The sequence below is a fragment of the Nocardia sp. NPDC060249 genome (genome assembly GCF_042728755.1).
Classification (GTDB): Bacteria; Actinomycetota; Actinomycetes; order Mycobacteriales; family Mycobacteriaceae; genus Nocardia.
This window is the reverse complement of the sequence record NZ_JBHXAQ010000005.1, coordinates 173,328-400,901: the sequence shown is the minus strand read 5'-3', so window position 1 is coordinate 400,901 and position 227,574 is coordinate 173,328. Positions and strand designations below refer to the sequence as shown.

The 227,574-nt window shown below is 67.8% G+C and carries 221 protein-coding genes, 3 pseudogenes and 2 riboswitches (2 of these 226 running past the window's edge); of the genes and pseudogenes, 124 read left to right on the top strand and 100 right to left on the bottom strand.

Features of this window, described 5'->3' with window-relative positions; translation table 11 throughout:
* A protein-coding gene (locus ACFWFP_RS21280; RefSeq protein WP_379297556.1) for a PucR family transcriptional regulator crosses the window boundary here: on the top strand, positions 1-567 show its final stretch. It extends 732 nt beyond the left edge of the window; the window shows 567 of its 1,299 coding nt (coding positions 733-1,299); its start codon lies beyond the left edge, outside the window; the stop codon is at positions 565-567.
* Between the two features lie 67 nt (positions 568-634).
* Here ACFWFP_RS21280 and ACFWFP_RS21275 read toward each other — a convergent pair whose 3' ends face one another.
* The 4 genes from ACFWFP_RS21275 to ACFWFP_RS21260 all read right to left on the bottom strand — a co-directional run bounded on the left by ACFWFP_RS21275 (position 635) and on the right by ACFWFP_RS21260 (position 5,159).
* Entirely contained in the window at positions 635-2,230 is a 1,596-nt protein-coding gene (locus ACFWFP_RS21275; protein WP_379297554.1) for a GMC oxidoreductase, read from the bottom strand.
* Positions 2,231-2,266: 36 nt separating this feature from the next.
* The gene (locus ACFWFP_RS21270) at positions 2,267-2,890 is read right to left on the bottom strand and encodes a DUF305 domain-containing protein (protein ID WP_379297552.1); all 624 of its coding nucleotides are present in this window, start codon (positions 2,888-2,890) and stop codon (positions 2,267-2,269) included.
* On the bottom strand, positions 2,887-4,410 hold the full coding sequence (locus tag ACFWFP_RS21265) for an LVIVD repeat-containing protein (RefSeq protein WP_379297550.1): 1,524 nt from the start codon (positions 4,408-4,410) through the stop codon (positions 2,887-2,889). Before ACFWFP_RS21265 ends, ACFWFP_RS21270 begins: the two co-directional genes overlap by 4 nt.
* Positions 4,411-4,556: 146 nt before the next feature.
* Positions 4,557-5,159 (bottom strand): TetR/AcrR family transcriptional regulator, encoded by a 603-nt coding sequence (locus ACFWFP_RS21260; protein WP_379297548.1) that lies wholly within the window; start codon positions 5,157-5,159, stop codon positions 4,557-4,559.
* A gap of 377 nt (positions 5,160-5,536) precedes the next feature.
* On the opposite strand from ACFWFP_RS21260, the gene ACFWFP_RS21255 reads away from it, so the two are divergent.
* Genes ACFWFP_RS21255 through ACFWFP_RS21215 form a run of 9 tightly spaced genes read left to right on the top strand, consistent with a single transcriptional unit; the run spans position 5,537 to position 13,856 of the window.
* Positions 5,537-6,328 carry an SDR family NAD(P)-dependent oxidoreductase gene (locus ACFWFP_RS21255; RefSeq protein WP_379297546.1) on the top strand — a complete coding sequence of 264 codons (792 nt, stop codon included), beginning with the start codon at positions 5,537-5,539 and terminating at the stop codon, positions 6,326-6,328.
* Positions 6,325-6,912, top strand: a complete 588-nt coding sequence (locus ACFWFP_RS21250) for a carboxymuconolactone decarboxylase family protein (RefSeq protein WP_379297544.1) — start codon at positions 6,325-6,327, stop codon at positions 6,910-6,912. Before ACFWFP_RS21255 ends, ACFWFP_RS21250 begins: the two co-directional genes overlap by 4 nt.
* A complete protein-coding gene (locus tag ACFWFP_RS21245; protein ID WP_379297542.1) occupies positions 6,909-8,216 on the top strand; it encodes an aromatic ring-hydroxylating dioxygenase subunit alpha in 1,308 nt (435 codons plus the stop codon). The genes ACFWFP_RS21250 and ACFWFP_RS21245 overlap by 4 nt, the downstream gene beginning before the upstream one ends.
* Positions 8,213-8,548, top strand: coding sequence for a hypothetical protein (locus ACFWFP_RS21240; protein WP_379297540.1), 336 nt, complete (start codon positions 8,213-8,215; stop codon positions 8,546-8,548). Before ACFWFP_RS21245 ends, ACFWFP_RS21240 begins: the two co-directional genes overlap by 4 nt.
* Before the next feature lie 20 nt (positions 8,549-8,568).
* Positions 8,569-9,408 carry a TauD/TfdA dioxygenase family protein gene (locus ACFWFP_RS21235; RefSeq protein ID WP_379297538.1) on the top strand — a complete coding sequence of 280 codons (840 nt, stop codon included), beginning with the start codon at positions 8,569-8,571 and terminating at the stop codon, positions 9,406-9,408.
* A gap of 33 nt (positions 9,409-9,441) precedes the next feature.
* The gene (locus ACFWFP_RS21230; RefSeq protein ID WP_379297536.1) at positions 9,442-10,713 is read left to right on the top strand and encodes an aromatic ring-hydroxylating dioxygenase subunit alpha; all 1,272 of its coding nucleotides are present in this window, start codon (positions 9,442-9,444) and stop codon (positions 10,711-10,713) included.
* A complete protein-coding gene (locus ACFWFP_RS21225; protein ID WP_379297534.1) occupies positions 10,710-11,045 on the top strand; it encodes a hypothetical protein in 336 nt (111 codons plus the stop codon). The genes ACFWFP_RS21230 and ACFWFP_RS21225 overlap by 4 nt, the downstream gene beginning before the upstream one ends.
* Entirely contained in the window at positions 11,042-12,286 is a 1,245-nt protein-coding gene (locus tag ACFWFP_RS21220) for an amidohydrolase family protein (RefSeq protein WP_379297532.1), read from the top strand. The genes ACFWFP_RS21225 and ACFWFP_RS21220 overlap by 4 nt, the downstream gene beginning before the upstream one ends.
* A 55-nt stretch (positions 12,287-12,341) precedes the next feature.
* Positions 12,342-13,856, top strand: coding sequence for an aldehyde dehydrogenase (locus ACFWFP_RS21215; protein WP_379297531.1), 1,515 nt, complete (start codon positions 12,342-12,344; stop codon positions 13,854-13,856).
* A 23-nt stretch (positions 13,857-13,879) separates the two neighbouring features.
* Here ACFWFP_RS21215 and ACFWFP_RS21210 read toward each other — a convergent pair whose 3' ends face one another.
* A complete protein-coding gene (locus ACFWFP_RS21210; protein WP_379297529.1) occupies positions 13,880-14,482 on the bottom strand; it encodes a TetR/AcrR family transcriptional regulator in 603 nt (200 codons plus the stop codon).
* Positions 14,483-14,735: 253 nt separating this feature from the next.
* Between ACFWFP_RS21210 and ACFWFP_RS21205 the strand changes: the two genes are divergently transcribed.
* The 19 genes from ACFWFP_RS21205 to ACFWFP_RS21115 all read left to right on the top strand — a co-directional run bounded on the left by ACFWFP_RS21205 (position 14,736) and on the right by ACFWFP_RS21115 (position 36,196).
* The gene (locus tag ACFWFP_RS21205) at positions 14,736-15,860 is read left to right on the top strand and encodes a spirocyclase AveC family protein (RefSeq protein ID WP_379297527.1); all 1,125 of its coding nucleotides are present in this window, start codon (positions 14,736-14,738) and stop codon (positions 15,858-15,860) included.
* Between the two features lies 1 nt (position 15,861).
* Positions 15,862-16,677, top strand: a complete 816-nt coding sequence (locus tag ACFWFP_RS21200) for a CbbQ/NirQ/NorQ/GpvN family protein (protein WP_379297525.1) — start codon at positions 15,862-15,864, stop codon at positions 16,675-16,677.
* Entirely contained in the window at positions 16,674-18,368 is a 1,695-nt protein-coding gene (locus ACFWFP_RS21195) for a nitric oxide reductase activation protein NorD (protein ID WP_379297523.1), read from the top strand. The genes ACFWFP_RS21200 and ACFWFP_RS21195 overlap by 4 nt, the downstream gene beginning before the upstream one ends.
* A 31-nt stretch (positions 18,369-18,399) precedes the next feature.
* Entirely contained in the window at positions 18,400-19,239 is an 840-nt protein-coding gene (locus ACFWFP_RS21190) for an MlaE family ABC transporter permease (RefSeq protein WP_379297521.1), read from the top strand.
* Positions 19,239-20,093, top strand: coding sequence for an ABC transporter permease (locus ACFWFP_RS21185; RefSeq protein ID WP_379297519.1), 855 nt, complete (start codon positions 19,239-19,241; stop codon positions 20,091-20,093). Before ACFWFP_RS21190 ends, ACFWFP_RS21185 begins: the two co-directional genes overlap by 1 nt.
* Before the next feature lie 4 nt (positions 20,094-20,097).
* Entirely contained in the window at positions 20,098-21,345 is a 1,248-nt protein-coding gene (locus ACFWFP_RS21180) for an MlaD family protein (protein ID WP_379297518.1), read from the top strand.
* Between the two features lie 2 nt (positions 21,346-21,347).
* On the top strand, positions 21,348-22,379 hold the full coding sequence (locus tag ACFWFP_RS21175; protein WP_379297516.1) for an MlaD family protein: 1,032 nt from the start codon (positions 21,348-21,350) through the stop codon (positions 22,377-22,379).
* A 5-nt stretch (positions 22,380-22,384) separates the two neighbouring features.
* Positions 22,385-23,440, top strand: coding sequence for an MCE family protein (locus ACFWFP_RS21170; protein ID WP_379297514.1), 1,056 nt, complete (start codon positions 22,385-22,387; stop codon positions 23,438-23,440).
* The gene (locus ACFWFP_RS21165; RefSeq protein WP_379297512.1) at positions 23,437-24,540 is read left to right on the top strand and encodes an MCE family protein; all 1,104 of its coding nucleotides are present in this window, start codon (positions 23,437-23,439) and stop codon (positions 24,538-24,540) included. The genes ACFWFP_RS21170 and ACFWFP_RS21165 overlap by 4 nt, the downstream gene beginning before the upstream one ends.
* Positions 24,537-25,637, top strand: coding sequence for an MCE family protein (locus ACFWFP_RS21160; RefSeq protein ID WP_379297510.1), 1,101 nt, complete (start codon positions 24,537-24,539; stop codon positions 25,635-25,637). Before ACFWFP_RS21165 ends, ACFWFP_RS21160 begins: the two co-directional genes overlap by 4 nt.
* Complete coding sequence (locus ACFWFP_RS21155; protein WP_379297508.1) at positions 25,634-26,905, top strand: MlaD family protein; 1,272 nt, start codon at positions 25,634-25,636, stop codon at positions 26,903-26,905. Before ACFWFP_RS21160 ends, ACFWFP_RS21155 begins: the two co-directional genes overlap by 4 nt.
* An 18-nt stretch (positions 26,906-26,923) precedes the next feature.
* The gene (locus ACFWFP_RS21150; protein WP_379297506.1) at positions 26,924-27,925 is read left to right on the top strand and encodes a LacI family DNA-binding transcriptional regulator; all 1,002 of its coding nucleotides are present in this window, start codon (positions 26,924-26,926) and stop codon (positions 27,923-27,925) included.
* 136 nt (positions 27,926-28,061) lie between these two features.
* Complete coding sequence (locus ACFWFP_RS21145; protein WP_379297504.1) at positions 28,062-29,519, top strand: aldehyde dehydrogenase family protein; 1,458 nt, start codon at positions 28,062-28,064, stop codon at positions 29,517-29,519.
* A gap of 65 nt (positions 29,520-29,584) precedes the next feature.
* On the top strand, positions 29,585-30,778 hold the full coding sequence (locus tag ACFWFP_RS21140) for an amidohydrolase family protein (RefSeq protein ID WP_067444964.1): 1,194 nt from the start codon (positions 29,585-29,587) through the stop codon (positions 30,776-30,778).
* Positions 30,775-32,202 (top strand): FadD3 family acyl-CoA ligase, encoded by a 1,428-nt coding sequence (locus ACFWFP_RS21135; protein WP_379297502.1) that lies wholly within the window; start codon positions 30,775-30,777, stop codon positions 32,200-32,202. The genes ACFWFP_RS21140 and ACFWFP_RS21135 overlap by 4 nt, the downstream gene beginning before the upstream one ends.
* Positions 32,203-32,232: 30 nt before the next feature.
* Complete coding sequence (locus tag ACFWFP_RS21130) at positions 32,233-33,489, top strand: amidohydrolase family protein (RefSeq protein ID WP_379297500.1); 1,257 nt, start codon at positions 32,233-32,235, stop codon at positions 33,487-33,489.
* Between the two features lie 27 nt (positions 33,490-33,516).
* Positions 33,517-33,819, top strand: a complete 303-nt coding sequence (locus ACFWFP_RS21125; protein WP_132369824.1) for a DUF4286 family protein — start codon at positions 33,517-33,519, stop codon at positions 33,817-33,819.
* Positions 33,819-34,952 carry an acyl-CoA dehydrogenase family protein gene (locus ACFWFP_RS21120; protein WP_379297498.1) on the top strand — a complete coding sequence of 378 codons (1,134 nt, stop codon included), beginning with the start codon at positions 33,819-33,821 and terminating at the stop codon, positions 34,950-34,952. Before ACFWFP_RS21125 ends, ACFWFP_RS21120 begins: the two co-directional genes overlap by 1 nt.
* Positions 34,949-36,196, top strand: a complete 1,248-nt coding sequence (locus tag ACFWFP_RS21115) for an acyl-CoA dehydrogenase family protein (RefSeq protein ID WP_379297496.1) — start codon at positions 34,949-34,951, stop codon at positions 36,194-36,196. The genes ACFWFP_RS21120 and ACFWFP_RS21115 overlap by 4 nt, the downstream gene beginning before the upstream one ends.
* A gap of 187 nt (positions 36,197-36,383) precedes the next feature.
* On the opposite strand, the gene ACFWFP_RS21110 is transcribed toward ACFWFP_RS21115, so the two are convergent.
* A complete protein-coding gene (locus ACFWFP_RS21110; RefSeq protein ID WP_379297494.1) occupies positions 36,384-37,589 on the bottom strand; it encodes a CaiB/BaiF CoA transferase family protein in 1,206 nt (401 codons plus the stop codon).
* Complete coding sequence (locus tag ACFWFP_RS21105) at positions 37,589-39,106, bottom strand: aldehyde dehydrogenase family protein (RefSeq protein ID WP_379297492.1); 1,518 nt, start codon at positions 39,104-39,106, stop codon at positions 37,589-37,591. Before ACFWFP_RS21105 ends, ACFWFP_RS21110 begins: the two co-directional genes overlap by 1 nt.
* A 197-nt stretch (positions 39,107-39,303) precedes the next feature.
* On the opposite strand from ACFWFP_RS21105, the gene ACFWFP_RS21100 reads away from it, so the two are divergent.
* The 9 genes and pseudogenes from ACFWFP_RS21100 to ACFWFP_RS21060 form a co-directional block, all read left to right on the top strand.
* Positions 39,304-40,110: a TauD/TfdA dioxygenase family protein gene (locus ACFWFP_RS21100; RefSeq protein ID WP_379297490.1), complete on the top strand. Its 807-nt coding sequence runs from the start codon at positions 39,304-39,306 to the stop codon at positions 40,108-40,110.
* The gene (locus tag ACFWFP_RS21095; RefSeq protein WP_379297488.1) at positions 40,107-40,811 is read left to right on the top strand and encodes an SDR family NAD(P)-dependent oxidoreductase; all 705 of its coding nucleotides are present in this window, start codon (positions 40,107-40,109) and stop codon (positions 40,809-40,811) included. Before ACFWFP_RS21100 ends, ACFWFP_RS21095 begins: the two co-directional genes overlap by 4 nt.
* A gap of 68 nt (positions 40,812-40,879) precedes the next feature.
* Positions 40,880-41,740, top strand: coding sequence for a mycofactocin-coupled SDR family oxidoreductase (locus ACFWFP_RS21090; RefSeq protein ID WP_379297486.1), 861 nt, complete (start codon positions 40,880-40,882; stop codon positions 41,738-41,740).
* 14 nt (positions 41,741-41,754) lie between these two features.
* Positions 41,755-41,946: a ferredoxin gene (locus ACFWFP_RS21085; protein WP_379297484.1), complete on the top strand. Its 192-nt coding sequence runs from the start codon at positions 41,755-41,757 to the stop codon at positions 41,944-41,946.
* 12 nt (positions 41,947-41,958) lie between these two features.
* Complete coding sequence (locus tag ACFWFP_RS21080; protein WP_379297482.1) at positions 41,959-43,320, top strand: cytochrome P450; 1,362 nt, start codon at positions 41,959-41,961, stop codon at positions 43,318-43,320.
* 8 nt (positions 43,321-43,328) lie between these two features.
* Complete coding sequence (locus tag ACFWFP_RS21075) at positions 43,329-44,987, top strand: OB-fold domain-containing protein (RefSeq protein WP_379297480.1); 1,659 nt, start codon at positions 43,329-43,331, stop codon at positions 44,985-44,987.
* Between the two features lie 45 nt (positions 44,988-45,032).
* Positions 45,033-45,536: a DoxX family protein gene (locus ACFWFP_RS21070; protein WP_379297478.1), complete on the top strand. Its 504-nt coding sequence runs from the start codon at positions 45,033-45,035 to the stop codon at positions 45,534-45,536.
* A gap of 28 nt (positions 45,537-45,564) precedes the next feature.
* The gene (locus ACFWFP_RS21065; RefSeq protein ID WP_379297476.1) at positions 45,565-46,377 is read left to right on the top strand and encodes an NAD(P)-dependent oxidoreductase; all 813 of its coding nucleotides are present in this window, start codon (positions 45,565-45,567) and stop codon (positions 46,375-46,377) included.
* Positions 46,356-47,195: pseudogene (locus ACFWFP_RS21060) on the top strand (NAD(P)-dependent oxidoreductase); the annotation flags it as partial. The gene ACFWFP_RS21065 and the pseudogene ACFWFP_RS21060, both read left to right, overlap by 22 nt.
* A gap of 116 nt (positions 47,196-47,311) precedes the next feature.
* Here the strand turns inward: ACFWFP_RS21060 and ACFWFP_RS21055 are convergent.
* From ACFWFP_RS21055 to ACFWFP_RS21015, 9 genes are all read right to left on the bottom strand, one after another.
* Positions 47,312-47,680, bottom strand: coding sequence for a hypothetical protein (locus tag ACFWFP_RS21055; protein ID WP_379297474.1), 369 nt, complete (start codon positions 47,678-47,680; stop codon positions 47,312-47,314).
* A complete protein-coding gene (locus ACFWFP_RS21050; protein ID WP_379297472.1) occupies positions 47,680-48,384 on the bottom strand; it encodes an ABC transporter ATP-binding protein in 705 nt (234 codons plus the stop codon). The genes ACFWFP_RS21055 and ACFWFP_RS21050 overlap by 1 nt, the downstream gene beginning before the upstream one ends.
* Positions 48,381-49,094, bottom strand: coding sequence for an ABC transporter ATP-binding protein (locus tag ACFWFP_RS21045; RefSeq protein ID WP_379297470.1), 714 nt, complete (start codon positions 49,092-49,094; stop codon positions 48,381-48,383). The genes ACFWFP_RS21050 and ACFWFP_RS21045 overlap by 4 nt, the downstream gene beginning before the upstream one ends.
* Positions 49,072-51,192: an ABC transporter permease gene (locus ACFWFP_RS21040; RefSeq protein ID WP_379297468.1), complete on the bottom strand. Its 2,121-nt coding sequence runs from the start codon at positions 51,190-51,192 to the stop codon at positions 49,072-49,074. The genes ACFWFP_RS21045 and ACFWFP_RS21040 overlap by 23 nt, the downstream gene beginning before the upstream one ends.
* Positions 51,192-52,568: an ABC transporter substrate-binding protein gene (locus ACFWFP_RS21035; protein ID WP_379297466.1), complete on the bottom strand. Its 1,377-nt coding sequence runs from the start codon at positions 52,566-52,568 to the stop codon at positions 51,192-51,194. Before ACFWFP_RS21035 ends, ACFWFP_RS21040 begins: the two co-directional genes overlap by 1 nt.
* Before the next feature lie 237 nt (positions 52,569-52,805).
* The gene (locus ACFWFP_RS21030) at positions 52,806-53,294 is read right to left on the bottom strand and encodes a hypothetical protein (protein ID WP_379297464.1); all 489 of its coding nucleotides are present in this window, start codon (positions 53,292-53,294) and stop codon (positions 52,806-52,808) included.
* A 41-nt stretch (positions 53,295-53,335) separates the two neighbouring features.
* The gene (locus tag ACFWFP_RS21025) at positions 53,336-54,118 is read right to left on the bottom strand and encodes an enoyl-CoA hydratase (protein ID WP_379297462.1); all 783 of its coding nucleotides are present in this window, start codon (positions 54,116-54,118) and stop codon (positions 53,336-53,338) included.
* A gap of 10 nt (positions 54,119-54,128) precedes the next feature.
* Positions 54,129-55,307 carry an acyl-CoA dehydrogenase family protein gene (locus tag ACFWFP_RS21020; protein WP_067444907.1) on the bottom strand — a complete coding sequence of 393 codons (1,179 nt, stop codon included), beginning with the start codon at positions 55,305-55,307 and terminating at the stop codon, positions 54,129-54,131.
* Positions 55,291-56,289, bottom strand: a complete 999-nt coding sequence (locus ACFWFP_RS21015; RefSeq protein ID WP_379297460.1) for an acyl-CoA dehydrogenase family protein — start codon at positions 56,287-56,289, stop codon at positions 55,291-55,293. The genes ACFWFP_RS21020 and ACFWFP_RS21015 overlap by 17 nt, the downstream gene beginning before the upstream one ends.
* 175 nt (positions 56,290-56,464) lie before the next feature.
* Here ACFWFP_RS21015 and ACFWFP_RS21010 point away from each other — a divergent pair, with 175 nt between their 5' ends.
* Positions 56,465-57,118: a TetR/AcrR family transcriptional regulator gene (locus ACFWFP_RS21010; RefSeq protein ID WP_379297458.1), complete on the top strand. Its 654-nt coding sequence runs from the start codon at positions 56,465-56,467 to the stop codon at positions 57,116-57,118.
* Between the two features lie 36 nt (positions 57,119-57,154).
* On the opposite strand, the gene ACFWFP_RS21005 is transcribed toward ACFWFP_RS21010, so the two are convergent.
* Entirely contained in the window at positions 57,155-58,300 is a 1,146-nt protein-coding gene (locus tag ACFWFP_RS21005; protein WP_379297456.1) for a thiolase family protein, read from the bottom strand.
* Positions 58,293-59,729, bottom strand: coding sequence for a class I adenylate-forming enzyme family protein (locus ACFWFP_RS21000; protein ID WP_379297454.1), 1,437 nt, complete (start codon positions 59,727-59,729; stop codon positions 58,293-58,295). Before ACFWFP_RS21000 ends, ACFWFP_RS21005 begins: the two co-directional genes overlap by 8 nt.
* Before the next feature lie 53 nt (positions 59,730-59,782).
* Between ACFWFP_RS21000 and ACFWFP_RS20995 the strand changes: the two genes are divergently transcribed.
* Positions 59,783-60,547, top strand: coding sequence for an SDR family NAD(P)-dependent oxidoreductase (locus tag ACFWFP_RS20995; protein WP_379297452.1), 765 nt, complete (start codon positions 59,783-59,785; stop codon positions 60,545-60,547).
* A 166-nt stretch (positions 60,548-60,713) separates the two neighbouring features.
* Here the strand turns inward: ACFWFP_RS20995 and ACFWFP_RS20990 are convergent, their stop codons facing one another.
* From ACFWFP_RS20990 to ACFWFP_RS20975, 4 genes are read right to left on the bottom strand one after another with little or no spacing between them, the layout of a single operon-like run.
* Positions 60,714-61,481, bottom strand: a complete 768-nt coding sequence (locus ACFWFP_RS20990) for an enoyl-CoA hydratase-related protein (protein WP_067444890.1) — start codon at positions 61,479-61,481, stop codon at positions 60,714-60,716.
* On the bottom strand, positions 61,481-62,752 hold the full coding sequence (locus ACFWFP_RS20985; RefSeq protein ID WP_379297450.1) for an acetyl-CoA hydrolase/transferase family protein: 1,272 nt from the start codon (positions 62,750-62,752) through the stop codon (positions 61,481-61,483). Before ACFWFP_RS20985 ends, ACFWFP_RS20990 begins: the two co-directional genes overlap by 1 nt.
* The gene (locus ACFWFP_RS20980) at positions 62,749-63,639 is read right to left on the bottom strand and encodes an HpcH/HpaI aldolase/citrate lyase family protein (protein WP_379297448.1); all 891 of its coding nucleotides are present in this window, start codon (positions 63,637-63,639) and stop codon (positions 62,749-62,751) included. The genes ACFWFP_RS20985 and ACFWFP_RS20980 overlap by 4 nt, the downstream gene beginning before the upstream one ends.
* Positions 63,636-64,823 (bottom strand): CaiB/BaiF CoA transferase family protein, encoded by a 1,188-nt coding sequence (locus tag ACFWFP_RS20975; RefSeq protein WP_379297446.1) that lies wholly within the window; start codon positions 64,821-64,823, stop codon positions 63,636-63,638. The genes ACFWFP_RS20980 and ACFWFP_RS20975 overlap by 4 nt, the downstream gene beginning before the upstream one ends.
* Positions 64,824-64,991: 168 nt before the next feature.
* Here ACFWFP_RS20975 and ACFWFP_RS20970 point away from each other — a divergent pair, with 168 nt between their 5' ends.
* The 5 genes from ACFWFP_RS20970 to ACFWFP_RS20950 all read left to right on the top strand — a co-directional run bounded on the left by ACFWFP_RS20970 (position 64,992) and on the right by ACFWFP_RS20950 (position 71,341).
* Positions 64,992-66,530, top strand: coding sequence for an AMP-binding protein (locus ACFWFP_RS20970; RefSeq protein ID WP_379297444.1), 1,539 nt, complete (start codon positions 64,992-64,994; stop codon positions 66,528-66,530).
* A gap of 10 nt (positions 66,531-66,540) precedes the next feature.
* A complete protein-coding gene (locus ACFWFP_RS20965) occupies positions 66,541-67,329 on the top strand; it encodes an SDR family NAD(P)-dependent oxidoreductase (protein ID WP_379297442.1) in 789 nt (262 codons plus the stop codon).
* Between the two features lie 56 nt (positions 67,330-67,385).
* Positions 67,386-68,390, top strand: coding sequence for an MDR family oxidoreductase (locus tag ACFWFP_RS20960; protein ID WP_379297440.1), 1,005 nt, complete (start codon positions 67,386-67,388; stop codon positions 68,388-68,390).
* Positions 68,391-68,403: 13 nt separating this feature from the next.
* A complete protein-coding gene (locus ACFWFP_RS20955) occupies positions 68,404-69,600 on the top strand; it encodes a MaoC family dehydratase N-terminal domain-containing protein (RefSeq protein ID WP_379297438.1) in 1,197 nt (398 codons plus the stop codon).
* Between the two features lie 79 nt (positions 69,601-69,679).
* Positions 69,680-71,341, top strand: coding sequence for a class I adenylate-forming enzyme family protein (locus ACFWFP_RS20950; protein ID WP_379297436.1), 1,662 nt, complete (start codon positions 69,680-69,682; stop codon positions 71,339-71,341).
* Positions 71,342-71,356: 15 nt separating this feature from the next.
* On the opposite strand, the gene ACFWFP_RS20945 is transcribed toward ACFWFP_RS20950, so the two are convergent.
* From ACFWFP_RS20945 to ACFWFP_RS20925, 5 genes are read right to left on the bottom strand one after another with little or no spacing between them, the layout of a single operon-like run.
* Complete coding sequence (locus tag ACFWFP_RS20945; protein ID WP_379297434.1) at positions 71,357-72,460, bottom strand: acyl-CoA dehydrogenase family protein; 1,104 nt, start codon at positions 72,458-72,460, stop codon at positions 71,357-71,359.
* Positions 72,457-73,629 carry an acyl-CoA dehydrogenase family protein gene (locus ACFWFP_RS20940; protein WP_379297432.1) on the bottom strand — a complete coding sequence of 391 codons (1,173 nt, stop codon included), beginning with the start codon at positions 73,627-73,629 and terminating at the stop codon, positions 72,457-72,459. Before ACFWFP_RS20940 ends, ACFWFP_RS20945 begins: the two co-directional genes overlap by 4 nt.
* Positions 73,626-74,408 carry an enoyl-CoA hydratase/isomerase family protein gene (locus ACFWFP_RS20935; protein WP_379297430.1) on the bottom strand — a complete coding sequence of 261 codons (783 nt, stop codon included), beginning with the start codon at positions 74,406-74,408 and terminating at the stop codon, positions 73,626-73,628. The genes ACFWFP_RS20940 and ACFWFP_RS20935 overlap by 4 nt, the downstream gene beginning before the upstream one ends.
* Positions 74,405-75,367 carry an acyl-CoA dehydrogenase family protein gene (locus tag ACFWFP_RS20930; RefSeq protein WP_379297428.1) on the bottom strand — a complete coding sequence of 321 codons (963 nt, stop codon included), beginning with the start codon at positions 75,365-75,367 and terminating at the stop codon, positions 74,405-74,407. The genes ACFWFP_RS20935 and ACFWFP_RS20930 overlap by 4 nt, the downstream gene beginning before the upstream one ends.
* On the bottom strand, positions 75,364-76,515 hold the full coding sequence (locus ACFWFP_RS20925) for an acyl-CoA dehydrogenase family protein (protein ID WP_379297426.1): 1,152 nt from the start codon (positions 76,513-76,515) through the stop codon (positions 75,364-75,366). Before ACFWFP_RS20925 ends, ACFWFP_RS20930 begins: the two co-directional genes overlap by 4 nt.
* Before the next feature lie 118 nt (positions 76,516-76,633).
* Between ACFWFP_RS20925 and ACFWFP_RS20920 the strand changes: the two genes are divergently transcribed.
* The 11 genes from ACFWFP_RS20920 (at position 76,634) to ACFWFP_RS20870 (ending at position 89,905) form a co-directional block, all read left to right on the top strand.
* Complete coding sequence (locus ACFWFP_RS20920) at positions 76,634-77,437, top strand: FadR/GntR family transcriptional regulator (protein WP_379297424.1); 804 nt, start codon at positions 76,634-76,636, stop codon at positions 77,435-77,437.
* Between the two features lie 493 nt (positions 77,438-77,930).
* Positions 77,931-79,529 carry an SMP-30/gluconolactonase/LRE family protein gene (locus ACFWFP_RS20915; RefSeq protein WP_379297422.1) on the top strand — a complete coding sequence of 533 codons (1,599 nt, stop codon included), beginning with the start codon at positions 77,931-77,933 and terminating at the stop codon, positions 79,527-79,529.
* Positions 79,526-80,383, top strand: a complete 858-nt coding sequence (locus ACFWFP_RS20910; RefSeq protein WP_379297420.1) for an SDR family NAD(P)-dependent oxidoreductase — start codon at positions 79,526-79,528, stop codon at positions 80,381-80,383. Before ACFWFP_RS20915 ends, ACFWFP_RS20910 begins: the two co-directional genes overlap by 4 nt.
* Before the next feature lie 8 nt (positions 80,384-80,391).
* Complete coding sequence (locus ACFWFP_RS20905; RefSeq protein ID WP_379297419.1) at positions 80,392-81,765, top strand: SRPBCC family protein; 1,374 nt, start codon at positions 80,392-80,394, stop codon at positions 81,763-81,765.
* Positions 81,766-81,814: 49 nt separating this feature from the next.
* Entirely contained in the window at positions 81,815-83,656 is a 1,842-nt protein-coding gene (locus tag ACFWFP_RS20900; RefSeq protein ID WP_379297417.1) for a flavin-containing monooxygenase, read from the top strand.
* Positions 83,657-83,673: 17 nt separating this feature from the next.
* Complete coding sequence (locus ACFWFP_RS20895) at positions 83,674-84,600, top strand: SDR family NAD(P)-dependent oxidoreductase (protein ID WP_379297415.1); 927 nt, start codon at positions 83,674-83,676, stop codon at positions 84,598-84,600.
* Positions 84,590-86,296, top strand: a complete 1,707-nt coding sequence (locus tag ACFWFP_RS20890) for a thiamine pyrophosphate-binding protein (RefSeq protein WP_379297413.1) — start codon at positions 84,590-84,592, stop codon at positions 86,294-86,296. The genes ACFWFP_RS20895 and ACFWFP_RS20890 overlap by 11 nt, the downstream gene beginning before the upstream one ends.
* A 7-nt stretch (positions 86,297-86,303) precedes the next feature.
* A complete protein-coding gene (locus ACFWFP_RS20885; RefSeq protein WP_379297411.1) occupies positions 86,304-87,734 on the top strand; it encodes an aldehyde dehydrogenase family protein in 1,431 nt (476 codons plus the stop codon).
* A 10-nt stretch (positions 87,735-87,744) separates the two neighbouring features.
* Entirely contained in the window at positions 87,745-88,572 is an 828-nt protein-coding gene (locus ACFWFP_RS20880; protein ID WP_379297409.1) for a TauD/TfdA dioxygenase family protein, read from the top strand.
* Positions 88,569-89,312 carry an SDR family NAD(P)-dependent oxidoreductase gene (locus ACFWFP_RS20875; protein ID WP_379297407.1) on the top strand — a complete coding sequence of 248 codons (744 nt, stop codon included), beginning with the start codon at positions 88,569-88,571 and terminating at the stop codon, positions 89,310-89,312. Before ACFWFP_RS20880 ends, ACFWFP_RS20875 begins: the two co-directional genes overlap by 4 nt.
* Positions 89,309-89,905, top strand: coding sequence for a carboxymuconolactone decarboxylase family protein (locus ACFWFP_RS20870; protein WP_379297405.1), 597 nt, complete (start codon positions 89,309-89,311; stop codon positions 89,903-89,905). Before ACFWFP_RS20875 ends, ACFWFP_RS20870 begins: the two co-directional genes overlap by 4 nt.
* A gap of 21 nt (positions 89,906-89,926) precedes the next feature.
* Here ACFWFP_RS20870 and ACFWFP_RS20865 read toward each other — a convergent pair whose 3' ends face one another.
* On the bottom strand, positions 89,927-90,643 hold the full coding sequence (locus tag ACFWFP_RS20865) for an enoyl-CoA hydratase/isomerase family protein (RefSeq protein ID WP_379297705.1): 717 nt from the start codon (positions 90,641-90,643) through the stop codon (positions 89,927-89,929).
* A gap of 90 nt (positions 90,644-90,733) precedes the next feature.
* Here ACFWFP_RS20865 and ACFWFP_RS20860 point away from each other — a divergent pair, with 90 nt between their 5' ends.
* From ACFWFP_RS20860 to ACFWFP_RS20845, 4 genes are read left to right on the top strand one after another with little or no spacing between them, the layout of a single operon-like run.
* Complete coding sequence (locus ACFWFP_RS20860) at positions 90,734-92,278, top strand: AMP-binding protein (protein WP_379297404.1); 1,545 nt, start codon at positions 90,734-90,736, stop codon at positions 92,276-92,278.
* An 11-nt stretch (positions 92,279-92,289) separates the two neighbouring features.
* The gene (locus tag ACFWFP_RS20855; RefSeq protein ID WP_379297402.1) at positions 92,290-93,315 is read left to right on the top strand and encodes an enoyl-CoA hydratase/isomerase family protein; all 1,026 of its coding nucleotides are present in this window, start codon (positions 92,290-92,292) and stop codon (positions 93,313-93,315) included.
* A gap of 19 nt (positions 93,316-93,334) precedes the next feature.
* On the top strand, positions 93,335-94,636 hold the full coding sequence (locus ACFWFP_RS20850; protein ID WP_379297400.1) for a CoA transferase: 1,302 nt from the start codon (positions 93,335-93,337) through the stop codon (positions 94,634-94,636).
* Positions 94,636-96,015, top strand: a complete 1,380-nt coding sequence (locus ACFWFP_RS20845) for an amidohydrolase family protein (RefSeq protein ID WP_379297398.1) — start codon at positions 94,636-94,638, stop codon at positions 96,013-96,015. The genes ACFWFP_RS20850 and ACFWFP_RS20845 overlap by 1 nt, the downstream gene beginning before the upstream one ends.
* Here ACFWFP_RS20845 and ACFWFP_RS20840 read toward each other — a convergent pair.
* Both ACFWFP_RS20840 and ACFWFP_RS20835 read right to left on the bottom strand, forming a co-directional pair.
* A complete protein-coding gene (locus ACFWFP_RS20840; protein WP_379297396.1) occupies positions 96,006-97,184 on the bottom strand; it encodes a beta-ketoacyl synthase N-terminal-like domain-containing protein in 1,179 nt (392 codons plus the stop codon). The genes ACFWFP_RS20845 and ACFWFP_RS20840 overlap by 10 nt on opposite strands.
* The gene (locus tag ACFWFP_RS20835) at positions 97,181-98,371 is read right to left on the bottom strand and encodes a Zn-ribbon domain-containing OB-fold protein (RefSeq protein ID WP_379297394.1); all 1,191 of its coding nucleotides are present in this window, start codon (positions 98,369-98,371) and stop codon (positions 97,181-97,183) included. The genes ACFWFP_RS20840 and ACFWFP_RS20835 overlap by 4 nt, the downstream gene beginning before the upstream one ends.
* A 180-nt stretch (positions 98,372-98,551) precedes the next feature.
* On the opposite strand from ACFWFP_RS20835, the gene ACFWFP_RS20830 reads away from it, so the two are divergent.
* Both ACFWFP_RS20830 and ACFWFP_RS20825 read left to right on the top strand, forming a co-directional pair.
* A complete protein-coding gene (locus ACFWFP_RS20830; protein ID WP_379297392.1) occupies positions 98,552-98,743 on the top strand; it encodes a hypothetical protein in 192 nt (63 codons plus the stop codon).
* On the top strand, positions 98,740-99,633 hold the full coding sequence (locus ACFWFP_RS20825; RefSeq protein WP_379297390.1) for an alpha/beta fold hydrolase: 894 nt from the start codon (positions 98,740-98,742) through the stop codon (positions 99,631-99,633). The genes ACFWFP_RS20830 and ACFWFP_RS20825 overlap by 4 nt, the downstream gene beginning before the upstream one ends.
* A 64-nt stretch (positions 99,634-99,697) precedes the next feature.
* Here the strand turns inward: ACFWFP_RS20825 and ACFWFP_RS20820 are convergent, their stop codons facing one another.
* Genes ACFWFP_RS20820 through ACFWFP_RS20790 form a run of 7 tightly spaced genes read right to left on the bottom strand, consistent with a single transcriptional unit; the run spans position 99,698 to position 106,346 of the window.
* Entirely contained in the window at positions 99,698-100,846 is a 1,149-nt protein-coding gene (locus ACFWFP_RS20820) for an acyl-CoA dehydrogenase family protein (RefSeq protein ID WP_379297388.1), read from the bottom strand.
* A 17-nt stretch (positions 100,847-100,863) separates the two neighbouring features.
* The gene (locus ACFWFP_RS20815; RefSeq protein WP_379297386.1) at positions 100,864-102,009 is read right to left on the bottom strand and encodes a thiolase family protein; all 1,146 of its coding nucleotides are present in this window, start codon (positions 102,007-102,009) and stop codon (positions 100,864-100,866) included.
* A gap of 17 nt (positions 102,010-102,026) precedes the next feature.
* Complete coding sequence (locus ACFWFP_RS20810) at positions 102,027-102,857, bottom strand: enoyl-CoA hydratase/isomerase family protein (protein ID WP_379297384.1); 831 nt, start codon at positions 102,855-102,857, stop codon at positions 102,027-102,029.
* Positions 102,857-104,077: a CaiB/BaiF CoA transferase family protein gene (locus ACFWFP_RS20805; protein ID WP_379297383.1), complete on the bottom strand. Its 1,221-nt coding sequence runs from the start codon at positions 104,075-104,077 to the stop codon at positions 102,857-102,859. Before ACFWFP_RS20805 ends, ACFWFP_RS20810 begins: the two co-directional genes overlap by 1 nt.
* On the bottom strand, positions 104,077-104,844 hold the full coding sequence (locus ACFWFP_RS20800; RefSeq protein ID WP_379297381.1) for an SDR family NAD(P)-dependent oxidoreductase: 768 nt from the start codon (positions 104,842-104,844) through the stop codon (positions 104,077-104,079). Before ACFWFP_RS20800 ends, ACFWFP_RS20805 begins: the two co-directional genes overlap by 1 nt.
* Before the next feature lies 1 nt (position 104,845).
* Positions 104,846-106,024 (bottom strand): acyl-CoA dehydrogenase family protein, encoded by a 1,179-nt coding sequence (locus ACFWFP_RS20795; RefSeq protein ID WP_379297379.1) that lies wholly within the window; start codon positions 106,022-106,024, stop codon positions 104,846-104,848.
* Positions 106,025-106,037: 13 nt separating this feature from the next.
* A complete protein-coding gene (locus ACFWFP_RS20790; RefSeq protein WP_379297377.1) occupies positions 106,038-106,346 on the bottom strand; it encodes a hypothetical protein in 309 nt (102 codons plus the stop codon).
* 157 nt (positions 106,347-106,503) lie between these two features.
* Between ACFWFP_RS20790 and ACFWFP_RS20785 the strand changes: the two genes are divergently transcribed.
* The 9 genes from ACFWFP_RS20785 to ACFWFP_RS20745 are packed head-to-tail and all read left to right on the top strand — an operon-like array spanning position 106,504 to position 113,695.
* Positions 106,504-107,037 (top strand): carboxymuconolactone decarboxylase family protein, encoded by a 534-nt coding sequence (locus ACFWFP_RS20785; protein ID WP_379297376.1) that lies wholly within the window; start codon positions 106,504-106,506, stop codon positions 107,035-107,037.
* 4 nt (positions 107,038-107,041) lie between these two features.
* On the top strand, positions 107,042-108,313 hold the full coding sequence (locus ACFWFP_RS20780; RefSeq protein WP_379297374.1) for an aromatic ring-hydroxylating dioxygenase subunit alpha: 1,272 nt from the start codon (positions 107,042-107,044) through the stop codon (positions 108,311-108,313).
* Complete coding sequence (locus tag ACFWFP_RS20775; protein ID WP_379297372.1) at positions 108,294-108,620, top strand: hypothetical protein; 327 nt, start codon at positions 108,294-108,296, stop codon at positions 108,618-108,620. Before ACFWFP_RS20780 ends, ACFWFP_RS20775 begins: the two co-directional genes overlap by 20 nt.
* Before the next feature lie 2 nt (positions 108,621-108,622).
* Positions 108,623-109,834: an amidohydrolase family protein gene (locus ACFWFP_RS20770; protein ID WP_379297370.1), complete on the top strand. Its 1,212-nt coding sequence runs from the start codon at positions 108,623-108,625 to the stop codon at positions 109,832-109,834.
* Positions 109,830-110,237 (top strand): nuclear transport factor 2 family protein, encoded by a 408-nt coding sequence (locus tag ACFWFP_RS20765; protein WP_379297703.1) that lies wholly within the window; start codon positions 109,830-109,832, stop codon positions 110,235-110,237. The genes ACFWFP_RS20770 and ACFWFP_RS20765 overlap by 5 nt, the downstream gene beginning before the upstream one ends.
* Positions 110,234-111,337, top strand: coding sequence for an acyl-CoA dehydrogenase family protein (locus ACFWFP_RS20760; protein ID WP_379297368.1), 1,104 nt, complete (start codon positions 110,234-110,236; stop codon positions 111,335-111,337). Before ACFWFP_RS20765 ends, ACFWFP_RS20760 begins: the two co-directional genes overlap by 4 nt.
* A 51-nt stretch (positions 111,338-111,388) precedes the next feature.
* Complete coding sequence (locus tag ACFWFP_RS20755) at positions 111,389-112,138, top strand: acyl-CoA dehydrogenase family protein (protein ID WP_379297701.1); 750 nt, start codon at positions 111,389-111,391, stop codon at positions 112,136-112,138.
* A complete protein-coding gene (locus ACFWFP_RS20750; RefSeq protein WP_379297366.1) occupies positions 112,135-112,794 on the top strand; it encodes a TetR/AcrR family transcriptional regulator in 660 nt (219 codons plus the stop codon). The genes ACFWFP_RS20755 and ACFWFP_RS20750 overlap by 4 nt, the downstream gene beginning before the upstream one ends.
* Before the next feature lie 31 nt (positions 112,795-112,825).
* A complete protein-coding gene (locus ACFWFP_RS20745) occupies positions 112,826-113,695 on the top strand; it encodes an acyl-CoA thioesterase (RefSeq protein WP_379297364.1) in 870 nt (289 codons plus the stop codon).
* Here the strand turns inward: ACFWFP_RS20745 and ACFWFP_RS20740 are convergent.
* From ACFWFP_RS20740 to ACFWFP_RS20725, 4 genes and pseudogenes are all read right to left on the bottom strand, one after another.
* Positions 113,686-113,856 (bottom strand): annotated as a pseudogene (locus tag ACFWFP_RS20740) (hypothetical protein); the annotation flags it as partial. The gene ACFWFP_RS20745 and the pseudogene ACFWFP_RS20740 sit on opposite strands and share 10 nt — an antisense overlap.
* A gap of 137 nt (positions 113,857-113,993) precedes the next feature.
* Entirely contained in the window at positions 113,994-114,578 is a 585-nt protein-coding gene (locus ACFWFP_RS20735) for a hypothetical protein (protein WP_379297362.1), read from the bottom strand.
* A gap of 437 nt (positions 114,579-115,015) precedes the next feature.
* Positions 115,016-115,153: a hypothetical protein gene (locus tag ACFWFP_RS20730; protein WP_379297360.1), complete on the bottom strand. Its 138-nt coding sequence runs from the start codon at positions 115,151-115,153 to the stop codon at positions 115,016-115,018.
* 37 nt (positions 115,154-115,190) lie between these two features.
* The gene (locus tag ACFWFP_RS20725; RefSeq protein ID WP_379297358.1) at positions 115,191-115,976 is read right to left on the bottom strand and encodes an SDR family oxidoreductase; all 786 of its coding nucleotides are present in this window, start codon (positions 115,974-115,976) and stop codon (positions 115,191-115,193) included.
* A 62-nt stretch (positions 115,977-116,038) separates the two neighbouring features.
* On the opposite strand from ACFWFP_RS20725, the gene ACFWFP_RS20720 reads away from it, so the two are divergent.
* A complete protein-coding gene (locus tag ACFWFP_RS20720) occupies positions 116,039-117,064 on the top strand; it encodes a helix-turn-helix transcriptional regulator (RefSeq protein ID WP_379297356.1) in 1,026 nt (341 codons plus the stop codon).
* A 137-nt stretch (positions 117,065-117,201) separates the two neighbouring features.
* Here ACFWFP_RS20720 and meaB read toward each other — a convergent pair whose 3' ends face one another.
* From meaB to ACFWFP_RS20695, 5 genes are read right to left on the bottom strand one after another with little or no spacing between them, the layout of a single operon-like run.
* A complete protein-coding gene (meaB, locus tag ACFWFP_RS20715; RefSeq protein ID WP_379297354.1) occupies positions 117,202-118,089 on the bottom strand; it encodes a methylmalonyl Co-A mutase-associated GTPase MeaB in 888 nt (295 codons plus the stop codon).
* A gap of 26 nt (positions 118,090-118,115) precedes the next feature.
* Positions 118,116-118,883: an enoyl-CoA hydratase/isomerase family protein gene (locus tag ACFWFP_RS20710; protein WP_379297352.1), complete on the bottom strand. Its 768-nt coding sequence runs from the start codon at positions 118,881-118,883 to the stop codon at positions 118,116-118,118.
* Positions 118,884-118,885: 2 nt separating this feature from the next.
* Positions 118,886-119,974: an acyl-CoA dehydrogenase family protein gene (locus tag ACFWFP_RS20705; protein WP_379297350.1), complete on the bottom strand. Its 1,089-nt coding sequence runs from the start codon at positions 119,972-119,974 to the stop codon at positions 118,886-118,888.
* Positions 119,961-120,863 (bottom strand): acyl-CoA dehydrogenase family protein, encoded by a 903-nt coding sequence (locus tag ACFWFP_RS20700; RefSeq protein WP_379297348.1) that lies wholly within the window; start codon positions 120,861-120,863, stop codon positions 119,961-119,963. Before ACFWFP_RS20700 ends, ACFWFP_RS20705 begins: the two co-directional genes overlap by 14 nt.
* Entirely contained in the window at positions 120,841-122,244 is a 1,404-nt protein-coding gene (locus tag ACFWFP_RS20695; protein ID WP_379297346.1) for a class I adenylate-forming enzyme family protein, read from the bottom strand. Before ACFWFP_RS20695 ends, ACFWFP_RS20700 begins: the two co-directional genes overlap by 23 nt.
* Before the next feature lie 95 nt (positions 122,245-122,339).
* Between ACFWFP_RS20695 and ACFWFP_RS20690 the strand changes: the two genes are divergently transcribed.
* Positions 122,340-123,359, top strand: coding sequence for a 2Fe-2S iron-sulfur cluster-binding protein (locus tag ACFWFP_RS20690; protein WP_379297344.1), 1,020 nt, complete (start codon positions 122,340-122,342; stop codon positions 123,357-123,359).
* A gap of 76 nt (positions 123,360-123,435) precedes the next feature.
* On the opposite strand, the gene ACFWFP_RS20685 is transcribed toward ACFWFP_RS20690, so the two are convergent.
* From ACFWFP_RS20685 to ACFWFP_RS20670, 4 genes are all read right to left on the bottom strand, one after another.
* Positions 123,436-124,458, bottom strand: a complete 1,023-nt coding sequence (locus tag ACFWFP_RS20685; protein ID WP_379297699.1) for a CaiB/BaiF CoA transferase family protein — start codon at positions 124,456-124,458, stop codon at positions 123,436-123,438.
* 71 nt (positions 124,459-124,529) lie between these two features.
* A complete protein-coding gene (locus ACFWFP_RS20680; RefSeq protein ID WP_379297342.1) occupies positions 124,530-125,486 on the bottom strand; it encodes a TIGR03564 family F420-dependent LLM class oxidoreductase in 957 nt (318 codons plus the stop codon).
* Between the two features lie 69 nt (positions 125,487-125,555).
* Positions 125,556-125,957 (bottom strand): cobalamin B12-binding domain-containing protein, encoded by a 402-nt coding sequence (locus ACFWFP_RS20675; protein WP_379297341.1) that lies wholly within the window; start codon positions 125,955-125,957, stop codon positions 125,556-125,558.
* On the bottom strand, positions 125,957-127,534 hold the full coding sequence (locus ACFWFP_RS20670) for a methylmalonyl-CoA mutase family protein (protein ID WP_379297339.1): 1,578 nt from the start codon (positions 127,532-127,534) through the stop codon (positions 125,957-125,959). Before ACFWFP_RS20670 ends, ACFWFP_RS20675 begins: the two co-directional genes overlap by 1 nt.
* Before the next feature lie 95 nt (positions 127,535-127,629).
* On the opposite strand from ACFWFP_RS20670, the gene ACFWFP_RS20665 reads away from it, so the two are divergent.
* Both ACFWFP_RS20665 and ACFWFP_RS20660 read left to right on the top strand, forming a co-directional pair.
* On the top strand, positions 127,630-128,457 hold the full coding sequence (locus ACFWFP_RS20665; protein WP_379297337.1) for an SDR family oxidoreductase: 828 nt from the start codon (positions 127,630-127,632) through the stop codon (positions 128,455-128,457).
* Positions 128,458-128,477: 20 nt separating this feature from the next.
* On the top strand, positions 128,478-128,702 hold the full coding sequence (locus ACFWFP_RS20660; protein ID WP_378990274.1) for a hypothetical protein: 225 nt from the start codon (positions 128,478-128,480) through the stop codon (positions 128,700-128,702).
* 117 nt (positions 128,703-128,819) lie between these two features.
* On the opposite strand, the gene ACFWFP_RS20655 is transcribed toward ACFWFP_RS20660, so the two are convergent.
* From ACFWFP_RS20655 to ACFWFP_RS20590, 14 genes are all read right to left on the bottom strand, one after another.
* Positions 128,820-129,014, bottom strand: coding sequence for a ferredoxin (locus ACFWFP_RS20655; protein ID WP_379297335.1), 195 nt, complete (start codon positions 129,012-129,014; stop codon positions 128,820-128,822).
* Positions 129,015-129,080: 66 nt separating this feature from the next.
* Entirely contained in the window at positions 129,081-129,917 is an 837-nt protein-coding gene (locus ACFWFP_RS20650) for a mycofactocin-coupled SDR family oxidoreductase (RefSeq protein WP_379297333.1), read from the bottom strand.
* Between the two features lie 30 nt (positions 129,918-129,947).
* A complete protein-coding gene (locus ACFWFP_RS20645; RefSeq protein ID WP_379297331.1) occupies positions 129,948-131,225 on the bottom strand; it encodes a cytochrome P450 in 1,278 nt (425 codons plus the stop codon).
* Positions 131,226-131,353: 128 nt separating this feature from the next.
* A complete protein-coding gene (locus tag ACFWFP_RS20640; protein WP_379297329.1) occupies positions 131,354-131,974 on the bottom strand; it encodes a hypothetical protein in 621 nt (206 codons plus the stop codon).
* A gap of 46 nt (positions 131,975-132,020) precedes the next feature.
* A complete protein-coding gene (locus ACFWFP_RS20635; RefSeq protein WP_379297327.1) occupies positions 132,021-133,307 on the bottom strand; it encodes an MlaD family protein in 1,287 nt (428 codons plus the stop codon).
* Complete coding sequence (locus ACFWFP_RS20630; protein ID WP_379297325.1) at positions 133,304-134,410, bottom strand: MlaD family protein; 1,107 nt, start codon at positions 134,408-134,410, stop codon at positions 133,304-133,306. The genes ACFWFP_RS20635 and ACFWFP_RS20630 overlap by 4 nt, the downstream gene beginning before the upstream one ends.
* Entirely contained in the window at positions 134,407-135,510 is a 1,104-nt protein-coding gene (locus ACFWFP_RS20625; protein ID WP_379297323.1) for an MCE family protein, read from the bottom strand. Before ACFWFP_RS20625 ends, ACFWFP_RS20630 begins: the two co-directional genes overlap by 4 nt.
* Positions 135,507-136,517, bottom strand: coding sequence for an MCE family protein (locus ACFWFP_RS20620; RefSeq protein ID WP_379297321.1), 1,011 nt, complete (start codon positions 136,515-136,517; stop codon positions 135,507-135,509). The genes ACFWFP_RS20625 and ACFWFP_RS20620 overlap by 4 nt, the downstream gene beginning before the upstream one ends.
* 4 nt (positions 136,518-136,521) lie before the next feature.
* Complete coding sequence (locus ACFWFP_RS20615) at positions 136,522-137,559, bottom strand: MlaD family protein (RefSeq protein WP_379297319.1); 1,038 nt, start codon at positions 137,557-137,559, stop codon at positions 136,522-136,524.
* Positions 137,556-138,821: an MlaD family protein gene (locus ACFWFP_RS20610; RefSeq protein WP_379297317.1), complete on the bottom strand. Its 1,266-nt coding sequence runs from the start codon at positions 138,819-138,821 to the stop codon at positions 137,556-137,558. Before ACFWFP_RS20610 ends, ACFWFP_RS20615 begins: the two co-directional genes overlap by 4 nt.
* On the bottom strand, positions 138,822-139,676 hold the full coding sequence (locus ACFWFP_RS20605; protein WP_379297315.1) for an ABC transporter permease: 855 nt from the start codon (positions 139,674-139,676) through the stop codon (positions 138,822-138,824). It abuts the gene before it with no gap.
* Complete coding sequence (locus tag ACFWFP_RS20600; RefSeq protein WP_379297313.1) at positions 139,676-140,506, bottom strand: MlaE family ABC transporter permease; 831 nt, start codon at positions 140,504-140,506, stop codon at positions 139,676-139,678. The genes ACFWFP_RS20605 and ACFWFP_RS20600 overlap by 1 nt, the downstream gene beginning before the upstream one ends.
* Before the next feature lie 2 nt (positions 140,507-140,508).
* Positions 140,509-141,003 carry a hypothetical protein gene (locus ACFWFP_RS20595; protein WP_379297697.1) on the bottom strand — a complete coding sequence of 165 codons (495 nt, stop codon included), beginning with the start codon at positions 141,001-141,003 and terminating at the stop codon, positions 140,509-140,511.
* A gap of 285 nt (positions 141,004-141,288) precedes the next feature.
* Positions 141,289-141,942 (bottom strand): TetR family transcriptional regulator, encoded by a 654-nt coding sequence (locus ACFWFP_RS20590; RefSeq protein ID WP_379297311.1) that lies wholly within the window; start codon positions 141,940-141,942, stop codon positions 141,289-141,291.
* 272 nt (positions 141,943-142,214) lie between these two features.
* Here ACFWFP_RS20590 and ACFWFP_RS20585 point away from each other — a divergent pair, with 272 nt between their 5' ends.
* Both ACFWFP_RS20585 and ACFWFP_RS20580 read left to right on the top strand, forming a co-directional pair.
* Complete coding sequence (locus ACFWFP_RS20585) at positions 142,215-143,327, top strand: GGDEF domain-containing protein (RefSeq protein WP_379297309.1); 1,113 nt, start codon at positions 142,215-142,217, stop codon at positions 143,325-143,327.
* Positions 143,328-143,394: 67 nt separating this feature from the next.
* Complete coding sequence (locus ACFWFP_RS20580; protein WP_379297307.1) at positions 143,395-144,312, top strand: LLM class F420-dependent oxidoreductase; 918 nt, start codon at positions 143,395-143,397, stop codon at positions 144,310-144,312.
* 16 nt (positions 144,313-144,328) lie between these two features.
* Here the strand turns inward: ACFWFP_RS20580 and ACFWFP_RS20575 are convergent, their stop codons facing one another.
* Both ACFWFP_RS20575 and ACFWFP_RS20570 read right to left on the bottom strand, forming a co-directional pair.
* On the bottom strand, positions 144,329-145,543 hold the full coding sequence (locus ACFWFP_RS20575; protein WP_379297305.1) for an acyl-CoA dehydrogenase family protein: 1,215 nt from the start codon (positions 145,541-145,543) through the stop codon (positions 144,329-144,331).
* A 135-nt stretch (positions 145,544-145,678) separates the two neighbouring features.
* The gene (locus tag ACFWFP_RS20570) at positions 145,679-146,476 is read right to left on the bottom strand and encodes an SDR family NAD(P)-dependent oxidoreductase (protein ID WP_379297303.1); all 798 of its coding nucleotides are present in this window, start codon (positions 146,474-146,476) and stop codon (positions 145,679-145,681) included.
* Between the two features lie 79 nt (positions 146,477-146,555).
* A riboswitch (cobalamin riboswitch) is annotated at positions 146,556-146,689 on the top strand.
* Positions 146,690-146,794: 105 nt separating this feature from the next.
* On the opposite strand from ACFWFP_RS20570, the gene ACFWFP_RS20565 reads away from it, so the two are divergent.
* From ACFWFP_RS20565 to ACFWFP_RS20545, 5 genes are read left to right on the top strand one after another with little or no spacing between them, the layout of a single operon-like run.
* Complete coding sequence (locus ACFWFP_RS20565; protein ID WP_379297301.1) at positions 146,795-148,321, top strand: ABC transporter substrate-binding protein; 1,527 nt, start codon at positions 146,795-146,797, stop codon at positions 148,319-148,321.
* Positions 148,318-149,079, top strand: a complete 762-nt coding sequence (locus ACFWFP_RS20560; RefSeq protein ID WP_379297299.1) for a class I SAM-dependent methyltransferase — start codon at positions 148,318-148,320, stop codon at positions 149,077-149,079. The genes ACFWFP_RS20565 and ACFWFP_RS20560 overlap by 4 nt, the downstream gene beginning before the upstream one ends.
* A gap of 11 nt (positions 149,080-149,090) precedes the next feature.
* Positions 149,091-150,056: an ABC transporter permease gene (locus tag ACFWFP_RS20555; RefSeq protein WP_379297297.1), complete on the top strand. Its 966-nt coding sequence runs from the start codon at positions 149,091-149,093 to the stop codon at positions 150,054-150,056.
* Positions 150,053-150,874: an ABC transporter permease gene (locus tag ACFWFP_RS20550; RefSeq protein ID WP_379297295.1), complete on the top strand. Its 822-nt coding sequence runs from the start codon at positions 150,053-150,055 to the stop codon at positions 150,872-150,874. The genes ACFWFP_RS20555 and ACFWFP_RS20550 overlap by 4 nt, the downstream gene beginning before the upstream one ends.
* A complete protein-coding gene (locus ACFWFP_RS20545; protein ID WP_379297293.1) occupies positions 150,867-152,399 on the top strand; it encodes an ABC transporter ATP-binding protein in 1,533 nt (510 codons plus the stop codon). Before ACFWFP_RS20550 ends, ACFWFP_RS20545 begins: the two co-directional genes overlap by 8 nt.
* A 19-nt stretch (positions 152,400-152,418) precedes the next feature.
* Here the strand turns inward: ACFWFP_RS20545 and ACFWFP_RS20540 are convergent, their stop codons facing one another.
* Both ACFWFP_RS20540 and ACFWFP_RS20535 read right to left on the bottom strand, forming a co-directional pair.
* Positions 152,419-153,036, bottom strand: a complete 618-nt coding sequence (locus ACFWFP_RS20540; protein ID WP_379297291.1) for a hypothetical protein — start codon at positions 153,034-153,036, stop codon at positions 152,419-152,421.
* A gap of 91 nt (positions 153,037-153,127) precedes the next feature.
* Complete coding sequence (locus tag ACFWFP_RS20535) at positions 153,128-154,585, bottom strand: hypothetical protein (RefSeq protein ID WP_379297289.1); 1,458 nt, start codon at positions 154,583-154,585, stop codon at positions 153,128-153,130.
* Between the two features lie 157 nt (positions 154,586-154,742).
* Between ACFWFP_RS20535 and ACFWFP_RS20530 the strand changes: the two genes are divergently transcribed.
* From ACFWFP_RS20530 to ACFWFP_RS20520, 3 genes are read left to right on the top strand one after another with little or no spacing between them, the layout of a single operon-like run.
* A complete protein-coding gene (locus tag ACFWFP_RS20530; RefSeq protein ID WP_379297287.1) occupies positions 154,743-155,636 on the top strand; it encodes a helix-turn-helix domain-containing protein in 894 nt (297 codons plus the stop codon).
* A gap of 34 nt (positions 155,637-155,670) precedes the next feature.
* Positions 155,671-156,495 (top strand): SAM-dependent methyltransferase, encoded by an 825-nt coding sequence (locus tag ACFWFP_RS20525; protein WP_379297285.1) that lies wholly within the window; start codon positions 155,671-155,673, stop codon positions 156,493-156,495.
* Positions 156,496-156,551: 56 nt separating this feature from the next.
* On the top strand, positions 156,552-156,965 hold the full coding sequence (locus ACFWFP_RS20520) for a hypothetical protein (protein WP_379297283.1): 414 nt from the start codon (positions 156,552-156,554) through the stop codon (positions 156,963-156,965).
* 294 nt (positions 156,966-157,259) lie between these two features.
* Here the strand turns inward: ACFWFP_RS20520 and ACFWFP_RS20515 are convergent, their stop codons facing one another.
* The 3 genes from ACFWFP_RS20515 to ACFWFP_RS20505 all read right to left on the bottom strand — a co-directional run bounded on the left by ACFWFP_RS20515 (position 157,260) and on the right by ACFWFP_RS20505 (position 160,273).
* Positions 157,260-157,652, bottom strand: coding sequence for a nitroreductase/quinone reductase family protein (locus ACFWFP_RS20515; protein ID WP_379297281.1), 393 nt, complete (start codon positions 157,650-157,652; stop codon positions 157,260-157,262).
* 237 nt (positions 157,653-157,889) lie between these two features.
* Positions 157,890-158,831, bottom strand: a complete 942-nt coding sequence (locus ACFWFP_RS20510) for an exodeoxyribonuclease III (RefSeq protein ID WP_379297279.1) — start codon at positions 158,829-158,831, stop codon at positions 157,890-157,892.
* A 476-nt stretch (positions 158,832-159,307) separates the two neighbouring features.
* Positions 159,308-160,273: a ferritin-like domain-containing protein gene (locus ACFWFP_RS20505; RefSeq protein ID WP_379297277.1), complete on the bottom strand. Its 966-nt coding sequence runs from the start codon at positions 160,271-160,273 to the stop codon at positions 159,308-159,310.
* A gap of 425 nt (positions 160,274-160,698) precedes the next feature.
* On the opposite strand from ACFWFP_RS20505, the gene ACFWFP_RS20500 reads away from it, so the two are divergent.
* From ACFWFP_RS20500 to ACFWFP_RS20480, 5 genes are all read left to right on the top strand, one after another.
* Positions 160,699-161,028: a rhodanese-like domain-containing protein gene (locus ACFWFP_RS20500; RefSeq protein WP_379297275.1), complete on the top strand. Its 330-nt coding sequence runs from the start codon at positions 160,699-160,701 to the stop codon at positions 161,026-161,028.
* Between the two features lie 527 nt (positions 161,029-161,555).
* The gene (locus tag ACFWFP_RS20495; protein WP_379297273.1) at positions 161,556-162,158 is read left to right on the top strand and encodes a TetR/AcrR family transcriptional regulator; all 603 of its coding nucleotides are present in this window, start codon (positions 161,556-161,558) and stop codon (positions 162,156-162,158) included.
* Positions 162,158-162,589 (top strand): nitroreductase family deazaflavin-dependent oxidoreductase, encoded by a 432-nt coding sequence (locus tag ACFWFP_RS20490; RefSeq protein ID WP_379297271.1) that lies wholly within the window; start codon positions 162,158-162,160, stop codon positions 162,587-162,589. The genes ACFWFP_RS20495 and ACFWFP_RS20490 overlap by 1 nt, the downstream gene beginning before the upstream one ends.
* Positions 162,590-162,875: 286 nt before the next feature.
* A complete protein-coding gene (locus ACFWFP_RS20485; protein WP_379297269.1) occupies positions 162,876-163,700 on the top strand; it encodes a DUF1684 domain-containing protein in 825 nt (274 codons plus the stop codon).
* Positions 163,697-164,740 (top strand): LLM class flavin-dependent oxidoreductase, encoded by a 1,044-nt coding sequence (locus ACFWFP_RS20480; RefSeq protein ID WP_379297267.1) that lies wholly within the window; start codon positions 163,697-163,699, stop codon positions 164,738-164,740. The genes ACFWFP_RS20485 and ACFWFP_RS20480 overlap by 4 nt, the downstream gene beginning before the upstream one ends.
* A 186-nt stretch (positions 164,741-164,926) precedes the next feature.
* On the opposite strand, the gene ACFWFP_RS20475 is transcribed toward ACFWFP_RS20480, so the two are convergent.
* The 10 genes from ACFWFP_RS20475 to ACFWFP_RS20430 all read right to left on the bottom strand — a co-directional run bounded on the left by ACFWFP_RS20475 (position 164,927) and on the right by ACFWFP_RS20430 (position 177,442).
* Positions 164,927-165,964, bottom strand: coding sequence for an aldo/keto reductase (locus tag ACFWFP_RS20475; RefSeq protein ID WP_379297265.1), 1,038 nt, complete (start codon positions 165,962-165,964; stop codon positions 164,927-164,929).
* Positions 165,961-167,004, bottom strand: coding sequence for an aldo/keto reductase (locus tag ACFWFP_RS20470; protein WP_379297263.1), 1,044 nt, complete (start codon positions 167,002-167,004; stop codon positions 165,961-165,963). Before ACFWFP_RS20470 ends, ACFWFP_RS20475 begins: the two co-directional genes overlap by 4 nt.
* Positions 167,005-167,015: 11 nt before the next feature.
* A complete protein-coding gene (locus tag ACFWFP_RS20465) occupies positions 167,016-168,359 on the bottom strand; it encodes an LLM class flavin-dependent oxidoreductase (protein WP_379297261.1) in 1,344 nt (447 codons plus the stop codon).
* Positions 168,359-169,699, bottom strand: coding sequence for an LLM class flavin-dependent oxidoreductase (locus tag ACFWFP_RS20460; protein WP_379297259.1), 1,341 nt, complete (start codon positions 169,697-169,699; stop codon positions 168,359-168,361). Before ACFWFP_RS20460 ends, ACFWFP_RS20465 begins: the two co-directional genes overlap by 1 nt.
* Positions 169,696-170,886, bottom strand: a complete 1,191-nt coding sequence (locus ACFWFP_RS20455; RefSeq protein ID WP_379297257.1) for an acyl-CoA dehydrogenase family protein — start codon at positions 170,884-170,886, stop codon at positions 169,696-169,698. Before ACFWFP_RS20455 ends, ACFWFP_RS20460 begins: the two co-directional genes overlap by 4 nt.
* A 295-nt stretch (positions 170,887-171,181) precedes the next feature.
* On the bottom strand, positions 171,182-172,087 hold the full coding sequence (locus tag ACFWFP_RS20450) for a LysR family transcriptional regulator (protein ID WP_364715253.1): 906 nt from the start codon (positions 172,085-172,087) through the stop codon (positions 171,182-171,184).
* Positions 172,088-172,197: 110 nt separating this feature from the next.
* Positions 172,198-173,973 carry a dipeptide ABC transporter ATP-binding protein gene (locus ACFWFP_RS20445; protein ID WP_379297255.1) on the bottom strand — a complete coding sequence of 592 codons (1,776 nt, stop codon included), beginning with the start codon at positions 173,971-173,973 and terminating at the stop codon, positions 172,198-172,200.
* Positions 173,970-174,833 carry an ABC transporter permease gene (locus tag ACFWFP_RS20440; RefSeq protein ID WP_379297253.1) on the bottom strand — a complete coding sequence of 288 codons (864 nt, stop codon included), beginning with the start codon at positions 174,831-174,833 and terminating at the stop codon, positions 173,970-173,972. Before ACFWFP_RS20440 ends, ACFWFP_RS20445 begins: the two co-directional genes overlap by 4 nt.
* Positions 174,830-175,783 carry an ABC transporter permease gene (locus ACFWFP_RS20435; protein WP_379297251.1) on the bottom strand — a complete coding sequence of 318 codons (954 nt, stop codon included), beginning with the start codon at positions 175,781-175,783 and terminating at the stop codon, positions 174,830-174,832. The genes ACFWFP_RS20440 and ACFWFP_RS20435 overlap by 4 nt, the downstream gene beginning before the upstream one ends.
* A gap of 3 nt (positions 175,784-175,786) precedes the next feature.
* On the bottom strand, positions 175,787-177,442 hold the full coding sequence (locus ACFWFP_RS20430) for an ABC transporter substrate-binding protein (RefSeq protein ID WP_379297249.1): 1,656 nt from the start codon (positions 177,440-177,442) through the stop codon (positions 175,787-175,789).
* A gap of 219 nt (positions 177,443-177,661) precedes the next feature.
* Between ACFWFP_RS20430 and ACFWFP_RS20425 the strand changes: the two genes are divergently transcribed.
* The 8 genes from ACFWFP_RS20425 (at position 177,662) to ACFWFP_RS20390 (ending at position 188,019) form a co-directional block, all read left to right on the top strand.
* On the top strand, positions 177,662-179,296 hold the full coding sequence (locus ACFWFP_RS20425) for an ABC transporter substrate-binding protein (protein WP_379297247.1): 1,635 nt from the start codon (positions 177,662-177,664) through the stop codon (positions 179,294-179,296).
* Positions 179,297-179,305: 9 nt separating this feature from the next.
* Complete coding sequence (locus ACFWFP_RS20420; protein ID WP_379297245.1) at positions 179,306-180,349, top strand: ABC transporter permease; 1,044 nt, start codon at positions 179,306-179,308, stop codon at positions 180,347-180,349.
* Complete coding sequence (locus tag ACFWFP_RS20415; protein WP_379297243.1) at positions 180,346-181,230, top strand: ABC transporter permease; 885 nt, start codon at positions 180,346-180,348, stop codon at positions 181,228-181,230. The genes ACFWFP_RS20420 and ACFWFP_RS20415 overlap by 4 nt, the downstream gene beginning before the upstream one ends.
* Positions 181,227-182,879 carry a dipeptide ABC transporter ATP-binding protein gene (locus ACFWFP_RS20410; RefSeq protein WP_379297241.1) on the top strand — a complete coding sequence of 551 codons (1,653 nt, stop codon included), beginning with the start codon at positions 181,227-181,229 and terminating at the stop codon, positions 182,877-182,879. Before ACFWFP_RS20415 ends, ACFWFP_RS20410 begins: the two co-directional genes overlap by 4 nt.
* The gene (locus tag ACFWFP_RS20405) at positions 182,876-184,177 is read left to right on the top strand and encodes an acyl-CoA dehydrogenase family protein (protein ID WP_379297239.1); all 1,302 of its coding nucleotides are present in this window, start codon (positions 182,876-182,878) and stop codon (positions 184,175-184,177) included. The genes ACFWFP_RS20410 and ACFWFP_RS20405 overlap by 4 nt, the downstream gene beginning before the upstream one ends.
* Complete coding sequence (locus ACFWFP_RS20400) at positions 184,174-185,544, top strand: acyl-CoA dehydrogenase family protein (RefSeq protein ID WP_379297237.1); 1,371 nt, start codon at positions 184,174-184,176, stop codon at positions 185,542-185,544. Before ACFWFP_RS20405 ends, ACFWFP_RS20400 begins: the two co-directional genes overlap by 4 nt.
* Positions 185,545-185,569: 25 nt before the next feature.
* Positions 185,570-186,601, top strand: a complete 1,032-nt coding sequence (locus ACFWFP_RS20395) for an aldo/keto reductase (RefSeq protein ID WP_379297235.1) — start codon at positions 185,570-185,572, stop codon at positions 186,599-186,601.
* Between the two features lie 83 nt (positions 186,602-186,684).
* Positions 186,685-188,019: an NtaA/DmoA family FMN-dependent monooxygenase gene (locus ACFWFP_RS20390; protein WP_379297233.1), complete on the top strand. Its 1,335-nt coding sequence runs from the start codon at positions 186,685-186,687 to the stop codon at positions 188,017-188,019.
* A 120-nt stretch (positions 188,020-188,139) separates the two neighbouring features.
* On the opposite strand, the gene ACFWFP_RS20385 is transcribed toward ACFWFP_RS20390, so the two are convergent.
* Genes ACFWFP_RS20385 through ACFWFP_RS20375 form a run of 3 tightly spaced genes read right to left on the bottom strand, consistent with a single transcriptional unit; the run spans position 188,140 to position 191,544 of the window.
* Positions 188,140-189,390, bottom strand: a complete 1,251-nt coding sequence (locus ACFWFP_RS20385) for an MFS transporter (protein ID WP_379297231.1) — start codon at positions 189,388-189,390, stop codon at positions 188,140-188,142.
* Positions 189,387-190,448, bottom strand: coding sequence for an LLM class flavin-dependent oxidoreductase (locus ACFWFP_RS20380; protein ID WP_379297229.1), 1,062 nt, complete (start codon positions 190,446-190,448; stop codon positions 189,387-189,389). The genes ACFWFP_RS20385 and ACFWFP_RS20380 overlap by 4 nt, the downstream gene beginning before the upstream one ends.
* Before the next feature lie 25 nt (positions 190,449-190,473).
* A complete protein-coding gene (locus tag ACFWFP_RS20375; protein ID WP_379297227.1) occupies positions 190,474-191,544 on the bottom strand; it encodes an acyl-CoA dehydrogenase family protein in 1,071 nt (356 codons plus the stop codon).
* 451 nt (positions 191,545-191,995) lie between these two features.
* Between ACFWFP_RS20375 and ACFWFP_RS20370 the strand changes: the two genes are divergently transcribed.
* The 3 genes from ACFWFP_RS20370 to ACFWFP_RS20360 all read left to right on the top strand — a co-directional run bounded on the left by ACFWFP_RS20370 (position 191,996) and on the right by ACFWFP_RS20360 (position 196,040).
* Positions 191,996-193,204, top strand: a complete 1,209-nt coding sequence (locus ACFWFP_RS20370) for an LLM class flavin-dependent oxidoreductase (RefSeq protein ID WP_379297695.1) — start codon at positions 191,996-191,998, stop codon at positions 193,202-193,204.
* Positions 193,205-193,214: 10 nt separating this feature from the next.
* Positions 193,215-194,579, top strand: a complete 1,365-nt coding sequence (locus tag ACFWFP_RS20365) for an NtaA/DmoA family FMN-dependent monooxygenase (RefSeq protein ID WP_379297225.1) — start codon at positions 193,215-193,217, stop codon at positions 194,577-194,579.
* 243 nt (positions 194,580-194,822) lie between these two features.
* Positions 194,823-196,040 (top strand): glycosyltransferase family 87 protein, encoded by a 1,218-nt coding sequence (locus ACFWFP_RS20360; RefSeq protein ID WP_379297223.1) that lies wholly within the window; start codon positions 194,823-194,825, stop codon positions 196,038-196,040.
* A gap of 24 nt (positions 196,041-196,064) precedes the next feature.
* On the opposite strand, the gene ACFWFP_RS20355 is transcribed toward ACFWFP_RS20360, so the two are convergent.
* Both ACFWFP_RS20355 and ACFWFP_RS20350 read right to left on the bottom strand, forming a co-directional pair.
* Positions 196,065-197,207, bottom strand: a complete 1,143-nt coding sequence (locus ACFWFP_RS20355) for a serine hydrolase domain-containing protein (RefSeq protein ID WP_379297221.1) — start codon at positions 197,205-197,207, stop codon at positions 196,065-196,067.
* Between the two features lie 168 nt (positions 197,208-197,375).
* The gene (locus ACFWFP_RS20350) at positions 197,376-197,510 is read right to left on the bottom strand and encodes a hypothetical protein (protein ID WP_379297219.1); all 135 of its coding nucleotides are present in this window, start codon (positions 197,508-197,510) and stop codon (positions 197,376-197,378) included.
* A 47-nt stretch (positions 197,511-197,557) separates the two neighbouring features.
* Between ACFWFP_RS20350 and ACFWFP_RS20345 the strand changes: the two genes are divergently transcribed.
* On the top strand, positions 197,558-198,127 hold the full coding sequence (locus ACFWFP_RS20345; protein WP_379297217.1) for a GNAT family N-acetyltransferase: 570 nt from the start codon (positions 197,558-197,560) through the stop codon (positions 198,125-198,127).
* A 105-nt stretch (positions 198,128-198,232) separates the two neighbouring features.
* Here the strand turns inward: ACFWFP_RS20345 and ACFWFP_RS20340 are convergent, their stop codons facing one another.
* A complete protein-coding gene (locus ACFWFP_RS20340) occupies positions 198,233-198,607 on the bottom strand; it encodes a VOC family protein (protein ID WP_379297215.1) in 375 nt (124 codons plus the stop codon).
* Positions 198,608-198,753: 146 nt separating this feature from the next.
* Positions 198,754-199,551 (bottom strand): TetR family transcriptional regulator, encoded by a 798-nt coding sequence (locus ACFWFP_RS20335; RefSeq protein WP_379297213.1) that lies wholly within the window; start codon positions 199,549-199,551, stop codon positions 198,754-198,756.
* A 132-nt stretch (positions 199,552-199,683) separates the two neighbouring features.
* On the opposite strand from ACFWFP_RS20335, the gene ACFWFP_RS20330 reads away from it, so the two are divergent.
* From ACFWFP_RS20330 to ACFWFP_RS20315, 4 genes are all read left to right on the top strand, one after another.
* The gene (locus ACFWFP_RS20330) at positions 199,684-201,141 is read left to right on the top strand and encodes an MFS transporter (RefSeq protein WP_379297211.1); all 1,458 of its coding nucleotides are present in this window, start codon (positions 199,684-199,686) and stop codon (positions 201,139-201,141) included.
* Between the two features lie 288 nt (positions 201,142-201,429).
* Entirely contained in the window at positions 201,430-201,858 is a 429-nt protein-coding gene (locus ACFWFP_RS20325) for an acetyltransferase (protein ID WP_379297209.1), read from the top strand.
* A 65-nt stretch (positions 201,859-201,923) separates the two neighbouring features.
* Positions 201,924-203,081, top strand: a complete 1,158-nt coding sequence (locus ACFWFP_RS20320; RefSeq protein WP_379297207.1) for a glutamate--cysteine ligase — start codon at positions 201,924-201,926, stop codon at positions 203,079-203,081.
* Between the two features lie 35 nt (positions 203,082-203,116).
* Complete coding sequence (locus ACFWFP_RS20315; protein WP_379297205.1) at positions 203,117-203,365, top strand: three-helix bundle dimerization domain-containing protein; 249 nt, start codon at positions 203,117-203,119, stop codon at positions 203,363-203,365.
* 26 nt (positions 203,366-203,391) lie between these two features.
* Here the strand turns inward: ACFWFP_RS20315 and ACFWFP_RS20310 are convergent.
* Positions 203,392-204,215, bottom strand: a pseudogene (locus tag ACFWFP_RS20310) (class II glutamine amidotransferase).
* Positions 204,216-204,300: 85 nt separating this feature from the next.
* On the opposite strand from ACFWFP_RS20310, the gene ACFWFP_RS20305 reads away from it, so the two are divergent.
* Complete coding sequence (locus ACFWFP_RS20305) at positions 204,301-204,678, top strand: VOC family protein (RefSeq protein WP_379297203.1); 378 nt, start codon at positions 204,301-204,303, stop codon at positions 204,676-204,678.
* Positions 204,679-204,865: 187 nt separating this feature from the next.
* Positions 204,866-205,582, top strand: coding sequence for a phosphodiesterase (locus ACFWFP_RS20300; RefSeq protein WP_379297201.1), 717 nt, complete (start codon positions 204,866-204,868; stop codon positions 205,580-205,582).
* A 76-nt stretch (positions 205,583-205,658) separates the two neighbouring features.
* On the opposite strand, the gene ACFWFP_RS20295 is transcribed toward ACFWFP_RS20300, so the two are convergent.
* A complete protein-coding gene (locus ACFWFP_RS20295; protein ID WP_379297199.1) occupies positions 205,659-206,099 on the bottom strand; it encodes a MarR family winged helix-turn-helix transcriptional regulator in 441 nt (146 codons plus the stop codon).
* Between the two features lie 81 nt (positions 206,100-206,180).
* On the opposite strand from ACFWFP_RS20295, the gene ACFWFP_RS20290 reads away from it, so the two are divergent.
* Together ACFWFP_RS20290 and ACFWFP_RS20285 are read left to right on the top strand one after the other, a co-directional pair.
* Complete coding sequence (locus ACFWFP_RS20290; protein ID WP_379297197.1) at positions 206,181-207,113, top strand: zinc-binding alcohol dehydrogenase family protein; 933 nt, start codon at positions 206,181-206,183, stop codon at positions 207,111-207,113.
* 491 nt (positions 207,114-207,604) lie between these two features.
* On the top strand, positions 207,605-209,254 hold the full coding sequence (locus ACFWFP_RS20285) for an FAD-dependent monooxygenase (RefSeq protein WP_379297195.1): 1,650 nt from the start codon (positions 207,605-207,607) through the stop codon (positions 209,252-209,254).
* Between the two features lie 425 nt (positions 209,255-209,679).
* On the opposite strand, the gene ACFWFP_RS20280 is transcribed toward ACFWFP_RS20285, so the two are convergent.
* On the bottom strand, positions 209,680-210,081 hold the full coding sequence (locus ACFWFP_RS20280) for an ester cyclase (RefSeq protein WP_379297193.1): 402 nt from the start codon (positions 210,079-210,081) through the stop codon (positions 209,680-209,682).
* Between the two features lie 142 nt (positions 210,082-210,223).
* Positions 210,224-210,859 carry a TetR/AcrR family transcriptional regulator gene (locus ACFWFP_RS20275; protein WP_379297191.1) on the bottom strand — a complete coding sequence of 212 codons (636 nt, stop codon included), beginning with the start codon at positions 210,857-210,859 and terminating at the stop codon, positions 210,224-210,226.
* Between the two features lie 189 nt (positions 210,860-211,048).
* Here ACFWFP_RS20275 and ACFWFP_RS20270 point away from each other — a divergent pair, with 189 nt between their 5' ends.
* The 4 genes from ACFWFP_RS20270 (at position 211,049) to ACFWFP_RS20255 (ending at position 212,852) form a co-directional block, all read left to right on the top strand.
* Positions 211,049-211,516 (top strand): SRPBCC family protein, encoded by a 468-nt coding sequence (locus ACFWFP_RS20270; RefSeq protein ID WP_378628559.1) that lies wholly within the window; start codon positions 211,049-211,051, stop codon positions 211,514-211,516.
* A gap of 255 nt (positions 211,517-211,771) precedes the next feature.
* A complete protein-coding gene (locus ACFWFP_RS20265; RefSeq protein WP_379297189.1) occupies positions 211,772-212,191 on the top strand; it encodes a phage holin family protein in 420 nt (139 codons plus the stop codon).
* Positions 212,188-212,595 (top strand): DUF3618 domain-containing protein, encoded by a 408-nt coding sequence (locus tag ACFWFP_RS20260; RefSeq protein ID WP_379297187.1) that lies wholly within the window; start codon positions 212,188-212,190, stop codon positions 212,593-212,595. The genes ACFWFP_RS20265 and ACFWFP_RS20260 overlap by 4 nt, the downstream gene beginning before the upstream one ends.
* On the top strand, positions 212,592-212,852 hold the full coding sequence (locus ACFWFP_RS20255) for a DUF4235 domain-containing protein (RefSeq protein ID WP_379297185.1): 261 nt from the start codon (positions 212,592-212,594) through the stop codon (positions 212,850-212,852). The genes ACFWFP_RS20260 and ACFWFP_RS20255 overlap by 4 nt, the downstream gene beginning before the upstream one ends.
* 98 nt (positions 212,853-212,950) lie before the next feature.
* Here the strand turns inward: ACFWFP_RS20255 and ACFWFP_RS20250 are convergent, their stop codons facing one another.
* The gene (locus ACFWFP_RS20250; RefSeq protein ID WP_379297183.1) at positions 212,951-213,169 is read right to left on the bottom strand and encodes a hypothetical protein; all 219 of its coding nucleotides are present in this window, start codon (positions 213,167-213,169) and stop codon (positions 212,951-212,953) included.
* A 384-nt stretch (positions 213,170-213,553) separates the two neighbouring features.
* On the opposite strand from ACFWFP_RS20250, the gene ACFWFP_RS20245 reads away from it, so the two are divergent.
* The 5 genes from ACFWFP_RS20245 to ACFWFP_RS20225 all read left to right on the top strand — a co-directional run bounded on the left by ACFWFP_RS20245 (position 213,554) and on the right by ACFWFP_RS20225 (position 218,067).
* Positions 213,554-213,973, top strand: coding sequence for a Fur family transcriptional regulator (locus ACFWFP_RS20245; protein WP_379297693.1), 420 nt, complete (start codon positions 213,554-213,556; stop codon positions 213,971-213,973).
* Between the two features lie 22 nt (positions 213,974-213,995).
* Positions 213,996-216,227: a catalase/peroxidase HPI gene (gene katG / locus ACFWFP_RS20240; protein ID WP_379297181.1), complete on the top strand. Its 2,232-nt coding sequence runs from the start codon at positions 213,996-213,998 to the stop codon at positions 216,225-216,227.
* A gap of 356 nt (positions 216,228-216,583) precedes the next feature.
* On the top strand, positions 216,584-217,069 hold the full coding sequence (locus tag ACFWFP_RS20235) for a hypothetical protein (RefSeq protein ID WP_379297179.1): 486 nt from the start codon (positions 216,584-216,586) through the stop codon (positions 217,067-217,069).
* 162 nt (positions 217,070-217,231) lie between these two features.
* Positions 217,232-217,555, top strand: coding sequence for a hypothetical protein (locus ACFWFP_RS20230; RefSeq protein WP_379297177.1), 324 nt, complete (start codon positions 217,232-217,234; stop codon positions 217,553-217,555).
* Positions 217,552-218,067, top strand: a complete 516-nt coding sequence (locus ACFWFP_RS20225) for a flavin reductase family protein (protein ID WP_379297175.1) — start codon at positions 217,552-217,554, stop codon at positions 218,065-218,067. Before ACFWFP_RS20230 ends, ACFWFP_RS20225 begins: the two co-directional genes overlap by 4 nt.
* 39 nt (positions 218,068-218,106) lie before the next feature.
* Here ACFWFP_RS20225 and ACFWFP_RS20220 read toward each other — a convergent pair whose 3' ends face one another.
* The 5 genes from ACFWFP_RS20220 to ACFWFP_RS20200 all read right to left on the bottom strand — a co-directional run bounded on the left by ACFWFP_RS20220 (position 218,107) and on the right by ACFWFP_RS20200 (position 221,531).
* Positions 218,107-218,712 (bottom strand): hypothetical protein, encoded by a 606-nt coding sequence (locus tag ACFWFP_RS20220; protein WP_379297173.1) that lies wholly within the window; start codon positions 218,710-218,712, stop codon positions 218,107-218,109.
* Positions 218,713-218,787: 75 nt separating this feature from the next.
* Positions 218,788-219,117: a hypothetical protein gene (locus ACFWFP_RS20215; RefSeq protein WP_379297171.1), complete on the bottom strand. Its 330-nt coding sequence runs from the start codon at positions 219,115-219,117 to the stop codon at positions 218,788-218,790.
* 648 nt (positions 219,118-219,765) lie between these two features.
* Positions 219,766-220,725, bottom strand: coding sequence for a non-homologous end-joining DNA ligase (ligD, locus tag ACFWFP_RS20210; protein WP_379297169.1), 960 nt, complete (start codon positions 220,723-220,725; stop codon positions 219,766-219,768).
* A 112-nt stretch (positions 220,726-220,837) separates the two neighbouring features.
* Positions 220,838-221,125 (bottom strand): DUF1905 domain-containing protein, encoded by a 288-nt coding sequence (locus ACFWFP_RS20205; RefSeq protein ID WP_379297167.1) that lies wholly within the window; start codon positions 221,123-221,125, stop codon positions 220,838-220,840.
* 25 nt (positions 221,126-221,150) lie between these two features.
* A complete protein-coding gene (locus ACFWFP_RS20200; RefSeq protein ID WP_379297165.1) occupies positions 221,151-221,531 on the bottom strand; it encodes a DUF1761 family protein in 381 nt (126 codons plus the stop codon).
* 76 nt (positions 221,532-221,607) lie between these two features.
* Between ACFWFP_RS20200 and ACFWFP_RS20195 the strand changes: the two genes are divergently transcribed.
* Complete coding sequence (locus ACFWFP_RS20195) at positions 221,608-222,228, top strand: TetR/AcrR family transcriptional regulator (protein WP_379297163.1); 621 nt, start codon at positions 221,608-221,610, stop codon at positions 222,226-222,228.
* Positions 222,229-222,336: 108 nt separating this feature from the next.
* On the opposite strand, the gene ACFWFP_RS20190 is transcribed toward ACFWFP_RS20195, so the two are convergent.
* Positions 222,337-223,044, bottom strand: coding sequence for an alpha/beta fold hydrolase (locus ACFWFP_RS20190; RefSeq protein ID WP_379297161.1), 708 nt, complete (start codon positions 223,042-223,044; stop codon positions 222,337-222,339).
* 282 nt (positions 223,045-223,326) lie between these two features.
* Complete coding sequence (gndA, locus tag ACFWFP_RS20185) at positions 223,327-224,772, bottom strand: NADP-dependent phosphogluconate dehydrogenase (protein ID WP_379297159.1); 1,446 nt, start codon at positions 224,770-224,772, stop codon at positions 223,327-223,329.
* A gap of 165 nt (positions 224,773-224,937) precedes the next feature.
* Positions 224,938-225,034, top strand: a riboswitch (TPP riboswitch).
* Between gndA and ACFWFP_RS20180 the strand changes: the two genes are divergently transcribed.
* The 4 genes from ACFWFP_RS20180 to ACFWFP_RS20165 form a co-directional block, all read left to right on the top strand.
* Positions 225,025-225,732, top strand: coding sequence for a TenA family protein (locus ACFWFP_RS20180; RefSeq protein ID WP_379297157.1), 708 nt, complete (start codon positions 225,025-225,027; stop codon positions 225,730-225,732). (Overlaps the previous riboswitch by 10 nt.)
* Positions 225,729-226,751 (top strand): ABC transporter substrate-binding protein, encoded by a 1,023-nt coding sequence (locus ACFWFP_RS20175; protein WP_379297155.1) that lies wholly within the window; start codon positions 225,729-225,731, stop codon positions 226,749-226,751. Before ACFWFP_RS20180 ends, ACFWFP_RS20175 begins: the two co-directional genes overlap by 4 nt.
* Positions 226,729-227,568 carry an ABC transporter permease gene (locus ACFWFP_RS20170; protein WP_379297153.1) on the top strand — a complete coding sequence of 280 codons (840 nt, stop codon included), beginning with the start codon at positions 226,729-226,731 and terminating at the stop codon, positions 227,566-227,568. The genes ACFWFP_RS20175 and ACFWFP_RS20170 overlap by 23 nt, the downstream gene beginning before the upstream one ends.
* On the top strand, positions 227,561-227,574 hold the 5' portion of the coding sequence (locus ACFWFP_RS20165) for an ABC transporter ATP-binding protein (protein ID WP_379297151.1). 826 nt of this gene lie beyond the right edge of the window; only the first 14 of its 840 coding nucleotides appear in the window; it begins with the start codon at positions 227,561-227,563; its stop codon lies off the right edge, out of view. Before ACFWFP_RS20170 ends, ACFWFP_RS20165 begins: the two co-directional genes overlap by 8 nt.

Sequence of the window (227,574 nt, the reverse complement as noted above, 5' to 3'; positions counted from 1 at the left end):
CGCGCACTCGGGGCGCCTCCTCCGCTCCTGATCAGCAGTGGCGTCCACGGTTTGTGGGCCTGGATCGCCACGTCGCATCTCCCGGACATCGCCGCGGTGGCGCCGCCGCCGAGCGCACACCTTCATCTCGCGCTCGGCACCCCCCGCCCCGGTGTGGCGGGCTTTCGGCGCAGCCATCTGGAAGCCTGTGCCGCTCAGCGGATCGCGACCAGCGCACAGAATTCCGGCGCGGTCACCGCCTACCAGGACATCGACCTGGTCTGCCTGCTCACCGGCGACGGCGACATCGAGTCCGTCCGCGCGCTCATCGAACGCGAGCTCGGGCAACTCGCCGATCGCAGCGAGCAAGGCGCCCGCCTCCGCGACACCGTGTTCGAATTCCTCTGCGCCGCGGGCAATATCGACGCGGCCGCGAGCCGGCTCGGCGTGCACGGCAATACCGTCCGGTACCGGCTCAAGCAGGCGGAGCGTCGATTGGGTCATCCGATCGAGACTCGACGGGTCCACCTCGAGCTGGCGCTGCGCTGCCTCGAAGTCTATGGCGAGCAACTACTTCCAGCGCCATAGCCCCCGCGAACAACGGGCGGGCGGGTCGACCCGACACCGCCCGCCCGTTCTCGTCCGCGTCCCTTGCTCAGATCACGGCACCCACATCGGTGCGCACCAGGACATCCACCGCGCGTTCGGCGATCGCGGCGATGGTCATGGACGGGTTGCAGGCCGCGGTGTTGCCGGGCATGAGGGCGCCGTCGAGCACGTAGAGGCCGCGCTGACCGCGTACCCGACCGTCCAGATCGCACACGCTGTCCATGTTCGCGCCGCCGAGCGGATGCCAGGTGGACGGGAAGACCGCGTTGGTGTCGAGCACCTGCGCGCCCGGTCCCGCGATCCGCCGCACGGCGGGGTCGATGTGGCCCACCTGGATAGCCTGGTCGCCGTCGGAGGGCCAGCGCAGTGTCGCGGCATCCGAGCCCGTGTCATAGACGAATTCGCCGCGGCTCTCGCTCACGCCGTAGCCGACCAGCATGGTGCTGCCCGCGTCCATCGACAGCGGTGGCAGCGACGCCTGGATCACCGTGAACGCCGAGTGCGGATCGTCCCAGTTCTTGCTGCCGTAGACGACCGGACCGCCCTGCGCGGTACCGAAACCCGCCGCCGGATCGCGCCAGACATAGATGCGGTCGGCATTGGTGCCCCAGCCCTTGCCCAGTTCGTCCGGCAGATCCGGGATCGCGCCCGTGGCGCCGGCCCGCACCAGCAGGCGGGTGGTGTTGAGGCTGCCCGCGGCGAGCACCAGGGTGCCCGTGGTGATGATCTTGTTCTCCTGAACGACGCCCGCGGTGTCGAGACGGTCGACCCGCACCACCCAGCGACCGTCGGGCGCCCGCTCGATGTCGGTGACCTCGTGCAGGGTCTGCACGTCGACCTTCCCGGTTGCCTCGGCGGCCGCGACATAGGTGACATCGACGGTGTTCTTGCCGCCGTTGTTCACGCCCATCGCGCCGTCGCCGTTGGTGTAGGACGGCGTCATCTCCCCACGCAATTCGGCCAGCGCGTAGTTCCAGTCGATCGGCATCGGGATCTTCGACAGCGGCATCCCGGCCCCGCGCACCCGATCGGCGAAGACCCGTGCGGCCGCGTAGGGCGCGCTGTTGACCAGCTCGTCCGGCGCGGTGGCGAGGCCGAGCATGCGCGCGACGCGGGGGTAGTACACCTGGTCCATCTGCTGCCAATTCAGCCCGGCCGGGAAGTGCGTTTCGAACACCTCGCGGGTCGGCTGGAGCGACATGCCCTGATACACCAGCGATCCGCCGCCGAGACCGGCCGCGCACAGCGCCGTCATCCCGCTGCCCGCGACGGCTTCGACCAGTCCGGTGTAGGGCTCGAACAGCAGTGGCGTACCGAACAGTGACGGGCTGGAGCGATGCCAGAGCAACCGCTTGTCGGGCTGGGTGGCATGCGGGAAGGTCTCCGTGTTCGGCCCGGTGACCCAGCGCTTGCCGCGCTCGAGCATCAGCACCGGCACCCCGGCCTGGGCCAGTCGCAGCGCGGTGACGCCGCCACCGAAGCCGGAGCCGATCACCACCACCCTGCGTTCCTCCCTGGTCAGCGGGACACCACCGGTTCGGGCGGCTATCCCGTTCTGCGCGGCGGCGGCGCGCGACGATGCGAGCAGCAAGCCCGCGGCGGCGGCACCACTGAACAGGGAACGGCGGGTCATCGTAGACATAGCGGTACCTTCATCGTGTCGTTGTCCGGGCACGGGTCAGTCCCCGCGCCGGTTCAGTAGGAGGGACATCAGCCCGATTTCCTGCCCCTGGGTGCGCACCATCTCGCGGGCCGAGCGGTCGACCTCGCCGCCGGTGAGCAGGGCATCGGCAGCGGCGGCCATCTCGACCCCACCGGCGTGATGGCGCCGCATCAGCCGCAGGAAAACGATCTCGGCCTGGGTTCCGCGCGCGACGGAGAGCTCGTCGAGTTCGGCGGCCGAGGCAGACCCCGGCATCGTCCGGTCCGTCTCGGTGCCCGAATGCCGGTGTGTCTGTTCGGCATCCGGCATCCACGCCATCCGGCGCGGATTGACGACGGGTGCGCCGGCCAAGCGGAGCCAGCCGAGCAGCATTCCCAGTTCGGTGCGCTGGCTGTCGGCGATCTGCCGGGCCAGACCGACGACGAGCGGATCAGCGTCGGCGTCGAGCCGCTGGGTGAGCACCAGCGCTTGGCCGTGGTGGGCCACCATGTCCTGCACGAAACCGATCTCGATCTCGTTCAGAACCGCCGGGGCGGTGGCGCCGGCGGGCAGCACGGGCCGCAGCGCCGCACCCATCGCGAGCAGCAGCAGGGCGAGCGCACCGAACGCGGCGAAGCGGAATCCGCTGCGCCTGATCATGATCCGGTGGTCGAGTTCTGGTCGGACGGCGGGGAGTAGACCTGGGGTGACAGCTCCAGCGCCATGAATCCGTTGTCGGCGCAGGTGGTCCAGAGCTGGTTTCCGCGCCATTCCGGCGGCGAGAAGCACCAGTCGGTGGACAGGTCACCGGAGGCCGCCATACCGGTCCGTGGGCTCAGTGCCTGCGCGGGATCGAATTCGCCCCCCAGGATCGCCTGCGCGACCGAGGGTGCCGCCAGGATCGGCAGGCCGATGATCGAGGAGAGCGCATGCGGCGAGTTCGACAGCGCCTGGTTCTCGCCCGTCCGGGCGGGCGGGTTGAAATAGCCGATCTCGGTGACGTTTCCGGGGTCACGCACATCGAAGACGCGGATTCCCGACGAAGTCCAGCCGCACGCCAAGGCCGTGGGATCGGCGGGCCGGTCGGCGGCGCAGTAGTGCGCGTCGTAGGAGAACAGCGAGCCGCCCGCAGCCGAGGCGAGCATCGAGTCCTGGTGTTCGGGCAGGTTGATCTCGAGCTTGATCGAGCGAACGATCCGTGGATGACGCTCGTCGGAGACATCGATGAGTTTGACCCCACCGGATCCGGCTTCGTCGACGGCGAACACGTGGGGTACTCCCCCGTAGGTCACCGGAACGGCGTGCTGTGTCGCCCAGCCGTCCGTCCACGTCAGATCGGCGAGCTCGGGAACCTGCGGCGCGAGGTCGCGCCGCTGGACCGCGCTGATGTCGAGGATCTTCATCCCGCCGAAATTGTTCGCCAGGTAGAGGCGGTTGCCGTCGGGCGAGATGCCGACCCCGTGCATGGACAGGCCGGGCAACCCCTGCCATACCACCCGCGGATTCGCCGGGTCGGTCAGGTCCACCGCGCTGAGCAGGCCCGGCGCGGTGCCCGAACTCCAGTAGGTGCGGCCGTCCGGGGAGAAGCCGCCCTCATGAGCGATGATCGGCAGCGGTTGGGACAGATCGGTTCCGGCACCCGGATTCAGCAGGCGTGGATGCGCGCAGTCGCTGATGTCGTAGACCGAGAGCAGGCCCGCTCCGGTCAGGAACGGGACACCCGCACCGACCAGGAGTTTGCGAGTCTTGTTGACTTTCAAGCTCTCCCAGGTTCCCGCCTGCATCGCGGGCTCGGTCAGCGTCGCGGTGTGCACGGGTGCGGCCGGGTCCCGCACGTCGAGGACCCGCACGCCGCTGTCCGGTCCGAGATGGTGGCCGGGAAAGAGCGTGCCGATGTAGGCGCAGTGCTCGAAAGTCACCGAGGTGATGCCACCGCCCTGTCCGCTCGCGGCACCGAGTAGCCGCATGTTGCACCGGAACCCGTCCCGAGAACGACCGCTGTCGCGGTCGGCGGCGGAAACATCGCCCTGGAGGCCGGGTTCGGGAGCCGAACCGGGCAGACAGTCGATGCGGGTCGCGGACGGCGCGGAATGCGCGGTCACCGCACCGATCGAGGCCAGCAACGCGGCGACGAGTATCAGTCCGGCGCGCCGATGCGCACGGGCAGAAAAAGTGATCATGAGTGCTGTCGTCGCCCCGATCAGAGGCGCCTTTCTCGAGTAGTAACCGTGTTACTGGTCGCAGACGGTACCACTCGAGGGCGGCGGTGAACCCGAATCCGGCAAATCAGTACGGCCCACCCGACACACCTTCACCACCTGCAGGTTCACGACCGCACCCGGTCGCGCCGCTCCCCCTCGACCTCACGCAGGAACGACTCGATGAGATCAACGACCTCCGCGTGGCCGGTATCGACGTCGAAGGCCTCCTCCATCCGCAGGAAGCGGGAGATACTCGACATCAGCAACACCAGGGCGCCGGGCGTGTAGCCGGCCGCGCTCGCGCCGTAGCCGGCGAGGATCTGCGCCACGGCGTCGAGTTGCAGCGAGCGGAATCGCCGCGAGGAATCGGCGATCTCGGCCCGGATCGCCTTCCGGTGGTTTGCCAGCGCGACGAATTCCATGGTCAGTGCGGTGTGCGACTGGTCGTGAATGGAGTCCCACAGCGCCCAGAGCGGCTGGGCCGATTCCAGCGCCCGTAGCTGACGTTCGTAGCTGCGGTCGGCTCCTCGCCGGAACAGTTCGACGAACAAGTTGTCCATGTTGCCGAAGTAGTAGTAGACGAGCGCGGGGTTCACCCCGGCCCTGGTGCCGAGGCGCCGGGAACTGACGGCGGCGTAGCCCTCCTCCAGCATGATGTGCTCGGCCGCGTCCAGCAGCGCGGAGCGGGACGTGGAGTTCTCGGCGTCAGAGCTGTGCTCGGGCTTCACATGCAGACCTGTCTGTCGTGCGACAGGCGCTGTGGCCGGTCGCGTGGATCGCGGTTCATGGTCAGACAGCGCCCAGCGGTGTTGGGGTTCACCAGTTTACGGCCGTGCGGGGCCGCGATCGGTGACAAGGCCGGTTCACGAATCCGACTCTTGACAGTGGTGAGCGCCGTCACGTATATCTTAATCACTCGCTCAAATTGAGCACTCGATTAATAAAGGAACAGGCCTTCTCGGCCATTCCGGCAGCCCACCGACGGCTGGTCCATCGCGACCCACCCCATCCCTGGAGGATGTGCCTCCCCCGCGCCGACCACGGCGCCATCGCGCACCGGGATTCGGCGACGGCCCACCTTGCCGACGAGCAGAGGAACACGGATATGAGCAACACAGCCACAACGGCCTCGGCGGCGGTAGGCGGCCGGTCACCAGCTCGGGTTGCGGTGGTCACCGGCGGCGCCTCCGGTATGGGACTGTCGATCTGCGTGGCGTTCGCCGCTGCCGGACATCGGGTCGCGGTCCTCGACGTGGACGGCGCGGCCGCGCAGCGAGTCGCCGAACAGTTGCGCGCCACCGGCGCGACGGCGATGGCCTGCGCGGTCGATGTCACCGATCGCGACGCGGCCCGGGAGGCGATCGGCAAGGTCCGGGTCGAATTCGGGGCGATCGAAATCCTCGTCACCAGTGCGGGTTCCGTCGATTTCGCGCCGTTCACCGACATCACGCCACAGGCCTGGAACCGCGTTGTCGACGTGAACCTGAACGGGGTGTTCCACTGCGCGCAAGCCGTTGTGCCGGACATGGTCGCGGCCGGATGGGGTCGTATCGTGACGATCTCGTCGTCGAGCGCGCAGCGCGGCTCGCCGGGCATGGTGCACTACACCGCGTCCAAAGGCGCTGTCCTCGCGATGACCAAGGCCTTGGCGCGCGAATACGCCGCCGCCGGTGTCACGGTCAATACTATTCCGCCCTCGGGCATCGATACGCCCATGTCGCGCCAGTCGCAGGCGGCGGGCCATCTGCCCGCCAGTGCCGTGATGGCCGCGGCGATCCCGGTCGGGCACTTGGGAACCGGCGAGGACATCGCCGCCGCGTGCGTCTTCCTGTGTTCGGAGCAAGCCGGCTACATCACCGGGCAGGTCCTCGGCGTGAACGGCGGGTCGGTGATATGAGCCTGTCCGCCGCTGCTCGACTGATGCCCCTGCCGGTCCGGGAGTGGGACGAGAAGACGCGCGCGATGTTGCGCGGACACGTGCAATCGGCCGATCGGTACCTCTCCGGAGCACCCGATGCCCCGGCGATGCCGGGTGTCCTCGGCGTGCTGGCCCACCACCCCGAACTGGCCGGTGCGTGGCTGGCCTACAACGGCCTGCTGATCGAGCGTCCCACCGTCGACCCGCGTGACCGCGAGCTGGTGATCCTGCGGGTCGCCTGGCGCAGCGAGTCGGATTACGAATGGACACAGCATGTTCGGATCGCCATGTCGCTCGGCGTCGACGCTGAGCAGATCGAGGCGGTGCGCTACGGACCGCAGGCGCCGGTGTGGTCGCCGGTGCAACGTGCACTGCTGGCGATGACCGACCAACTGCTGGATCGACATCGCGTCGACGACGCCACCTGGGCCCAGCTCGAACTCCATTTCGACAATCGGCAGCTGATCGAGCTGCTGTTCCTCGCCGGCTCCTATCTGTGTCTGGCGATGGTGTTCAACAGCGTTGCCCTGCAACCGGACCCCGAACAGGAGGAGCGATCATGAGCAAAGTCGCCGACGAACCGGCCGCGCCCCATCAATGGCCGAGACCGCCCGAAGGCACCTGGACCCAGCACTATCCCGAGCTCGGAACGTCGATGATGTCGTTCGAGGATTCGGTGTCGCCCGAGTTCTTCGAACTCGAGCGCGAGGCCATTTTCAAGCGCGCCTGGCTCAATGTGGGTCGGGTGGAACAGGTACCGAAGACCGGAAGTTACTTCACCAAAGAACTCGATGTGGCGCGGTCGTCGATCATCGTGGTGCGTGATCACGACGGTTCGGTCAAGGCCTTCCACAATGTGTGCCGCCATCGCGGCAACAAGCTCGTCTGGAACGAATTTCCCCAAGACGAAACCTCGGGAATGTGCCGCCAGTTCACCTGCAAATACCACGGCTGGCGCTACGGCCTCGACGGCGCGCTGAACTTCGTCCAGCAGGAGAACGAGTTCTTCGACCTCGACAAATCACAGCTCGGCCTGAGTCCGGTGCACTGCGACGTGTGGGCCGGCTTCATCTTCGTCAACCTCGACGCCACGCCGCGCCAGACCCTGCGGGAATTCCTCGGCCCGATGATCACCGATCTGGATGGCTACCCGTTCGACAAGATGACCGAATGGTACGAATTCAGCGCCGACAACCAGAGCAACTGGAAGTTGTTCGCCGACGCGTTCCAGGAGTACTACCACGTGCCCGGGCTGCACTCGCAGCAGGTTCCCAGCGCGGTGCGCACCCCGGGCAAGGGTTTCGAGTGCGCGCATTTCCAGGTCGACGGCCCACACCGGATGGTCTCCACCGGCGGCGCGCGACGCTGGACGATGCCGCCGGAGTTCATGTATCCGATCGAACGAGTGACCCGTAGCGGCCTGGTCGGCCCGTGGGAGTCGCCGGAGTTGGGAGAGCTGCCCAAGGGCTTGAACCCTGGCCGAATCGAGCCGTGGGGCATCGACAACTTCCAGATCTTCCCCAATATCGAGATCCTCATCTACCGCGGCTGGTATCTGCTCTACCGCTATTGGCCGACCTCCTACCACTCCCACCGGTTCGAGGGAATGTTGTGCTTCCAGCCCGCGCGCACAGTCCGCGAACGGGTCGAGCACGAGGTCGCCTCGGTCGTCTTCAAGGAGTTCGCGCTCCAGGACGCGGGCATGCTCACCGGCACCCAGACCGCGCTGGAATCGGCGTATCGCACCGCCGGCCTGACCCAATTCCCGGTCAATGATCAGGAAATCCTGGTGCGCCACTTCCACAAGGCCGTCGCCGACTGGGTCGACGTGTACCGGCACGAGCTCGCCGGGGTCGATGCGCGATGACATCGACCATGCTGCCGCCCGCCTTCGCCGACCTCGAACGGTTCGCCGTCAACTGGTGCCTGCAGACCGAAGCCGAGCGCTACGCCCGCCGCCTGGCCAGCCCCATGCAGGAATTGATCGACTTCTACGACGCGTGCTTCCCGCGCGTCGAGGACGCCCTGTCCTACTGCGACAAGTTCTCGCTCGAGGAATTGCCCGAGGACGCGATACACCTGCTGCACCTGGTGTATTCGCTGGTCATGGTCGCGATGGCCGTCGAGATCTTCCAACAACCCAAGCCCGTCGACAGCGCCGACGCCGAACTCGCGCGCGTCAGCGCTCCCTGGCCGTAGGACACGAAGGAACTTCCATCATGACGATTACCATCGAGAAACTCGGCCAGGCCGTCGGAGCCGAGGTCATCGGCGTCCGGCGCGAGCAATTGCTCGACGACAGCAGCGTCGCCGCGACCGTGATGTCGGCCCTCGAGGAGAACGGAGTGCTGGTCTTCCGGGACCTGCATCTGGATCCCGAAACCCAGGTGGCGTTCTGCCGCACGCTCGGACAGGTGGACACCTCACCCGGGCACCATCCGGTGGAGGGCATCTATCGGGTCAGCCTCGACACCACCAAGAATTCGTCGGCGAGCTACCTGCGCGCGACCTTCGACTGGCATATCGACGGCTGCACGCCCGAAGACGACGCGTACCCGCAGATGGCGACCGTGCTCACCGCCAAGGCCGTCGCCGCCACCGGCGGAGAGACCGAATTCGCCAGCACCTACCGGGCTTTCGACGACCTGAGCGCCGCGGAACAAGATTCTCTGCGTTCCTTGCGCGTGGTGCATTCGCTCGAGGCGTCGCAGCGCGGGGTGAACGCGGACCCGACGACCGAACAACTGGTGGCATGGCGCCGACGTCCGATCAAGGAACACCCGCTGATCTGGACGCACAAAACGGGACGGCGCTCACTGGTTCTCGGCGCGTCGACCGATCACGTCGTCGGGATGCCCGCCGACGAGAGCCGGGCCCTGCTCGACGGTCTGCTGAGCCGCTGCACCGCACCCGATCGCGTCTACCGCCACACCTGGGCGGTCGGGGACACGGTGATCTGGGACAACCGCGGTGTCATCCACCGTGCCGCGCCCTACCCGTCGGGTTCCGCGCGAGAGATGTTGCGCACCACGGTGCTCGGTGAAGAACCGATCGAATAGCCCACCGAATACCGCTTTTTTCAGGAGTACATCATGGCTCGTTGGCCCAAACCCGCAGAGGGTAGCTGGACCCAGCACTACCCCGAACTCGGCACCGCGCCGATGTCCTACGAGGACTCGATCTCGCCGGAGTTCTTCGAACTCGAGCGCGACGCGATCTTCAAACGCGCCTGGCTCAATGTCGGTCGCATCGAACAGCTGCCACGCACCGGCAGCTATTTCACCAAGGAGATCCACGCCGCGCACTCCTCGATCATCCTGGTCCGCGATCGCGACGGCAGCGTCAACGCCTTCCACAACATCTGCCGGCATCGCGGAAACAAGCTGGTGTGGAACGAGTTTCCCCGCGAGGAGACCTCCGGCACCTGCCGCCAGTTCACCTGCAAATACCACGGTTGGCGTTACGGTCTCGACGGCGCGCTGAACTTCGTGCAGCAGGAGAGCGAGTTCTTCGACCTGGACAAGGACAACCTCGGGCTCGCGCGCGTGCACTGCGAGGTCTGGTCGGGATTCATCTTCGTCAATCTCGCCGCGCAACCACGTCAGACACTGCGCGAGTTCTTGGGCCCGATGGTGACCGGTCTCGAGGGATACCCGTTCGACGCGCTGACCGAACGCTATTCCTACCGGGCAGAGGTCGGCGCCAATTGGAAGCTCTACCTGGACGCGTTCCAGGAGTTCTACCACGCGCCGATTCTGCACGGAAAGCAGACGCCCGACAATTTCTCCGTGGCCGCCCAGCAGGCGGGATTCGAAGCACCGCACTACCAGCTCGACGGACCGCACCGGCTGGTCAGCACCTCCGGTGTGGTGACCTGGGAACTCGACGCGTCGATGCGTAAACCGATGGAGGACATCACCCGCAGTGGCCTGTTCGGCCCCTGGGACGTGCCCGATCTCGGTGCGATGCCGGCCGGGCTCAACCCCGCGGGCTGTGACCCATGGGGGCTGGATTCGTTCCAGCTGTGGCCGAATTTCACCATTCTCATCTGGTCCGGCGGCTGGTATCTCACCTACCAGTACTGGCCGACCTCACACAACACTCACATTTTCGAGGGCAACCTGTACTTCACGCCCGCCCGTACCCCCCGCGATCGCGTCGCCCGCGAAATGGCGGCGGTCACCTTCAAAGAATATGGGCTGCAGGACTCTTCGACGCTGGAAGCGACCCAGCTCATGCTCGAGTCGCGCGCGGTGACGACATTCCAGCTCAACGACCAGGAGATCCTGCTCCGGCACCTGCACAAGGTCGCCGCGGACTGGGTCGGCGACTATCAACGCGAGCGTACGGAGGCCGAGCGGTGAGCGCGCAGCTACTGCCGATCGAATTCGCAGATCTCGAGCAGTTCGCCGAGAAATGGTGTCTGGCTGACGAAACCGAACGCTACGACCAGCGCTTGAGTTCCACGATGCCCGACATGCAGCGGTTCTACGACGCGATCGCCGCACGGGCCGAGGACGCGCTCACCTACTGCGACAAGTTCTCGATAGACGACATGCCCGAGGACGCCAAAAACCTGATGTACCTGCTGTATTCGATGATTCAGGTGTCGTTTCCCATCGAGGTGTGGCGACAGCCCCGCATCCCGGACACCGGGTCGGCATCGCTGACCTGCGTGATCGAGCCCGCCCTGTGAGCGGCCGGTCCATCGTGCTGCGGGCCGCTGCCTGGGTCGAGGTCGAGACCGGGCAGCGGCACACGCCGGCGGTGATCGTCGTGGACGGCAACCGGATCACCGCGATCAACCCGGTCGAGGTGCCCGCCGACGCGCAGGTCATCGATCTCGGCGCGCTCACGCTGCTGCCCGGATTGATGGACATGGAGGTCAACCTGCTCATCGGCGGGCCCGACAATCCCTCGGGATTGCCCAACCCGATGCACGGTGTGCAGGACGATCCGGTCTATCGGACACTGCGGGCCTCGGTGAACGCCCGCGTCACCCTGCACGCCGGCTTCACCACCGTCCGCAACCTCGGCCTGATGGTGAAGACCGGCGGCTATCTGCTCGATGTGGATCTGCACCGCGCGATCGAACAGGGCTGGCTCGAAGGCCCACGCATCGTCGCGGCCGGACACGCCATCACCCCGACCGGCGGTCACCTCGATCCGACGATGTTTCAGCGTCTGGCCCCACACATCATGCCGATCACCGTGGAGGAGGGCCGCGCCAACGGCGTGCCGCAGGTCCGCGAGTCCGTGCGCTACCAGATCAAATACGGCGCCGAGGTCATCAAGATCTCCGCATCGGGTGGGGTGATGTCGCACGGCACCGTCGCCGGAGCTCAGCAGTACTCCGACGAGGAACTGGCCGCGATCGTCGACGAAGCGCATCGGGCGGGAGTGCACGTGGCCGCGCACGCCCACGGCGACGCGGGCATCCGCGCCTGCCTGCGCGCCGGGGTCGACTGCATCGAGCACGGTTCCCTCGCCGAGGACGACACCATCGCGCTGATGGTCGAGCAGGGCACCTTCCTGGTGCCCACGAGCTACCTCTCCGAAGGGCTCGATGTCTCCAAAGCCGCACCCGCGCTCCAGAAGAAGGCCGCCGAAGTCTTCCCACGGGCGCGCGAAACCTTGCGCAAGGCCATCCGCGCCGGCGTCAAGATCGCCTGCGGCACCGACGCGCCCGCGGTTCCGCACGGCCACAACGCCAAAGAACTGTGGGCACTGGTCGACCGCGGCATGACGCCCGCGCAGGCACTGCGCGCGGCGACGATCACCAGCGCCGAACTGATCGGCGTCGACGACCGAGGGCGGCTGGCACCCGGGCTGCTGGCCGACATCATCGCCGTACCCGGGGACCCCACCGCCGACATCACGACCATCGAGGACGTGCGGTTCGTGATGAAAGACGGCCGGGTCCACAAGAAGCCCTGATCAGCGAAACCCGCTCGCCCGCAGTACGAATACGCGCATCAGATCCGAGGTAGCAATGTCGCCACGTCATCAGCTCTATATCGGCGGGCACTGGGTCGACCCAGCCACCGACGAGACGGTCGAGGTGATCTCACCGCACACCGAGCAGGTCATCGCCCGGGTCGCCGACCCGACGACCGCGGATGTCGATCGCGCGGTCACGGCCGCGCGCGCGGCATTCGACACCGGACCGTGGCCCCGCACGGACCCGCAGGAACGCGTGGCGATCATCCGCGAACTGGTGCGGTATTACCGCGCCCGCGAAGACGAACTCGCGCAGCTGATCACCACCGAAATGGGTGCGCCGATCACCTTCTCGCGCTCGGCGCACGCCAAGCTGCCCGGCATCATGATGAGCGCTTTCGCCGACATCGCCGCCGGCTACCGATGGCGCGACACCAGAGCCGGGTTCCTCGGCCGTGACGTGGTCGTCGGCCACGAACCAGTCGGGGTCGTAGCCGCGATCATTCCCTGGAACATGCCGATGTTCCTGATGGTGGGCAAGCTGATTCCCGCACTGCTCGCTGGATGCACGGTGGTGCTCAAACCGTCGCCGGAGACGGCCCTCGACGCGCATCACATGGCCGAACTGCTCGATCAGGTCGGGTTGCCACCCGGGGTGGTCAGCATCCTGCCCGCCGGACGGGAAGTCGGCCGGCACCTGGTCGCGCACTCGGGCGTGGACAAGGTCTCGTTCACCGGATCCACCGGGGCCGGTCGGCAAGTCGCCGAGGTCTGCGGCGCGGCGCTGCGCAAGGTCAGCCTCGAACTCGGCGGCAAATCAGCCGCGGTGGTGCTCGACGACGCCGATCCCTATGCCGTGGCCACCGGCATGACGGTGGCCGGGCTGATGAACAGCGGCCAAGCCTGCGTCGCCCAGACCCGAGTCCTGGTCCCCCAGCACCGCCGAGACGACTTCGTCGACGCGTTGGTGAGTGTGATCGAAAACCTCACCGTCGGTGACCCGTTCGATCCAGCGACCCGAATCGGTCCGATGGTCTCGCACCGTCAACAGCAGCGCGTGCGGGACTACATCGACCTGGGTCAGCGCGAAGGTGCCCGCCTGCTCGTCGGCGGCAGCGACCTGCCCGAGGGCATCGAGCGCGGCTGGTACGTCCGGCCCACCCTGTTCGCCGACGTGGACAACTCCATGCGGATCGCGCAGGAGGAGATCTTCGGTCCCGTCCTGAGCGTGATCGCCTACGCCGACGACGAACACGCCCTGCACCTGGCCAACGACAGCGAGTACGGGCTATCGGGCTCGGTGTGGTCCCCCGATATCGAGCGCGCCACGGCGATCGCCCAGCGGGTGCGCGCGGGCACCATCGGCATCAACGAGCCCTACAGCATGGATCCCGTGGCGCCCTTCGGTGGCGTCAAGAACAGCGGCATCGGCCGCGAGTTCGGCGCCGAGGGCCTCGAGGGCTACCTCGACACCGTGTCGCTGTCGACGCGTCCCGCGGCGAATTCCGCTCTGCCGCAGGCGACTATCCACGCGACGGTGCCATCGAGCGGAATCCGCGGCACATGAGCGGCCGGGGCCGGGAATTTCGATCAGGGCAGCTTGATCGCCGACATGTACATCTCGAGGATCGGCCCGTAGAGGTCGACGCTGTCCAACTCGGTGCCGAGCACGACGGAGGGCGTCGTGTGGATGAGCACCCGCGCCATCGTCATCGGCGGAATCAGCGAGGTCGCTCCCAACCGGTCGAGATTCTCGATGATGAACTGCCCCAGGGCTTCCACTGTCTCTTCCCGCCGGGCGGCGACCCGTTCCCTGACCTCGGGGTTGCGCAGCAGATACAGGGTGAATTCCATCCCCAGCGCGGCGTGCTCGGTGCCGCGGTCGGCGCCGAGCCGGCGCCACAGCTCGCCGACTCGGTCCAGCTCTTCGGCTCCCACCTTCGACGCCGCCGCCAAAACCTCGGTGAAGGTGTCGAAGTAGCGCTGCATGTAGCGATCGTTCACGCCGAGGAACAGTTCTTCCTTGGTGGCGAAGTGCTTGTAGATCGCGCCCTTGGTGTAGCCGGCGGCATGCGCGATGTCATCGAGTGTGGCCGCCGCGAAGCCCTTTTCGGCAAATACTTCTTCGGCGGCCTCCAAGAGCAGCCCCCTGGTGCGCTCGAGTCTCCGATCTCTGGTCCACCGCTCAGCCATGTCAGCGATTATGGCACGAATCCAAGAAACTCCTCAGTATCTGAGATTCTCGGTGGTATATTTCTGGTTGTACGGATACTTCAGGAGCGTGATCGATGACTCCCCCATCGACTTCCACGGCCATCGCCGATTCCATTCCGAATTTCGAGCGCATAGACGCACATCGGACCACCACAATTCATCGAGGAGGTGCGCTGTGAGCGGACCGTCGGAGCCGAAAAAGGGAACCACCGTCACCGAGCCACTCAGCAACGTGGCCACCCTCGGCGCAAAAGTTCAGCCGACCAGCAAAGCCGTCAAGATCTGGGCCACACTCGGTGGGCTGATCCTCGCCTTGCAGATATATGTGTGGCTTCGCTGGATTACCGGCCCCAATTTCGAACGTGTGCCCACCGGACCGAGCGATCCGCCGACCTTCATGAAGGTGATTCTCACCGTCTGGACGGCGGTGATCCTGCTCGGCCTGCCGATCGGCCTGTATTTCTTCATCATCCGGCCATGGCTGCGGGAACGGCGAATAACGCTCGACGGCATGCTGTTCGTGGCCTGCGGTCTGATGTTCTTCCAGGATCCCCTGCTGAACTACTTCAATACGTGGAGTACCTACAACACCTGGATGTTCAACCGGGGCTCGTGGGTGCAGGACGTGCCGGGCTGGCAATCCTATGGCGAACCGGGCGCCATGATGGCCGAACCGATTTTGATGAACGCACCGGGCTATTCGTACGGCGTCCTGCTGTGCACGATCCTCGGCTGCTGGGTGATGCGAAAGACCAAGCAGAGGTTCCCGAATATCAGCACCATGGGGCTGATCGGCGTGCTGCTCGTCTGGACATTCTTCTTCGATCTCGTCATCGAAGGTTTGTTCCTGATGCCGATGGGCCTTTTCACCTATCCCGGCGCACTCCAGGCATGGTCGATCAACGCCGGCACCTATTATCAGTGGCCACTGTACGAAGGGCTGATGTGGGGCGGTGTTCAGGCCGCCCTCTGCTCGCTGCGCTATTTCACCGACGACCGCGGCCGGACCGTCGTCGAACGTGGCTTGGACCAGATCCAGGGCGGATTCGTCCGACAGCAGTTCACGCGTTTTCTGGCGATCTTCGCGGCGGTCAGCACCTTCTTCTTCGTGGGCTACAACCTGCCCGCGCAGTTCTTCGCCCTGCACACCGATCCCTGGCCCGAGGACATCCAGAAGCGCTCGTACTTCAACATGGGTATCTGCGGTGAAGGCACCGACCGGCTCTGCCCGCATCCCGATCTGCCGGTCCCTTTCCGTAACAGCGGCTACATAGATTCGAACGGGAAACTCGTTCTGCCCGACGGTGCGGAATTGCCGAAGATCATTCCCTTCGCCGACACCGACAAAGGAAACTGACATGACCAGTCGATCCAGCGCTGTACTCGACGTTCCGCGGGCACCGTTCTATCGGGCAGTCGGCGACGAAGTCGAGGTCTTCCGGGCGGCGGCCGTCGGCGGCCTCCCGCTTTTGCTCAAGGGCCCCACGGGCTGCGGAAAGACCCGCTTCGTGGAAACCATGGCCGCAGAGCTCGGCCGCGACCTGATCACCGTCGCCGGACACGAGGATATGACCTCGGCGGATCTGGTCGGACGTTTCCTGCTCAAGGGCGGCGAAACGGTCTGGGTGGACGGGCCTTTGACGCGGGCGGTGCGGTCGGGCGCCATCTTCTATCTGGACGAGGTCGTGGAGGCGCGCCAGGACACCACCGTGGTGATCCACCCGCTCGCCGATCACCGCCGCGAACTTCCGGTCGACCGACTCGGCGTGACCTTGCCGGCGGCGCCCGGGTTTCAGCTGGTGATCTCCTACAACCCCGGCTATCAGAGCGTGCTGAAGAACCTCAAGGAGTCGACTCGGCAGCGCTTCGTCGCGATCGAACTCGGCTTCCCGCCCCCCGAGATCGAGCGCGAGGTGATCGCCCACGAAGCCGGGGTCGACGCCGAGACCGCGCGGTCACTGGTCGCGGTCGGCAGCGCCATCCGCAACCTGGACAACTCGCCGCTGCGCGAGGTGTCCTCCACCCGAATGCTGATCCTCGCCGGCGGCCTCGTCGCGGGCGGATTGCCCCTGCGTACCGCCGTGCAATCGGCTGTGGTGCAGGCGCTCTCGGATGACGCGGATATCGTCGCCGCCCTCGGCGAACTCGTCGACGCCGTCCTCGGCCGGCCATGACCGACAACGATCCGAACGGGCCCGAGCGGTTCAGGCTCCTGGCCACCCATCTCGCCGGCAGATCTGTGGGTATCGCAGAGCTGCCGGCGGGCGGGATCCCGTATACGAACGGCCGGATCGTGTTCGTGTCGGGCGGTGCGACCGATGCCGAGCAGCGGCGCGAAGTGCTCGTGCAGAGCGCGCTGCTCGGCGCCGGGAGCCTGGATCCGGCGTCGGTGCGGTCATTGCGCGGGCGTCCGACGGCGGCTCGCCGCTATCTGGCGCTCGAAGGCCGTCGCGTCCTCACCGAGCTCGCCCAACGGCTTCCGCTCGCCACCGAGGTCGGGCTCTGCGGCACGCCCACGACCACGACTGCCGCGGATTCCCTCGCGGCAGCCAAGGGGAAAACGCCCGTCGAGGAGCCACCCGCCTGGTTCGGTACCCTCAAACCCTCCCAGTTGGTGGCCTCGGATCCCGGCCCGGGCGGGCGAGCGAGCGACCGCGAGCTGCGCCTGGAATTCGACCTCAGCGAGGTCCCCGAGGCCGACGACGACATCGAGGACAGCGTCGAGAAGTCCGACGAGAGCAAGATTCTCAAACTCTTCGAGAATCCCCTCTTCAGCGGCAAGTCGGCGATGGAATTCCTGCGCAAGGCCATGGGCAGTTCACGTTCCGACGGTGACTCGCCCGGCGGCACCGAGGCACCGGTCAGCGCGATACGGCGAGCGCGGATGGTCGGGCCCAACGCCCGGCCGCTGCCCACCCGGATCACGTTCACCGACGCCGACAAGCCGGGCGCCGCCGCCGGAATCGGCGGCGCGCTCCATCCCGAGTGGGACGTGTTCAACAACCGGTACAAACCGGATTGGTGCCGAGTCGTCGATTTCCCGCTGACCGCTCCCACCGATATCGCGGCAGCGCGCGTGCCGGAAGACGATGTGCTGCGGCGGCGGCTGGCTCGGGTCGGGCTCGGCCCGAAGGTGCTGCGCGGGCGAACCGACGGGGACGAGCTCGATATCGAGGCGCTAATCGACCTGTTCGTCGATCTGCGTTCGGGCTACTCGCGGCCGGAGAACGTGTACCTCGAACACCGCAGGCTCGAACGCAATCTCGGCGTCATGATCCTGCTCGATGCCTCCGGATCGTCCACCGACGCCGATCTGGAAGGGCTGTCCGTGCACGAGCACCAGCGGCGCGCGGCCGCCACCCTGGCCGTGACGCTCGAAGAGCTCGGTGACCGCGTCGCGGTGTACGCCTTCCGCTCCGAGGGTCGCCACGCGGTGTACCTCCCGGCGATCAAGACCTTCGACCAGCGCTTCGGCGCTGTCGGTCGAGCCAGACTCAATCAGCTCGCGCCCTCGAACTACACCCGTCTCGGGGCAGGGATCCGGGGCGCGGGCGAAATTCTCAAACACGAAGCGGGAACACAGAATCGGCTCTTGGTGGTGCTGTCGGACGGCTGCCCCTATGACGACGGCTACGAAGGCCGCTACGCCGAGGCCGACGCCGCGAAGGCGCTGGAGGAACTGCGCGCCGAAGGCGTGGCGTGCCTGTGCCTGTCCATCGGCGCCACCACGCCCGCCGACGCCCTCGAACGCGTCTTCGGCTCCGTCGGTCATGCCGGCGCGGCCACCCTGAGCGAACTGAGCCCGCGCATGGACGAACTGTTCCTGGCCTCCCTTCGCGAACTCGCCGCGCCCACACCGGGCTGACGCGACATCGACATCGGAAAGAGAGTTCGCAGTGGAACCCAGCGCATCCGCGGTCACCGAGATCAAAGACTGGTCCAAGCAATACACCCGGCGCCACCCCGTCGCCGCGCTACAGACCGTCGGACGACAGGTCGAACTCGGCCGGGATGCCTTTCGCTACCTGGTCACCGATATCGCGGGGCGCCGCTTTCCGTTCGACGAATTCGTCGGGCAGGCGATGTTCATGGTGAAGACCTCCCTGCTGCCGACCGTGGCAGTGGCAGTGCCGATCAGCGCGACCCTGTCCATCCAATTCGGCTTGCTGGCAGGACAAGTCGGTGCGACGGCACTGGCCGGTGCCGCGAGCGGCCTGGCCGTGATCCGCCAGTCGGCGCCGCTGGTCACCGCGATTCTGCTGGCGGCGGCGGTGGGCTCGGCGCTGTGCGCCGATCTCGGGTCACGCAAGATCCGCGAGGAGATCGACGCCATGGAGGTGATGGGGGTCTCGGTGCTGCGCAGGCTCGTGGTGCCGCGGCTGGCCGCCGGGATCCTGATCGCGATGGCGCTCACCGCGGTCAGCTGTTTCGTCGGATTTCTCGCCGGCTACCTGTTCAATGTCTATGTCCAGGACGGTACGCCGGGCAGTTACATGGCGACCTTCTCCTCCTTCGCGACCTCGGGTGATCTGTATCTGGCGATGGTCAAGGCCGCGGTGTTCGGCGTGATCGTCGTCGTCATCGCGTGCGAGAAGGGCCTCAACACCCGGGGTGGGCCCGGCGGCGTGGCGAATTCGGTCAATGCCGCCGTGGTGGCGTCCATCGTGGTGCTGATGGTCGTCAATCTCGGATTCACCCAGATCTACACGATGCTGTTCCCGAGGACGACGCTGTAATGGCCAGCGTGTATCGCCCTCCCGGCGTGCGGGCCGTGCTCACCGTGGCGGCCGGGCCGTGGCACGGTGTCATCCGGTTCGGGCACATGTTCACGTTCTTCGTCCGCGCGGTGGTCTCGATACCGGTGGCGCTGCGCCACTACAGCCGCGAATCGCTGCGCATTCTCTCCGATGTGACCTGGGGCAATGGCTCGCTCATCGTCGGTGGCGGAACGGCGGGAGTGATGATCATCCTGGGCGCAGCCGCCGGCGGCATCGTCGGCATCGAGGGCTTCAACGCCTTGAAACTGCTCGGCATGGAGCCCGCGACCGGCATGATCGCCGCGACCGCGGCCACACGCGAACTCGCCCCGATCATGGCCTCGATCGCCTTCGCCGCGCAGGCGGGGTGCCGGTTCACCGCGCAGTTGGGCGCGATGCGGATCGCCGAGGAGATCGATGCCCTCGACGCGATCGCGATCCGACCGGTGCCCTTCCTGGTCTCGACGCGGTTGATCGCCTCGATCGTGGCGGTGATCCCCCTGTTCCTGGCCGCGCTGGCCGCGGACTACCTGGCGGTCGAACTGTTCGTCGGGCTCGTCGGCGGACAATCCTTCGGCACCTACGCCCACTATTTCGACCTGGTGCTCAGCGGTACCGACGTCGTGTACTCGCTGCTGAAGGCGATCGTGTTCGTCACCATCACCACCACGATCCAGTGCTACTTCGGCTACTACGCGCGCGGCGGGCCACAGGGGGTCGGCGTCGCGGCCGGGCGGGCGATGCGCGCCAGCATCACGGTGATGATCTCGGTGAATCTGTTGATGACGTTGGCGCTGTGGGGTTTCGACGCCGGCTCCAGGATCAGTGGGTAACGCGATGTCGATAGTGTTCGAGTCCGATGACAGGCATCTGAACAACACCAAGCTGTTCGTGCGCGGGATCGCCGCGCTGACCGTCGTCGCCGCCACCGTCGCGGCGATGGTCGCCCGATCCGAAGGCGCGTTCGCGCAGACGATCGAGGTCACCGCGATGCTGGTCGATGTGGGCGACGGGTTGCCGAAACGATCCGACGTCAAATATCGCGGCATCCTGGTCGGCACCGTGCAGGAGGTGGTCGCCGCGGACCGCGCCCACCCCAACAGGGTGCGCCTCGAGCTGATGCCCGAGCACGCGGCCACCATTCCGGCGACGGTGACAGCACGGGTCGTCCCGAGCAACGTGTTCGCGGTGCCCTCGATCCAGCTCATCGACAACGGGCCGGGCCCCGCGCTGCGCGCCGGAGCGTCGATACCGGAGGACCACAGCCGAGCCAGTGTGCAGCTGCAGACCTCGCTCACCGCGTTGAGCCGCATCGTCGACGCGGTAGGACGTCCCGACGCCGATCCCACCGTCGGGATCCTGGAAACCGTCGAACGCGCGACCCGCGGCCGCGGCGCGGACGCGCTGGCAGCGGGCACCCAGCTCGCGCGCATCGTGCGGGCCTACGACGCCGAACTCTCGGGCTCCTCCGACGACGCCGCGTTGCTCACCGGGCTCTCCGACGCGGTGCTCGGACTCCAGGAATCGGCTCCCGATCTGCTCGCCGCGCTCCACAGCGCGGTCACGCCGCTGCGCAGTGTCGCCGAGCAGCGAATCCGCCTGTCCGAGTTGCTCACCGGCGGTATCGCGACCACCACGACAGTCGGCACCGCGCTGAACAATCGAACCGACACTGTCATCGACCTCAATTCCAGACTGGGCCCGGTGCTGCAGCTACTCGCCGCGGGCAGCGGCAACTTCGTGCAGATGACGACCTCGCAGACCCGGATCGCGCAGGTCTTCGCGCGCGACTTCTGGCAACCCGCGACCCAGAGCGGCACCGCCAAGGTGATCGTCGAGCTCACCCCGCACAAGCAATACACCCGCACCGACTGCCCGCGGTACGGCGAACTGGCCGGTGCGAGCTGCGCGAACGGGCCCGCCGCGGGGCCACCGGTCATCGGGGCCGCCGACCAGTCGGTGAACACGCTCACGCAGCGCGACATTGTGGCCGAAAGCCTCGGTCTACCAAGGGAAGCCGCGAGCCTGGCCGAATTGCTCGGCCTGACGGTGCCCGCCCCACCACCCACCGGAGAACCACGGTGAAAATGACACGCGACCTCGCCGGACTGACCGCTTTCCTGCTCGTCGCCGCCCTGCTGATCTGGATGGTCCGAGTGACCCTGCAACGTGATGTCATCGGTGACACGCACGCCTATTCCGCGGTGTTCAGCGATGTCTCAGGACTGCGCGTCGGCGACGATGTCCGGGTCGCCGGAGTACAGGTCGGCCGGGTGGACTCCATCCGCATCCATGGTCCCGATGCCGAGGTCGGCTTCCGGATTCAACGAGATCAGCCCGTCTACGGCAACACCATCGCCTCGGTCACCTATCAGAATCTGATCGGACAGCGCTATCTCGGGTTGAGCAGAGCCGAATCCGGCGATCCGACGGCGCTGGCGGCCGGTGCGCGGATCCCACTGGAGCGCACCGAACCGAGCTTCGATCTGTCGGGGCTGCTCAACGGATTCCAGCCGTTGTTCAGCGCCCTCGACCCTGGCGACGTCGACAATCTGACCTCCGCGCTGATCCGCGCCCTCCAGGGCGACGACGGCGCGGTCGCCGCCCTGATCACCGAGACCGCGACCCTGGTGCAGTCCTTCGCCGGGCCGGACCAGATCCTGGGCACCCTGATCGACAACCTGTCGGCGGTCATGACCACGCTGGCCGTGCAGAGCGCCGGGCTGCAGACGACGTTCACCCAGACCCGCAAGATCTTCGACGCCCTCGAATCCCGCCGTGACACGCTGCTGGACCAGACCGCGCGGATCTCCACCGTCGTCGCCGACGCCGCCGCGGTGGTCGACGGCGCGAGTCCGTCGCTGACGGAGTTCATGAACCGCGAACCCGGCTTCGCGCGGCACTTCGTTGACGGGAAGGAACGTTTCGCCTTCCTCGGCTTCAATATTCCGTTGCTGTTCCAGGCGATGATCCGGGCCACCGACGCGGGCGCTTTCGTCAACGCCTATGTGTGCGATATCAGTTTCAGCATCATCCCCGGCATCGATCCGGTGATCGCGCAGATCCTGGGCGGCGCCTCCCCGACCGGTCGGCCCCAGCACTCCGCGATCTGTAGGTAGGACCCATGAAGACACCACTGCTCGCCCGCGTCTCGGCGCGCCGAGGCGCCAGCACGATCGCCGCCGACAAGTCGTTGCGCACCGGCCTCATCGCCGTGCTCTCGGTGGTGCTGGCGCTGCTCGTGCTGGTCGTGGTCAATTCGCTGAACCTGGGCACCCGCACTGTGCGGGCCGATTTCGCGCAAGCCGCGGGAATCGCCGCCGGTGACCCGGTGACCTGGGCGGGTATTCCCGTCGGCACGGTGACCGGCACCCGGCTCGCCGGCGACCACGTCGAAGTGAGCCTGTCGGTCGACGACGAGGTCACCCTCGGCGCCGATGCCGCGGCCGCGATCAAACTCACCACGCTGCTCGGTTCGCGCTATGTCGAACTGCGCTCGTCGGGCAGCGGCGAGCTACGCGACAATCGAATTCCGTTGTCCCAGACCACGGTTCCCTACGACCTCGAGACCGCGCTGCAGGACGCGACCACGACCTTCGACCAACTCGACGCCGACCAGATCGCCGAGTCGATGACATCGCTGTCGCGCGGACTCGACGGCATGCCGTCGCTGGTGCCGGGCATCCTGCGCGATATCCGGTCGCTGTCGACCACCATCGCGACCCGACGCGACCAAATCGGCACGCTGCTCACCAGTACCGACCAGGTCAGCACCGTGATCCGCTCCCAGCAAGCCGAACTCGCCTCGGTGGTGGGTCAGGGCGGCACGGTGCTGCGCCAGATCATCGCCCGCCAGGACGCGCTACGCCGACTACTGGACGCGATCACCACGCTGGTCGCGCGGCTGGAACCGATCGTGGTCGATGACCAGGCCGAGATCGAACAATTGCTGACCGACCTGCGCGACATGACCGCGATGATGGCGGGCCACGACGACCTGCTGCGCAACATCCTGCAGATCCTTCCGGTCCCCTGGCGCATGTTCGCCAACGCCACCGGCACCGGTGCCGAACTCAACGCCAACGCCCCCGACGGCGCCTTCATCGACTCGTGGATGTGCGCTCTGAGTGCCGTCGCCGTCGAGTCCGGCCGCGCCCCCTATCACCAGGACTGTCGATGAAAGCCCTGCTGTCCACCCTGAAACTGGCCGCGATCACGGTAACCGCCGCCTGTCTGACCAGCTGCTCGGTCGGTTCCCAGGCGGACACCACCACCATCACCGCCGAATTCGCCAATGCCAACGGACTTTACGAGGGCAACCCGGTCTCGGTGCTCGGCATGAAGGTCGGGCGAATCGTCCGGATCGAGGCCCGCGGCACCGAGGTCGTCGTCGAGATGAGAGTCGACAGCGCGATCCAGCTACCGGCCGACGTGCAGGCAGTCACAATCTCGGATTCGCTGCTCACCGACCGTCACGTGGAACTCACCCCGGTCTACCGCGGCGGACCGACCCTGCCCGCGGGTGCGGTGCTCGGCACCGCCCGCACGAAGTCGCCGGTCGAGTTCGACGCTCTGCTGTCGATGGCGCAGAAGTTGTCGGCCTCGCTGGGCGGTGACGGCAAGGGCGCGGGACCGGTCGCCGACCTGATCGATCTGGGGTCCGCCGCGACCACGGGCAACGGCGACGAGATGCGGGCAGCCCTCGGCGAGCTCTCCCGGGCGTTGCGGCAGGGCCAGGACAACGGGGCCGCCACCCGCGACGCGATCACCACCGTCGTGACCAACCTCGACGAGCTGACCGCGGCCGCCGCGCGCAATGACGCGACGCTGCGCGAATTCGGCGGCGCCGTGGCACAACTCACCGATTTCCTGGCCGAACAACAGCTGGGTGCCGGCGAGACCGGCGCCGCGCTGAACCGGATCATCAGCCAGGTCACCGAGCTGCTCCGCCGCCATCAGGGCACTATTTCCGGTCTGGCCACCAACGCGAACACGGTGACCGGTTCCCTGGCCGCCTACGACTACAACCTCGCCCAGTTCCTCGACGTGTTCCCGATGGTCGTCGACAACGCCTACAACTCCGTCGACCCGAATGTCCGTGCGCTGCGCGCCGGCGTGGACGTCAACCGGCTGCTGCTCGACGGTCAGATGGTCAAGGAGGTCTGCAATCTGCTGCAACTACAGAACCATGGCTGCGCGACCGGAACCATGCGCGATATGGGACCGGATTTCGGTATCACCGCCATCCTGGCGGGCATCGCGGGAAAGAGCGGCCGATGACATCTCGCACCCCGATAGCGCCCCGGCTCGTGGTCGCCGCCGCGCTCGCCTTGTCCGCCAGCGGATGTGCCACGGGGCTGGACCAGTTGCCGCTGCCCGCACCGGGGCTCGGCGGCGACACCTACACCCTCACCGCGACCTTCTCCAACGCGCTCAATCTGCCCATGAAGGCGAAGGTGACGCTCAACGGCGCCGATATCGGTCAGGTCGAGTCCATGTCGGCCCGCGACTACACCGCCCTGGTGACCCTGCGCATCACCTCGTCGGTCCGGTTGCCCGTCGGCACCTCGGCGCAACTGCGGTCGGCCACCCCGATGGGCGACGTCTTCGTGGCGATGAAGCCGCCGCCGGTCGTCGAGCCCGGCGGCGCGGTACTCGACGACGGTGCCGCGATCACCCTCGAGTCGACTTCGGCGGCCTCGACGATCGAGGAAATGCTCACTCGCGCATCACTTCTGGTCAACGGCGGCACCATCCAGTACCTCACCACCGTCGTCGCCGCGCTCAGCGACCACGTCGGTGGCCGCGGTGACCGGCTCGCCGCGCTGCTCGACGAGACCCGAGCACTGCTGCGCGGCCTCGCCGATCGCACCGACCAGATCAACGGCGTCCTGCACGGCGCGGCCGATCTCAGCGCGACGGTGGCGGCCCAGCAGTCCACCCTCGCCGACACCGTGGCCGCGGCCGGACCAGCCGTCGAGACCCTCGCCGAGAACACCGATTCCCTGGTCACCTTGGTCGATCGCGTCCATACGATCGCCACCCAGCTCGCGCGGTTCCCCAGTGTCGCGGGCACCAACAACACGAGTATGGCCGCCAACATCAACCGATTGGCCGCCGGGCTCAATGCCGCGGCCCTCAATCCGGAGGCCGACCTCGACTCGGTGAACGAGATGATCAAGATCGTGCTCAAGATGATCAGTGGTCCCAATGGGCACGTCGCGGTCGACGTCGCCCAGCTCGCGATTCCCGACCCGGCGAATCCGGGCGGTGTCGGCGGCCGAGCTCCTGATATCACCGACTGGACCGCCTTCGTCGGCTCGCTCCAGCACATGATCGATCGGCTGGGCGTCCGGCTGGCAGGAGCACCGCGATGACCACGACACCCCGGCCGAGCCGGATGGAAACACCGGCCCGCGCGCTCGTCGGGGTCGTCCGGGCCGCACACCGGCATCGATCCGTGGTCTCGCTGCTCGGACTGCTCGCCATCCTCACCGGCGCCTGTTCGCACCTGCTTCTGTCCACCTTCGGCGTCGATCCGCTCGATCACCCGTATCGAGTTCGCGTCGAACTCACCCAGTCCGGCGGACTGCTGCCCGGACAGGAAGTGACCGTGCGTGGTGTGCGGGTCGGACGGGTGGACTCGGTGCAGGTGGTGAACAAGAAGGTGATCGCTGTCGCCGCCATCGACGAGGACGTGCGGATCTCGGTGTCGGGGCAGGTGCGGGCCGCGGCGCTCTCCGCGGCCGGCGAGCAGTATCTCGACTTCCTGCCCGCGAGCAACGACGGCCCGTATCTGACCGACGGGGCGCTGGTCACCGCCGACCGCACCTCCACCCCCGTGCCGATGTCGGACATGCTGCAAAGCCTCAGCGGCACCCTCGCCCAGATCGATCCCGACCGGCTCGCGACCATTTCGCGGGAGTTGGGTGTCGGTCCGGCCGGGCCCGACAAACTGGCCGACATCATCGACGGTGGCACGTTCCTCATCTCCACGCTCGACACGGTGCTGCCCAACACCGTGAACCTGTTGCGCAACAGCCGAGTCGTGGTCGCGGCCCTACACGACGGTCGCAGCACCCTGCGGTCCACCTCCGCGAACCTCGCGGCCGTGCTCGGCGGCATGGCGTCGATGACCGACGGCTACGAACAACTGCTGACGCAGACGCCGCCGCTGCTGACCGAACTCGACACCATCCTCGCGCAGAACTCACCGACGATGGTGCAGTTGCTGGGCAATCTCGTCACCGTCTCGCAGGTCGCCTACTCCCGGATTCCCGCGCTGGAGGAGTTCTTCTTCCCCCGCCAGCGCGCTGGATCCGCCCTCGATGCGGTGGCCTCGGCGTTCCACGACGGCGGTGTCTGGGCACTGGCCAGCATCTACCCCCGCTACGCCTGCGACTACAACGTGCCGCGGCGGGGCGGCTCGGTCCCCGATTACGCGCCGCCCTATCTCCACGCGGACTGCACCGACCCCGATCCCACGCTCATGCCGCGCGGCGCCCGCAACGCGCCGCGACCGGCCGACGACCCCGTTCGCCCGCCGCCGCCCGTCGATCCCTTACAGACCGCCGAGCAGGCCCCGGTGGGACCGCTGACCATTCCCACGCCGTACGGCGGCCCCTACACACCGGGTCCCCGGTGACGGTGCCATCATGAGTGCATGGCCGCTCCCGATCCCGACGCGACGAGTGTCGGCAAAAGTGCGCGGCCCACCCACGCCGACGTCGCCCGGCTGGCGAACGTGTCGACCGCGACCGTCAGCTACGTCCTGAACAACTCCGCGGGCAAACGAATCTCCGCACGTACCAGGGAGGCGGTCTACCGCGCCGCCGGACAGCTCGGCTATCGCCCCAATGTCGCCGCCCGCAACCTCGCGCGTGGCGAGAGCGGGGTGGTGCTCTCGGTCCTGCCGCGGGTCGCGGTGGGCGACATGCCGATTCAGGCGGGCAGCTTGATGGCCACCGCACTCGCGCAGCACGGTTTGCTCCAGGTGCAGATCTTCGAGACCGAGGACCACGAGCGCATCATCGATGCGATCGACAATCTCGATCCGATCGCGGTGGTGAGCCTGTTCCCGTTGAGCAGTGACGCACGCGGCAAGGTGCAGGCCGCGAAGGTGCCGCTGATCGAGATCGGGCTGCTGCCCGCGCTCGGCGATCCCTTGCTCACCGTGGGGGCGATGCGCGTCGGGCACCTGGTCTCGCGTGGGCATCGCAAGATCGCGTTCGGACGCACCGACGTCGCCAAATGGCGTGCCCTCGGCGACTATTGGCTCCAGGGGCTCGTCGACGCCGCGCAAGCGCACAACCTGCCGCCGATCACCGTGCACGAGGTCACCGCGAGCAACGCGGCCGAGGTGGTCACCGGTTGGGTACACGCCGGGGTGACCGCCGTCTGCGCGCAGAGCGACGAGATCGCGGGCTTGGTTCTGCACGGTCTCCGGGAGGCCGGACTGCGCTGCCCGCAGGACCTCGCGGTGATCGGCATCGACGCCAATCCCATGGGGGCGCTGTGTGATCCGCCGCTCACAACGGTGGAGTACAACCCCGCCGCGGTCGCCGATGCCGCGATCGCCGCTGTCCTCACCGAACTGGGATATCCGGCACCCCCCGCGCCACAGCCGACCGATGTCGCCCGCCTCATCGTGCGGGCTTCCACCTAGCTTCCCGCTTCCTCACCAGAGCCCCTTCGGGGTCTGGACACCTCGATGGTTATGCGCTTAACCTAGCGACGACGGTGGATTCCGCGTACCGAATCCGTTGCGCTCGAGTCACCGCTGACATGCGAGGAGTTACGCCATGACCGTGCAGACTGTGCTGGACGAGATCCGCAACCGACCGGGCACCGGAGACGCGATCCCCGTCGTCGATCCCGTCACCGAGGAACAGCTCACCGAATTCACCGACGGCGGCTCCGAAGCCGTCGACGAAGCCGTCGCACGGGCGAAAGCGGCGTCGAAATCCGGCCTCTGGAAGAACCTGGCGGGCAGCGAGAAAGCCAAGATCCTCTGGCGCGTCGCGGATCTGATCGACGAGAACACCGAGCTGCTGGCCGACCTCGAATCGGCCAACGCCGGAATCCCACAGAACCAGGCCGCGCTCACCGTTGGCATCGGCTCGGAATGGTTCCGCTACTACGCCGGTTGGTGCACGAAGATCGACGGCATCGCCCACGACGTGAACGCCGGCGGGCTCACCGGCGTGGAATCGCGGCAGCACGGCTACACCCTCAAGGAGCCCTACGATGTCGTGGGGCTGATCTTCCCGTGGAACGGGCCGGTCTTCAACTACTGCGCCAAGGTCGCCCCCTCTCTCGCGGCCGGGTGCAGCAGCGTGGTGAAACCCGCTGAGGAGACTCCGCTTTCGGCGCTGGTACTCGACCGGCTCCTGGCCCAGGCCGGCGTACCGGAGGGCGTGGTCAATCTGGTCAACGGCTACGGACACACCACCGGCGCGGCGATCACCGCACACCCTGACGTGGACAAGGTCGCCTTCACCGGCTCCACCGAGGTCGGCAGGGCGATCGTGCAAGCCTCGGCGGCGAGCAACCTCAACAAGATCACCCTCGAACTCGGCGGCAAATCACCGGTGCTGATCTTCGACGACGCCGATCTCGATATGGCGATCATGATGGCCGGCTTCGGCGCCTTCGTGCATTCGGGCCAGGCGTGTGTGTGCGGTTCGCGCGTCTTCGTGCAACGCGGCTCCTACGACAAGGTCGTGGCGGGCATCGCGAACCTGGCCGACAACATGAAGATGGGTGGGCCAAGGGAAGAGGGCACCATGGCCGGCCCGCTGATCAGCGCCAAGCAGCTCACTCGGGTGCTGGGTTATGTCGATCAGGGCAAATCCGAGGGCATCGAGTTCGTGGCCGGCGGTCAGCGTCTCGATCGAACCGGGTACTTCGTGCACCCCACCGTGGCCACCAATGTCGACCCCGCCACCAGCCGCCTCTACCGCGAGGAGATCTTCGGCCCGATCGTCACGGTCCTGCCTTTCGACACCGAAGAGGAGGTCGTCGCGATGGCCAACGACAGCTCCTACGGTCTGGCCGCCACCGTCTGGACCAAGGACATCGGCCGTGGCCACCGACTGGCCAAACAACTGCAGGCCGGAACCATCTCGCTGAACTGCCAGATGGTCTTCGACCACTCCATGCCCTTCGGTGGATACAAGCAGTCGGGCTGGGGCTACGAGTCCGGCAAGGCGGGCCTGGAGGCCTACCTGCAGACCAAGGCCGTCTGGACGCAAATGTAGCGACTGAATATTGCCATGCGCATCTTGTGAGAATATGATTCTCACTAACCAACAAGGAGGCTCTCATGACGCAGCTGGATCTGCCGTATCAGTTGTTCGACGCGGACAATCACCTCTACGAAACCAAGGAGGCGCTGACCAAGTTCCTCCCTGCCGAGTACGAGGGGACCATCAAATACGTCGAGATCAACGGGCGCACCAAGATCGCGGTCCTCGGTCAGATCAGCGAATACATTCCCAACCCCACCTTCGAGGTCGTCGCCCGTCCCGGCGCCATGGAGGACTACTTCAAGAACGGCAACCCGGAGGGAAAGAGCCGACGGGAAATCTTCGGCAAGTCGATGAAGTCGATCCCGGCGTTCCGCGAGCCGGGCGCGCGCCTGGAGCTCATGAACGAGCTGCAGCTCAACCGCTCGCTGATGTTCCCCACGCTGGCCAGCCTGGTCGAGGAGCGGATGCGCCACCATCCCGACCTGATCCACGCGGTGATCCACTCACTGAACCGGTGGTTGCTCGAAACCTGGGGCGAAGACGGAAATTTCGTCTACAAGGACCGCATCTTCACCGTGCCGGTGGTGAGCTTGCCGATCGTCGAGAAAGCGATCGAGGAACTCGACTGGTGCGTCGAGCACGGCGCCAAGGCGATTCTGGTGCGCCCTGCTCCGGTCCCCGGTCTGCGCGGGCTGCGCTCGTTCGCGCTGCCGGAGTTCGACCCGTTCTGGAAGCGGGTGGTCGAGCACGACATCCTCGTCACCATGCACTCCTCCGACAGCGGCTATTCGCGGCACAACGCCGAGTGGGAGGGCTCCAGCCTGGAGATGCTGCCGTTCCAGACCAACACCTTCCGGATGACCACCGAATGGCGTCCGATCCAGGACGCGGTGGCCTCCTGGGTGTGCCACGGCGCGCTGTTCCGCTTCCCCGAGCTCAAGGTGGCGGTCATCGAGAACGGCGCGTCGTGGCTGGCGCCGCTGCTGGAGAATCTCGCCGACGTCGCCAAGAAGGCGCCGGAGGGCTTCGGCCATCAGGATCCGGTCGAGGCGGTCAAGCGCAGCATCTTCGTCAGCCCGTTCTGGGAGGAGGACCTCGGCGGGATCGCCGACCTGCTCGGGGTGGACAACGTCCTGTTCGGTTCCGACTATCCGCACCCGGAGGGCCTGGCCGAACCGGCACGCTACATCCATGAGATCAAGGATCTGAGCCTGGAGCATCAGGCCAAGATCATGGGCGGCAATCTCGCGAGGCTGCTGAAGGTATGACCTGGCAGACCATCCCGCAGATGGTTCTGAGCGCCGCCGATCGCTTCGGCACTGCCGAAGCGATCGTCGACGGACCACAGCGGTTGAGCTTCATCGATCTCGCCCACCGGGTGCGCAAGGCCGCGGGCGCTTTCGCGGCGGCGGGCATCGAGCGGGGCGATCGGGCGGCGATCTGGGCCCCCAACTCGGCCGAGTGGATCATCGCCGCGTTCGGTCTGGTCACCGCGGGCGGGGTCCTGGTCCCGATCAACACCCGATTCAAGGCCGAGGAAGCCGCCGACGTCGTGCGGCGCAGCGGCGCCAAGCTGCTGTTGGTGCAGCAGGGCTTCCTCGGGACCGACTACGCGGGCCCGCAGGGCGTACCGGTGATCGACCTGAAATCGGATTTCCTTTCCAGCGGTGAGCCGTTCGAACGGGCGCTCAACGGCACCGACATCGCCGACATCATCTACACCTCGGGCACCACCGGTCGCCCCAAGGGCGTGATGATGAATCACCGCCAGACCCTGCGGCTGTACGCGGAGTGGTGCGAGCTGGCCGACCTGCGCGAAGGCGATCGGTATCTGATCGTCAACCCGTTCTTCCACACGTTCGGCTACAAGGCGGGGCTGATCAGCTCGCTGATCCGCGGCGCCACCATCCTGCCGGTACCGGTCTTCGACATCGAGCAGGTCCTCGAACTCGTCGAACGCGAACGGGTGACGATGCTGCCCGGCCCGCCCACCCTGTATCACGCCCTGCTCGACGCGCCCGGCACCCACGATCTGTCGTCTTTGCGGGCCGCGGTCACCGGGGCGGCCGACATCCCGGTCGAATTGATCCGGCGGATCAAGACCGAGCTGCCGTTCCAGTCGATCATGACCGGCTACGGGCTCACCGAAGCCGGAACCGCGACGGCGTCCCGGCCCGGCGATACCTTCGAGCAGGTCGCGACCACGGTCGGAACCGCGTGTGACGGCGTGGAAGTGCGCATCGCCGAGGACGGCGAAGTGCTGGTCCGCGGATACTCCGTCATGCAGGGCTACTTCGACGATCCGGACGCGACGACGGCGACCATCGATGCCGACGGATGGCTGCACACCGGCGATCTCGGCAGCCTGGACCTGGACGGCCGCTTGCGGATCGACGGGCGCAAGAAGGACATGTTCATCGTCGGCGGCTTCAATGCCTATCCCGCCGAGGTCGAGGCCTTCCTGCTCGAGCACCCCGCCGTGGCCCAGGTCGCTGTCGTCGGTGTACCCGACGAGCGGCTCGGGCAGGTCGGCCGCGCCTTCGTCGTCGCGAAAGGCCCGGTGTCAGAGGCGGAACTGGTGTCGTGGGCCCGCGATCGGATGGCCGGCTTCAAGGCGCCCCGATCCGTGCGGTTCCTCGACGAGCTGCCACTCAACGCCACCGGCAAGGTCATGAAAGACCAACTGCGTTAACCGAATTCGCCTGACTTCGAGGAATCCTCCATGAACTTCTCTGACATGATCCTGGTCAGCATCGATGACCATGTGGTCGAGCCGGCCGATATGTTCGCCCGGCACACGCCCAGCAAGCACGCCGAGTACATCCCGAAACTGATCACCAACGACCAGGGTGTCGATCAGTGGGTGTATCGGGGCAAACCGGTGGGCGTCACCGGTTTGAACGCGGTGGTGGGGTGGCCGAAGGAAGAGTGGGACAAGAATCCGGCCCGCTACGCCGAGATGCGTCCGGGGGTCTACGACATCCACAGCCGGGTGGCGGACATGAACGCCAACGGCATCCTGTCCTCGATGTGTTTTCCGACCTTCGCCGGATTCAGCGCCGGGCATTTGAGCCAGTTCAAGGACGAGATCACCATCGCGGTGATCTCGGCCTACAACAACTGGCACATCGACGAGTGGTGCGCCGCCTACCCCGGCCGGTTCATTCCGAACGCGATTCTGCCGCTATGGGATCCCGTGTTGGCCGTCGCCGAGATCAACCGGGTCGCCGCCAAGGGGTTCCGTGGCGTCACGATGCCGGAACTGCCGCATATCGACGGGCTGCCCTCCTACCATGACGGCGAGTACTGGGGTCCGGTGTGGGCGGCGCTCGCCGATACCGGACTCGTGATGAATCTGCACATCGGGCAGGGTTTCGGGGCGCTGCGGCTGGCGCCGAACGCGCCGATCGACAATCTGATGTGCCTCGCGCCGACGGTGTCGCAGATCGCCATCCAGGACCTGCTGTGGGGACCGGCGCTGCGCACCTATCCCGGGCTCAAGGTGGCCCTGTCCGAGGGTGGGATCGGGTGGATTCCGTTCTACCTCGACCGCTCCGACCGCCATTACACCAATCAGAAGTGGCTGCGCCGCGACTTCGGCGGCCGGATGCCGAGCGACGTGTTCCGCGAGCACGTCATGGCCTGCTATGTCACCGACCGCAACTCGCTCAAGATGCGGCACGAGATCGGGATCGACATCATCGCGTGGGAATGCGACTACCCGCACTCGGACTCGCTGTTCCCCGATGCCCCGGAATTCGTGCTGGAGGAACTCACCAGCGCCGGCGCCGACGACAGCGACATCCATCAGATCACCTGGCGCAACGCCTGCCGATTCCTCAACTGGGATCCCTTCACTCATATTTCCCGCGAGGACGCGACGGTCGCGGCACTGCGGGACAAGGCACGCGATGTCGACCTGACCATCCGGCCGCGCGCGGAATGGGCCGAGCGCTACACCGCCCAGCACATCAGCTGATCACCCGAACAACCGAAGGACATTGCCATGCATTTGATCGTCTTCTCCAGTCCCCGCGCGGGCATGGACGAGGAATACAACACCTGGTACACCGAGGTGCACATTCCCGACATGCTGGCGATCCCCGGCGTCGAGTCGTGCACCCGATTCCGCGCCCAACCGGTCGGCGGGCAGGCCCCGGAATTCACCTATCAGGCCGACTACCTCATCGACGGCGATGCCGGTGCGGTACTGAAGGAGATCAAGGTTCGCTCCGCCGACGGGCGTTTCACGCTCAGCCCGGCCATCGACCCGGCAGCCATGAAAGTGACTGTCTGGGAATCACTCTGATGGACTTCGAGCTCTCCGACGACCAGCGGCTGTTCCGCTCGACCACGCGCGAATTCCTCGCCAAGTCCGTTCCGCTCGACGTCGTGCGCGGCCTCGCCGCGTCCGGCGTCGGGTTCGACCGCGAGTGGTGGCGACAGGGCGCCGAACTCGGCTGGACCGCACCGCTGGTCCCGGAGCGGCTCGGCGGCGGATCGGTCTCGGCGGTGCCGATGGCCGACCTCGCGCTGGTCGCGATGGAGTTCGGGCGGGCCTGCGCGCCCGGCCCGCTCATCACCACCAGTGCCGTGCTGACCTCGCTGGTCAGGGAGCAGAACCGCTTCGCGGACCTGCTCGCCGCGGTGCTCAGTGGTGAAACCATCGCCGCCTGGGCCCATTACGAGCCGGGACACGGGTTGGGGCCCGCGGCGGTGGATACCGTCGCGGTGCCAGAGGGGGCCGGATTCCGGATCTCCGGTGTCAAGGATCGGGTGGAGTGCGGCGATCAAGCGGACGTGCTGCTGCTTTCCGCGCGCGGTCCCCACGGGCCGGTCCAGGTGCTGATCGCCGCCGACGCGCCGGGTGTCACCGTCACCCCGACCTGGACTCTCGACCTCGTTCGCCGCACCGCGAAAATCTCGTTGGTCGACGTCGTGGTCGGCGAGGACGCCGTCGTTCAGCGCTATCCGGGCGAGACCGCCGCCGCGCTGGAGACCCAGGCGCAGGTCGCCGCGGCGCTCACCGCCGCGGAGTCGACCGGCGCGGCCGAGCACGCCTTCGAACTCACCGTGCGGTGGATGTTCGACCGCTACACCTTCGGCCGACAGCTGGCGTCCTATCAGGCGCTCAAACATCGTGCGGCAGAACACAAGACCTCGCTCGAGGCCTGCCGTGCCACCGCCTGGGCCGCGGCCAACGCGTTCCAGGGCGACCCGACCAGGACTGCCGAGGCAGTCAGCGTCGCGAAGTCCTATATCGGGGCTGTCGTGCCCGGCCTGCTCCAGGACTGCGTGCAGATCCACGGCGGCATCGGGGTGACGTGGGAACACGATATGCATCTGTATCTGCGGCGGGTCACCCTCGGGCGCGCGCTGTACGGGACGCCGGAGGAACATCGCCGTCGCCTCACCGATCTCCTGGACAGGAAGGTCGCATGACCGAACCGAGCACCGCCGAGCTCGAGCCCGTCGACGAATTCCGCGTCCGCGCCCGACGTTGGTTGTCGGACACCCTCACGCCCGCACCGCCGAACCAGCACGGGGAAACCAGCAAGTCCGAGGAATCCTGGCAGCGCGCCAAGCAGCTGCAACGCATCCTCTACGACGGCGGCTTCGCCGGCATCTGCTTTCCGAAGGAGTACGGCGGTCTCGGCCTGACACCCGAGCACCAGCGGGTGTTCAGCGAGGAGTCGCGCGCCTACGAGATGCCGCTGGCGCTCAACATCCCGACCCTGACCGTCTGCGCGCCGACGATTCTGGACATGGGCACCGAGGAACAGAAGCGCACTCACCTCTCGGCGGTGCTGCGCGGCGAGGAACTGCTCGTGCAGTTCCTGTCCGAACCACGCGGTGGCTCGGACCTGGCCGGGCTCACCACCCGCGCCGAGCGCCGGGGCGATTCCTGGGTCCTCAACGGCGCCAAGATCTGGAGCTCGGGCGCGTACGCCGCCGACTACGGGCTGTGCCTGGCCCGCACCGATTGGTCGGTGCCCAAACACGCCGGGCTGACCATGTTCCTGGTTCCGGTGCGCGCGCCCGGTGTCACCGTTCAGCGCATCACCCAGGTCGACGGGTCCCGGGAGTTCTGCCAGGAATTCTTCGACGATGTCGTGCTGCCCGCGGAGGCAGTGCTCGGCGAGGTCGACGGCGGCTGGGAAACCACGAACCGGCAGCTGTTCCATGAGCGCAGCGCCGTCGGGGGCGCGTCGCCCTACTCCAGCGGCATCCAGACCCACAGTGGGCGTGATATCTCCGGTCTCATCGAATCGGCCAGGCGGACCGGGCAATTGGATGACCCGCGGGTCAGGGAGGATCTCGGTGAGGCGCGGGCGCTGAACATGGTGCACGATCAGCTGATCGGCCACATCACCCGCGGTATCGCGGCGGGTGAGTTCGTGCCCGCGGCCGGATCGATGGTCCGGTTGTTCAGCGCCCGGAATTCGTGGCTGCAAGCGGATATGGCCGTGCGGATCGCCGGGGCCGCCGCCGCGACGGGTTGCGACGCCGACGATGCCGCGACCGGACAGGCCGGACAGGATTACCTGATGCGCCAGGCGTGGAGTCTGGCGGGCGGCAGCACCGAGATGGCCCTCAACCAGATCAGCGAGCGGGTCCTCGGGATGCCCCGGGAAGCCGCCGCCGATCGAGGATTGCCGTTCGATCAGGTCGAACGCGGCCGCTGATCGAATCGGCGCGCACACAACGGAAGACGAGCGGCCCGCCTCGGTGGCACCTACCCGAGGCGGGCCGCTCGCTGTCGCGATGGCTCGGAGCGGATGGCGTCCGCGACACTGCCGGGCCGAACAGAAAAGCTCCGGCGGGCACCCACTGTGGGTGCCCGCCGGAGCTTTTCATGATCGTGGGCAGATCTCAGGTGATCGCGCCCGCGGTTTTGAGGGCGATGACCCGCTCCCAGTCCAGCCCGAGACCCAGGAGGATCTCCTCGGTCTGGGCGGCGAACTCGGGGCCGGGGGCCAGTTCGGGTGCGGTGACGTCGAATTGCACCGGATTGGCGACCAATTCGAGCTCACCGGCGCGAATCAGGTACTCGTTGGCCCTGATCTGCGGGTCTGAGCCGACCTGCAGGCTGTCCTGGACCGGTGCCCAGGGCCCCGACAGCGTTCCCAGGCGCTCGGTCCATTCGGCGAGGGTCCGGCTCGCGAACGCCTCGCGCAGGATCGCCACGGCCTCCTGGGTATTGGCCGCGATGTCGGCGGAGGTCCCGAAACGGGGGTCGGTCGCGAGTTCGGGACGGTCGATGTGGCTACACACGTCGGCCCAGAACTTCGCCGGCTGCAACATCACCAGCGACAGGTAGCGGCCGTCGGCGGTGGCGTACAGACCCGAGAGCGGATTGCTCGGCGCGCCATGGGCGCCCGGTACCGGCGCCACCATCGGCTCACCGAGATGGGCCGAGAGCGCGATGGTGTGGCCCATCGCCCACAGCCCGCTCCCGAGCAGCGAGACATCGACCACCGACGGTTCGCCGGTGCGTTCCCGTTTGAGCAGCGCCGCCGCGATCCCACCCGCGAGGTTTGTCCCCGAGATGGTGTCGCCGAAGGCGGGCCCCGGGGGCGAGACCATGCCCTCGGTGCCCGGCGGGGTGATGGTGGCGGCGACCGAGCCGCGGCACCAGAAGGCGGTCATGTCGAACCCGCCCTTGTCGGACTCCGCGCCGCGCGGGCCGAGCGCACTGCCGCGCGCGTAGACGATCTTCGGGTTCACCGCGCGGATGTCGTCCACGTCGATCCCGAATTTGGTGCGCGCCTGCGGCAGGAAGCTGGTGAGGAACACGTCGGCCTCGCGGGCGAGGTCGTGGATCACCGCGCGCCCCTCGGGCACCGACATGTCGACGCCGATGCTGCGCTTGCCCCGATTGGCATGTTCGACATTGGGATTGGGGTCACCCTCGACCCGCATCCGGCCGATCTGTCGAAGGCCGCGTTGCGGATCGCCAGTGACCGCGTGTTCGACCTTGATCACATCGGCGCCCCAGTCGGCCAGGACCGCGCCCGCCGACGGCACGAACCCGTACATCGCGACCTCGAGAACGCGAATTCCTTCCAGCGGCCCCACTACTCGGCACCGCCCGACGCGTCGCTCAAGCCGACGACCGCGGCGTAGGTCTTGCTCTCCAGGAATTCCTCCAGCCCGGCGACACCGCTTTCGCGGCCGATCCCCGACTGCTTGAATCCACCGAAGGGAGCGTCCGGCTGGAAGTAGTTACCGCCGTTGATGCTGAACGTTCCGCTGCGGATGCGCCGGGCGATCCCGAGCGCGCGCTCGGGATCGGCGCTGAACACCGCACCGGACAGGCCGTAGATCGAATTGTTGGCGATGCGCACCGCGTCGTCGTCATCGTCGTAGGGGATCACGACGAGTACCGGGCCGAAGACCTCCTCCTGCGCGATCTCGCTGTCGGGATCGACGCCGGCGAGCAGGGTCGGCGCGTAGAAGAAGCCCGGATCGACCTTCGTACCGCCGGTGACCAACGTGGCGCCGGCGGCGACCGCGCGCTCGACCAGGCCGTGCACCTTGTCGCGCTGCTTGGCGCTGATCAGCGGTCCCATATAGGTTTTCGGGTCACTCGGATCCCCACTGCTCACCCAGCCGAGATTGGTGACGACCAGCTCGACGATCTCGTCGTGGCGGGCACGTGGCACCAGCAGCCGGGAGGTGAGCGCGCAGCCCTGTCCCGCGTGGGTGCAGATGGTGAACGCGGCGAACACGGCCGTGGTGGCGAAGTCGGCGTCGTCGAGCAGGACCATGGCGGATTTGCCGCCCAGCTCGAGGAAGACCCGCTTGAGCGATTCGCTCGCCGCCGCCATGATCTGGCGCCCGACCGGGGTGGAGCCGGTGAAGGTGATCAGGTCCACGTCGGGGTGGGTGGTCATCAGCTTGCCGATCTCGACGTCGGCGGCGGACAACACATTCACCACGCCGGGCGGGATATCGGTGTGCTCGGCGATCAGCTCACCGAGGGCGAGCGTGGCCAGCGGCGTGTCGGGGGCGGCTTTGAGCACCACCGTGCAGCCCGCGGCCAGGGCGGGCATGAGCTTGGCCAGGGCCAGCTGATGCGGGTAGTTGTAGGCCACGATCGCCGAAACGACACCGGCGGCTTCCTTCTCGATCCAGCGCCGGTGGCGCTCCCCGCGGATCTCGAGCTCGCTCAGTTCCTCGGTCAACGAGTACTCGGGCAGCAGGTCGGCGTAGAAGCGAGCGATCTCGATCGGGAAGTCGAGCTGGTTGCCGTGGGTGAGCCGCCGGGTGGCGCCGACCTCGGCGATGGTGAGCTCGCGCAGGTCCTCCACGTTGTCGAGCAGTGCCCGATGGAGTTGGTCCAGGCAGCGAGCCCGCAAGGCCGCGTCGGTCGACCAGCTGGTCGTGTCGAAGGCTCGACGGGCGGCGGCGATGGCCGCCTCGGTCTGTTCGAGCGTGGCTTCCGGCGCGTAGCCGTACACCTCGCCGGTCGCGGGATTGAGCGAGGCGAAGGTCTGTTCCGCCTCGACCAGCTGTCCGTCTATCAGCAACCGCTTGGTGACTGCCGTGGTCGGCGCGGACGCGCCGATCGAGTCCGTGTCCTGGGATGACATCCCGTCTCCTCGCTGAGCGTTGGAAATGTGATTCTCACTGCAAGAGAACACTATATCCAACGCAAGGGCTCGCATCAGCCGAATACGGCGACCGACACCGCGATCACCGGCAACCCGTTCGCCGAAAGACGGACATCAGGCCTTGCGGAGGAAACCTCAGCGAGAGTACGGTTCTCGCAACTGGAAGGGAGATTCTTGTGATCCACACTACAGCGCTGCGTCCCGCGATCGGGGTGGAAGTCACCGGCGTCGCCGATCTGCACGACGACACGGTGGTCAGCCGGTGCCTCGAGGCACTGAAATGGCGCGGTGTGCTGGTCGTGCGCGGTCTGCACCTCGATGACGAAGCTCAACTCGCGTTCTGCCGCGAGCTGGGCACGGTGTTGGCGCCGGGCGGCCGGGAGATCTTCACGATCACTCTCGATCCCGCGAAGAACCGGGCGGCCAAATACCTGGAAGGCACGTTCTTCTGGCATATCGACGACACCACCAACGAGGTGCCTGCCAAGGCCACCGTGCTCACGGCCCGGCACGTCGCCATGGAAGGTGGCGGCACCCAGTTCGCCAGCACCTACGCCGCCTACGAGAACCTCCCCGAAGCCGACCGCAAGCGCTACGAAGGTCTGCGCGTGGTGCACAGCTTCGAGGCGTCCCAGCGCCTGGTGCATCCGGACCCGACCCCCGAACAGGTCGCGGACTGGCGTACCCAGCCGAGCCACGAGACGGCCCTGGTCTGGGAGCGCGCGGACGGTCGTAAATCGCTGGTGATCGGCGCCACCGCCGATCACATCGTCGGCATGGATCCCGCGGAGAGCCGGGCGCTGCTCGACGAGCTGCTCGCCTGGTCGACCCAGGATCGCTTCGGCTACACCCACGACTGGACCGTCGGCGACCTGGTGATCTGGGACAACACCGGAATCCTGCATCGGGCGCTGCCCTATCAGGCGTCCTCCGAACGCGAACTGCACCGGACCACCCTCGCGGGCGAGGAGGCCTGGGCGTGAAGACCGCGGTGGTCACCGGCGGCGGCTCCGGTATCGGTCTCGCTGTCGCACAACGGCTCCAGGCCGACGGGTATCACGTGGCGACGCTCGATCTGCGCCCGACCGATACCCAATTCGCCCACACCGCCGACGTTTCCGACCCCGAGCAGGTGGGCGCAACCTTCGCCGCGATCCGCACCCAGCTCGGCCCCGTGACGATCCTGGTGAACGCCGCGGGCCTGGACGGTACGGGGCGCTTCACCAAAATCGACTTCGCGCAGTGGCAGCGGGTGATCGACGTCAACCTCAACGGCGTCTACCACTGCGTCCAGGCGGTGCTGCCCGACATGCTCGAGGCCGGGTGGGGTCGCATCGTGAACATCTCCTCGTCGAGCACGCATTCGGGTCAGCCCTTCATGTCGCACTACGTCGCGGCCAAGTCCGCGGTGAACGGGCTGACGAAATCGCTGGCGCTCGAACTCGGTCCGGCCGGGATCACCGTCAACGCCGTCCCGCCCGGCTTCATCGACACCCCGATGCTGCGCAAAGCGGAGGCGGCCAAGCTGCTCGGCGGCACGATCGACGACCACATCCAGCGCACCCCCGTGCGGCGGGTGGGCCAACCCGAGGACATCGCCGCGGCGTGCGCGTTCCTGATCTCCGAGAGCGCCGGGTACATCACCGGGCAGATCCTCGGCGTCAACGGCGGCCGCAACACCTAGCCGTACCGATCCAGACAACGGGCCCGCCACCTTCCGGTGGGCTCCGCACATATCGAAAGGAAATTCCCGTGGGACGTGTCGAGGGCAAGGTCGCCTTTATCACCGGAGCCGCACGAGGCCAGGGCCGCAGTCATGCGGTGCGTCTGGCCGCCGAGGGCGCCGACATCATCGCCGTCGATATCTGCCAGGACATCGACACCATCGGGTACCCGCTCTCGCGTCCCGAAGATCTGGACGAAACGGCGCGACTGGTCGAGAAGTCCGGGCGGCGCATCGTCACCGTCCAGGCCGATGTGCGCGATGCCGCGCAGATGCGTGACGCGGTCGCGCACGGAGTACAGGAACTGGGACGCCTCGACATCGTCGTGGCCCAGGCCGGGATCGCCGGGATGAAGGGCGAGCCGCAGTGGCAAGCCTGGACCGATGTGCTCGACACCAACCTGGTCGGCGTGCTCAACGCCATCCATGCCGCGCTGCCGCATCTGCAGGCCGGCGCGTCGATCATCGCCACCGGGTCGCTGGCCGCGCTGATGGACACCACCAAGGTGGACCAGCCGGGCAAGGATCCCGGCGGCGTCGCGTACATGGTCGCCAAGCGCGCGCTGTCGATGGTGGTGCACGAACTCGCCACTCACATCGCCCCGAAGAAGATCCGCGCCAACGTTATCCACCCCACCAACTGCAACACCCCGATGTTGCAGAGCGAGCCGATGTACCGCTCGTTCCGCCCCGATCTCGCGAGTCCGACCCGCGCGGACGCCGAACCCGCCTTCCACACCATGCAGGCCATGCCGGTTCCGTATGTCGAGCCCGAGGACATCAGCGACGCGGTGTTGTTCCTGGCCTCCGACGAGTCCCGTTTCGTCACCGGCAGCCAATTGCGGGTGGACGCGGGCGGATACCTGAAGTGGTACGACTACCACGCCTGAAAGGAATTCCCGCCGTGAAGGTTCGAGTCGATTCAGCGCGCTGCCAAGGCCACACGCTGTGCGCGATGACCGCTCCCCGATCATTCGAGCTGAGCGAGTTCGACGGTCACTCGTCGCCGGTCAGTGAGACCGTCGCGCCCGACGAGGAGGAGCAGGTGCGTGAAGCAGCCCACTCCTGCCCGGAACGCGCCATCGATATTTCCTGAGAGGACACCGCCATGAGCGTCGACGACGTGGCGACCGACGACACACGCAAGAAACCGAATTTCTCGTTCGACAGAATGACCCCCGAATATCGGGACCAATTCGTCGCGACCACCGAAGCCATGCATGAGCAGTGCCCGATCGCCTGGACCGACACCCACGACGGGCACTGGGTCGCGGCGGGCAACCGCGAGGTCTTCGAACTCGCGCGCTGCCCGCACATCTCCAACGACCACGACACGGCCGGGGTCCGGCGCGGCTACAAGGGCATCTCCATCCCGAAAGCCCCACGGGCGAGCGGTGTTCGGGGCGGCATTCTGGAAATGGACGAGCCGGAGCATCGCGAGGTGCGCGCGGCGCTGAATCCGTACCTCTCCCCCGCCGCCGTGGCTCGCTGGATCCCGTTCATCGACGAGATCGTGCGCGCCGCGCTCGACGAGAAGATCGAGTCGGGGCGGATCGATTTCGTCGACGAGCTGGCCAATATCGTGCCCGCGGTGCTGACCCTGGGCATGCTGGGTATCCCGCTCGCCAAATGGACGATCTACAACGAGCCCGCACACGCGTCGGTGTACACACCACCGGATTCACCGGAGTATCCGCGGGTCGCGGAAATGCATCGGACGATGGGCATCGATCTGCTGCAGAATCTGTTCGAGATCAGGGAGAACCCCCGGCCCGGCCTGATCAACGCGATCAACAACGCGACGATGAACGGCGAGCCGCTCCCCGATATGGAAATGCTGGGCATGCTCGGCCTGCTCATCGGCGGCGGCTTCGACACCACGACCGCGCTCACCGCGCACGCCCTGGAATGGCTCTCGGAGAACCCGGACCAGCGCGCGACACTGAGCCGCGAGCGCGACGATCTCCTCGATTCCGCCACCGAGGAATTCCTGCGCTACTACACGCCTGCACCGGGTGACGGGCGCACGATCGCCGAGGATTGCGAGGTCGTCGGCACCGAGTTCAAGGAAGGCGATCGGGTGTGGCTGTCGTGGGCGATGGCCAATCGGGATCCGGCGGTCTTCGACGATCCCAACGAGGTGATCCTGGACCGGCGGCGTAACCGGCACTACAGTTTCGGGCTCGGCATCCACCGGTGCATCGGCTCGAACGTGGCGCGCACCGTGTTCAAGCGCATGCTGCTCGCCGTTCTCGACCGGATGCCCGACTATCGGTGCGATCCCGAGACCACGGTGCACTACGACACCATCGGCGTCATTCAGGGCATGCGGCACCTCCCGGCGACGTTCACCCCGGGCGTGCGGCTGGGAGCCGGACTCGAGGAGACACTGGCGAAACTCCAGACGATCTGTGACGAACAGCAACTCGCGGCACCCGTCACAGCCCAGCGGGACGCCAGTACACAGTGAGGAACGAGATGGCCGAGGCATCGGGGCGGCCCCTGCCCCTGGTGACCGCGGAGAACGAATTCTTCTGGACCGCAGGCGCCGACGGGCGCCTGCGGATCCAGGAGTGTGGTTCGTGCGCGGCCCTGATCCATCCACCACAGCCGGTGTGCCGGTACTGCCACGGGCACACCGTCGGCGTCCGGGAGGTCTCCGGCTTCGCCACCCTGGTCGGCTTCACCGTCAACCAGCGGTTCAGCGTGCCGGGGCTACCCGCGCCGTATGTGGTGGCCCAGGTCGCGGTCGAGGAGGATCCCCGGGTCCGGCTCACCACCAATGTGGTGGGCTGCGATCCGGCCGACCTGGTGCTGGGGATGCGGATGGAGGTCGTGTTCGAACAGGACGCGGATGTGTGGTTGCCGCTGTTCCGGCCGACCGCCGAACAGCTCGAACCCGCGCCCCTGCCTGCCGACGAGATCGAACCGCACCGGTTCGGCGAGCACGTGCGGCCGATGATCGGCCGGGACAAGTTCGAGGACAAGGTCGCCATCACCGGGATCGGGATGTCGGATATCGGTCGGCGGCTGATGGTTTCGCCGCTGTCGCTGACGATCGCGGCCTGCGAGCGGGCGGTCGCCGATGCCGGGCTCACCATGGCCGACATCGACGGCCTGTCGACCTATCCCGGCGGCGGCAATGTCGGCGGTTTCGGCGAGGGCGGCGTGACCGCGCTCGAGGCCGCGCTGGGTCTGCGACCGACCTGGTACAACGGCGGTTTCGAGACCTTCGGTCCCGGCGGGTCGGTGATAGCGGCGATGCTGGCCGTCGCCGGCGGGTTGGCCAGGCACGTGCTGTGCTTCCGCACCGTCTGGGAGGCGACGTACAACGAACTCCTGCGCACCGGCAAGATCACGCCGACGGGCGGCCGGACCACCAGTTGGATGATGCCCTTCGGCGCCACCTCGGCCGCGCATACGTTGGCGCAGAACGCCCAACGGCATTTCCATCGCTACGGCACCACCAGGGAAACGCTCGGCTGGATCGCACTGAACCAGCGCGCCAACGCCGAGCTGAATCCGACGGCGGTCTATCGCGAACCCCTGACGATGCCGCACTACCTCGACGCCAGACCGGTCACCACCCCGTTCGGGCTCTACGACTGCGATGTTCCCTGTGACGGCGCGGTCGCCGTGCTGATCTCGGCGATCGACACGACCCCGGATCTGGCCAAGCCGCCGGTGCGGGTCGCCGCGGTCGGTACCCAGATCCTCGAACGGATCGAATGGGACCAGAGCACCCTGACCCATGAACCACAGGTCCTGGGCCAGGCCGCGCACCTGTGGTCGCGTACCTCGCTGCGCCCCACCGACGTCGACGTCGCCGAACTCTACGACGGATTCACCTTCAACTGCCTGTCCTGGATCGAAGCCCTCGGCTTCTGCGGAATCGGCGAAGCCAAGGACTTCCTCGACGGCGGCAAGAACATCGCGCGCGACGGGCTGCTCCCGCTCAACACCCACGGCGGCCAGCTCTCCCACGGCCGCACCCACGGCATGGGGCTGTTGCACGAGGCCGTCAGCCAATTGCGCGGCGAGGCGGGCCCCCGCCAGGTCGAGGGCGCGCGGGTCGCGGTGACCAGCAGCGGCGGGCTGACGCCGAGCGGTGTCCTCCTGCTGACCAGCGACAACTGACCCGATTCGACCGAGCCACCCTGTCGTGGCTCAGGAGGTGAACCCATGGATGTCACCGAGGTAGCGCCGACTCTGATCCGGCTCGTCGTCGGCGCCACGATGATCGCGCACGGACTCAATCATTGGCTCGGTGGCGGCCGGATCGCGGGCACGGCCCGCTGGTTCGCCGGCCTCGGCCTGCGCAACGGTGTCTTGCAGGCGTGGGCGAGTGTGGTCGCCGAGATCGGGGCGGGCGTGCTGCTGATCCTCGGCCTTGCCACACCGTTGGCCTGCGCGGCGGTGATCGCGGTGATGCTCGTCGCCGGGCTGCTCGCGCACCGCGCGAACGGATTCTTCGTCTTCAAGGAGGGGTACGAGTACGTACTCGTCCTGGCGGTGGTCGCGCTGGCGCTGGCCTTCACCGGCCCGGGTCGCCTGTCGATCGATCACGCCGCCGGAATCACTGTCACCGGCTGGGCCGGGGGCGTCATCGCACTCGGCGCCGCCGTGGCGTCGACCACGGGACTGCTCGCGCTGTTCTGGCGCCCGCGGCCCGAACCTGCTGCGTGAGCGGCATAGTCGAATAGGAGGTGCGTTGATGCGCATCGGATTCATCGGGTTGGGTAGTCAAGGTGCGCCGATGGCGCAGCGAATCGTGGCGGCCGGGTATCGGACCACCCTGTGGGCACGCAGACCCGCCACACTCGAGCAGTTCGCCGAGACCGCGGCCGAGATCGCGCCCACCCCGCGCGCCCTCGCGCAGGCCAGCGACCTGGTCTGTTTGTGCGTGGGCAACGACGCCGACATCCGTGAGGTCCTGTCCGGCGAGGACGGCGTGTTCGGCGGACTCGCGCCGGGCGCGATCGTGGCCGTGCACAGCACTATTCATCCCGACACCTGCCGTGAGCTCGCCGAACTCGCTGCGGCACAGGGCGTTACGTTGATCGATGCCGCGGTCAGCGGCGGTGCGCCCGCGGTCGCCCAGGGGCGATTGCTCGTCATGGCCGGTGGCCCGGTCGAGGCGGTCGACCGGTGCAGGCCGGTGTTCGGCACCTACGCCGATCCGGTGGTGCACCTGGGCGATACCGGGGCGGGCCAGGTCACCAAGCTGCTCAACAATCTGCTGTTCACCGCGAATCTCGCGACCGCGGCGAGCACGCTGGCGCTCGGCCGTGATCTGGGAGTCGACCAGGCCAAGCTCGGCGAGGTGATCGCGAACGGGTCGGCGAACAGCTTCGCCCTCGGTCGTATCCTGGCCGGCACGCTGGCGCGGATCGGCGAGCACGCCGGGCACACCCTGCGCAAGGACGTCGGGCTGCTCGCCGAACTCGCCACCGGGGCCGACGCCGAGACCGGTGTCGCGCTGACCGCGGCCGACGAGACACTGAGCCTCATCGGCCATCCGCGATGACCGCCTTGCGGATCGGGTTCATCGGGGTGGGGCGGATGGGCGCTCCGATGGTGCGCCGTCTCGTGGCGGCGGGGCACGAGGTGCGCGCGCTCGGCCGATCCGGCGACGCGCGCCGACGGATCACCGAGTTGGGTGCCGAGCCCGTGTCGTTCACGGCCGCGGTCGGCACCGGGGCGGACGCCGTCGTGGTATGTGTGTTCAGCGACGACCAGGTCCGCGCGGTGTGCCTCGATACTCCGCTGCTGGCGAGCATGCCCGGCGGGTCGGTGCTCATCGTGCACACCACCGGTAGCCCGCGAACCGCCGACGACATTGCCGCGCAAGCCAATTCCTCCGGCATCGGGGTGGTCGACGCGCCGGTCAGTGGCGGGCCACCCGATATCGACGCGGGCACCCTCACCGTGTTCGCCGGCGGCGCCGAAGACGCTGTCGCCCGCGCTCTTCCGGTACTGCGGTGCTACGCGGACCCGGTGCTTTCGGTGGGTCCACTCGGCACGGGTCAGCGCGTGAAGCTGGTCAACAACGCGCTGTTCGCGGCCCAGCTCGGCCTGATCACCGAAGCCGTGCAGCTGGCCACCGAACTCGGCGTCGACGAGGCGACCCTGCTGTCCGCGCTCCAGCAGGCCAGCGGAGCCAGTCGCGCCGCCGCCAGTGTGGCGGCGAAGGGTTCGGTGGCCGCGTTCCATGCCGCGGTCGGTGAGTTCCTCCGCAAGGATGTCGCCACGGTGCGGACGCTGGCCGCCGAACTCGGCGCGACCATGGGTGCGCTCGACACCGCGATCGACGCGCAATTCCTCGATACCCCGCGCATCCTGTGACCGAGTTGCGCAGCGCGTGACCGAACTGCTCTGCGCGTGAACGCAATTGCGCTGTGTGTGACCTGGATCGAGATCGCCCTCATGTGGGGGCGATCCCGATCTCGATCAGGCGCTCATCACGCCACGGACGCTGCGTCGTCCAGTTGAATTCGGTTCTCCGACAGGCGGTCACCGAGCTGGTTCAGATCGTAGGACTGGCGTGCCATCCAAAATCGCAGCACACCGGTGAGTGAGTAGCGGACGAACAGCGCCGCGCCGACGACACTGAGCGCCACCCCGACGAGGGCGAGCGCCAGTGCGTCGCGCTGGGCGAGCGGATCGGAGGTGTTGTGCGCCAAGAAGTAGGCCACCACGGCGAGCGCCGGGCCCGCCACCATCGCGGTCGCGCCGAGGCGCAACCACAGACTTCCCCGGCCCGAGGCGGGATCGGGGATCTTCAATTCGGCCAGTTCGCGGGCGAAGCGGTCGGCACGTGTTTCGGTCATCAGTGACTTCCTAGGTAGAGGTTGGCCAGTTCGCGGCGGAGTTCGCCGTCGGCGGGCCCCTGGTATTCGATGCGGCCGCGCACCAGCACGGCCGCGTGGTCGGCGATGTCGAGGACGGCGGCGGCGAACTGCTCGACGACCAGTACCGCCACGCCTTGGCGGGCGATCTCACCGACCTGTTCGTAGAGCCGCTCGACCACCAGCGGGGCCAGGCCCATGGACAGTTCGTCGAGCAGCAGCACGGCCGGATCGGTGGCCAATCCCCGTGCGAGCGCGAGCATCTGCTGTTCGCCGCCCGACATCGTGCCTGCGATCTGGTCGGCGCGTTGGGCGAGAATCGGAAATCGGCTGTACGCCACTTCTTCGATCTCGGCGTGGGTCTTGCCGGTAAAGGTCATCATCAGCAGGTTGTCGCGGACCGACAGGTTGGGGAACACGCCGCGGCCCTCGGGGATCAGGCAGACCCCGGCGGCCGCCAGATCGCGGGGGTCGGCCCCGGTGACGTCTCGGCCACCGAGGACCAGTCGGCCCGCGGTGACCGCACGCACCCCGGCCGCGACCCGCAGGGTGGTGGTCTTACCCGCCCCGTTGGGACCGAGCAGGGCGACCACCTCGCCGGCGCCGACCCGCAGGTCGACACCGTGCAGCACCGTGATCGCGTCGTAGGCCGCGCGGACACCGTGTAATTCCAGTGACGAGGTCATCCTTCTCCCAGGTAGGCGGCGAGTACGGCGGCGTCACGGCGGATCACCTCGGGCGGCCCGGAACTGATGATCGCGCCGAGGTCGAGCACATAGAGCTGGTCGCAGACATTCATGACCAGGCCCATATCGTGCTCGACGAGCAGCACCGCGACACCGTCGGCGGCCAGCGACCGCAACAGCGCGGCGAACCGCTCGGTTTCGGTGTGGTCGAGGCCGGCCGCCGGCTCGTCGAGCAGGACCACGCTGGGCCGGGCGGCCATCGCCCGGCCCACCTCGACCAGCCGGCCGGTGCCGGTCGGCAGATCGTCGGCGGCGGTGTCGGCGACCTCGTCCAGTCCGAGTCTGTCGAGGAGCCCGTCGACGATCCCGGCCGCGTCGCGCCGGTGGCGCCCGAGTTCCGCGGCGACCAGCAGGTTGTCGCGAACGCTCAAGCGGCCGAACAGTTCCAGCCGCTGAAAGGTCCGCGCCATCCCGTGCCCGGCCCGGCGGGCGGGCCCGAGCCGGGTGACATCGCGGCCGTTCATCGTGACCCGGCCGGTCACCGGTCGCCGCAATCCGCAGATCACGTCGAACAGGGTGCTCTTGCCCGCGCCGTTCGGGCCGATCAGGCCGGTCACCTTGCCCGCCTCGGCGCAGAGCCCGGCCTTGTCCAGGGCGCGGTGACCGCCGAAGGTCACCGTGACCTGCTCAACTTCGAGTAGCGATCCCACGATCGAGCATCTCCTTGTCTGCTGTGGTCCACGCCCGATCGATGCCGAGCCATTCGACGGGCACCTGCGCCGGTGTGGGGGGACGGTGGCGCCGATTCGCCCAGCGCGGCACCACGATGGCCGCGATCAGCGCACCCGCGGTGAACACGTAGCCATTGATGACATCGCCGAGGCGCAACGCCCACAGCAACGCCAACCCACCGAGCAGTACCGCCATCACGACCCGATCACGCAGTGCCGCAGCCCATTCGCGACGGATCTGCGCCAAGGCGCCCTGGCCGAGGAACCCGCCGCTGAAGGCGATACCACCGAGGGCGGGCAGCACATGGACGAGATTGGTCAGCGCCGGGAACAACACGGGAATCGCGTTGAGCGGCCCCGAATAGACAGCGCCGGTGAACAATCCGCTGCCGACCGCGCCGAGCCCGGCGATGACCACGATCAGGAAGATCGGCAGGCCCGCCACGAAACCGAACTGCTCGGCGGTCACCGACCGCAGCTGCATGCCGTAGAGCGCCCCGCCGAGTCCGGCGATCGCCGCCGACAGTGAGAACACCAGCATCTTGGCCGCCAGCAGGTTTCCGCCGAGGGTCGCGTAGGCGGCCTCGCTGTCGCGCAGGGCGATCAACCGCCGGCCGAGCCTGCTGCGTCGCAGCATCGCCACCGCGAATCCGGCCAGCCCGAGCACGATCGCCGCGAAAACGGTGATCTGTGCGGTACTGGTCAACTGCATGCCGAACAGGCTGGGCCCGACCAGATCCACCGAGCCCTGGTCGAACAGGGCGATCCGCACCCCGAACACCTCGAACGAGGGCAGGGTGAAGATCCAGCGGTCGAGCACCACCGCGAACGCGGCCGTGGCGAGCGCGAGGTAGACCCCGGACAAACGCAGCGCCGGTAGGGCGATCAGCGCGCCGACGACGCCCGCGATCGCCATGGCGGCGAGCAACGCCCACCATTGGCCGTCGGCGCCCAGATGCGCGTAGACGACGGCGCCGATCCCGGCGATGCTCAACTGGCACAGCGAGATCTGGCCGGCGAAACCGGCGAGGGGAACGAACGACAACGCGATCACCCCGAAGGCGAAGATCAGGCCGTAGCTGATCAGATCCGCTTCGCTGAGCACGGTGGCGAGCATGAGCCCGACCACCGCGACGACGACCGCGAACATCGCCGAACCACGCACGCTCGGCAGCGGCACCGGGCTCAACCGCCGATCGCGGCCCCGCAGCCGTCCGTGCGGGAACAGCAGCAGCGCGACGAGCAGCAGCAGCGCGGGCGCGGCCAGCCGCAGTCCGGGCAGATACTCGTTCTGTGGCAGATACCCGGTGAGATAGCTCTCCAGGCAGCCGACGACGATCGCACCGAGAAAGGTCATCGGCAGGCTGCGCAGCCGTCCGAAGATCGCCGCACTGTAGGCGCTGACGATCAGCAACGACAGCTGCGCCGCGTCGAGGGCCACCATCGGCGCGATGAGGATGCCGCCGACGGCCGCCAACTCGATGCCGAGCATCCAGGCCACCCGGTTGGCGCGCTGCGGGTCGGCACCGGTGAGCCCGACCAGTGCCCGGTCGTCGACGGTGGCGCGCATCTCCGCACCGGTTCTGGTGCGGTACAGCAGGATTCGCAGGGCGATGGCCACCACGACGGCCACCACCATGGTCAATGCCTGATGCCAGGTGATCGTCACCGAACCCAGGTGCAGCGGTGGTTGGTCGGCGAAGAACCGCGGCAGCGTGCGCGCCACGTCCGGATTCCAGATCCAGCGCGCGGTGAGCATCAGGCCGCTGAGCAACGCCACCGTCATGACGAGTTTCTCGGCATCGCCCAGACCCTGGGTCGGCGCCAGCGCCTGCGCGAACGCCAACCCGAACAGTGGCGCGAACACCAGCAACACCAGGGCGACCGCGATCGGCGTCGGCACGCCCCAGCCCACGGTGAACTGCCAGTACACGAAGGCCGAGACCATGCCCGCCGCGCCGTGCGCGAAATTGAAGACACCGGTCGTGGTGAAGGTCAGAACCAGGCCGCTGCCGATGATGGCGTAGATCGCGGCGGTGCTGAGCCCGACGATGCCGAAAGCGATGAACTGCTCCATTATTTGACGTCGCTCATGCTCTTGCCGACGTCGGCCAGCGTCAGCGGGCGGCCGTATTCCTTGGTGTAGACGTAGGGCTTCATGTCGCAGCGGAACGGCCCGGTGTCGGGCTTGAAGTCCGCGTTCGTCCAGCCCTGCGCGGTCGCCTTCATCACGTTGAAGCACTTGGGCGGCACGATGTGGGTCGACATGTCGGCAGGCGCCTGCAAACCACCGGCGGTCCACGCTGTTTCTTTACGGGCGGCCTCCACCACGCAGGTGCGGGTGAGGTTGTCGCCGCAGCTCGAAGCCGCCTTCGCGAACAGCAGCCACTGCACCAGCGAGCGCAGCCCGTTGTAGGTCAGTTTCCCGTCGGGCGAGTACTGGGCGAACAGATCCTTGGCCCGCTGCACCGCCGGGACGCTGGCCGCCGATTCCAGCGGCACGGTCCCCGACAGGTCGGCGAAGTTGTTCTGCGCGCCCAGCGACGTGCGGGCGAGCTCGAGGAACGCGGGGTTATAGGCGTTGCTGGTGACGTCGACCCAGTCCAGCTTGTAGTCCATGCTGGTGAGCACATCCTCGAGCTTGGCGAGGCTGCGGAAATCACCGAGGAAGATCAGGCCCTTCACGCCCTTGGCCTTGATGGACTGCGCGTACGGCGTCCAATCCGAGACGCCGGCGGCCGGATAGAGGTCGTTGTAGATCAGGGTCGCGCCCTCGGCGGGCAGCGACTCCCCGTAGCGGTCGGCCATCGACTTCACCACCGGCGAGTCGGCCACGATGATGCCGACAGCGGCCGCCGACGCCGGGTATGCCTCCTTGAACAGCCACTGGTGCATGCCCGCGTAGGTGTCATAGGGGCGCGCGGAGGAGGCACCGGATCCCACCTGGAGATCGGAACCGGTGTTCTCGGCCTGACTCACCTGCGACGGGAACTCGGGCAGCGTGCACGTGAGCCGATCCTTGACGCCGAGGGCATCGAGTGCGGCGGAGCCGCCGACCAGCGCGAAGTCCTCGCGGCAGGCTTCCAGCATGCGCGCGCGGACCTCGAGCAGTTTCGCGTCACGGACATTGAAGGCCAGCTTGCGACCGTTGATTCCGCCGTTGTCGTTGCACCAGGACGTGAAGACCTTGGCGGCGTCGACCAATTCGGGGTTCTTGGTGAAGCCCATATCGGTGAACACGCCGACTTCGATCTGCCCGGCGGTGACGCCCTGCGTCGGCGCACTCGTCGACTTGCCGGACTGACAGACGCCACTCAGATCACCGAAGTCGCTCGTCACCGCCTTGCCGCCCGGTACCGCGGCCTCTTCGACGCCACTGCCGGTGCGGCCGCTACAGCCCGCCACCAGCAACGCGGTCGCCATCAAGGCGACCAGTACTCGCTGCGATCTCACCGATGTCCTCCTGACACAAGCTCGGCGGCCGAGCCCTGCTCCTCATCGAACGAAGCGTCTGAGGTCGACGCTCTCCATTTCGGAAATCATCTTCTCACTCAAAGAGAATAAAGTTAACCCTTTGGCGAAAGATCTGTAGCGTCCTTCGGTGACGCTGTCGCGCAGCCCTGCGCGGGGCCCACACACAGGTGTGGCGCCCAGCGGAAAACCACTGAGCGCCACACTGTTTCGGCTACCTCAACACGCAGGCGAGGTACCGCCCTGAATCGCCATCAACGCGCAGTAGGTAGCCGCGGCCACCTTCCACTGCCCGCCCTCACGCACCGCCTGACCGGTCTGGTCGGGCAGCACCGGAGTGCCGTTCATGAGCAGTGAATAGGTGACGTCGGCGTTGTCCGCGTCGATCAGCTTCACCCCGCCCACGGTGACCGAGGTGCTCTGGGCCTGCGGGTTGGCCGCTTGCGCCTGCAGCAACGGGGCGAACTCGGTGCCCTTCTCGACCACCGCGACCTTCTTGTCGGCCCCCGCCTTGCCGTCGAAGAACAGCACATAGGCATCGGTGATGGACTTGACCGCCGCCGGGTCGGTCGCCGCCGCCTTGGCCGACGAGGTGACCGCCGACGTGGTCGACGAACTACTCGAAGCCTCGTCGTCGGAGCCGCAGCCGGTGACCGTGACGAGGGCGATCGCCACGAGGCCACAACAGGCCATTGCCTTGCGGCGCATAGTATTTCGCATTGGTGGTACCTCTCTTCATGAGCGACGGATCACTCGATCTTCTGTTTCATCTCGTCCAGCGCCATCAGGATCGGAAAGCCGTTCACGCTCAACGCGTTCCCGTGACCGGTCGAGTGCACGTCGAAGACGGACTGAATGGCGGCGTAGAAGCCCTGGACGTCGAGTGTCTGGTTGACCGCGCGTTTGGCCTGCCGCAAACCGAACGACGGCATGGCGGCGATCCGGGTGGCCAGCGCACGGGTCTGCTCGTCGAGCTCCGCGCGCGGCACCACCGTGTTCACCATGCCGACCTGCTCGGCCTCGGTCGCGGTCACCGCGCGCCCGGTGAACAGGATCTCCTTGGCCTTGCGCGCGCCGAGTTCCCAGGTGTGCCCGTGGTATTCGACGCCGCCGATACCCATCAGCACCACCGGATCGGAGAACAGCGCGTCATCGGCGGCCACGATCAGATCGCACGGCCAGCACAGCAGCAGTCCCCCGGCGATGCACCGCCCCTGAACCGCGGCGATGGACGGCTTGGGCACATTGCGCCAGCGCAGCGAGTACTCGAGGTAGCGGCGGCTCTCGTTCTGGTAGATCCACTCCAGCGTGATGTCCTGCGGCGAAGGCCAGCGATCCTTCAGATCGTGACCGGCCGAGAAGTGCTTGCCCTCGCCGCGCAACACGATCACCGCGACCTCGGGGTCTTGGGCCGCGCGGGTCCACGCGCCATCGAGTTCGTCGAGCAGGTCCGAGTTCTGGGCGTTGGCCGCCTCCGGCCGATCCAGGGTGATGGTCGCGATCTTGTCGGCGACCTCGTAGCGGATGTACACAGCGAGCTCCTCAGCTCCGAGGGAGACCGAGCACACGCTCGGCGATGATGTTGCGTTGGATTTCCGATGTGCCGCCGGCGATGGTGCCCGCGAAGCTGCGCGCGTAGCGCTCGAACCAACTGCACGAGAAGTTGTCCAGATTCAGCGGATTGAACGGCGCGGTGACTGCCGGGTGCACCAGCCCGTCTGCGCCCGCCGCGAGCAGCGTCTGCTCCGCGGCGCTCTGCACCGCCTCCGAACCGAACACCTTGAGCACCGACAGCGCGGCCACATCCTGATCGCCGCGGGCCGCGCGGGCCAGCGCCGCCGAGCCGAGCAGGCGCAGGGCCTGGTTGTCCATGACCATGGTCGCGTAGGCATCACGCTCGAGCACGGTCTCGGGCCGGAAATCCTCGATCAGTTCCCGCAGGCGGTCGGCGAAACTCAGCCACAGCAGCGTGCGCTCGTGCCCGAGGGAACCGTTGGCCACGCCCCACCCGCCGTGCAGCGGACCGACCAGGTTCTGGGCCGGCACCACGACGTCCTCGAAGAACACCTCGTTGAAGTCCAGATCGTGCGGACCGCAGATCGACGCGAACGGGCGTCGGGTCACGCCCGGGGTGTCGGTCGGGATCAGCAGCACGCTGATGCCCTTGTGCTTGGGGACGTCGGGGTCGGTGCGGACGAAGGTCAGCAGCACGTCGGCGTCGTGGGCCCCGGAGGTCCAGACCTTCTGGCCGTTGACGACGAAGTGGTCTCCGTCGAGCACCGCGCGGGTCCGCAGTCCGGCCAGATCGGACCCGGCGCCCGGTTCGCTCATGCCCAGCGCCGCGGTGATCTCGGCGCGCAGGATCCGCACCGCCCAGTTCTGCTTCTGTTCCTCGGTACCGAACGACAGCAGCGAGGCGGCGATAATGCCGAGCCCCTGGGGGTTGAAGCTGTGATACATGTGCCGCTTGGACAGCTCCTCCAGGTGCACGTACTGCTGCACGAGGGTCGCGTTGCGGCCGCCGTATTCCGGGGCGTTGCCGGGAAGCAGCCAGCCGCTGTCGAACTGGAGGCGTTGCCATTCGCGGGCCCAGCCGGGAATGTCGGCGCTCGACGCCGCCCGGTCCGCGCCGGCGACCGCCGCGTCGGGCAGGTTCTCGTCCAGGAACGCCACGAATTCGGCCCGGAAGGCCTCGACGTCGGCGTCAAAAGTCAGTTGCACGGTACTCCTCGGCGATCAGCGCCCGATGCGTGTGCGCGCCGCCGAGCAGCAGCTCGCCGGCCTTTGCCCGCTTCAGCGCGAATTGCAGGTCGTTTTCCCAGGTGAATCCCATGCCGCCGAACAACTGCACGCCGTGGCGGAACACCAGGGACTGGCACTCACCGGACGCGGCCTTCGCCATCGAGGCGGCGATCCGGCGGCGTGGATCATCGGTGGCGATCGTGAGTGCCGCGAAATAGGCCAGCGCCCTGGCCCGTTCGATCGCGATCTGCATGTCCGCGGCCTTGTGTTTGACCGCCTGGAAGGAACCGAGCGCGACGCCGAACTGCTGACGCGTGCGCACGTGCTCGAGCACCAGGTCCAGAATCCGCTGACACGCACCGACCGTGGTCAACGCCAGCCCGGTCAGCGCGAGGTGGCGCGCGCGTTCGGGCACCGAGGCGACGCGCCGGTCGTCGCGCACGCGCACCCCGACGAAGCTCACCTCGGCGAGGTGCAGGACCGGGTCGAAAACCGCTGTGCGTCGGGCGATCACCTCGGCCGCCTCGACGACGAACACCCCGGCATCGGTGACGACCGCGCAGTGCTGCGCGCGATCACCGTCGAGGACATGGTGCGCGGTGCCGTCGAGCACCCAGTCCGCACCGTCGCGCCGCACTGTGACGCCGGTGAACACGGCCGTTCCCGAGCGCCCACCCTGCGCGAACTCCGGTGCGAGCGGGGCGAACTGGCTCATCGTCGCCAGGTACGGCGTCGGATCCGTCGCCCGGCCCAGCTCCTCGAGCACGATGGCCAGTTCCACCGCGTCGCCGGCGTCGATCAATTCGGTCCAGCCCAGCTCGACGTAGTTCTGCCACAGCGGTTCCGGATCGGCGTCCTGGTCGGCGACCGCGCGAATCAGTGTGGGCGGACATTCCTTGGTGAGGACGGCGCGCACAGTTTCCTGCCACAGCCGTTGATCGGAGTCGAACTCCACGAGCATCCGGAGGGCCTCCTTGCCAGCAACCGTCAATTTCAGTACGGAGAATAACATTCTCATCAGAAGAAAGTAATAGTCTCCAAGATCGTGGACACGAAGGGCTGGCAACCCTTGGATATGGCGTTCTCCGGTACAGTGCATGCATGTTCTGCACACCTAACCGAGGATGGAGGCAACCGTGACCAGCGTCAGCGAAGAGCCCGCGTGGAAGCAGCGGGCCGTCGAGCGGTCCATCCGCGGGGCGAAACTGCGCGCCGAGCAGCGGGTGCAGAAGTTCCTCGACGCGGCGCAGGCGATCATCACCGAGAAGGGCACCACCGACTTCACCGTGCAGGAAGTCGTCGACCGCTCCCGCCAGTCGCTGCGCAGCTTCTACCTGCAGTTCGACGGTAAGCACGAGCTGTTGCTCGCCCTGTTCGAGGACGCGCTCAGCCGGACCGCGGATCAGCTGGCGGCGGCCGCCGAGGGCAAGACCGAGCCGCTGGACCGGCTGCGGGTGACCGTGGAGCTGCTGTTCGAACTGTGCAGACCCGATCCGGTCGCCCAGCGCCCCCTGTTCACCGATTTCGCGCCGCAACTGCTGGTCTCGCACCCCGCTCAGGTCAAGGTCGCGCACGCGCCCCTGCTGTCGCTGTTCACCGATCTGATGGAACAGGCCAAGAAGGCGGGTGCGCTGCGCGCCGACCTCAACCCGCACCGGATGGCCGCCGTCGTGATGCAGACGGTCATGTTCACCGCCCAGTCGGCGGGCGGCACCGACGAGGACAGCGCACACCCGATCACCGCGGCCGAGGTCTGGGACTTCTGCGCGTTCGGGTTCGCCGAATCCTGAACGACCGGGTGGCCGCGGAGGCCACCCGGTATCACCTCAGGGCGCGGCCACCTCGATGACCGTCGCCGAGCCCATGCCACCACCGGCGCACAGCGCCGCGATGCCGAAACCGCCGCCACGCCGCCGCAATTCGTGCACCAGGGTGGCGATCATTCTGGCCCCGGTGGCCGCGACCGGATGCCCGAGCGAGCACCCGCTGCCACTGACGTTGACCAGGTCCGGGTCGATGTCGAGCGCCTTGATCGCGGCCAGCGGCACCACCGCGAACGCCTCGTTGATCTCGATCAGACTCACCTGCGACAGCGAGATCCCCGCCCGCGACACCGCTTTCGCGATCGCCTCGATGGGCGCGAGGCCGGTGACGGCGGGGTCGACCGCGACCGAAGCCCACGACCGGATGACACCGAGCGCGGGCAGCCCGAGCCGATCGCTGGCGATGGCCAGGGCCGCGGCGCCGTCGTTGGCGCCTGCGGCGTTGCCCGCGGTGATGCTGAAACCCTCGATCTCGGGGTGCAACACCTTCAAGCCGGCCAGCTTCTCGATGGTGGTGTCGCGGCGCGGGTGCTCGTCGACCTCGAACAGGCCGTGCGGCGTTTTGATCGGCACGATCTCGTCGGCGAAGCGCCCCTCGTCGATGGCGGCGATGGCGTTGCGGTGCGAACGCAACGCCCAGGCGTCCATCTCCGCACGCGAGATACCGGCTTTGACCGCCGCGTTCCAGCCGACGGTGATGGACATGTCCAGATTCGGCGCATCGGGACGATCGGGGTGTGTCGGCGAGGTCCACGGGTCGAGCCATTCGGCCTCGCCGACCCGGAAACGCAGGCGCGGCGCGGTGGAATCGGCGTTCACGCCACCGGCGATGATGAGCCGGTCCATGCCCGCGCGGATGCTCGCCGCGGCGGACTGCACCGCCGCCATCCCCGCCGCGCAGTGCCGGTTGGTGGCGAGGCCGGGCACCGTGGTGAGCCCCGAGGTGACCGCGGCGTGCCTGGCCAGCACGCCGCCGCCGTAACGCCCCTCGCCCAGGATGACATCGTCGACCTGATTCGGATCGAGGTCGGCCGCCACCGCGGCGACCACATGATCGGCCAGCGTGAAGCCGTCGGTGTCGCGCAGCGTCCCCTTGCGCGCGGTCCCGATGGGCGTGCGCAGCGCGGAGACGATGACTGCTTCAGGCATGGGTGCCCTCCATTTCGGCGACAAGGGTGCGTCGCAATAGTTTTCCGGTGTCGGTCTTGGGCAGCTCGGTACGGAACACGACGGCGTCGGGCGTCTTCGACGAGCGCAGCCGGTCCTTGACCCACTGCTTGACCTGCGCTTCGTCACCGACCCCGACGACCACCGCGACCAGGCGCTGACCCCATTCCGCATCGGGAACGCCGATCACCGCGGCCTCGGTGATGCCGGGGCATTCGAGCAGCACGTCCTCGATCTCGGCCGGTGCGATGTTCTCCCCGCCCCGGATGATGGTGTCGTCGGCGCGGCCGTCGATGAACAGGTAGCCGGCGGAGTCGAGCCTGCCGAGATCACCGGTGGGGAACCAGCCCTCGGCGTCGAGGACGCTGCGGCCACCGTATTCGCCCGAGATCTGATCACCACGGACGAAGACCAATCCGGTCTCGCCGACCGCGACAGGTTCGCCCGCGGCACTGCGGATCTCGAACTCGATGCCGGGCAACGGGCGGCCCACCGAGCCGAGACGATCGCGCACGAGCTCGTCGACGGAGGCGGCGGCGGCCCGGTGATCATCCGGTCCGAGGACCGCGACCGACGACGCGGTCTCGGTGAGTCCGTAGGCGTTGACGAAACCGGTCTCGGGGAACACCCGCAGTGCGCGATCCAGCACCGGGCGCGGCATGCGCGAGCCGCCGTAGGCCAGCGTCGCCAAGGTCGGGGTGCTCGCGTCGGGGCCGTCGACCGCGGCGATGATGCGCGCCAGCATGGTCGGCACCAGCATCGCCTGGGTGATCTGTTCGCGGCGTACCGTCGCCAGCCACTCGGCGGGGTCGAACGCGGGCAGATAGACCACCCGGCGGCCGGCGTAGAGATTGGAGAGCAGGTTCGTCAGCCCCGCGATGTGATACGGCGGCACCGACACCAAGGTCGCGTCGGTGGTCGCGGCGGCACCGAACTCCACGGTGTTGAGCAGGTAGGCCATCAGGTGCCGGTGGCGCAGCAGCGCGGCCTTGGGTGCGGAGGTGGTGCCGCTGGTGTAGAGGATCACCGCCACCGAGTCCGCGTCCCACGGCGTCGCCACCTCGGGCGCGTCGGGCTGGGCGGGGTCGATTGCTACCAGGGCGTCGAGGTCCTCCGGTCGCAGGACCAGCGCGCCGGGGTGGCGTTCGAGCAGCGCGCTCAGCTGGGCATCGCCGAGCCGGTAGTTCAGCGGCACGAACGGCACACCGGCCAGCACGGCGCCGAACAGGGCGATCGGATAGGCCAGGTGGTTGGCGCCCAGATACAGCACCGCGGAGTGCTCCTGGAAGCGCGGGGTCGCACGTCGGGCGCGGTCGAGCAGGTCTGCCGCAGACAGCGAGCGGTCGCCGACCGTGATCACCGATCGGCTCCCGGCCGAGGCGGCCATGTCTAGGATCATGCCAATGTTCATGAGAACATTATTCTCACAGCAAGAGAGTGTTGATTTCAAGAGAGGAAAACAACATGGAGATAAGTGGTAGTTCCGCCATCGTGGTCGGCGGCACCGGCGGGCTCGGGGAGGCCACCGTCCGTCGCCTGCACGCCGCGGGGGCGAAGGTGGTCGTCGCCGATGTCACCGACGACAAGGGCAAGGAACTCGCGGCCGAACTCGGCATCCGCTACGTGCACACCGACGCCACCAGCGAGGAGTCCGTTCAGGCCGCCATCGACGAAGCGCAATCCCTGGGCCCGCTGCGCATTTCGGTCGACACGCACGGCGGCCCCGCCAGCGGCGGACGACTGGTCGGCAAAGACGGCAGCCCGCTCGCGCTCGACGGCTTCCGCACCACGATCGAGTTCTACCTGACCGCTGTGTTCAATGTGCTGCGGCTCTCGGCCGCCGCCATCGCCAAGCAGGAACCGCTCGACGAAGGCAGCCGCGGCGTCATCGTCAACACCGCCTCGATCGCGGCCTACGAGGGGCAGATCGGCCAGCTCCCCTACGCCGCGGCCAAAGGCGGCGTGGTCGGCATGACCCTGGTCGCGGCCCGCGACCTGTCCCCGCTCGGCATCCGTGTCGTCACGATCGCACCCGGTACGTTCAACACCCCCGCCTACGGCAAGGCCGCCGATCGCTTGGAGGCCCACTGGAGCACGCAGGTCCCCCACCCAAAGCGGATGGGGCAATCGCCGGAGTACGCGCAGCTGGCGCAGTCCATCATCGAGAACGACTACCTCAACGGTGAAGTGATCCGCCTCGACGGCGCGCTCCGCTTCCCGCCGAAGTGACCACGGTCGGCACGCATTGACGCTCGCGACGGTCGATGCGACGAGCACCGAGGGCATCCGAACTGGGCCGAGGCAAGCGCATTCCCCTCGCCCGGATTCGGCCCACGGGCGCGAGCCGACGTTCCCGGTGCACCCACCGAATCGGTCGTGGCGGCAGCCGAATGCCTCAGCGGCCCAGCCAGATCGGGGTTCGCTTCTCCGCGAATGCGCGCGGCCCCTCCTGCGCGTCGGCACTGTCGTAGCACTCGACGGCGGCAGCTCTGGCGGCCCCCAGCGCGTCGGAACGGCCCATCTCGGTGGCGAGCATCACCGTATCCCGCGCCGCCCGCACCGACAGCGGTGCGCCGCGCAGGATCTCGGCAGCCAGCTCCAGCGCCGCCGCCAGGACCGCGCCCGGCTCGGCGAGGCGATTGACGAGGCCCACCTCGTAGGCCCGGCGCGCGGTGATCGGCGCGCCGGTGAGCAGCAGCTCCATCATGATCCGCTGGGGGATCATATGAATCAGCGGCGCGGCCCACGGCGAGCTGCGCCCCACCTTCACCTCGGTGATCGCGAACGTCGCCGCCGTGCTCGCCACACACAGGTCGCAGGCCTGCGCGATCATCCACCCGCCGGCGAACGCGGCGCCGTTGACCGCGGCGATCGTGGGCTTGGACAGCTCGATGGTGTCGTAGGGCAGCGGGAACATCTCCGGCGGGGGCACCCGCATCCCGGTATCCACCATCTCCTTGAGGTCGCCGCCCGCGCAGAACGCCTTGTCACCCGCACCCGTGAGCACGGCCACGCGCAGCGCGGGATCGTGTTCGAACCGGTCCCACGCGGCGTACAGACCCGCGCGCACATCGGCGGCCAGACAGTTGCGGGTTTCCGGCCGGTTCAGGGTGATCACGGCGATGCCATCGGCCCTGGCGTCGAAGAGCACGGCGTCGTTCATCAGAAACCTCGCTGCTGGATCAGGTGGGCGGCTCGGTCGAGCTCGGCCCGGAAGTCGGGATGGGCGATGGCGATCAGTCGGCGCGTGCGCTCGGCGACCGATGCGCCCGCGAGTTCGGCGGCACCGAACTCGGTGACGATCACATCCACATCGCTGCGCGCGGTCGTCACCGGCCCGGACAGACTTGCGGTGATCCGGCTGAGGGTGCCGCCTTTCGCGGTGGCGGGCAGCGCGATCACGGCGTGCCCGCCCGGTGAGCGCAGGCCGCCGCGAACGAAGTCGACTTGACCGCCGGTCCCGCCGAGATAGGCCGAACCGCTCTGTTCGGCGTTCACCTGGCCGGTCAGATCGACCTCGAGCGCGGAATTGAGCGACACCAGATTGTCCAGGGTCGACAGCACGCCCGCGTCGTGGGTGTAGGAGGTGGCGCGCATGCCGATCAACGGGTTGCGATGGGCGAAGGAGTAGAGCCGTTCGGTGCCGATCAGCGCCCCGGTGATCGACACCCCTCGATCGATCCCTTTGCGCGCGTTGGTGATCGCGCCGGACTCGATGAGATCGACGACACCGTCGCCGATCATGCCGGAGTGCACGCCGAGATCGGTGCGATCGCCCAGCAGCCGAAGGACCGCGTCCGGCACCGCGCCGACGCCGACCTGCAGCACGGCGCCGTCGCCGATGTACTGCGCGGCGTGTCGGGCGATAGCGTCGTCGGTCGGGTCGGCGGCGGTCGGCGCGACGGCGACCGGCGCCCGCGAAACCCGCACGGCACAGTCGATGTCGGCGCTCGCGAGCAGCGCGCCGTGGGTGTAGGGCACCCGCTCGTTCACCTCGGCGATCACGACACGCGCCTTCGTGACAGCGGCCCGGACGTAGTCACTGATCAGCCCGAGGCTGTGGTTGCCGTGCGCGTCGGCGGGGCTCACCTGGACGAAGGCGACGTCGCAGCCGAGCGTGCCCGCCGCGATCATCGGCGCGACCCGGCTCACGTGGCACGGGATCACGGTCAGCTTGTGCGACTTGGTCATCGACCGCAGCGTGCCGATCGCGCCCATGCTCGACAGCGCGAAACTGTCGGCCGTCTCAGGGGTGAACAGTCCGGAGAAGCTGGTGGCGATGAACGCGGAGAGCCCGCCGATCTCGCGACCACCCACGATCAACGCCTCGACCAGGGTGGTCGGCTCGCCGCACGCCTGACCGATGACGATGCGGTCGCCGTGGCGCAGGTAGCGGCCCAGATCCAGCTCCGCCGCCGCGACCGAGACGCTCACGCCCGTCCGCCCGATGCCAGCAGCGCCTGCGCGCGGGCCAGGTGCGGACGATCGAGCATGGCGCCGCGATGACCGAGAGCGCCGGCGCCGGGATGGGCGGCGAACAGGTCGACGATCTCCTGGGCCGCGGCCAATTCCGCGAGCGTGGGGGTGAACGCCGCGTTGATCACCTCGACCTGGTCGGGATGGATGGCGAGCATGCCGCTGTAGCCGTCGCGACGCACCCGCTCGGCTCTGGCACGCAGCCCGGCCAGGTCGCGGAAGTCGCCCTGGATGGTCTCCACCGCCGCCACCCCGGCGGCGGTGGCGCCGAGCAGACACAGACTCCGCGCCAGCTCGTAGGTGAATCCGTAACTCCCGTCCGGATTGCGGTTCTCGGCGGCGCCGACCGAATCGGCGAGGTCCTCGGCGCCCCAGGTCATCGCGACCACCCGGGGCGCGCCGCGGTAGGAGCCGGTGGTGAACATGGCTTCGGCGGTCTCGGTCACCAACACGATGACCTTGGTGGCGCCCTGTTCGATTCCGGCGGCCACCTCCAGCGCGCTCAGATAGTGGTCGAGACGTTCGACATCGGCGCGACCGCGCGACTTGGGCAGCATGATGCCGCCGGGCCGAGCCGCGACGACGGCCGCAAGATCGGCCAGGGTGTGTGTTCCGTCGAGCGGGTTGACCCGCACCCACCGCCGGCTCGTGTCCCCGAGCCGCGTGGCGAGCAGATCGGCGATCATCGTGCGGGACTCGGCTTTCGCCGCGTCGAGGACGGCGTCCTCCAGATCGAAGATGACGATGTCGGCCGCGCTGGCCGCCGCCTTCTCCATCTTGTGCCTGCTGTCGCCTGGCGCGAAGAGCCAGGAACGCGCGCGAAAGGCTTCTCCGAGACTGGTCATTGCTGCTCCGATGCTGCGGTGGCGTGATGGGTCGTTATCTCGTCGAGTACTTCCGTGGTGTGGGCGCCGAGTCCGGGCGCGCCACCGGCGACCCGGCCGGGGGTACGGGAGAACCAGGTCGGCGGGCCGGGAAAGCGGATCGCGCCGTGCTCGGTCTGGACCGTCTCGAAGAAACCCGCCGTGTTCAGATGCGGATCGTCGAAGAGTTCGTCGAGGGTGCGCACCGGGGCGGCCGGGATATCGAGCGCACGCAGCAGGTCGAGCCATTGCTGGGTCGTGCGCTCGGCGAACGTCTCGCTCAGCAGGCCGTAGACGGTGTCGATCCGGGCCGCCCGCTGGGCGAGGGTGGCGAATTGCGGCCCGGCCCAAGGTGGTTGGACCGCGTCGACGAACGCCGACCACTGTTTGTCGTTGTAGACCAGCGCGCTGACATAGCCGCCGTCGCTGGTCCGGTAGGGCTTGCGGTTGGGCGTGACGGCGCGGGGATACACGGCGGGGCCCAGCGGTGGGCTGAACAGCGCGCCGTTGGCGTGTTCGACCAGCATGAACGCGGCCATGGTCTCGAACATGGCAACCTCGACCTCCTGCCCCTCCCCCGTCCGCTCCCGATGGAACAGCGCCATGGTGGTGGCGTAGAGCGCCGTCAGCCCGGCCACCTTGTCGGCCAGGATGGTGCCGACGTAGCCCGCCGTTCCGGTCAACTGCTCCTGCGCGGAAAGCAGGCCGCTCTCGGCCTGGATGGTGTCGTCGTAGGCGGTGAAGTTCGCGTAGGGCCCGCGCCGGCCGTACCCGTAGCAATTGGTGTAGACGATCGACGGGTTGATCGCCGACACCGCGGCGTAATCGAAGCCGAGTCCGGCGATCGCGCTGGCGCGCATCGAATGAACGAACACGTCGGCGTCGGCGATCAGCGCGCGCAGCGCCTCCTCGCCCGGCTCCGATCGCAGATCCAGGACCACGCTGCGTTTGCCCCGGTTCACATTGACGAACACCCCGCTCATCGCCGGGTCGGGGCCGACCGAGATGTAGCGGGTGTTGTCCCCGGCGGGCGGCTCGATCTTGATCACGTCCGCGCCCATGTCGGCCATGATCTGGGTGCAGTAGGGGCCCATGACCATCGCGGTCAGATCCAGGACACGCAGCTCGGACAGTGGTCCCGAGCGCGTCGTTGTTCGAGGTGCCATCACGGCTCGACCTCTCCTCCGTCACAGGGAACCGGCAGCCGAGAGATGTTGGCGGCCGGGCAGATTCGGCATCGGCGGAAGCCACATCCAGGAGCTCGCGCGTGCTCCGGGACAGCGGGACCGAGCCTATAGTATGAATCATTACAAGGATAGTAAGGGGAAGAAGTCGTGGACGACATCGACAACAGCGACCCATCGGGCTCGCAGCCACCTCGGCACGCGACCATCGCCGGGGTACTCGACGCCGCCCTGCGCGAGCGCCCGGACGCCGCGGCGGTGGAGGCGGTGTCGGGTGTGTTGACCTATGCCGAACTCGACGATCGGGCCGACCGGGCGGCGGGGGCACTGTGGTCACTAGGCGTGCGGCCCGGCGACCGGGTCGCCGCCTGTCTGCCCAACGACCTCGACATCGTCGCCGCGTTTCACGGCGCGCAGCGGGTCGGCGCCATCTGGGCGGGGATCGGCGAGGCGCTCACGGCGAATGAGCAGCGCTACCTCGACGAACTCTGCGCTCCGATGGTCGTGCTCGCCGGGCAACAGTGCCGATTGCCCGCGTCCACGTGCGTCGATTCCGATCGATGGGCGGACCTGATCGCCGCCGGGTCGGTCGCGCCGCGGGTCGAGGCCGACGTCGACGCTCCCGCCGCCATCGCCTTCACCAGCGGCACGTCGGGACAGCCCAAAGCCGTAGTGCACAGCCAGCGCAACCTGCTCCTGCCCGGCGCGGCGCTCGTCGCCACGCGCGGCTGGGGCCCCGAACTGCGCAAGGGCGACAGTTTTCCGCTCACCATTCTCAACCTCATGGTCCTGTCCACCCTGCTCACCGCCCAGGCCGGTGGATGCGCGGTGGTGATGAACCGGCGCGACGTCGACGGCGTCGCCGAATGGATCGCGACGCGACGGGTCACCGTGTGGAACGGCGCGCCCGCGCAGCTCTACGACCTCGCCCACCGCTCCGACCTCGATCTCAGCTCGCTCACCGAGGTGTGGAGCGGCGGCGGCGACACCCCGGAATCGCTGCGACAGGCCTTCCACGCGGCGCACGGGCTCGTGCCCCGCGTCACCTACGGCCTGACCGAGGCGCCGACCGTCGTCTCCATCGACCCGCCGCGCGCCGCCCCACGCCCCGGAACCTGCGGGCAGGTACTGCCGCAGTACACGGTCGCGGCCTACGACGACGACGGCCATCCGCTGCCCGCGGGTGAGCTCGGTGAATTGCGCCTCGACGGCGTCACCACCGGACCGTGGGCGCACCGGTGGCGACCGATGCTGGGTTACTGGGAGCCCGAGGGCATTCGGGCACCGGCCCCCGGCCCGATCCCGACCGGTGACATCGGCACCGTCGACGCAGACGGCTGGCTGAGCGTGCTCGACCGCAAGAAGCTCGTCATCATCCGAGGTGGCGCGAACATCTATCCGCTCGAGGTGGAACGCGTCATCGCCGCCCACCCTGGCGTCGCCAAGGTCGCGGTCTGCGGCATCGCCGACGACCGGCTCGGCCATCGCGTCGCCGCCGTGGTCGAGCGCGGCGGCGCCCCGATCGACCTCGCCGAACTCACCGCGCTGTGCCGGCGCGAGCTCTCGCCGTACAAAGTGCCCGAGATCTGGTCGGTGGTCGATGCCCTGCCGGTCAACGCGATGGGCAAGGTCGAACGCACGAAACTGCCCGCGCTCGTCGCCCGGCGACCACACTCCACCGAAGCCTGAGGAAACCGCCATGACACCCGAGCGCGACACAACCGCACGGCTTTTCGACCTCGACGGCCGGGTGGCGATCGTGACCGGCGCGTCGTCGGGCCTCGGCGCCGCGGTGGCGACGGCCCTGGCCGGCCTCGGCGCCCGGGTGGCGGTGGTGGCCCGGCGCCGGGATCGTTTGACCGAACTCGCCGCGCGCATCGACGGCCTCGCCGTCGCGTGCGATCTGTCCGATCTCGACGGCAGCGGCGAGGGCCTCGAGGCGATCGTCCCCGCGGTCGTCGACGCACTGGGTCCACCGGAGATCCTGATCAACGCCGCGGGAACGATGTTCACCACCGAACGCGCCGAGGACGAACCCCTCGACGCCATCCGCCGCACCATGGACCTCAACCTCGTCGCGCCGCTGCGGCTGTCGCAGCAGGTGTTTCCACATATGCGCGCGCTCGGTCGCGGCACGATCGTGAACATCTCCTCGATCAGCGGGCGGGTCGGCATCCCCGGCATCCCGCAGGCGTCCTACGCCGCGAGCAAGGCCGGGTTGTCCGGGCTCACCGCCGAACTCGCGGTGCAGTGGGCGCGGCATTCGATCCGGGTGAACACGGTCGCGCCGGGCTTCTTCCACAGCGAGATCACCGGGCCGCTCTACGAAAGTGAGCGCGCCACAGCGTATCTGCGGCGCAACACCCCGTTGCCGAAGGAGGGCACCGCCGAGGACATCGTCGGGGCCGTGCTGTGGCTGGCGGGCGACGCGGGCAGCTACGTCACCGGCCAGACGATCGTGGTCGACGGTGGCTGGACCACCCGCTGACGCAGTGAACAGTCAAGCATTGCTATCCTTAATAGGATTGACGTAGTGTGCTCGCCATGGACGACACGACGACGGCGAAGTTCTCCGCGGTACTGATCGAAAAAGACGATGCGGGACGAAGAGTCGCGCTGACCAGCGTGGCCGAGTCCGCACTCCCGGACGGCACCGTCGACATAGAGGTCGAGTACTCGACGCTGAATTACAAGGACGCCCTGGCGATCACCGGCGCCTCCCCCGTAGTGCGCAGCTTTCCGATGGTGCCCGGCATCGACCTCGCCGGCGTCGTCACCGACAGCGCGCACCCGGATTGGGCCAAGGGCGACCGGGTCGTACTCAACGGCTGGGGTGTCGGGGAGAGCCACTGGGGTGGCCTCGCCCAGCGCGCCCGGCTCGACGGTGACTGGCTCGTGCCGCTGCCCGACGCGTTCACCGCCCGTCAGGCGATGGCCATCGGCACCGCGGGCTACACCGCGAGTCTGTGCGTGAGCGCGCTGCTCGACCACGGCGTGCGACCGGAGCAGGGCGAGGTCCTGGTCACCGGCGCGACCGGCGGTGTCGGCGGCATCGCGATCGCCCTGCTCACCGCGGCCGGTTTCACGGTGGCCGCCGCGACCGGAAAGACCGACGAGGCCGACTACCTCCGCAACCTCGGCGCGGCCACGGTGCTCGACCGCGCCGAACTGGGTGCGGGCGGCAAGCCGTTGCAGAAGGAACGCTGGGCGGGCGTCGTCGACTCGGTCGGCAGTCACACCCTGGCCAATGCCTGCGCCCAGACCCGCTACGGCGGCGCGGTCGCCGCGTGCGGGTTGGCCCAGGGCATGGATTTCCCGTCCTCGGTCGCGCCGTTCATTCTGCGCGGTGTGACCCTCTACGGCATCGACAGCGTCATGGCGCCGCGCTCGCGACGCGACGCCGCCTGGACCCGGCTCGCCCGCGACCTCGCCGCCGACACCATCGAGGCGATCGTCGAGGAGATCACGCTGGCCGACACCATCGCCGCCGCCGAACGGCTCATCGAAGGCACGGTGCGCGGTCGCATCGTCGTCGACGTCAATCGATAATTCAGGAGCAGCTGTGAGCACGAAGCCGGACCGACCCGCGACCGCCCAACTCGATCTGTCCGATGTCGACCATCGGGTCGGTCAGCCGATCGGCGGCGGCCAACTGTGGGACCCGTGCAGTACCTCCGACATTCGCCGCTGGGTGATGGCGATGGACTACCCCAATCCCGTGCACTGGGATCACGAGTTCGCCAAGGAATCCCGCTTCGGCGGACTCGTCGCCCCGCAGTCGATCGCCGTGGCCTTGGACTACGGGCACGGCGCGGCGCCCGCCTGCGTCGGCCACATTCCCGGCAGCCACCTGATCTTCGGCGGCGAGGAATGGTGGTTCTACGGCTGCCCGGTGCGGCCCGGCGACACCCTGTTCCAGCAGCGCCGCTTCCACGACTACAAGGTCGCCGACACGAAATTCGCCGGACCGACCATGTTCTCGCGCGGCGACACCACCCACACCAACCAGCACGGCGTCCTGGTGGCGCGCGAACGGTCCACCGCGATCCGCTATCTCGCCGCCGAGGCCGCCGAACGCGGGCTCTACGAGAACCAGTTCGGCGCGGTGAAGAGCTGGACCCCGGCCGAAATCAGCGCGGTCGACGCGCTGCGCAACGACTGGCTGCTGTCCAACCGCCACGGGATTTCGCCCCACTTCGACGAGGTGAAGGTCGGCGACACCCTGCCGCGCCGGGTGATCGGACCGCACACGGTCGCCAGCTTCACCACCGAGTACCGGGCGTTCCTGTTCAACATCTGGGGCACCTTCGGCTGGGTCGCCCCGCCGGGCATCGCCGACCCGTGGGTGTATCAGGACCCGGGCTGGGTGGAGGGTTTCGCCTTCGACGAGGAGGGCGCCAAGATCGACCCGCGCAAGCGGGACGGACTCTACGTCGGACCCTCGCGCGGGCATATCGACGCGGACAAGGCCAGCGAAGTAGGGATGGCGCGCGCCTACGGGTACGGCGCCACCATGGGCGCCTGGTGCACCGACTACCTCGCCTACTGGGCCGGTTACGACGGCATGGTCCGCCATTCCAAGGCGAACTTCCGGCTGCCCGCCTTCGAGGGCGATGTGACCTACTTCGACGCCGAGGTGATCGGCAAGGACGCGGAGTCGGCCTGGGGCGTGCCGATCGTGCAGATCAAGCTGCGCCTGACCAATCAGGACCTCGGCGTGCTGGTGGACTGCACCGCCGAGGTCGAGCTGCCGTTCTAGCGGCGCCGAGACGAATCCGCGAGAGAGGCCGACAATGGGCGTGGAGTCCGAAACCGTATCCGCACAGGCTGTTTCGCTCGTGACGGGACCCGACCTGAGCAGCGAGCCCGGCCTCGGGCCGCTCACGCTGCCCGGGTTCCTGCGCACGGTGACCCAGAAGTACGGCGATCGCGAGGCCGTGATTGCCACATCCGCACAGGGCGAGATCCGGTGGACCTACACCGATCTGTGGGAGCGCGCCGTCGAGGTCGCCACGGCGCTGCGCGCCACCGGCCTCGGCAAGGACGGCCGGGTCGGGGTGCTGATGACCAACCGGCCCGAATGGATCGCGGCGATGTTCGGTGCCGCGCTCGCGGGCGGGGTCGCCGTGGCCCTGAGCACCTTCTCCACCCGCGCCGAACTGGAATTCCTGCTGCGCGAGTCCAGCGTCTCGGTGCTGCTGTTCGAGCGAAGCGTGGCAGGCAAGGACTTCGCGGCGATCCTGGCCGAGCTCGAGCCCCGGATCGCCACGGCCGAGCCCGGCGCGCTGGATTCGACCGAATTCCCCTTCCTGCGCAGGCTCGCGATGATCGGCGAGCCGACACCGAGCACCGCGATCCAGACCTGGGCCGACTTCCTGGCCGAAGGCCACGGCACCCCCCGCGCGCTGGTCGAGGCCACCGCCGCGGCGGTGCGGCCCAGCGACGCGGCCGTGCTGTTCTTCTCCTCCGGCTCGACGAGCACGCCCAAGGGCATCCTGAGCGCGCACGCCGGGGTGACCATCCAGATGTGGCGCTTCCAGCGCATGTTCGCCTTCACCCCCGCCGACAATGTGCGGTGCTGGGCGGCCAACGGGTTCTTCTGGTCGGGCAATTTCGGTCAGGCGCTGGGATCGACGCTCGCGGCGGGCGGGGTCCTCGTGCTCCAGCCGACCTTCGACGCCGCCGAGGCACTGGATCTGATGGCGGCGCAGCAGGTGAACTTCCCGGTCGCCTGGCCGCACCAGTGGGCCCAGCTCGAGGCCGCCCCCAACTGGGCCACCGTCGATCTGAGCAGTATGCGGTTCGTGGACTACGACACCCCGATCGCCCACCATCCCACCGTCTCGACCAGGTGGTACGAACCCGGCCACGCCTACGGCTGCACCGAAACCTTCACGATCGCAACGTGTTTCCCCGCTGACACCCCGCCTGAGGTGCACGCGGGCAGCAGCGGCCTGGCCCTGCCCGGCATGACGATCAAGATCGCCGACGCGCTCACCGGCGAGATCGTCGCGCGGGGTGCGCGCGGGGAGATCTGTGTGAAGGGCCCCACCCTGATGCTCGGCTATCTCGGGGTCCGGCGCGAGGACACCTTCGACCCCGACGGGTACTTTCACACCGGCGACGGCGGCTACCTCGACGACACGGGTCGGCTCTACTGGGAGGGCAGGCTCACCGACATCATCAAGACCGGCGGGGCGAACGTCTCACCGCTCGAGGTCGACGCGGCCCTGAACAACCATCCCGGCGTGAAGGTCACCCGCACGGTCGGCGTCGCGCATCCAACCCTCGGCGAGGTGGTCGTCGCGTGCATCGTGCCGCACGCCGGGGCCGAGCCGGCGGCCGAGGAGATCCGCGCCTTCCTCAAGGCGCAGCTCGCCAGCTACAAGGTGCCGCGTCACGTGCTGTTCTTCGACGATGCCGATATCGCGCTCACCGGCAGCGCCAAGATCAAGTCCAGCGATCTGCGCGAGCTGGCCGAAGCCCGGCTGCGGGGGTAGCCGGGCCGGTTCCGTTCAGGCGCCCGCGCGATGCGGCGCCTGAACGGAATACCGCCGGGCCAGTGCGGCGCGATGTCGCGCGGGCGAACCGAACAGCGAACGGTTGAGCGCGGCCCGCTTGAGATAGACGTGGATGCCGCTCTCCCAGGTGTAGCCCATGCCTCCGTGCAACTGCATCGCCTTGCCCGCGATCTCGACCGCCGCCGCGCACGAGTAGGACTTGGCCATCGACGCCGAAGTCGAGGCGTCGGCGGCATCGCGCGCCTGGTCCCGTACCGCCGCCTCGACGAGTTTGCCCGCGACCCGCACCCGCACGAGCATGTCGGCGCACGCGTGTTTGACGGCCTGGAACGAGCCGATCGGCCGACCGAACTGTTCGCGCGTACCGACATGGGCGACGGTAGCGTCGAGCATGGCCCGGCTCAGGCCGAGACTGTCACAGGCCACCGCGACGGCGGCCCGGTCGCGCAGCTGATCGAGAACCCGGACGGCATCGTCATCGACGAAGGGCCACAACGACTCCGGGGCCACCGCCACCCCGTCGGCGACGACGCTGCCGAACCGGCGGGTCGCGTCGAGCACCGGCTGTTCGGCCACGAGCAGCCCCCGCGCGCGGAGATCGACCTCGACGAGCACCCCTGCGCCCGCCCGATCGAGCGCGGGGACGAGCAACGGTCCGGCGGCCGGTGCGTCGAGGACGAAATCGGCCGTGCCGTGCAGCAGCGGCCCCCGCGTCGACGGCTCGATCCGGAACCGCGTCGGTCCCGTCGCCTCACCGGCGAGCACGAGGATCGGCACGGCCGCGCCCGCAGCGGTCTCGCGCAGGAGCCGGTCGCGCCGCGGCGTCGCGACGACGCGCGCGAGCGCGCCGACACCGAGCGCGGCGACCGCCGGATACGCGCCGCTCGCGGCGGCCCGGCCGATCTCGGCGAGAACCACCGCGACCTCGGCGAAGGTGGCCTCGGCGCCGTCGAAGGCGGCGGGGATCTCGAGGCCGGGCCAACCCGCGTCCGCGATCGCCGTCCAGTCGGGCGCGGCGGCGGATCGGCGCAGCAGCTCGCGCGCCACCTCGGCCACCTCGTCGTGCAGGTCGGCGAGGTCGTGCTCGTCGGAGGTCATTGGTTTCCCCTGGGTTCTCGAGGCAGGCCGAGGCCGCGCTCACCGATGATGGTGCGCTGAATCTCGCTGGCGCCGCCCGGAATCGTCCATTCCCACGAGCCGAGGAAGTCCAGCATCCAGGCGCCGGATTCCCAGCCGCTCGACAGCGGTTTGCGCAGCTCGGTGTGGGTGGCGAGCCCGGCCATCTCGGTGCCGAAGTCGGTCATCCGTTGCAGCAGTTCGCTGTAGAACAGTTTCACGATCGAGGCGTCGGCCGGGCCGGGCCGATCCTCGGCGGCCGCGATATCGGCGCACAGCGCGCGCAGCCCGGTGAGTTCGATCTCCAGTTCGGCGAGGCGGTCGGCGACCAGCGGATCGTCGAGCGGACAGCCCTCGACCAAGCGGCGGAAACCGTTGTTACCCAGCCGTTCGGCCAGTTCGAGCATGGTCATGCCGCGTTCGGCGCCGAGCGTGCGCTGGGCAACCTGCCAGCCTTCGTTCTCCGCACCGACCAGCCGATCGGCCGGGATCACCACCTCGTCGAGGAAGATCTCGCAGAAGTGCGACTCCCCCGTCGCCTGCCGGATGGGCCGCACCTCGACGCCGGGGGCGCGCATGTCCAGCAGGAAGTACGAGATGCCGTGGCGCGCGGGCGCGTCGGGGTCGGTGCGGGCGAGCAGCAGACACCAGTCCGCGTGCCGCGCGCCGCTGGCCCACAGCTTCTGTCCGGAGACGACATAGCCGTCGCCGTCGCGGCGGGCGGTGGTCGCGAGCGCCGCGAGGTCCGAGCCCGCGCCCGGTTCGGAGAAGCCCTGGCACCAGATCTCGCCGTCGAGGATCGCCGGCAGGTGGCGGCGGCGTTGCTCGTCGGTGCCCGCGGCGAGCAGGGTGGCGGCGGCGTGGTGGATCGAGACGAAGGCCAGGACCAGTCGGGGCGCGTCGTGGGCGGCGAGCTCCTGATAGAGCACCACCTGCTCGGCCGTCGACATGCCGCCGCCGTATTCCTTCGGCCAGTGCGGGACCGCGAAACCGGCCCCGCGCAACGTCTGGAACCAGGACTGCTGGAAATCGACGAACTCGCGCTCGGAGACTCCTGTCTGCGCCTGTCGCCAGTCGGCGGGAATCCGCGTCCGGCACCACTGCCTGACCTCGGCGCGGAAGTCGTCGATGGTGCGCGCCGTCGAGGTCATCGGGGGCGCGCGTTCTCGTGCAGGGCCAGCAGCCGATCGCGGTGTGCGGCGGACTGCATGGTGGCGACCTCGGCCGCGAAACCGGCTTGCATCGGACCGCCGAGCGCCTGGGACAGATACATGTTCACGATCCGCTTGGTCCCGCGCACGGCCTCGGGCGGCAGCGCGGCCAGCCGGTGCGCCAACGTCCGCGCCTCGTCGAGCAGGGCGTCGGGGGCGACGCTGCGGGTGGCGAGCCCGAGTTCCACGGCGGTGGCCGCCGCGATGCGGTCACCGGTGAACAGGTATTCGCGCGAGCGCAGGATCGGGGTGAGCAGCGGCCAGAACGCCGCCCCACCGTCCCCGGCGATCAGCCCGACCGCGACGTGCGGATCGGCGAGATGCGCCCGCTCGGAGATCAGCGCCACATCGCAGAGCACCGCGAGGCTGGCCCCGAGCCCCACGGCGGGCCCGTTGACCGCCGCGATCACCGGCAGCGGGAAACGCAGCATCTCCTCGATGATCTGCGCGCCCTCCCGGATGCTCTCGTCGCGGCCGACGGGGTCGTCGAGGAAGGAGGTGATCCAGCCCAGATCGCCGCCCGCGCTGAACGCGCGACCCGCCCCGGTGAGGATCACCACCGAGGCTTCGCGGTCGGCGGCCAACTGCCGCCACACGTTCGCCAGCGCCCAGTGCAGCGCCTTGTTCACCGCGTTGAGCTCGTCGGGCCGGTTGATCACCACCGTGCGGATCGGGCCGTCGCATTCGACGATCAGTTCGTCGGGCAGGTCGTATTTCACCGCGCCACCTCCGGGCGGTCGTCGGCATGGCCCGCGCCGAACAGCCCGGTCAGCCCGGTGCGGCCGAGGCGGTCGGTGAGGACCTCGCTGGTCGCGGACAGGCCCAGCGGCAGCCTCCGCAGCGGCAGGCTGTAGCGCGAGAGCCACGACAGCGGCGACTCGTCGCAGAAGCCGATGGCGCCGTGCAACTGGTGCGCGACCCGGAAGACGATCTCGGCGGCCTCGATCGCGGCCGAGCGCAGCGCGAGCGCGTCGTCGAGCGCCTCGGGCCGCCCGGCTTGGATGCTCCACAGCGCGTACTTGGCCAGTATGTCGACGCCGCTACGCTCCACCTCGGCGTCGGTGAACTGGAACTGCACGCCCTGCAACTGGGCCAGCGGCTTGCCGAACTGCTCGCGCAGCAGCACGTGGGCGCGGGTGAGATCCAGGGCGCGGTCCAGCATGCCGAGCAGCGTCCAGCACGGCAGCACCAGCCCCAACGCCACATCGGCGGCGCCGTCGTCGTCGAGGTGGCGCAGCGCGAGCGAGGTGACGAACGCCGAGGTGCGGGGCGGGTGCGCGGGCCCGACCTCGACGGCGGAGCGTCGACCGGTGATCGTCACCGCCGCCCAGCGCAGCGCGAGGTCGGCGACGGGCGCGGCCGGATTAGTCTCGGCGACGACGAGCAGTCCGTCGACCGCAAGATCGGTGGGCCGGGCCAGCCGTTCGGCCAGCGGATAAGGCAGCGCCCAGTAGCCCGCGCTGCGACACAGGGCCGCCGCCGCCTCCAGCTCGTCGGCGTCGCCGCGCGGATCGAGATCCCACGCGCCCAACCGCGCGAGCACCGGCGCGAACACGCTCTCGCGCCGTGCGGGTTCGCGTTCGCCGAGCTGGACCAGTTCGTCACCGCCCGCCGCCGCCAGCGCCAGCGATGCCTGTCGGCCGAATTCGAGCGCGTCCGCGCTCAGCTCGATGTTCACGACGCCGCCAGCAGCGCGCGGGCCAGCAGAATCCGCTGCATCTCGATACTGCCCGAGGCGACGGTGGCGGCCTGGGAGTAGCGCCAGTGTTCCTCGGCCTCGCGCCGGAACCGGTGCCCCCGGTCTGCGTCGGCTGGGTCGAGGTAGGCGGCGAGTTCCACGAGTACCTCCGCGCTGTCCTGGTCGAGGGTGGTCACCGCGATGCGGTAGGCGGCGGCGTCACTGGGTCGCACCTGGCCCTGGCGTTGCAGCGACAGCACCCGGTAGGCCAGTAATCGCGCGCGGCGGCAGTGGGTCAGCATGCGGGCCCATCGGCCACGCAGTTCGGCGGGCAGCGCGTCCCAGCGCTCGCCCAGCGCCGACGGCGCGACGAGCAGCAGCCGTTCGCAGCGGGCGTAGCGGGCGATGCCGACCCGTTCGAAGGCCAACACCTCCTGCACCACCTTCCAGCCCTCGTCGACCGGGCCGAGCACGTCGGCTTCGGTCACTCGCAGGTCGTCGAAGAAGACCTCGTTGAGGTGGTGCGGGCCGATCATGGAACGGATCGGGCGCACCTCGATGGCCGGGTTGGACATCGGGACGAGGAAGATCGTCAGCCCGGCCTGTTTGCGTTCGCCGGTCGAGGTGCGGGCGAGCAGGAAACACCACTGGGCCATCGCGGCGTAGGAGGTCCAGACCTTCTGCCCGGTGATCCGCCAACCGTCGCCGTCGCGGCGCGCCGCGGTGCGCAACGATGCCAGGTCAGAGCCCGAGTCCGGTTCGCTGAAACCCTGGCACCAGATCACCTCCCCCCGCGCGATCGGCGGCAGATGGGTCTGCTGCTGGGCCTCGGTGCCGTGGCGCATGATGGTGGGCCCCACCCAGTTCACGCCCATGTACTGCGCACCGCGCGGTTCGTGGTGGGCCCACATCTCCTCGCGCACCACGGTCTGTTCCCAGATGGAGGCGTCGCGGCCGCCGAACTCGGCGGGCCAGGCCAGGCAGAGCAGGCCGCGTTCGGCCAGCAGGCGGGAAAACCGCTGGGCGGCCTCGAAATCGGCCGGATCGTCGGTGAAGGCCCCCAGAAAATCAGCCGGGACGTGCTCGTCCACCAGGCGACGCAGCTCCCCCCGCAGGTCCGCGGCGGCCGTTCCCATCGTGAAATCCATGATCGGACTGTAGTTAATCCTCATAAGGATAGCAATATTTGACATAATAAGGATAGCAATACTTGAATGGTTGACCCGCGATCAATTACACTCCCGCCATGGATGATCGGCGGGTTCGTTGACCACCCCGAGACGGGGCCGAGTTCCGCAGCGCCGCATCGCGGAGACCGTCGCGGCCGAACTGCGCGACCACATCCTCTCCGACGACAACTACCGCCTCCCCACCCAGGATCAGCTGGTCAAGGACTTCGGCGTCAGCTATCCCTCCATCCGGGAGGCGCTGCGCATCCTCGAGACCGAGGGCCTGGTCACGGTCCGGCGCGGCAATGTCGGCGGCGCCGAGGTACACCGGCCCGACGAGGTCTCGGCGGCCTATCACCTCGGACTCGCCCTGCAGGGCGCGCGCGTGACGCTGGGCGATCTCGCGTCCGGACTCCAGGCGCTCGAGCCGATGTGCGCCGCCGAATGCGCCCGGCGCGAGGACCGCGCCGAGGTGGTCGTTCCCGCTCTCGAAGCCGCCGTCGACGCCTCGGCCGCGGTGGTTGGCGACGGTGTGGCCTTCACCCAATCCGCCCGCGAGTTCCACGATCTCGTCGTCTCGTTCACGCCGAACGTGACCGTCCGCTACGTCGTCAGCACGCTCGTGGCCCTGTGGTCGGCACAGGAGCAAGCCTGGGCGGAAGCCACAACCCGGCGGGGCGAGTACCCCTCCGAAGCCGATGCGCGTGATGCCGTGCGCTTCCATCGCCGGCTCGTCGAGGAGATCGCCGCGGGTCGGGCGGAGGAAGCCGAGCGGTTGGCGCGCGCGCACCTGGCCGCGACCCAGGCAGTGGTGCTCGAACAGTTCGACGGCGGTGTCGTCAACGCGTCGTCGGCCATGTCGCGCCAGTCGATCCAGTCCAGTCACCGCGCACGCCTTTAGCCGCACCGAAGGGGCCGTCGAGTCACCTCGACGTCGCACGACCTCGCGCGTTTCCGACCGAGCCGAACCACACCACGCTGATCGTCGGATCACTTCGGGGCCAGCACTATTGAGCCGTGCATGCCGTCGCCGACCGTGTTCGCGCCGGGCGGCCGCACTCCACCGCGTTCACCCCCGATGACGGCCACGCGTCGCACAACCCGACCCGCGCGATCGGACTCGGCGCTTCCACGCGCCCACATCACCTGGCAATTCCCCACAAAACCGCACGTCATCACAGGTAGAGTCTGACTTTCTCAATGAGAGATTGTTATTCTCATTCGCCGCGCATGCTAAACAATCCTTACAAGGATAACAATACTTGTAATACCGACCCCTTGCTGGCAGGCTCCGATCCACCGATGAAGTGGTCTGCATCACGATCCGGCGACCCGGACGACAGCAGCGCCACCCATCGCGGACCCCGACGCTCTCACCCGGAGGAGGCCCCACTGTGACGCAAGGGGCGCGCTACATCAGCACCACAGCAACGAGCCTCGCCGAAGGGTGGAGCCTGGAACGTCTCACGCCGCCGAGCCGGCTCTTCGGCGCCAACGGCCTACGCACCGGCCCCGACGGACGCATCTACGTCGCCCAGGTGACCGGCAGCCAGATCAGCGCCCTCGACGTCGCCACCGGCGGACTCGAGACGATCAGCGCCAAGGGCGGCGACATCATCGCCCCCGACGACCTGGCCTTCGACGACCACGGCAACCTGTTCGCCACCGAGGTGATGGACGGGCGGGTCAGCATGCGCGGCGCCGACGGACAGACCAGGGTGTTGCGCGACGATCTGCCCAGCGCGAACGGCATCACCGTGCACCAGAACCGGTTGTTCGTCAACGAATGTCGCGTCGGCGGACGGCTGATGGAGCTGTTCACCGACGGCAGCGAGCCCCGGGTCCTGGCGGAGAACCTCGCCATGCCCAACGCCATGGAGGTCGGTCCCGACGGGCTCCTCTATTACCCGGTGATGGGCACCAACGACATCTGGCGGATCGACCCGCGCGGCGGCGAACCCGAACGCGTCGTCGGCGATCTCGGCGTGCCCGACTCGGTGAAGTTCGACGCGGCGGGCAACATCGTCTCCACCCAGGTGAGCACCGGCGAGGTCCTGCGCATCGATCCCCGAACCGGCCAGCGCACCGTCCTGGCCACCCTGACCCCCGGCCTGGACAACTGCACGTTCGTCGACGGCCGGCTCTTCGTCTCCAACTTCACCGGTGAGATCACCGAGATCCTCGACGGCGGCGAGACCAGGACGACCCTGCCCGGCGGCCTGAACTGGCCGCTGGACCTCACCGTCGGCAGCGACGGCGAACTCTATGTCGCCGACGGCACCTACTTCTACGTGCTGCGCCGGGGACAGGCCCCCGAGACGGTCGGCATGCTGTTCAGCCCCGGCTATCCCGGCTTCATCCGGGGCGTCACCGCCGTCGGCGCGGGGGAATTCGTGGTCACCACCTCGGGCGGGCAGATCACGCGGTGGCGGCCGGCGAGTCAGGAGAGCGAGGTGCTGGCCGACGAACTCGACCAGCTCTACGGCGTGGCGCTCGGACCCAACGGCGACATCGTCGCCGCGGAGTTCGGCCGTGGCCGGGTGCTGGCCGTGCGGTCCGGCGGCCGGGTCGAGGAGCTGGCCTCGGGCCTGAACCAGCCGATCGGCGTCGCGCTCACCACCGGCGGGACCTGCCTGGTCGCCGAAGCCGGCGCGGGCCGCATCGTCTCGGTGAGCAGCGCCGGGGTCGACACGGTGGTCGACGCGCTCGAGCAGCCCCAGGGCATCGTGGTGCGCGGCGACACGCTCTACGTCGTCGACGTGAGCAGCAAGTCGCTGATCAGCGTGGATCTGGCAACCAAGGTGCGGACCACCCTCGCCGGGAATCTGCCGGTCGGCGCGCCTCCCGGCGTCACGCCCAAGCCGCTGCGCGGGCTGCCGCCGTTCTCCGGTCCGCAGGGCCCCTTCGCGGGGATCACCGCCGGACCCGACGGGACCCTGTACCTGTCGGCCGACGCCGAGGGCAGTGTGCTCGCGCTGCGCGCCACGGCATGAACCCGGCGGTGGCGGCCGGGTCGATCGACCTGAGCGGACGCGTCGTCGTGGTGTCCGGGGCGGCGGGCGGCGGCATCGGTACCTCGGTGGTGGAGATGGTCGCGCGGGCCGGGGCCACCGTGATCGCGGTGAGCCGTTCGAAGGACAACCTGGCGACCCACATCGACCCGCTGATCGACCAGGGGCTCGCGGTGGTGCCGGTGGCGGCCGATGCCGCCACCGACGAGGGGATCGCCACGGTGCTCGCGCAGATCCGCGCCACCGAGGGCGACCTGCACGGCCTGGTCAACGTGGCGGGCGGCGCGGCCCCGGCAACGTGGATGCCCGCGCTGCGGGTGAGTCGCGCCGATTGGCGCGCGCTGTTCGCCCAGAACCTCGAAACGATGTTCTTCATGAGCCAGGCCGTCGCCGCCGAGCTCAAGGCGCGGCAACGGCCCGGCTCGATCGTCTCGATCTCCTCGATCAGCGGCATGAACACCGCACCGTTCCACATCGGTTACGGCACGGCCAAAGCCGCGCTGGTGGCCGCGACCCGGACCATGGCGGTCGAACTCGCCGCCGACGGCATCCGGGTCAACGCCATCGCGCCCGGGGTGACCAAGACCCCCGCTTCGGCGACCTACGTCGGCGAAGACGCCGACCGGGACCGGCGCGCCATCGCCATGGGTCGGCGCGCGCGGCCCGAGGAGCAGGCGGGCGCGATCCTGTTCCTGCTCTCGGACCTGTCGACCTACATCACGGGTCAGACGCTGCTGGTCGACGGCGGACTCGACCTCAAGTGGACCCATCTGGACGCCGACCACACATCGCTGTTCCTCGAGGACGACGCGTTCCGCACTGCCATCACCCGCTAGGAGAGGTCATGACCGACACCACCGAGTCCGCGCTCACCGCTACCGAGGAGGCACTGTCGACCCCGCGCACGATCGGCGTGGAGGCCTACCTGTCGCCGGACTACGCCCGCGCCGAACGCGACAAGCTGTGGACCAAGGTGTGGCAGCAGGTCGGTCGGGTCGAGGAACTGGTCCAGGTCGGCGACTTCCTCACCTACGACATCCTCGACGACTCGATCATCGTGGTGCGCTCGGCGCCCGACACGCTGCGCGCCTACTACAACGTCTGCTCGCATCGGGGCCGCAGGCTGATCGACACTCCCCCGGGCGCGCGGGAGGCGCACGGCCGCCGCAAGCAGTTCGTCTGCGGATTCCACGGCTGGCGCTACGACCTCGAGGGCCGCAATACCTTCGCGGCCGAGCAGCAGGACTGGCCGTGCGGGCTGACCCCGGACCGCACCCGGCTCGGCGAGGTGCGGGTCGACACCTGGGGCGGCTGGATCTGGATCACCATGGACCCCGAGGCCGAGCCGCTGCGGGAGTACCTGGAGCCGGCGGCCGGGCTGCTCGATCCGTTCCAGCTGGAGAACATGCGCTATCGGTGGCGGCGCTGGCTGGTCTTCGACTGCAACTGGAAGGTCGCGTTGGAGGCGTTCATGGAGACCTACCACGTGCCCTACACCCACCCCGAGTTCATGAACTTCGGCAATTTCCTCGGGTGGTCGCGCGCCCAGGGCAAGCACAGCAACATCGGCTACGACGCGCCCAAGGGCATGGAGGAGAACCAGGCCAAGCTGCGGCTCGGCGCCGGACCCGACGCCCGCATGTCCACGGCCGAACTCCAGAACTTCACCTGGGAGAACGCCAACACCAACACCACCCGCACCCTGGTCGACGCCGCGAATCGGCTGGTCGCGGAGCTGCCCGAGGGCACCCCGGCCGATCAGGTGCTCAAGCACTGGCTGCAATCGGCCCGCGAGTACGACGCCGATCGCGGGGTGGTGTGGCCGACGGTGGACCCGCAGGTCGTCGCGGCGGCGGGGACCGCGTGGCAGATCTTCCCCAACTTCCAGATCGGGCACGCGCTCAACAACATGCTCTGCTACAGCGCCCGGCCCTACGGCTACGACCCCGACAAGTGCATCTTCGAGGCGGCCGTCTACGAACTGTTCCCGGCCGGCCAGGAACCGAAGACCGAGTGGGAGTACACCGCGGCCGACGATCCGGCCTGGCGCACCGTGCTGCCCCAGGACTTCTCGAACATGGCCGCTGTGCAGCAGGGCATGAAGACGCGCGGCTTCGCCGGGCCGATACCCAACCCCTACCGCGAACGCAGCGTCGTGAACCTGCACCACAACCTGGCCACCTACATGGGCACCGGCGCACCACGCGACCTCGCCTGAGTCCCGTGCCCTCATCACCCGAAACACCGCACCACACCGAGGAATTCGCATGCAGAACTGCGCACCAACGCAGACACCCGAGGTCGATCACGAAGCGCTCCGGGCGAAATATCTCGCCGAACGCGACAAGCGCATCCGCCCCGAGGGCCAGCAGCAGTACGTGACGGCCGAGGCGGACTTCGCCGAATATCACGAAGCCGACCCGTACACCCCGGTCCAGCCGCGACCGCCGATCTCCCAGGACATCGACGTCGCGATCCTCGGCGGCGGGCTGGCCGGACTCGTCACCGCCGCCCGGATCAGCGAGGCCGGGGTGGCGGACTTCCGGATCATCGAGCACGCCGGCGATTTCGGCGGCGCGTGGTACTGGAATCGCTACCCCGGCATCCAGTGCGACACCGACTGCTACTGCTATCTGCCGTTGCTCGAGGAAGTCGGCTACGTCCCGAAGCAGAAGTACTCCTACGGCGACGAGGTCTTCGAACACTGCCAGCGCATCGGCAGGCACTTCGGTCTCTACGACAAGGCGATCTTCGGCACGCTCACCCGCTCGATGGCGTGGGACGAGTCGATCCAGCGCTGGCGGATCGGCACCGATCGGGGCGACGAGATCCGCGCCCGCTTCGTCGTCCTGTGTCAGGGTCCGTTCAACCGGCCCAAGCTGCCCGGCATCCCCGGTCTCGGCGATTTCGCGGGACACACCTTCCACACCGCGCGCTGGGACTACGAGTACACCGGCGGCGACATGCGCGGGGGCCTGGACAAGCTCGCCGACAAGCGGGTGGCGATCATCGGGACCGGCGCCAGCGGCGTGCAGTCCATCCCCCACCTGGCCCGCTCGGCGCGCCATCTGACCGTCTTCCAGCGCACCCCGTCCTATATCTACGAGCGCGGCAACGTGCCCACCGACCCCGCGTGGGCCGAGAGCTTGCAGCCCGGCTGGCAGGAGGAGATCCGCCGCAACTTCCACACCGGCGCGTTCGAAGCCTACGGTCCCGGTCAGGACGATCTGGTCTGCGACGGCTGGACCGAGGTCAGCCGCAATGTGCGCGACCAGCTTGACAGCACCGGCGGCTGGGCGGAGCTGACGCCGGAGAAGTTCATGGAGCTGCGCGAGCTGGCGGACTATCGGGCGATGCAGCGGGTGCGCGACCGGGTCGACGAGATCGTCACCGACCCGGCGACCGCCGAGGCGCTCAAGCCCTACTACCGGTTCCTGTGCAAGCGGCCGTGTTTCAACGACGAGTACCTGCCGACCTTCAACCGCGACAATGTCACGCTCGTCGACGTGTCCGGTACCAAGGGCGTGGAGCGGATCACCGCCAAGGGCATCGTCGCCGACGGCGTCGAACACGAAGTGGACTGCATCATCTTCGCCAGCGGTTTCGAGATCACCACCGACCTCGACCGACGCTTCGGCATCGCCCCCTACGTCGGCCGCGACGAGCTCTCGCTCTACGACCACTGGGCCAAGGGCTACCGCACCCTGCACGGCACGATGACCACCGGTTTCCCGAACCAGTTCTTCACCGGGTTCGTCCAGGGCGGGGTGACCGCGAGCACGACGGCCATGTTCGAACAGCAGGCCCGCCACATCGCCTTCATCATCGAACAGACGATGCGCCGGGGCGCGACCACGGTGGAACCCACCGCCGACGCGCAGGAACAGTGGTGCGCCACCGTGCGCGAGAGCGCGATCGACAACAGCAACTTCCAGCGCGAGTGCACCCCCGGCTACTACAACAACGAGGGCGAACAGCAGATCCGCTCCCACCTCGGCGACCCGTACTGGCCCGGCTTCTACGCCTTCGAGGATCTGCTCCAGGCGTGGCGCGACACCGGTGAGCTGCCGGGCCTGGCGCTGGGCACCCCGTCCGAACCGGCCCGATGAGGCGCGCGGAGCAAACCATGTCTGAACTCGGGTTCGAGGGCAGAGTCGCCGTGATCACCGGCGCCGGACGCGGATTGGGCCGCGCCTACGCGCTGCTGCTGGCCGCGAAGGGGGCCAGGGTGGTCGTCAACGACCCCGGCGCCACGATCAGCGGGGACAGTGGCGACGCCGGGGTCGCCGCCGCGGTGGTCGAGGAGATCACCGCCGCCGGCGGCATCGCGGTGGCCAGCACCGATTCGGTGGCGACGGCGCAGGGCGGGCGGGCGATCGTGGCGACCGCGATCGAGGCCTTCGGCCGGATCGACATCATCGTGCACAACGCGGGCAACAACCGGTACGCGCCGCTGGCGCAGATGTCCTACGAGGATTTCGACGCCGTCCTCGACGTCCACCTGCGCGGCGCGTTCCACGTGGTGCGCCCGGCGTTTTCGCTGATGTGCGAGGCCGGATACGGCCGGGTGGTCCTCACCTCCTCGATCGGCGGGCTCTACGGCAACCACCGCGTCGCCAACTACGGCGCCGCCAAGGCGGGGCTGATCGGACTGTCGAACGTGATCGCGCTCGAGGGTGCCGAGCACGGCGTGCGCTGCAACGTGATCGTGCCCGCCGCGCTCACCCGCCTCGCCGAGGGCATCGACACCTCGGCCTATCCGCCCATGGGCCCGGAACTGGCGGCGCCGGTGGTGGGGTGGCTCGCGCACGAATCCTGCTCGATCACCGGGGAGATGCTGGTGTCGATCGCCGGACGCGTGGCGCGGGCGTTCATCGCCGAGACCCCCGGGGTGTACCAACCGAGCTGGTCGATCGAGGAGGTCGGCGCGCAGATCGACGACATCCGGGCGACCGAGGATCCCTGGATCCTGCCGGTCGTCCCCTCCGGACACATCGACCACATCACCAAGAGCTTCGCGACAGCTATGAAGGGCAGCACGCATGTCGGTTAAAGTCTACGAACGCATTCTGCAACTCTTCGAAGCCGAGGGCATCAACACCCTGTTCGGCATTCCCGACCCCAACTTCGTGCACATGTTCCATCTCGCCGAAGAACGCGGTTGGACGGTGGTGGCCCCGCACCACGAGGAGTCTGCCGGCTTCATGGCCGAGGCGGTGTCCCGGATGACCGGCAAGGCCGCGGTGTGCATCGGCACGCTCGGCCCCGGCGTCGCCAACCTGGCCGGGGCGATGATGTGCGCCAAGGTCGAGAACTCGCCGGTGATCTTCCTGGGCGGGCAGCGCGCACGGATCACCGAACAGCGGGTGCGGCGCGGTCGCATCCAGTTCGTCAAGCAGGCGGAACTGTTCGAGCCGTCGGTGAAGTACTGCGCCAGTATCGAATACGCCGACCAGACCGACGAGGTCATCCGGCAGGGTCTGCGCAAGGCACTGTCGGGCACCCCCGGCCCGGTGTACATCGAGTACCCCTCGCACGTCATCCAGGAGGACCTCGAGGTCGGGCCCGCGCTGCCACCGTCGGCGTATCGCCTGGTCGGGCAGACCGCCGGTGCGGACCGGATCGCCGAGGCGGTCGACTACATCCGCGCGGCGAGCCAGCCCGTGCTGCTCGTGGGACACGGCGTGCACACCACGCGCGCCGGCGAGTCCGTCCGTGCGCTCGCCGAGGCCATGGCCTGCCCGGTCATCCAGACCTCGGGCGGCACCTCCTTCATCCCCGGGCTCGAGGACCGCACCTTCCCGTACGGGTTCTCGGCGGCGGCGATCGACGCGGTCGTGAAATCCGATCTGTGCCTGGCCATCGGCACCGAACTGGGCGAACCGGTGCACTACGGGCGCGGACGGCACTGGGTCGCCAACGAGGCCAACCGCAAGTGGATCCTCGTCGAGCAGGATCCCGAGGCCATCGGGGTGAACCGATCGGTGGACGTGCCCCTGGTCGGTGACCTGCGCGCGATCGTCCCGCAGCTGGTCGAGGCGCTGCGCGAGACCCCACGCACCCCCACCCCCGAGCTCGCGGGCTGGATCGAACAGGACGCGGCCCAGCTCGCGGAACTGGCCGAGACCGCGCCGTCGGGGATGTCGCCGGTGCACCCCGCGCGGCTGATCGTGGAGGCGACGCAGGCGTTCCCGGCCGACGGCATCATGGTGCGCGACGGCGGCGCCACGACGATCTTCGGCTGGACCTACTCGCAGGCCAAACCCCACGACGTCATGTGGAATCAGAACTTCGGGCACCTGGGCACCGGCCTGCCCTACGCCGTGGGCGCGGGCGTGGCCGACGGCGGCAAACGACCGATGATGCTGATCACCGGCGACTCCTCGTTCCAGTTCCACATCGCCGAACTCGAAACCGCGGCGCGCCTGAACCTGCCCCTGGTCTGCGTGGTCGCGGTCGACTACGCCTGGGGGCTCGAGGTCGGCGTCTACAAGCGCACCTACGGGCAGGGCTCGCTCGAGACCGGCGTGCACTGGAGCAAGAACACCCGGCTGGACAAGGTCGCCCAGGGCTTCGGCTGCTACGGCGAATACGTCGAGCGCGACGAGGACATCGCCCCCGCCATCAAACGCGCCTACGCCAGCGGGCGACCGGGCGTCATCCACGTCGCGGTCGACCCGAAGGCGAATTCGGAAGAAATGCCGAGCTACGACGAATTCCGCACCTGGTACGCGGAAGGCACTCAGTGAGGAAATCATGCGTGAATATCTGAAGCTCTACATCGACGGACAGTGGACCGATCCCGCCGAGCCACACACCATCGACGTGGTGAATCCGGCGACCGAGCAAGTGTGCGGACGGGTGGCCGTCGGCACGGCGGCGGACGTGGACCGCGCGGTCGCCGCCGCGCGCGCCGCCTTCGCCGGATGGTCGAGCACCGAGCCCGCGCAACGGATCGCGCTGCTGCGCGCGGTGCTCGCCGAGTATCAGAAGCGCGCCCCCGATCTCGGGGCGGCGCTGATCGAGGAACTGGGCGCACCGGCCGCCCTGGCCAACGGCTTCCAGGTCGACTTGGGGGCGGGCCAGCTCAGCACCACCATCGAGGTCCTCGAGGAGTTCCGCTTCGAGCAACAGCGCGGCGCGTCACTGATCGTGAAGGAGCCGATCGGGGTGTGCGCCCTGATCACCCCGTGGAACTGGCCGCTGAACCTGATCGCGGTGAAGGTCTTCCCCGCGCTGGCCACCGGCTGCACGATGGTGCTCAAGCCCTCGGAACTCGCGCCGTTCACCGGACAGATCTTCGCCGAGATCCTCGAAGCCGCCGGTGTTCCCGCCGGGGTGTTCAACCTGGTGCAGGGCGACGGCCATGCCGTCGGCGTGCCGTTGGTGAGTCATCCCGACGTCGACCTGGTCTCGTTCACCGGCTCGGTCCGGGCGGGCATCGACATCGCGCGCAACGCGGCGGCCGGAGTCACACGGGTCACCCAGGAACTCGGCGGCAAGAGCCCCAACATCATTCTCGACGACGACGCGTTCGCCGAGAACGTCGGCAAGGGCGTGGTGAGCATGATGCTCAACTCGGGCCAGACCTGTAGCGCGCCTTCGCGCATGCTCGTGCCCGACGCGCGGATGGCCGAGGCGATCGAGGTCGCCCGTGGCGCGGCCGAGGCGATCACCGTCGGCGATCCGCGGGGCGAGTTCGCCATCGGTCCCGTGGTCTCGGCCAACCAGTTCGACAAGATCCAGACGCTGATCGCCAAGGGCATCGGCGAGGGGGCCACGCTGGTGGCGGGCGGACCGGGCAGACCGGCGGGGCTGAGCACCGGCTACTACGTGCGGCCCACCGTCTTCGCCGAGGTCACCAACGACATGACCATCGCCCGCGAGGAGATCTTCGGGCCGGTCCTAACGATCCTGGGCTACCACGATCTCGATCACGCCGTCGAGATCGCCAACGACACCGAGTACGGGCTGGCCGGATTCGTCGCGGGCACCGACCTGGCGCAGGCGCGCGCGGTCGCCCGCCGGATCAGGGCGGGGTCGATCGCGATCAACGACGGGTTCGATTTCCACACGCCCTTCGGCGGTTACAAGAAGAGCGGCAACGGCCGCGAGTGGGGCGAATTCGGCTTCCACGACTACCTCGAGATCAAGGGCGTGCTCGGTTACGCGCCGCCGGAAGAATGAGAGGCGACCGATGCCTACCCTGGCCACGAAGAAACTGAGCGACGCCGTCGGCGTGGAGGTGCTCGACGCCGACGCCGACCGGCTGCTGCACGACCCCGACATTCCGGCCGCGTGCATGGCGGCGCTCGAGGAGCACGGCGTCCTGCTGTTTCGCGAACTGCACATCGGCGACGACGCGCAGGCGGCGTTCGGGCGGCGGCTGGGCGAGCTGGTGCAATTCCCGCTCTACGCCAACCCCGATGTCATGCAGATCAGCTTCGACCCCGACAATCCCAACGCGGAGTACTTCGCGAGCAACGACTTCTGGCACCTCGACGGCGCGCTGGACGCCATCCCGGCCAAGGCGTCGATGCTCAGCGCGCACGTGATCGCCAGCGAGGGCGGCGAGACCGAGTTCGCCAGCACCTACGCGGCCTACGACAACCTCTCCGAGGACGAGCGGCGGCGCTTCGCCGACCTGCGGGTGGTCCACACCTTCGCCGCGATCCAGCGCCTGACCTACCCGGACCCCACCGAGGAACAACTCACCGAATGGGCCTCGCGCACCGTGCGCGAGCATCCGCTGGTGTGGGAGCACGACACCGGGCGTCGTTCGCTGGTCTTCGGGGCGACCGCGTCCCACATCGTCGGCATGGACCCCGAGCAGGGGCGCGCACTGCTCGACGACCTCCAGGCGCGCGCCACCGCCCCGGAGCGCGTGCTGCGCCACGCCTGGTCGGTGGGCGATCTGGTGATCTGGGACAACCGGGGCCTGGTTCACCGGGCGTGCGAGTTCGACCGGCGCGAACCGCGTCGGATGCACCGCACCACCCTCGCCGGCGACGAGGCCATCAAATGAGCGCCCGCACCGCGATCGTCACCGGCGGCGCGTCGGGGATCGGCGGCGCGATCAGCGCGCGGCTCGCCGCCGATGGGGCGTCCGTCGCCATCTTCGACCTCAACGGTGACGCGGCCAAGGATGCCGCCGCCGCGATCGAGAACGCCGGCGGTCGGGCGATCGGCCTGCCGGTCGACGTCACCGACCGCGCGGCGATCGACGCCGGGGTCGCCGAGGTGCGTGCCCGGCTCGGCCGACCGGCGGTGCTGGTGAACAGCGCCGGTCTCACCCTGGACGGTCCCTTCCTCGAGATCAGCGCCGAGACCTGGAACCGGGCCCTGGCGATCAACCTCACCGGGACCTTCGACTGCTGCCAGGCGGTGATCCCGGACATGATCGAGCAGAGCTGGGGACGCATCGTCAACATCTCCTCGTCGAGCGTGCACAGCGGCGCGGCCGGGCTGGCCGGGTACGTCGCGGCGAAATCGGGCGTGGTGGGTTTGACCAAGGTGCTGGCGCTCGAGTTCGCCAAGCGCGGGATCACGGTGAACACCATTCCGCCGGGCTTCATCGACACCCCGATGCTGCGTCACACCGTGGACCGGGGGTTCATCGACGTCGAGGCGCAGATCGCGCGCACCCCGGTCGGCCGGATCGGCACACCGGCCGACGTGGCCGCCACCTGCGCGTTCCTGGTGAGCGAGGAGGCCGGTTACCTCACCGGCCAGATCATCGGCGTCAACGGCGGGCGGAACACGTGACGGCGGCGGAAGAGCCCCGCATCGCGCCGTTGCCGAAAGCGGAATGGTCCACCGAGATGACCACGTTCATGGCCGAGTACCGCAGCGCCGCGATCGGCGACAAGCCGTCGACCGGGCGGCAGAGCGGGGCCAACCTGCTGGGCACGCTGGCCAGATACCCGGCGCTGGCCAAGCCGTTTCTCACCTTCAACGGGCACTTCCTCTACGGCTCCACGCTCTCGGCCCGGCAGCGCGAACTGCTCGTGCTGAGGGTGGCGACGGTCCAGCGCTGCGGCTACGAGTGGGCCCAGCATTCGACCCTGGCCGCCGACGCGGGCCTGTCGCCCGAGGAGATCGCCCGGATCGCGCAGGGGCCGAGCGCGCCGCAATGGTCGGCGATCGACGCGGCGCTGCTGGCCGCCGTCGACGAGCTGCTCGGCGACGGGGCCGTAAGCAGCCCGACCTGGACCGCCCTGACGACCGAGTTCGACGAGCACCAGCTGATGGATGTGGTGTTCACCGTGGGCATGTACGCGATGCTCGCCATGGCCCTGAGCTCGTTCGCCGTGGCGGCCGAGGCCGCGCTGGTGCCGTACCTGCCCGCACCGGAGTGAGCGCGGGCAGGTGAGCGCGAACTAGCCGCGGCGGGCGAGCACCGCGTCGGCCGCGGCCCAGTGCTCGTCCGCCACCCACAGGCGCGCGAAAGCCGCGACAGCCTCCTCGGCCGACACCCCGCCGACGACGCGCTTGATCTCGGCGGCCTGCGGGGTCGCCAGCGATCGGGCCAGCGCGCGCCAGCCGTCCTCGAACTCCGCGCGCGGCAGCACCCGATCCACCAAGCCGAGGCGCTGCGCCTCGGCGACGTCGAGGATCGCACCGGACCCGGCGAGCAGCAGCGCGCGGCTCTTGCCGACGAGGGCGGCGAGGCGTTCCGCGCCGCCCCAGGCCGGCATGATCGCCAGCGCCGACTGGTTGAAGCCGATCTTGATATCGTCGGCGGCGACGCGGATGTCGGCGGCCACCGCGAACTCGGCGCCGCCGCCGAGCGCATGCCCGTTGAGCGCGGCGATCACGGGGGCGGGGAAACTCGCCAGCCGGTCGCAGATCGAGCGCATCCGCCAGGCCATCGCGGCGGCCTGCTCCTCGGTGCGCAGAGCGCTGAGTTCCTTCAGGTCACCGCCGGAGACGAACGCGCGGTCACCGGCGCCGCGCACGACGAGAGCGCGTGCGCCCGCCGCCTTGTCGAGCGCCTCGTCGAGCTCGTCCATCGTGACGGGCGCGATGGCGTTGCGCGCGTGCGGTCGATCGATCGTGATGACCGCGACGCCCTCGTCCAGCTCGAGCTCGACCATCCAAGATTCTCCCATCACGAGATTGTCATTCTTGTTTTCAGAGAATAACATCAGCGCCGCAGAACTTCGGATCGGGCATTGGAGTCTCACGTGCGCAGCATTCCCGCCGACTTGATCGAGCACTATCGAACGCAGGGCTGGTGGACCGGCGAACCGATCGGCGAATTGCTGACGCGCGGACTCGCCGCCGCCCCGGACACCGAATTCCGGGTGCACTCCGCCGAGCGCCCCTGGTCGGGCACCTTCGGCGAAGTCGAGCACCGGGCCCGACGCCTCGCCGCGGGCCTGCGCGCTCGCGGCGTCGGACCCGGCGACGTCGTGGCCTTCCAGCTGCCCAACTGGATGGAGGCCGCCACCACCTTCTGGGCGTCGGCCTTCCTCGGCGCGGTGGTGGTGCCCATCGTGCACTTCTACGGCCGCAAGGAACTCACCTACATCCTCGAGGCGACCACGCCACGGGTGTTCATCGGAGCGGAGCGGTTCGGGCGCCTGGAGTACCAGGCCGATCTCTGCGCCGACATCCCGATCGTCGGTGTGGTGGGACGCGACTTCGACGACCTGCTCGCCGAAGATCCGATGCCCGGGTTCCTGGCGACCGATCCGGCGGGCCCCGCGCTGATCGCCTTCACCTCGGGCACCACCAGCGCACCCAAGGGCGTCGTACACAGCCACGAGACCCTCGGCCACGAAACCCGGCAGCTGTCCGCCTGGTACCCACCCGAACGCGGTAAACAACTCACCGCAGCCCCCGTCGGGCACTTCATCGGCATGGTCAACGCCTTCCTGATCCCGGTGCTGGACGCGTCGCCGGTGAACCTGGCCGATGTGTGGGACCCGCAGCGCGTCCTCGCGCTGATGCACAGCGACGGACTCACCGTGGGCGGCGGCGCGACGTATTTCGTCACCAGCCTGCTCGACCATCCCGACTTCACCGCTGCACATCTGCCCCGGATGAGGTACGCGGGCCTGGGCGGGTCATCGGTCCCCGCGGCGGTCACCCGCAGGCTCGACGATCTCGGCATCACGGTCTTCCGCTCCTACGGCAGCACCGAGCACCCGTCGATCACCGGGTCACAGATCACCGCAGCCTCGGACAAACGCCTGTTCACCGACGGCGACGTCCTGCCCGGCGTGGAGATCCGCCTGGCCCCCGACGGCGAAATCCTCAGTCGCGGACCGGAATTGTGCCTCGGCTACACCGACGACGCCCTCACCGCCGCCGCCTTCGACGCTGACGGCTGGTACCACACCGGCGATATCGGTGAACTCGACGCGGACGGGTACCTCACGATCACCGATCGCAAGGCCGACATCATCATTCGCGGCGGCGAGAACATCAGCGCCCTCGAGGTCGAGGAGGTCCTGCTGACGATGCCCGGAATCGCCGAGGCGGTCGTGGTCGCCGCACCCGATGCCCGCCTCGGCGAGCACGCCGCCGCCGTCGTGCGGCTGCGCACCGGGCACGAGATGCCGACCATCGCCGAGATGCGCGCGCATTTCGACCGGACCGGTGTCGCCAAACAGAAGTGGCCCGAGGAACTACACCAGGTCGAGGACTTCCCCCGAACCGCCAGCGGCAAGGTGCAGAAGTTCCACGTCCGACGCACCATCGCCGACCGGCAACCGAGCCGATGAACGATCCGCTGGTGGACGAGGGACTAGCGCTCTCGACCTCGGGAACGCCGACGAAGCCGCTCATCGTGCTCGAACTCGACGACCTCGACACCTGCCCCGAGTCCTTGCTCTCGACGGCCACGCGAATCCGGGAGTCGATGACACTCGTGGTCGGAGTGTTGCGGCGGCCGCCTCCCGCCTCGCTCGGGCCCGTCCTGGCCGCCACCACGCTGACCCTGACCGACCTGCCGATCTCACCCCTGCGCCCTGAGATAGTTGCCGTCGAGAACATCGCCGCCGCCATCGCGACATTGCGCGCCGCGGTGATGCGATCGCCGCGGGCAGCGCTCGTCTGCGGACACCTGCTGCGGCAGCCGACCGGACGCGACACCGCACCGGCACTCGCCGCGGAGGCCGCGGCCTACTCGATGCTGCTCGCCGGACCCGAGTTCGCTCGATGGCTCGTCGAACGCGGGCCCGCGAAGCCCGCGCCCGCTACCGATCACCCCTTGGTTCGACTGCGGCGCAGCGGAGACCACCTGTCGATCGTGCTGGATCACCCGCAGCGCCGTAATGCGCTGAGCATGCGACTTCGGGAAGAACTTCTCGCCGCTGCGCAGGTGGCGGTGGCGGACCCGAGCATCGCGACGGTCGAACTCAGCGGCAACGGCCCCGTGTTCTGCGCCGGTGGCGATCTGGCCGAATTCGGCTCGGCGACCGACGTGGTCGCCGCGTATCTGGTGCGGCTGGATCGCGCACCGTGGCGGGCACTCGATCGCCTCGCCGACCGCCTCGTCGTGCGCAGCCACGGCTCCTGCATCGGCGCGGGCGCCGAAATCGCCGCGTTCGCGGGCACGGTCACCGCAACCCCGGATACATACTTCTGTTTTCCCGAGGTGCGGATGGGATTGGTACCCGGCGCGGGCGGCACGGTCAGTGTGCCCCGGCGCATCGGCCGCTGGCGCGCCGCATGGCTGATGCTGACCGAACAGCGACTCGACGCCGACGCGGCTCTGGACTGGGGCCTGATCGATCAGGTGACCGGTGCACGGCGCTGACATGTGGTCGGATCCCCTGGTGGACAGTCGAACCGACCTACGGGCACCCCGCGCCGTCGTGGACGAGTGGATCCGGACGCTGACTACCCGCGCCGTCCCCGCCGATTATCCCGCTGATCTGGACTGTCCTGTGCTGGCGTGGGCGGGCTCCGGTGCGATGGCGCTGACCGGCCACGACGGCGCCGAGCCGGTCCTGTCCCCCGCGCCCGCCTACCGCCTGCTGCGCGAAACACTGCGCGCGCTGTCGTGGATCACCGGCGATCTCGGCGACCGAGTCGACCTCGACGCCGCGGTCGTGCTGACCGGCCGGGCCCGACGAGCGGGATTGCGGCGCGCGGGGCGCCGATCGGCGAACGGCACGAGCAGGCTGCTTCGCACCGCCGACGGGTGGTGCGCCCTCACGCTGAGTCGCCCCGACGACATCGACGCCGTCCCCGCGATTCTCGGCGGCGTCCTCGACGCAGACCCGTGGACCGCGCTCGAGGCGGCAGCGGCACGGTCATCGTCGGACGGGCTGGTACAGCGGGCCCAACTGGTCGGCGTGCCGGCATCCGTGTTGATCACGCCGCCACGAAATACCGTGCCATGGAAACTTTCTCGCATCGCCGCACCGGTCGGCAGCCGCTCGCTGCGTGGACTCGTCGTCGTCGATCTGTCGTCGATGTGGGCCGGGCCTCTGTGCGCGCGCATCCTCGGCCTGGCCGGAGCGCGGGTGATCAAGGTGGAGGGTGCGCACCGGCCCGACGGTGCCCGTGCCGGTGATCCTCGCTTCTTCGACTGGCTGCACGGCGGACACGAATTCCGCAGGCTCGACTTCCGCACCGACGCGGGCCGAAAAGCCCTGGAAGAATTGCTGGATTCGGCCGACATCGTGCTCGAGGCCTCCCGTCCACGCGCGTTGGCTCAACTCGGCCTCGCACCCGAGGACCGCCCGCACCGCGACGGGCGGATCTGGTTGAGCCTCACCGGCTACGGCCGATCCGAACCGATGCGGGTGGCCTTCGGAGACGACGCCGCGGTCGCGGGCGGCCTGGTCGGCAGGCACGAGGGCGAGCCGGTCTTCTGCGCTGACGCGATCGCCGATCCACTCTCGGGAATCTGCGCGGCACTGGCGGTGGCCGGCGCACACCGCAGCGGCGGTGGCGTGCTGATCGACCTGTCCATGCAAGCCACGGCGGCGGCTTTCGCAGCCGCGCCGCCGATCACCCACGGACCCCACTCGGTCCACCGACACGGCGAGGACTGGATCGTGGAATGCGGAGCAACACAACGCCACCGCACTGTCGCCGCACCGGTAGCACTGTCGCCGGGTGATGACTGATGCTGATCCGACGAGCTCGGGTATTCGGGACCGGGCACACCGATGTCCGGTGGCACGGTGGTTCGATCACCGAATGTGGCACCGGTCTGCGACCACTTCGCGGTGAGGACTACATCGATGCGAACGGCGGCTGGCTGCTGCCCGGCTTACACGACCATCATGTGCACCTCCGCTCGCTCGCCGCGGCCGCCGATTCGCTCCTGCTCGGCCCACCGGCGATCCGCACCGTCGACGAGCTGGCGGCTCGGCTGAGACGGGCGGACGCGACATTGCCGACGGGAGCGTGGATCCGCGGCGTCGGATACCACGAGTCGGCCGCCGGAGAATTGGATCGGTGGGCGCTGGATCGCTTGATCACCCAGCGTCCGGTCCGGATCCAACATCGCTCCGGCGCCCTCTGGACGCTCAACTCGCGCGCTTGCGCAGCGGTAGAGCTGGACCGTTGCGCACACGCGGGAGTAGAACGCGACCCCGACGGACGGGCCAACGGCCGACTCTGGCGGATGGATGCCTGGCTCGGTGCGCGGATCGCCACGCGGCCTGTCGATCTCGCCGCGGTGAGCGCGCGCGCCGCGGCGCTGGGGATCACCGGCGTCACCGATGCGACTCCCGCGCTGCGGCAGACAGATATCGATGACTTCGCCGGAGAGGTGACCGCCGGTCGCATTCGGCAACGAGTCCACTGCATGGCGCCGCCCGCCGTCACCGCCCCGCAGCTCTCGCGATTCTCCCTGGGGCCGACCAAAATCCTGCTCGACGACACCACTTTGCCGACCCTCGACGAGTTCGTCGCTCGCATCGGTGAAAGTCACGCAGTGGACCGACCGGTGGCGGTGCACTGCGTGACCAGGGTCCAGCTGATTCTCACGATGATCGCGCTCGACCGAGCGGGCGTGGTTCTCGGCGACCGCATCGAACACGGTGCGATCATTCCGGTCGAGGCGATCGCCTGGTTGCGTGACCGCCGGGTACCGGTGGTGACCCAGCCGCATTTCCTGGTCGAACGAGGCGATCAGTACCGGCGTGAGGTGCCCGACCAGGACCGTCCGGATCTGTGGCGGCTCGGGTCCCTGCTGCGGGCGGGTGTGGGCGTAGCCGCGGGCACCGATGCCCCGTTCGGTGACGCGGATCCCTGGCGCCTCGTCCGCGCCGCCGTAGACCGGGATTCGGGCCACGAAGCAGCCGAGAACCTTTCGCTTCGATCGGCGATCAGCCTGTTCTTCGGCCGTCCAGAACAGCCGGCCTCACCGCGAGCCATCGCACCCGGCGAAGTCGCCGATCTGACGCTGTTGGCGGTGGCACCCGAGGAGGTGGCCGCGATGCTGCCCCACCCTGCGATCGCGGCCACCGTCGTCGACGGTCGAGTCGTCTACGGCTGAGCCGTGTCTCGCGCGTCCGGTCCGGCCAGGATCGTCACGGCCGCGACCGCGGTGGGACCACCGATGGAGTGCGCCAAGCCGATTCGGGCCCGGTCGACCTGGTTCACCGCGTCACCGCGCAACTGCTCGAACAACTCGACGCACTGCGCAACACCGGTGGCGCCCGGCGGATGTCCCTTCGACTTCAAGCCGCCGCTCGGATTGACCGGTAGCGCGCCGCCCACGCTGGTGACGCCCGCTTCGACGAGCTTGTGGGCCTCGAACCGATCGGCGAACCCGAGGTCCTCGTAGCTCATCAACTCGATGCCGGTGAAGAAGTCGTGTACTTCGGCGACGTCGATGTCCGACGGTGTCAGGCCGGCCATCCCGAACGCCTGCCGGGCGGCGCGGACCGTGGCGGGGAACGTCGTCATGTCCCGTTTATGTTGGTGCATCACCGAATCCATGCCCAGCCCCACCCCGCGAATCCAGACGGGACGGTCGGTGTAGCGGTCCACCACGTCCTCGGCGGCCAGCACGAGCGCTGCCGCACCGTCGCTCTGCGGCGCGCAGTCGTAGAGCCCGAAGGGCGTGACCACCGTCGGTGCCGCGAGGGCTTCCTCGATGCTGATCTCGAAGCGCAACCGCGCCTTGAGGTTTCGCACGCCGTGCCGATGGTTCTTCACCGCGACCATGGCCATGTGCTCGCGGGTGGCAGGCGATTCGTGCAGATACCTGGCCACATGCAGTGCGAACCCGGCGGGCGCGACCAGCCCGAGCGGGTAGTCCCAGGCCATGTCCCGGGTCATCGCCTCCCACTCCCACAGCATGTCCTTGGACGCCGACTCGCGCAGCTTGTCCGCGCCGATCACCAGGGCGACATCGATCGTGCCGGACGCGATACCGAGCAGGGCGTTGCGGACCGCATCGTGGCCGGTGGCGCAGGCGTTTTCGACGCGGGTCACCGGAATGCCGGGCAGTCCGAGGGTGTCGGCGAGAATGCCGGAGGCGAACCCGTCGGCGGTGCCGAGCTCGCCGAACCAGGCGGCCTGGATATCGGACTTGCGCAGCCCCTTGTCGATGCTGCGCGCGCAGTCGGCGAAGGCCATCGGCACCAGATCTTTGATACCGAGCGCGAAATGCTCGGCGAAGGGCGTCATTCCGGCGCCGACGATGGCGACTCTTCTCATGCTGCCGACTCCTGTCGTTCGGGGGTTTCGGGTTCGAAGGCGTAGCCGTAATCCGGTACGCCGGAGCGAACCGCCACACGTCGCAACACCATGCGGCCGCGATCGCCGATGGCCACCGAACCCGGTTCGGCGCTGGTCACTTTCACCAGCGCGCGCACGCCGACCTCGTCGAGTTCGACGATGACCAGCGAATACGGTGTCTTCAGCCCCGGCACCGGGACATGGACCGTCACCGAGGTGTAGACGGTGGCGGTGCGCGGCAACGGAACCAGGGTGTAGTCGGTGCGCAACGCGCCGTTGTCGTCGACCCGATATCGGGGTGGGAAGTCCAGTTCGTCGGTGTCGGCGTGCCGACCGGCCGCCCAGCGCACTTTCGCCTCGAACGCACGCTCATAGGCGGCCAGCGAGATCGGAATGTCGGCGCCGGGCACGAACGCGGACACCGGTTTCGCGCGCGGCGCCGGTTCGCGCCGATGCACCGGCACCGCGCCCGCCGCGACCGTGACACCGGACAGACTCCCCTGCTCCACACCGACCAGTGGGCCCGCCTGCCCGGCATCGACCATCGCCGCCAGCGCGAACAACCCAGAGCTCGCTCCCAGCGTCGGCAGGGGTGGCGGCGTGCCGATACACAGATCGGCGGCCTGTTCGTGATCGACACCTGCCACCGCGACCGGGGTGTCGAGCCAGGACGCGGCCAGTGAACCGAGAAGTCCGCGTTCGCGCAACAACCGGGGGTCGCCGTAGTCGTGCACGACACCGGTGGCATAGCGGGTACGTACCGGCAGGCTCCGGGCGACGCGCGCCGCGGTCCGCACCTGCAATCCCCGTTCACCTGTGACCGCGGCGGCCGCGCCGGCGGGATCGAGGTCGACGCCGATCACCAGCGTCCGTGGGCGCGCCGAACCGAGGGCGTCGAGGGTCGCGGGGGCGCCGCCGAGTCGCTCGGTCACCTCGAGCTCGGAATCCAGGCCGAGACCTGCCAGCAGGACCGCGGCGTTGCCGCCTTCCAGCAGCGGCAGATCCCGGCTGACCAGCACGACGTGCTCCACCCCGGCCCCCGAGGCGATCGCGGCCCTGCCCGCTTCGACCGCGAGTGTGATCGCGTCCTCGTCGTCACCGGGTGTGCGCCCTTCGGCGGTCCCCCAGCACGGCAGATAGGTACCGACCGAAGCGATCAACGGCATCGTGCTCTCCCGACCTAGGTGATAATCTAATTCTCATATTAGAGAATGAAGTCTAACAACAGGCCGAAATCGACGACATCACCATGTCGCCTCTCACACCGTCAGCTCCTCCGCACCTGCCGGAACGCCAAACTGTCGGGATCGAGAGTATTGTTCTCCACTCTGTGAACGGTAAGTCTCATGATCGGGATCTTTCGCCCGCCGCCCAGCGGTGGCCTCACCCTCGCACAGCGCCTGCGCGCCAGCGTCTTTCACTACGCCGAGGCGGTACTGCCCGATATGACGATCGCCGCCTGCGCCGTGCTCGTCTCCGCGGAGGCCTGCCATCTCACCGTCCCACCCATCGACTCCGAAGGCGACCCGAAGCTATGACCAGTGCCGGTTCCGATCTGGTGCGGCTGTCGCACGACATGCCGATCAGTTCTTCCGTCGTCGAGATCGACGGCGTCCCCATGTCGGCATTGCTGGCCGAGGCTGCCGACCCCCGCGCCGTCATCGTCGCGATCCACGGCGGCGTGACGACCTCCGCGTATTTCGACTGCCCCGGCCACCCCCGGCTTTCACTGTTGCGTACCGCACCCGCCCTCGGGTTCACCGTGGTCGCGATCGACCGTCCCGGCTACGGCAGCTCGGCGCCGCACGCGGCGGACATCGCACCGGCCACCCGACGCGTCGACCTCGCCTATGCCCTGGTGGAGCGGGCACTCGGGACACGACCCCGCGGAGCGGGGATATTCCTCCTGGCGCATTCGGCCGGGTGCGAGCTGGCCGTCCGGATGGCCGCCGACGAGCGCGGGGCGCAATTGCTCGGTATCGAACTCGCGGGCACCGGCCGCGAACACCACCCCGAAGCCATCCGCAGCCTGACGGCGGGCGGGCCGGGCCGCGGCGATCGGCTCCGTGAGTTGCTCTGGCAGCCGAGCCACCTCTATCCCACCGAGGTATTCGGTGGCGCGGTGATCGCCTCGCCGGGCCCCGCCTACGAGGCCACCATGATGCCGCAGTGGGTGGCGCACGATTTCGAGCGCGTGGCCGCGAACATCCGCATTCCGGTCCAGTTCACCGTGGGCGCCCACGAAAAGGTCTGGCGCACCGACCCGCTCGCGCTGAGCGAGATCACCGCCCTGTTCACGGCCGCGCCGCGCGTGCTGCTCCACGAGCAAGCCGACGCGGGCCACAACCTGAGCATGGGTCACTCGGCGACCGCCTATCACCTCCGGGTGATGTCGTTCATCGAGGAATGCGTGATCGCGCGCCGCTGAGATCGCCGGTCAACGGAATCCGCCCCACGGCAAAGATAGTCGTGGGGCGGATTTCGCCGGTGTCTCAGAGGCCGAGGGATTTGGCGATGATCACCTTCATGACCTCACTGGTTCCGGCGTAGATCCTGGCCACTCGCGCGTCGGTGTACAGCCGTGCGATCGGGTACTCGCTCATATAGCCGTAACCACCGAACAGCTGCAGACAGCGATCGACCACCCGGCCCTGCATTTCGGTGGTGAACAGTTTCACGCGTGCCGCGTCGGGGCCGGACAGTTCACCCTCGACCAGATCCAGCACGGCGCGATCCACCATGGCCTGCGCTGCTTCGACTTCGGCCGACATCGCGGCGAGTTCGAACTTGGTGTTCTGGAAGGACGCGACCGGTTTCCCGAAAGCCTTGCGTTCTTTGACGTAGTCGATCGTGGCGGTGATCGCGGCCCGCGCCTGGGCGACCGAGCCGACCGCGACCGTCATCCGTTCCTGCGACAGATTGTTGCCGAGGTAGCCGAAAGCCTCCCCCTCCACCCCGAGCCGATTCTCCACGGGAACCCGGACAGCGTCGAAGGACAGTTCGACGGTGTCCTGCACCTTGCAGCCCATCTTGTCCAGCACCCGCCCGCGCTCGAACCCGGGCATGCCGTCCTCGACCACCAGCAGGGTCAGGCCCGCGCGCCGGTTCTCCGGATCGGTCGAGGTCCGCGCCACCACGATCACCAGATCGGCGAGCAGGCCGCCGGTGATGAACGTCTTCGCGCCGCTGAGCAGGTAGTCGTCGCCGTCGCGCACCGCGTAGGTGCGCATCCCGGCCAGATCGGAGCCGGTACCGGGTTCGGTCATCGCGATGGCGGTCAGCAGCGAACCGCTCGCCAGCCCGGGGAACCAGCGTTCACGTTGCTGCTCGTCGGCGTAGGCCAGGAAATACGGGAGGATGACATCGAGCTGGGTGCGCACCGTGCTCAACGTCACCAACGCGCGCGCCGCTTCCTCCTGCAGCACGGCGTTGTAGCGGTAGTCCCGCAGGCCCGCGCCCCCGTACTCCGGCGGGATGGCGACGCCGAGAATGCCGAGCGCACCGAGCTTTTCGAAGACCTCGCGCGGCATCTGCCCGGCCTTCTCCCACTCGGCGTAGTGGGGCGCGATCTCCTTGTCGATGAATTCCCTGGCCAGCCCACGGAAGGCTTCGTGGTCCTCGGTGTAGATGTCTCGGCGCACCGATGTCTCCTTGTTGCTCAGGCGACCAGTTCGACGATGGCGGCGTTGGCGGTGCCGCCACCCTCACACATCGTTTGCAGGCCGTAGCGAATTCCGTTGTCGCGCATGTGATGAACCATCCGGGTGAGCAGACCCGCGCCCGAACCACCGAGCGGATGACCGAGCGCGATGGCACCACCGAGCGGGTTGAGGAGCCCTGCGTCGGCGCCGGTTTCGGCGAGCCAGGCCAGCGGCACCGACGCGAACGCCTCGTTCACCTCGAAGACGCCGATCTCGGCGAGGTCGAGACCGGCCTTGCGCAGGACCTTCTCGGTCGCCGGAATCGGACCGGTCAGCATGAGTACCGGGTCGGCGCCGGTCACCGCGCCCGCGCGGTAGCGCACCAGCGGCGTCAACCCCAGTTCGCGGGCCCGCTCCGGGGTCGTCACCAGCACGGCGGCGGCACCGTCGGAGATCTGGGAGGAGTTACCCGCGTGGATCACACCATCGGCTTGGAAAGCCGGCTTGAGCTTGGCCAAGGTCTGGGGTGTCGTCCCGCGGCGCACGCCTTCGTCGGCGGTCACCGTCCCCGCCTCGGTCTCGACGGGCACGAGCTGGGCGTCGAACGCGCCACGGTCCTGGGCGGCCGCGGCCAGTTCGTGCGAGAGCGTGGCGAATTCGTCGAGCCGATGACGATCCAGCCCCCACTTCTGGGCGATCAGCTCCGCGGAAATGCCCTGATTGAACGAGAAATCCTGATAGCGCGCACGGGCTTTCGGGCCGTAGGGGGCACCGCCCTCCTTCGCCGCGCCGAGCGGGACCCGGCTCATCACCTCGACCCCACCCGCGACGACGACATCCTGCTGCCCCGACATCACCGCCTGCACCGCGAAATCCACCGCCTGCTGGCTCGAGCCGCAGGCCCGGTTCACCGTCGTGCCGGGAATGCTCTCCGGCCATCCGGCGGCCAGCACCGCGTAGCGCCCGATATTGCTCGACTGGTCACCGACCTGGGAAACGCAGCCCCAGATCACGTCGTCGATGACGGCCGGGTCGATCCCGGTGCGCTCGATCAGCGCGTTCAGCACGACCGCGGACAGGTCCGCCGGATGGATTCCCGACAGGCCTCCGTTGCGTTTGCCCCACGGCGTGCGCGCCGCCTCGACCACTACTACTTCACGCATCGCGCTCTCCCTTCGAACTAGTCATGGTTGTGTTCGGTCTGCCGGGCGATCGCCCAGCGGCCGGTGAACTCCGGTTCCCGGGCGGCCGCGAACGCCGCGAAGGCCTCCGGTGCGTCGGCGGTCGCGAAGTTCACCCCCTGCGCCCGAGCCTCATTGGCCAGCGCGTCGCGCAGGGTGCGGTCCGCGCCCTCGTTCAGCAGTGCCTTGGTCTGGGCCAGCGCCACCGGCGGACCGGCGGCGAGCCGTTCGGCGAGCTCGACGACGAAGGCATCGAGCTCCGGTTCCGCGACCACCCAGGTCACCAGGTTCAGTGCGTGCGCTTGCGCGGCATCGATCGTCTCGGCCAGCAGCGCCAGCCGCTTGGCCTGTTGCAATCCCACGAGTTTGGGCAGCAACCACGACCCGCCGAGATCGAGCGAGAGCCCACGGCGGGTGAAGATCTGCGAGAACCTCGACTGCGGCGTCGCGACCACCAGATCGCAGCCCAGTGCCAGATTCCAGCCCGCGCCGACCGCCACCCCGTGCACCTTGGCGATGGTGGGAATCGGCAACTCGTGCAGCAGCAGCGCGACATCGGTGAGCGCGCGCAACTTGTACAGGGGATGGCTGGCGTCGGGTGTGGCGATATCCGCGCCGGAGCAGAAGGCCCCGCCCGCGCCGGTGAGCACGAGCGCGCGGACATCGCGATCGCGGCCCGCCACGTCCAGTGCTTCCCGCAGCGCCGCCCACAGTTCCCGATTGATCGCGTTCTTGCGGTGCGGACGCTGCAGGGTCAGCGTGCGCACCCCGTTGCGGTCTTCGGTCAGCAGGATCTGTTCGTCGCGAATATCGTTGTCCCCCAGAGTCATCAGGGCACGGCCGTGGCGATAAGACGGTGCAGGCGCAGCAGGGCGATCTCGTCGTCGCTGAGACCGAACTCCGCGAGCACCGCGTTCGTGTGTTCGCCCAGCGCCGGCACCGCGCCCATCGGCGGGTCGAACCCGGCGATGATCGGCGGCGGGAGCAGCGCCGGGATCTGGCCGACCGGGGTATCGATCCGACGCCAGCGGTCGCGTTCGGTCAGCTGGGGATGGTCCAGCACTTCGCTCGGGGTGTTGTAGCGGGCGTTGCCGATGCCCGCGGTGTCGGCGGCCTGCTGGATGTGGGCCAGGTCGTGGCCGGCGCACCACGCGCCGATCTCGGCGTCGAGCACCTCGCGATGACGAACCCGGTCGGAATTGCTCCGGAATCGTGGGTCGTCGGCCAGATCCGCTCGTCCCAGCAGTTCGCGCGAGAGCCGTTGCCATTCAACGTCATTGGTGGTGCCGAGCACCACGGTCTGCCCGTCACCGGTCGGGTACGCGCCGTAGGGCGCCACCGCGGGCGAACTCATACCGAGCGGCTGCTGATCGATGCCGGAGTGCCGGGTGTAGGTGAGCTGGTAGCCCATCACCTCGGCCATCGTGTCGAACAGGCTGACCGTGACGGCCGCCCCTTTGCGGGTGCGCCGGTCGCGCGCGGACAGCATGGCCAGGATCGAGATCGCCGCGTACAGACCGGAGCAGACATCCGCGACCGGTGGACCGGGCTTGGCTGGCGCACCCGCCGTTCCGGTGACGGCACACACTCCCGATTCCGCCTGTGCCAGTAGGTCGTACGCACGTTTACCCGACAGTGGACCGCCCGCGCCGAAGCCGTCGATCTCGACCGCGATCAGGTCGGGATGGCTGCGCTCGAGGTCGGCGGGGGTGATGCCGAGTCGCGCGGTCGCGCCGGGGGCGAGATTGGAGACGAGCACGTCGGCGTGGTCGAGCAGCCGGTGCAGCACCTCCATTCCGGCCGGCGACTTCAGGTTCAGCGCCACCGATTCCTTGCCACGATTCACCCAGACGAAGTGCGCCGCGAGGCCGTCGACCACGTCGTCGTAGTACCGGGCGAAATCGCCCCCGTCCGGGTTCTCGATCTTCAGCACCCGCGCACCGAGATCAGCCAGGGTGCGCGTGCACATCGGCGCGGACACCGCCTGCTCCAACGCCACCACCGTGACACCGGCCAACGGCGCGGGGTCCGCCGCCGCGTGTGCGGCCATCACATCACCATGCCGCCGTCGACCGGCAGCACCTGCCCGGTGACGAAGGAGGCCGCGTCGGAGGCGAGGAACACGAAGGCGCCCGCTACCTCGTCCGGTTCCGCCCAGCGGCGCAACGGGATTCGGTTCAGCATCTGCGCGGAGAACTTCTCGTTGGTGCGCAGGGTACTGGTCATCGGAGTCGCCGCCAGCGGGGCGAGCGCGTTCACCAGGATCTGCTTGCGGGCGAGCTCGCGCGCCAGGGATTTCGTGACGCCGATGATGCCTGCCTTGGCCGCGGAGTAGTTCACCTGGCCGAGGGTGCCGACGATGCCCGCCGAGGAGGTGACGTTGATGATCCGGCCGGTCCCGTCTGTCGCCAGTTTGGCGAGCGCGGCCTGCGAGCACCGGAACGTGCCGAGCAGGTGGATGTCGAGCAACAGCGACACCGATTCCTCGCTGGTCTCGGCGAACATGGCCGGAGCGGTCACGCCGGCGTTGTTCACCAGAATGTGTAGCACCCCGTCGGCCAGCTCGGCCGCCGCGGCGACGGCCGCGTCCGCGGACGCCCGGTCGCGCACGTCGAGCGCCGCGCTGCGGGCAACCCCGCCCTCGGCCACGATCTTGTCCGCGACCACGGCCGCGGCGGCGCCGTCCACATCGGTGACCAGCACCGCGGCGCCCGCGGTGGCCAGGGCCCGCGCGACAGCGGCACCGATGCCGCCTGCCGCGCCCGTGACCAGTGCCGATCGTCCGGTCAGATCGAACAGTGCTGTGTTGACGGTCATTTCAGTAGCTCCTCGGCATTCCCAGCGTGTGCGATCCCAGGTAGTTCAGGATCATTTCCTGACTGATCGGCGCGATCTTCATCACTCGCGCCTCGCGGAAGTAGCGGGCGACGTTGTACTCCTCGGCGTAACCCATCCCGCCGTGGGTTTGCAGCGCGCGATCGGCGGCGGTGAAACCCGCCTCCGCGCACAGATACTTGGCGGTGTTCGCCTCGCGACCGCACGGCTCGCCGTTGTCGTAGAGCCAGGTGGCCTTGCGCAGGACCAGCTCGGCGGCGTCGAGATGGGTCAGTGAGTCGGCGAGCGGGAACTGGATGGCCTGGTTCATCCCGATCGGCCTGCCGAACACTTCGCGGTCACCCGCGTAGCGCACGGCCCTGTCCAGGGCGACCCGCCCGATGCCGAGCGCTTCGGCGGCGATCAGCATCCGCTCGGGATTGAGCCCGTCCAACAGGTACCGGAAGCCCATACCCTCTTCGCCGACCCGGTCCTCGACCGGAATCTGCAGGTCGTCGATGAACAGCTCGTTCGAGGTGACGGCGTTGCGACCCATTTTCGCGATCGGCCGGATGTCGACCTTGGTGCGGTCGAGATCAGTGAGGAACAGGGTCATGCCGTCGGTCTTCTTCGCGACGTCCTCGTATCGCGTGGTGCGCGTGAGCAGCAGGATCTTCTCCGACTCCATGGCTTTGGAGATCCACACCTTGCGCCCGTTGACCACGTAGTGATCGCCCTCGCGCCGGGCGAAAGTACTGATCCGGGTGGTGTCCAGGCCCGCGCCCGGTTCGGTGACCCCGAAACACACGTGCAGATCACCGCTGACGATGCGCGGCAACGTCCGCCGCTTGAGCTCCTCGGACCCGTGCACCACCACCGGATGCATCCCGAAGATCGACAGGTGAATCGCTGTGGCGGCGTTCATTCCACCGCCGGAGCGCGCGACCTCCTCGAGCAGCAGCGACGCCTCGGTGATCCCCAGCCCGTGCCCGCCGTACTCCGGCGGAATCGTGATGCCGAGCCAGCCGCCCTCGGCCATGGTGTCGTAGAACGCCGTCGGGAACTCGTGAGCCTGATCGCGCTCCATCCAGTACTTGTCGTCGAACTTCTTCATCAGCTCGGCGACCGAGTCGCGGATCAGCTGCTGATCCTCGCTCAGCGCGAAACTCATCCCGCCGGACATGCGTGTTCCCCCATCAATCCGAGGCGGGCAGCGCTTTGGCCGCCTTCACCGTCATCGGCTCGCCGTCACAGCTCAACGAGCCCGCGCCCGCCGCGATGCACAACACCTCGACATGCTCGGCGACATCCACATACCGCTTGCCGATCACCGTGTGCGGTGTGCCGTCGGCGACGACCGTCCGGGCAGTGGCGGCGGGGACCATCGGGCTCGAGCCGCAGGTGATCACGGGTGTCCGGTCGGCCGGTACCCGGATCACCACCACCCGCGTACCGCAGACGGTGCTGGCGAGTTGATCACCGGGACGCAGTGGCACTGCGGTCATGGTGGATCTCCCTTCCTGAGGTTACGTCGCTCTCTCTCAATGAAAACTAGCTTCTCATTCAGAGAGAATCAATGACCCGTTGACTATCCGACCAACCCGTGGAAATCTTACAGTTCAAATACGAGAACGTGATTCTCCGAATCGAGAGGAGGCAGTGATGCGCCTACCCCCGCTGCCGGCGGACCAATGGGACGAGCAGGTTCAGCGCGCCCTGGCCGGTCTGCTCCCCCGGGACCGGCAGACCCCGGCAGGCGCCGGAAACGCACTGGCCACCCTGGTCCGCCACCCCGACCTGACGAAGGCCTACCTGAGTCTGGGTGTGCACCTGCTGTTCCGGTCGACGCTGCCGGCACGGGTGCGCGAACTGGCGATCCTGCGCGTCGCCCATCGACGCGGCTGCGCCTACGAGTGGGCCCATCACGTGGAGATGGCCGACGAGTCCGGCGTGACGGCCGCCGATATCGCGGCGGCGCAGGGCGGCACTCCCACCGACGAGTTCGACCGCGTGATCTTCGACGCGACCGACGAGCTCGACACGACCTCGAATCTGTCCGATTCGACCTGGGCCGCCCTCGGCACGCACCTGGACGAACGGCAGTGCATGGATCTGGTTTTCACGGTCGGCGGCTACGGCATGTTGGCCATGGCTTTCAACACCTTCGGCGTCGAAGTCGAACAAACGGAAAGGTAACCCCTTGTCCCACTTCACCAAACCGGCCGCGGGTAGCTGGACGGAGCACTACCCCGAGCTCGGCACCGAGCCGGTGGACTACACCGACTCCATCGACCCGGACTTCTACGAGGACGAGCGCAACGCCATCTTCAAGAAGACCTGGCTCAATATCGGTCGCGTCGAACGACTTCCGAAGGTCGGCAGCTACTTCACCAGGGAACTGCCCTCGGTCGGCACCTCGCTCATCATCGCCAAGGGCACCGACGAGGTCGTGCGGGCGTTCCACAACATCTGCCGGCACCGCGGCAACAAACTGGTCTGGGACGACTTCCCGAACGAGGAAACCTCGGGCACGTGCCGCCAGTTCACCTGCAAGTACCACGCCTGGCGCTACAGCCTCAAGGGTGAGGTGAACTTCGTCCAGCAGGAGAAGGAGTTCTTCGACCTCGACAAGCAGCTCTACGGCCTCAAGACCGTGCGCTGCGAGGTGTGGGAGGGCTTCATCTTCGTCAACCTCGACGAAGACGCCCCGTCGCTCACCGAGTACCTGGGCACCCTCGTCACCGGCGTCGAAGGCTACCCGTTCCACGAGTTCACCGAGGTCTACAGCTACCGTGCCGAGATCGGCAGCAACTGGAAGCTGTTCATCGACGCGTTCGCCGAGTTCTATCACGCGCCGATCCTGCACATGAAGCAGGCAGTCAAGGACGAGGCCGACAAGCTGGCGGGCACCGGTTACGAGGCGCTGCACTACGAGCTGCAGAGCCCGCATTCGATGATCTCCTCGTGGGGCGGCATGGCCCCGCCCAAGGACCCCAACATGGTCAAGCCGATCGAGCGCGTGCTGCGCAGCGGCCTGTTCGGACCGTGGGACAAGCCCGACATCGAGGGCCTGGACAAGCTGCCGGAGGGCATCAACCCCGCCCGCCACCGGGCCTGGGGCGTCGACGAGTTCGAGATCTTCCCGAACATGTCGCTGCTGTTCTGGGAGCCCGGCTGGTACCTCACCTACCACTACTGGCCGACCGCGGTGAACAAGCACATCTTCGAAGCGAACCTGTACTTCGTGCCGCCCAAGACCGCGCGCGAGCGCCTGGGCCAGGAGCTGGCCGCGGTCACCTTCAAGGAGTACGCGCTGCAGGACGCGAACACCCTCGAAGCCACCCAGACGATGCTGGCCACCCGCATCGTGTCCGATTTCCCCCTCAACGACCAGGAGATCTTGCTGCGCCACCTGCACAAGGTCGCCAAGGACAAGGTTCAGGAGTACCGAGATGCCACTGCTGCCCGCTGAATTCGCTGATCTGGAGCAGTTCTCCGACTGGGTCCTGCCCACCGAGCCGCAGCGCTACACCAAGCGTCTCGCCTCGAGCATGCCCGACATGCAGGAGTTCTACGACACGGCGTTCCCCCGGTTGGAGGCCGCGATCACCTACTGCGACAAGTTCCCGCTCGACGACCTGCCCGAGGATGCCCGCGCGCTGCTGCATCTGATGCAGTCACTGGTGAACGTGTCCTTCCCCGTCGAGGTCTGGAAGCAGGCGCGGGTGCCCGACTCCGGCGCCGCCATGGTCCACCTCATCCGGGAGCCGGTGGTCTGATCATGCTGACGCTGTTGGCCGCCGGGTACCTCGACATCGACACCGGCGAGATAGTCCGACCGGGCGTCGTCCGGATCGAGGGTGATCGGATCGTCGGCCTCGGCGGCGAACCCGAGGGCGAGATCATCGACCTCGGTGACGCCGTCCTGCTGCCCGGTCTGATGGACATGGAGGTCAACCTCCTGATGGGCGGGCGCGGCGAGACCGGGCTGGCCTCCAGCGTTCAGGACGATCCCCCGCTGCGAATGCTGCGTGCGGTGGGCAATGCCCGCCGCACGCTGCGGGCCGGTTTCACGACCGTGCGCAACCTCGGGCTGTTCGTCAAGACCGGCGGGTATCTGCTCGATGTCGCGCTCGGCAAGGCCATCGACGCCGGCTGGGTCGACGGGCCGCGCATCGTGCCCGCCGGGCACGCCATCACCCCGACCGGCGGGCATCTCGATCCGACGATGTTCGCCGCGTTCGCCCCGCACGTGCTGGAACTCAGCATCGAGGAGGGCATCGCCAACGGTGTCGACGAGGTGCGCAAGGCGGTCCGGTACCAGATCAAGCACGGTGCGCAGCTGATCAAGGTCTGCGTCTCCGGCGGCGTCATGTCACTCACCGGAGAGCCTGGGGCGCAACACTATTCGTCCGAGGAACTGCGGGCGATCGTGGACGAGGCGCATCGGCGCGGGTTGCGGGTCGCCTCGCACACTCACGGCGCCGACGCGGTGCGCGCCGCGGTCGAGGCGGGGATCGACTGCATCGAGCACGGCTTCCTGATCGACGACGACGCCATCGCGCTGATGGTCGAGAAGGGCACCTACCTGGTGCCGACCACGCGCCTGGCCGACGCCATGGACGTGTCGAAGGCGCCGCCGGAGCTCCAAGCCAAGGCGGCGCAGATGTTCCCGCGCGCCCGCACCTCGGTGCTGGCCGCGTACAAGGCCGGGGTGAAGATCGCGGTGGGCACCGACGCCCCCGCGATCCCGCACGGCCGCAACGCCGACGAGCTGGTCGCGCTCGTCGATCGCGGCATGAGCCCGTTGGCCGTGCTGCGTGCCGCGACCGTCACGGCCGCCGAACTGATCGATGTCACCGACCGGGGCCGGCTGGCCGAGGGTCTGCTCGCCGACATCATCGCGGTTCCCGGCGACCCACTCACCGACATCACCGTCACCCAGCGGGTGCGGTTCGTGATGAAAGGCGGAAAAGTCTTTGTCCAGAATTGACGACGTGATCGAGCTGGAACAGCTGCTCGCGCGGTATGCGGTCACCATCACCAAAGGTGATATCGAGGGCCTGATCTCGGTGTTCACCCCCGACGGCAACTACAGCGCCTTCGGCGACACCTATCCGCTCGACGAGTTCCCCGATCTCGTCGCCGCCGCACCGAAGGGGTTGTTCCTCACCGGAACTCCGGCGCTCGAGATCGACGGCGACAGCGCCAGCGGCACCCAGCCGCTGTGCTTCATCGAGCAGTCGACCCACGACATGCGGATCGGCTACTACAGCGACACCTACGCCCGCACCGACGCGGGCTGGCGGCTGCGCACCAGGGCCATGACCTTCATCCGCAGGAACGGCGACCACGATTCCGGCCGCCCGCACGCCTTCGAACGACCGAGTGCGTGAACCGCACCGACTTTCGGACCGGCCTGCGCTCCTGGCTCGACGCGAACGACCTGTCCGCCGGGCCCGACCATTCGCTCGACGCCCAGGTCGAGCAACTGGCCAGGGTTCGACGCGCGCTCTACGACGCGAACTGGATGCGGTACGGCTGGCCCGCCGAGGTGGGAGGTCTCGGCGGGCCGGCGGTGCTGCGGGCGATCCTCGGCGAGGAGGTCGCGACCCGCGACCTCGCCGAGCCCGGCATCTATTCCATGATCGAGGTGCTCGCGCCGACGATGATCTCCTACGCGAGCCCGCAGCTGGCGGCGCAGATGGTGCCGCGACTGCTCAGCGGCCGCGAACAGTGGTGCCAGGGGTTCTCCGAACCCGGCTCCGGCAGCGATCTCGCCTCCCTGAGCACCAAGGCCGAGCAGCGCGGTGATCACTGGGTGATCACCGGCCAGAAGGTGTGGACCAGTCTCGCCCAGTACGCGGCGCGCTGTGTCCTGTTGACCCGCACCGGAATCGGCCACGACGGGATCACCGCGTTCTTCGTCGACATGGACTCCCCCGGCATCACTGTGCGGCCGTTGCGCACGATGCACGGCATCGACGAATTCGCCGAGGTGTACTTCGACGAGGTCGTCGTGCCCGCCGACCGCATGCTCGGCCGACCGGGCGACGGCTGGCGGGTCGCGATGGACCTGCTCCCACACGAGCGCTCCACCTGCTTCTGGCACCGGATCGCCTACCTCTACACACGGTTCGACCAGCTGCTCGAGCAGACCGCGCACGACGACCGGACGGGCCACGACGACGCCGAACTCGGCGCCGCCCATTTGGCGCTGCACACCATCCGCTGCCGCTCGCTGGCGACGCAGGAGCGTCTGGCGGCCGGCGGCAAGCTGGGGCCGGAGACCTCCGTCGACAAGGTGCTGCTCGCCACGGCCGAACAGCACCTGTTCGACACCGTCCGCGATCTGCTGCCCGGCGTCATCGAGCTCGCCGATTCGCCGTGGCGCGCGGAATACCTGTACTCGCGCGCCGCGACGATCTACGGCGGCACCGCCGAGATCCAACGCAACATTATCGCGCGTCGACTGCTCGACCTGGGGAAAGAGTGAACCGTGGATGCTGCCGAACTCGATCTGCTGGCTCAGACGCTGCGCAAGACCATGCGCGACGTCTCCGGCGCCGAGCTGCACACAGCGCTCGTCGACCTGGGCTGGCAGGAGATGCTGACCGACGCGCCTGATGCCACTGTCCCCCTGGTGTTCCGGTTGCTCGGCGAGACCGGCGCGCACGCGCCGCTGCTCAACGACGTCGTCCGGGCGGCGGGCGGACTGTCCGCCGACGATCCGCTCGCGCTGCCCTGGTCCGGGGGGACCTGGGTGCGTTGGGACCACGCCGACGACGCGTCCGTCCCCGACCGGTCCCCGACGCTGGACGCCGATCTGCCGATCCGCGCGGTCCCGGCGGGGGCACCGATCCCACTGGCCGAAGGCCGGCGGGCACTGGGCTGGTGGCTCACCGGCGCGAGCCGGGCCATGCTGACGCTGGCCCGCACCCATGCCGTCGATCGCGTGCAGTTCGGGCGGCCGGTGGCCTCGTTCCAGGCGATCCGGCACCGTCTCGCCGAAACCTTCGTCGCCATAGAGGGCGCCGAGGCCACCCTAGCCGCGGCCACCGACGATCTCGGCTCGCTGCTGGCCAAGGCCGCCGCGGGGCGGGCCGCCCTGATCACCGCGCGGCACTGTCAGCAGACGCTGGGCGGCATCGGCTTCACCGCCGAACACGATCTGCATCGCCACGTCCGGCGGGTGCTGGTCCTGGACGGACTGCTCGGCAGTTCCCGCGAGCTGGTCCGCGAGGCGGGCGCCATCGCGCGCGCTTCGGGCACGGCCGCACGGTTGGTGCAGTTATGAGCGAGCGCGTGGAACCCGCCTGGAAACAACGCGCGGTGGAACGGTCGATCAAGTCCACCCGGTTGCGGGCCGAACAGCGGGTGCAGCGTTTCCTCGAAGCGGCCCAGTCGATCATCTCCGAGAACGGCAGCACCGACTTCACCGTGCAGGAGGTGGTGGAGCGGTCGCGCCAGTCGCTGCGCAGCTTCTATCTGCAATTCGACGGCAAGCACGAACTGCTGCTCGCCCTGTTCGAGGACGCGCTGCTGCGCACGGCCGAGCAGATCCGCCTGGCGGCGGCCGAGGAGGACGATCCGCTGACCCGGCTCGGGGTCGCGGTACAGCTGCTGTTCTCGCTGTGCCGGTCCGATCCCAGAGATCGCCACCCGCTGTTCACCGACTTCGCGCCGCGCCTGCTGGTCACTCATCCCGCCCACGTGAAAGTCGCGCACGCGCCACTACTTTCGCTTTTCGTCGACCTGGTGACCGACGCCGCGTCGGCGGGCACGCTGCGCCCCGGCCTCAATCCCCGCCGGGTGGCCGCCATGACGATGCAGACCGTGATGTTCACCGCCCAGTCCAGCGGCGGCCAGGACGACATGGCGGCGCGCCCGATCACCGCCGAAGAAGTCTGGGAGTTCTGCGCCGCGGGCGTCACCGGCACCGTGAGAACATAATTCTCTTCAGGTAGAATAGGAAATTTCGACTATGACCGATCTCTGGAACAGCCTGCTCGCCAGCCTGGATCTTGGTGTGTCACCCGCCGACGACAGCGACCTCAGCCCTTCTACGACCGTGTTCGAAGGACCCCACCTGCCGCTGAGCTACCGCAGGCTCTTCGGCGGCCAGATTCTGGGACAGTTCGTCCGCGCCGCCGAACTCGCCTGCCCGGACAAATCGGTCAAGTCGATCCACACCCTCTTCGCCAAGGAGGGCGGCTACGACGCGCCCCTGCGCTACGAGGTGACCCGCCAGCACGAGGGCCGCTCGTTCGCCACCCTCGCGATCGTCGCCAGGCAGTCCGGGCGCGTCATCGCCACCGCCGCCGTATCCATGCACGTCGACGAGGACGGCCCGCAAATCCAGCACGTCGAGGACGTCCCCGCGCTGCTCGATCCGGAATACCGCGTCACCTTCGACCTCCTCCCTTGGGAGACAAGAGCTTTCGACGATCTCAACGCCACCGCCGCCGCCCTGCCAGAGTACGAGTTCTGGATGCGCACGCCCGCCGTCGACGCCAACCTGTCCGCCGCGCTGACCGCCTACGCCACCGACCTGAACCTCATCGGCACCGCCCTGCGCCCACTCGAGGGCATCAGCCAACGCGGCAACGGCACCGCCTTCACCTCCGCCGTCACCGCCCACACCCTGTGGTTCCACCGCCCGTTCCGCACCGACGACTGGCTGCTGCTGCGCCAGCACAGCCCGGTCCTGGCACACGGCCGCTCCTTCGGCCGAGGCGACATCCTCACCGTGACAGGCGAACTCGTCGCCTCCTTCGCCCAGGAAGCCCTCGTCCGCTTCGGCGCCGAGGCGGCCGAGGCGATCTCGGCCCAGCCCACCGCACAGCGAGCCTGAGCGCACCCCCTCACCGCGACGCGAATCGCCGCCGTGAGCGACGTGATCGGCAGCGCCTTCGAGTCGTCGCCGTGGACCAGGGTGCAGGGAATGTCGTAGATCGGCGCGATATCCCCGCGTCCCAGGCCATCACGCAGGACCCCGATGTTCTTGGCGTGCAAGTCGCCGTTGCCGGTCAACCATGCGAACAGGAACTGCAAGTAGATTTCGTGCGGCAAGCAGCGGTGCGCCGGCCGCGCCGGTCAGCGCTTCGACGACCTCGACCGAGTCGACCTGATACTTCGATGCGGGCGGCAATTCATAAATGGTAGAAGTACCAGAAATCACCCAGCGGGATATACGTGTGGTCGTACTCCCCATTTCGGCGCTCGCCGTGAGGGAGGTAGAGGAACCCGCGCTGTATGCTCGGATAGTCTCGGAGCAAATGAAAATCGCACGCACCTTTGGTTTCACGCTCGATATGATGGAAGGTGTAAACACCGATCTCTACTCGCTGGCGCGGAACACCCAACTTCGATGTGTCAAGCGTGTCGCACGCGGCGGCTGCCCGTTCCATATCACCTCGCGAAACGGCCCACCCGATCCGTCCGGGGATACCGGCCCAGGTCAGTGCCAGCGTCGAAGAGATGATCACCGGCACAAGAAGTCCCGCCAACCACCAGCGTTCGTACTTCACCAAGCCGATAACGGCCAACACCAACCACGCTGCCACCGGGAGCACACCAGCGATGGCGGCGGAGAACGACGCATTGATGTCGTCGTACCCTGTCACGTCCGCCCACAGAGCCCACAAACAACACCCCAGCGTCGAGCATGTCGCCACAGCGATGGCAACCCTCCAGGCCAGCGGAATAGGCCGCCTTGCAACCGAATTCACACTCATATCGGTAAGCTACCCGGGTTTCCGGGAAGCCGATCGCTCCTTCTACCGACTGCGACATGAGACATGCTGTTATTGGTGATCCGCACGTGGGTGTCTCCAGCTACCAGCGTGTTCCGACCGTCGGGTGCGGATCACCGTGCCCTGACGAGCCCGACATCCATCTCTCAATCCAGTTCCCCAGTGTGCGAATGGAATTCGCGGCATTCCTGACCGCTGCACTGGTGTTCGTCTGTGATGTGGCAGTCGGAGACAGATCACTTCATTATTCTGAGGAGTTAGCAGCTCCACCGCTGCAGTCGCGGTGGCGAGCCACGCAGCGCGCGACGGCCTTGCCCAGGTGCTGCCAGAGGTGAACCTGTCCGCGACCTGTATCGCGCCGGGGGCGCCGAGACGAACACCTTCGGCGTACGACCCGGAGCCGTCTCGGCACACCACCTCTACCCCGGGTGCGCGGTCAGCCAATTCGCCAGGGTCTGAGCGTCTCTGCCCGGCAGCAACTCCAGTGGTGCGCCCGTCTCACAGTCGATCGACACGGTGCCATAGTTCTGGCCACGCAGCAACGCGAAGTCGTCCACCCCCAAACGGAATTCAGCGGCACCCCCGGGTATTCGGTCAGGTCAATCCGCCGTCGGCGCGGATGTTCTGGCCGGTGACCCAGCGGCTGTCAGGGTGAACGAGGAGCGCCACGAGGTCGGCGATATCGGTAGGTTGGCCGATGCGACCGAGTGCGGTCATCGCAGCGGCCCCCTCCACGGTGCCTGGTTGCGCGCTGGCACGCAGCAGATCGGTATCAGTCGGGCCGAGCGAGATGGTGTTGGCCGTGATGCCCCTGTGCCCGAGCTCGCGGGAAGCGACGCGGGTGAGCTGTTCGACGGCAGCTTTGCCGGCCGCGTAGATCGATTCCCCAGGGCTCGGCCAATGGGTGCCGATAGTGGAGACGGTCACGACCCGGCCGTTGTCACGCAGTCGCGGCGTTGCCTGAGCAAGGGTCAGGAATGTGCCTCGGGCGTTGACGGCCATCACCCGATCCCACTCGTCGACAGTCGCCTCGGCCAGTGGTGCGCTGGTGAATACACCGGCGTTGGCCACGAGAATGTCGAGCCCGACGCCCGCGGTCCGAAACACCTCGTCCGCCGCAGCGAACCCAGCAATGACCTGGTCGGGGTCGGCGAGATCGACCTGTACTGCCGATACTTGCCCGTTCGATTCGGTGTTCTCGGCGACCAGCGTGTCGGCGGCATCGGAGCGCGTGGCGTAGGTGAACACCACAGTGGCACCGTCTGCGGCCAACCGGCTGGTGATCGCGCGGCCGATGCCGCGCGATCCTCCGGTGACCAGGGCGCCTCGCCCCGCCAGCGGTCGGAACGGCCTGGCGGATGGATGTGTCGAAGTAGTCATGTCGGTAACGGTGGCATCGATCGCGGCACGAATCGCTCCGCAATAGATGAGACGCTGTGACCATGGTCGATACCAGTGTCCGGCTGCTGCGGCTTCTCGGGCTCCTACAGACCCAGCGGCTGTGGACCGGGGCCGAGCTGGCGTCACGTCTGGGCGTGAATACCCGCACGATCCGTGCCGACATCGCACGCCTGCGGCGGCTCGACTATCAGGTCGACGCTGTTTCCGGTGTGGCAGGCGGGTATCGGCTCCGCGCCGGCGCGAGACTGCCACCTCTGCAACTCGACGACGACGAGGCCATCGCGGTAGCCGTAGCTCTGCGCACCGCCGTCGGTGCCGGTGTGGTCGGTATCGGCGAAGACGCGGCCCGCGCGGCCACCAAACTCCAGCAGCTACTCCCGCCCCAGCTGCGTCACCGGCTCCACACGATCAGCGCGGTTGCTGAGGCCATACCGAACTCTCGAGATCCGGTGGCACCCAGTATTTTCCGGGATGTCGCCACGACTGTCGAGCGCAGCGAAGTGCTCCGCTTCGACTACACCGATCGGCACGACAGAGCCAGCGAGCGTCGTGTCGAACCGTACCGGTTGGTGCACTGCGGCGGCCGGTGGTATCTCGTCGGCTACGACCTCGATCGCCAGGACTGGCGCAGCTACCGCCTCGACCGAATCTCACCGAAGACACCGACCGGGCCCCGATTCACCGCCAGAGACCTCCCCGCGCGCGATCTCGCGACATTCGTGACCCGTGGACGGATGGCCGCACTGTGGAACTACACCGCCCGAGTGATCGTCGACGCGCCTGCCGAAACCGTCGCAGCGCGCATACCTTCCGGCATCTGGACGGTTGAACCGATCGATCCGCACACCAGCGCGCTCGAGGCCGGCGCACAAAGCCCGCAACTGCTCGCGGCATACCTCGCCGCGATGGACCTCGATTTTCATCTAGAGGCAGGCCATGCACCCGAGCTAGGGGCCGCCATCGCGACGCTCGCGGCACGATACACGGCAGCTGTGCACCCTACGGAATCTCCAGGACTCCATAGAGGCGACTGTTCGCTGAAAGGGCTTACTACCCCTCCTAGTTGACGCGCCCGCAGCTCACCGCTCGCGGCGCCGTGACGCCGGATCGGTCGATGCCTGCCACCGGACCATCGCCTCAGCCGAAACTCGGGTAAGCCTCGCTCGAGAAACCCTGCGCGCGGCGAAGATCGGATCTGCGGGTTCTAGGGTGTCATCTCGGCCAGCAACTGATCCGCGGCGGTGTAGGGGTCGCGGTCGCCGGATGCGACGGCGGCGGCCAGCTCGTCGAGGCCGGGATAACCGCGCAGCCGCGACTGCGCGAGTGACAGGATCTGTGCCCGCGCGCGGGCCGTGCCGCGCGCGTCGGTATCGGCCCGGTGGTAGGTCTCGATCGCCTCGATCAGCTCCTCGACCCCGGTGCCGCGTGAGGCGACCAGGGTGAGGATGGGTAGGCCGGTTTCGATGTGGAGTTCGCGCGCGGTCTGTTCGGCACCGTCGCGGTCGGCCTTGTTGACGACGAGGATGTCGGCCACCTCGAGCAGCCCGGCTTTGGCGGCCTGAATCGCGTCGCCCGCACCGGGATTGACGATGACCACGGTCGGATCGGCGACCGCGGCGATCTCGATCTCGGACTGGCCCACCCCCACCGTCTCCAACAGGACCAGTCCGTAGCCGAGTGCGCCGAGCAGCCGGATCGCGGCGGGCACGGCGGCGGCCAGGCCGCCCAGGTGCCCGCGGGTGGCTACCGAACGGATCAGGACGTCGGGGTCGTCGACGTGCGCCGCCATCCGGATGCGGTCGCCGAGCAGCGCGCCGCCGCTGTAGGGCGAGGACGGGTCGACGGCGAGCACCGCCACCCGTTGCCCGCGCGCGCGGTAACCGGTCACCAGGACCGCGATGGTGGTGGACTTGCCCGCGCCCGGCGGCCCGGTCAGCCCGATCACGCGCACCGGGGCTGGCTTGAGGTGGGCGAGCACCTGTTCGCGGCGCTCGCTCTCGATCAGGCTCAGCAACCGCCCGGCCGCGCGGATCGAACCCGCGCGGGCCGTGGCGATCAATTCGGCGATGTCGTCGGACAGACCAGTGTTCATCGACGGCTCCCGAGTGTCCGGTCCGGCTATTTCTTGCCCGCGGTAAGCCGCTCGATGGTGGCGTGGAAATCCGCAGTCTGGAACGAGATCTCCTCGGCGGTGGTCGCGTAGTCGAGACTGGCCAGCACCGCCCGTTCCAGGTGCAGGTTGAGCAGTCGCTTCGTGCTCTCGACCGCCTGGCGAGGCAGTTCCAGGATGCGCTTGGCGCAGGCCAGCGCCTCGGCCACCGGGTCGGCGACGACATGGTTGACCAGGCCCATCTCCTTGGCCCGTTCGGCCGGGATACGCGCGCCGGTGAGCGCGTACTCCTTGGCGAAGAGCAGGCTGGTGTGCAGCGGCCAGGTGAGCGGGCCGCCGTCGGCGGCGACCAGGCCCACCTGCACGTGCGGGTCGGCGAGATAGGCGGTCTCGGCGATGTAGACGATGTCGCTGAGCGAGACCAGGCTGCACCCGAGGCCGACGGCGGGCCCGTTCACCGCCGCGATCACCGGAATCCGGCAGCGCGCCATACCGAGCACGAGGTCGCGCCCGTGCGCGATCGTCTTGGCGCGCAGGTCCGCGTCGCGGCCCAGCTCGGCCAGGTAGGCGAAGTCGCCGCCGGCGGAGAACGCCTTGCCGCTGCCGGTGAGCACCGCGACGCGGGCTTCCCGGTCCTCGCTCAGTCGCGGCCACAGGTGCGCGAGCCCGGTGTGCAGGTCGTCGTTGACCGCATTGAGCGCGTCGGGGCGATTCAGCGTGATGATCCGCAGCGGACCTTCGGCGCGGACGTCGATTTCGGCAGGCAGGTCGTACATGGTCAGGCTCCCAATCCGAGAATGCGCGAGGCGATGATGTTCTTCTGAATCTGTGACGTCCCGCCCATGACGCTCTGCGCGCGGCTATAGAGGTAGGCGCTGAGCAGTTCGGGATCACGGGTGCCGCCGACGGTGAGCGCGGCGTGGCCGACCGACTGTTCCACCCAGGTCATGAGCAGTTTGTCGAGCGAACCCTCCGGGCCGTGCGAGACGCCATCGAGCTGTTCGGACAGTCGCCGGCGCACGTGCAGGCGCAGCATCTCGGTCTGCACGGCGGCCCAGGCCAGATCGGCGGGCAGCGGGCCCGAGGTCCGGGCCGCCATCTGGCGCACCAGCTTGCCGTAGCGGGCCGCGTAGCCGAGCGTGGAGGGTTCGCGCTCGTGCCCGACCACCGTCATCGCCAATTTCCACCCGTCGCCGGGCGATCCGACCATCTGATCGGCGGGCACGACCGCGCCGTCGAAGGCCACCTGCCCGAATTCGGTGGTGATCCCGCTCATCATGCGCAGCGGCCGCTGCTGCACGCCGGGTTGTTTCATCGACACCACGAAGGCCGAGATGCCTTTGTGCCGTGGCACTTCGGAGTCGGTGCGGGCCAGCAGCAGGCACCAGTCCGCGACGTCGGAATAGCTCGTCCAGATCTTGTGCCCGTGCAGCACATAGGAATCGCCCTGACGGGTAGCCGTGGTCCGGAGCGCGGCCAGGTCCGAACCCGCGTCCGGTTCGCTGAACCCCTGGCACCAGCGTTGCGTCCCGTCGATCATGCCGGGCAGGAAGCGCTGTTGCAGTTGTTTGCTGGCGTGCCTGCCCAGACCCTGGATCAGATAGCCCAGGCTGGGCCGCGGCGGAGCGCCGGCCAGGGCGAGCTCTTCGTCGAGGATGACGTCGTAGACCGGGGGCAGTTCGTGACCGCCGTGCTCTCGCGGCCACGACAGCCCGAAGAACCCCGCCGCGTGCAGCGCTCGATGCCACTCACCCTGCTTGGCCCAGTACTCGTCGCCCGAGGTCGGGAACTGCCCCGCGACACCGGACAGCCACTCGCGCAGGCGTTCCCGGAACGCCGCCTCCTCCGGCGAATCACGAAAGTCCACGGTCGATCTCCTCCAGGCTCGTGGGGAACAGCTCGGTGGACGTCAGCGCCCGCCGCAGATACAGGTGCGCCAGGCATTCCCAGGTGTTGCCGATTCCGCCGTGCACCTGCACCGCGGTCTCGCACACGGTCAATGCCGCTCTGGCGCAATAGAGTTTGGCGATTACGGCCGCCTGCACGGCCCGCTCGGGTTCGATCGCGTCCACGGCCCACGCGGCGTGGCGCAGCACGCTCACCGAGCCCTCGATCAGCGCGAGACCCTCCGCGAGCAGATGGGCGACGGCCTGGTAGGAGCCGATCGTCTTGCCGTATTGCGCACGGACTTTCGCGTAGTCCGTCGCCAGCGCGTGCGCACCGCGCGCGGTGCCGACCAGATCGGCACAGGTGGCCACGAGTGCCAGCGCTCGCCACTGGGTGGCCTGCGCCGTGGACAGTTCGCCGAGCAGTTCCGGAACGCCGGTGATCGCGGCCTCGGCCCGGGTCTGATCGGCGCCGGTCGACGCGGTGGCGACCGAGCCGGCCAGGATCGACTCGCCTCGTAAGAGCAGTGCGCGCTGGGCCCCCCGCGCGTCGATCGCGCGGTCGTCGACGGCAACGGTCCAGTGCGTGGCCGAGTCAGCGGGCGACCAGAGGTCGTCGGCGAGAACCGGGCCGAGGAACGGCACGTCGACGAGCCCGCGCCCGAATTCCTCGACGACGATGGCCACTTCGACGCCGGAGGCGCCGTCGGAGCGCAGGGCACGCCAGCCGGTGCTGGCGACCGTCTTCTCGAGCCGAGCGATCCGCTGTTCGTCGGCCAGGTCGCTGACCGAGCCGGGGCCCAGGTCGTCGGCCAGTTTCGCAGCGGCGTCGCGCAGCTGTCGCTGTTCAGAGGTCAGCCGGACGTCCATGGCTCTCCTTCAGTACTCGGCGCAGCACCTTGCCGGAGGGCAGGCGCGGGATTTCGGGCACGAACACCACTCGGCGCGGCCGCTTGTAGGAGGCCAGCCGGGTGCCGACCAGCTCTATGAGTTCGTCGGCGTCGACCGAGCCCGTGGTGGTGACGGCGGCGACGATCGCCTCGCCGTCGGCCGCATCGGGGACACCGAAGACCGCGCAGTCCGCGACCGCCGGGTGTCCGTGCAGGACGGCCTCCACCTCGGCGGGCGCCACTTGGAAACCGCGCACCTTGATCATCTCCTTGAGCCGGTCGGTCAGTCGCAACCAGCCGTCGTCGTCGAGATAGCCGACATCGCCGGTGCGGTACCAGCCGTCGGCGTAGGCCGCCGCGGTCGCGTCGTCGGGGAGGTATCCGGCCATCGACGACGCGGAGCGAGCGTGGATCTCGCCGGTATCGCCGGTTTCGACCTCCTCGCCGGAAGTCGTGGAGACCACCCGGATCTCGACGCCGGGCACCGGGCGCCCCACGCTGTCGAGGCGGGCGCCCTCGAGCGGATTGCAGGCGATCACCGGCAGTTCGCTGGCGCCGTAGGCTGGCACCCACGCGACTCCGGTTCGGCGCGTGACGGTCTCGGCGACACTCGGTGTCACTGGCGTCGCGCCCCACATGATGTAGCGCAGCGACGACAGGTCATAGGACTCGAGGTCGGGATGGGAAGCGATCGCCAGCGCGATCGGCGCGACCGCCATCTCGACGGTGATCCGGTCGGCCTCGATGTGGTGCAGCATCCGAGCGAGGTCGAACCGGCGATGCAGGCGCATCCAGGCGCCGGTCCGCAGCGCCAGCACGATATTGAGCAGCCCCAGGATATGCGAGGGCGGGGTGACGATCTGGATCCGGTCGTCAGCGGTGAAGCCGAGCGCCACCCGCCAGTGCTCCACCGCGGCCGCGAACGACGCGTGCGTGTGGCGCACCGCTTTCGGCAATCCTGTTGTGCCCGAACTGAAAACGAGCACAGCGTCCTCGGATGGCACGGGTTCGGCGAAGGTGGCGGTGCTGGACGCGATCGGTGTGTCGAGCGAGAGCGTGGGCATCAGCTCGGCCAGCACCGGCTGGTCACCGATGGCGTAGGCGGGCCCGGTGACGGCCAGCGCGTGCTCGACATCACCGCGCTTCCACGCCGGGCTGATGAGCACCACCGCGCCGCCGGCGAGCCAGATCGCGCGCACCGCGAGCACGAACTCCGGCCGGTTCGACGACATCAGCGCGACCCGATCCCCCTGGCGCACACCGCGTTCGATCAGGGTCTCGGCTAGGCCCGCGGTGAGCCCGTCCAACTCGCTGAGCGTGTAGTGCCGCTCGTCGAAACTGAGTGCGATCCGGTCGTTCATCTCGCCTCCGCGGCCGGGATTGAGAAGATCCCATCTTGCAAGAGAGAATAGTATTCTCTTTCCATAAGAATCTTCATACCAGAAGGAGCCGGTCCATGGCGAGAACTCCCCTGTTCCAACGCGCGACGGTGACCCGGATCATCAAGGAGACAGCCGACGCCCGCACCTTCGTCCTCGCTCCACACGAGGGCGCGGTGTCCTATCTCGCCGGCCAGTTCTGCACGTTCCGGGTACGTGTCGACGACGTCGAGCTGTTCCGGTCGTACTCCATGTCGAGCGCGCCCGAAACCGACGCCGAGCTCATGACGACCGTCAAACGGGTTGTCGGCGGCCGGGTATCGAACTGGCTGATCGACAACCTCAGCGAGGGGGATGTGATCGAGATGAGCAGGCCCGCGGGCAAATTCTGTCTGCGGGAGAGCGAACGCCCCCTGCTCGGCTTCTCCGGCGGTAGCGGCATAACCCCGGTCCTGTCACTGGCCAAGAGCGCGCTGGCCACGACCGATCGTCGGGTGCGCCTGCTGTGTGTCGACCGCGACCGGGCGTCGGCGATCTTCGACGCGACCCTCGACGATCTGGTCGCGCGCTATCCCACCCGGCTCGAGGTGCTCCGGCATCTGGATGCCGACAGCGGGTTGCTCGATCCGGCCGCCGTGCGCGCCTTCGTCGGCGCCGACGCCGCGGCCGACAGCTACATCTGTGGCCCCGAGGCGTTCATGGCGATGGTGGAGGCCGCGCTGCCGGGTCCGGGCGCGATCTTCAGCGAGCGCTTCGGCGCGGCCGAACCGGTTGTCCCGGTGACCGAACCGGAACCCACCGCCACGCCGCAGCCCGCCGCCACCGCGGGCACGGTGACCGTCATCCTCGGCCGCAAAAAGGTGACCGTGCCGCGCAATGCGGGCGAGACGCTGCTGGAGAGCGCGCGGCGCGGCGGCCTCACCCCGCCGTTCTCCTGCGAATCGGGCAACTGCGCGACCTGCATGGCCGTGCTCACCCAGGGTTCGGCGACGATGCGCGTCAACGACGCGCTCACCGACGACGAGGTCGCCGAGGGCTACGTGCTCACCTGCCAGGCGATTCCCGACACGCCTGAGACCACCGTTCGCTACGAGTGAGCGCCCGGCGCGCGCCGACGGACCCCGGGACCTGGACAGGTCCCGGGGTCCGGCTCCCCCTGGCTCGGATGAGTGATCAGATGTTGTGCTCGCCCAAAAGGGGTGGCGGACCGTAGGTGGGCTCGTACCCGGCGATTCGAATCGGACTGCCCACCAGTCGATGTGGCCCCGCCTGCACCAGCGCCTCCGGCGTCGCCTCCAGCGCCTCAGGCAGCGTCCGGACCGCCGCGGCCGGGATGCCGAGGGGGCGCAGCCGCGATTCCCAGCCCACCGCGGTGTCGGCCGCGAGCGCGGTGGTGACCGCCGCGAGCACCTCCTCGCGCCGGCTCGCCCGCTCGGCCATCGTCGCGAACCCCGCCACCGCCGCTTCCCCGGCGAAGCGCCGCCAGAATCCGTCGTGGGTGATGAACAACGCAAGGTACCCCTCGGCAGTCGGAAACATCTGCGCGGGAACGTAATACGTGTGTGCTCCGAACGGGCGGCGCTGCGGCGCCGTGCCGTCGTTGAGGTAGGCCGAGGCGTGGTAGTTCAGCTGCGAGAGCATGACATCGCGCAGCGACACCTCCACCTGGCCGCCCTGCCCGGACACGATCTGCGCGAGCAGACCCAGCGCCGCGGTCAATCCCGTGGAGTTGTCGGCCGAGGAGTAGCCGGGCAGCGTCGGCGGGCCGGCGGGATCGCCGGTGAGCGCCGCGATACCGGTGGCCGCTTGGATGACGTAGTCGAAGGCCGGGTCGTCACCGGCGTCCAAACCGAATCCGGTGATCGCGACACAGACGATGCGCTCGTTCCACCGGCGCAGCGCCGCGTAGGTCAAGCCGAGCCGGTGGATCGCCGACGGCTTCAGATTCACCAGCAGCGCATGCGCATTCGCCGCCAGCTCCCCGAGCTGGTCCTGGCCGCGCGCGGTGTTCAGGTCGATGCTGATGCTGCGCTTGCCCCGGTTGAGGCTGGCGAAGTAGCTGTCCCCCACCTGCCGTGAGATATCGCCGCCCGCCGGCTCCAACTTGGTGACCTCGGCGCCGAGATCGGCGAGCATCATGGTGGCGTACGGCCCGGCCAGCATGGTGCCGACCTCGAGAATCCGGATGCCGGCCAACGGTCCGGTCGCTGACGCGCCCCGCGCGCCACGAGCACGCGAGAGCTGGAAGCTCTCGCCCCTCGCCCCGATCACCGCAAGTCCTGTGCCAGAGCGGCGATCATCTCCCTGGTGCGCCGTTTGGAGGCGACCAGCTCGTCGCGGGTGTCGCCGATGGGCAGCAGGCGTACCGACAGATCGGTGGCCCCGGCGTCGCCGTATCGGCGCAGCCCCTCGGCGATGGCGCTCTCGTCGCCGGCGACGCAGATGTCACCGATGTCGCGGGCGTCGCCGGTTTCGAGCAGCCGCTGATAGTTCGGCGAGACCTCGGCTTCGCCGAGAATACGGTTCGCCCTGGCCTTGGCTTCCGCCACTTCGGAGGGACGGCACAGGCAGACCGGCAGACCCGCGACCACGCGCGGCGCGGGACGGCCTGCCTCGGCCGCCGCCTTCGAGATCCGCGGCACGACGTGGGCTCCCACCGCACGCTCGTCGGCCATCCAGAGAATGGTCCCGTCGGCCTGTTCACCGGCGATGCGCAGCATCACCGGACCGAGCGCGGCGACCAGCACCGGCACCGGGGCCACCGGCCCGAGGTCGAGCGGATTGTTCACCGTGAACGTCGAGTTCTCGACGTCCACCGTGCCGGGCCCGCGCAATCCCGCGTTCAGCACCTCCAGGTAGTCCGCGGTGTAGGCGGCCGGCTTCTCGTAGGGCAGCCCGAGCATGTCCTGCACGATCCAGTGGTGCGAGGGCCCGATGCCGAGCGCCAATCGTCCGCCCGCCGCGGCCTGTGCCGACAGCGCCTGCCGGGCGAGGGCGATGGGATGCTGGGCCTGCAGCGGCACCACGGCGGTGCCCAACTCGATCCGGGTAGTCACCTGTCCCATAAGCGCGATGGTGATCAACGCGTCGAAATCGGTCGGGATCTGGGGTATCCATGCAGTGTCCAGCCCCGCCGACTCGGCCCACGCGATGTCGTCGAGCATCCGCGCCAACTTGCGGGCCGCATCGCCCTTCTCCGGCCCGATCATCACTCCGATTCGCACGAATTCCTCCGTCTTCCACTACTTTTCGCGCGACCAGGGTGGTCAGCGCCGCTGCGACCGACCCGACGCTCAGGTCGGGAACGGGGTATTGGTGAGCGCCCGGATCTCGGTGACGAGGGTGTCGAGCGAGGTGCCCGTCGGGAACACCGCCGCCGCCCCGACTTCGAGCAGCCGCGCGACATCGGACTGCGGAATGGTGCCGCCGACGATCACGGCGATATCGCCCGCGCCCGCCGCTCGCAACGCCTCGACGGTGCGCGTGGTCAGTGAGACGTGCGCACCCGAGAGAATGCTCAGCCCCACGACCGCGACATCCTCCTGCAGCGCGATCGACACGATGTCCTCGATGCGTTGGCGAATGCCGGTGAAAACCACTTCGAAACCGGCGTCTCGCAGCGCGCGGGCGACGATCTTGGCGCCGCGATCATGGCCGTCGAGACCGGGTTTGGCGACGAGCACGCGGGCGGTCATCAGAACACCACCGGCTGCTGGAACTCGCCCCACACGCCCTTGAGCGCGGCGGTCATCTCCCCCACCGTGCAGTACGCGTTGGCGCACGCGATCAGGTAGTGCATCAGGTTCTCGTTTCCTTCGGCGGCGGTGGACAAGGCGGTGAGGCAGGACCGAACGGCCACCGGATCGCGTTCGGCTTTCACCCTGGCGAGACGCTTGAGTTGCAGTTCGCGACCCTCGGCGTCGAGTTCGTAGGTCGCGATCTCGGGCGCGGGCTCGTCGGAGACGAACCGGTTCACCCCGACGACCGGCTTGGTGCCCGCCTCGACGTCCTTGTGCAACTGGTAGGCCTCATCGGCGATAAGACCCTGCAGGTAGCCGTCCTCGATCGAACGGACCATGCCGCCGTGGCGATCGAGATCGTCCATGATCTCGATGATGCGAGCCTCGGTCGCGTCGGTGAGCGCCTCGACGAAGTACGAACCACCGAGCGGGTCGGCGACTCGGGTGACCCCGGTTTCGTAGGCGAGGATCTGTTGGGTGCGCAGCGCGAGCGTGGCCGACTCCTCGCTCGGCAACGCGAACGGCTCGTCCCAGGCCGCGGTGAACATCGACTGCACTCCCCCCAGCACCGAGGCCATCGACTCGTAGGCCACGCGCACCAGGTTGTTCTGCGCCTGTGGCGCGTACAGCGAGGCACCGCCCGCGACACAGCCGAAGCGGAACATCGACGCCTTGTCGGTGGTGGCCCCGTAGCGCTCGCGCACGATCGTCGCCCAACGTCGGCGTCCCGCACGGTATTTGGCGATCTCCTCGAAGAAGTCACCGTGGGTGTAGAAGAAGAACGAGATCTGCGGCGCGAACTGGTCGATCGTCATCCGGCCCCGTTCGACCACGGTGTCGCAGTAGGTGACACCGTCGGCGAGAGTGAACGCCATCTCCTGCACCGCGTTGGCGCCCGCGTCGCGAAAGTGCGCGCCCGCCACCGAGATCGCGTTGAATCTCGGCACCTCGGCCGCACAGAATTCGATGGTGTCGGCGATCAGCCGCAGCGACGGTTCCGGCGGCCAGATCCAGGTGCCGCGCGAGGCGTACTCCTTGAGAATGTCGTTCTGGATCGTCCCGGTGAGCTTTTCGCGCGGCACGCCCTTCTTCTCGGCGGCCGCCACATAGAGCGCCAGCAGGATCGCGGCGGTGCCGTTGATCGTGAAGCTGGTGCTGATCTTGTCCAGCGGCATGCCGTCGAAAAGGATTTCGGCGTCGGCGAGGGTGTCCACCGCGACGCCGACTCGACCGACCTCCTCGGTCACCTCCGGATCGTCGGAGTCGTAACCGCATTGGGTCGGTAGGTCGAGCGCGACCGACAACCCGGTTCCGCCCTGGTCGAGCAGATACCGGTACCGGCGATTGGACTCCTCCGCCGTTCCGAAACCGGAGTACTGGCGAAACGTCCACAGCCGGCCCCGGTAACCGGAGGCGAAGTTGCCGCGCGTGAAAGGGAAACCGCCCGGTGCGGGCGGTGCGGCGGCCAGGTCCGCCGGTCCGTAGACCGGCGAGAGCGGGATGCCGGACGAGGTCTGTATCGGATCGTTCATCAGTGATTACGGTACTTGCAAAAAATGAGAATGCCAATACCATCGAAAGGGAATGCCGCTTCAATTCGCGGCGGGGACCAGCACTGAGGAGACCGATGTCCAGCGAGAACGCCGTACTCACCGACCGCACACTGGTCATCTCCGGCGGCTCCCGCGGGATCGGTTTGGCCATCGCGTTGGCCGCCGCGCGGCGCGGGGCGAACCTGGTGCTGCTGGCCAAGACCTCGCAGCCGCACCCCCGGCTACCCGGCACCGTGCACACCGCGGTGGCCGAGGTGGAGGCCGCGGGCGGCAAGGCTGTCGCCGTGGTCGGCGACGTGCGCAACGAAGCCGATGTGGCGCGCGCCGTCGATACGGCCGTCGAACGGTTCGGCGGCATCGACATCTGCGTGAACAACGCCAGTGCGATCGGCGTCGAACCGACCGAGAGCCTGTCGGCCAAGAAGTACGACCTGATGCAGGAGATCAACCTGCGCGGCACCTTCCTGCTCACCAAGGCCTGCCTGCCGCACCTGCGCGCGTCGACGAACCCACACGTACTCACCGTGTCGCCGCCGGTGAACATGAACCCGCGCTGGCTCGGCGCCCACCCCGCCTACACGCTGTCCAAGTACGGCATGACCCTGCTCTCGCTGGGCTGGGCCGCCGAGTTCGCCGACGCGGGAATCGCCGTGAATTGCCTGTGGCCCCAGACCTATATCGCCACCTCGGCGGTCGCGAACATGGCCGACGGCGACAATCTGCTCTCGTCGTCGCGCAGCCCCGAAATCATGGCCGACGCGGCGATCGAGATCCTGACCCGATCCGCTCGCGCGGCCAGCGGGAACTGCTACATCGACGCGGAGGTTCTCACCGCGTCCGGCGTCGAGGACCTGTCGCGCTACGGCGGCGACAACCCGACGCTCGACCTCTTCCTCGACTGAGACCGGCTGAAGGACACACCGTGCATCCGACCATTCAGATCAGCGTCCGTCCGATCCTCGACTACTACGGCAAATGCCCGCGCTGTGGCTATCCCGCCGGCGCGGCGGAGACGATACGCAAGTCCCTCGACGGCGACATCGAACGCCACGTGGTGGCCACCTGTGAACTGCCGTGCGGGTGGTACGGGCCCGTGACCCGCACCACCATGACCGGTGGAGCGGCCGCGGCCGACCCCGCCGCCTGAACGACACCCCACCAGCCGCGAGATCCGGGTCCGCCCTCGCCGGTCTGTCCCTTTTCGACGCAGAAACCCGCCTCCGTGGGAGGCGGGTTTCCTGCATGGACCTACTCGGGCGCGGAACTAGCTCTCGCCCAACGCGATCGCCATCGTCGGGCATGCCGACGCCGCCGAGCGGACCTCCGATTCGATGGCACCACCCGGATATTCGTCGACCACCACGGCCAGGTCCTCGGCGTTCACCTCGAACACCGTCGGCGCGATACCCGCGCACAGGGCATGGCCCTCACATTTGGTCCCGTCGACCGACACCCTCATGACCGTTCTCCGCCTTCGTTGTTCTCGGGGTCGCGCCGACCACCACGGTCGGCGCGACCGGGGTGACTACTTGAGCATTCCGCCCGCGTCGATCGGCAGGGGCACACCGGTGACGTAGCGAGCCTCGTCGGAGGCCAGATACAGCACCGCGTTGCTGACATCCTCGGGCTCGATCCAGGCCACCGGCAGCGTGTGGAACAACCTCGCGATCGGCTCGAGGTCCGCGGGGCCGGGGCTCTCCAGATCCGGGCGGAACAGCTTGTAGGTGCCCTCGTTCATCACCATGGGCGTGTTCACGTGCGTCGGGTGGACCGAGTTCACCCGGATGGAGTGCTGCGCCAGCTCCACCGCGAAGGTCCGCATGAGTCCGACGACACCGTGCTTGGCCGCGACATAGTGGCCGATATTGGGGTAGGCCTTGAGCCCGCCCACCGAGCTCGTCAGGATCACCGAGCCGCCACGCTCACCGGCGATCACATGCGGCACAGCGGCTTTCACCGATTTCCAGACCCCGCCGAGGTTGACGTCGATCATGTCGTCCCACAGGTTCTCCTGCAGATCGACCAGCGCGCCGCCCTCGTTGCCGATCCCGGCGTTGGCGACGATGATGTCGAGCCTGCCCAGTTCGGCGACCGCCCCGTCGACCGCGACTTTGAGCCCGTCGTAGTCGCGAACATCCACCTCGGCGGTGACCACGCGACGGCCCTGTGCCCGGATGAGATCGGCGGTGGTCGCCAGATCCTCCGGGGTCGACATCGCGAACGGCACGTTGTCGAGTTGCTTACAGACATCGATGGCGATGATGTCGGCACCTTCCTGCGCCAAGCGCAGCGCGTGGCTGCGGCCTTGCCCGCGCGCCGCGCCGGTGATGAACGCGACCTTGCCTTCGACCCGTCCGGTCATGATTACCTACCTCTGTCGTTGTTGTCGTGGTCAGGATTGGGGAGTGAAGCGGATGTGCAGTTCGCTGAGCCCACGCAGCAGGAAGGTGGGTTCGTATTCGTAGGCGCGTGCGTCGACCGGACCGTGCTTGTCCGCGTCGATCTCGATGTCGAGCAGCCGGTCCAGGATCCGCTCGATCGAGACCCGACCCTCGACCCGCGCGAGCGGGCCGCCCGGGCAGGTGTGCACGCCGCGACCGAACGCGATGTGCTCACGAAAGTTGTCGCGGTCGAGACGGAACTCGTGCGGGTCCTCGAATCGGCGCGGATCGCGATTGGCCGCGCCGGGGCAGAACATCACCAAGCCGCCGGCCGGGATGTCCACCTCGCCGACGGTGGTCGCGCGGCGAGCGAGTCGGAACCCGCTCTTGACCGGCGCGTCCATCCGCAGGGTTTCCTCGATGAAGTTCGGGATCAAGCTGCGGTCCTCGCGCAATCGCTGCTGCACGTCGGGGTGATCGCCCATGAATCGCACCGCGGCACCCAGCACCTTGGCCGTGGTCTCCTGCCCCGCGGCGAACAAGAAGGTCGCCGACCGCGCCACGTCGAGGACCTCCGGTGTGGTGCCGTCCGGATACTTCGCCAGCGCCAACGAGGTCAGCACGTCGTCGCGTGGCTCGTTGCGGCGATCCGAGATATAGGAAACGAATTTCTCGTCCAGCCAGGCCAACGGGTTGCTCGAGAGTGCTTCGTTGTCGATCGCACCGGGTCGGGCGCCCGGCTGGGGCGCGCCGAGCACGACACGGAATTGCTGGTGATCGACTTCGGGAACGCCGAGCATATCCGCGACGACCAAGAGCGCGAACGGCTTGGCGTACTGGGAAAGGAATTCACACTGGCCGGCCTCGGCGAATTCGTCGAGCTGCTGATCCGCCAGCCGCCACATGAATTCTTCGTTTTCTTTCAAGCGGGCAGGTGTGAGCAGACGATTCAACACCGACCGCGCGAAGGTGTGTTGCGGCGGGTCCATCGTCACCATGTGCTCGAACATCGGCAACTCGGTCCGATGCTGGTCGATGAGGTCGCTGATATCGTCGCCGACCGGCGTGAACGGCAGCGGCGGGAACGGCCCGCCGACGGCGACAGCCGAGGAGAAGATCGACGAATCCTTCAGCACCTCAGCCGATTCCTCATATCCGGTGACGGCGTACACACCGAAGTGCGGCTCCTGGGTCACCGGGCATTTCGACCGCAGGTGATCGAAATAGGGATGGGGATCGGGAATCAGATCCGGGTCGGTGAAGTAGTTCACTGTATCGAAATCGGTCACGGAGAACTCCAGGTGATCGGGAAGCCGCGACAAAGACGCGCACTTCGATGGTAACAACCATATTCATTTTTGAGAACATCATTCCCGCCGGACAGCGCGAAACCCCGCGCGGTCGAGCGGGTAGATGATTAGGGCAGGTAGACCCGGCTGGCCAGCCAGCGTCCGTTGACGAGCTCCATCGTCATCTGGACCCGGCTGTGGTCGACGCGCGGATCGGCGGCGGCGATATTGGTGACCGTCTGGTCGATGAACAACAGCACTTCGACCTTGGTCTCGGATTTCGATTTCACCGCGGCGTCGAGCACCGTGCCGGTGCCGGTCGCCTTGTTCTCGAGCAACAGCTGCCGCAGCTGACCGCTCGAGCGGGTGTACATGTCCTTGAACTCACCGGTCGACCCGTCCAGCACGGCCGCGAAATCACGATCGAGGTGATTGGAGTCCACACTGGTCAAGGTGACGGCGTAGGCCCGCGCCGCCGCGAGACCGGCTTCGGCGGCGGCATCGGTGTCGGACTTCTCGTCGAGTTTCCACCCGAAGAACCCGGCCGCCAGCAGCGCGACTACCGCGGCCACCACTGTCGCCGGCACGGCGATCCGGCGGGCGATCCCCCTGAGCCGGTGCAGCTTCGTCGGCCCAGCCGCCGTCGGCTCGTCGTCGACCGGGGCCGCGTCCCGGCCCGTCGACTCCGCCGCCGGTTCGCGCACTTCGGCCTCGATATCGGTCTTGGTCTCGATGTCTGTGTCGTTCATAGCAATTCCTTGCGTGGTGGTGTGCGGTGCGAGTCACGGAGCCCGATCACCGAGGTACCGGTGTCGGCAGCTCCGGTCCGGCGAAGGTGAGCGGGATCGACCATGGTCCGAGCGGAGTCGGGATCGCCTGGGTTGCCGACGCCTGCCCCGGCGGCGGCGCACCGGGGATACGCGCACCCGGAGGGCGCGGTGCGTTGCGCGCGCCGCGCACGAGAACGGATGGGTCCTCGTTCGGGCAATAGGTGTAGAGGTAGGGCTCGGGAAAGTCGGGCTGTGAAGGTGAATGCCGCGGCAGGTTGTAGTCGCAGGAGTAGCGGGGGTACAGATTCACCAGCCCCCAGAGGCCGCCGTCGTGGAATGCCGCGGTGAGATTGCCCAGCGTCGAGCCCGCGCGTTCGGTCGGAAAGAAGAACTCGCGCAGGGCGGGCACTCGCGAGTTCGCCATGTCGGCCACCGTGCCGAGGTTGCCGAGCAGGTCGACCACGCCGGGAGAGTTCTGTTCCAGCACCGCGTCCAGCGCACCGAGCGTTCCCGGCGCCGCGCCGAGCAGATCGACGAATCCGCCCGACTTCGCCTCCACGCCCGACACCACTCGTGCCGCGTCACCGGCGAATTCACCCAATCCCGGCGACGCGGCGGCCGCGGTGCTGAGCACCGTCCGACTGTCCCGCAGGAGCCCGACCGTTTGGGGCAGCACCGAATCCAAGGTGGAGACGAGGAAGATTCCACCATCGATGATGTCGGAGAGCTTGCGTGGGCCCTGCTCGCTCACCCCGAGCTCCTTGACGACAGCCGCCAGCCGCGCCGGATCCACCTGTGCGAGCGTGGTATCCAGCTGCGCGAGGGTCTGCCACAGCGGCACCGGCGTCGAGGTCCGTTCGACCTCGATCTCGGCGCCGTCGGCGAGGTAGGGACCGTCGTCGCCGACCGGGCGGAAGTCGAGATACTGCTCGCCTGCCAGCGACAGGCTCGCGACCCGGACCGCGCCGCCGGCGGGCACCCGGGCATCCGCATCGATCGCCGCGGTGGCCACCAGCCCGGTCGAGGTCAGCTCGATCGCGGTGACCTCGCCGATCGGGACACCGCGCAAGGTCACATTCTGCCCGGTCAACAGCCCGCCGGACTGTGCGAGATGAACCCGCACGGTCATGGTGGCCGCCGTGGGGTCGACGCCGAGCGCACCGAACAGCAGATACGCGATGCCGACGATCAGGGTCAGCAGCAGTGCGCCGCTGGACAGGATGGACCGGAACCGGCTGCCGAGCACGGCCGCGCCGACCACCACGCGCGCGGGCACGCCGAGCACGAGCCGAAACCGCTGCGCAGGTGTCATCGGCCCGCTCCCGTCACGCGCTGCTGCAGTTTGAGCAGGGTGTAGGTCAGGGTGCCGACGAGAGCCTGCCAGTCGCTCGCGTCCGGTATCCGGCTGCCCGGATCACCGGGGTGCGCCGGATCCGGCAGCGCACCGATCGTCACGTCCTGCAGATCGGCGTTCACGTGCGCCGAGGTGCCGTTGGTGACCTTGATGATCGGTCCGAGAATCGAATTCATCGCCGCGAGGCTGGCATTGGGATCGGTCGAGGCCGCGTTGAGCCCCGCGGAGAGCCGGTTGACGTCGGCGACCATGCCCGCGGCGGTCCCGTCGATGGCGGGGAACTTCGCCAGTTCCCGACTGATCTGATCGACCTGCCGGATCAGCGTCAACGCCTGCTGGGAACTGTCGGTGGCGGCCGTGAGCGCCGGTCCCGCGACGTCGGCCAACTCGCCGAGCGGGCGACGCTGATCCTGTAATTGCCGGGTGAGCTGGTCGACTTCGACAAGGACGGTGCGGATATCGGCGGATCGCGCGGCCAGGGCCTGCACCACTCTGGTCGATCTGTCCAGCAGCGCGGCGAGATTCGCGCCACGGTCGCCGACGGCGTGTCCGAGACCGTTGACGATAGTGGTCAGGTTCCGGATCACGCCACCGTTGACCAGCAGCGACGCGGTGGTGAGCAACTCCTCGATGGTGGCCGCGGCCTGCGTGGACGACAGCGCGATGGTGTCGCCGTCGCGCAGCAGCGGCCCGCCGGGGGCGGCGGCGTCGGGAGGAGTGAGCGCCACGAAGACATCGCCGAGTGGTGTGGCGGTGCGCAATTCGGCCCGGGTGCCCACTGGCAGGGTCACTCCCGGCTGAATGCGCATCGTGACCACGGCGGTGTAGTCGCGTGCCGACATCCGCGCGACCTCGCCCACGTCGGCGCCGAGCACCCGCACCTTCGCCTGCTCGGGCAGGTTCAGCGCATTGGCGAAGCCGGCGTGGATCGTATAGCCGCCCTCCCCTGCGCCGGGCGCGGGCAACGGCAGATCACCCAGACCCACCGCGCAGCCGGGCACGGTAGCGAGTACCACCCCGGCCAGCAGCAGGGTCGACGTGGACCGATATCGCTGTCTCATCGTGGCAACCTCGACATCGCCTCTAGCATGTCGGTGAGGCCGAAGTCCGGCCCGAAATCCTGCAATGTTCCTGTGCTGCAACCGAGTTGGCGTAGCCCCAGCACGTTGCACATCTCCTTCACGAGTTGGCCGTCGAAGAAGACCTTGTCCAGCAGCGCGTGCACCCGGACGCCGCGGTAGTCGACATCGATGGCGTTGTAGGCGTTGTTCAGCAACAGCGGTGTCACGTCGATGAACTCGGCGACCTCCTCGCGGTAGTCCGCGAGCGCGTGGGTGACGGTGCCCGCGTTGGTCACCGTGGAGCGCAGGCTCGCACTGTTCTGGGAGAGGAGATCGTCGGTCTGCTGCATGATCTGCACGATCTGCGCGCCGGTATCGCCTGCGCCGATCTCGAGATCGGCCAAGACGCTACTCAATTGCCCTGTCGCACTGCCGAATTCCCGAATCGTCTGGTCGTTGTCAGCCGCAGCTCGAATCAGGACCGCGAGGTGCTCGACGATGTCGGTGATCGCTGCCTGGGTCTGGGCTCCCCCGTCCTCGCCGAGCCGCAAGGCACCGGACAGTTCGTCCATCGTGGCCCGAAGTTCCGGACCGCTGCCCGAGGCGATCCGCGCGGACACATCGAGCAGCCTGGCGATCGGACCGGTACCGGGACTCGCGCCGGCCAACTGCGCGGCCATCCCGTCGGCGGCGCCGAGCAGGCGGTCGAAGTCGATGGGGGTGCGGGTGCGGTCGAGGCCGAGCTGCGCACCGTCGGCCAGGGTGGCGCCGCCGCGGTAGGCGGGTGTGAACTCGACGTGCCGATCGGTCAGTACCGAGGTCGAGACGGTCACCGCGGTCGCGTCCGCCGGGATGGCGACCTCGCCCTCGACCCGCATGGTGACCTCGACATGGGAACCGCGCGCGGTGATGGCGGTGACCTCACCGACCGGCATCCCGAGTACGGCCACGGCGTTGCCGACGTAGAGTCCGGCGCCGTTGTCGAATCGGGCCGTCACGGTGATGGCCGAATCCGTGTCGTTCGGGCTGCCCGCGCACCCCGCGAGCGCGCCGAGTCCGAGCACCAGCGCGATCCTGGCCAGCGTGGCGAGTCTTGTCATTTGCAGTCCTGGAAGTAGGGGGCCAGCGCGACCTGGTCGGCACGCCCGCTCAGCGCACACATCCAGGAATCGATCAGCGGCCCCGCGGGCGCGGTGAAGTCGACCTCGTTGGCGGTGCCCGACGCGTTCGCGAAATTGCGGATGGGGACGGGCAAGATCTGCAGGATGTTGCGCAACAGGTCGTCGTGGCGGGCGAGACTGCCCAGCAATCCGTCGAAACCGCGCAGCAGTTCGTCGATCTTCGGCCGGTCCTCGACGACCAATACCCTGACCTGATCCGCCAGCCGCCGCGTCGAGTCCATCAGGGTCTGGAGCGCACCGCGCCGCGCGAGAATCTCGGTGACCAGGTCGCGGCCCTGGCCCACGATGGCCGCGAGGTCGCCCTGCTGACCGTTGACCACCGTGGTCAGCTGTTGCACGCCGGTCAGGAGCGCGCCGAGTTCGTTGCGACGGCTGCCCAGTAGTGCGGCAAGCGAGCGCAGATTCCCCAGCAGCCCGGGCAATACCGTCGGCACGCCGTCGAGTTGATTGGCCAGTGCGTCGAGCGAGGTGGCGATGCGGCCCGCGTCGATTTGTTCGAACGTCGCGGTGGCGTTGTCGAGTGCTTGCTGCAGATCGTAGGGAACGGCGGTGTGGGTCAAGCCGATCCGGTGATCGGCGATCTCGCCGTCCCCTGCCGGGGTCAGCTCGACGTAGCGGGCGCCGAGCAGGGTGGTCAGTTTGATGGCGGCGCGGGTGTCGGCGCCGAGGGCGGCCGATCGATCGACGCTCAGGGTGACCAGCACCCGGTCACCGGCCAGCCGCTGACCCGCGACCGTGCCGACCGGAACACCGGCGACGGTGACCCCGTCCCCCACACGCAGACCGGCGGCCTGCGCGAACTCGACGTCGTATCGCTGCTGTCCGACGCCGAGGGAGTTGAAACCCACCGCCCCGGCGACGACAGCGAGCAACAGTCCGAGCGCGATCAGCCCCAGCACGGCTTTCGAAGGGTGTTTCGATGTCATTGCCTCACCTGCAGATCGGCGATTGTTGGATGGTGCCGGTCGGCGAGGCCAGAGCGACGATGGTCGGCACCAGGGTGGCCAGCGCGGGCAGGAAGGTCACACCCATGTTGCACAGGTAGGTGTTGAGGTAGGACCCCTCCTGGCTCGCCCTGGCGAGCCCCTTCAGCAGGGCGGGCAGGTTGAAACCCAGGTAGGCGAAACTGTCCTTGTTCTGCTCGAAGTGCTTGGTGAATCCTGGTTCGCGCGTGAGGAATTCGTTCAGCTGTGGCCGCACGTCCTCGACGACGGTGGCCAGGCGCCCGGTCACCGACGCGACGGTCGTCAACGACCCCATCAGCTCGTCACGGTGACGCGAGAGCCCGTCGATGATCGAGCGTGATTGCGTGAGCAGGGTACTCACCGAGCCGCTGTGCGCCGCCAGATCCCCCACCACCTGGCTCAGGTTCGTGATCACCGCGCCGAGCACCTGATCGGGTCCGGCGACGGACTCGGCCAAAGTGGAGACCTGCGCGATCAGCAGCACCAGCGACGTGTTGTCACCCTGTAGCGCGGTGATCAGCGCACCGGTCACATTGTCGACCTGCTGCGGATCCAGTCCGCCGAACAGGGGCTCGAACCCGTTGAGCAGCACTGAGATATCGAACGAGGGTTCGGTGTGCTCGAGCGGGATCGTGCCACCGGGCGCCACCTCCTGTGGTTCCCCGAAGTCGGCCAAAGAGAGGCCGAGATAGCGCTGGCCGATGACATTCTGATAGGTGATCGAGGCTTTCGTATTCCCGAACACCTTCTGCTGTTCTTCGACCCGGAACCGCACCTCGGCGCGATTGCCGACCAGCGCGATCTCGTCGACGCGACCCACCCGCACCCCGGCCATCCGCACATCGTCGCCGGCGCGCAGGCCGGTGACGTCGCTGAAGATCGCGGAGTACGTTCTCGCTGTGCCGTCCACCCCGCGGTGCAGCGTGACGAAGGTGACCCAGATCAGTCCGAGGGACACGGCCAAGAACAGGCTCAGTCCGACCAGTGATCGACGAAAGCTCATCGGCCGCCTCCCGCCGGGAGCGGACTGTCGGAGAGCAGTTGGGCCAGTACCGATTCCGCGGCGTTGGCCTCACCGCCGAGAATCCGGCGGATCAGGTCCTGCAGTTCCGGTCCCAGCTGGGGTACCGGATACGACCGCGGATTCATGCTGGGTGACAACTCCTGCTCGGGGATCGTGTCCGGCGCGGTGGCGCAACTCGGTGCGGCCAGCTCGCCGTATCGGGGGCAGTCCGCGCGGGTGTAGACGGTGTGCGGGCTCAACCGGAACTGGAATTTGCCGGTACCCATCTGGGTGTCGGAGTTCCAGAACTCGGCGAACCACAGATCCGAGATCGTTTTGATCCGGACCACGATCGGTGCGAAGCCGGCCGCTCCCTCGCCCACCACATCGAGCACCGGCACAAGATCATTCGTCACCGTGACGATCTGATCGGTATGTCGCGCCAGCCCGCCCCCGACCGAGGACAAGGTGTTGTTGCCCGCGGACAGCAGGTTCAGCAGTTCGCCTTCGCGTTCGGCGACCGTGCGCAGCGGAAGCACCGCGGAGTGCAGGGCGTCGAGGAGATCCGGCGCCGCCGCGTTGAGTCCGCGCACCGCCTCGGCCATCGCGCCGAGAGTCGACGGACCACCGTCCGGGGCGAGCAACGCATCGAATTCCCTGGTGATCCGGTCGAGTTGCCCACCGGCGCGCACGAGGTCATCACCCCGCCGATCCGTGGCCTGGGCTACCGCGGCGAGCAGGCCGACGGTGCTGTCGGACCCGAGCCGCCCGGTGGCGGCGATGATCTCGCGCAGCTTGGTCAACGCGGTCTGTAGCTGGACGGTCGCGAGGCTGCGGTCCTGGGCGATCTCGGTATCGGCAGTCAGCGCGGGGCCGGGCCCGTTGTCCACCAGCTGGACCGAGGACACGGCGAAGACATTGCTCGGCACCACCCGTGCGGTGACCGTGCGTGGGACCTTGGAGGCATAGGCCGGGTCGAGCAGCAGCGTCACCCGATTCGCACCACCGTCGGCGGCGAGCGTCACCGTGGACACCGCGCCGATCAGCAGGCCACGAAACTTGACGTCGGATCGGGCGGGGAGGCCATCGCCGAGCTGATCCAGCACGGCGATCACTTCCACCTTGTCGTCGAAGCGGCCCGTCGACTTCATCAACAGTGCCGTGACCATGGCCACGGTCAGCACGATCAACACCACGCCGCGCAGCACCAGCGAGAATGCGCCGGGACCGCGCCCATCCTTCTCGAACGGAGTCGCCGACATCTACCCTCCCAGCCGAGCGCTGGAACCGATGCCCCACAGACCCACGGTCAGTAGCAGATTGACCACGATCATCACCGAGATGGACGCGCGCATGGCCCGGCCCGCGGCCGTGCCGACGCCCTGGGGGCCGCCCGCCGCGTAGAAGCCGTAGTAGCACTGGATCGTCGAGGTGAGGATGACGAACAGAATCGCCTTGATCAGCGAGTACACGATGTCGGGGCCGTTGAGCACCAACTGGAAGTAGTGCTGATAGGTGCCCGCCGACAGACCGCCGGACAGACCGACCACGACTTCCACGGCCAGGTAATTGGCCGCCAGGCACACCAGATACAGCGGGAACATCGCGACCACCGACGCGAGGATCCTGGTGCTGACCAGATAGGGAACAGCGCGGATGGCCATCGCTTCCATCGCCTCGATTTCCTCGGCGATCCCCATCGCACCGAGTTGCGCGGTGAACCGGCACCCCGCCTGGGCGGCGAACGCCAGCGAGGCCATGATGGGCGCCAATTCCCTGGTCGAGGCGGTCGAGGCGATCAACCCGACGGTGGGTTCCATGCCGAGCAGGTGCAGTGCGTTGTAGCCCTCCAGGCCCACGATCGCACCGCCCGCCGCGCCGAGCACGATGATCACGCCCGCGGTACCGCCACCGACGACGATCGACCCGTTTCCCCAGGTGATGTCGGACAGGATGCGCAGGAATTCCTTGCGGTAGTGCCGCAGCATCACCGGGATCGAGATCAGGGCCCGGATCAGGAACGTCCCCATGTGGCCGACCCGCATCGCGCCCGAAGCCAGCCGAACCGCGGCCCGATACACCGGCCGCACCCCCGGCGGGTAGTACTGCGCGGCCATTACAACCCCTGCCGTGGCAGCAGGATCATGTACAGCTGGGTGAAGGCGACGTTCACGATCATCAGCAGCAGGATCGAGGAAACCACGGTGGAGTTGACCGAATTCGCCACGCCCGCCGGACCGCCCTTGGTGGTCAGCCCTTTCTCGCAGGCGACCACGGCGACGATCGCCCCGTAGACAACGGCTTTGATCATGGTCAGCACGAGATCGTCCACGGTCGCGAAGGACGAGAACGTCGCGACGAAGCTTCCCGGCGCCCCGCCCTGGACGAAGACATTGAACAGGTATCCCGCGAGAAAGCCGACGAAGCAGACGATTCCCGTCAGCGACACCCCGATCAGTACCCCGGCCGCCAGCCGGGGTACGACCAGGCGGCGGATCACCGAGACACCCATGATCTCCATGGCGTCCAGTTCGTCGCGGATCTTGCGCGACCCGAGATCGGCGCAGATCGCCGACCCGACCGCCGAAGCCATCAGCAGCGCCGCAACCATCGGCGCTCCCTGCCGGATCACCGCGAGCCCACTCGCCGCACCGGCGAGCGAGGTCGCCCCGACCTGCCCGGCCAGCAGCCCGAACTGAATCGACAGCGTCACCCCGATCGGCAGGGCGACGAAGATCGTCGGCAAGGCCGCCGACGATGCCATGAACGCGGCCTGTCTGACGAACTCCTGGAACGCGAATCGACCGGTGACCACGTCGATGGCGAGAAAGCGCAGGGCGCGCATGCCGAGGACGAACTGGCCACCGACCGTTTCCAGGGCGGCGATCGGGTGTCGGCGGAGATAGCCGCGTGCCCACTCGGCTATCTCACGATCGGCCGTTGCCATGGTCAACTCGCGGAGACCAATCCAGAGGTGGTCCGTGACGCGCTGACACGGAACATCTCGGTGGGGCCGACTTCTTCGGCGGGAAATCCCGCCGTCGCCAAGGCGCAGGCTTTGAACGCGCGCGCCGCGCGGCTGACGCGATGGTGGGTGATCTTCAGTCGATCCGCCAGTTCGGCCGGCAGCGCGTCGCCCCACAGCGACAGCTCGGCCGAACGGTGGTCGAGACAGTCCAGAATGCCGTCGCGCACACGACAATCCGCGAACATCTGAGTGGGGACAGCCACGGCGTGCGGCCAGGTGTCGTGTTTCGGTGCCGCCAGCGACTGTTCGATATCGAGCACTGTCGCACCGAGGATCTGCAACGGGCGCACGTCGGAGTGGTCGTCGACGAGCACGGTCACTTCCCACCCGGCCGTTGTTCGATCGAAGAGCCAACCTCCCGCGTAGCGAACGACTTCCACGGCATTCGGCGCGACGATGGCCAAGCGATATCGCAGCGGATGCCGGCGGGCGTGGGCTCTCCAGTGGGCGGAATCAACGAACTGTGCGGCCATGGGCTTCCCATCCAAACTTCGAATCTGAAGATCTCGGCAGGTGCGCCCCACGCCCCAGAATTCGATCGCTCGGAGCCCCTGCCGACCACACGGTAATCCGGTTACTCAGCGTGTGACAGCAGTCTCACCCAAGTAACTTGTGATCTGCATCACATAGATTCGTTCTTGACGTACAGCGTCGAAATTCGTTCCACCGCAGGTCAATAGGGTCGCGAGCACTGTCAGGGACTAACGGTCCGGTCCGTAGGGACCAGCCAGCGACGGATACACGGGGAACGGCGAGCCCGCCGTGCCGTCGGCCGCGCGAACGCTCGCCGCCGGGGCCACGCTGTTGCTGGTCAAGCGGTCGATAGCACGCTCGAGCGTGGGCAGGATCTCGGTCACGTCGAGATCCTTGTCGACGAATCGACCGGTCAACGCGTAGATCATATTGGTGACGATCAGTCCGATGTCCTCGACGTAGGCCGGATCGTAGCCCTCGAACAACACCGCGGCGACCGGCAGCACGGCACTCACACCCTGTGCGTCCAGCTGCCGGCCACCGACGCCCCTGCGCGCGCGATGGTAGGCCTCGAGCATCCTGGGATTGCGCTCCCACGGCTCGAAGACGTGCCGAATGACGCGGATCAACCCGTCCCGCAGCGACTCCCCCGGAACAGGCAATTCCAGCTCGGCGTAACTGTTGATCGCCATCCACCGGGTGACCGCGGCGACCATCAACTCGTCCCGGGTCGCGAACTTCTTGTACACCGTCGCCAGCGACACCTGGGCCCGACGAGCAACCTCCTTGAGCTGCAGATCGTCGTACCCATCCGACATCAACATCTCCATCACGACGTCGATGATCCGGACCGAGGAATCCGTTTCCGGTGACCGTTTCACCCCCTCACGGTATCGCCGCTGGTCGACTGTCCTACTCCCTACTCCCAGGCTGATCGACTCGAGGCCGCAGATCTGGCGGTCTTCGCCGGTGAAACCGGTCGACGCCGATCTCGACGGCGCCACCACCGCACGCGACGCGGCGGCTCGAGCGGTCCGTCGAGATCCCGAGACGGTCCGACCTAGACTACTGCCGATCAGCTGGTGGGATTTCCTGAAGTTCCACACGCGCAACCAGCGAGTTAGGCGATGCGATCGGGACCAAGGGTGGGTCGATGAACGACGGCAAGACGCTGCGGGCCTGGTGGACAGACCCTGTCGACTACCGGTGGCTGGTGCGCACGCTGGCCGCCAGGTCGGCGCTGGTTCCGCTGAAGATCTTGATCGGCATCGCCGGCGCCGGTATCGCGGTGATGGGCGCGGTGATCGCGGGAACGCCGGTGGGCCCGCCCGGTCATCCCGGCGTCGCTTCGACGGTCGGAGTGTTGTCCGGGACCCTGTGGGCGGCGCGCTGGTGGCTGCTGCCCTGGCCGAGCAAGACCGAGTCGCTGGTGCTGATCGCCTGTGCCGATGTGCTGTTCACGGTGGAATTCCTCCAGCTGCAGGATCGGCTGTTCGGAGCGATGGGCACCGTACTGCTCCTCGGCACCGGCAGTTATCTGAGCTTTTTCCACAGCGCCAGGGCACTGGCCCTGCATTCGGTGTGGTCGTTGCTGTCGGTGGTGGTGTTCTCGGTGCGGATCGCCACCGGCGGTGGCAGCATCGAGCTCGCCCTCGCGGTCGCGTTGCTCCTCGCGTCGGTGGTCAGCGCGGTGCCCGCGTTCCAGCTCCTGTATTCGCTGCTGCGCACCGAGTCGCTGTCGGACCCGCTGACCGACCTGCTGAACCGCCGGGGCCTCGAGAACCGGCTGCCACAGCTGATGGATCGCAATCCCGCGATCTGTGTCATCTGCTTCGATCTCGACCGGTTCAAAACCGTCAACGACACCTGGGGTCACCGGATCGGCGACATCGTCTTGATGCGGACCGCCCGGCGGCTGCGCGAGGCCGCCGGGGAGCTGGCGGTGGTGGCACGCACGGGTGGCGAGGAGTTCGTGGTGGCCGCCCCCATCGCCGCGGCCGCCGCGCGCAGGGAAGCCGAACGGCTGTGCCGCGTGATCGCCGAGCCACCGGAGACCACGGTGGCGGTCACCGCGAGTGTGGGTGTCGCGGTGTTCGACGCATCGAACTGTCCACGATGCCCGTGCCCGACGCCGGACCGGCTGCTGCAATCCGCCGACGCGGCGATGTACCGGGCCAAGCAGTCCGGCGGGAACCTGGTGGTGGTCGACGAACTCACCCCGCCGGCGGACCACCGTCACCCGGGCGACCCGCAGGACAGCCGGTAGCACCCACCGCTCCCGAGATCGGGGCACCGCCGCGCCGGAGCTGTTCGCATCGGGCACGATGGTGATCATGGACCTCCGCATCTTCACCGAACCCCAGCAGGGCGCCGACTACGACACGTTGCTGTCGGTGGCGCGCGCCGCCGAGGAGCTCGAATTCGACGCGTTCTTCCGCTCCGACCACTACCTCGCCATGGGCGATGCCTCGGGCCTGCCCGGCCCGACCGATGCCTGGATCACCCTGGCCGGGCTGGCCAGGGACACCTCCCGTATCCGGCTGGGCACCCTGGTCACCGCCGCGACGTTCCGGCTACCGGGGCCGCTGGCCATCCAGATCGCCCAGGTGGATCAGATGTCGAACGGGCGGGTCGAACTCGGTCTCGGCAGCGGCTGGTTCGCCGCCGAACACGCCGCGTACGGAATCCCGTTCCCGGACAACAGGTTCGGCCTGCTCGAGGAGCAACTGGCCGTCATCACCGGACTCTGGGACACCAAGCCGGGGGCGACGTTCAGCTTCGAGGGCGCCCACTATCAGCTCACCGACTCCCCCGCCCTGCCCAAGCCCGTACAAGACCCGGTGCCCGTGATCATCGGCGGCAACGGCAAGGTCCGCACCCCGCGCCTGGCGGCCCGCTACGCCACCGAGTTCAACATGCCGTTCGCCTCGATCGACGACAGCGCCGCCCAGTTCGACCGGGTGCGCACCGCGGTGCGCGCAGCCGGTCGCACCGACGAACTGATCTACTCCAACGCCCTGGTCGCCTGCGTCGGGCGCACCGACGCCGAGGTAGCGCGCCGGGCCGCCGCGATCGGCCGCGAGGTGGACGAACTCGCGAGCAACGGCCTGGCCGGCTCGCCCGCCGAGGTCGTCGACAAGATCGCCCGCTACCGCGAGATCGGCGCGAGCCGGATCTACCTCCAGATCCTCGACCTCGCCGATCTCGATCACCTGGAACTCATTGCCGCCGAGGTGCAATCGCAGCTCTGAGAGATCGATGTCGCGGTCAGGGAAGCAGACCGAGGGCGGTGCGGCCGACGACGTCGAGGATCACGTCGGTGTTGGGGGGATGGAGTTGTCCGGTGCGCACGTCGCGGTAGAGACGTTCGAGTTCGTTGCGGCGACTGACCGACGACGCGCCGACCACCTGCACCGCGGTATCGACGACGTTCTTGGCTGTCCTGGTGGCGAATTCCTTCGCCGAGAACAGACGCGGAACCGCCCACACGCCGAGATCGACGCCGGCGTCCGCGTCCCGGGTCGCCGTCTCGAGCAGTGCGTACGCGGCATCGAGCTGGATTTCGGCTTCGGCGATCTGGCGTTGTACCGCCGGTTTGCCGGCGTGGGCCTCGACACCGGGGACCAGCGAGGAGCGGGTGCCGGCGTGCAGGATCGCGACATCGAGTGCCCGCCGGGCGATCCCGAAGTAGACATTGGCCAGCAGCGGCAGGTACCAGCCGAGGATGCCGTTGATCAGCGGGGGGTAGGCACCGCCGGGCGCGTGCGTTCCCGCGAGCGTCGCGGCTTCGGCACGGGCGTTGTCGAAGATCGTGTCGTCGCTGCGGGTCGCCCGCACGCCGAGGGTGTCCCAGGTTTCCTCGGTGCGCACCCCCGGCTGATCGCGGGCGACGAACAGATGCACGATGCGCGGGTCGGCGGGGTCGGAGTCGTCACGGGCGTGGATACCCACCGAGGTCCACACCGGGCCGAGCGAGGTGAAGGTCTTGCGGCCGTCGACGCGGTAGGAGCCGTCGGGCAGGCGCCGGGCGCTCACCACCGAATCATCCAGTCCCACATCGTTTCCGCGTTCACCGTGACCGGCCGCGAATACCTCGCCGTCGCGGACCGCGGCGAGCAACCAGCTGAAGTCCTCCGCGCCGGAGACGGTCAGCGCGGCAGCGGGCCCGGTCCAGTACAGGTGCATATTCACCGCGAGCGCTGTCGCGGGTGCCCAATACGCCAATTGCCTTTGTTCCCTGGACAATTCGCTGAGCGACAGGCCCCGGCCACCGTACTGCGGCGGCAGCGCGGCGCGCAGGTACCCGGCCTCGCGCAGTTCCTCGAAATCCTCGGTGAAGAAGGTGTTTTCAGCGTCGTAACCGGCCGCGCGGGCGTGGAACCGGTGGTAGTCCTCGGTGCTGAAGAAGGCGCTCGGCGCGGCGGCCGCCGAGAGCGGGGAGGTGCTGCTGGCCACGACGGTGGGTGTGACGGTGCTGGTCATCGCTGGTCTCCCGGGTTCGCCTCGGCGGCGAGATCGATGGCTTGCGCGAATCGGCGCGACGCCGAATGTGGCAAGTATCGCGGGCCGGCCGGGCCGCGGTGAAGCAATAGAATCGGCCCGATCACATCCCGAACGTCAGTAGAAGACCGGCCCGGGAACGCCACCGCCGGCCGCGATGGCATCACCGGTGATGGCGATGCTGCGTGGCGAGGCCAGGAACGTCACCACATCGGCGACCTCACCCGCGTCGATGATCCGGCGGATCGAATTCTTGACCAGCTGTGATTCCAGCTCGGCCACGTCGCCACCGTCTTGCTCGACCTGGCGGGTGAGCCGTTCGGTGAGCCGTTCGGTGCGGGTGAGACCCGGGTGCACGACTGTCACATTCACCCCGTGCGGCCCCAGCTCGTCGGCGAGGTTCTTGGTCAACGCCGAGACGCTCACGTTGCGGATGGTCTGCCCGATCGAATTGGCCTGCCGCGCACCGAGCCCGCTGATGTTGATGATGCGACCCCACCCCTGCGCCACCAGATGGGGAGCGACGGCACGTGCGGTGCGCAGGTATCCGAGCACCTTGATCTCGACCTCCCTGCGCACGATCTCGTCGGAAGTGGCTTGCAGATCGCCGCCCGCGCCCGCGCTCCACGGTGTGGCGGCGGAGTTCACCAGGATGTCCACGCCACCGAGTTCGGCGACGGTGCGCGCGACGAGTTCTCTCACCTGCTCGTCGTCGCCGGTGTCGGTCGGTACCGCGATCACCCGCCGTCCCGTTTGCCGAGCGATCTCGTCGGCGGCGGCGCGCAGCGGGTGCGCCGACCGTGCCGCGAGCACCACATCCACCCCCTCCGCCGCGAGCCCTCGCGCGATAGCCAGACCGATTCCCTTGCTCGCGCCGGTGACGATCGCCCGTTTCCCATCCAGTCCCAGATCCATGGCCCGACGCTAACAATCACACCCACAACGCCACACGCCCCAGCTCGAGATGATCGAAACCCGCAGCAGCCAGGGCTTCTCGCAATGTCCGGCGCACCGCGTAGGATATCGCCTGTCCGTAGGGAAGACCGGTGCAAGTCCGGGGCTGTCCCGCAACTGTGAGGCTCGTTCCCGAGCCGAAGCCAGATACCTGCGGACGAACTGTTGAAACGGTCGTGATCACGTGGGTATTGATCGATGCGCCGAACCGAGCCACACCGGTTGTGACTTGTTTGCGCATGTCTTCGTCGCGTGAGAGCCCACGCGATAGGAGCCTCCATGCAGCCGTCGAATCTGCGCCGCCGCACCTTCCTGCTCGGTGGCGCGCTCGCCGCGGGCACGGCCCTGGTCGGGTGCAACCGCTCGGCACCGTCCGGGAACTCGGTCGACACCTTCACCGCCGCCTTCCAGGGCTCCGGTGCCGGTGAGGGGATCGATCCCGGTGTGAACACGCTGTTCATCGACGAGGCTCGAATGAAATCGGTCTACGACGGACTGTTCGAGATCGATGAGACGATGACGCCGATCCCGCGCCTGGCATCAGCGGCAGAGCCGAACGCCGACGGCACGCGGTGGCGCATCACCCTGCGAGACGCCGTCTGGCACAACGGAAAAGCCGTCGGCGCCGACGACGTGCTCTACACCTTCTCGAGGGTGCTCGGACCGCCGCAGCGCCGCCCGTTCATCGCCGCCTCCTCACTCGACAAGGTCGACCTCGCCCAGAGCCGCGCCATCGATGCGCGCACGGTGGAGATCGTCTTGAAGGAGCCCTCTTTCGAGTTCCTGATCGCGTTGTCGGCCTATGGGACCAAGATCGTGCCGAACGGAGCCACCGACTTCGAGCGACCGGTGGGGACCGGCCCCTTCGTTTTCGACTCCTTCACGGCCGGTAAAGAATTCGTGGCCACCGCCAACGATCGCTATTGGGACGGCGCCCCCTCGATCCGTCGACTGCGCATCGTCAGCGCGGAGTCCGATGCCCGCCTCGCGGCGGTACAGAGCGGCGAGATCGACTACGCCGACAACCTCACCCCGTCGGCCGCACGGACCCTGCAAGGCAGGCCCGGCCTGACGCTCGCGGCCACCCCCAACAGCGGCATCTACTTCTTCGCGATGAAGACCGACCGTGCCCCGTTCGACAACCCTGATGTCCGCCGGGCGGTCATGCGGATGCTCGACCGCGACGAACTGGTCAAGGTCGCGCTCGAGGGCAACGGCGAGGTCGGCAACGATGTGTTCGGCAAAGGCTTCCAGTACTACGCCGACCTGCCCCAACACACCTACGATCCCGACGAGGTGGGCCGGTTGCTACGCCGCGCCGGGGTCCGTGACCTGTCGTTCGACCTGTTCACCGCGCCGGTGGCGCACGGATTCGTCGAGTCGGCAAGGCTTTTCGCCGAACACGCGAGCCGCTGTGGGGTGAAGGTCAACGTCGTCCTCGGTTCCAAGGACACCTATTACACCGATGCGCTCAACACCGGCCACCTCACGATGGGCCAGTCCGGGCCACTGCCCGTTCCGAACCATTTCGCGTCACGACTGCTCACCGGATCGCCGCAGAATCGGACGAAGTGGTCCGATGCCGAGTTCGACGCGCTGTACGTCAAGGCGCAGTCGACACCTACCGAGCAAGGACGCGCGGCGATCTACCGCACCATGCACGAAATCCTGTACGACCGAGGCGGCTTCGTCTTCTTCGGCAACACCGCCTGGAACAGCGCCGCGGGTGATCGTTTTCAGCAACTGCCCGCCGCGGTGCCGAACTCGCACGGCTGGGCCCGATTCGACGAGGTGAACGCTCGATGACCGAACTGGACGCGGCGACGGCGCGGTACTGGCTCGAACGCTGGGACCGCCAGCAGGAGCACTACATGCCCGACCGCGAGCAACGATTCGAGGTGATCGGCGATGTGCTGGACGAACTCGGTGACCGCGACGACCTGTTGATCGTCGATCTCGGGGTCGGACCGGGAACCCTGTCGCAGCGGCTGCTCGACCGGTTTCCCGACGCCCGCGTTGTCGGCGTCGACGCCGATCCGCTGCTGCTCGGTCTCGCCGAGCCGGCGTTGGCCTGCCCTCGTTTCCGCACAGTGAACGCCGACCTGCGCACCGAGGGATGGCTCGACGCACTGGATCTGGAGCGAGTCCCCGACGCGTTCGTCAGCACCACCGCCCTGCACTGGATGAATCGTGATCCGTTGCGTGCGTTGATCAAGACCTGCGCGCAAGCGCTGAAGCCCGGCGGGTTGTTCGTCGACGGTGACCACCTGTACGAGGGCCCAGCCGGTACCGGGCTCGATGCTCTGGGCAAATCGTTGACCGCGCGCCGCGCCGAGCGACAAGGAACCGGGGACGGCGAGGACTGGGCCGCCTGGTGGGACGCGGTGAACCGAGCACCCGAGCTCGCCGACCTCGTGCGGGCCCGCGACGGCGGATTCGAGCACACCGTGCACGATCGCCCGACCGTGCACGACTACGTCGCCTTCGCCCGCGACGCGGGATTCGCCGAGGCCGGGATCGTCTGGCAGTACGGCGACGACCGCATCGTGGTCGGTATCCGGTAGCGTCCGTGCGCTTGTCGACCCCGTTCACCCGATTCCTCGTGCGCCGCACCGTCATCGGGGTCGGTCAGCTCGGTGTGCTGCTCGCCTTGGTGTTCGTGCTCTCACTGCTGCTGCCCGGCGATGCCGCCGACGTGCAGAGCAACGACGTCCTCGGCGCCGAGCAGCGTGCGGCGGCCAGGCATCTGCTCGGCCTCGACGTGGCACCGGTCCAGCGTTTCCTGGATTGGCTCGGCGGCGCCGTGGTCGGGGACTTCGGCGTGTCCTACGCCAACGGGCACCCGGTCGGCGACGTGATCGCCGACCCGTTCCTGACCACCGCGCTGATGGCCGTGCTGGCATTGGCGCTGCTGGTTCCTGTCGCCGTCACGGCCGGGTTCGCGGCGGGCTCGGCACCGGGATCGTGGTGTGATCGGATTGTCAGCACCGTCAGTATCGGGCTCGATTCCATTCCGGATTTCGTGCTCGCGGTCCTGCTCGTCAGCTACCTCGCCCTCGATCTGGGCCTGCTGCCCGCCACATTCCTGGGGACCGACCTCGACACCCTGCTCGACCGTCCCGAATATCTGGTGCTGCCGCTGATCGTGATGGTCGCTCGCGTCGCCGCTCCCCTGGTTCGGCTGGTCCGCGCCGGTGTCATCGATGTGATGGATCAGCCCTACATCGCCCAGGCCCGCCTGCTCGGCGTCGGCCGGATGTCGCTGCTGGCCCGGCATGTCGCGCCCAACGCGCTCGCGCCCGCGATGCAGGAACTCGGGCGCACCGGGGACGGATTGCTCTCCGGTGTGCTCATCGTGGAGGCGGTGTTCGTGGTGCCCGGCATCGCGTCGGCGCTCATCGGCGCCATCGGCAACCGTGACGACCCGGTCATCCTCGCGATCGTCGCGATCACCGGTATCGTCGCGATCGCGATCAACACCGTCATCGACATCGCCGGGCAACGTATGGTGCCGGTGTCGGCCGAAGGCATCCGCCGATGACCGTGCGCCGCTGGATCTACAGCGTGCTGGTCGCGGTGCCGGTACTCGTCGCGACCGTGGGGCCGTTTCTCGCCGTGGGGGCGCCACCGCACCGTCAGTCGCCGTTCGGGCCGTCGGACTGGTCACCGTTCGGCACCGACCGGCTCGGGCGTGACGTGCTGGCCGCCGCACTCACCGGCGGACGGACATTCCTCGTCGTCGCGGCCGTGACCGTCGCCATCGCCTATCTCGTCGGGTCGCTGATCGGTGTCGCGGCGGCCGCGGCGCCACGCGCGTGGGTGGACGAGTTGCTGATGCGCCCGATGGATGTGCTGCTGTGTCTGCCCTCGTTGCTCATCATCATGGTTGCCGCGTTACGCACTCGTGGCTCGGCGGTCGCTATCGCGTGTGCGATCGGTTTCGTGCTCATCGCGCCGATCTCACGATTCGTTCGCATGACGGCCCGCGGGACTGTCCACGGTCCGGTCATGGACGCGTTGCGGATGCAAGGCGAGAGCCGCGCCTTCCGATACGGCAACTACGCGGTAGCCGAGATGTCCCGGCCGATCGCCGCCGACCTGGCGTTGCGATTCACCGCTGCCGTGTACTTTCTGGCGTCGGCCAATTTCCTCGGCCTCGGCTTCGACACCACCTCCACCGATTGGGCCGTGTCGGTCGCGGCCAACAAGGACGCACTGACCATCGCGCCCTGGTCGGTGGCCCTGCCCGCGCTGTTGATCGTGGCGCTCATCGTCGGGGTCAATCTGCTCGCCGACGACCTGCTCGCCGACCCTCGCACCCGCGCCGCGCGCCTCGCCACCGGCGACCGCGATGGGTGAGCCGCTCATCAGTGTGCGTGCGCTGCGGGTCACCGCCGGCCGGACTGTCCTCGTCGACGGTATCGACCTCGACGTGCACGTCGGCGAGATCCTCACCCTGTTCGGTCCCTCCGGTGCGGGCAAAACCACGATCGCCACGGCGATAGCGGGCGTCGCCGTCGCCGGAACTGTGGTCGCGGGAAGCATTCGGTGCAGGGGTCCGCAGAACAGCGTCCGGATCGGCTACCTGCCCCAGCACGCGGCGTCCACCCTGAACCCCGCTCGCAGAATCGGCACCGCGCTGGCCGAACTGGAGCGCCTGCGTCGACGTCGCCTCGGGCTGCCGCGCACCGACCGAGCCACCCGGCGCGGCCACATTGCCGACGTGCTGACAGCCGCGGCGTTCGAGGTGTCCGACCCCACCCTGGCCACCATGCTCGGCAAGTATCCGTTCGAGTTCTCCGGCGGCGAACGTGCCCGGCTCGCGCTGGCACTGGTGCTGACGTCGGATCCCGATGTGCTCATCGTGGATGAGCCCACGGTCGGATTGGATCCCCTCGCGCGAGCCGCCCTGCTCACCGGACTGGACCGGCTGCGGCGGGCAGGCAAGGCCGTCGTGCTCGTCACCCACGACACCGTCGCCGTCGACCGAGTCAGCGACCGGACCCTGTTCGTGCGTGCGGGTCGGCTCCACGACAGCGGCCGACCCGCACCGTCGGCCGCCGCTCCCCGACGAGGAGCGCCTGAGGCGTCACCGCCTGTTCTGCGACTGCGCGATATCACTGTCTCCCAGCGACGTTCGCGCATTCTGCACGGCGTCGACCTCGATCTGCCTCGCGGTGAACTCGTCGCGATGATCGGTGTATCCGGGGCGGGCAAGTCGACGATCGGTCGCACGATCGCCGGACTGGTCGCTCCCGACAGCGGCCGAGTGCTGCTGGACGGCGAACCACTGGCCTCGCTGCGCCGGCGTAGCCGCGCACAGATCGCCGCCGTTCAGTACGTGTGGCAGGAGTCGGCGGCCTCGTTCGACCCCCGGCGCACGGTGCTCGACCAGGTCGCGGCCACCGCTGTCCGGCTACGCGGAGTCGACCGGGACACCGCTCGCCGGCATGCCCGCACGATCCTGAACGACTTGGGTATCGAAGCGCGGCAAGCACTTCGACACCCCGCGGGGTTGTCGGGCGGCCAGCTGCAACGCGCCGCCCTCGCGCGAGCCCTCGGCGCCGAACCCGATGTCCTGGTGTGCGACGAGATCACCACCGCACTCGACGCGCCACTGACCAGCCGAATCCTGGAGTACCTCGACACCTACCGGCACCGAACCGGCGCGGCGATCCTGATGATCACCCACGACCTGCGTCTGCATCTCCACCGCGGCGACCGGATCGTGATGGTCGACGCGGGACGCGTCATCGAGGCCGGCGTACCGGCCGAACCCTGCACCGACCCGTCCCTCCCGATCCTGTCCGGATTCCTGGCCGCGGACGAGCTCGGCCGTGCCCGGCAACTCGACAGTGGCAGGGAGACAACAACACCCACCTGATCGACGGAGTCCTCGCCCGCTACGGGGCGGGTTGGCTGCCCCGGCCCAGCGGTAGCGCGATGCGTAAGGCTCGAATGTCCTCGACCAGATCGGCATAGCCTTCCTGGACTTGAGCAAAGCGCAGGGCGGCGTGGTGCTGGTGTTCGGCGCTCTTGGTGTGGCGCAGTGTCCACTGAACGTGGGTGTAGGTGTCTGCCACGTGGCTGATCACCTCACCGAGGGAATGAGTGTGGCGGCGGCCCGAGGTGGGGCGAGGCAGATGGCAGGCCGACCACTCGTCGATCAGGCCGATGACGGTGTTGATCCGGCCGCTGGTGGTGGGGGCGTCGAAGTCGGCGGGCCGACGGGTGGTCGACACCGATGCGGTGAACAGGGTCGCGTGCAGATCCGCCAGCTCGCGCGCCCATCCGATCAGCGGGGACCCGCCCTGCAGGTTCCCGGCGACGGCGAGCAGTAGCTGACGGGCCTCCAGTAACCCCTCCGCGGTCCGTACGCGCGTGTCCTGCACAGCGCGGCTGTCGGGCTTCGCGGCGGAGCCGCCTGCGTGCGTCACTGCTACACACACCCGGCTCACCGGCGTCTGCCCGTTGCCCGATGGCCACGTCTCGGCGTCGTCGTAGTCATGACCCGAGTACATCGCCGAATAATCTCTGCGACAATGACATTCGACAGGGCATGTCGTAAATGTCGCGCTGTGGGGATGACGTCGTCAGGTTGCGTCGGCATTGCTACGCCGTCGCGAGGCGGTGTTCGGTCAGCGGACGCGCGGTGTGCCGGGTGGTGCGGACGGCCCGCCGGATCGTATGACAGAGATCGCGAACATCGGACCGCGAGGACGCGAGGGTCGCGGCGTGCACCAGCTGCCCCAGCCGGTCGCCGACTCGCCCGCTGTCGACCTGACCGGTCATGTCCAGGCAAGCCGTCGCGAAGGAGATCGCGTCATCGATCTGGCCGAGGCGAAAGGTGCCCGTGGCGATCGTGATGTTGTCGAACAGGATGCTGCGGGCAGGGCGTCCCGGCGTCGACGCGGCCAACGAAGCGCGAGCGGCGTCGACGGCTTCGGCTGTGTAATGTTGCGCGGTCTGTCCGCGGGCTGTCAGAGCGTACTCGTTGTAGATCACCGATCGCATACCGGTGAACTCTCCGGGGGTGAAGAACACCCGGGTCCACGGGTCGACGGGATGGTCGGCGACCCGGGCGATCTCGTCTTCGGCGCGGGCCAGCGCGGTCCGCATCCGGCCGGCATCGCCCATCATCGCGTGTGCCCAAGCCTCATTGGCGTACAAGCGGGCCGATTCCCCGCCGCCGGTGGCGTCTTGGGCGGGCAGCTGGCCGAGTTGGAACATCCGCAGCGCGACGCGCGGGTCGCGTTCGATCAAGCTGATCCGCCCCAGCACGTAGAGCGTCGACGCGACCAGGCTGTCCGCACCCGCTCGCCGCGCGGAAACCAAAGCCATGGTGGCGTATTGGCGGGCGCGATGCTGGTCACCGATGTCGTGGTAGGCCCACCCGATCAGCCGGGCCAGATCGGCGGTGGCTACCAGCAGTGCGTGCGCCAGTGTCGTGTGTCCGCGGTATCGGGCCAGCAGCGCGGTCGTCGATTTCAGGAGATCGACGGCCGTGCGCGCGACCGAGCCACCACCGTGTCGCTGATCGCGTTCCCGCAATCCCGAGGTGGCGCGGCGCACCGCATCGAGATCGAGGCACCTTGTGTCGCAAGCCATCTCGGGAACGTCCAGGGAAGGCAGCCAGGGCGTCAGGATGTCGGCGGAACCGACCACGGCGGTCGCGAGGGCCTCCAGCAGCGTCGCATCCGCGCCGCGACGCGTACCGGCACCGACGAACTCGGGAGCCTGTGACACCACTTCACGAGCGAACCCCACATTCAGGCCCGGCGAGGACAGCACGGAGTCGATCTCGGGCACCGGTGCGCCGAGCGCGGCCAGCAGAACGCGATAGGACTTGCTTGGCCTGCGGACCTCGCCGAGTTCCCAGCGCGCGACGTGTCGTTCCGAACACGCGACATTGACGCTGTCGCGGCGAGCCCGGTCGTTGATCAACTCGGCGAAATCCCCACGGCTGAGCCCTAATCGAGCGCGACGATAGGTCCGAAGTCGCTGCCCCCAGCTGTTCGCGGCTCCGGCATCGAGAGTGCCGCGGAGGGTGTCCGGGTCGGTGACGTCCATGAGTGGGCCCCACTCTTCTTGCGCCGCAGGGTATGTCGCAGTTCGGATACACCCTCTGACTTGTTCGCCAAATAATCGTGGTTGATAATCTAACCTGATAATCAGGATTGCGAAACAGGTGGCAGCCGCCGCCCAGCAGCCCGATACGGTGGGATCCATGGCACGAACCGCACGAAAAGTGCTGCTAGGTCGAGAGATCGACGCGCTCCTGCGCCGGTCTCGCACTACCCAGGCCGACGCGGGAAAGATGATCGGGGTGAGCCAGTCCCGCATCGCGGCGGTGATCAGCGGCACGGGAAATTTGAGTGCCCAGGCACTCGACGAGCTGGTCAGGCAGCTCGGCGTCACCGACCACGACTACATCGCGATCCTGCTCGATCTCCGCGAAGACAGCCATCGCCGCGGATTCTGGAACTCCGGTTACCGCCGCGCCTACATCGAGGAACTGCGACTGCTCGTCGACCTCGAGGCGGTGGCGGATCGGCTACGCGAGACCGCTGCCGAGATCGTTCCCGGCCTGCTCCAGCACGAGAGCTACATCCGCGCGCTGCACGAGCCCCTCCAACTCGACCCCGACGATCCGGACGCGGTCACCGTCGACGACTACGTCCGAGCTCGCGTCGCGCGTCAGCGAATCCTGCTCGCGCGGGGAGCACCCGAGTTCCACGCGATCCTGTCCGAATCCTGCCTGCGCCGCACCTACGGCGGGGACGCGGTGATGCTCGACCAGATCACCCACCTGCTCGAAATGTCCACCCGACCCAACATCCAGATCCAGGTCATGCCCTTCACCCACCAGGCACCCGGCGCCGGCATGGAGGACCGCTACATCCTGGTTCGCGTGCCCTCCCCCGGAGCAGCGGGCGATCTCGAGATGGCGGTCATCGAAGCTCAGGGCGAGATCCGCTACATCGACGACAAACCCGCTGTCGGTATCCGCGACAAGATCTTCAACCGCCTGACGATGACCGCGTTGAGCCCCCACGACTCACGTCAGTTCATGGAACACCTCGTCCGCGGCCTCCGCAGCCGACCGACCATCCAGCGATAGACCGGCCCCACCGCACCCCCGCAGAGGAATCACGATGTCCGACAGCGACTTCGAGCCACGCTCGATCGACACCAACAAACCCAGCTCCGCACGCATCTATCACCACATGGTCACCGGCGAGGTGATCTTCGAATCGGATCTGCCGTTCATTCATCGGCTCTACGCCGATATCCCCTTCTATCCCCTGTGGGCCCAGCACAACCGCCGGTTTCTCGCCCGCGCCGTTCGCTACATGGCAGGCACCGGCATTCGCCAGTTCCTCGATATCGGGTCCGGTCTGCCGACCGGTGGGAACACCCACGAGGTCGCGCGCGAGCTCGCCCCCGACTCCCGTGTCGTGTACGTCGACAACGACGAGGAAGCGATCAACCGGGCCCGCGACCTGCTGCGTGAACAGGGTGTCACCGACACCGCGACGATGGTCGACGCCGATCTGCGCGAGCCCGCGCGCATTCTCGCCCACCCCGATACCCAGCGCCTGATCGACTTCACCGAACCCGTTGGGCTGCTACTGGTTTCGGTGCTTCCCTGGATCACCGACGCCAGCGAGCCCGGCAAGATCGTCGCGCAACTGCGCGATGCCCTCGCCCCCGGTAGCCACATCGCGATGACACACGTGTCCCTCGAAGACGCGGGCGCGGAGATCAAAGCACAGGTCGCCGCGGGCGCGGCGGTCTTCACCGATGCCAGCACGCCGGTCACCCTGCGCACCCGCGCGCAGTTCCAGACCTTCTTCGACGGATGGACGATCGCCGACCCGGGCATCACCTACGCCACCGACTGGCGACCCGAACAGTCGATCGACCACGACGACTACGCCCGCCCCTGCAATTTCGCCGCTATCGGCAGCCTCCCCTAGCGTGCGCCCCGCGCTGTCGGCACCGTCGCCGGCAGCGCTGTTCGAAAGGATCCACCATGTCGTTACCGACACCGCCCGCCGCGCACTTCCGCAAAGCGGCCGCCAGTTCCCCGCAACAGGCGTGCGTGATGGTCTACCGCGACAACCACCGCACCCTCATCTGGGACGACAAACTCGCGCGCCCGGTCGCCACCGCGGCACGCCCTGTCCCCCTCGAGGAGTGCCTGACCCTCGACCACCACCAGTTCGAGGCCCTCCAGGCCGCGATACGAGCAGGCCGCCCCATCCGGGGAGCCCTGACGATCACCCGAGGACCCGACAACCTTTACGAATTCAGCGCCGCGCCGCAATGCCGAGCCTCCACCGGAGCCGCCCGGCTCTTCTTCGACCACCTCGAATACACCGCGTTCGTCGACGCGGTGCGGCACCGCGAGTTCGAACGATCGACCTTCCTCTCCCACGCCGCGTAGCCGACTCGGCCGTGACCCGCCGCGTGCCGGCACAGCTCGGCCGCAGCACCTACTGACAGCCGCGGTAACTCCGCACCCTCCGCTCAGATCCGACATGGCCACCGACCCCGAAATGGTGTAGGTGCTGATGTGCGGGTCGGGTGAGGGGTGCGTGGGCCGCGGCTCCGGGATGCGGCGTGAGTCGGCCCAGCGCCGTCAGTTGACGGTCGAGCTGTATGCCGCTTTCCGGCTACCTCTGCACATCGCCGGGCCACATCCACTTCTCAACCGAACGAGCTGAGAAATTCCGCTAGCTCAGTCCAAGTCGATGCGAACAGTCAGCAGATCGGTACCAACCGCTCGTACCACTGCGCTGTTGGCCCGCGGCAGCTCACGAAGCCGAGCTCGTGCGTCGTCGCCGCGCACCAAGTGAGCGGTGCCGGAGTACCACCGTCCACGAATGCGCAGCCGAACACGGTTGTCCACCTGAATGTTTCGAATGTATTGGGATTTTTCACCGAACTCGGAAACGAGCCAGAAGGAGTTGCCGCTTCGTCGGCCGCCGATCGGCGTGACCCGCGGCTGACCGCTTTTGCGCCCCGTTGTTTCGAGCAGGGTCTGAACCGGCAACCGTCCCATGATCGGGTTGCCGACGTATCGTTGCCCTGCCGTCACCACTCGGTGTTGCAGGTCTCGCAGCTTGGTCACAACCCGATCCTACTGAGCCAGTTGTCGGCCAACGGGTCAGCACGACGTCGCACCCGGTCATTGATCATTGGGCGTCCCGCGCCAACCCCGAGGCCGCAACCATGGTCAACGACCTGGTGCACAAACTGACTGAGCCGGCACGAATTCAGCGACACCCGCGCGGTAAATCGGCTACTTGTCGTGCGCTGCCGGACAGGCATGATCGGTTCCAAATGCGGACCGCTGCTTGATGTTCGATCATGGTTCGGGTGTTCCGATCTTGGTTTGTGGCTGTTCTGTTCCCGCACCTGGCCGGGGTGGCATTGCCGAGTAGGTCACCACGAGTGGAGCGTGATCGGAGAGGCGCTCGGCGGGTGACGGTTCCTTGTCGACGACAACAGACGTCGCGAGGCGGGCGAGACCGGGCGTCGCGAGTTGGTGGTCCACTCGCCAACCCACATCCTTGGCGAACGATCGACCCGCCCAACTCCACCAGGTGAGCGGACCCGGACGGTCGCCGTGCACCTGTCGCACCACGTCGACGAGCCGGCGCGTGCCGAGAACCGAACTGAACCACTCGCGGTCGGCAGGCAGGAATCCGTCCATCGTGCGGGCGGCACGCCAGTTGGTCACATCATGTCGGGTGTGCGCGATGTTCAGATCCCCGGTGAGGACGAACTCGCGTCCCGCACTCAGCGCCGCGAGCCGGTTCCGGTGCACTTCGCGGGCGAACGCCGCAAGGAACCTCTGCTTCCGTTCGTACTTGACCCCACCGTCAGGCAGTTCGCGCATCGATCCCGGGCGCTGGAGATGCGCGGGCAGACCACCCTTGGGGAGATACAGACAGGCCACCGTCACCGGTCGGTCGGCCAGATCCACCTCGATATAGCGTCCCTGGGCGGCGAACTCACCGAGTCCGCGGGACCTGGGTGGGTGGGTCACCCACGTCCGCACGGCAGCGGCGGGAACCCTCGTCAGTACTGCCACGCCGTTACGACCGGCCACGGAACCGACGTCCACCGCCGCCGAATAGCCCGGGAAGGTGCCCACATCTGATGCGGGACAACGCAGCTCCTGCAACGCGACCACATCGACCGACTGCGCCTGCAACCACTGGTCGAATCCACGACGACGTGCCGCGCGAATTCCGTTCACGTTGAATGTGGCGACAGTGAGAGAATCAGCGACCGACGAACCCATGGCAACACTGTGCCCGAGTCCCCCGTCACCCGCTCGGGCAGCTCCGGTACGCGACCTCGGTAGGGCCGGAGAGGCCGGCGAACTGGTTTCCTCGCGCAAGCCGATGGATGGGACCGCGTGTTCTCGCCTAATTCATGACCAAGTCCACCTTTTCCCCGTTTCAGTACGCGGCCTGGCGGGCGGCGCTGAAACAATCTCGACACCGTCGAGAGCCGCGCCGACGTGCCATTCGCGCAGCCCTGTCGTTCCGACGGCCGCCACCACGGAGACCGCGACTTCGGCGAAATCATGGACTACTTCGCAACAAAACCCAGTGCGAAACATGTAATCCCATCAATTCCCACCGCCGCCGACAGGGCCTCCGAGGACGTGGTGGCCACAGAACAACGCCTCCGGCCGTGGCAGTCCGACGGCTCCACCGGCCGTCGGCGCCACGGCGGTGGTCGGCACCGACGGGGTGGCTGTCAGGGGACTTCTCAGTTCAGCCCACTCACTTCTCGGGCGATCGACGAGACACGGGTCTGCGCGGCCGAAATGACACCCTGCCGCGCCTTGTGCGCTTCCTCGTAGGCGAGGATCGTCCGGACTGCGGCGGGATCGGCGAGTTCCTTGATCGCTGCCACCGCCTGGGCGACATTCAAGTCTTCGTAGCCGCTGATGGGCAGCTCTTCGGGATCGAGGAGGCCGGTGGTGGTGCGCAGTGAATGCATTGCCTCGGCGGTGGAGTCCGCGCCTTCACGCCGCGAGACCTGCTCAGTGGTTTCGAGAACAGCATCACGCGAGGCCGCGAGGGTCTTCACGGCGACATCGCCCGCGTGCGCACCCCTGGCGAGCAACTCGCCCAGTGCGGGCGGGGCAGCACGGAAGGTGTCCAACGCGCGGTCGATGCTGCGAGCAGACCACGTCACAGGGATATTGATCAGCTTCACCGCGGTCCCCGTAGCCGCCTGAATCGGTGTTCGGCGCAAAGCCGCTGGCCCGCCGAGCGCGTCTTCGGCGAGTACGGTCGTCAACCATTCGACGGTGGCCGTGTGGGCGGTGATCAACCGCTGCGCCACTGCTTCTACGTCGGCGTTCTGAACGGTGGTCGCGAGTGCTTTGACGTAGCGGGCACGGTCGAGCAACTGATGTTCGAGAACGAGGTCTCCGAGCAAAGCTTCGTCGAACGGTTGGGCTTGTTCGCCGATCGCCTTGACCGCGGCGGCAGCCCTTCCGATGAACGGGCCGATCCGCTCCGGCGCGCCACCCAGTTCACGGATCGCGGCCTCGATGGCTTCTGCGCGGGCGCGGGCGTTGTGGGCGTTCTCAGCCAGTTCGCGGCGTACAGCCTCGGTGCGGGCCTGTGCGGTTCGAGTCTCGGCGATTCGGATTTCGGTTTCCGTCAACTCGCGGATAACGCGCAGTTGCGCGAGCAAGGTCGTAGCGGTGTTGCGTATGCTCATGAAGTCTTTCCTTCGATGTCGACGTCAGGGAGGCGCAACGCTGCACCACTATGTCGACTACCCCGCACTTATGATTCAAACATTGCGCCGCAACAGTTGTCGCTCGTGCGGTGTGTTTCATTGATGCGTGGTCCGGCCGGATTTTGCATGGTCAGGCCGGGCTTGCTGACACACTTCTACCTTCGCGAGCAATGCGTTCGACCACCTCGCACAGGTGCGCGGCTGCCGCCCGCCAATTCGCCGCGTAGCACCCCGAATTGACCGAGGCGCCGCACTCACGTGGCACGGTGATCTCGCAAGGCGAGCGACCTTTTCACCCCGCTCCAACCTTCAGGTAAGCTGAAGGTTATGGAGCCTCTGTCACTGTGCCGCCTCAGTATCGTGCCGGGCGCCTTCCAACCCGTACGAGGACCGAGGTGCTGCGCGTGAGCTTCCGTCATTACCTACGCCGACCCCCAGCTATCAGCGCCGCCGAGGCGGTGCGCCTGGTCGCGGAAGGTGCGGTCGTCGTGGACGTCCGCCGTGACTTCGAGTGGAATCGATTACACATCCCAGGTGCCGTGCACATGCCGCTCGAGGTGCTCCCGGCGCGCTGCATGGAACTGCCCGAGGACCGCCTACTCATCACCTTCTGCACCGGCGGCCTTCGCTCCGCGGGCGCGGCGAACCTCCTGGTCGAGAACGGCTTCGAAGCAGTCAACATGAGCCGTGGCCTGATCGATTGGCGTGCCGCCGGTGGGCCGCTCACCCCGTGAGAAGCAAGAAGGGTTGGCGAGAGCGACTGTCCGTACTCGGAACCGGCGCACCACCGACCGCCCTTCGGAGCCCTCGATCGGTCCGGCCAGGCAGCGGCTAGACGCTGGACGACAAGGCCACCGCGGAGGATCTGCACACCAAGCAGGGCGAGCCCAACCGCAGCGAACTGATCAGGATCATGGTCGAGTACGCACACGAGAACATGCCGGCTGGCGTCCGGAGGGCTGGGCCTACCGCGGCTGAATCAGTAAGTGCCGCCGCCGGATTCGCCTCATTTGCCCAAGACACCGAGGGCGGAGCCGGCCACCGGGCCCAGACGCCCTGAAGCTTTGTGGCGCAAAACTTTCGAGCCCTGAAATGCGCGAGTGGTGCAGGGTGCTACCGCCGCCTCTCAATGCTACAGTGTGTGTATATACATTGAGTGTAGCAATTGGTGTCACACTGGCAGTTGTCAAGCAGCGCCGAGCACAGAGAGGCGATCAGCCCCGCGATGACCGACCGCAGGAACCGCCCCTACGCATCGCGAATGGCGCCCGAAGAACGCCATGAACAACTTCTGGATGCGGTCTTGGACGTGATCGTCGAACAGGGCGTCCACAAGGTCTCCATCGACACCGTCGCCAAACGCGCCGGTGTCAGCCGCCCGGTCATCTACAGCCAGTTCTCCGACTCCGACCAGCTCCTCCGTGCCAGCCTCGAACGAGAAGAAGCCGCGGTAGCGGCCCAGATGAGCGCCGTTGTCCCCCAAGCCCAGCCCACCGAACGCGCGGACCGGGCGATGGTGCAGTCTCTCGACAACTTCCTGTCCGCGGTGCTGGCCGCGCCGCAACGGTGGCGCGCGGTGTTTCAACTCGCCGACTCGAGCACACCGGCCTTCCGTCGCCGCGTCGAGCGCGGCCGCAACGCCCTGATCGCCGCGTTCACCACGTTCGTGCAGACCGCGACACCCTCCGCCCAGCAGGGCTCAGTCGACGCCGAACTCACCGGTCGGTTGCTGTCCGCCGTGTTCTGGGAAGCGGGACGCATCGTCCTGTCCGAACCCGAAGCCTTTCCCCCACAACGGATTCACGATTACGCCCAAACCTTCATACCCGCCCTACCCGGCTTCCACGACCAGGCGAGGACTTGATGAGCGACCTCTACCACAACATTTTGCACGCCCACCGCTGGATCTATGAGACCACCGACGGTTTCCTCGGCCACCGCCTGCTCTTCGGCAATCCCACGCTGCTGCTGCGTACCACCGGTCGGCGCACCGGCCTACCGCGCACCACCGCGTTGACCTACGGGCGCGACGGCGAGAAGACCTATCTCGTGGTCGCCTCCAACGGTGGCTCCCCCAAACCCCCGGCATGGCTGGCCAACCTGAAAACCGAGCCGCTGTGCACGATCCAGATCGGCCGTCGCCACCAGACCGCCACCGCCCGGCCCACTCTTGCCGACGATCCCGACTACGCACGACGCTGGAAGATCGTCGACGAGGCCAACAAAGGCCGATACACCCGGTACCAGCAGCAAACGACCCGACCGATTCCGATTGTCGAGCTTCGGATCAACTGATGATCCCGATTCGCCATGCACCGCAGTGCTCGGGCAGCGGTCACCCCATGCCTTGCGCATCTCTTCGGACCGGCATGAAAGCTGACATGCATCGGCGGCGTAGCGGTACAACATCACAGTTGCCGTCGTGGCTCGGCCTCCACCGGGATGGCTCCCACGGTAGCGATCAAGCAGTCACCACGCGTTCGATTGTCATGGCAGCGGGCGCGACCCGACAGCGGGTGACTTGTGTTCGGGTTGAGCGCAATTCTGTTCGTGGGCGGTGGGGTCGGGTTGTATCGATGCCATGGCAGCACAGGAAACCCCGGTCGCCGAGGTAGACAGCTTCACCGCCGAATGGCAGCAATGGCACCGCGGGCAGGAGGCGCGGCTGGCCGACCGGCACGGATTCCTGGCCATCACGAACCTGCACTGGCTCACCGAAACCCCGGAGCGGTTCACCGACGCGCCCGGCACCTGGTCGACCGGTGCCGACGGTGTGGTCGTGGTGCTCGACGAGGGCGAGGAACTGGTCGTCGAGGGGACACCGGTGCGGGGGCGCTACGAGTTCGGCGCGATCGCCGAGCGCGACGGGGTGAACGCGGTGTGGGGTGACGCGGTGATCGAGGTCGCGCGCCGTGGTGGCAACGACATCGTCCGCCCTCGGCACCCGAACAACCAGTTGCGCACCGCGTTTCGGGGCACACCCGCGTTCGCGCCGGACCCGAAGTGGGTGGTGACGGGTCGCTATGTTCGCTTCGAGCAGCCGCGACCGACCACGGTCGGCGCCTCGGTCGAAGGGCTCGAGCATGTCTACGACGCACCGGGACAGGTCGAGTTCGACATCGACGGTCAGCCGTTGCGGCTGACCGCGTTCCCCGGCCGGAATCCCGGTGACCTGTCGGTGCTGTTCACCGATACCACTTCCGGAGTCACCACCTACGCCGCGAATCGCATTGTGCAGGTGTCGACTCCGGCGCCCGACGGCACGGTCGTGCTCGATTTCAATCGGGCGGTCAACCTGCCGTGCGCCTACACCGATCTGGCGACCTGCCCGCTGCCGCCCGCCGAGAACAGGCTCCCGATCGCGGTCGAGGCGGGGGAAAAGATCCCCTACGAGCGCCAGGGATGAGCGCACCGCAGATCAGCACGCTGGCGTTCCTGACGCCGGGCAACTACCTCGACGACGATCCGTACACCGGGCTCGAGGACACGCTGCAACTGTTCGAATACGGCGAGCGCCTCGGTTTCGACGGTGCGTGGGTCCGGCAGCGTCATCTCGAGCACGGCGTGGGTTCGGCGGCGGTCTTTTTGGCCGCCGCCGCCCAGCGCACCAGCCGAGTGGAGCTGGGCGCCGCGGTCATTCCGATCGGCTACGAGAGCCCGTTCCGGCTGGCCGAGGATCTGTCGCTGGCCGATGTGCTGTCGCGGGGCCGACTACAGCCCGGTTTCAGCGCGGGCACCCCACCGCACGCCGATCTCATCGGTGACCTGGTCTTCGATGGTGACTGGCGCAGCTTCGACCTGTCCTACGGCCGCGTGGCCCGCCTGCTCGAGAACCTGCGCGGGGACTACCTCGGCGACGCCGGCACCGTCATCCAGTCGCCGGGCAACACCCAGCGTCCCCGTCTGCAGCCGCACAGCCCCGGCCTGGCCGATCGTGTGTGGTACGGCGGTGGGAGCGTCCGATCCGTGCACTGGACCGCGGAGAACGGACTGAACCTGCTCAGCGGCAACATCGTTTTCGGTGACGCCAGTGACGATTTCACCACCTCCCAGCTGACCCTGATCGCGGACTACCGCCGCCTGATCGACCCGGCTCGACCCGCCCGCGTGGCCGTCGGACGCGTGATCGTGCCGTTCGACAGCGCCGACCACGCGACCCGCGAACGCTACCGCGCCTACGCCGCGAGCCGCCACGACCGCACCCTCGGCCCGCAGGGCGAACGCCGAATCCTGTTCGCGCCGGACATCGTCGGCACCGCCGAGCAGATCCTGGAACAGCTGCGAGCCGATCCGGTGCTCGCACAGACCTCCGAGCTGCGCCTGGAACTGCCCTACGAATTCCACCGTGCGGACTACGAGCAGATCCTGCACGACACCGTGCACCTGATCGCTCCCGAACTCGGTTGGAAACCGACGATCACGAACGAGGCGCCGACGTCGGCTTGACCGGCCGCTCGGTGCATCGCCGAGCGTAGGAGCGAGCACGCTACCGGCACCGCCTCGATCCGCGCTGACGGATCGCGACGGTGAACCCGTGTGCCGGGCGACGAACGACCGACCGAAGTTGCCGCCGCAACCCGGCAATCGCTGGGGAAGAGGGGATTACGTCTCCCTCAGCGATCACCGGATGAGCTAGGCGGCGCGTCTACGCAGGGCGGGATCGGCCAGTGCGTCGGGGATCTTGCCGGTGTCACGGTCGGCGAAGATCGTCCCGGGCGGGACTATCTCGTCGATGCGGTCGAGGATCTCCTCGCTCAGGACGACATCGACCGCACCCAGATAGGCATCGAGATGTTCGCCGGTGCGCGGGCCGATGATGGCGGCGGTGACATCGGGGTGGGCGAGCACGAAACCGATCGCGAGCTGGATGAGTGTAAGGCCGGATTCCTCGGCGAGGACGGCGAGCGCGTCGGCGGCGGCGAGTTTCGCCGCGTTGGCGGGTGCGTCGATGTCGAATCGGCCCGGGATCAGTTCGGCCCGATGCGAACTCGGTTGAGGTGCGCCGAGGCGGTACTCACCGGAGAGCCACCCTGCGGCGAGCGGGCCGTAGGTGATGACGCCGAGTCCGTACTTGCGGGCGATCGGCAGGGTCTCGCGTTCGATGCCGCGAATCAGCGGTGAATACGGAACCTGTTCGGCAGCAGAGCGATTGGCCTTGGTCCGATCGGCGATCCACTGCGCTTCGACCAGTTCGCCGGGCGAGAAGACCGAGGTGCCGTAGTAGCGGATCTTGCCCGCGCGCACGAGATCGTCGAGAGCGGCGACGGTGTCCTCGAGTGCGGTCACCGATTCGGGGCGGTGCACCTGGTAGAGGTCGAGGTGGTCGGTGTCGAGACGGCGCAGCGAGTCCTCGACGGCGCGGGCGATCCAGCGCCGGGAGTTGCCCCGGTGGGTGGGGTCGTCGTCGACGGCATTGTGAAACTTGCTGGCCAGAATCACCTCGTCGCGTCGATCACGCAGCGCCTTGCCGACGATGATCTCGGATTCGCCGCGCGAATAGGTGTCGGCGGTGTCGATGGTGTTGATTCCGGCGTCCAGCGCCCGATGGATCAGCGCGATCGATTCTTCGTGGGTGGTGCCGCCACGGGAACCGAAGTTCATGGTGCCGAGCACGTACGGGCTCACCCGGACTCCGGTACGGCCGAGCAGGCGCAGGTCGGACAGGCTCATCGGGTGGCTCCGATCGTGGTGCGGCGGCGGTTGACGGCGTCGGTGAGCGAGGGCGGCAGGTAGCCCTCGTCGGCGGGGCTGAGTGTGGTTCCGGGCGCGACGATCTCGTCGATCCGATCCAGCACCTCGGTGCTCAGCCGCACATCGACGGCACCGAGCTGGGTCTCGAGGTGGGCCAGGGTGCGCGGCCCGATGATGACGGTGCTCACCGCCGGATGCTGGAGCACGAACGCCAGCGACAGATGAACCAGCGAAATACCTGCTTCGTCGGCGAGTTTCGCCAATTCCTCGGCGGCGGCGCGTTTGCGCTGGTTGGCGACCAGTTCCGGGTCGTGCCGATGTGGCTGGCGGTTGAGTCTGCTCGACTCGGGCGCGGTCTCCCCCGCCCGGTACCGGCCGGAGAGCCAGCCGCCCGCGAGCGGACTCCAGGTGAGCACGCCCAGGCCGTGCCGCTCGGCGATCGGCAAGGTAGCGCGTTCGGCGCCGCGAGCCAGGATCGAGTACGGCGGCTGCTCGGTGACCGGCCGGGCCAGGTTGCGGTCCTGGGCCACCCATTGCGCCTCGACCAGCTGATGTGGTTCGAAGGTGGTGGTGCCGTAGTAGCGAATCTTGCCCGCGCGCACCAGATCGTCCAGCGCCCGCAGCGTCTCCTCGAGTGGGACGTCGGGGTCGGGGCGGTGTACCTGGTAGAGGTCGAGGTGGTCGGTGTCGAGTCGGCGCAGCGAGTCCTCGACGGCACGGATGATCCAGCGCCGGGAGTTGCCACGGTGGTTGGGGTCGGTGCCGATCTGGCCGTGGAACTTGCTGGCGAGGACCACCTCGTCGCGGCGCCCACGCAGGGCCTTCCCGACGATCTGTTCGTTCTCGCCCTGGGAGTACACATCGGCGGTGTCGACGACGTTGATGCCCGCGTCCAGGGCGCGGTGGATGATCGTCGCCGCGTCGTCGTGGTCGGGGTTGGCCCAGGCGCCGAAGTTCATAGCACCCAAGGTGAGTGGGCTCACCAGTACGCCGGTGCGGCCGAGGTGTCGCAGTGTCATGGAATGGGTTGTCACTTTCCGGTAGCGGAGATGGGTTCGCGGGCAAAGGAATTCGCGGGCTCGGGCAGGCCGAGGTGACCGCGCAGGGTGGTGTACTCGTATTCGCGGCGAAAGAGCCTGCGCTTGCGCAATTCGGGCACGACCTGGTCGACGAAGTCGGTGAGGTAGCCAGGCAGCACGGCCGGGATGATGGTGAAGCCGTCGATGCCCGCGTTGCGGTGCCACAGCTCGATGTGGTCGGCGACCGCCTGAGGCGTGCCGATCACCACGCGATGGCCGCCGAGGAACTCGGTGAGCAGTTGCCGCACGGTGTGGCCGGTTTCGAGCGCGTAGCCGGTGAGTGAGGCGAAGAAGCCCTGCGGGCCGATCCGGTCGGCGGGCAGCGTGGTGAGCTGGTGCGGCAGCGGGGAGTCGAGGTCGAGGTCGACATCGGGATAGCCGAGCCAGCGGGCGAACTGGCGCACGGGAGCGCTGTCGGGATGCAGCCGCCCCTGCAACTCGTCGAACCGTGCGCGGGCCTCGGCTTCGGTGGACCCGATCACCGGGACCAGGCCGGGAAGAATCCGGATGGCGTCGCCGTCGCGGCCGGAAGCCACCGCCGCCGAACGGATCTCGGCCGAGAAACTACGCGCGGCCGACAGGCTGAGCTGGGTCGTATAGATCACCTCGGCGTGGGCGGCCGCGAAGGCCCGGCCCTGCGGGGAGGCTCCGGCCTGCACGAGAACCGGGCGGCCTTGCGGGGAACGCAGCACATTCAGTGGACCGGCGACGGAGTAGAACTCGCCTCGGTGATCCACCGCGTGTACCCGATCCGGATCGGCGAAGACACCGGCTTCCTGGTCGCCGATCAGCGCGTCAAATTCCCAACTGTCCCAGAGCTTCTCGGTCAGCGAGACGTACTCGGCGGCCCGCCGGTACCGTTCGTCGCGCTCGGGCAGCTCGGCGATGCCGAAGTTGCGGGCGGCGTTGGGTTCGAAGGTGGTGACCACATTCCAGCCCGCTCGGCCCCCGCTGACGTGGTCGAGCGAGAGGATCCGCCGGGCCAGGTTGTAGGGCAGGTTCAGCGAGGTGGTCGCGGTGGGGATCAGCCCGATCCGCTCGGTCGTCACCGCCAGTGCCGAACTGAGCAGGATCGGGTCGAGGGTGGCCGCTGGTGCGCGGGCGATGCCGGGCTGCTGCACCGGGATGTCCGGGAACAGCAGGCCGTCGAGTCCGCCGCGTTCGGCTTCGGCTGCGACCCGCTGATAGTGCGAGAGCTGGATGAACGCGTCGGCGGGCAGGGTCGGTTCCAGCCAGGCTGCCGGGTGGTATCCGGCGCTGCCGACGTTGACGAGGAAATGCAGTCTGCGTGCCATCAGGCAGCCCCTTCGGCGATGGTGCCCCGGTAGGTGGGGACGGGCAGGCCGAGGTGACCGCGCAGGGTGGTCGCCTCGTAGTCGGTGCGGAACACCCCGCGCTCGCGCAGGATCGGCACGACACCGTCGACGAAGTCGTCGAAGCCGCCGGGCAGCACATCGGGCATCAGGTTGAAGCCGTCGGCGATGCCCGCCTCGACCCAGTCGATGATCGCGTCGGCGACCTGCTCGGGTGTGCCGGTGACGATGCGGTGGCCCGCGCCGCCGCCGAGCCGGCGCAGCAGCTGGCGCACCGTCAGGTTCTCGCGCCGGGCCAGGCCCACGGCGATCTTGTAGAAGGTCTGCGACCCGCCCGCCTCGTCGGGGTCGACCAGCAGGTGCCACGGGAGCGGGCCGTCGAGGGTGAGAGCGTCGCGGTCGACACCGAGCTGGGTGGCGAGCCGATCGAGCGCGTAGTCCGGTGGCACGAGCTCGGCCAGCAGTTCGCGGCGCTGGGCGGCTTCGGCTTCGGTGGAGCCGAGCACGGTGGACAGGCCGGGCAGGATGAGCACGTCCTCGGCCCTGCGCCCGTAGCCGACGGCACGGGCCTTCACGTCGCGGTAGTACTCCCCCGCCTCGTCCGCGGTCTGGGCGGCGGTGAAGATCACCTCACCGACCCGGGCGGCCAGTGCCCGGCCGTCTTTCGACGCACCGGCCTGCACGACCACCGGTTCGCCCTGCGGCGAGCGCGGAACATTCAACGGGCCTGCCACGTCGAAGTGCGGGCCGTGGTGATCGACGGCGTGGATGCGGGTGTAGTCGGCGAAGCGGTGCGTGGCTTTGTCGCCGATCAGCGCGTCGGGCTCCCAGCTGTTCCAGAGCGCGCGCACCACCTCGACGAATTCGGCGGCGCGTTCGTAGCGCGCGCCGTGGGCCGGTTCGGCGTCGAAACCGAAATTGCGGGCCGCGTCGGCACCGGCGGTGGTGACCACATTCCAGCCGGTGCGACCACCGCTGAGCAGGTCGAGGGAAGCGAAGCGGCGCGCGACGTCGTAGGGATCGTTGTAGCTCGACGACAGGGTGGCGATGAGGCCGACCCGCTCGGTGGCCGCGGCGACGGCGGCCAGGATCACCGTCGGTTCGAGGCTGTTGAACGGCCGGTACCGGATGTCCTCGCGGATGGCGGGCCCGTCGGCGAGGAAGATCGCGTCGAACTTGGCTTCCTCGGCGCGCTGGGCGATGCGCACGTAGTGGTCGAGGGTGAAACTCGCGGCGGGGTCGGTGCCGGGGAAGCGCCACGAGCCGCCGAATACCCCCGCGTTGAGAATGTTGACATTGAGGTGCACCTGTCGTCGGGTCACGGCTGTTCCTCCTTGGCACGGCCCGCCGCCAGCGCGGCGCGGCCGAGATCGGCGAGCACGAAATCGCTCTGCGGGAAGTGGATTCGCCCGACCATGGCGTCGCGATGGTGGCGTTCGAGTGGATGCCGGCGGTCGAGGCCGGGGTTCCCGGTCAGGTCGAGCGCGGATTCGGTGACCCGGATGGCGGTGGAGGTGGCGACATGTTTGGCCAGTGCGGGCAAGCGTCCGTGCTCGTCGTCGGCCAGGCTTGCCACGCCCTGGCGCACCAGTGCGCGGCTGGTCTGGATCCAGGCTTCGATCTCACCCACACGATCGTGGAAGCGCGGAACCGTGGCCAGCGAATCGCCCAGTGCGGTGGGCACTCTGGTGTGCAGGTAGCGCACCAGCCAGTCCCGCGCGGCGATCGCGACGCCGTTGTAGTTCGCGGCCAGCAGCAGTGGCAGCGCTTGGCGACCGGCTCGGCGGACCTTCGCGGTGCCGCCGTTGGGGTCACGCAGGTCGACGAGCCTGGCATCGGCGACGACGGTGCCGTCGAAGACCACCGACTGGGTGTCGGAGGCGCGCAGGCCCAGGTGATTCCAGGTCGGTTCGACGTGCCAGTCGGTGGCGGTGCGGTCGAGCAGGAAGGTCGCCACGCGCGGGCTCGGTTCGGCGGTGCTGGTGGTGACGGTGAACCAGCTCAGCCCGGAAATGCCGGTGGCGTAGGCCTTCTCGCCGTCGATGCGCCAGTCCCCCGACGGCAAGCGGGTGGCGGTCGTGGCCGGGACGCCGCCGCGCGAGAGGCTGCCCAGTTCGCGTTCGACGGCGAGGCCGTTGATCAACGCGCCGTCGGTGGCGGCCGAGCGCAGCACCAGTTCCTTCAGCGCGGCGGGCCACGGGCTGTCCTCGCGAAGCAGGCCCAGGTGGTTGGTGTAGTTCCACTGCAGGATCAGTCCGACCGACGGGTCGGCGGCGCCGACGCGTTCGATCACCTCGACCGCCTCGGCGAGACCCGCGCCGAGCCCGCCGTACTCCACCGGAACCGTCAGTGCGGGTGCCCCGATCGCGCACAACGCCTCGAAGGCGGCGAACGGAAAGGCCCCCGCCCGGTCGTGTTCGGCGGCGCGATCGGCGATCAGCGCGAGCGCGCCGGCGAACGCGTCCTCGTCCAGACCGTGCACGGTGGGTGCTGGTGCCACAGCGGTCATGCGGGTGTCACTCTCCTGGTCGCGTGACGACCACTCGGCGGCGGTCGAACGCATATCTGTGCGACGCACCGGAATTCACTTGAAATGATTCCGGGCGCGATGAAGTGGATCGTCGAAATCAGCGACGACGACAGAGCGGAGCCGGGGCGGCGGCCTCGATCCGGATATTCGGCAATTCCACGAGACCTCCTTTCCACGTTCGGTCTCCGCGATCCAGTATCGGAACCTCCGATACCACCGAACAAGACAGCCGGTCTACCGGATTCGTTCAGTTTTTCTCGATCCTCGACCGCGATCAGGACGCCAACTGCTCGGGCGCCGCGATGGTGCGCAGCATCCGGATCGCCGCGGCGACAGCGGGCCTTTCCAGGGACGCCTGCCGGTAGGTCACGCCGACCTGACGCGACCCGTTGGCGACCGTGCAGGCGATCAGGTGCCGGTACTCCGGTGGCACCGACATCTCCGGTACCACCGCCACGCCGAGCCCGTGGTCGACGATCTCGGCCATTCCGGCGAAGGTGCCGCTGCGATGCTCGATCCGCGGGGCGAACCCGGCCTCACGGCAGGCGTACATCACCGACACGATCGACGGCGCGCCGTCGCGGGCGGCGATCCAGTCGGCGTCGCGTACCGCGGACAGGCCCTGCTGGCGGGCCCTTTCCCGCAGGCCGGGTGGGGCGAGCAGCACGAGCGGATCGTCGAAGAGGAACTCCGAGGACAGCCCGAGCGGCAGATCCCGAGCCCGGAACGAATACGAATAGGTGATCGCGATGTCGACCTCCTGCTGGCGTACCGCGGGCACCGCGTCCACCGGGATCAGGTCGACCACCTGCACCCGAAGGCCGGGATTCTCGTTCATCAGTCGCGCCGCGGCGGGCAGCGCGAGCCGGGTCTGCGCGGTGCGGAACGTGGCCAGGGTGAGCACACCGGTGATGGCCTCCGCCGTCGCGGCTACCGCGCTCTCGGCTTCCTCGAGCGCGGTGATGATCCGCGAGGTGTAGTCCACCAGGACCCGGCCCGCGTGGGTCAGGCGCAACACCCGGCCCTCGCGGCGGGTGAGCACCGCGCCCACTTCCTCCTCGAGAATGCGCAACTGTTGCGAGACCGCCGAAGTGGTGATCCCGTGGAGTTCCGATACGGCGGTCATGGTGGTTCGCTCGGCGAGATCACGCAACAGGACAAGGCGTCGAATGTCGTACATGAATTCCTCGCTTCGACCGGTTGGCGTCCGAATTCGCCCATCATCCGCAGTACCGACATTCCAGGAAATCCTTACGATCAGAGCGATTCTGTGCAGCTGTCCTACGTCGATCACGCCACCACGGCATCGACGGCCACCGGCGAGGTCGTGCCGACAGGTACCGCGTCGAGCAGCCGTCGGGTGTAGTCCTGAGCCGGTTTCTCGAAAACACTGGTGACCGAACCGGATTCGACTACAGCGCCCGCGCGCATCACCGTCACCTCGTCGGCGACCAGTCGCACCACACCGAGATCGTGAGTGATGAACAGGTACGTCAGGCCCTGCTGATGCTGGAGGTCGACCAACAGCCGCAGGATCTGCGCCTGCACCGAGACATCGAGGGCCGAGACCGCCTCGTCGAGGACCAGCACGCGCGGTCCGGCGGCGAGCGCGCGTGCCACGGCGACGCGTTGACGCTGACCACCCGAGAGTTCGGCCGGTTTGCGCGCCAGGTGTTCTCGCGACAGCGCCACCTCGTCGAGCAGTTCGCGTACCCGAGCACGACGTCGCGGGCCACGCGGGAGCAGGCCGAGCGCGACGAGCGGCTCGGCGATGATCTGCTCCACGGTGAACTTCGGGTCCAGAGACGAATACGGGTTCTGGTAGACGAATTGGATCTCGCGACGGATCGGCCGCAACTTCGCGCGCGAGAGCCCGTCGATGCGGGCGCCGTCGAACCACACCTGGCCCGAGTCCGGTGCGGTGAAGCCCGCGGCGATCCGGGCGACCGTCGATTTCCCTGCCCCGGACTCCCCCACCAGCGCATGCGTGGTGCCCGCACGGACCGCCAGGGAGACGTTGTCCACCGCGCGCACGCCACCGTGGGCGAAGGTCTTGGTCAGATCGCGGACCTCGAACAGCGGCGCGGTGGCTTTCGGCACAGGCTTTGCCCGCGCCGACGACGACCTGATGGCCGTCGGTGCGGACTGCGCACGAACGGCCGACGATCCGGTCTCCGTCGAAGAAGCCGATATTCCGGGTATCGGCGCCGGACCGCCGGTGGAGGGCGAGGACGGGCCACCGGGTTCGGTGCTTGTCAGACGAGTGCTGTGCCGGGTGGGTGCCGCCGCGACCAGTCGGCGCGTGTAGTCGTGCCGGGGGTCGGTGAGGATGCGCGCGGCTGGGCCTTCTTCGACGATGCGGCCGTGCTGCATCACGATCAGGCGGTCGGAGCGTTCCGCGGCAACTCCCAGGTCGTGGGTGACCAGCAAGACGCCGAGTCCGAGGGTGTCGCGCAGGTGAGCGAGGTGGTCGAGGATCACTTTCTGCACGGTGACGTCCAGGGCCGAGGTCGGCTCGTCGGCCACCAGCAGCGCGGGGTCGTTGGCCAGCGCGATGGCGATGAGCACCCGCTGTTTCATGCCGCCGGACAGTTCGTGCGGGTACTGCCGGTACACCCGTTCCGGTTCGCGCAATCCCGCCGTGGCCAGTTTCGCCACCGCGAGTTCGCGCCCCGGCCCGGATTCGACGCGCCGGTGCAGTCGCAACGCCTCGAGCACCTGGGTGCCGACGCGTTTGACCGGATTCAGCGAGGTGCCGGGGTCCTGGGGCACGAAACCGACGAACGGGCCGCGCAACCGGGCGAGTTCGCGGTCGCTCCAGGACGCGGTGTCGTGCCCGTTCAATGCCAGCGCCGTGGCCTCGACCCGCGCCGACGCGGGCAACAGGTGCAGGGCGGCGTGGATGGTGGTGCTCTTGCCCGACCCGGATTCGCCCACGATCGAGACGAATTCGCCCCGGCTCACCGTCAGCGACACGCCATCGACCGCGGCCTGCCCGTCCGCGCCGCGGGCGCGGTAGCGCACGGACAGGTCCTCGATCCGCAGCAGAGTTTCCTTCTCGCTCATCGCTTCTCTCCCAGCGCTCGCCCGATTCGATTGGTGGACAGCACGACCACGGCGATCACGAGGCCGGGCAGCAGCGAGATCCACGGGTAGGTGGCCAGGTAGTCCCTGCCTTCGGAGACCGCGAGGCCCCATTCCGGGTCCGGCGGCGGTGCGCCGTAGCCGAGGAAGCCCAGCGCCGCCACGGCCAGCACCGCCGTACCGCATTCGAGCGCGGCCAGCGACAGCACCGCCGACACCGAGTTCGGCAGCACGTGCCGGACCACGACCCGGCCGAAACCGGCCCCGGACCCGTACGCCGCCTCGACATAGTCGGTGCCCGCGACCTTGAGCACCTCCGAGCGCATCACCCGCGCGAACGCCGCCACCGCCGAGATACCGACGGCGACAGCGATATTCACCGTGCCGTAGCCGAGCGCGGTGACCACCGTCATGGCGAGCAGCAGGCTCGGGACAGCCAGTAGGACATCGACGAAGCGCATGATCACCGAGTCGACCCGGCCGCCGACGAACCCGCTGAGCAGACCGATCGCCGACCCGATCACGAAACCGAGGGCCACCGCGAGCAAGGTCGCGGTGAGCGTGGTCGAGGTGCCGTAGATGGTGCGGGCGAGCAGGTCGCGGCCGAGGCGGTCGGTGCCGAACAGGTGCTCGAGACTCGGCGCGCTGAAACTGGCATCCGAATCTCCCTCCAGGGGCGAGTATTTCGTGAACCACGAGGGAGTCAGCGCCCAGGCGAGGACGGTGGCGATCACCAACCACGCCAGGGTCAGTCCCGGCGCGGCGGCGAGCACCCCGATCCCGGTGCGGACACGATCAGGAACTGTCGGCGCTGTGCCGGTGTCGTTGTCGAGGACGGTCATGCGGAGGTCCTTGCTCGGACACGGGACCGCAGCCGCGGATCCACCAGTGGATAGACGAGATCGACCAAAAAGTTCACCGTGACGAATACCAGCGCGGCGAACACCACCACCGCTTGCACCAGCGGGACGTCCTGGGTACGCACCGCCGTCTCGGTCAGCCGGCCCAATCCCGCACGGGAGAACACGGTTTCGACGATCACCGCGCCGGCGAGCAGGTTGCCGAAGGTGACACCGGCGATGGTGAGCGCGGGCAGGGCGGCGTTCTTCAGCACCTCCCGCACCAGCACCCACAGCCGCGTCGCGCCCTTGGCCACCGACACCGTGACATACCCGGCGTGCAGTTCGGCGTCGAAGTTCTTGATCAGCAGCTGCGCGATCGGCGCCGACACCGGAACGGCCAGTGTCACCGCGGGCAACACCAGTGCGCCGAAGCCCTCGTTGCCGATCGGCGGAAACCAGCCCAGCTGGAACGAGAACACTTGCAACAGTGCGAGTCCCACCAGGAACACCGGCACCGACACCCCGGCCGCGGGCAGCGTCGCGACCAGGTCGGCGACCCATTTGGTGCGGGTGTAGCCCGCGGTGGCGGCGACGGCGAAGGCCAGCGCGACGGCGAGGACCAGCGCGGCGCCCGCCAGCAGCGCAGTATGCGGCAGGACCGACAGGACCAGCGGCCACACCTGCTCGCCGGTGCGGGTCGAGACCCCGAAGTCACCGGTCACCGCGGCGAACAACCGGTGTGTGTACTGCCCCACCAGCTGCTGGTCGAGGCCGAAGTACTCCCGTGAGTTCTGTTTGTCCTGCTCGAAGATCAAGTCGCCCTGCGACGGATCGAACAGGAAGTCGACCGCGTCGTAGGGCAGCACGAACAGCAGCACGAAGGTGAGGGTGTAGGCGCCCCACACCACGAACACGGCCTGCCCCAGTTTGGCGAGCACATAGCGCGACATCGGTTACCTCGGCTCGATCCAGGTGTCATAGAAGACGTTGCGCGACTGCGCTTCATAGCCCACGTTGTGCACCCGCGGGGACGCCGCGGTCACCTGCGCCGGGTTGTACACCGGCACCGTGAGCACCTGATCCACGAGCAGGAACCGCTGCGCCGCCTCGGCGGCCTCGGCGCGCTTGCCCGGGTCGAGGGTCTTGCTCACCGCGCTGAGCTTGTCGATCGCCTGCTGGTAGAGCGGGTTCTCCGGCGCCAGCTTCGAGGAGTTGGTGTACTGCGGCGAGTACACCTGCTCGAGCACCGCTACATCGGCGCGACTCTGGTTGGCCACCTGAATGTTCCAGCGTTTCTGCTGGGTGGCGGCGGCGGTGTAGTCCGGGATCGGCAGCACGTCGAGTTTCACGTCGATGCCGATCTTGCGCAGATCCTGCTGGATCAGCTCATAGGCCGGTTTGTTGTTCACCAGGTTGTTGATACCGAGCAGGGCGAGTTCGAGTCGACGGCCCTGCGCGTCCGCCCGGATACCGTCGGAGCCCTTCTTCCAGCCCGCCGATTCGAAGATCTGTTCGGCCTTGGCCCGGTCCTGCTTCAGTTCCGCGGAGAAGTCGACGTGGCCGGGCACGCGCGAGGAGATCACCGAGCTGGAGACCTTGTAGCTCGAGGTGAGCACCGTCTTGGCGAGCGCGTCGCGGTTCCAGCCCAGCTTCACGGCCTCCCGCACGGCACGGTCGTCGGTCGGGAACCGGTCGGTCTTGAGGTCGAAGGAGATATCGCGCCCGGGAATCAGCTGCGCGACGATCCGGTAACCCTCGGCCTTCAGCGGCGCCTCGTCGGTGTTGTTGACATCGAGGATCGCGTCGACCTGACCCGCGCGCAGCGCACCGGTGCGGACCGCGGCCTCGGGAATCACCGAGATCTCCACGGCGTCGAGGTAGGCCTCCCCGTTGTGTTTGCGGCTCGCGGGTGCCCAGTTGTATCCGGGTCGCTTCTTCAGCACCGTTTTCTGCTGGTAGACATGCTCGGCGACGACGAACGGACCGGTGGTCACCAGATTCTGTGCCAGTGCGCGCTGTTCTTTGTTCAGCTGCAGGGTCGAGTGACCGACGATGCCGGAGAAGTACAGCGAAAGCGCTTGGAGGAACCCGGCATTCGGTCGATTGAAGACGACCTTGACCGTCGTCGGGTCGAGCACCGTGGTGCTGGTGTAACCGACCCAGTACGCGGTCACCGGCACGATGCCGAGCGCCTTGTCACCGAATCCGAGCAGGTCGAAATTCTCTTTCACCGATTCGGCGGTGAATTTCGAACCGTCCGTGAAGGTGACGTCGTCGCGCAGACGGAAGGTGAATTCGGTCAGCTCCGGGTTGATATCCCAGGATTTCGCCAGCCACGGTTCGATGGCGCCCGTTTCGGGATTCTGGTAGGTCAGTTTGTCGGTGATATTGCTCGTGATGAGCGACTCGGGATACGAGCTGCCCGAATGCGGGTCGAGGTTGGCAGGCGCGTCGAGCACGGCGAAACGCAGGGTCCCACCGGCAACCGGTGGGCCGGCGTCGTCGCTGCCCGCGACTCGGTTGCCCGACGCCGCGCAGCCGGTCAGCACGGAGCCGACAAGAGCGAGGGCCAGGAGCGCCGTCGCCGCGGAGAATCTTTTCGATGACATTTCGCGAAGTCTGCACAACGGCAACTCCGCGAACAACCAAGTTGCACTTCGTGATTTGTTCAGTTTTAGTGAATCGGGCACACGACACGATCGTGAAGCGAAACTTCAATAACGATGTAGGCATTCTTGGCGATCCGAAATCGCGGAATGTGGCGGTCGCGGACTTAACCTCCGGAGTGTAAGCAACACAGTCCGCTCCGACGAAAGACCCACGACCACATGAGGAATATTCGATTCCGTCACCTTCTGGCCACCGGCACCGCGGCCATCGCCCTCGCCACCGTGCTGGCCGCGTGTGGTGGGCCGTCGTCGCAGCAGGAGGCGGCAGGCGAGCCGGTTTTCGGTGGCACGCTGAACTTCTACGATCCCATCGAGTACACAGCGTGGACGCCGGTCAACTCGATCTGGTCCAACAGTCAGGTCACCAACAACCTCGCCGAGCGCCTGACCTGGCAGGATCCCGAGACCGGGGAGATCAAGCCCTGGCTGGCCACGTCGTGGGAGATCAGCCCCGACAAACTGAAGTACACCTTCCGCTTGCGCGAGGGAGTCACGTTCAGCAACGGTGACCCGCTCGATGCGGCGGTCGTGAAAGCCAACTACGACCAGCATGCTCTCGGCGACAAGGCACTCGGCATTCCGCCGGACCGGTTCTTCTCCGACTACCGGGCCTCGACCGTGATCGATCCGCTCACCGTCGAGGTGGCCTTCACCAAGCCCAATGCCGGTTTCCTGCAGGTGGCGTCGTTCTACCGGGCCGGGTCCATTCTGGCGAAACCGTTCCTGGAGCGGGATCTCAACGGGCAGAGCCAGGCCAAGAACTGGATCGGGTCCGGCCCGTTCGTGGTGGAGTCGGTCGCCGGCAACACCGGCATCACGCTGAAGCGGCGCGAGGACTACAACTGGGCGCCGGCGGGTTCGGGCCATCAGGGCAAGGCCTACCTCGAGCGGGTGGTCTTCAAGACCGTGCCGGAGGCCGGAACCAGGGTCGGCGCGCTGCAGTCGGGCGAGGCGCACATCGCGCGCAACATCAGCCCCTACGACGAGGAGACGGTGACCGCCAACGGTGGCCGGATCGAGGCGTTCGCGGTGCAGGGACAGACCAACAAGCTGTCGGCGCAACTGGATTCGACCGCGCCGGTCGTGGAGAAGGACGTGCGCCTGGCCTTGCAGGCCGCGACCGACCGCAAGGAGATCAACGAGACGGTGCTCTCGCCGAGCTACCCGATCCCGAACAGCATCCTGGTCAAGGACACTCCCAATCGCGGCGACGCGAGCAAGTACCTGGGCTATGACCTGAACAGGGCCAACTCGCTGCTCGACGGCGCGGGCTGGAAGAAGGGCGGCGACGGCATCCGGGTCAAGGACGGCAAGCGCCTGCAGTTCGAGGTGTGGGTGGCGCCGTTCTACCAGGTGTCGCAGCCGGTGCTGGAACTGCTGCAGTCGCAGTGGAAAAAGGCAGGCGTCGATCTGGTGATCCACACCGTGTCGCAGACCGAATACGAGTCGATCCGCAATTCCCGTCCCGACAACTGGTCGCTGGTGCAGGGGCAGACCTCGCGCGCCGAGGCCGACGTACTGCGCACCGCGTTCGACAGCACCGCGCAGAACGAGTTCTTCGCACCCGTGCCGGACGCGAAACTCGACGAACTGGTGCGCGCGCAGGCCTTCGAGTTCGACCCGGCCGCGCGGACCAGGGCCATCCAGGCGGTCGAGGACCGGGTCTTCGGCGAGGGCTACGCCATTCCGCTCTACGACGAGACCCAGGTGTTCGGCCTGGCGCCGACCGTGCACGGTTTCACCACCGAGTCCACGGCCCGCACCTGGCTCTACGACACCTGGATCACCGGGTAGGGGCCGGCGATGCGCACCTACGTTCTGCGCCGGCTGGTACAGGCGGTACTGGTCCTCTGGGCCGCCTACACCCTGTCGTTCGTCTTGCTCAGCGCGCTGCCCGGGGACTCGGTGAACAACCGCATCCAGAACCCGGAAGCGCAGATCACGCCGGAGGCAGGCCGGTTGATGCTCGAGTTCTACGGGCTCGACCGGCCGGTCTGGGAGCAGTACCTGCACGCGCTGTGGGCCCTGCTGCACGGTGACCTCGGTTTCTCGCTCACCTCGGGAAGGCCGGTGACGCAGGCGGTCACCGAGGCGCTGCCCTCGACGCTGACCCTGACCGCGCTCGGCCTGGTGTTCGGGCTGGTCTTCGCCGGTGTCGTCGCGGTGGCGGCCAATTACGCGCCGTGGGCGTGGCTGCGCGGCGTCTTCGATTCCGTGCCCGCGCTGTTCGCCTCGGTTCCCACTTTCGTCGTCGGCGTGCTGGTGCTGCAATATCTTTCGTTCCGCTGGCATCTGATCCCCTCGGTCGACGACGGCACAGTGCTCGCGCTCATCGCGCCTGCCGCGACCTTGGGCCTGATCGTGGCCGCACCGCTGGCTCAGGTGTTCGCCACCTCGGTCCGCACGACCCGGCAGCGACCGTTCGTGCACGTAGTGGCGGCCAGGGGCGCGGGTGAGGGCTACATCTTCCGCAAGGACGTGCTGCGCAATTCGTCGCTGCCGGTGCTCACGCTGCTCGGGCTGGCCTTCGGTGAGCTGATCGCCGGTGCGGTGGTGACCGAGTCGGTCTACGCGCGCCAGGGCATCGGCCAGCTCACCGTCGGCGCGGTCGACACCCAGGACCTGCCGGTGGTGCAGGGCGTGGTGTTGCTCTCGACGGTGGCCTATGTGCTGGTGAATCTCGCGGTGGACCTGGCCTATCCGTTCATCGACCCGCGGGTGCTGGTGGACGGGCGCACGCACCGGGTCACCCGGTCGCGGTCGCTCGAACGCCGGCAGGCCACCGTTTCCGTTCCGGTCGTCGCGGCGGTGCCGCGTCGGCTGCCTGCCGAGGTGGCGATGCCATGACAACGCTCGAAAAGATCGATACTGTTCCAGCGCAGACCGATTCGGCAGACCCGTCGCGTCGGGGACGGTCTGCACTGCGATGGACCCGTCGGCACTGGACAGTCGTGCTGGCATTGCTGGTGGTCGCGACCATCCTGGCGTGGGCGATCGTGCCGCAGCTGTTCACCAGTTACGACCCGCTGGCGGTGAATCCGGCACAGAAGCTGAAACCGCCCTCGGGCGAGCACTGGTTCGGTACCGACCAGCTCGGCCGCGACCTCTACGCGCGCATCGTCTACGGTGCGCGGGCCTCACTGCTGGGGTCGGCGATCGCCGTCGGCGTCGGTGTGGTCGTGGGTTCCCTGCTCGGCGCGGTGGCGGGCTGGTTCGCCGGATTCCCCGACAGCGCGGTGATGCGGCTCATCGACGTGGTGCTCTCGATTCCGGGCTTCCTGCTGGCCATCACCATCGTGGTGCTGCTCGGTTTCGGGGTGTGGCAGGCGGGGATCGCGGTCGGGCTCACCTCGTCGGCGACCTTCGCCCGGCTCATCCGCTCGGAGGTGGTCAAGGCCCGCACCAGCACCTACGTCGAGGCGGCCACCACCAGCGGGGCCTCGACCGGCGCGATTCTCCGGCGACACGTGATCCCCAATTCGATCGCGCCGACTGTCTCGCTGGTCACCGTGCAATTCGGCATCGCGATCATCTGGATCGCCTCGCTGAGCTTCCTCGGGCTCGGGGCCCAGCCGCCGGACCCGGAATGGGGTCGGCTGGTCTCCGACGGGCGCAACTACATCGCCACGCGCGGCTGGCTCACCCTGTGGCCGGGGCTCACCATCGTGGTGATGGTGCTGGCGACCAATCACCTGTCCCGCCATCTGTCCAGGAGGGGCTCCGCATGAGCGTCGTCCACGAAACCATCACGCCTGCACCGGAAAGCGATGTCCGGCCGGTGCTGCGGGTGGCGAACCTGCGCGTCGGCTATCGGGTGAACGACCGGGTCACCCCGGTGGTGCGCGACGTCTCCTTCGAGGTCCCGCCCGGCACAGTGCTGGCGCTGGTCGGCGAGTCCGGGTCGGGCAAGACCACCACCGCCCACGCCGTGCTCGGGCTGCTGCCCGGCAACGGCGAGGTCACCGGCGGCACCATCACCTTCCGCGACCAGGTCCTGACCGAGCTGAGCGCGAAAGGGTGGCGTTCGATCCGGGGACGCGCGATCAGCCTGATCCCGCAGGACCCGGCCGTCTCGCTCGACCCGGTACGCCGGGTGGGGCACCAGGTCGAGGATGTGCTGCGGCTGCACACCGAGCTCGATGCCGAGGCTCGCCGCGACCGTGTGCACGAACTGTTCGAACTGGTCGGCTTCACCGATGTCGAGCGCCGCTATCGCCAGTACCCGCACGAACTCTCGGGCGGCATGCGCCAGCGAGTGCTCATCGCCGCCGCGGTCGCGGCCGAACCGGATCTGATCATCGCCGACGAGCCGACCTCGGCGCTGGACGCGACGGTGCAGAAACAGGTGCTCGACCTGCTCGACGAAGTCCGGCTGCGCACGGGGACCAGCGTGGTGCTGGTGACCCACGATCTCGGCGTGGCCGCCGACCGCTCCGACCTGATCGGCGTGCTGCACCAGGGCGGGCTGGTCGAGTTCGGGCCGACCGCGCAGCTGGTCACCGACCCGCAGCACGCCTACACCCGGCGACTGCTCGACAGTGTGCCCTCGCGGCGGCCGTGGGTGCGCGAACGGGCACCCGTCGCGGTTCCCACCGAGACGGTCATCGAGGTCGACGAGCTGCGCAAGGACTATGGCGGCGTCCCCGCCGTCGACGGCATCTCCTTCCGGGTGCGACGCGGCGAAACCTATTCCATCGTGGGCGAATCCGGCAGCGGGAAGTCGACGACTGCGCGGGTGCTGACCGGGCTCACCGAGGCCGATTCGGGCCGGGTCGCACTGCTGGGCACCGACATCACCCGGCTCAGCCGCCGGGAGTTCCGGCCGCTGCGCCGCGACGTGCAGATCGTGTACCAGAACCCGTATTCCTCGTTCGATCCGCGCTTCGACGTCTACGACGTGGTCGACGAGCCGCTGCGCTCGTTCGAGCCGCGCCGTGGGCTGCGTCGCGGCAGGCCGAATCGCGACCGGGTGGTGGCCGCGCTCGAGGCCGCCGCCCTGCCCGCCGATTTCGTCGACCGGCATCCGCGCGAACTGTCGGGCGGGCAACGTCAGCGGGTGGCCATCGCTCGCGCGCTGGTGCTCGAGCCGAAGGTGATCGTGCTGGACGAACCGATCTCGGCGCTGGACGTCTCGGTCGCGGCGCAGATCCTGGATCTGCTGCGCGGCCTGCAGCAAGAACGTGGGCTGACCTACGTTTTCATCTCCCACGACCTGGCCGTGGTGCGCGCGATCTCCGATCGCGTGGCGGTGATGCGCGAAGGCCGCATCGTCGAACAGGGCACCGTCGACCAGGTCTTCTCCTCTCCCGCCGACGATTACACCGTGCGTCTGCTCGATGCGATCGCCGGCCGCGACCTCATCGGAGGACTGTCATGACCACCACCATCGCGCCCGCCACCCTGGCCGAGGCACTGCCCCGCATCCGGGCGATCCTGGCCGAGTTCGTGCCGGGCACGGGCGAGCGCGACCTCGCCTTCGAGCACCCCGACGCGCTGATCCAGGCGCTGGCCGACGCGGGCTTCGGCCGGTTGCGGGTGCCGGTGGAATACGGCGGGTTCGACGTCGACCTGCCGACGCTGTTCGGGCTGCTGGCCGAGGCAGGGCAGGCCGATTCCAACATTCCGCAGATCTGGCGCGGGCATTTCACCACCACCGAGATCTTGCGCGCCGAAACCGATCCCGTGATCCGCGAGCACTGGTTCCGGGCGATCGGTGCGGGCGCGGTGTTCGGCAACGCGCAGTCCGAGCCCTCGGCGCTGGTCGCCGAAGCGGTCGGCGAATCCGCGGGCTGGGGTGTGACCACCACACGCGCCCGCGTGGGCGCCGACGGTGTGCGGGTGGTCTCGGGCACCAAGTTCTACTCGACAGGTGCGCGATTCGCCGACTACATCCGCGCGGCCGTGGTCGACGACGAGGGCACCCGCGGTTTCGTGGTGATCCCCGCCCGGCACCCCGGCGTCACCCACGCCGACGACTGGGACGGCATCGGTCAGCGTCAAACCGGCAGCGGCACGACCTATTTCGAGGATGTGCCGGTCGAGGAGCACGGCGACATCGGCCGGTACAAGGAGTCCTTGCGCGGTCTGGATTCCTTCGTCCAGATCGTGCACCTGGCGAATCTGACCGGGATCGCGCGCAGCATCGTCGCCGAGACGGCGCAGATCGTGCGCGGTCGCACCCGCACCAGCCTGCACGCGCTCACCCAGCGCGCCACCGAAGATCCCGACATCCTCTCGGTGATCGGCCTCCTCGAAGCCCGCAGGATCACCGCCGAAACCCTGCTGCGGCATGCCGCCGAGCAGCTCGAGGCCGCGCACGCCGCCGGGGACGAGGCTGCCTACACCCGGGCCTACCTCGATACCTCTGCCGCGCAGATCGCGGTGATCGAGGCCGTACTCGACGCCGCGACAAGGGCTTTCGATGCGGGCGGGTCGTCCACGATCCGCAACAGCGTCCACCTGGACCGGCATTGGCGCAATGCCCGCACCCTCGCCTCGCACAACCCGGTCATCTACAAGCCGCGCGTGCTCGGCGACTTCGTTGTCAACGGCAACGCGCCGGTGCCGGGCTACTACCGGCAGCGTCCCTCGGTGGTCACACCGGACCCCACCGTCGCCGCGACGAACGGCGAGGCGACAGAGGCAGCCGATGCCGCGCCGAGCGGTGCGCGATGACCGCCGTCGACCATTCGGCGCCCCTGTTCGAACCCGGCGGATCAGCACCGGCCACGCCCTCTCTCCCGATACTCGACGCCGTGCCGGGTATCAGCGGCGGCAGCCTGCCGACCGCCCCGACTCAGGGCACCGCGCCGGATACCGAAATCGCAGGGACCCCACAGCGTTCCCCGTCGGCAAGGCCCGACCGCCCGCTCACGGTAGCGGGCATCCGAACCACCGCGGCGCCGATCCTGCGGCAGCTCGCCGAGACGGCACGGCAGCGCGAGATCGACCGCGACTACGCCTTCGCACAGGTGCGCGCGCTCGCCGAGACCGGGATCGCCCTGACCGGAATCGCCGTCGCAGAGGGCGGGGCGGGCGGGTCACTGCGCGAGGTCAGCGACCTGGTGATCGAGATCGCGCGGGCCGATTCCAGTGTGGCGCAGGCATTGCGGGCCAGCTTTCTGCTGGCGAACCAGGTAGCGGACAGGCCCGACCTGCCACACCGGGAGCAGTCGCTGCGACGGCTGCGGAACCGGGACCTGTTCGCGGGCACCAGCAATGAACGCACCGGCGGTGCCAGCGGCCAGGTGAACGCGACCGCGCGGCGGGACGGCGCGGACTGGCTGATCGACGGCGAGAAGTACTACTCGACCGGTGGGCTGTACGCGAACTGGTTCTCCACCCAAGCCCATACCGAGGACGGGGCCGTGCTGCGGTTCACCGTGCCGGTGGATCGCGCGGGAGTACAACGGCTCGACGACTTCGACGCGGTCGGCCAGCGCCTCACCGCCAGTGGGACCACCCGGTTCACCGGGGTGCGAGTGCGCGCCGACGAGATCACCCCGGCGCCGGAGACCGAACCCGACAATCCATGGCAGGGCTCCTACGCCCAGCTGTATCTGGCCGCGGTGCAGGCGGGTATCGCCGGGCGAGCTCGTGACGATGCCATCGCCTTCGTCCGGGAGCGGGCCCGCCCGATCAAGCACAGCACCGCCACCAGCAGCCTCGATGATCCCTATGTCCGCCAGACCGTCGGCGAGATCGCCGCCCGCGCCCAGGCGGCGCGCGCGGTGGTCCTGCTGGCCGCCGAGACCCTCGGGGGCGTGCGCGGGCGCACCGGCGACGATGCCAGAGCCGCGGGTGCGGCGGCGGCGGTCGAGGTAGCTCAGGCGGGCGTGATCGCCATCGAATCCGCGCTCGCCGCAGCCGAACTCGTCTTCGATGTGGGCGGCGGGTCGATCACCGACCGCGCCCTCGGCTTCGACCGGCACTGGCGCAATGCCCGTACCGCCGCCAATCACAACCCCCGCCAATGGAAGCAAGCCGTCGCGGGCGCGTTTCACTTGACGGGCGAACAACCCCCGACCACCGGTCTGTTCTGAACCACCGAGAGAAAGATCCACCCTGATGAGCTACGGCCCCTTCGACCGCACCTACACCGCCGCGGAAGACCGCTACGAGAAGGTCCCGTACCGGCGCACCGGTACCTCCGGACTCGACCTGCCCGCGTTCTCCTTCGGGCTGTGGCAGAAATTCGGCACCGACTACGCCTTCGCCACCCAGCGCGAGGTCATCCTGCACGCCTTCGACCTGGGAATCACCCATTTCGACAACGCCGACCGCTACGGTCCGCCGCATCGCGCCGCGCAGAAGAACTTCGGCCGGGTGCTCGCCAAGGACCTCGCGCCGTACCGCGACGAGATCGTGCTGTCCACCAAGGCGGGCAACGCGATCGGGCCGAGCCCCTATCTGCGCGGCGGTTCCCGCAAGTCGATCCTGAACTCCCTCGAACACAGCCTGCGTGATCTCGGCACCGACTACGTCGACATCTTCTACCACCACAGCCCCGATCTCGACACTCCGCTCGAAGAGACCGTCGGCGCGCTGGTCAGCGCGGTGCAACAGGGCAAAGCGCTCTACGTCGGCATCTCCAACTACCTGCCCGATCGCACCCACGCGATCGCCGAGCAGCTGCGCGCCGCCGGTGTCCCGCTGCTGATCCACCAGGCCCGCTACTCGATCTACGATCGCCGCCCCGAACAGAACGGTCTGCTCGACACCGCGACCCAGGACGGGTTCGGCGTGATCGTCTACTCGCCGCTGGCCCAAGGCTTGCTCACCGACAAGTACCTCGAGACCATCCCCGAGGGCGCCCGCGCGCAGAACAGCACCTTCCTGTCCCCCGACGTCATCGACGAGACCTACCGGCAGCGCACGGCCGAGCTGAACAAGATCGCCGCCGCGCGGGGGCAGTCGCTGGCGCAGCTGGCATTGCAGTGGGTGCTGCGCCGGCCCGAGGTCACCTCGGCGCTGATCGGCGCGAGTTCGGTGGCCCAGCTCGACCACAACACCGCCGCACTGGACTTCCCGGACTTCACCGCCGAGGAGCTCGCCCTCATCGAGGAGCACGGCGTCCACGGCACCGGCCTGAAGCTCTGACCACCTCCCGAACACGACGCCGATGACGTGGCCGAGACCGCTCACGTCATCGGCGTCGCCCATTTCCCCAGAAGGCGCGCACCATGCCCGGATTCCACCTGAACCTGTCCCTGATGACACCGGGACACTTCCGCCACGCCTGGCGGCTCGACCACGCCGACCCGCTCGCCTACCTCGACATCGACTACTTCCAGCGCTTGGCGAAGATCGCCGAGGCCGCCAAGATCGACGCGGTCTTCCTCGGTGACGGTCCGGCCCTGCGCGGCGAGATCGAGGAGGCCCCCGGCACCGGGATCGATCCGCTCGTCCTGCTCGGCAGCGTCGCGGCGGTCACCGAGCGGCTCGGTGTCGTGATCACCTCGTCGACCACCTACAACTCCCCTTACAACCTCGCGCGCCGGTTCCAGGCACTCGATCACGTGACGAAGGGGCGCGCTGCGGTCAACATCGTCACCACCGGAACACCGGCGGCCGCAGCGAATTTCGGCCTGACCAAGCACCCGGAGAAGGCAACCAGGTACCGGCGGGCCTGGGAATTCCTCGACGTCGTCACCCGGCTGTGGGACAGCTGGGAGCCGGACTGGCTGATCGCGGACAAGTCGTCAGGCCGCTACGCCGACACCGGCAAGATCCATCGCATCGATCACGAGGGCGAGTTCTTCTCGGTCGCCGGGCCGCTGCCGGTGGCGCCGGGACCGCAGGGCCGACCGGTGGTCGTGCAGGCGGGCGGGTCCGAGGGCGGTCTCACACTGGCGGGTGACTTCGCCGATGTCGTGTTCACCGTCGCCCAGACCCAGGCAAAGGCGGTCGCGTTCCGCGACGACATCCGGCAGCGCGCGGCCGCGGCCGGTCGCCATCCTGACGATGTGAAGATCTCGCTGGGCGTGGTGGTGCTCGTCGCGGCCACCGAGGAGGAGGCGCGTCGACGCGAGCAGGAACTCTACGATCTGCTGCCGATCGAGCGACTCACCGCCGCACTGCTCGCCAACCTCGGCCTGCCCGCGGACTCCTTCGGGCCCGACGACCCGATCGGCGTCGCCGATCTCCCCGCCACCGTTCCCGCCGGAGCGTTTTCGACCGGTTTCAGCATTTCCACCCGCGCGCTCATCGCCGAGGGTCCGCGCACTCCGCGCGAGTTGATCCAGCAGGGCGCGGGCGGTTCGGGCCATCGCCTGCTCGTCGGTTCGGCCGAACAGGTCGCCGACGACCTCGCTTCCTGGTTCGGCGCGGGCACCGCCGACGGCTTCACCATCATGCCGGCCGAGACCGCCGTCGACCTGGAGAATTTCGCGACTCTGGTGGTGCCGATCCTCCAAGAGCGCGGCCTGTTCCAGAAGGACTACACCGCACCGACTTTGCGCGCCCGCTTCGGCCTGCCCGTCCCTGCCGGTCGTGCCGGGCACAGCCTGCCCGCATAGTCCACGCGGGCGCCGCTCGCATCGATCTCCTCCCCGGAAACCGTACGGACAGCTCTGTTCCGATTTCCGGGGAGCAGTCGTGTCTCCTTCACGAATTGCGCTGTGCGAGTGCGGCTCTTGTTACGCGCTGCAGGTGTGCCCGGTGACCACGTCCGTAGCCGGGACCGGCGGGTGTTCGACCGGAGGCGTCCGCGACAGCGGGATCAGCGCGACCGCGGCGAGCAGGGCGGCCAACCCGATCGCTAACAGGAATCGCCAGTCGCCGAGCCAGGTGGCAGCCAAGGGAGCACCCGCTCGGGAGAGCGCGATCGGGACGGTCATCACGGCGAGGATGCCGGCGAACTGCGGGACGCCGAAGCTGTCGGCGACGATGGACGGGCGGGCGATCACGCTGGTGCCGTAGCCGGTGCTGAAGGCGACGATGCAGGCCAGAGTGAGCGGCAGTGAGGTGCCTGCCAGCGGTAGAGCCAGCAATCCCGCTCCTTGGAGGGCGAAGGAAACCCCTGTCACACTGGTCATCCCGAAGCGGCGAGCCAGCGGTGCCAGGGCCAGACGAGCGGCGATCTGGGTCACGCCGACCGCGATCGGGAGGGCGGCGGCGGACACCGGCGAATAGCCGATGTCGCGAAAATAGGTGACCATCATCAACAGGAAGGCCGAGGTGGACCCGCTCTGGGCGACGAAGGACACCACCAGCAGCCAGAATTTGCGGTCGCGGAGCGCGTCGCCGAGGGGAACACCGGTGCGTTGTGCGACCCGGCTGGTGTGCGCTGCCCGCCCCGGCACTGCCCACAGATGCGCGGGCACCACGATCACCGCGAAACCGACCGCCAGCACCAGAAGTGTGGTGCGCCAGCCGAGTTGCGTCTCGAGCCAGCCCGCGAAGAAGTAGTACAGGCTGGTGGCCAGTCCGACGACCGTGGTCACCGCGACGATCGCCGAATCCCGGTGTTCGGGTTCGGTGGCCACTACGAGAACGGCGAACGCGGCCTCGTAGGTGGAGGTGGCCAGCGCCAACCCGATCAGCGTGAACGCCACATACAGCTGAGCCAGACTGTGCGCCTGCGACCACAGCACGACCGCGCCCACGCCCAGCGCCGACCCTGCCGTCATCAGAGCCCGCCCACCGTAGCGGTCGAGCAGATTGCCCACCGGTACCGCGGCCAAGGCCCCGACCAGCGTGGAAATGGTGGCAGCGGCGGCGATCTCGGTGCGTGAGACGGCGAGGGCATGCGACATCGGGACCAGCAGCACGGTGAACGCCTGGATCATCGCGCCGTAGCCGACGGTCTGGGTCACCGCGAAGACGGCGATGAGCCGGAACCGTCGACTGCGCACCGGGTCGACGGTCAGGACGGGGGCGGCACTCACTCCCCGAGCAACGGCAGCAGCTGGGAACCCTGACGCTCGATCTCGCGCAGGTACGGGGTGTCGGACAGCACGAAGTGAGTGATGCCGAGATCGCGGTACTTGCGCAGCGACTTGGCGACATCCTCGGCGGAGCCGACCAGCCAGGTGGTGCCCGCGCCGCCGCCACCGTATCTGCCCGGTGCGGTGTAGAGATTGTCGTCGAGCACCTCACCGCGCGCGGCGAGGTCGAGCAGACGCTGTTGACCCACGGCGGTGCGGCGGTGCGGATTCGACGCGCCCTGGCTGCTCTTCGCCATCTCCGCGACCTTCGCCTCCGCGTCCGCCCACGCCTGCTCGGTGGTGTCGCGCACGAAAGTCGTGATGCGCAAACCGAATTCGAGTGGCGCGTGCTCACGACCCAGTTCGGCGCTCAGCGCGCGCAACCGTTCGATGCGCTCACGCACCCCTTCGAGGGGCTCGCCCCAGAACAATTGGACGTCGGCCTCGGTCGCGGCGACTCGCTCCGCCGCCTCGGAGGCGCCACCGAAGTACAGCGTCGGATGACGGCGGTCGCCTCGCGGCTCGATGCGGGGCACCACCGTGGAGTCGGTGACCTGGAAGTGCTCGCCCCGGTAGGTGACGTTCTCCTCGGTCCACAGTGTGCGGACGAGCTGGAGGAACTCCTTGGTGCGGGCATAGCGGTCGGCCTGGTCGCCCTCGCTGTCACCGTAGGCGGCCAGATCGTCCTTGCCGGAGACGATGTTCACCCGCACCCTCCCACCGGACAAATGGTCGAGAGTGGCTGCGGCGGAGGCGAAGTTCGCCGGGCGCCAGTAGCCGGGCCGGATCGCGATGAGGGGCTCGAAGGACTCGGTCCGCGCCGCCAGCGCCGCGGCGACGGTGAGGGTGTCGGGGCGGCCCCAACCGGTGCCGAGCAGCGCACCCTTCCAGCCGTGTGCCTCCAGCGCCTTCGCCTGCGTGGTCAGCGTGTCCAGGCTGTTGTGGTCGGCGGCCACCGGCTCGCCGCGGTGACCCGGGGTGACCTGATTGGGGATGTACCAGAGGAATTCGAGACTCATGTTCGGTGGTTCCGTTCGGTGGTGATCAGCGGGCCAGCGCAGCGAGCTGGGCGCGACGGACATCGGCGGTCTGGCCCTGGACCAGGACGAAGAGGACGGAGCGGGCGTGTAGTTGCGCCGTGTCGTCGCCGCTGAGGCCACGACCGGATCTGGCGATCAGCAGCGCGCGGCTGATCGCCGAGAGTGCTTCGCCGCTGGCGACTTTGGCGGCCAGGCGCTCGTCGAGGCGGTGCGGTCCCCCACCCGCCGCGGTGGCTTCGTCGGCGAGCGCGTACGCGGCGGAACGGATCTCGGCGACGCGTGGGCGCCAGGTCGCCGCGACGTCGGCGGCCAGTGGCACGGTGCTGCGCTCCAGCTCTGTCAGGATCGTCTCGGCGAGGCCGAAGTGGTGGGCACGCGCGTCGCTCGCGGTGCCGGTGTCCACGACGCGCGCCTGGTCGAGGCTCTGGGTGGTGAGGACGTTTTCGTCGGGGACGAAGGCTTCGTCCAGGTGCACGCGCGCCGTTCGGCTGCCCGCGACCGCACCGAGTTCCAGCGGTCCGGTGCTGCGGGTTCGTTCCCCGACCGGTACGAGCGCGGTGACCACAGTTTCGGTGTCGGGTTCCACCGCGGCCACCGTCAGCGCCGCGTTGAGTCCCCACCCGCTGACCCAGGACAGGGTGCCGTCGAAGATCCACCCGTGCGCGGCCTTGCGTGCCGCGACATAGTGATCCGGGAACCGCCGCACATCGCTGACCCCGGCACCGAGCAGCAGCTCACCGCGCAGAATCCGGGCGGCCAGCGCCGATACCGGACCACCCGCCGCGGCGATGCGCCCGGCCAGCGGCGCGTGCTGCGCCCAGACCAGCCAGGTATTGAAGCAGGCGCCCGCGATGATCTCGTGCACGCGGCGGTCGGTATCGCGGTCGATCGCGAGGCCGCCGAATTCCCTCGGCGCGAGGTGATTGAGCAGACCGAGGGCGCGCAGTTCGTCGATCCGATCCGCGAGCACCCCGGTGCGGTCGGTCGACAATGCGGCGGGTCTCAACACCTGCTCGGCGTAGTCGCGCACTCGGACGAGGAATTCGTCGTTCGAGTTATCGTGCGCTGCGTTCACGTCGAAAGTATCGACCCGGCCAGCGTGCGAAAGCCTTTGTCTGCCGCCGGTTCATACCGAGAAGCACCGCCGCTACCTGCGCGGACAGGTCACCAGTGGAGATAAATTCCCGCAGAGCGAGAAGTCGGTGAGACGCCTCAGGCGACGAGGATCTACCGCTGGAACCCGGCGCGGGCAACCATGCGGCATCCTCGATGCTCGGGAGTTCGGTGCCCGGCGATCTGAAGGGCGAGATCCTATTTCCTGTCGATCGGGCTGAATTCAACGGTTGACGTCGTCGCAGCGGACCGATCGTGTTCACCCGGTCACCCCACTGGCCACTGCGATCGTGGCCCGCACCCAGGCGCGGCCCGTCCTGCGACCACGGCAGTCGGACCCGGCGCACAACCCGATATCCGGCATCGGGGCGTTGCACCAGGCACCGTTCACCGAACCACAGAAATGGCAGACGATGGCACCGAACCCACTGCACCTGGGTGTCGCGCTCGACGGCGCGGGCTGGCACCCGGCCGCTTGGCGAGCACCGAACTCGCGGCCCACCGAATTGTTCAGCGCCCGATACTGGGCCGACCTGGTCGGCACCGCCGAGCGCGGCCTGCTCGACTTCGTCACGATCGAGGACAGCCTGCGTGTGCCCGGTCCGCTGCACGCCCGCGCCGACGATGCCGTGGACCAGGTTCGCGCCCGGCTCGACGCACATCTCATCGCCGCGACGCTCGGCCCGGTCACCCGCCACATCGGACTCATCCCCACGGTGACGACCACCCACACCGAGCCGTTCCACGTCGCCACCTCCCTCGCCACCCTCGACTACACCTCTCGCGGCCGCGCGGGCTGGCAGGTTCGGGTCTCGGCGGGCGCCGAGGAAGCCCAGCACTTCGGGCGCCGCGAGGTCACCGACCCGACGCCCGCCGAGTTCGCCGACATCATCGCGACCGGCAAGCTCCCCGAGCACGCCGAAGCATTGTTCGAAGAGGCCACCGACGCCGTCGAAGTGGTGCGGCGCCTGTGGGACAGCTGGGAGGACGGCGCCGAGATCCGCGACGTCGCCACCCGCCGCTTCATCGACCGCGACAAACTGCACTACATCGACTTCGAAGGCCGCTTCTTCAGCGTCCGCGGACCCGCTATCACGCCGCGCCCACCGCAGGGTCAGCCCGTGGTCACAGCACTGGGCCACGCCGTCCGCGTCTACGAATTCGCCGCAGCGGCAGCGGATCTCGTCTTCGTCACACCCACACGCGAGCACGGCCCGGCGGAAATCCTGCGACAGGTCGCGACCGCCAGCGCGACCAGGGTGGGCGAACCGCTGCGGGTCTACGCCGACCTGGTCGTCTTCCTCGACACCGACGATGACACCGGCGCGCAACGACTGGCCCGGCTCAACGACCAGGCCGGTGCCGAATTCACCTCCGACGCGGCCATTTTCACCGGCAGCGCCGAGGAGCTCGCCGATCTGCTCGCCGACTGGGACAGCCAGGGTGTCGACGGGTTCCGGCTGCGTCCCGGTGTCGCGGTCGACGACCTGGCCGCGATCGCCGGACGGCTCGTGCCCGCCCTGCAGCATCGCGGACTGTTCCGCACCAGCTACCCCGAGGGTTCCCTGCGCGGACTGCTCGGTCTGTCGACCACCGTGCCCAACCGTTACGCCAGAGTGTGAGGTCCCATCGATGAGTACACCCCGCAAGCAGGTCATCCTCGGCGCCTACCTCGGCGGCGTCAACCATCACACCGCCTGGTGGCACCCCCAGGCGGGCAGCCAGATCGATTTCAGCTCCTTCGAACACACCGCGCGCACCGCCGAACGCGGCAAGTTCGACTTCTTCTTCCTCGCCGAAGGTCTCATCCTGCGTGAACGCGCGGGCCAGATCTTCGACCAGGACATCATCGGCCGTCCCGACACCTTCGGCGTGCTGGCCGCCATCGCCTCGGTCACCGAACACCTCGGTCTCGCGGGCACCATCAACGCGACGTTCAACGAGCCCTACGAACTCGCCCGCCAGTTCGCCACCCTCGATCACCTCTCCGGCGGGCGCGCCGCCTGGAACGTGGTCACCTCCTTCGACGCCTTCACCGGGCAGAACTTCCGCCGCGGCGGCTTCCTCGACCCGGCCGACCGGTATGTGCGGGCCGAGGAGACACTCAACGCTGTACGCGCCCTCTGGGATTCGTGGAATGTCGACGACATCGTCGCCGACAAGGACAGCGGGCGATTCCTGGCCCGTCCCGACGCCGGTGCGTTCAAGTTCCGTGGTCGACAGTTCGACATCTCCGGCCGGTTCACCGTGCCTCGCAGCCCGCAGGGCAGACCGGTGATCCTGCAAGCCGGTGTCTCACCTCAGGGTCGCGATTTCGCGGCGGCCAACGCCGACGCCATCTTCTCCCCCTACGGCAAGCTGCCCGAGGCCGCGGACTTCTATCGCGACATCAAGGCTCGCGCCGTGGCGGCCGGGCGCTCGGCCGATGACATCAAGATCCTGCCGTCGGCGAGTTTCGTGCTCGGCGACACCGAAAACGAGGCGATCGAGAAGTACCACGCCATCCGCAACGAACAGGTCACCGGGCAGACCGCGCTCATCCTGCTCGAACAGATCTGGAATCGGGACCTGTCCGGCTACGACCCCGAGGGCCCGATCCCCGACATCGAGCCCGATCCCGACGCGGCACCGTTCATCCAGGGCCGTGCTTTCCTGCACCAGGACCGCTTTGCCACGGTCACACGTTTGCGCGAGGTCTCCGAGGCCAAGAAGCTGACCCTGCGCGAAACGGTGATCGACCAGTTCGAGCGCGGCCCGATCGTCGGAACACCGGCCCGGGTCGCGGAGAAGATCGACGATTTCGTCAACAGCGATGGCTCCGACGGTTTCATCCTCGGTTCTCATCTCGTCCCGACCGGCCTGGACGAGTTCGTCGACCGCGTGGTTCCCCTGCTCCAAGACCGCGGCGCCCTCCGCACCGAGTACACCGGAACCACCCTGCGAGACAACCTCGGTCTGCCCGACCTACGATCGGCCACTGTCGCTGTCGACGCCTGAGTAGTGGTGCTGCTGTGGGCATCTCGTGCGGATGCCCACAGCAGGCCGCCCCGTACCCGGCCGCGTCGTCACCGATCGGCCGCGTTCTCCTAGTGCCTCGCAGCAGTGGCCGCCTGCGGCGTAAGGAACGACGAACTCCAGCGCGGCACACGGCGCATGTGCACTACGGCATCGTGCATCCGGACGCCGCGGCGGATAGAGCGATTCCATAAAACCGGACAAGTACCGATAGCGTCCGGAGCCGTGTCACCAGAATATGTAGCGCAGCCCAGCCGTCTCACCGCCGCCATACGGGTGGTGGCAGGTCTGCTCGTGCTCGCGACCATCGTCGAAGTGGCGCTGCGCGTGTTGAGCCCCTACCCGCGGGTGGCGCAGCTGTTGTCCGACGATATGTTCGGGGTGCACGTCGACTTCGACACCTTCTGGAGCTCGGCCGTGGCCCTCACCCACGGCACCGACATCTACGAGACTCCGGCGAAGCTGAGCAATCTCAACCCGCCGCTGCTCACGATGCTGCTCACACCGCTGGCCACGCTGGATGCGGTCACGGCCTACCGCATCTTCTCGGTGCTGACACTGCTCATGATGCTGGGCTCGGTGTTGGCGGTGTGCTCGGAACTGCGGCTGCGCCCGGCTGTCACTGCGCTGGCCACGCTGGCTGTGCTCGCGTCCTCACCACTGTTCGGAACGCTGATGCTCGGCCAGATCTACCCGCTGCTGCTGGTCGGGCTCGTTGCCGGGTGGATCGCGCAGCGGCGGGGGCGGCCGGTGCTCGCATCTGTTCTGTTCGGCATCGTGGTGGCGCTCAAACCGTCGCTGGCACCGATATTGCTGCTCGCGGCCGTGCAGCGGCAGTGGTTGCCGTTCAAGGCCGGAATCGCCGGCGCGGCTGTCGCCTCGCTGATCGGGGTGCTCGTCGCCGGGCCGTCGAGCGCGGCGGGCTGGCTGCGTATCGCCTTGTCCGAGCCGGTGTCGGGCTGGGTGGACAACGCATCGCTGCCGGGGCTCGCGGTGCGCTTCGGACTGCCGTCCGCGATCGGAACGGTACTCGGGCTAGCGGTACTGGCAGGCACGCTGTGGTGGTGTGGGCACCACCGCGACCGCATCGACCCGGGCGGCACCGCTCTGTGGGCGGTACTCGCCGCGGCCCTGCTGTTCTCGCCCCTCGCGTGGCACAACTACCTGATGCTGCTGTGGCCGGGGGTGCTCGTACTGATCACACTGGGCCGCGGCGAGATCACCGCCATCGCGCTCGCGGTGCCGGTCTTCCCGGTGTCCTTCACCGTGGAGTTGCCACCCCACAGCAGCGTCACCGCCGCCGTGACACACTCGCTCTACTGCGCTGTCCTCGTGGGCTACTGGGTAATTCTGGTGCGCGGAGCGACACTGTCCGCGCCCGTCTCCCCGCGATCGCCCGGCACGGCCACGAGCAAGCGACCGGCGGCTGCGGCTTTGCCGTAGCTCATTCGCACAACGGCAGACCCTTCAGGGCGCCGAGCAGGCGGCAGCGTCCAAAGCGCGCGATCCTTCCTGGTAGCGGTCATCCATCAGGTCCTGGTTGAGGGCAATGGTTATGGCGCGACCGGTAGTGAGGACCACGCCGTCATAGGTCACCGTGCCCGAGAGACCGCCGGTGTGGCCCCAGAGCTCGGTGCCGCACGACATCGTGATGCGTGCCAGGCCGAGACCGTAGGCCCATTTGCTGTCCACTCCGACCGGCCGGACATTCTTCATCTCCGCCAAGAGCACGGGCGGGAGCAGCTTTCCGTCCAGCAGGGCGATGAAGAAATGGTTCAGGTCCGCACCGGAGGCGACCATCGCGCCTGCCGCGCCTGCCCACGAAACGTTCTGGCTGGTGTAGTCGACCTGGACGCCATCGATTTCGGTGTAGCCCTTCGGATGTGAGCCACGGATGTCGACTTCCTCAGGACTCGGGTAGTAGGTGTTGCGCAAGCCGAGTGGCTCGATGATCCGATGGGTGACCTCAGCGCCTACCAGATTTCCGGTGACCTTCTCGATCACCATCCCGGCGACGGCGTAGTTCGTGTTGGAGTATGCCCACTGCACACCGGGCTCGAAGTCGGCGGGCGCAGTGAGCGCGTTCCGGACCACTTCGGTGATATCCGCTGTCCCCCATCGTACTTGCTCGGTGAGGCCGGCGACTTGACCGGGCTTGGGCGGCGTCCCGAACTCGGCCGCGTATTCGGGCAGTCCACTGGTGTGCTGCAACAGGTTCCGGATCGTGATCCGATTTCCGTCGATACCCGGCCCGCGCACCACTCCCGGCAGATACCGTTCCACCGGCGCATCCAACTCGACCTTGCCCTCCGCCACCAATTGCAGCATCACGGTAGCGACGAATGGCTTGGTGTTGCTGGCAATCCGAAGCCGATCGCCGTCGGAGAACGGCCTGCCGGTAGCCAGGTCGGCTACCCCTGCGGTGACCGTCCAGGTATGGCCGCCATCGGTGATCACCGCCTGAGCTCCCGGATACCCTTGGCGCACCGCATTGTTCAGCGCGGCAGCGATCTCTTCCCGGCCCGCTTCCGTCGCATCGTGCGAGGTGTCCACCCCGCACGACGTCGTTATCAAAACCGCCATCCCCAGCATCGCAAGTTTCATCCGCATCCCATGAAACTAAGGAGATCGCCCTTCCACAAGAAGCCTGTCGGCCCCCCAATACCCGGTGGTGCTGGCACTACTACCGATGACTACACGCGCCGAGATCGCACGACCAACTCGTGCCTCCAGCGTGCGGAAACACTCGTACCCGACAATGAAACTTCTGACCAGTCTTCAGCTGGAAGCCTTATCCCCTCGAGGAATTCGGGCGGCATCCAAGCGTCCGGCGGCATCGAAGACGACGACGGTCTCGCAGCGCCACAGCCCGCCCGCGGCGCCTTTGGCCGGATGCAGGCCGTGCCTCGGCATGGCTGGTTCCTGTCCATCTTCGTTGGCCGCGGGGGGACAATGCTGGAATGCCCGAGTTGATGACGGCAGTAGTCGATCCCGTCGCGTTCGCCACCGACCAGCCCACGCTCACCGCAGTCGACGGGCTGACACTGCGGCCCTGGACCGACGCCGATGCGCCCACCGTCTACGAGGGATTCCAAGACCCCGCGATCCAGCATTGGCATGTTCGGACCGCCGAGTCCATCGAGCAGGTTAGCCAATGGATTTGCCGATGGCGCTCAGCGTGGTCCAGCGGCAACGGTCAGTGGGCTGTCACCAGCAACGGAGAAGTCGCCGGACGTATCGGGTTGCGGCAATCGGACCTCACCGAGGGCGTCACCGAGCTCGCCTACTGGACCCTGCCGGCGTGGCGCGGACACGCTATCGCGCCTCGCGCATCAACCATGCTGACCCGGTGGGCTTTTCACGACGTCGGATTCGACCGGATCGAGCTCACCCACTCGGTCCACAATCTGCCCTCGTGCCGGGTCGCGGCCAAATGCGGATTCATGTTCGAGGGCACATTGCGTGGGGCCGGCCGCCACACCGACGGCCGCCACGACATGCACCTCCACGCCCGACTCCGCACCGACTGATACCGGGCTCGGTCGGCACCTGTAGGGCGCGACAGGTGCTGTTCGTGTGCCGGTCTGTTCGACTTGACGGACGAGAACACGCGGGGGCGGGACAGGCCGGTGGGCTCAGTCCGGACTGGGCGGCATCGTGAGGCAGAACGGATGTCCCGAGGGGTCGAGAAGCACGCGCCAGCGATCCGGTGCGGGCTGGAATTGCGCCTTGACCGCACCGCAGCCGATCGCTGCGGCCTCGGAGACATCGAGGTCAGTGACGAACAGGTCCAGGTGCATCTGCTTGGGCACCCGATTGCCCGGCCACTCCGGCGGTATGTGGTCCTCCACGCGTTCGATCGTCAACGTCACCCCCGATCCGCGCAGGACCACCACATCATCGGACTCGTACCGGATTTCGAAGTCCAGCAACGCTCGGTAGAACTGGGCGAGGTGCCGGGCGTCCCGGCTGTCGAGGGCAATCGCACCGAACCTGGCTATCGCGGTCATAGCTCTCCCTGCCTGTGACCCCAGCCTGACGCGGGAGTCGTCCTGCCATCGATACCATCGTTGTCCGTCAGGGGCATCGATGACAACTCATATTGTCAACAGGGAGAGGACTGAGCTTCTACCACGGAGACCGCATATCGACAACCTTAGTTGTCATTTGCAATCGCGTTCGGCCACCGTTTGCGGGCTGCCTGCCGACTGATCCCGAGCAGTCGGCCCACATCGCCGTAGGACGCGCCGTCGGCAAGCGCGATTCTGGCGCACTCGTCGACGCGTTCAGCAGCGGCCCGGCGCGCCGCATCCGCTTCACCCAGGGCCGCCAGGGCCGTGCACGGTTCTTTCGGCTCCGGCGGCAAACCATCCATCACCAGCGGGCGCAGGCACGGCCCGACCAACTCGACCAACCGCTCGGCCGGCGCGTCGGACACCCCGGGAAGGTGCACCATGTAGCGCGCGACCAGCACGCCGAGTACCAGCGTGCCGATCAACGCGGACCGCCGCTCAGCATCTGGGCCGACCAGCACTCGGGTCCACGGACTCGTTTCCGGATTCATGATCGCGCAGCGCACGGCATGGGCCGCCCCCGGATGGGTGAGCATCGACCGCAGCACCGGCATCGTCCGGTCGTCCTTGCGGTCCACCTCCGCCAAGGCATGTCGAAGCAGGCGTTCACCGAGTTCCTCCGCTGGGCCTTCCAACGCGTCGTCGAGGGTGATCGGAATACCCGACACCTCGTCGAACAGCGCGCTCTTGGCGCCGAAATGCTGCATCACCAGCGCCGGATCGACCTCGGCGCGCTGCGCGATGGCCCGAATCGTGGTCTCGAGGTAACCGCGCTCGGCGAAGAGCTCGCGCGCCGCGTCCAGGATCAGCTGCCGGGTGTGGCCGCGCCGCTCGGCCCGGCTGACGGGTGCGGCCGCCGCGTCGAGTTCGTGCCCTGTCATCGCAACCTCGCTCAACATCTGTAGACGAAATGGGTGGGCGTACCTATGCTGGTTTCAGTCTACAAGCGTAGAGCAGACGCGCAGCGCCGCGCAGCAGCTCGACCTCTCCCCGAATTCTTCGAACGGATGTCGATGACCAGCCGAGACACCGAGCCCGCCAACCGAACTCACGACGAGAACGCGCCGACCACGGGCAAGCACAACCGCCGCCTGTCGCTGGTGTTGGGCATCATCGTGACCTGCCAGCTCATGGTCGCGGTCGACAGCAATGTCGTCACCATCGCGCTACCCGAAATCCGGGCCGGACTCGGCATGTCCGGACCAGCCCTCGCCTGGGTGTTCAGTGCCTGTTCGCTGGCCTACGGCGGCCTGCTGCTTCTCGGCGGCCGTGCTTGCGACCTCCTCGGCAGACGCCGGACCTTCATCTGGGGACTCGGCGTGGTCGTCGCCGCGTCGATCCTCGGCGGCGTCGCACCCGACGAGAGCTTGCTGATCGCCGCGCGTGCGCTGCAAGGCGTCGGCTTCGCCTTCGCGGGCCCCGCGGCCCTGTCGATGATCGCCGTCACCTTCGCCGATGGTCCCCCACGCACCCACGCGCTCGCAGTGTTCTCCATGGTCACCGGATTCGGTATCACGCTCGGCCTGATCCTCGGCGGCATACTCACCACCCTGAGCTGGCGTCTGGTGTTCTTCATCAACGTGCCGATCGGCGTGCTGACCATCGTTGTCGCACTGCGCTACCTGACCGAAACCGAACGCCACACAGGCACATTCGATCTACTCGGGGCGATCCTGTCCACCCTCGGCATGGTCGGCGTGGTCTACGGGCTGACCCACGGGTCCGACGGTTGGACCGAGCCGGGCACCGTGGTGCCGATCGTCGTCGGCATCGTGCTCATCGCGGTGTTCGTCTACGTCGAACGGCGCGCTGATCACCCGATCATGCCGTTGCGGCTGTTCGGAGATCCGGTACGGGCCGGTGCCTACCTGACATTCGCCCTGCTGATGGCGGCCATGGCGGGCACCTACATTCTGCTCTCGCTCTACATCCAGGAAGCGCTCGGTTTCAGCCCGCTGATCGCCGGAATCGCCTTTCTGCCCATGGCTTCGGTCCAGTTCGCCGTGGCGAAGTCGGCGCCGGGACTGATCGCTCGATTCGGCCGCAAACAGGTATTGCTCGCCGGGGTGGTGCTGATGATGCTGGAAGCGATCTGGCTGACCACCACCCATGAGGCGACGACCTATTTCACCGGCGTTCTCGGACCCTTCATTCTGCTCGGCGCCGGTCTGAGCCTGGCCTTCGTCACGTTGAACATGACTGTGCTCGGCGGACTCGAGCCTCGCGATACGGGCGCCGCGTCCGGACTGCTCCAAGCGACCCAGCAGATCGGGCTTTCGCTCGGTGTGGCCATTCTGACCACCATCTATCAGTCGGCCCGCGCCGAACGGGCCCGGGAAAACACCGGACCCGAAGACATCCTCGCGCACGGCCTGTCCAGCGCCGTGATCGCTGCGGTGATCTTCACCGCGACGGCGCTGCTGATCAGCCTGTTCGTCATCGACAGCAAATACTCAGCGCGAATGCCGTGAGCACCATGGCCCCTACTCGCGTGTTGCCGCAACCGCGCATCTTGTTAATAGGAATACACTCCGGTAAACTCTGAGCAACCCACGAATGCGGATACTGAACCCCCGCAGACAATTTCGCTGGGCAATCGATTCTCGATGATGCACCGCGACACCGAGCCAACCGTCGCGCACCAAAAAGGAACCATCGCCCTTTCGACAAGTAGAAGTTTCCGACAGGACCTGCATCCATTCAACGGCGGATTGCCTGGTGTCGAGTGGGCGGTCCTCAGCATCACCGAGGAGTCGACCATGACCGGCAACCCGTCACCGGTACCCAATGTCCCCGAGGCCGAGCCCTTCCAGCGGGAGGCCGTCGCCGAGGGAATATCCATCGCGGCCGCGTTCATGCTCATCATCTTGGCGGCGGTCTCCATTCTGCAGGGTATCTCCGCGATCGCGGACGACAAGGTGTATGTCGCCGGAATCGAATACGTCTACGAGTTCGACACCACGACGTGGGGCTGGATTCACGTCGTGCTGGGCGCCCTCGCGCTGATCTGTGGCGTCGGACTCGCGATCGGGTCGGCGTGGGGCCGGTACGGCGCGATGGGAATCGCCGCGCTGGTCATCGTCGCGAACTTCATGTCCCTGCCGTACTACCCGGCATGGTCCATCGTGATCATCGCCTTGAGTGTCGTGATCATCTGGGCGGTCTCCACCTGGCGACCCGAACGCTGAGTCCTCGTCGGATGTCTCCTCGACAGCTCGTCCGCCGCAGGGCGAGGCGCCGACCAGGAGGAACGATGGCGTCCCTGTCGATCGACCAGCGCGATCGGTTGCACCGCAACGACCTTCGCGCCTACACCGTCGGCGTCGAGGAAGAGTTCGTGCTGATCGACCCGGCCACCGGCCGTCCTTGCCTGACCAGCACCACCGTCGCGGAGGCCGAGACCGACAGCGAATTGCAGCTGGAACTCTCGCGATGCCAGATCGAAACCTGCACCCCCGTCTGCGCGAGTATCGACGCGGTACATCGCGAGGTTCGGCGGGCCAGGGTCGCGATCGTCGACGCCGCGGCTCGGACCGGCTCGCGGCCGCTGGCGGTGGGAGTACCGATCTGGGGGCCGCCCGCCGGTTCCATCACCGACACACCCAGATACCGGCGGATGGCCGACCGCTTCGGGGCATTGGCCGACCAGGTGACCTGCGGTTGCCATGTCCATGTCTGCGTCCCCGACCGCGACCTCGCGGTGCAGGTCAGCAATCACCTGCGCCGTTGGCTGCCCGCACTCTTGGCGTTGACAGCGAACTCCCCGATCGCCGAGGGCATCGATACCGGGTACGCCAGTTGGCGGCGCGTGATGTGGGCGCGATGGCCCAGTGCGGGCCCACCACCGTTCTTCCGGTCGGCCGCGCACTACGACGACACCGTCGCGGGACTCGCCGAAGACGGACAGATTCTCGACACCGCGATGGTCTATTGGGATGTGCGATTGTCCGATCACCTGCCGACAATCGAGATCCGGATCAGCGACGTGCCCGCGACCGTCGTGGAAACCACCCTGTTGGCGAGCCTGGTGCGGGCCCTCGTCATCACCTCGGTCACCGCCATCGGCCGTGGGCACCTCGCCGTTGCGATCGGCCGCACGCACTTGCGCTCAGCCTGCCGCAACGCTGCCCGATACGGGCTTTCCGGCACTCGATTCCCCACAGCCATGGCGGGTCGCCGCGACAGCCGCCGTGCCCTGGCCCAATTGCTCTGCCACGTCCGTCCCGCCCTGGAGGAATCCGGTGACTACGAATTCACCCGCGACGCGTTGGCGACCGTACTCGCCAGCGGCAACGGCGCCGTCCGGCAACGCGGCGCCCTGCTGGCCGGTGGCCCGGCGAACGTCATCGCCGAGCTCTCGCGACTGACCGTCGAAGGGTGCGAGGCGGACAATTCCCAGCGGACCAGATGACCCGACCGGGGAGTGATGAGGCGAGGCGGTGGATGATGCGCGACAACAACGAATCCGTGCAGATCGATCAGGTGATCGAACGTCTGGTCGTCCGTTTCCCGGCGGAATCACCGGCAGCGGTCGAGCTCCTGGTTCGCCGTATTCATGAGCGATTCGCCGACGCCCGTGTCCGCGATTTCGTTCCGCTACTCGTCGAGAAAGCCGCCCGGCAAGCTGTCGGTATCTCCCCGATAGCGGTCACCGGCGAGGGCCCGCACAGCGCCCAGACGATGGCCACGATCTAGGTTGTGACAGATCTCGACACGACGACTCAGACCGGTGAAACAGGCTCGAATCTCACGAGTTCATCCGCCCCGGCCCGCACGATTCCGGCGAACGATTCGGGAACTTCGTTCCACGCGCCGGGCAGGTCACGCAGCGGTTCGGATACCACGAAACGGGTGTTGTCGCCGAGGCGGTGCAATACCTCCACTTCGGGGTGCAGAGCCCGCAGGGGAGCGATCTTCGACGAGAAGAACAGCGATCTCGACTGACGTTCGCTCGAATAGCGGAAGACCCACAGTGATCGGCCATCGGTCGTCGCTACGGTCATCTGGACCGGATTCTCCACCTGGTGCGCGCGACCGACATCTTCGACGAATCCGACCGCGCGAGCTACCGCACCGAGCGGATCGTCGGTGAGACCGAAGGTCAGCGCCAGATAGAACAGAGTTTCCGAATCCGTCGATCCCTCGAGGTCGGGAAACAACCCCGGGTCGATCGCGGTGACCAGGTCGCGCCGGACCTCACGAAAGCCACGCAGTGCTCCGTTGTGCATCCACAACCACCGCCCGTGCCGGAACGGATGGCAGCGTTACTGCGCTGTACCGCCGTCCCGGTCGACGCGCGAATATGGGCAAACAACAACGGCGTGCGGATCTGACCGGCGACCTCACGCAGATTTCGGTCGTTCCACGCCGGTTCGATGCTCTTGAACACCGCGGGTTCCGCACCCTCCCCATACCAGCCGATACCGAACCCGTCACCATTGGTCGTCGTGGCTCCGAGCCGGGAATGCAAACTCTGGTCGATCAACGAGTGCCGCGGGGTGAACAACAGTTCTTCCGCGAGAATCGGCTCCCCCGCGTAGGCCATCCATCTGCACATATATCCATTCAAGCAGACGGATCGCTCGCTTTCGGCCGGGTTTAGCCCGGCCTACGACGGTAACTCGGAGTGCATGATCGGAAACCTTCGTTCCGTGGTGCTCGACTGCAGATATCCGGCCGAACTGGCGCGTTTCTACCGTGAACTGATCGGCGGCACCATCGAGGACACAGATGAGACCTGGGTTGTCCTGACCGAGCCGCAGGGGCGGCGGCTGGCCTTCCAGCTCGCACCCGAACACGAGCCTCCGCAATTCCCGGACCCACGGGGATCCCAGCAGTTCCACCTCGACATCGAAGTCGGCGATATCGAGCCGGCGCAGCGACATGTGCTGGGTCTCGGCGCCACCCGCGTCACCGATGCTGTCGACGAAGACCGCTTCCGGGTATTTCGCGATCCCGCAGGTCATCCGTTCTGCCTCGTGTGGGGAATTGCGGCAGCTGACACCTGAGCGATTTGGAGTTCGGAAACGCGGCAGGTCGGTGGTTGCCCGATCGGTTACTTCCACCCGGCAAACAGCGATTGGGCGCTGTCGGCGCGGGTAGGCGAACCCTGAGCAGTTCCTCGTGGCGCGAATCGCACACACGCCACAGCAGGACGAAGACCGCCACCACAATCGTGACAGGAGACCAGCGCCGATGATCGATATGCACCGTGTCACCGAACTACCGAACACCGTCGTCCGCACCACCTTCCAGACCGGGGCTCGGCTGCGGCACGCACGGGTGTTCCACCCACGCGGCGTTCGTCTCGCGGGCCGATTCCGTGCCACCAGCGCCTACGAGCCCTGGTTCGGTCCCGGCGACCGAGCGGTCATCGCCCGGCAGTCGAAAGGCATCGGCAGCCCCGGCGGCGTGCCCGACGTACTCGGGCTGGCATTCCGGGTACTCGATCGCGACGAACACCCCTGGGACTTCACGCTCGCGACGACCGGTCGCAGTGCGATGGGCCGGTTCGTCATCACCCCCGCTCGCGCGTGGGCCACAGCCCGTTTCGGCACGCTGCTGCCCTACCGATTCGCCGACGCCTCGCCGGTCTGGCTCTTCGCCGAACCGCTCGACACCGATGACCTGCCGAATACGGCGTCTCTGCGAGCTCTCGACGATCACCTCGACGATCAGGTGATCCGGTTCTCGATCATCGCCGATGGAATCGGCCGCCCACCCGAGACAGTCGGCGAACTCGACCTCCGGCGAGCCGCGCCGGGCGAATACCGCACCGACTTCTTCGATCCGATCCTCAACCATCCCGCCGACGTCGCCTTGATGCCGCGAGTGGTGAACTGGCTGCGCGAAAGCGCCTACACCGGAAGCCGTCGCGGCCGCACCGACGACGGCGCTCAGCCCGCGACCTGACCAGCGTGTTCGGTCAGAGTTCTGGTCACGTCAGCCTGCAACGGCCTTGCCCGGCTGCGCTGGTCGGTGCCGCCACTTACAGCGCGTTCTTTCCCGCGTCGCCCGCCGGGCCGCGGGAAACGGAATCGAGCAGGTGCGTGAGTGCGTGGCGTTCGTCGGCATGCAGTGGATCGGTGTAGGGAGCGAGAGCCACGTGAATCTGTTCTTGTAGCCGCTCCACCAGTTCCTGGCCGGCCGGAGTGATGAACACGTCGACAACCCGGCGATCCTCCGGCGATTTGCCTCGTGTCACCAGACCACGGCGCTCGGCTCGCTCGACGAGTCCCGACAACGTGGACTTGTCCAGCCCGAGGAACGTTGCCAGATCGGTCATGCGCGGGCGCCGGTCCCGCAGGAGCCCGAGTAGCCGCAGTTGCGTGAGGGACAGGTCGTGTTCCGAACCGATCCGAGTGAGCACGGCCATCACCCGGAAGGACGTCCGGACCAGGGCATCCTCGAGCGCGCCATCAGGTTCCATGCGGAGATCGTACTTGACATAGTTTGTATTACCAACCAAAGTAGATGTAGTTGGTAATACAAACTATGTCTAGGAGTCGCCGTGCACGCCGCTGTCGTCACCAGTTTCGACACTCCACCCCGGTACGCCGAGTACCCCGCACCTGTCGCCGCGGAGGAAAACGAAAACGAGATGGTCGTCGACGTCCTCGCGGCCGGCCTGCATCACCTGGTCAGGGCTCGGGCGAACGGCACCCACTACAGCAGCACAGAGACGTTCCCGTTCGTTCCCGGCGTCGACGGTGTCGTGCGCGACCAGCACGGGACACTCAGGTACGTGGCTCTGGACGACACCGTCCTCGGCACGTTCGCCGACCAGACGGTGATCGATCCCCGTCGCAGCGTGGTGCTGCCCGATGACATCGACCCGGTACGGATCGCCGCCGCGATGAACCCGGCGATGTCGTCCTGGGTCGCGCTGCGCCGCCGCATCGCGTTCCAAAAAGGTCAGCGCGTCCTCGTCCTCGGTGCCACCGGGAGCGCCGGGCGCATGGCCGTGCAGATAGCCAAGCAGTTCGGTGCCTCCTCCGTGATCGCCGCCGGCCGCAACACCTCCCGGCTCGCCGCACTGCACGAGCTGGGCGCGGATGAAACGGTGACGTTCGACCTGGCCCACCGCGCGGCCGACGTCGACGTCGTCCTCGACTACGTGTGGGGAGAGCCGTCCGCGCAGGCGATGGCCGCGATGATCAGCGCTCGCCGCGACCGCGGCGCCCCGCTGGACTGGATCCAGATCGGATCCATCGCCGGTCAGACGATGCCCCTGCAGTCCGCTCTCCTGCGCGCGTCCCAGCTGCAGATCTGCGGCAGCGGCATCGGCTCGGTCTCGCCCCGCGGCTTCCTCGCAGAGCTGCCGGAGATCGCCGCCGCGGTGCACGCAGGCACGATCGACGTGCAGGCGCGTGCCCTACCTCTCGCCCAGATCAGCGAGACGTGGAGCGCGGAGACGGACGACCGCATCGTCTACGTTCCGTAGCACGCCGCCATTCCCCCACCGGCACAACAATTTCTATGCGCCCCCGCCTGGTGGGTCTGCTCAGCCGAGGCCCGCTGTTGCCAGGTCGACGTGGCACGAGCGGCACAGCGTCGCTCGGCCACGCCGACCGGCATGCCACTCGGACGCTGCGCAGTCAGCCACCGAGCATCAGTGATTCGCAGTCGCGGTCTCGCCGGATCGGCGCGGGGTTCCGGCATGGGCCGACCACCTCGGGTATCGCGCAACAGGCGCATATCAGAACTGGGCAAATGCCGCATACGAGTCCTGTTCGAGTGGCCGCGCCGGTCGACATCGGATTCGACACGGTCGCAACATCTCTCGGGGGGACCGTCGCGTCTCGCAACCGAGCACGACAGACAGTGGCCGGCACGCGGCGAAGCCCGTCGCGTGGCACGACAGCGCCGGTCGGTGCCGGGCGTACGATCAGCGAACAGCATGAGGCGGGGGCTTCCAGCGCGAGGTGATGTCGCATGTTCGATACCGATGTTCTGATCGTCGGCGCAGGTCCGGTGGGCTCGGCCGCCGCCGTAGAGGTGGTCCGGCACGGGGTACGGTGCCGGATCATCGACGCGCAATCCGACCCGCCGCAATACGCGAAAGCGGTGGGCATCCAGCCTCGCACGCTGGAACTGTTCGAGGCGATGGGCATCCTGCGCGAAGTGCTCGACGCCGGGATCCTGTTGCGCGGCCAGATCGTGTACATCAACGGCGCCGAGGCCGACCGCATGGATCTGGCGCTGCCCGCCGACATTCCTTTCGGGTTTCTCGGACTTCCCCAGTACGAGACCGAGCGGATCCTGCGCCAGCACCTCGAGACCCTGGGGACGCGGGTCGAGCGCGGGGTCCGGCTCGTCGGGTTCACCCAGGACGGCGACGGCGTCGATGCCGTGCTCGCCGGACCCGAGGGCGAGCACAGGGTGCGGGCACGGTATCTGGTCGGCTGCGACGGTGCGCACAGCACCGTCCGCAAGACGCTGGGCCTGACGTTCGAGGGCGCTGCCTTCGCCGAGCAGTACATGCTCGGCGACGTCGAACTGGACTGGTCGCAACCGCACGGCTATACCGTGCGGTCCATGCACCAGACCAACGGTGTCACCGACGACGTGCTGGTCTGTGTCCCGCTACCCGGCCACCGTCGTTACCGGGTGTCGATGCGGGTTCCCCAGGAACTGGCGTCCGACACCTCCGTCGGCGGCGACAAGGTCGAGCACGGACTCGGCACCGGGCCCGGCCCGGCACTGGCCGATCTCCAGGCGGTGCTCGACCGGCTCGCGCCCGAACCGACGACCGCCTCACATCTGCGCTGGTCCTCGGTGTTCCGGATCAGCCATCGCATCGTCGACTCCTACAGCCGGGGCAGAGTTTTCGTCGCGGGCGATGCTGCCCACATCCACCCGCCCACGGGCGCGCAGGGCATGAACACCGGCATCCAGGACGCGCACAACCTCGCGTGGAAGCTCGCGCTGGCCGTCGCGGAGGTTGCGGCGCCGACATTGCTGGCCAGCTACGACGCCGAACGCAGGCCGATCGGCGAAGAAGTGGTCGGCCGCACCGTCCGCGACGCCCGCGACGGGATCGGCGCCGGCGAATCGGACCCCGAACGCGTTCTGCTCCGCGAGGCGCAACTCCTGATCGACTATCACGACAGCCCCATCGTCACCGAATCCCCCACCGGCGCAGTGCCTCCCCTCGCGGGCAGCCGCGCTCCGGACGCGATCGGGCTCACCCGGGACGCAGTGGCGTCGCCTTTCCGGCTCTTCACCCTGCTCGCCGGCCCCGACCACACGCTGCTCTGGTTCGTCGGCAACACGTGCGACACACCAACTCTCACCGACATCGAACGCCACGTCGACCTGCTTCGGAAAGTGACCGACGGCCACCTCGACGTTTACCTCGTCGTGAGCCCGGGCGCTACCGTCGACCCGACGATCCTCCCGGTCATCCGTGACAGCGACGGCGACTTCGCCCGGCAATATCGCTGCTCGGCGGGCGCGGCCTACGTCGTCCGCCCCGACGGTTACCTCGGCTGTGCCACCTCCCCCGCCGCCCCAGACGAGCTCATTCGACATTTCGAGTCGACCTTCGCCCCTGTCCCCGAAAGTGTTCTGGGCATCGCCTGATTCGCCGGCCCAGCAACAACATTCCCTCGCCACAGCAAGGACGACTTACCAGCGGAATGAAGGCGCGCGTACCGCAATTGGTGCTGCGTCACCGTCTAGTTGCCAACTCTCCTGGCAGAACTGCGGTCTCCTCGGTGAACCGGCGCGAAAAGGTGCGTGCGGACATGTTCGCGCGTTCGGCGAGAGCAGTGATGGAGTTGGGAAGCGATCGCCTTGCACACCTCCGCAGATCGCGACCAGAACCGCGGGGGTATCGGCGCATCAGCTCGGGCGTCACCCCGACTACGTCCTGACAGCTGGTGGGCGGGTCCGTAAAGGGATCGGTCGTCTTCGCCGACCGAGGGCCGCCGGGACCGCTGGTCTCGGCGGCTGGATGAGCAGCGACGGACCGCTGCACCGACTGACTGCGGATTCCGCCTCTTCCATCAACTCGTAGCGCCGGAGACCAGTTCGTCGCGCAGCGTTGCGCCGAGGTCTCCCCAACACCGTGTGATCAATCCTCCTTCGGTGCGGTACATCGCCAGTTCCTGGACGCGGATCACACGGCCGGTCGCGGCAAGTCCCCGGAACGGGCCCGTATGGGTTCCGACACCGAGCAGCCGCGCGGCGATCCATGCGCCGTCTATGAGCAGATGCCGCAGGTCCCACCGGTAGTCGGCGAATCCGGTCACGACCGCCTCGATCCCCGCGATGTAGTTGTCGATGCCTTCGGCAGTCTCGGAGGCGATGACATCACGCGCGACGAATTCGTGGAGTTCGTCGAATCGGCGTGCGTTGCAGTGACTTATGTAGGTTCGATAGCGATCACTGAGGTCGCTCGCACTCATTTGTCGTGGCCTCCCACCGTCGATCGGTCAGCGATCATGTTCTGTGCGGTCGGGCACCGATGCTAGCGCCCGACTGCTCGCGCGAATCGAGTACGACGCGAGAACAGCTTCGAATGCGCTACGCGTCAGCGTCTTCGGCCCCCTATGTGGGCGAATCAGCCTGTGCCACTGAGGTTATCCAGAGTCCGATCATGTCGGCGGTCTGATCGATCACCGCGTCGCGGTCCATGCCCTCTTCGTCCATCTTGACCGAGCGCAGCGCGGTGGAGAAGCCCGCGTTGAGCACGATGTAGGCCATGGTGTCGACGTCGAGGCCGTGGGTCGGGCCCAGCGACTGGATCAGGTAGAGCTTGATGAGCATTCGCAACCGCGGTTCGAATTCGGGGATCCCGCTGCCGTAGAACTGTAGGTCGGCCACCAGGGCGCGCACGAGGGGGCCGTTTGCTACGAGGATTTCGACCCCGACACGGATGATCTCGGCAACCGTGTCGCGCCGAGGTTTGTCGGCGACCGACTTGGTGAGCAACCGAGCGTATTGTTCCTCGGCCTGCACGAACAGGCTGTCGGTGAGTTCCTTGACGATCTCTTCCCGGTCGGTGAAATACCGGTACAGCGTGCCGATGCTCATGCCGGCTTCGGCGGCGATCCGGTTCGTCGAGGTGTTACCGATACCTCGGTCACCGAAGAGCTGAGCGGCCACCTCGAGAATCCGCGCCTTGGTCTCCTTCGCGCGATCCTGCTGAGGGCGTTTGCGCTGTTGATCGGCGTGGGAACTCACACCGCCATGATCACGAATACACCGGATTCGGTCAATTGCCACCCCGAAATCCGGGTGCCGCACTCCTGTTTGCACTTTCGGGCCCCGGGTAGGCCGCCACTGTACGAGTTGCAGCGCCTCGAAGGCGTGCAGCTGCGAACGAATCCAGTCTGTGGCGGCGACGCAGGCAGGCTGGGGAACGGAGTACTCGTGAGCACAGTAGCCGCAACTGTCGATGTAGACGTCCCGATCCGTACCGCCTACAACCAGTGGACGCAGTTCGAGACCTTTCCGCAGTTCATGGAAGGAGTCGAACAGGTCAGCCAAGTCGACGACCGACACACTCACTGGCGCATCCATGTCGGACCGTCGACACGGGAATTCGACGCCACCATCACCGAACAGCACCCGGACGAGCGGGTCGCGTGGAGGTCCGACGATGGACCCAACCACGCCGGGGTGGTCACATTCCACCGTCTCGACGACACCCATACCCGGATCACCGCGCAAATGGATGTCGACCCGGAGGGTTTCGTCGAAACCGCCGCCGACAAGCTGGGCGTGCTCGAACACCGAGTGAACGGCGACATGAAACGCTTCAAGCAGTTCATCGAGAGCGAGGGCCGCGCAACCGGAGCTTGGCGTGGCGATATCCCGCGCCCCGACGCTGGGATCTGAACCGCGACGCTTTCCGGTGGAGCATTACAGGCCTCTGTGTTGGGCTGCCGCGCGCTCCTCGGGGGTACGACCGGTAGCCGCGAAGATCGTCCGGCCGCCGACTTCCACCGTGTAATCGGCGACCGCTCGTAGTAGCGGGCCAACAAAGTCACGTCGACAACCACCGCCTCCCTGCCGTGCTCGTCGTCGGCGAGCACGGCAGCAAGCGAACCCGTTCTTCCCCCGAGAGACACCCCCGAATTAGGAGGTCACGCTATGGCGACCGCACAACCCGGACCACCCGCCACCTCATCCAGCCGCCCGGTGGCCGAGCTGGTCGACGACGCCACCCAGCAGATCACCCGGCTGGTTCGCGATGAGATCCAGCTCGCCCGCGCGGAGATGCAGGGCCGCACAAAAGGAATCGCTCGCGGTGCCGGCATTGCCGGTGTCGGCGGATTGCTCGCCTTCTACGGCGGCATCGCCCTCACCGCAGCCGCTGTCCTCGCTGTGGCGCTCGTCCTGCCGAACTGGGCCGCCGCGCTGATCGTCGGTGCGACGCTGCTCCTGGTCGGCGCGGGTCTGGGACTGCTCGGCAAAAAGAATGTCACCGACGCCGCGCCACCGGTCCCGCGAGAAGCGGTGCAAGGCGTCAAAGAAGACATCGAGATCGTGAAGGACGGGAGTAGACGATGAGTGAGCCCAACGACCCGAAGGCGCTACGCAACGACCGCGAACAGGCACGTCAGGAGCTCAGCGAGACCGTCGCCGAGCTCGCCGACAAGCTGGACGTGCCCGCACGCGCGAAGGACAAGGCGCACGAGACGGCCGAGGCGGCCAAAGAGCGGGTCACCGCCGCGAAATATCAGACGCTGGCAGCCGGTGACCAGGCGCGGGACAAGGCAGAACAGGCGCAAGCCGTTGCCAAGGAGAAGACCCTGCAGGCGGCTGAGAAGGTGGAGTCCGCCGTTCCCGAACCGCTGGCCGAACGAGGCAAGCAGGCAGCTGAGGTGGCGCGCCGGAACCCGGTACCCATAGCTGCCGGCGCGATATCCGCAGCGGCACTGATCTGGTGGCTCGCACGGAGACAGCGGTCATGAAGACGCTCTACCGTCCGCTCGGCATGATCGTCGGGGTGCTGGGCGGTATCGCCGCCGGCGCGGTGTTCAACCGTGTCTGGGGTGTGGTCGCTGGAGGCGAGGAACCGCCGTCGGCCACTGCCCGCGACCACACCTGGCGTGAGGTCCTGCTCGCCGCCGCACTGCAGGGTGCGATCTTCGGTCTGGTCAAAGCGTCCGTGGACCGTGCGGGCGCAACAGGCTACAAGTCCCTGACCGGAACCTGGCCCGGCGATTAGGCGCGAGCCCGAGCTCAGAAGGTTCGGGCGCATTCGTCGACTTCGAGTTCAGGTAAGGACTACCGCGATGCTCCGCAGCGGTCAGTGACCCACAGGAATCAGAGCTCTTCGGTGTTCCGCAATGCTTCGGCTACCGCTTCGAGCCGCCACTGAGCCCGGCTGGATAATCCGGCGGCGCACGTACACAGCCTGCGCAGACCCAGGTCTTGGAGGTGGACGACAAGCTGGTTGTCGTGCGACACGATCGCCGCGACGGTCTCGGTATCACCATTTTCAGGAGTTTTGTCGAGCTGCTGAGCTGGACCAGAAATCGGCATAAGCGGTCTCCTCGTGTCCCGCACGGCAGGGCCACCGGCGCGGCGAAAGTTCTTCTGTTGGGGGTGCACACGGAATTCCCTTCTCCGACAACATCAAACAGCCAGAAATCGACCCGAATCGCAAACTTCGGGCTATTTTTCCGGCGCGTGGACCACCCCGTTGAGCACCGCCGCCGCGCCTCGTGCGCGAGCAGTGTCCGCCACCGCACCGGCCGAACGCCACAGTCACAACGACAGCGGCGACGCCGGGCGGCGGACACCCGTGCCGGGTGCCGAGCGCCCACCGACGCGGTCAGCGCGAAGACACGACGGCCAGCAATACTTGACTGATTCCAGAAAACGCGCAAAACTGCGGGTGTGCCCACGGACGCGGAGTTCCAGCAGATGCTGCGGGGGGTTTCTGTGCGAGTGACAGCACCGCGCGTAGCGGTGCTGAGCGCCGTACACGCCCACCCGCACTCCGACACGGATTCGATCATCCGTGCCGTTCGATCCCGTCTGTCGGCGGTCTCGCATCAGGCCGTCTACGACACCTTGCGCACGCTCACCACAGCCGGTCTGCTCCGATGCATCCAGCCGCGCGGCCTGCTGGCCCGTTACGAGGCGCGCGTCGGTGACAATCACCATCATCTGATCTGCCGAACGTGTGGCGCGATCGCCGATGTCGACTGCGCGGTCGGCGAAGCACCCTGTCTGACTGCCTCCGACGACCTCGGCTTCGTGATCGACGAAGCCGAAGTCATCTACTGGGGCCTGTGCCCCGCTTGCGCGCCCAGCGAACACCACTGCGCTCCCAGCCCGTAAGACCCGTCCAGGAAGGAATATCGTGACCTCCGATAGCCGCCCGCCCGCTCCTGACGCCGAAACTCTCAGCAACAGCGAGAGCGAGAACCCGGCGATCCCCTCGCCCACCGCGCACACCGACCGCCGACCCCACTCCAACAAGGACTGGTGGCCGGAACAGATCGACGTCTCGGTCCTGCACGCGCACTCGTCCAAGTCCAACCCGCTGGGCGAGGACTTCGACTACGCGGCAGCGTTCGCCGAGCTCGACGTCGACGCCCTCAAAGCCGATATCGCCGCGGTACTGACCGATTCGCAGGACTGGTGGCCCGCCGACTACGGCAATTACGGTGGCCTGTTCATCCGGATGAGCTGGCACGCGGCAGGCACCTACCGCATCGCCGACGGACGCGGTGGCGGTGGTCAGGGCGCGCAACGCTTCGCCCCGCTCAACAGCTGGCCCGACAACGCCAACCTCGACAAGGCTCGCCGGCTGCTGTGGCCGGTCAAACAGAAGTACGGCGACAGCATCTCCTGGGCCGACCTGCTCGTGTTCACCGGCAACGTCGCCCTCGAATCCATGGGGTTCCAGACCTTCGGCTTCGGCTTCGGCCGACCCGATATCTGGGAGCCCGAGGAAGTGTTCTGGGGACCGGAGGACACCTGGCTCGGCGACGAACGCTACAGCGGCGACCGGGAGCTGTCGGGCCCCCTGGGCGCGGTCCAGATGGGCCTGATCTATGTGAACCCGGAAGGACCCAACGGCAGGCCTGATCCGGTCGCCGCCGCACGCGACATCCGCGAGACCTTCGCGCGCATGGCGATGAACGACGAGGAGACCGCCGCCCTGATCGTCGGTGGTCACAGCTTCGGCAAGACCCACGGTGCGGGCGATGCGAGCCTGGTCGGCCCCGAGCCCGAGGCCGCGCCGCTCGAGCAGCAAGGTCTCGGCTGGAAGAGCACGCACGGCACCGGCAAGGGCAAAGACGCCATCACCAGCGGGCTGGAGGTGGTGTGGACGGCCACCCCGACCCAGTGGAGCAACGGCTTCTTGCAGAACCTCTACGGCTTCGAATGGGAACTCACCAAGAGTCCGGCCGGCGCCTGGCAGTGGAAGCCGAAAGACGGTGCGGGCGAAGGCCTCATCCCTGATCCGTTCGGTGGGCCCGCGCGCACCCCGACAATGCTGACCACCGACCTCTCCCTGCGCGAAGACCCCGTGTACCGGGAGATCACCCGTCGCTGGCTCGAGCATCCCGAGGAGTTGTCCGAGGCGTTCGCGAAGGCGTGGTACAAACTCCTGCACCGCGATATGGGTCCGCTCAGCCGCTATCTCGGCCCGTGGGTGCCCGAGGCACAGCTCTGGCAGGATCCCGTTCCCGCCGTCGACCACGCGCTGATCGACGAACAGGACATCGCCGCGCTGAAGAACACGGTGCTCGCGTCCGGTCTGTCGGTCGCGCAACTGGTCAAGACGGCATGGGCCTCGGCCGCGAGTTTCCGCAGCACCGACAAGCGCGGCGGCGCGAACGGCGCCCGGATCCGGCTCGAACCCCAGCGTGACTGGGACGTCAACGAACCCGCCGAGCTGGCCAAGGTGTTGCCGGTTCTCGAGCAGATCCAGCAAGATTTCAACGCCGCTGCTACCGGCGGCAAGGCGGTGTCGCTGGCCGACCTGATCATCCTGGGCGGTTCGGCGGCGATCGAGAAGGCCGCAGGCGACGCCGGTCAGCAGATCACCGTGCCGTTCTCGCCGGGGCGCACCGACGCCACGCAGGAGGACACCGATGTCGACACCTTCGATGTGCTCGAGCCCCGGGCCGATGGGTTCCGCAACTACGTGCGTCCCGGCGAGAAGGCTCCGCTCGAGCGTCTGCTCCTCGACCGCGCGTACATGCTCGACGTGACCGCACCGCAGCTGACGGTGCTGATCGGCGGCCTGCGCGCGCTCGGCGCCAACTACGGTGGCAGCACGCACGGTGTCTTCACCGACCGGCCCGGCGTGCTGTCGAACGACTTCTTCGTGAATCTGCTCGATCAGAGCACGGAGTGGAAGGCCTCGGAGTCGGCGGAGAACGTCTACGACGGTGTCGACGGGCGGACCGGCGAGAAGCGATGGACCGCCACCGCCAACGATCTCCTCTTCGGCTCGCACTCGGTGCTTCGCGCGGTGGCCGAGGTATATGCGCAGAACACCGCGGGAGCGAAGTTCGTGAACGATTTCGTCGACGCCTGGGTCAAGGTGGTCGACAACGATCGGTTCGACCTGCGCTGACCTGTCTCGCGAGCCCCGGCCGACCGAGAGGTCGACCGGGGCTCGTCGCGCTTGCGTCCACCTCGCCGGGTACCGCGCAAGCATGTTGTTAAATGTTTCTTGAGAGAGTGCGCCGGCTGCCACCACCACGTCTGCCGCCTGATAGCTTGACGCAGACGAATATCGGATTCTGCGAAGACCCACGCGGCGCCGGTGCGGGACCGTGCGCAGGATCGAAACCTTGCTTTGCCCGCTGGATCGACCCATTCCCGCGGATGTGTGCTTGATCAGGAGTTCGCTGTGCCCGGTGCAAGAAATCTGAATCCCGCAATTTCACAGCAGCGTTTCCCCGGGGCGGCCCTGCCCGGTGCGCGCAGGTGAGCGCACCCGATTCGTGGTATCCGGTGCCGGCTCAGCACGGTCCGTTCCTTTCGCCGCAGCAATTGCTGGCCGCGATCAACGGGGGCGTCGATTGTGATCAGCCGCTGGCGCGCTGGGCTCGCACCCTCGGGTCGTTGTATCGGGACTGGCTGGCCGAACCGTCCGCCGTGTGGGTCGGTCGCCAGATCGCGGAGGTCGCGCACACCATCGACGTGTGGATCACCGCTCAGCTTCCGCGGCCACGTCCCGGCGCTCCGCGAGGAATCGACACGGTGGGCGGGGTGATCGGCCGGGTCGCCGAAGCCGCCACCTATGCCCACTGGGCGTTACACAACGCCGAGGACGACCAGCGGCATCGTGCCTGGCACCATCTGGCCGAGATGCGGGAGGGGTACGAGGATCTGGTGCGGTCGGTGCTGGACGGTTCGGTCAATCTGCCGAAGTCGTGGCCCAGTATCAGCTGGCCGGCCGCGGCTATGTAGAGATCTGCTCGGTTTCCCTGTTTCGACACGACACGCCAGGGTATCGCCCGTTGTAAACCAGAGACCGCCGCCGGGGACAGGATGTTCGAACTCCTGACCGGTCGGCGGGCGGTTGCCGGGACCAGCGCGGCGGCCCGAACCCGCTCGACGGAGGGAATACTGATGGCGTACTCGAATCAGCACGATGACTCTGCAGCAGAGCGCACCGGCGGTGAGTTTCCCGATCACGCTCGCACCACTCGAAGCCATGCGGGCGAGGGCCTCGAGGACGGCTACAACTTCCCCGGCATCATCCTGTGCGCGCTGGGAATCATCGCGCTGGGTCTGTGCCTGACCGCCACCGGATACGGATTCGCCGGCTGGGCCACGATCGGTGCCATCGCCGCGGTAACGCTCGCGGGAGCAGGCGTCGGGTGGCTGTTGATCGAGCATCGACGGGTCAAGGCCAAGGAAGGACTCGGCCTCACAGATGCTCGCGGGCATTGACCTCGCCACCGTCGGCCGACCGTGAGGACGCCTTCGACGCGGTGATCGCCGCCGCGGACAGTCCCGTGTGGGTGATCACCACCGTCGCCGGCGGCCGACGTGCCGGGTGCCTGGTCGGCTTCGCCACCCAGGTCAGCATCGTCCCGCGCAGATTCCTGGTGGCGCTGTCGAAGAACAATCACACCCGCGAAATCGCTGATGGCGCCACCTATCTCGCGGTCCATCTCCTGACCGACGAGCACTTCGCGGTGGCGCGGTTGTTCGCCACTACTTCCGGCGATCGGATCGACAAGTTCACTCGATGCGCGTGGTGGACCGGCCCGCACGAGCTTCCGATCCTGAGCGCGGCGACAGGGTGGTTTGCCGCGAGCATCGTCGAACGGCTCGACCTCGGCGATCACCTCGGTCTCGTCCTCGAGCCGGTGTCCGGTTCCGGGCCGCCGGAACCGGACACCGTCACGGCTCTGCGTTTTCGCGCGGTCGCCGACCTGCCACCGGGACACGAGGCCTGAGGCGACAGGCGGATCACTCGGCTGTGCCGGGCTCCGGATCTACATCGCCGTTCGAGCGCCGGTCCGGGATGTTGCGGCCATGGTCGCCACATCTGGCGCGAATACACCCCCGGCCGGTGACATCGGCCAATCCGCGGGCAGGCGAAACCTCGCGCCGATCATCGCTACCGCGTTCAGCACCGCGTCGATGCCGTCCCACCCTCTGGCGATCGCGAACGCTTCGCCGTCGACCCGAAACAGGCACAGCATCCCGTCCCCGCCGACAGACTGGACAGGTCTGCAGACGGCGATCGTGTGACGGTCGCCGGCGTGGGTGATCGTCTGCGTCGCCACCACATCGGGGGCGTCCACGGCAGCGGGCCGATCGCAGGCGGGTGGTACCGGAAAGCCGTAGTTCGCCGGGACGACAAACCGTGCCGACGCTCCACGATTCGCCCGCGCGAGCAGGTCCCCGATCTCCAGGAGAGCCCTGTAGAGCGCCGCCAGCTCATCGGGGCCCTGGGAGGTGCGCCGCGTGTCCGCCAGCCGGTAGGTGCACTCCGCGTTCCCGTTGACAGGTCGCGGTCGGCTCACCTCGATGACCACAACCTGGCCGCCTTCGGTGACGCGCCGGGACAGGATCGGTACTTCAGGGGCCTTACTCACAACACCTCCCACTATTGGCACCCAGGCGGGCTGCCGCGAATTTCCCAGCGCGATAGCACTGAGGGCGGATATGACTCAGTCGCGCAAAGACCGGCGCTCGATCCGACTCGCGAACCGCGCGGTGTGCAGCCACTCGCGCAAACCCCACGAACCCAACAGAGCGGAAAGAAACATGTACAGGCAAAAGGCAATGACGACGAGCTCTTCTCCATAGTCGCGGGTCCACTCCCCCATTGCTGGGGTCGCGATGCATCCCGTTGCCACCAGCGCGAACGACACAATGGCGGCAAGTGGCGCCAACGGCGCCAGCTCATCGCCACGTTCGTCCGATATGCGGCGGTGCGGACCATTGCCACGGTCCTGTAGCACGAATCGATTGTCGAAGTGAGTTCTGACGTAGACCATGTATCCTCCCACCCGGCTACCCCAGCCGGACCACTTGTTCTGTGCCCGTACATTCCCCCTGTAACGAAAGCCAGCCCAGCCGAGAATTACGGTCGTTGCGTTCAACGCCGCGTGCTCGGTGTCACTCAGAGTGCCAGATTGCCGAAGTCGATGGGAGCAGAAACAGCAACCCACTCATCTATCGACGAGGCCGTTATTATTGCGTGACAATTTCCCGTTTTCCCAATATGGGGCTACGCGGGGCGAGAGGGCGCCCTACGCATCGAACAGGCAGGAATTTCATCGACGTAGTTTATGCAATCGTGACGATCGAGGGCACGACAGCGACTTCCCTGCGCCGGCCGTACGCGATTATCTTCGCGCCGGGAGCCGGCATCCGAATCCCCTGGCCCTCGCAGCGCGAATTATCATTCACGAACACTCGAATCTCTGCTTCTGGCAGCGGACTCCCCGCCTCCACCAGCTCACGGCGCTTGCTGTGCCCTTGCCCGTCAGCGCACCCCGAAAACAATCCAATCACCCGCCGCAGCGATAGCAGCCGGACATGAACATCGGCGTCGACCCTGGAAGAACGGCACTGAACAACCGCTGCGAACAAATGATCGGAAAGTAAGGGAAATACCACCGCCGCGATGGGTGCGCGGTGGGTCATGCGCGCCCGGTCGGGGTTTCGACCTCGTCCACGTCCTTGTCGAAACGAAGTCCTCGCCAACTCGGATGGCGCAACCGGCCGTCGCCGGTCCATTCCGTGAACGCCACTTCCCCGACCAGTTTCGGCTCGACCCATGTCACCCCGTCCGGAGTGGGACCGATGCCGGATATCGGTGAATCGGGGCGTTGCAGCGGCGCGAGCTGTTCGGAGAGGTCAGCGAGCATCGCGGCCGTGAACCCGGTGCCCACGCTGCCGGCGTATTCCAGGCTGCCACGATCATCGGGCACGGCGACCAGCAAGGATCCGATCTGTCCGGCGCGGCGACCGGCGCCCTTCTTCCAGCCGATCAGCACGACTTCTTGGTGGTTGACATTTTTGACCTTGGTCCAGGCCGGACTGCGCTGGCCGGGCAGGTACCAGCTGTTGCGCCGCTTGCAGATTATGCCCTCCAGCCCGAGTTCCCGCGAGACCGTCAGGGCGTCCGCGGCGGGTCCGGGCAGCAAGTGGGGGACCCTCCAGTGCGGGCCGGTCAACCCGACCTGCTCGAGAAGCTCGCGTCGCTGGGCATACGGCAACTCGATCAGCGACCGGTCTCCGATGTGGAGCAGGTCGAAGATCACGTAAGTGGCCGGAGTCGTGTGCGCGAGGGCGCGGATGGTGGCTGGGTTGCGTTGATGCATCCGTGGCGCCAACGCCTGAAACGAGGATCGGCCCGCGTGTTCGATCACGATCTCGCCGTCGATCACGAACCCGGGCTCGGCCGGCGCGAGCCCGGACAGTTCGGGCCAGGCGACGGTGATGTCATTGCCGTTGCGCGACTCGAGCCGCAATTCGTCATCGATATAGGCGATGGCCCGGACTCCGTCATATTTCACTTCGTAGGCCCAGCGGTCATCGTCGGCAGGCAGTGCGCCCGCCATTGCCAGCATCGCGGCATAGTGCGGCAATCCGGTCATGCAGACCTCGCCATCACCTGATCGATCCCATGGACACCGTCAGCAAACAATCAGCATAGCCGTGGTGCCGCACGCCGTGCTCGGTGCTCGATGACGTGAAGGAGTTACTCGGTCAGCTCAATCGTTCGGTCAACTCGACGGTGACTTCATCACCATCGGCCTTTCCGATACGGCGCCGGATCGCGGCGGCGACGGGAAGCTTGTGCGTGCCGTCTCCGAGTGCCATGAACGACGAGGCGAACGGGACACCGTCCACCGTTCCTTTCACCTTGACCAGGCCCCGGGTGCCGAAAATTCGTGCCGAGTCGGGCAGTTGCACGCATGTCCACGTGTCACCCTCCCTGACTTTTCCGAGGACGGCGGTAAAGGTGATGTCGATCGGTCCCGGTGCGGTGTTCATGAGAGCTCCTGTCGAGGTATGGGATTCAGACGAACAGGCCGAGTACGACACCGCTGACGACCAGCTTGAGGACCCAGTCGGTCATATGCACCGCAGCGGTCGGTATCGGCACGTTTTCGTGGACGACAGCGCCGGCGAGGATGGTCACCGGGACCACCGCCACGATCGCACCTACCGCCGCTCCGGCGGCCACGCCATGCCGATCACCGGCTACGAGCAGGGTCGCCAGCACCGCCGCTGCCAACAGGCCACGCAGCACCACGAACAGCATCTGGATCGGCATGCTGATTCCGGGACGCGGGGTACTCGTTCGCGACACCAGCGCGGCGATCGGAGGTGTCGCGTACAGCGCCGCGCTGAGGACGAACGAGAGGACCGCCGCGAGGACGACACCGGCAATTATCATGGCCAACTCCTTGAGTACGACACTGTACTTAATTTAGAAGAGTGAATAAGTACTGTCAAGTACTAATGTAGGGAGCATGACCCCTCCCCTTCGGCGCCGCGGCCGGCCACCCGGGAAGACCGGCGCCGAACTACTCACCGTCGCCCGCGAGGTGTTTCTCGAGCGCGGGTTCGCGGGATCGACGATGGACGAGATCGCCGCACGCGCCGGGATCTCCAAAACCTCGCTGTATCGCGAACATCCGTCGAAAGAGGGTTTGTTCGCCGCGGTCGTGGAGCACTGGACCGCCGCCGGCCGTGATGCCATGCGACCCGCCCTCACCGCACTCGAGACCGCCGAGGATGTCGGCGAGGGCTTACTCGCCTGGGCACGGGCCCTGCTGGCCGGTGTCCTCTCGCCGACCGTGGTGGAGATGCGTCGACTGGTCACCGCCGAGGCGGCCCGCCTGCCCGAGGTCGGGGCAACGTATCTGCACCAGAGCTGGGTCCGCAATATCGGTGCTCTCGCCACCACCCTGCAGGTGCTCGACGCGCGCGGCCTGCTGGCGATCCCCGACCCCCAGGCCGCTGCCGAACAGCTCACCTGGCTGGTCGTGGGCGCGCCGCTGAATGCCCGAATGCTCGATGCCACAGCAGCATCCGCGAACACCCCCGACGCAGCGATAGATCTTTTCCTTGCTGCCTACCGACGGCCCTGACCGCATCCGAACTCGGTGGTCCATAGCTCACCGGCGCGGCGACAAGACTGCGGAACCCCCTCAGCACGGATAGCGGCAACTGCCCGTGGCGTGCGACATCGAGAACCGCTATAGGTCGAACGCACTCTGAACGGCCTGGGCGGTGGAGAGCCAGGTGCCGGCGTGTTCCGACACGATCCGCGCGAGCTCATCAGGGGCCTCACGGGCGACGAGATGGCCGGCATCCGGCACACAGGTCACCGCGACACGACGATCGGCGCGGAACCGATCCACTTCGGCGTCGGTGAGCGGCGACCGTCCGCCGCGCACGAGCAGCATCGGCACCTCCGAACCGACGGCCGTCGCATGCAGCGCAGGGCCCGCCGCGAGGCCGTCTTCCACCAGTTCGGTGCGTCGACCGCGAAGCCCTGCCTCGCTCAGCCAGGCGCGCACCCGATCCGGATCGGGATTCGGTACCACGTCCACCAGGATCAGACCGGCCACACGACGCGCGATATCCGGTTCGCCGAGGGCGGCGACGGCAGCGAGCCCGCCGATGGAGGCGCCCACCACAACGAGCGGCGCCGGCTCGCGCCGCACCATGCCGGCAACGTCATCAGCCAGCGCCCGAAGGACCGTCGCCTCTCCCGTGCTCTCACCGTGTCCACGTAGATCGAAGGCCACCGCCCGGAATCCGGCTGCGGCGATCCGCGCCGCGACGGGAACCCACACACCGCGACGCTCGCCTCCCGCGTGGAGCAACAGAACCGTCGGTCCCTCGCCGGTCACGGTGCCCCGCAGGGTGACATCACCCAGAGTGATGCGCACGTCGGTCACGAGCGAACCGATCGCCGGAAATCGAGACCGCCATTGTCCTTGCGCACAGCAGGATCGGTGGCATTCATGACACTCCTCGGCGAACTTCGGGAATGACGTTCCGTCACTTCGACAGCCGGGTCGACACCCGCCCCGCGTCCTGCGTCCCGATTCGGAACGCGTCGGCGACGCGAGGCGGGTTGCCGCCCTGGGCTCACGCCCATCATCAGCGACACACCACCGGCGGGTCAATCCTCAGCTCCCCCTGGCCGACCCCGCATTCACCACACCGGCAGCCAGCGCTCAGTCCGCGACGACCTCGCTGCGGTCACCGCTCCACAGCGTGTGGAATTTGCCCTCCGCGTCGACGCGCTCGTAGGTATGCGCGCCGAAGAAATCACGCTGACCCTGGGTCAGCGCGGCGGGCAGCCGCTCTGCGCGCAGTGCGTCGTAGTAGGACAGCGAGGACGCGAACGCCGGGACCGGGATGCCGAGCAGGATGGCGGTGGACACCACGCGCCGCCAGCTGTCGATCGCGGTCTCGATGGCCTCGCGGAAGTACGGCGCGAGGATCAGGCTCGGCAGGGCGGGGTCCTGCTCGTAGGCGTCCTTGATCCGGTTCAGGAACCGAGCCCGGATGATGCAGCCACCGCGCCAGATCGTGGCCAGGTCACCGGGGCGCAGATCCCAGCCGTACTCGGCGCTACCCGCGGCGATCTGGTCGAAGCCCTGTGCGTAGGCAACGACCTTGGACGCGTAGAGCGCCTGCCGGATGTCCTCGGTGAACTGCTCGACGTCGGTGGGCTTGTCGGCGAGCGTGCCCGACGCGAGACCCACCGCGGCTTTGCGCTGCGCACGCGAACCCGACAGCGCCCTGGCGAAGACCGCCTCGGCGATGCCGGTCACCGGCACACCGAGATCGAGCGCGGACTTGACCGTCCAGCGGCCGGTGCCCTTCTGCTCGGCGGCATCGACGATGACGTCGACCAACGGCTTGCCGGTCTTCGCGTCGACCTGCGCGAGCACCTGCGCGGTGATCTCCACCAGATAGCTCTCCAGGTCCCCGGAGTTCCACTGCGTGAACACATCCGCGATCCTCCCGGCATCGAAACCGAGTGCGTCACGGAACAGGTGGTAAGCCTCGCCGATCAACTGCATATCGGCGTATTCGATGCCGTTGTGCACCATCTTGACGAAGTGTCCGGAACCGTCGGGCCCGATGTGGGTGCAGCACGGGGTGCCGTCGACCTGCGCCGCGATCGACTCGAGCAGCGGGCCGAGCGATTCGTAGGACTCCTTCGGCCCGCCCGGCATGATCGCGGGACCGTTGAGCGCACCTTCCTCACCGCCCGAGATACCTGCCCCGACGAAATTGAGACCGCGTTCGGCCATGGCGGCCTCACGGCGAATCGTGTCGGTGTAGAGGGCGTTGCCACCGTCGATGATGATGTCGCCCGGCTCCATCACGGCAGCCAGCTCCTCGATGACGGTGTCGGTCGCCTCGCCCGCCTTGACCATGATCAGCACCCGCCGCGGCTTCTCCAGCGCCGCGACGAACTCCTCCACGGTTTCGGTGCGGACGAAATCGCCGTCACCGCCGTGCTCGGCCAGCAGCGCGTCGGTCTTGGCGACGGATCGGTTGTGCAGCGCGACGGTGTAGCCGTGCTTGGCGAAGTTGCGGGCGATGTTGCTGCCCATCACTGCCAGGCCGGTGACACCGATGTGTGCACGCGCGGTAGAGGTCGACATTGATCAGCTCTCTTCGTTCGGCGGTTCGATGGGTGTGGAAGACGAACTCCTTGGCAGGCAAGTTACTGGGTGCCGGTCCGCCGCCGAACACCTACCACCGTGACCGGGGCTACACGGCGAACCGGGCCGAGCCCGCGTGTCGGCGGTCGCTGCTAGTGTCGGTCGAGTTCTGACACGGGGTGTCTCGCGACCGCGAGGCTGAGAACAGACCCGCTGAACCTGTTCAGGTAATGCTGACGAAGGGATGTCACGGTGTTGCACGCCCACACCACGAATACCGGCCTGTTCACCGATCACCTCTGGGACCGGACCAAGGTTCTGCGGAGCGCGATCGATGAGCTGGAATTTTTGCGGCACCTCGGCGAGGGCACCTTGCCGCTCGAGGTGTTCCGCACCTACATCGAACAGGATTCGCTGTATCTGACCGGGTACTCGAAGGCGCTGGCGATGCTCGCCGCCAAGTCGCCGGACCCGCAGACCGCGGCCTTCTGGGCGACCTCGTCCGCGAATGCCGCCGCTGTCGAGTCGGCCATGCACGAGCAGATGCTCACCGGTGGGGCGCTGCCCCCGCGGCAGGGCGAGCCGGAGCATTCCCAGACCTGCCTGGCCTATGTCTCCTACCTGATCGCCGTTGCCGCGACCGAGTCCTACGCCGTCGCCGCGGCAGCCGCGCTGCCCTGTTTCTGGATCTATGCCGAGGTGGGGCGTGGCTTGGCCGCGAGTGCCGCGAAGGTGATCGCCGCCGACGCCACCCACCCGTACGCCCAGTGGGTCACCACCTACGGCGCGGAAGAGTTCCAGCAGTCCGCGGCCACGGCGCGATCGCTGGTCGACGCCGCGGCCGAGTCGGCGAGCGAGCGTGAGCGGGCGGCGATGGAGAAGGCGTTCGTCCTCGCCGTGCGCTACGAGCTGATGTTCTGGGACACCGCCCTGCATCCGCAGCCCTGGCCTGCCGCATGAACGGGCGTCTTCGCCGCGCACTCGCGGTCATGGCAACCACCGTCGCGACCCTGTCGCTGGTCACCGCCTGTGGTTCGGGCGGCGGCTCCGATCAGTCCATCCGCTTCGCGCTGGACTGGACGCCCAACACCAATCACTCCGGACTGTATGTCGCCCTGCAGCGCGGCTACTTCGCCGACGCCGGTCTGGATGTGCAGGTGCTGCCGTACAACAACACCTCGGTCGACACGGTGGTCGATGCCGGGAACGCGGAATTCGGGATCAGTACTCACAATTCGTCGACGTTCGCCCGCGCGTCGGGTGCGCGAATCCAGTCGGTGCTCGCACCGCTGCAGCACTGGGCGACCGGGATCGGCGTGCGCGCCGACCGAACCGACCTCGCGAGCCCGAAGAATCTGGACGGCAAGACCTACGCCGGTTTCGGTGACCCGGGTGAGAAGGAGTCACTCGCGCAGGTCATCCGCAACGACGGCGGCACCGGCGAATTCACCTCCGTCGTGCTGGGATCGTCGGCCTACGAGGCCGTCTACTCCGGAAAAGCGGACTTCACCGTCTCGTATCTGGCGTGGGAGGGTATCGAGGCCGAACACCACGGCACCCCGATGAAGTACTTCCGCTACACCGATTTCGGATTCCCGGACTCCTACGCCATCGTGATCGACGCCAACGAAGGCTGGCTCGCCGAGAACCCCGACCGCGCGAAGAAGTTCGTCCAGGCCTTGCAACGCGGCTACCAGTTCGCCGCGGACAACCCGGACGCGGCGGCCCAGGACCTCATCGACGCCAACCCGGGCGCGTTCAACGACGAGAAGCTGGTCTTCGACAGTCAGCGAATGCTGGCCGACCAGTTCATGAAAGACCCGAACGGCCGAGTCGGCACCCAGACCGTGGAGCAGTGGTCAGCGAATTCGCGGTTCCTGTACCGCAGTGGCCTGCTCAACGGTCCCGATGGCAAACCATTGACCACCGAACCCGACTGGTCGACGTATTTCACCGATGACTACCTTGCCAACCCGTGACCGGTCCGTAGACGCGCGAGTCCTGCCCAGCGACCGGACCGGTCGCTGGGCGGGGATCCGGTGGGCGGTGCCGTCGATCGTCACGGTGGCGGTGCTCGTGGCCGCGTGGCAGCTCTATGTCATCACCAGCGGTGTGCGTCCGCAGGTGCTGCCCTCACCGGTGCGCGTGGTCGAGCAGGGCTGGGCGCACCGCGACGAGATCGCCACCCACGCGGCCGCCACCCTGCAGGTGACGCTGATCGGCTTCGCGGTCTCGCTGAGCGCGGCGTGGGTACTGGCGGTGATCGTCGACTTCTCGCCCTGGCTGCGGCGCGCGTTGGTGCCGCTGTTCGTGGCGTCGCAGACCGTGCCGATCGTCGCGATCGCGCCGTTGATGATCATCTGGTTCGGGTTCGGCCTGCTGCCGAAGATCCTGGTGGTCGCACTGGTCACCTTCTTCCCGATGGCCATCGGCCTGATCGAAGGGTTCGCCGCGGCCGACCGCGACGCGGGCGCGCTGCTGCGCAGCATGGGCGCCTCCCGGGTGCAGGAGTTCCGGTATGTGCGGCTACCGTCCGCGCTTCCGCGATTCTTCACCTCGTTGCGGATCGCGATCACCTACGCGGTCGTCGGTGCGGTGTTCGCCGAATATGTCGGCGCCAGTGTGGGTCTCGGCATCTACATGAGTCTGCAGAAGAACTCGTTCCGCACCGATCTGGTGTTGGCGGCGGTTGTGGTGACCGCGCTGCTGAGTATCGCGCTCTACCTGACGACGTTCGCGGTCGAGCGCCTCGTCGCGCCGTGGGCGCGCACGGAGAACAGGAGCCGACGTGACTGACGCCGA

Coding starts and splice junctions, on each gene's coding strand:
- ACFWFP_RS20960 (WP_379297440.1), top strand. CDS start 67,386: ATGGACGACACGACGACGGCGAAGTTCTCCGCGGTACTGATCGAAAAA.
- ACFWFP_RS20605 (WP_379297315.1), bottom strand. CDS start 139,676: ATGGCCGCGCAGTACTACCCGCCGGGGGTGCGGCCGGTGTATCGGGCC.
- ACFWFP_RS20475 (WP_379297265.1), bottom strand. CDS start 165,964: ATGAGCCTGTCCGACCTGCGCCTGCTCGGCCGTACCGGAGTCCGGGTG.
- ACFWFP_RS21165 (WP_379297512.1), top strand. CDS start 23,437: ATGAAAGCCCTGCTGTCCACCCTGAAACTGGCCGCGATCACGGTAACC.
- ACFWFP_RS21270 (WP_379297552.1), bottom strand. CDS start 2,890: ATGATCAGGCGCAGCGGATTCCGCTTCGCCGCGTTCGGTGCGCTCGCC.
- ACFWFP_RS20945 (WP_379297434.1), bottom strand. CDS start 72,460: ATGACCTCCGACGAGCACGACCTCGCCGACCTGCACGACGAGGTGGCC.
- ACFWFP_RS21155 (WP_379297508.1), top strand. CDS start 25,634: ATGACCACGACACCCCGGCCGAGCCGGATGGAAACACCGGCCCGCGCG.
- ACFWFP_RS20785 (WP_379297376.1), top strand. CDS start 106,504: ATGCGCCTACCCCCGCTGCCGGCGGACCAATGGGACGAGCAGGTTCAG.
- ACFWFP_RS20640 (WP_379297329.1), bottom strand. CDS start 131,974: ATGAACGACACAGACATCGAGACCAAGACCGATATCGAGGCCGAAGTG.
- ACFWFP_RS20570 (WP_379297303.1), bottom strand. CDS start 146,476: ATGGATCTGGGACTGGATGGGAAACGGGCGATCGTCACCGGCGCGAGC.
- ACFWFP_RS20565 (WP_379297301.1), top strand. CDS start 146,795: ATGCAGCCGTCGAATCTGCGCCGCCGCACCTTCCTGCTCGGTGGCGCG.
- ACFWFP_RS20520 (WP_379297283.1), top strand. CDS start 156,552: ATGTCGTTACCGACACCGCCCGCCGCGCACTTCCGCAAAGCGGCCGCC.
- ACFWFP_RS20695 (WP_379297346.1), bottom strand. CDS start 122,244: ATGAACGACCGGATCGCACTCAGTTTCGACGAGCGGCACTACACGCTC.
- ACFWFP_RS20655 (WP_379297335.1), bottom strand. CDS start 129,014: ATGAGGGTGTCGGTCGACGGGACCAAATGTGAGGGCCATGCCCTGTGC.
- ACFWFP_RS21195 (WP_379297523.1), top strand. CDS start 16,674: ATGACCGACAACGATCCGAACGGGCCCGAGCGGTTCAGGCTCCTGGCC.
- ACFWFP_RS20885 (WP_379297411.1), top strand. CDS start 86,304: ATGCGTGAATATCTGAAGCTCTACATCGACGGACAGTGGACCGATCCC.
- ACFWFP_RS20585 (WP_379297309.1), top strand. CDS start 142,215: ATGAACGACGGCAAGACGCTGCGGGCCTGGTGGACAGACCCTGTCGAC.
- ACFWFP_RS20530 (WP_379297287.1), top strand. CDS start 154,743: ATGGCACGAACCGCACGAAAAGTGCTGCTAGGTCGAGAGATCGACGCG.
- ACFWFP_RS20795 (WP_379297379.1), bottom strand. CDS start 106,024: ATGTCCGGCGGGATGAGTTTCGCGCTGAGCGAGGATCAGCAGCTGATC.
- ACFWFP_RS20450 (WP_364715253.1), bottom strand. CDS start 172,087: ATGTACGACATTCGACGCCTTGTCCTGTTGCGTGATCTCGCCGAGCGA.
- ACFWFP_RS20615 (WP_379297319.1), bottom strand. CDS start 137,559: ATGAGCTTTCGTCGATCACTGGTCGGACTGAGCCTGTTCTTGGCCGTG.
- ACFWFP_RS20490 (WP_379297271.1), top strand. CDS start 162,158: ATGAGCGACCTCTACCACAACATTTTGCACGCCCACCGCTGGATCTAT.
- ACFWFP_RS20700 (WP_379297348.1), bottom strand. CDS start 120,863: ATGGACGTCCGGCTGACCTCTGAACAGCGACAGCTGCGCGACGCCGCT.
- ACFWFP_RS21180 (WP_379297518.1), top strand. CDS start 20,098: ATGTCGATAGTGTTCGAGTCCGATGACAGGCATCTGAACAACACCAAG.
- ACFWFP_RS20195 (WP_379297163.1), top strand. CDS start 221,608: ATGACCCCTCCCCTTCGGCGCCGCGGCCGGCCACCCGGGAAGACCGGC.
- ACFWFP_RS20865 (WP_379297705.1), bottom strand. CDS start 90,643: ATGGTCGAGCTCGAGCTGGACGAGGGCGTCGCGGTCATCACGATCGAT.
- ACFWFP_RS20415 (WP_379297243.1), top strand. CDS start 180,346: ATGACAACGCTCGAAAAGATCGATACTGTTCCAGCGCAGACCGATTCG.
- ACFWFP_RS20925 (WP_379297426.1), bottom strand. CDS start 76,515: ATGGATTTCACGATGGGAACGGCCGCCGCGGACCTGCGGGGGGAGCTG.
- ACFWFP_RS20265 (WP_379297189.1), top strand. CDS start 211,772: ATGGCGACCGCACAACCCGGACCACCCGCCACCTCATCCAGCCGCCCG.
- ACFWFP_RS20295 (WP_379297199.1), bottom strand. CDS start 206,099: ATGGAACCTGATGGCGCGCTCGAGGATGCCCTGGTCCGGACGTCCTTC.
- meaB (WP_379297354.1), bottom strand. CDS start 118,089: ATGAACACTGGTCTGTCCGACGACATCGCCGAATTGATCGCCACGGCC.
- ACFWFP_RS20965 (WP_379297442.1), top strand. CDS start 66,541: ATGACACCCGAGCGCGACACAACCGCACGGCTTTTCGACCTCGACGGC.
- ACFWFP_RS20300 (WP_379297201.1), top strand. CDS start 204,866: ATGATCGATATGCACCGTGTCACCGAACTACCGAACACCGTCGTCCGC.
- ACFWFP_RS20350 (WP_379297219.1), bottom strand. CDS start 197,510: ATGCCGAGGCACGGCCTGCATCCGGCCAAAGGCGCCGCGGGCGGGCTG.
- ACFWFP_RS20305 (WP_379297203.1), top strand. CDS start 204,301: ATGATCGGAAACCTTCGTTCCGTGGTGCTCGACTGCAGATATCCGGCC.
- ACFWFP_RS21250 (WP_379297544.1), top strand. CDS start 6,325: ATGAGCCTGTCCGCCGCTGCTCGACTGATGCCCCTGCCGGTCCGGGAG.
- ACFWFP_RS20675 (WP_379297341.1), bottom strand. CDS start 125,957: ATGACCGCCCGCGTGCTCGTCGCCAAACCCGGTCTCGACGGCCATGAT.
- ACFWFP_RS20540 (WP_379297291.1), bottom strand. CDS start 153,036: ATGTACTCGGGTCATGACTACGACGACGCCGAGACGTGGCCATCGGGC.
- ACFWFP_RS20480 (WP_379297267.1), top strand. CDS start 163,697: ATGAGCGCACCGCAGATCAGCACGCTGGCGTTCCTGACGCCGGGCAAC.
- ACFWFP_RS20840 (WP_379297396.1), bottom strand. CDS start 97,184: ATGAGAAGAGTCGCCATCGTCGGCGCCGGAATGACGCCCTTCGCCGAG.
- ACFWFP_RS21275 (WP_379297554.1), bottom strand. CDS start 2,230: ATGTCTACGATGACCCGCCGTTCCCTGTTCAGTGGTGCCGCCGCCGCG.
- ACFWFP_RS20905 (WP_379297419.1), top strand. CDS start 80,392: ATGACCGACACCACCGAGTCCGCGCTCACCGCTACCGAGGAGGCACTG.
- ACFWFP_RS20345 (WP_379297217.1), top strand. CDS start 197,558: ATGCCCGAGTTGATGACGGCAGTAGTCGATCCCGTCGCGTTCGCCACC.
- ACFWFP_RS20425 (WP_379297247.1), top strand. CDS start 177,662: ATGAGGAATATTCGATTCCGTCACCTTCTGGCCACCGGCACCGCGGCC.
- ACFWFP_RS20230 (WP_379297177.1), top strand. CDS start 217,232: ATGGCGTACTCGAATCAGCACGATGACTCTGCAGCAGAGCGCACCGGC.
- ACFWFP_RS20770 (WP_379297370.1), top strand. CDS start 108,623: ATGCTGACGCTGTTGGCCGCCGGGTACCTCGACATCGACACCGGCGAG.
- ACFWFP_RS20205 (WP_379297167.1), bottom strand. CDS start 221,125: ATGAACACCGCACCGGGACCGATCGACATCACCTTTACCGCCGTCCTC.
- ACFWFP_RS20990 (WP_067444890.1), bottom strand. CDS start 61,481: ATGAACGACGCCGTGCTCTTCGACGCCAGGGCCGATGGCATCGCCGTG.
- ACFWFP_RS20825 (WP_379297390.1), top strand. CDS start 98,740: ATGACCAGTGCCGGTTCCGATCTGGTGCGGCTGTCGCACGACATGCCG.
- ACFWFP_RS21230 (WP_379297536.1), top strand. CDS start 9,442: ATGGCTCGTTGGCCCAAACCCGCAGAGGGTAGCTGGACCCAGCACTAC.
- ACFWFP_RS21075 (WP_379297480.1), top strand. CDS start 43,329: ATGGCCGAGGCATCGGGGCGGCCCCTGCCCCTGGTGACCGCGGAGAAC.
- ACFWFP_RS20550 (WP_379297295.1), top strand. CDS start 150,053: ATGACCGTGCGCCGCTGGATCTACAGCGTGCTGGTCGCGGTGCCGGTA.
- ACFWFP_RS20815 (WP_379297386.1), bottom strand. CDS start 102,009: ATGCGTGAAGTAGTAGTGGTCGAGGCGGCGCGCACGCCGTGGGGCAAA.
- ACFWFP_RS21065 (WP_379297476.1), top strand. CDS start 45,565: ATGCGCATCGGATTCATCGGGTTGGGTAGTCAAGGTGCGCCGATGGCG.
- ACFWFP_RS20650 (WP_379297333.1), bottom strand. CDS start 129,917: ATGACCGGACGGGTCGAAGGCAAGGTCGCGTTCATCACCGGCGCGGCG.
- ACFWFP_RS21175 (WP_379297516.1), top strand. CDS start 21,348: ATGACACGCGACCTCGCCGGACTGACCGCTTTCCTGCTCGTCGCCGCC.
- ACFWFP_RS20365 (WP_379297225.1), top strand. CDS start 193,215: ATGAGTACACCCCGCAAGCAGGTCATCCTCGGCGCCTACCTCGGCGGC.
- ACFWFP_RS21255 (WP_379297546.1), top strand. CDS start 5,537: ATGAGCAACACAGCCACAACGGCCTCGGCGGCGGTAGGCGGCCGGTCA.
- ACFWFP_RS20410 (WP_379297241.1), top strand. CDS start 181,227: ATGAGCGTCGTCCACGAAACCATCACGCCTGCACCGGAAAGCGATGTC.
- ACFWFP_RS21265 (WP_379297550.1), bottom strand. CDS start 4,410: ATGATCACTTTTTCTGCCCGTGCGCATCGGCGCGCCGGACTGATACTC.
- ACFWFP_RS21135 (WP_379297502.1), top strand. CDS start 30,775: ATGACCTGGCAGACCATCCCGCAGATGGTTCTGAGCGCCGCCGATCGC.
- ACFWFP_RS20535 (WP_379297289.1), bottom strand. CDS start 154,585: ATGGACGTCACCGACCCGGACACCCTCCGCGGCACTCTCGATGCCGGA.
- ACFWFP_RS21000 (WP_379297454.1), bottom strand. CDS start 59,729: ATGAACATTGGCATGATCCTAGACATGGCCGCCTCGGCCGGGAGCCGA.
- ACFWFP_RS20340 (WP_379297215.1), bottom strand. CDS start 198,607: ATGACCGCGATAGCCAGGTTCGGTGCGATTGCCCTCGACAGCCGGGAC.
- ACFWFP_RS21040 (WP_379297468.1), bottom strand. CDS start 51,192: ATGGAGCAGTTCATCGCTTTCGGCATCGTCGGGCTCAGCACCGCCGCG.
- ACFWFP_RS20455 (WP_379297257.1), bottom strand. CDS start 170,886: ATGACCGCTGTGGCACCAGCACCCACCGTGCACGGTCTGGACGAGGAC.
- ACFWFP_RS21210 (WP_379297529.1), bottom strand. CDS start 14,482: ATGGCTGAGCGGTGGACCAGAGATCGGAGACTCGAGCGCACCAGGGGG.
- ACFWFP_RS20200 (WP_379297165.1), bottom strand. CDS start 221,531: ATGATAATTGCCGGTGTCGTCCTCGCGGCGGTCCTCTCGTTCGTCCTC.
- ACFWFP_RS20560 (WP_379297299.1), top strand. CDS start 148,318: ATGACCGAACTGGACGCGGCGACGGCGCGGTACTGGCTCGAACGCTGG.
- ACFWFP_RS20315 (WP_379297205.1), top strand. CDS start 203,117: ATGCGCGACAACAACGAATCCGTGCAGATCGATCAGGTGATCGAACGT.
- ACFWFP_RS20420 (WP_379297245.1), top strand. CDS start 179,306: ATGCGCACCTACGTTCTGCGCCGGCTGGTACAGGCGGTACTGGTCCTC.
- ACFWFP_RS20285 (WP_379297195.1), top strand. CDS start 207,605: ATGTTCGATACCGATGTTCTGATCGTCGGCGCAGGTCCGGTGGGCTCG.
- ACFWFP_RS20875 (WP_379297407.1), top strand. CDS start 88,569: ATGAGCGCCCGCACCGCGATCGTCACCGGCGGCGCGTCGGGGATCGGC.
- ACFWFP_RS21005 (WP_379297456.1), bottom strand. CDS start 58,300: ATGCCTGAAGCAGTCATCGTCTCCGCGCTGCGCACGCCCATCGGGACC.
- ACFWFP_RS21050 (WP_379297472.1), bottom strand. CDS start 48,384: ATGACCTCGTCACTGGAATTACACGGTGTCCGCGCGGCCTACGACGCG.
- ACFWFP_RS20400 (WP_379297237.1), top strand. CDS start 184,174: ATGACCGCCGTCGACCATTCGGCGCCCCTGTTCGAACCCGGCGGATCA.
- ACFWFP_RS20735 (WP_379297362.1), bottom strand. CDS start 114,578: ATGAGTGTGAATTCGGTTGCAAGGCGGCCTATTCCGCTGGCCTGGAGG.
- ACFWFP_RS20580 (WP_379297307.1), top strand. CDS start 143,395: ATGGACCTCCGCATCTTCACCGAACCCCAGCAGGGCGCCGACTACGAC.
- ACFWFP_RS20445 (WP_379297255.1), bottom strand. CDS start 173,973: ATGAGCGAGAAGGAAACTCTGCTGCGGATCGAGGACCTGTCCGTGCGC.
- ACFWFP_RS21030 (WP_379297464.1), bottom strand. CDS start 53,294: ATGCGCCGCAAGGCAATGGCCTGTTGTGGCCTCGTGGCGATCGCCCTC.
- ACFWFP_RS20495 (WP_379297273.1), top strand. CDS start 161,556: ATGGCGCCCGAAGAACGCCATGAACAACTTCTGGATGCGGTCTTGGAC.
- ACFWFP_RS20330 (WP_379297211.1), top strand. CDS start 199,684: ATGACCAGCCGAGACACCGAGCCCGCCAACCGAACTCACGACGAGAAC.
- ACFWFP_RS20485 (WP_379297269.1), top strand. CDS start 162,876: ATGGCAGCACAGGAAACCCCGGTCGCCGAGGTAGACAGCTTCACCGCC.
- ACFWFP_RS20525 (WP_379297285.1), top strand. CDS start 155,671: ATGTCCGACAGCGACTTCGAGCCACGCTCGATCGACACCAACAAACCC.
- ACFWFP_RS21170 (WP_379297514.1), top strand. CDS start 22,385: ATGAAGACACCACTGCTCGCCCGCGTCTCGGCGCGCCGAGGCGCCAGC.
- ACFWFP_RS21130 (WP_379297500.1), top strand. CDS start 32,233: ATGAACTTCTCTGACATGATCCTGGTCAGCATCGATGACCATGTGGTC.
- ACFWFP_RS21240 (WP_379297540.1), top strand. CDS start 8,213: ATGACATCGACCATGCTGCCGCCCGCCTTCGCCGACCTCGAACGGTTC.
- ACFWFP_RS21245 (WP_379297542.1), top strand. CDS start 6,909: ATGAGCAAAGTCGCCGACGAACCGGCCGCGCCCCATCAATGGCCGAGA.
- ACFWFP_RS20630 (WP_379297325.1), bottom strand. CDS start 134,410: ATGAGACAGCGATATCGGTCCACGTCGACCCTGCTGCTGGCCGGGGTG.
- ACFWFP_RS20755 (WP_379297701.1), top strand. CDS start 111,389: ATGCGCGACGTCTCCGGCGCCGAGCTGCACACAGCGCTCGTCGACCTG.
- ACFWFP_RS20610 (WP_379297317.1), bottom strand. CDS start 138,821: ATGTCGGCGACTCCGTTCGAGAAGGATGGGCGCGGTCCCGGCGCATTC.
- ACFWFP_RS20910 (WP_379297420.1), top strand. CDS start 79,526: ATGAACCCGGCGGTGGCGGCCGGGTCGATCGACCTGAGCGGACGCGTC.
- ACFWFP_RS20320 (WP_379297207.1), top strand. CDS start 201,924: ATGGCGTCCCTGTCGATCGACCAGCGCGATCGGTTGCACCGCAACGAC.
- ACFWFP_RS20245 (WP_379297693.1), top strand. CDS start 213,554: ATGCTGCGGGGGGTTTCTGTGCGAGTGACAGCACCGCGCGTAGCGGTG.
- ACFWFP_RS20600 (WP_379297313.1), bottom strand. CDS start 140,506: ATGGCAACGGCCGATCGTGAGATAGCCGAGTGGGCACGCGGCTATCTC.
- ACFWFP_RS20805 (WP_379297383.1), bottom strand. CDS start 104,077: ATGGCCGCACACGCGGCGGCGGACCCCGCGCCGTTGGCCGGTGTCACG.
- ACFWFP_RS21235 (WP_379297538.1), top strand. CDS start 8,569: ATGACGATTACCATCGAGAAACTCGGCCAGGCCGTCGGAGCCGAGGTC.
- ACFWFP_RS21145 (WP_379297504.1), top strand. CDS start 28,062: ATGACCGTGCAGACTGTGCTGGACGAGATCCGCAACCGACCGGGCACC.
- ACFWFP_RS21055 (WP_379297474.1), bottom strand. CDS start 47,680: ATGACCGAAACACGTGCCGACCGCTTCGCCCGCGAACTGGCCGAATTG.
- ACFWFP_RS20260 (WP_379297187.1), top strand. CDS start 212,188: ATGAGTGAGCCCAACGACCCGAAGGCGCTACGCAACGACCGCGAACAG.
- ACFWFP_RS20745 (WP_379297364.1), top strand. CDS start 112,826: ATGACCGATCTCTGGAACAGCCTGCTCGCCAGCCTGGATCTTGGTGTG.
- ACFWFP_RS20710 (WP_379297352.1), bottom strand. CDS start 118,883: ATGTACGACCTGCCTGCCGAAATCGACGTCCGCGCCGAAGGTCCGCTG.
- ACFWFP_RS20790 (WP_379297377.1), bottom strand. CDS start 106,346: ATGACCGCAGTGCCACTGCGTCCCGGTGATCAACTCGCCAGCACCGTC.
- ACFWFP_RS20845 (WP_379297398.1), top strand. CDS start 94,636: ATGCTGATCCGACGAGCTCGGGTATTCGGGACCGGGCACACCGATGTC.
- ACFWFP_RS20505 (WP_379297277.1), bottom strand. CDS start 160,273: ATGAGCATACGCAACACCGCTACGACCTTGCTCGCGCAACTGCGCGTT.
- ACFWFP_RS20995 (WP_379297452.1), top strand. CDS start 59,783: ATGGAGATAAGTGGTAGTTCCGCCATCGTGGTCGGCGGCACCGGCGGG.
- ACFWFP_RS20325 (WP_379297209.1), top strand. CDS start 201,430: ATGACCGGCAACCCGTCACCGGTACCCAATGTCCCCGAGGCCGAGCCC.
- ACFWFP_RS20175 (WP_379297155.1), top strand. CDS start 225,729: ATGAACGGGCGTCTTCGCCGCGCACTCGCGGTCATGGCAACCACCGTC.
- ACFWFP_RS20510 (WP_379297279.1), bottom strand. CDS start 158,831: ATGGGTTCGTCGGTCGCTGATTCTCTCACTGTCGCCACATTCAACGTG.
- ACFWFP_RS21200 (WP_379297525.1), top strand. CDS start 15,862: ATGACCAGTCGATCCAGCGCTGTACTCGACGTTCCGCGGGCACCGTTC.
- ACFWFP_RS20335 (WP_379297213.1), bottom strand. CDS start 199,551: ATGACAGGGCACGAACTCGACGCGGCGGCCGCACCCGTCAGCCGGGCC.
- ACFWFP_RS21150 (WP_379297506.1), top strand. CDS start 26,924: ATGGCCGCTCCCGATCCCGACGCGACGAGTGTCGGCAAAAGTGCGCGG.
- ACFWFP_RS20775 (WP_379297372.1), top strand. CDS start 108,294: ATGCCACTGCTGCCCGCTGAATTCGCTGATCTGGAGCAGTTCTCCGAC.
- ACFWFP_RS20430 (WP_379297249.1), bottom strand. CDS start 177,442: ATGTCATCGAAAAGATTCTCCGCGGCGACGGCGCTCCTGGCCCTCGCT.
- ACFWFP_RS20880 (WP_379297409.1), top strand. CDS start 87,745: ATGCCTACCCTGGCCACGAAGAAACTGAGCGACGCCGTCGGCGTGGAG.
- ACFWFP_RS20800 (WP_379297381.1), bottom strand. CDS start 104,844: ATGACCGTCAACACAGCACTGTTCGATCTGACCGGACGATCGGCACTG.
- ligD (WP_379297169.1), bottom strand. CDS start 220,725: ATGACCGGATTGCCGCACTATGCCGCGATGCTGGCAATGGCGGGCGCA.
- ACFWFP_RS20980 (WP_379297448.1), bottom strand. CDS start 63,639: ATGACCAGTCTCGGAGAAGCCTTTCGCGCGCGTTCCTGGCTCTTCGCG.
- ACFWFP_RS20405 (WP_379297239.1), top strand. CDS start 182,876: ATGACCACCACCATCGCGCCCGCCACCCTGGCCGAGGCACTGCCCCGC.
- ACFWFP_RS20670 (WP_379297339.1), bottom strand. CDS start 127,534: ATGAACGATCCGATACAGACCTCGTCCGGCATCCCGCTCTCGCCGGTC.
- ACFWFP_RS21070 (WP_379297478.1), top strand. CDS start 45,033: ATGGATGTCACCGAGGTAGCGCCGACTCTGATCCGGCTCGTCGTCGGC.
- ACFWFP_RS20170 (WP_379297153.1), top strand. CDS start 226,729: ATGACTACCTTGCCAACCCGTGACCGGTCCGTAGACGCGCGAGTCCTG.
- ACFWFP_RS21115 (WP_379297496.1), top strand. CDS start 34,949: ATGACCGAACCGAGCACCGCCGAGCTCGAGCCCGTCGACGAATTCCGC.
- ACFWFP_RS20810 (WP_379297384.1), bottom strand. CDS start 102,857: ATGACTCTGGGGGACAACGATATTCGCGACGAACAGATCCTGCTGACC.
- ACFWFP_RS20625 (WP_379297323.1), bottom strand. CDS start 135,510: ATGACAAGACTCGCCACGCTGGCCAGGATCGCGCTGGTGCTCGGACTC.
- ACFWFP_RS20355 (WP_379297221.1), bottom strand. CDS start 197,207: ATGCGGATGAAACTTGCGATGCTGGGGATGGCGGTTTTGATAACGACG.
- ACFWFP_RS21125 (WP_132369824.1), top strand. CDS start 33,517: ATGCATTTGATCGTCTTCTCCAGTCCCCGCGCGGGCATGGACGAGGAA.
- ACFWFP_RS20890 (WP_379297413.1), top strand. CDS start 84,590: ATGTCGGTTAAAGTCTACGAACGCATTCTGCAACTCTTCGAAGCCGAG.
- ACFWFP_RS20575 (WP_379297305.1), bottom strand. CDS start 145,543: ATGACCAGCACCGTCACACCCACCGTCGTGGCCAGCAGCACCTCCCCG.
- ACFWFP_RS20470 (WP_379297263.1), bottom strand. CDS start 167,004: ATGACACTGCGACACCTCGGCCGCACCGGCGTACTGGTGAGCCCACTC.
- ACFWFP_RS20255 (WP_379297185.1), top strand. CDS start 212,592: ATGAAGACGCTCTACCGTCCGCTCGGCATGATCGTCGGGGTGCTGGGC.
- ACFWFP_RS21185 (WP_379297519.1), top strand. CDS start 19,239: ATGGCCAGCGTGTATCGCCCTCCCGGCGTGCGGGCCGTGCTCACCGTG.
- ACFWFP_RS20725 (WP_379297358.1), bottom strand. CDS start 115,976: ATGACTACTTCGACACATCCATCCGCCAGGCCGTTCCGACCGCTGGCG.
- ACFWFP_RS20380 (WP_379297229.1), bottom strand. CDS start 190,448: ATGAGTCTCGAATTCCTCTGGTACATCCCCAATCAGGTCACCCCGGGT.
- ACFWFP_RS20465 (WP_379297261.1), bottom strand. CDS start 168,359: ATGGCACGCAGACTGCATTTCCTCGTCAACGTCGGCAGCGCCGGATAC.
- ACFWFP_RS20975 (WP_379297446.1), bottom strand. CDS start 64,823: ATGGCACCTCGAACAACGACGCGCTCGGGACCACTGTCCGAGCTGCGT.
- ACFWFP_RS20435 (WP_379297251.1), bottom strand. CDS start 175,783: ATGTCGCGCTATGTGCTCGCCAAACTGGGGCAGGCCGTGTTCGTGGTG.
- ACFWFP_RS20395 (WP_379297235.1), top strand. CDS start 185,570: ATGAGCTACGGCCCCTTCGACCGCACCTACACCGCCGCGGAAGACCGC.
- ACFWFP_RS20900 (WP_379297417.1), top strand. CDS start 81,815: ATGCAGAACTGCGCACCAACGCAGACACCCGAGGTCGATCACGAAGCG.
- ACFWFP_RS20750 (WP_379297366.1), top strand. CDS start 112,135: ATGAGCGAGCGCGTGGAACCCGCCTGGAAACAACGCGCGGTGGAACGG.
- ACFWFP_RS21080 (WP_379297482.1), top strand. CDS start 41,959: ATGAGCGTCGACGACGTGGCGACCGACGACACACGCAAGAAACCGAAT.
- ACFWFP_RS20620 (WP_379297321.1), bottom strand. CDS start 136,517: ATGACATCGAAACACCCTTCGAAAGCCGTGCTGGGGCTGATCGCGCTC.
- ACFWFP_RS20440 (WP_379297253.1), bottom strand. CDS start 174,833: ATGACCGTCCTCGACAACGACACCGGCACAGCGCCGACAGTTCCTGAT.
- ACFWFP_RS20250 (WP_379297183.1), bottom strand. CDS start 213,169: ATGCCGATTTCTGGTCCAGCTCAGCAGCTCGACAAAACTCCTGAAAAT.
- ACFWFP_RS20720 (WP_379297356.1), top strand. CDS start 116,039: ATGGTCGATACCAGTGTCCGGCTGCTGCGGCTTCTCGGGCTCCTACAG.
- ACFWFP_RS20390 (WP_379297233.1), top strand. CDS start 186,685: ATGCCCGGATTCCACCTGAACCTGTCCCTGATGACACCGGGACACTTC.
- ACFWFP_RS20215 (WP_379297171.1), bottom strand. CDS start 219,117: ATGGTCTACGTCAGAACTCACTTCGACAATCGATTCGTGCTACAGGAC.
- ACFWFP_RS20665 (WP_379297337.1), top strand. CDS start 127,630: ATGTCCAGCGAGAACGCCGTACTCACCGACCGCACACTGGTCATCTCC.
- ACFWFP_RS20895 (WP_379297415.1), top strand. CDS start 83,674: ATGTCTGAACTCGGGTTCGAGGGCAGAGTCGCCGTGATCACCGGCGCC.
- ACFWFP_RS21160 (WP_379297510.1), top strand. CDS start 24,537: ATGACATCTCGCACCCCGATAGCGCCCCGGCTCGTGGTCGCCGCCGCG.
- ACFWFP_RS20830 (WP_379297392.1), top strand. CDS start 98,552: ATGATCGGGATCTTTCGCCCGCCGCCCAGCGGTGGCCTCACCCTCGCA.
- ACFWFP_RS20280 (WP_379297193.1), bottom strand. CDS start 210,081: ATGAGTGCGAGCGACCTCAGTGATCGCTATCGAACCTACATAAGTCAC.
- ACFWFP_RS21015 (WP_379297460.1), bottom strand. CDS start 56,289: ATGCTCGTGGAGTTCGACTCCGATCAACGGCTGTGGCAGGAAACTGTG.
- ACFWFP_RS21105 (WP_379297492.1), bottom strand. CDS start 39,106: ATGTCATCCCAGGACACGGACTCGATCGGCGCGTCCGCGCCGACCACG.
- ACFWFP_RS21140 (WP_067444964.1), top strand. CDS start 29,585: ATGACGCAGCTGGATCTGCCGTATCAGTTGTTCGACGCGGACAATCAC.
- ACFWFP_RS20690 (WP_379297344.1), top strand. CDS start 122,340: ATGGCGAGAACTCCCCTGTTCCAACGCGCGACGGTGACCCGGATCATC.
- ACFWFP_RS21215 (WP_379297531.1), top strand. CDS start 12,342: ATGTCGCCACGTCATCAGCTCTATATCGGCGGGCACTGGGTCGACCCA.
- ACFWFP_RS20370 (WP_379297695.1), top strand. CDS start 191,996: ATGGCACCGAACCCACTGCACCTGGGTGTCGCGCTCGACGGCGCGGGC.
- ACFWFP_RS20835 (WP_379297394.1), bottom strand. CDS start 98,371: ATGCCGTTGATCGCTTCGGTCGGTACCTATCTGCCGTGCTGGGGGACC.
- gndA (WP_379297159.1), bottom strand. CDS start 224,772: ATGTCGACCTCTACCGCGCGTGCACACATCGGTGTCACCGGCCTGGCA.
- ACFWFP_RS20635 (WP_379297327.1), bottom strand. CDS start 133,307: ATGACACCTGCGCAGCGGTTTCGGCTCGTGCTCGGCGTGCCCGCGCGC.
- ACFWFP_RS20940 (WP_379297432.1), bottom strand. CDS start 73,629: ATGACCTCGACGGCGCGCACCATCGACGACTTCCGCGCCGAGGTCAGG.
- ACFWFP_RS20545 (WP_379297293.1), top strand. CDS start 150,867: ATGGGTGAGCCGCTCATCAGTGTGCGTGCGCTGCGGGTCACCGCCGGC.
- ACFWFP_RS21120 (WP_379297498.1), top strand. CDS start 33,819: ATGGACTTCGAGCTCTCCGACGACCAGCGGCTGTTCCGCTCGACCACG.